160 protein-coding genes, 4 tRNA genes, 5 pseudogenes and 1 riboswitch are annotated in these 168,242 nt (G+C 71.7%); of the genes and pseudogenes, 71 read left to right on the forward strand and 98 right to left on the reverse strand.

Annotation, left to right across the window (positions count from 1 at the left end; translation table 11 throughout):
• From KUM49_RS10460 to KUM49_RS10470, 3 genes are all read left to right on the forward strand, one after another.
• Positions 1 to 398: DUF309 domain-containing protein (locus KUM49_RS10460; RefSeq protein ID WP_254401038.1), on the forward strand; the 398-nt coding region annotated here is incomplete at its 5' end.
• Positions 399 to 477: 79 nt separating this feature from the next.
• Positions 478 to 1,248, forward strand: a complete 771-nt coding sequence (gene cobF / locus KUM49_RS10465; RefSeq protein WP_217236466.1) for a precorrin-6A synthase (deacetylating) — start codon at positions 478 to 480, stop codon at positions 1,246 to 1,248.
• A gap of 239 nt (positions 1,249 to 1,487) precedes the next feature.
• A complete protein-coding gene (locus tag KUM49_RS10470) occupies positions 1,488 to 1,913 on the forward strand; it encodes a hypothetical protein (RefSeq protein ID WP_217236467.1) in 426 nt (141 codons plus the stop codon).
• Here KUM49_RS10470 and KUM49_RS10475 read toward each other — a convergent pair.
• Together KUM49_RS10475 and KUM49_RS10480 are read right to left on the reverse strand one after the other, a co-directional pair.
• The gene (locus KUM49_RS10475; protein WP_217236468.1) at positions 1,900 to 2,646 is read right to left on the reverse strand and encodes a cobalt-precorrin-6A reductase; all 747 of its coding nucleotides are present in this window, start codon (positions 2,644 to 2,646) and stop codon (positions 1,900 to 1,902) included. The genes KUM49_RS10470 and KUM49_RS10475 overlap by 14 nt on opposite strands.
• A 126-nt stretch (positions 2,647 to 2,772) precedes the next feature.
• A complete protein-coding gene (locus tag KUM49_RS10480) occupies positions 2,773 to 3,546 on the reverse strand; it encodes a sulfite exporter TauE/SafE family protein (RefSeq protein WP_217236469.1) in 774 nt (257 codons plus the stop codon).
• Positions 3,547 to 3,734: 188 nt separating this feature from the next.
• Between KUM49_RS10480 and KUM49_RS10485 the strand changes: the two genes are divergently transcribed.
• The 4 genes from KUM49_RS10485 (at position 3,735) to KUM49_RS10500 (ending at position 5,881) form a co-directional block, all read left to right on the forward strand.
• Positions 3,735 to 3,992, forward strand: a complete 258-nt coding sequence (locus KUM49_RS10485; protein ID WP_217236470.1) for a WhiB family transcriptional regulator — start codon at positions 3,735 to 3,737, stop codon at positions 3,990 to 3,992.
• A complete protein-coding gene (locus tag KUM49_RS10490) occupies positions 3,989 to 4,471 on the forward strand; it encodes a Dps family protein (RefSeq protein ID WP_217236471.1) in 483 nt (160 codons plus the stop codon). The genes KUM49_RS10485 and KUM49_RS10490 overlap by 4 nt, the downstream gene beginning before the upstream one ends.
• Before the next feature lie 68 nt (positions 4,472 to 4,539).
• Positions 4,540 to 4,872, forward strand: coding sequence for a DUF3140 domain-containing protein (locus KUM49_RS10495; RefSeq protein WP_217236472.1), 333 nt, complete (start codon positions 4,540 to 4,542; stop codon positions 4,870 to 4,872).
• Positions 4,873 to 5,041: 169 nt separating this feature from the next.
• Positions 5,042 to 5,881, forward strand: a complete 840-nt coding sequence (locus KUM49_RS10500) for an SAM-dependent methyltransferase (protein WP_217236473.1) — start codon at positions 5,042 to 5,044, stop codon at positions 5,879 to 5,881.
• A 50-nt stretch (positions 5,882 to 5,931) separates the two neighbouring features.
• Here KUM49_RS10500 and KUM49_RS10505 read toward each other — a convergent pair whose 3' ends face one another.
• Positions 5,932 to 7,080, reverse strand: a complete 1,149-nt coding sequence (locus KUM49_RS10505; RefSeq protein ID WP_217236474.1) for a sensor histidine kinase — start codon at positions 7,078 to 7,080, stop codon at positions 5,932 to 5,934.
• Between the two features lie 218 nt (positions 7,081 to 7,298).
• On the opposite strand from KUM49_RS10505, the gene KUM49_RS10510 reads away from it, so the two are divergent.
• The 4 genes from KUM49_RS10510 (at position 7,299) to KUM49_RS10525 (ending at position 11,189) form a co-directional block, all read left to right on the forward strand.
• Complete coding sequence (locus KUM49_RS10510) at positions 7,299 to 7,667, forward strand: DUF4333 domain-containing protein (protein WP_217236475.1); 369 nt, start codon at positions 7,299 to 7,301, stop codon at positions 7,665 to 7,667.
• A gap of 19 nt (positions 7,668 to 7,686) precedes the next feature.
• The gene (locus KUM49_RS10515; protein WP_217236476.1) at positions 7,687 to 8,370 is read left to right on the forward strand and encodes an ABC transporter ATP-binding protein; all 684 of its coding nucleotides are present in this window, start codon (positions 7,687 to 7,689) and stop codon (positions 8,368 to 8,370) included.
• A 32-nt stretch (positions 8,371 to 8,402) separates the two neighbouring features.
• Positions 8,403 to 10,421: an FtsX-like permease family protein gene (locus KUM49_RS10520; protein WP_217236477.1), complete on the forward strand. Its 2,019-nt coding sequence runs from the start codon at positions 8,403 to 8,405 to the stop codon at positions 10,419 to 10,421.
• Positions 10,422 to 10,493: 72 nt separating this feature from the next.
• Entirely contained in the window at positions 10,494 to 11,189 is a 696-nt protein-coding gene (locus tag KUM49_RS10525) for a response regulator transcription factor (RefSeq protein WP_217236478.1), read from the forward strand.
• A gap of 7 nt (positions 11,190 to 11,196) precedes the next feature.
• On the opposite strand, the gene KUM49_RS10530 is transcribed toward KUM49_RS10525, so the two are convergent.
• On the reverse strand, positions 11,197 to 12,606 hold the full coding sequence (locus tag KUM49_RS10530; protein ID WP_217236479.1) for a cytochrome P450: 1,410 nt from the start codon (positions 12,604 to 12,606) through the stop codon (positions 11,197 to 11,199).
• A 243-nt stretch (positions 12,607 to 12,849) separates the two neighbouring features.
• Between KUM49_RS10530 and KUM49_RS10535 the strand changes: the two genes are divergently transcribed.
• From KUM49_RS10535 to KUM49_RS10565, 7 genes are all read left to right on the forward strand, one after another.
• Positions 12,850 to 13,701 (forward strand): hypothetical protein, encoded by an 852-nt coding sequence (locus KUM49_RS10535; protein ID WP_217236480.1) that lies wholly within the window; start codon positions 12,850 to 12,852, stop codon positions 13,699 to 13,701.
• A 129-nt stretch (positions 13,702 to 13,830) separates the two neighbouring features.
• On the forward strand, positions 13,831 to 14,643 hold the full coding sequence (locus tag KUM49_RS10540) for an SAM-dependent methyltransferase (protein ID WP_217236481.1): 813 nt from the start codon (positions 13,831 to 13,833) through the stop codon (positions 14,641 to 14,643).
• A 45-nt stretch (positions 14,644 to 14,688) separates the two neighbouring features.
• Positions 14,689 to 16,092, forward strand: a complete 1,404-nt coding sequence (locus tag KUM49_RS10545) for a glutamine synthetase family protein (protein ID WP_217236482.1) — start codon at positions 14,689 to 14,691, stop codon at positions 16,090 to 16,092.
• A 1-nt stretch (position 16,093) separates the two neighbouring features.
• Positions 16,094 to 17,257, forward strand: coding sequence for an amidohydrolase family protein (locus KUM49_RS10550; protein ID WP_217236483.1), 1,164 nt, complete (start codon positions 16,094 to 16,096; stop codon positions 17,255 to 17,257).
• Between the two features lie 33 nt (positions 17,258 to 17,290).
• Positions 17,291 to 17,827, forward strand: a complete 537-nt coding sequence (locus KUM49_RS10555; protein WP_217236484.1) for an NUDIX hydrolase family protein — start codon at positions 17,291 to 17,293, stop codon at positions 17,825 to 17,827.
• Between the two features lie 35 nt (positions 17,828 to 17,862).
• Complete coding sequence (locus KUM49_RS10560; RefSeq protein WP_217236485.1) at positions 17,863 to 18,153, forward strand: FAD-dependent oxidoreductase; 291 nt, start codon at positions 17,863 to 17,865, stop codon at positions 18,151 to 18,153.
• A 123-nt stretch (positions 18,154 to 18,276) separates the two neighbouring features.
• Positions 18,277 to 18,456 (forward strand): hypothetical protein, encoded by a 180-nt coding sequence (locus KUM49_RS10565; RefSeq protein WP_217236486.1) that lies wholly within the window; start codon positions 18,277 to 18,279, stop codon positions 18,454 to 18,456.
• A gap of 9 nt (positions 18,457 to 18,465) precedes the next feature.
• On the opposite strand, the gene KUM49_RS10570 is transcribed toward KUM49_RS10565, so the two are convergent.
• Both KUM49_RS10570 and KUM49_RS10575 read right to left on the reverse strand, forming a co-directional pair.
• A complete protein-coding gene (locus tag KUM49_RS10570) occupies positions 18,466 to 18,798 on the reverse strand; it encodes a DUF2218 domain-containing protein (protein WP_217236487.1) in 333 nt (110 codons plus the stop codon).
• Positions 18,799 to 18,907: 109 nt separating this feature from the next.
• Positions 18,908 to 18,981: transfer RNA gene (locus tag KUM49_RS10575), tRNA-Pro, on the reverse strand.
• A gap of 134 nt (positions 18,982 to 19,115) precedes the next feature.
• Between KUM49_RS10575 and KUM49_RS10580 the strand changes: the two genes are divergently transcribed.
• Positions 19,116 to 19,823: a transketolase gene (locus KUM49_RS10580; protein ID WP_217236488.1), complete on the forward strand. Its 708-nt coding sequence runs from the start codon at positions 19,116 to 19,118 to the stop codon at positions 19,821 to 19,823.
• 39 nt (positions 19,824 to 19,862) lie between these two features.
• On the forward strand, positions 19,863 to 20,783 hold the full coding sequence (locus KUM49_RS10585) for a transketolase family protein (protein WP_217236489.1): 921 nt from the start codon (positions 19,863 to 19,865) through the stop codon (positions 20,781 to 20,783).
• Positions 20,784 to 20,899: 116 nt separating this feature from the next.
• On the opposite strand, the gene KUM49_RS10590 is transcribed toward KUM49_RS10585, so the two are convergent.
• The 12 genes from KUM49_RS10590 to KUM49_RS10645 all read right to left on the reverse strand — a co-directional run bounded on the left by KUM49_RS10590 (position 20,900) and on the right by KUM49_RS10645 (position 31,437).
• Positions 20,900 to 21,259 carry an MmcQ/YjbR family DNA-binding protein gene (locus KUM49_RS10590; RefSeq protein WP_217236490.1) on the reverse strand — a complete coding sequence of 120 codons (360 nt, stop codon included), beginning with the start codon at positions 21,257 to 21,259 and terminating at the stop codon, positions 20,900 to 20,902.
• Positions 21,260 to 21,289: 30 nt separating this feature from the next.
• Positions 21,290 to 21,841 carry a GNAT family N-acetyltransferase gene (locus KUM49_RS10595; protein ID WP_217236491.1) on the reverse strand — a complete coding sequence of 184 codons (552 nt, stop codon included), beginning with the start codon at positions 21,839 to 21,841 and terminating at the stop codon, positions 21,290 to 21,292.
• Positions 21,838 to 22,422: a helix-turn-helix domain-containing protein gene (locus KUM49_RS10600; protein ID WP_217236492.1), complete on the reverse strand. Its 585-nt coding sequence runs from the start codon at positions 22,420 to 22,422 to the stop codon at positions 21,838 to 21,840. The genes KUM49_RS10595 and KUM49_RS10600 overlap by 4 nt, the downstream gene beginning before the upstream one ends.
• A 49-nt stretch (positions 22,423 to 22,471) precedes the next feature.
• On the reverse strand, positions 22,472 to 23,845 hold the full coding sequence (locus KUM49_RS10605; protein ID WP_217236493.1) for a radical SAM protein: 1,374 nt from the start codon (positions 23,843 to 23,845) through the stop codon (positions 22,472 to 22,474).
• Positions 23,846 to 23,881: 36 nt separating this feature from the next.
• Positions 23,882 to 24,784: a LysR family transcriptional regulator gene (locus KUM49_RS10610; RefSeq protein WP_217236494.1), complete on the reverse strand. Its 903-nt coding sequence runs from the start codon at positions 24,782 to 24,784 to the stop codon at positions 23,882 to 23,884.
• Positions 24,785 to 24,838: 54 nt separating this feature from the next.
• On the reverse strand, positions 24,839 to 26,038 hold the full coding sequence (locus KUM49_RS10615) for a glycine C-acetyltransferase (protein ID WP_217236616.1): 1,200 nt from the start codon (positions 26,036 to 26,038) through the stop codon (positions 24,839 to 24,841).
• Between the two features lie 17 nt (positions 26,039 to 26,055).
• Complete coding sequence (tdh, locus tag KUM49_RS10620) at positions 26,056 to 27,084, reverse strand: L-threonine 3-dehydrogenase (RefSeq protein ID WP_217236495.1); 1,029 nt, start codon at positions 27,082 to 27,084, stop codon at positions 26,056 to 26,058.
• Between the two features lie 177 nt (positions 27,085 to 27,261).
• Positions 27,262 to 27,840 carry a GAF domain-containing protein gene (locus KUM49_RS10625; protein WP_217236496.1) on the reverse strand — a complete coding sequence of 193 codons (579 nt, stop codon included), beginning with the start codon at positions 27,838 to 27,840 and terminating at the stop codon, positions 27,262 to 27,264.
• 61 nt (positions 27,841 to 27,901) lie between these two features.
• Positions 27,902 to 28,501, reverse strand: coding sequence for an ATP/GTP-binding protein (locus KUM49_RS10630; protein ID WP_217236497.1), 600 nt, complete (start codon positions 28,499 to 28,501; stop codon positions 27,902 to 27,904).
• Positions 28,479 to 28,850, reverse strand: a complete 372-nt coding sequence (locus KUM49_RS10635) for a DUF742 domain-containing protein (RefSeq protein ID WP_217236617.1) — start codon at positions 28,848 to 28,850, stop codon at positions 28,479 to 28,481. The genes KUM49_RS10630 and KUM49_RS10635 overlap by 23 nt, the downstream gene beginning before the upstream one ends.
• 2 nt (positions 28,851 to 28,852) lie before the next feature.
• A complete protein-coding gene (locus KUM49_RS10640) occupies positions 28,853 to 29,287 on the reverse strand; it encodes a roadblock/LC7 domain-containing protein (RefSeq protein WP_217236498.1) in 435 nt (144 codons plus the stop codon).
• Between the two features lie 68 nt (positions 29,288 to 29,355).
• Positions 29,356 to 31,437, reverse strand: coding sequence for a sensor histidine kinase KdpD (locus KUM49_RS10645; protein ID WP_217236499.1), 2,082 nt, complete (start codon positions 31,435 to 31,437; stop codon positions 29,356 to 29,358).
• 615 nt (positions 31,438 to 32,052) lie between these two features.
• On the opposite strand from KUM49_RS10645, the gene KUM49_RS10650 reads away from it, so the two are divergent.
• The 4 genes from KUM49_RS10650 to KUM49_RS10665 are packed head-to-tail and all read left to right on the forward strand — an operon-like array spanning position 32,053 to position 37,986.
• Entirely contained in the window at positions 32,053 to 32,958 is a 906-nt protein-coding gene (locus tag KUM49_RS10650) for a MoxR family ATPase (RefSeq protein WP_217236500.1), read from the forward strand.
• Complete coding sequence (locus tag KUM49_RS10655; RefSeq protein ID WP_217236501.1) at positions 32,955 to 34,127, forward strand: hypothetical protein; 1,173 nt, start codon at positions 32,955 to 32,957, stop codon at positions 34,125 to 34,127. The genes KUM49_RS10650 and KUM49_RS10655 overlap by 4 nt, the downstream gene beginning before the upstream one ends.
• A complete protein-coding gene (locus tag KUM49_RS10660) occupies positions 34,124 to 36,712 on the forward strand; it encodes an alpha-glucosidase C-terminal domain-containing protein (protein ID WP_217236502.1) in 2,589 nt (862 codons plus the stop codon). Before KUM49_RS10655 ends, KUM49_RS10660 begins: the two co-directional genes overlap by 4 nt.
• A 32-nt stretch (positions 36,713 to 36,744) precedes the next feature.
• A complete protein-coding gene (locus tag KUM49_RS10665; protein ID WP_217236503.1) occupies positions 36,745 to 37,986 on the forward strand; it encodes a toll/interleukin-1 receptor domain-containing protein in 1,242 nt (413 codons plus the stop codon).
• A 595-nt stretch (positions 37,987 to 38,581) separates the two neighbouring features.
• Here KUM49_RS10665 and KUM49_RS10670 read toward each other — a convergent pair.
• Together KUM49_RS10670 and KUM49_RS10675 are read right to left on the reverse strand one after the other, a co-directional pair.
• Positions 38,582 to 40,150: pseudogene (locus tag KUM49_RS10670) on the reverse strand (diguanylate cyclase domain-containing protein); the annotation flags it as partial.
• Between the two features lie 159 nt (positions 40,151 to 40,309).
• Positions 40,310 to 41,575, reverse strand: a complete 1,266-nt coding sequence (locus tag KUM49_RS10675) for an MBL fold metallo-hydrolase (protein ID WP_217236505.1) — start codon at positions 41,573 to 41,575, stop codon at positions 40,310 to 40,312.
• 160 nt (positions 41,576 to 41,735) lie between these two features.
• On the opposite strand from KUM49_RS10675, the gene KUM49_RS10680 reads away from it, so the two are divergent.
• Together KUM49_RS10680 and KUM49_RS10685 are read left to right on the forward strand one after the other, a co-directional pair.
• Positions 41,736 to 42,914, forward strand: a complete 1,179-nt coding sequence (locus KUM49_RS10680) for a glutamate dehydrogenase (RefSeq protein ID WP_217236506.1) — start codon at positions 41,736 to 41,738, stop codon at positions 42,912 to 42,914.
• A gap of 122 nt (positions 42,915 to 43,036) precedes the next feature.
• Complete coding sequence (locus KUM49_RS10685; RefSeq protein ID WP_308406598.1) at positions 43,037 to 43,648, forward strand: TetR family transcriptional regulator C-terminal domain-containing protein; 612 nt, start codon at positions 43,037 to 43,039, stop codon at positions 43,646 to 43,648.
• Positions 43,649 to 43,797: 149 nt separating this feature from the next.
• On the opposite strand, the gene KUM49_RS10690 is transcribed toward KUM49_RS10685, so the two are convergent.
• The 4 genes from KUM49_RS10690 to KUM49_RS10705 all read right to left on the reverse strand — a co-directional run bounded on the left by KUM49_RS10690 (position 43,798) and on the right by KUM49_RS10705 (position 49,232).
• A complete protein-coding gene (locus tag KUM49_RS10690) occupies positions 43,798 to 44,583 on the reverse strand; it encodes an SGNH/GDSL hydrolase family protein (RefSeq protein WP_217236619.1) in 786 nt (261 codons plus the stop codon).
• Positions 44,584 to 44,728: 145 nt separating this feature from the next.
• The gene (locus tag KUM49_RS10695; RefSeq protein WP_217236507.1) at positions 44,729 to 45,445 is read right to left on the reverse strand and encodes a DUF6250 domain-containing protein; all 717 of its coding nucleotides are present in this window, start codon (positions 45,443 to 45,445) and stop codon (positions 44,729 to 44,731) included.
• A 246-nt stretch (positions 45,446 to 45,691) separates the two neighbouring features.
• On the reverse strand, positions 45,692 to 46,690 hold the full coding sequence (locus KUM49_RS10700) for a M23 family metallopeptidase (RefSeq protein ID WP_217236508.1): 999 nt from the start codon (positions 46,688 to 46,690) through the stop codon (positions 45,692 to 45,694).
• Positions 46,691 to 46,694: 4 nt separating this feature from the next.
• Positions 46,695 to 46,852: riboswitch (cyclic di-AMP (ydaO/yuaA leader) on the reverse strand.
• A 307-nt stretch (positions 46,853 to 47,159) separates the two neighbouring features.
• Complete coding sequence (locus KUM49_RS10705; RefSeq protein WP_217236509.1) at positions 47,160 to 49,232, reverse strand: alpha-galactosidase; 2,073 nt, start codon at positions 49,230 to 49,232, stop codon at positions 47,160 to 47,162.
• A gap of 181 nt (positions 49,233 to 49,413) precedes the next feature.
• Between KUM49_RS10705 and KUM49_RS10710 the strand changes: the two genes are divergently transcribed.
• Complete coding sequence (locus tag KUM49_RS10710) at positions 49,414 to 50,211, forward strand: tyrosine-protein phosphatase (RefSeq protein ID WP_217236510.1); 798 nt, start codon at positions 49,414 to 49,416, stop codon at positions 50,209 to 50,211.
• A 4-nt stretch (positions 50,212 to 50,215) separates the two neighbouring features.
• Here KUM49_RS10710 and KUM49_RS10715 read toward each other — a convergent pair whose 3' ends face one another.
• The 20 genes from KUM49_RS10715 to KUM49_RS10805 form a co-directional block, all read right to left on the reverse strand.
• Positions 50,216 to 50,338, reverse strand: a complete 123-nt coding sequence (locus tag KUM49_RS10715) for a DUF6126 family protein (RefSeq protein WP_217236511.1) — start codon at positions 50,336 to 50,338, stop codon at positions 50,216 to 50,218.
• Positions 50,335 to 50,973: a helix-turn-helix domain-containing protein gene (locus KUM49_RS10720; RefSeq protein ID WP_217236512.1), complete on the reverse strand. Its 639-nt coding sequence runs from the start codon at positions 50,971 to 50,973 to the stop codon at positions 50,335 to 50,337. The genes KUM49_RS10715 and KUM49_RS10720 overlap by 4 nt, the downstream gene beginning before the upstream one ends.
• A 74-nt stretch (positions 50,974 to 51,047) precedes the next feature.
• Complete coding sequence (locus KUM49_RS10725; RefSeq protein WP_217236513.1) at positions 51,048 to 52,466, reverse strand: aspartate aminotransferase family protein; 1,419 nt, start codon at positions 52,464 to 52,466, stop codon at positions 51,048 to 51,050.
• Positions 52,463 to 54,382 carry a 1-deoxy-D-xylulose-5-phosphate synthase gene (gene dxs / locus KUM49_RS10730; protein ID WP_217236514.1) on the reverse strand — a complete coding sequence of 640 codons (1,920 nt, stop codon included), beginning with the start codon at positions 54,380 to 54,382 and terminating at the stop codon, positions 52,463 to 52,465. The genes KUM49_RS10725 and dxs overlap by 4 nt, the downstream gene beginning before the upstream one ends.
• A 27-nt stretch (positions 54,383 to 54,409) precedes the next feature.
• Positions 54,410 to 55,567 carry a flavodoxin-dependent (E)-4-hydroxy-3-methylbut-2-enyl-diphosphate synthase gene (gene ispG, locus KUM49_RS10735; RefSeq protein WP_217236515.1) on the reverse strand — a complete coding sequence of 386 codons (1,158 nt, stop codon included), beginning with the start codon at positions 55,565 to 55,567 and terminating at the stop codon, positions 54,410 to 54,412.
• Positions 55,568 to 55,571: 4 nt separating this feature from the next.
• The gene (gene hpnH / locus KUM49_RS10740) at positions 55,572 to 56,594 is read right to left on the reverse strand and encodes an adenosyl-hopene transferase HpnH (RefSeq protein ID WP_217236516.1); all 1,023 of its coding nucleotides are present in this window, start codon (positions 56,592 to 56,594) and stop codon (positions 55,572 to 55,574) included.
• Between the two features lie 5 nt (positions 56,595 to 56,599).
• Positions 56,600 to 57,247, reverse strand: coding sequence for a 1-hydroxy-2-methyl-2-butenyl 4-diphosphate reductase (locus tag KUM49_RS10745; RefSeq protein WP_217236517.1), 648 nt, complete (start codon positions 57,245 to 57,247; stop codon positions 56,600 to 56,602).
• Entirely contained in the window at positions 57,247 to 59,238 is a 1,992-nt protein-coding gene (gene shc, locus KUM49_RS10750; RefSeq protein ID WP_217236518.1) for a squalene--hopene cyclase, read from the reverse strand. The genes KUM49_RS10745 and shc overlap by 1 nt, the downstream gene beginning before the upstream one ends.
• Positions 59,239 to 59,356: 118 nt before the next feature.
• Entirely contained in the window at positions 59,357 to 60,421 is a 1,065-nt protein-coding gene (locus tag KUM49_RS10755; protein ID WP_217236620.1) for a polyprenyl synthetase family protein, read from the reverse strand.
• Between the two features lie 71 nt (positions 60,422 to 60,492).
• Positions 60,493 to 61,920 carry a hydroxysqualene dehydroxylase HpnE gene (hpnE, locus tag KUM49_RS10760; protein WP_217236519.1) on the reverse strand — a complete coding sequence of 476 codons (1,428 nt, stop codon included), beginning with the start codon at positions 61,918 to 61,920 and terminating at the stop codon, positions 60,493 to 60,495.
• The gene (locus tag KUM49_RS50650; RefSeq protein ID WP_374200144.1) at positions 61,917 to 62,057 is read right to left on the reverse strand and encodes a DUF6380 family protein; all 141 of its coding nucleotides are present in this window, start codon (positions 62,055 to 62,057) and stop codon (positions 61,917 to 61,919) included. Before KUM49_RS50650 ends, hpnE begins: the two co-directional genes overlap by 4 nt.
• Entirely contained in the window at positions 62,057 to 63,007 is a 951-nt protein-coding gene (gene hpnD, locus KUM49_RS10765) for a presqualene diphosphate synthase HpnD (RefSeq protein ID WP_217236520.1), read from the reverse strand. Before hpnD ends, KUM49_RS50650 begins: the two co-directional genes overlap by 1 nt.
• Positions 63,004 to 63,891, reverse strand: a complete 888-nt coding sequence (hpnC, locus tag KUM49_RS10770; RefSeq protein WP_254401042.1) for a squalene synthase HpnC — start codon at positions 63,889 to 63,891, stop codon at positions 63,004 to 63,006. Before hpnC ends, hpnD begins: the two co-directional genes overlap by 4 nt.
• A gap of 402 nt (positions 63,892 to 64,293) precedes the next feature.
• The gene (locus KUM49_RS10775) at positions 64,294 to 65,073 is read right to left on the reverse strand and encodes an ABC transporter ATP-binding protein (RefSeq protein WP_217236522.1); all 780 of its coding nucleotides are present in this window, start codon (positions 65,071 to 65,073) and stop codon (positions 64,294 to 64,296) included.
• Positions 65,066 to 65,995 (reverse strand): ABC transporter permease, encoded by a 930-nt coding sequence (locus KUM49_RS10780; RefSeq protein WP_217236523.1) that lies wholly within the window; start codon positions 65,993 to 65,995, stop codon positions 65,066 to 65,068. The genes KUM49_RS10775 and KUM49_RS10780 overlap by 8 nt, the downstream gene beginning before the upstream one ends.
• A gap of 96 nt (positions 65,996 to 66,091) precedes the next feature.
• The gene (locus KUM49_RS10785) at positions 66,092 to 66,937 is read right to left on the reverse strand and encodes a glycosyltransferase family 2 protein (RefSeq protein WP_217236621.1); all 846 of its coding nucleotides are present in this window, start codon (positions 66,935 to 66,937) and stop codon (positions 66,092 to 66,094) included.
• A 44-nt stretch (positions 66,938 to 66,981) separates the two neighbouring features.
• The gene (locus KUM49_RS10790) at positions 66,982 to 67,761 is read right to left on the reverse strand and encodes a CDP-alcohol phosphatidyltransferase family protein (protein WP_217236524.1); all 780 of its coding nucleotides are present in this window, start codon (positions 67,759 to 67,761) and stop codon (positions 66,982 to 66,984) included.
• Positions 67,739 to 68,800 carry an iron-containing alcohol dehydrogenase family protein gene (locus tag KUM49_RS10795; protein ID WP_217236525.1) on the reverse strand — a complete coding sequence of 354 codons (1,062 nt, stop codon included), beginning with the start codon at positions 68,798 to 68,800 and terminating at the stop codon, positions 67,739 to 67,741. The genes KUM49_RS10790 and KUM49_RS10795 overlap by 23 nt, the downstream gene beginning before the upstream one ends.
• Positions 68,788 to 69,540, reverse strand: a complete 753-nt coding sequence (locus KUM49_RS10800; RefSeq protein ID WP_217236526.1) for a sugar phosphate nucleotidyltransferase — start codon at positions 69,538 to 69,540, stop codon at positions 68,788 to 68,790. Before KUM49_RS10800 ends, KUM49_RS10795 begins: the two co-directional genes overlap by 13 nt.
• The gene (locus KUM49_RS10805; RefSeq protein ID WP_217236527.1) at positions 69,537 to 71,369 is read right to left on the reverse strand and encodes a DUF5941 domain-containing protein; all 1,833 of its coding nucleotides are present in this window, start codon (positions 71,367 to 71,369) and stop codon (positions 69,537 to 69,539) included. The genes KUM49_RS10800 and KUM49_RS10805 overlap by 4 nt, the downstream gene beginning before the upstream one ends.
• Before the next feature lie 288 nt (positions 71,370 to 71,657).
• On the opposite strand from KUM49_RS10805, the gene galE reads away from it, so the two are divergent.
• From galE to idi, 3 genes are all read left to right on the forward strand, one after another.
• Complete coding sequence (galE, locus tag KUM49_RS10810; protein WP_217236528.1) at positions 71,658 to 72,629, forward strand: UDP-glucose 4-epimerase GalE; 972 nt, start codon at positions 71,658 to 71,660, stop codon at positions 72,627 to 72,629.
• A gap of 143 nt (positions 72,630 to 72,772) precedes the next feature.
• Positions 72,773 to 73,708: a cation diffusion facilitator family transporter gene (locus tag KUM49_RS10815; protein ID WP_217236529.1), complete on the forward strand. Its 936-nt coding sequence runs from the start codon at positions 72,773 to 72,775 to the stop codon at positions 73,706 to 73,708.
• A 187-nt stretch (positions 73,709 to 73,895) separates the two neighbouring features.
• Positions 73,896 to 74,489, forward strand: a complete 594-nt coding sequence (gene idi / locus KUM49_RS10820; protein WP_217236530.1) for an isopentenyl-diphosphate Delta-isomerase — start codon at positions 73,896 to 73,898, stop codon at positions 74,487 to 74,489.
• A 6-nt stretch (positions 74,490 to 74,495) separates the two neighbouring features.
• Here the strand turns inward: idi and KUM49_RS10825 are convergent, their stop codons facing one another.
• Positions 74,496 to 75,005 carry an ATP-binding protein gene (locus tag KUM49_RS10825; RefSeq protein WP_217236531.1) on the reverse strand — a complete coding sequence of 170 codons (510 nt, stop codon included), beginning with the start codon at positions 75,003 to 75,005 and terminating at the stop codon, positions 74,496 to 74,498.
• Positions 75,006 to 75,307: 302 nt separating this feature from the next.
• Here KUM49_RS10825 and KUM49_RS10830 point away from each other — a divergent pair, with 302 nt between their 5' ends.
• On the forward strand, positions 75,308 to 76,060 hold the full coding sequence (locus tag KUM49_RS10830; protein WP_217236532.1) for an enoyl-CoA hydratase/isomerase family protein: 753 nt from the start codon (positions 75,308 to 75,310) through the stop codon (positions 76,058 to 76,060).
• Here KUM49_RS10830 and KUM49_RS10835 read toward each other — a convergent pair.
• Positions 76,050 to 76,306, reverse strand: a pseudogene (locus tag KUM49_RS10835) (DJ-1/PfpI family protein); the annotation flags it as partial. The gene KUM49_RS10830 and the pseudogene KUM49_RS10835 sit on opposite strands and share 11 nt — an antisense overlap.
• 157 nt (positions 76,307 to 76,463) lie before the next feature.
• Between KUM49_RS10835 and KUM49_RS10840 the strand changes: the two are divergent.
• From KUM49_RS10840 to KUM49_RS10850, 4 genes are all read left to right on the forward strand, one after another.
• Positions 76,464 to 77,333, forward strand: a complete 870-nt coding sequence (locus KUM49_RS10840) for a hypothetical protein (RefSeq protein WP_217236533.1) — start codon at positions 76,464 to 76,466, stop codon at positions 77,331 to 77,333.
• A gap of 94 nt (positions 77,334 to 77,427) precedes the next feature.
• On the forward strand, positions 77,428 to 77,559 hold the full coding sequence (locus KUM49_RS48220; RefSeq protein ID WP_252100478.1) for an LPFR motif small protein: 132 nt from the start codon (positions 77,428 to 77,430) through the stop codon (positions 77,557 to 77,559).
• Positions 77,560 to 77,706: 147 nt separating this feature from the next.
• Positions 77,707 to 80,109, forward strand: a complete 2,403-nt coding sequence (locus KUM49_RS10845) for a Tex family protein (protein WP_217236534.1) — start codon at positions 77,707 to 77,709, stop codon at positions 80,107 to 80,109.
• Between the two features lie 81 nt (positions 80,110 to 80,190).
• Positions 80,191 to 80,748: a putative glycolipid-binding domain-containing protein gene (locus KUM49_RS10850; RefSeq protein ID WP_217236535.1), complete on the forward strand. Its 558-nt coding sequence runs from the start codon at positions 80,191 to 80,193 to the stop codon at positions 80,746 to 80,748.
• On the opposite strand, the gene KUM49_RS10855 is transcribed toward KUM49_RS10850, so the two are convergent.
• Together KUM49_RS10855 and KUM49_RS10860 are read right to left on the reverse strand one after the other, a co-directional pair.
• Entirely contained in the window at positions 80,745 to 82,385 is a 1,641-nt protein-coding gene (locus KUM49_RS10855) for an ABC-F family ATP-binding cassette domain-containing protein (RefSeq protein ID WP_217236536.1), read from the reverse strand. The two genes, KUM49_RS10850 and KUM49_RS10855, sit on opposite strands and share 4 nt — an antisense overlap.
• A gap of 51 nt (positions 82,386 to 82,436) precedes the next feature.
• The gene (locus KUM49_RS10860) at positions 82,437 to 83,459 is read right to left on the reverse strand and encodes an oxidoreductase (RefSeq protein ID WP_217236537.1); all 1,023 of its coding nucleotides are present in this window, start codon (positions 83,457 to 83,459) and stop codon (positions 82,437 to 82,439) included.
• Positions 83,460 to 83,525: 66 nt separating this feature from the next.
• On the opposite strand from KUM49_RS10860, the gene KUM49_RS10865 reads away from it, so the two are divergent.
• On the forward strand, positions 83,526 to 84,479 hold the full coding sequence (locus KUM49_RS10865; protein ID WP_217236538.1) for an FAD-dependent oxidoreductase: 954 nt from the start codon (positions 83,526 to 83,528) through the stop codon (positions 84,477 to 84,479).
• Between the two features lie 7 nt (positions 84,480 to 84,486).
• Here KUM49_RS10865 and KUM49_RS50655 read toward each other — a convergent pair whose 3' ends face one another.
• From KUM49_RS50655 to KUM49_RS10880, 3 genes are all read right to left on the reverse strand, one after another.
• The gene (locus KUM49_RS50655) at positions 84,487 to 84,867 is read right to left on the reverse strand and encodes a hypothetical protein (protein WP_217236539.1); all 381 of its coding nucleotides are present in this window, start codon (positions 84,865 to 84,867) and stop codon (positions 84,487 to 84,489) included.
• Complete coding sequence (locus tag KUM49_RS10875; RefSeq protein WP_217236540.1) at positions 84,864 to 86,819, reverse strand: Xaa-Pro dipeptidyl-peptidase; 1,956 nt, start codon at positions 86,817 to 86,819, stop codon at positions 84,864 to 84,866. Before KUM49_RS10875 ends, KUM49_RS50655 begins: the two co-directional genes overlap by 4 nt.
• 334 nt (positions 86,820 to 87,153) lie before the next feature.
• Positions 87,154 to 87,501 carry a hypothetical protein gene (locus KUM49_RS10880; RefSeq protein ID WP_374200145.1) on the reverse strand — a complete coding sequence of 116 codons (348 nt, stop codon included), beginning with the start codon at positions 87,499 to 87,501 and terminating at the stop codon, positions 87,154 to 87,156.
• Between KUM49_RS10880 and KUM49_RS10885 the strand changes: the two genes are divergently transcribed.
• A complete protein-coding gene (locus KUM49_RS10885) occupies positions 87,482 to 88,369 on the forward strand; it encodes an arginase family protein (RefSeq protein ID WP_217236541.1) in 888 nt (295 codons plus the stop codon). The genes KUM49_RS10880 and KUM49_RS10885 overlap by 20 nt on opposite strands.
• A gap of 54 nt (positions 88,370 to 88,423) precedes the next feature.
• Here KUM49_RS10885 and KUM49_RS10890 read toward each other — a convergent pair.
• The 3 genes and pseudogenes from KUM49_RS10890 to KUM49_RS10900 form a co-directional block, all read right to left on the reverse strand.
• Positions 88,424 to 88,552, reverse strand: a pseudogene (locus KUM49_RS10890) (AMP-binding protein); the annotation flags it as partial.
• 214 nt (positions 88,553 to 88,766) lie between these two features.
• Positions 88,767 to 89,246 carry a macro domain-containing protein gene (locus KUM49_RS10895; protein WP_217236542.1) on the reverse strand — a complete coding sequence of 160 codons (480 nt, stop codon included), beginning with the start codon at positions 89,244 to 89,246 and terminating at the stop codon, positions 88,767 to 88,769.
• A gap of 42 nt (positions 89,247 to 89,288) precedes the next feature.
• Positions 89,289 to 89,561 (reverse strand): annotated as a pseudogene (locus tag KUM49_RS10900) (L-asparagine permease); the annotation flags it as partial.
• Between the two features lie 82 nt (positions 89,562 to 89,643).
• On the opposite strand from KUM49_RS10900, the gene KUM49_RS10905 reads away from it, so the two are divergent.
• Complete coding sequence (locus KUM49_RS10905) at positions 89,644 to 90,348, forward strand: MerR family transcriptional regulator (RefSeq protein ID WP_217236543.1); 705 nt, start codon at positions 89,644 to 89,646, stop codon at positions 90,346 to 90,348.
• Between the two features lie 223 nt (positions 90,349 to 90,571).
• Here KUM49_RS10905 and KUM49_RS10910 read toward each other — a convergent pair whose 3' ends face one another.
• From KUM49_RS10910 to KUM49_RS10930, 5 genes are all read right to left on the reverse strand, one after another.
• Positions 90,572 to 92,746 carry a 3-hydroxyacyl-CoA dehydrogenase NAD-binding domain-containing protein gene (locus KUM49_RS10910; protein ID WP_217236544.1) on the reverse strand — a complete coding sequence of 725 codons (2,175 nt, stop codon included), beginning with the start codon at positions 92,744 to 92,746 and terminating at the stop codon, positions 90,572 to 90,574.
• A gap of 70 nt (positions 92,747 to 92,816) precedes the next feature.
• Positions 92,817 to 94,031 (reverse strand): acetyl-CoA C-acetyltransferase, encoded by a 1,215-nt coding sequence (locus KUM49_RS10915; protein ID WP_217236545.1) that lies wholly within the window; start codon positions 94,029 to 94,031, stop codon positions 92,817 to 92,819.
• Between the two features lie 20 nt (positions 94,032 to 94,051).
• Positions 94,052 to 95,194 (reverse strand): acyl-CoA dehydrogenase family protein, encoded by a 1,143-nt coding sequence (locus KUM49_RS10920; protein WP_217236546.1) that lies wholly within the window; start codon positions 95,192 to 95,194, stop codon positions 94,052 to 94,054.
• Positions 95,191 to 96,321, reverse strand: coding sequence for a CaiB/BaiF CoA-transferase family protein (locus KUM49_RS10925; protein WP_217236547.1), 1,131 nt, complete (start codon positions 96,319 to 96,321; stop codon positions 95,191 to 95,193). Before KUM49_RS10925 ends, KUM49_RS10920 begins: the two co-directional genes overlap by 4 nt.
• A gap of 116 nt (positions 96,322 to 96,437) precedes the next feature.
• Positions 96,438 to 96,818: an MmcQ/YjbR family DNA-binding protein gene (locus KUM49_RS10930; protein ID WP_217236548.1), complete on the reverse strand. Its 381-nt coding sequence runs from the start codon at positions 96,816 to 96,818 to the stop codon at positions 96,438 to 96,440.
• Positions 96,819 to 96,909: 91 nt separating this feature from the next.
• Between KUM49_RS10930 and KUM49_RS10935 the strand changes: the two genes are divergently transcribed.
• Complete coding sequence (locus tag KUM49_RS10935) at positions 96,910 to 98,088, forward strand: trans-acting enoyl reductase family protein (protein WP_217236549.1); 1,179 nt, start codon at positions 96,910 to 96,912, stop codon at positions 98,086 to 98,088.
• 7 nt (positions 98,089 to 98,095) lie between these two features.
• Here the strand turns inward: KUM49_RS10935 and mmpA are convergent, their stop codons facing one another.
• Positions 98,096 to 98,242 carry a morphogenic membrane protein MmpA gene (gene mmpA / locus KUM49_RS10940; protein WP_217236550.1) on the reverse strand — a complete coding sequence of 49 codons (147 nt, stop codon included), beginning with the start codon at positions 98,240 to 98,242 and terminating at the stop codon, positions 98,096 to 98,098.
• A gap of 121 nt (positions 98,243 to 98,363) precedes the next feature.
• Here mmpA and KUM49_RS10945 point away from each other — a divergent pair, with 121 nt between their 5' ends.
• Positions 98,364 to 98,546 (forward strand): hypothetical protein, encoded by a 183-nt coding sequence (locus KUM49_RS10945; protein WP_217236551.1) that lies wholly within the window; start codon positions 98,364 to 98,366, stop codon positions 98,544 to 98,546.
• 9 nt (positions 98,547 to 98,555) lie between these two features.
• On the opposite strand, the gene KUM49_RS10950 is transcribed toward KUM49_RS10945, so the two are convergent.
• The gene (locus tag KUM49_RS10950) at positions 98,556 to 99,245 is read right to left on the reverse strand and encodes an endonuclease V (protein ID WP_217236552.1); all 690 of its coding nucleotides are present in this window, start codon (positions 99,243 to 99,245) and stop codon (positions 98,556 to 98,558) included.
• A 49-nt stretch (positions 99,246 to 99,294) separates the two neighbouring features.
• Between KUM49_RS10950 and KUM49_RS10955 the strand changes: the two genes are divergently transcribed.
• Positions 99,295 to 99,591 carry a YciI family protein gene (locus tag KUM49_RS10955; protein WP_217236553.1) on the forward strand — a complete coding sequence of 99 codons (297 nt, stop codon included), beginning with the start codon at positions 99,295 to 99,297 and terminating at the stop codon, positions 99,589 to 99,591.
• 3 nt (positions 99,592 to 99,594) lie between these two features.
• On the opposite strand, the gene KUM49_RS10960 is transcribed toward KUM49_RS10955, so the two are convergent.
• Complete coding sequence (locus KUM49_RS10960) at positions 99,595 to 99,921, reverse strand: plasmid stabilization protein (protein ID WP_217236554.1); 327 nt, start codon at positions 99,919 to 99,921, stop codon at positions 99,595 to 99,597.
• Between the two features lie 71 nt (positions 99,922 to 99,992).
• Positions 99,993 to 101,105 carry an oxidoreductase gene (locus KUM49_RS10965; protein ID WP_254401043.1) on the reverse strand — a complete coding sequence of 371 codons (1,113 nt, stop codon included), beginning with the start codon at positions 101,103 to 101,105 and terminating at the stop codon, positions 99,993 to 99,995.
• Positions 101,106 to 101,348: 243 nt separating this feature from the next.
• On the opposite strand from KUM49_RS10965, the gene KUM49_RS10970 reads away from it, so the two are divergent.
• A complete protein-coding gene (locus KUM49_RS10970) occupies positions 101,349 to 101,765 on the forward strand; it encodes an SsgA family sporulation/cell division regulator (protein ID WP_217236556.1) in 417 nt (138 codons plus the stop codon).
• Between the two features lie 239 nt (positions 101,766 to 102,004).
• Here KUM49_RS10970 and KUM49_RS10975 read toward each other — a convergent pair whose 3' ends face one another.
• Positions 102,005 to 102,643, reverse strand: coding sequence for a GPP34 family phosphoprotein (locus tag KUM49_RS10975; RefSeq protein WP_217236557.1), 639 nt, complete (start codon positions 102,641 to 102,643; stop codon positions 102,005 to 102,007).
• 299 nt (positions 102,644 to 102,942) lie between these two features.
• On the opposite strand from KUM49_RS10975, the gene KUM49_RS10980 reads away from it, so the two are divergent.
• The 4 genes from KUM49_RS10980 to KUM49_RS10995 all read left to right on the forward strand — a co-directional run bounded on the left by KUM49_RS10980 (position 102,943) and on the right by KUM49_RS10995 (position 108,882).
• Positions 102,943 to 104,565 carry an ABC-F family ATP-binding cassette domain-containing protein gene (locus KUM49_RS10980; protein WP_217236558.1) on the forward strand — a complete coding sequence of 541 codons (1,623 nt, stop codon included), beginning with the start codon at positions 102,943 to 102,945 and terminating at the stop codon, positions 104,563 to 104,565.
• Positions 104,566 to 104,575: 10 nt separating this feature from the next.
• The gene (locus KUM49_RS10985) at positions 104,576 to 106,831 is read left to right on the forward strand and encodes an excinuclease ABC subunit UvrA (RefSeq protein ID WP_217236559.1); all 2,256 of its coding nucleotides are present in this window, start codon (positions 104,576 to 104,578) and stop codon (positions 106,829 to 106,831) included.
• An 84-nt stretch (positions 106,832 to 106,915) separates the two neighbouring features.
• Positions 106,916 to 107,692 (forward strand): dimethylargininase, encoded by a 777-nt coding sequence (gene ddaH, locus KUM49_RS10990; RefSeq protein ID WP_217236560.1) that lies wholly within the window; start codon positions 106,916 to 106,918, stop codon positions 107,690 to 107,692.
• A 212-nt stretch (positions 107,693 to 107,904) separates the two neighbouring features.
• Complete coding sequence (locus KUM49_RS10995; RefSeq protein ID WP_217236561.1) at positions 107,905 to 108,882, forward strand: acyl-ACP desaturase; 978 nt, start codon at positions 107,905 to 107,907, stop codon at positions 108,880 to 108,882.
• Positions 108,883 to 108,894: 12 nt separating this feature from the next.
• On the opposite strand, the gene KUM49_RS11000 is transcribed toward KUM49_RS10995, so the two are convergent.
• The 6 genes from KUM49_RS11000 to KUM49_RS11025 all read right to left on the reverse strand — a co-directional run bounded on the left by KUM49_RS11000 (position 108,895) and on the right by KUM49_RS11025 (position 112,238).
• Positions 108,895 to 108,967: transfer RNA gene (locus KUM49_RS11000), tRNA-Trp, on the reverse strand.
• Positions 108,968 to 108,984: 17 nt separating this feature from the next.
• Positions 108,985 to 110,172, reverse strand: a complete 1,188-nt coding sequence (locus KUM49_RS11005) for a ribonuclease inhibitor (protein WP_254401044.1) — start codon at positions 110,170 to 110,172, stop codon at positions 108,985 to 108,987.
• A complete protein-coding gene (locus KUM49_RS11010) occupies positions 110,169 to 111,497 on the reverse strand; it encodes an SDR family NAD(P)-dependent oxidoreductase (RefSeq protein ID WP_217236563.1) in 1,329 nt (442 codons plus the stop codon). Before KUM49_RS11010 ends, KUM49_RS11005 begins: the two co-directional genes overlap by 4 nt.
• Positions 111,498 to 111,525: 28 nt before the next feature.
• Positions 111,526 to 111,600: transfer RNA gene (locus tag KUM49_RS11015), tRNA-Asp, on the reverse strand.
• A gap of 10 nt (positions 111,601 to 111,610) precedes the next feature.
• Positions 111,611 to 111,682: transfer RNA gene (locus tag KUM49_RS11020), tRNA-Gly, on the reverse strand.
• Between the two features lie 310 nt (positions 111,683 to 111,992).
• Positions 111,993 to 112,238, reverse strand: a complete 246-nt coding sequence (locus KUM49_RS11025; protein WP_217236564.1) for a WhiB family transcriptional regulator — start codon at positions 112,236 to 112,238, stop codon at positions 111,993 to 111,995.
• A 256-nt stretch (positions 112,239 to 112,494) separates the two neighbouring features.
• Here KUM49_RS11025 and KUM49_RS11030 point away from each other — a divergent pair, with 256 nt between their 5' ends.
• Complete coding sequence (locus KUM49_RS11030) at positions 112,495 to 113,286, forward strand: VOC family protein (RefSeq protein ID WP_217236565.1); 792 nt, start codon at positions 112,495 to 112,497, stop codon at positions 113,284 to 113,286.
• Between the two features lie 25 nt (positions 113,287 to 113,311).
• On the opposite strand, the gene KUM49_RS11035 is transcribed toward KUM49_RS11030, so the two are convergent.
• Both KUM49_RS11035 and KUM49_RS11040 read right to left on the reverse strand, forming a co-directional pair.
• A complete protein-coding gene (locus KUM49_RS11035; RefSeq protein ID WP_217236566.1) occupies positions 113,312 to 114,346 on the reverse strand; it encodes a LacI family DNA-binding transcriptional regulator in 1,035 nt (344 codons plus the stop codon).
• Positions 114,347 to 114,464: 118 nt separating this feature from the next.
• Positions 114,465 to 115,448 (reverse strand): multicopper oxidase domain-containing protein, encoded by a 984-nt coding sequence (locus tag KUM49_RS11040; RefSeq protein WP_217236567.1) that lies wholly within the window; start codon positions 115,446 to 115,448, stop codon positions 114,465 to 114,467.
• Positions 115,449 to 115,637: 189 nt separating this feature from the next.
• On the opposite strand from KUM49_RS11040, the gene KUM49_RS11045 reads away from it, so the two are divergent.
• On the forward strand, positions 115,638 to 118,133 hold the full coding sequence (locus KUM49_RS11045; protein ID WP_217236568.1) for a ThuA domain-containing protein: 2,496 nt from the start codon (positions 115,638 to 115,640) through the stop codon (positions 118,131 to 118,133).
• Positions 118,130 to 120,352 (forward strand): OmpL47-type beta-barrel domain-containing protein, encoded by a 2,223-nt coding sequence (locus KUM49_RS11050; protein WP_217236569.1) that lies wholly within the window; start codon positions 118,130 to 118,132, stop codon positions 120,350 to 120,352. Before KUM49_RS11045 ends, KUM49_RS11050 begins: the two co-directional genes overlap by 4 nt.
• A 39-nt stretch (positions 120,353 to 120,391) precedes the next feature.
• On the opposite strand, the gene ligD is transcribed toward KUM49_RS11050, so the two are convergent.
• Positions 120,392 to 121,429 carry a non-homologous end-joining DNA ligase gene (ligD, locus tag KUM49_RS11055; RefSeq protein WP_217236570.1) on the reverse strand — a complete coding sequence of 346 codons (1,038 nt, stop codon included), beginning with the start codon at positions 121,427 to 121,429 and terminating at the stop codon, positions 120,392 to 120,394.
• A 74-nt stretch (positions 121,430 to 121,503) separates the two neighbouring features.
• Here ligD and KUM49_RS11060 point away from each other — a divergent pair, with 74 nt between their 5' ends.
• Complete coding sequence (locus KUM49_RS11060) at positions 121,504 to 122,574, forward strand: ATP-dependent DNA ligase (protein WP_217236571.1); 1,071 nt, start codon at positions 121,504 to 121,506, stop codon at positions 122,572 to 122,574.
• Between the two features lie 37 nt (positions 122,575 to 122,611).
• Here KUM49_RS11060 and KUM49_RS11065 read toward each other — a convergent pair whose 3' ends face one another.
• Positions 122,612 to 123,802 carry a zinc-dependent alcohol dehydrogenase gene (locus tag KUM49_RS11065; protein ID WP_217236572.1) on the reverse strand — a complete coding sequence of 397 codons (1,191 nt, stop codon included), beginning with the start codon at positions 123,800 to 123,802 and terminating at the stop codon, positions 122,612 to 122,614.
• A gap of 192 nt (positions 123,803 to 123,994) precedes the next feature.
• On the opposite strand from KUM49_RS11065, the gene KUM49_RS11070 reads away from it, so the two are divergent.
• The gene (locus KUM49_RS11070) at positions 123,995 to 124,975 is read left to right on the forward strand and encodes a DUF3048 domain-containing protein (RefSeq protein ID WP_217236573.1); all 981 of its coding nucleotides are present in this window, start codon (positions 123,995 to 123,997) and stop codon (positions 124,973 to 124,975) included.
• A gap of 14 nt (positions 124,976 to 124,989) precedes the next feature.
• Here KUM49_RS11070 and KUM49_RS11075 read toward each other — a convergent pair whose 3' ends face one another.
• On the reverse strand, positions 124,990 to 125,457 hold the full coding sequence (locus tag KUM49_RS11075) for a MarR family winged helix-turn-helix transcriptional regulator (RefSeq protein WP_217236574.1): 468 nt from the start codon (positions 125,455 to 125,457) through the stop codon (positions 124,990 to 124,992).
• Between the two features lie 213 nt (positions 125,458 to 125,670).
• Between KUM49_RS11075 and KUM49_RS11080 the strand changes: the two are divergent.
• From KUM49_RS11080 to KUM49_RS11105, 6 genes and pseudogenes are all read left to right on the forward strand, one after another.
• Positions 125,671 to 125,889: pseudogene (locus tag KUM49_RS11080) on the forward strand (CoA-transferase); the annotation flags it as partial.
• 76 nt (positions 125,890 to 125,965) lie between these two features.
• Positions 125,966 to 126,739, forward strand: coding sequence for a protocatechuate 3,4-dioxygenase subunit beta (pcaH, locus tag KUM49_RS11085; RefSeq protein ID WP_217236575.1), 774 nt, complete (start codon positions 125,966 to 125,968; stop codon positions 126,737 to 126,739).
• Positions 126,740 to 126,745: 6 nt separating this feature from the next.
• Positions 126,746 to 127,351 carry a protocatechuate 3,4-dioxygenase subunit alpha gene (gene pcaG / locus KUM49_RS11090; protein ID WP_217236576.1) on the forward strand — a complete coding sequence of 202 codons (606 nt, stop codon included), beginning with the start codon at positions 126,746 to 126,748 and terminating at the stop codon, positions 127,349 to 127,351.
• The gene (pcaB, locus tag KUM49_RS11095) at positions 127,348 to 128,679 is read left to right on the forward strand and encodes a 3-carboxy-cis,cis-muconate cycloisomerase (protein ID WP_217236577.1); all 1,332 of its coding nucleotides are present in this window, start codon (positions 127,348 to 127,350) and stop codon (positions 128,677 to 128,679) included. The genes pcaG and pcaB overlap by 4 nt, the downstream gene beginning before the upstream one ends.
• Entirely contained in the window at positions 128,676 to 129,803 is a 1,128-nt protein-coding gene (gene pcaD, locus KUM49_RS11100) for a 3-oxoadipate enol-lactonase (protein ID WP_217236578.1), read from the forward strand. Before pcaB ends, pcaD begins: the two co-directional genes overlap by 4 nt.
• A 75-nt stretch (positions 129,804 to 129,878) precedes the next feature.
• The gene (locus tag KUM49_RS11105) at positions 129,879 to 130,670 is read left to right on the forward strand and encodes an SDR family NAD(P)-dependent oxidoreductase (protein WP_217236579.1); all 792 of its coding nucleotides are present in this window, start codon (positions 129,879 to 129,881) and stop codon (positions 130,668 to 130,670) included.
• A 1-nt stretch (position 130,671) separates the two neighbouring features.
• Here the strand turns inward: KUM49_RS11105 and KUM49_RS11110 are convergent, their stop codons facing one another.
• The gene (locus KUM49_RS11110) at positions 130,672 to 133,353 is read right to left on the reverse strand and encodes an AAA family ATPase (protein WP_217236580.1); all 2,682 of its coding nucleotides are present in this window, start codon (positions 133,351 to 133,353) and stop codon (positions 130,672 to 130,674) included.
• 276 nt (positions 133,354 to 133,629) lie between these two features.
• Between KUM49_RS11110 and KUM49_RS11115 the strand changes: the two genes are divergently transcribed.
• Positions 133,630 to 134,643 carry a DUF2510 domain-containing protein gene (locus KUM49_RS11115; RefSeq protein ID WP_217236581.1) on the forward strand — a complete coding sequence of 338 codons (1,014 nt, stop codon included), beginning with the start codon at positions 133,630 to 133,632 and terminating at the stop codon, positions 134,641 to 134,643.
• A gap of 156 nt (positions 134,644 to 134,799) precedes the next feature.
• Here the strand turns inward: KUM49_RS11115 and KUM49_RS11120 are convergent, their stop codons facing one another.
• A complete protein-coding gene (locus KUM49_RS11120; RefSeq protein WP_217236582.1) occupies positions 134,800 to 135,414 on the reverse strand; it encodes a TetR-like C-terminal domain-containing protein in 615 nt (204 codons plus the stop codon).
• A 212-nt stretch (positions 135,415 to 135,626) separates the two neighbouring features.
• On the opposite strand from KUM49_RS11120, the gene KUM49_RS11125 reads away from it, so the two are divergent.
• Together KUM49_RS11125 and KUM49_RS11130 are read left to right on the forward strand one after the other, a co-directional pair.
• Positions 135,627 to 136,424, forward strand: coding sequence for a phosphatase PAP2 family protein (locus tag KUM49_RS11125; protein ID WP_217236583.1), 798 nt, complete (start codon positions 135,627 to 135,629; stop codon positions 136,422 to 136,424).
• Complete coding sequence (locus tag KUM49_RS11130; RefSeq protein WP_217236584.1) at positions 136,421 to 137,407, forward strand: DMT family transporter; 987 nt, start codon at positions 136,421 to 136,423, stop codon at positions 137,405 to 137,407. The genes KUM49_RS11125 and KUM49_RS11130 overlap by 4 nt, the downstream gene beginning before the upstream one ends.
• A gap of 18 nt (positions 137,408 to 137,425) precedes the next feature.
• Here KUM49_RS11130 and KUM49_RS11135 read toward each other — a convergent pair whose 3' ends face one another.
• The 10 genes from KUM49_RS11135 to KUM49_RS11180 all read right to left on the reverse strand — a co-directional run bounded on the left by KUM49_RS11135 (position 137,426) and on the right by KUM49_RS11180 (position 148,594).
• Entirely contained in the window at positions 137,426 to 138,241 is an 816-nt protein-coding gene (locus tag KUM49_RS11135) for a phospholipid scramblase-related protein (protein WP_217236585.1), read from the reverse strand.
• Between the two features lie 64 nt (positions 138,242 to 138,305).
• Entirely contained in the window at positions 138,306 to 140,357 is a 2,052-nt protein-coding gene (locus KUM49_RS11140) for a phosphocholine-specific phospholipase C (protein WP_217236586.1), read from the reverse strand.
• A 209-nt stretch (positions 140,358 to 140,566) separates the two neighbouring features.
• Positions 140,567 to 141,499: a sugar phosphate isomerase/epimerase gene (locus KUM49_RS11145; RefSeq protein ID WP_217236587.1), complete on the reverse strand. Its 933-nt coding sequence runs from the start codon at positions 141,497 to 141,499 to the stop codon at positions 140,567 to 140,569.
• Positions 141,496 to 142,107: a nucleoside deaminase gene (locus tag KUM49_RS11150; protein ID WP_217236588.1), complete on the reverse strand. Its 612-nt coding sequence runs from the start codon at positions 142,105 to 142,107 to the stop codon at positions 141,496 to 141,498. Before KUM49_RS11150 ends, KUM49_RS11145 begins: the two co-directional genes overlap by 4 nt.
• A gap of 14 nt (positions 142,108 to 142,121) precedes the next feature.
• Positions 142,122 to 143,648: a GMC oxidoreductase gene (locus tag KUM49_RS11155; RefSeq protein WP_217236589.1), complete on the reverse strand. Its 1,527-nt coding sequence runs from the start codon at positions 143,646 to 143,648 to the stop codon at positions 142,122 to 142,124.
• Positions 143,649 to 143,703: 55 nt separating this feature from the next.
• Positions 143,704 to 144,834 carry an ROK family transcriptional regulator gene (locus tag KUM49_RS11160; protein ID WP_217236590.1) on the reverse strand — a complete coding sequence of 377 codons (1,131 nt, stop codon included), beginning with the start codon at positions 144,832 to 144,834 and terminating at the stop codon, positions 143,704 to 143,706.
• Between the two features lie 14 nt (positions 144,835 to 144,848).
• The gene (locus KUM49_RS11165; protein WP_217236591.1) at positions 144,849 to 145,730 is read right to left on the reverse strand and encodes a carbohydrate ABC transporter permease; all 882 of its coding nucleotides are present in this window, start codon (positions 145,728 to 145,730) and stop codon (positions 144,849 to 144,851) included.
• Positions 145,727 to 146,644: a carbohydrate ABC transporter permease gene (locus KUM49_RS11170; protein WP_217236592.1), complete on the reverse strand. Its 918-nt coding sequence runs from the start codon at positions 146,642 to 146,644 to the stop codon at positions 145,727 to 145,729. Before KUM49_RS11170 ends, KUM49_RS11165 begins: the two co-directional genes overlap by 4 nt.
• A gap of 7 nt (positions 146,645 to 146,651) precedes the next feature.
• Positions 146,652 to 147,953, reverse strand: coding sequence for an extracellular solute-binding protein (locus KUM49_RS11175; protein WP_217236593.1), 1,302 nt, complete (start codon positions 147,951 to 147,953; stop codon positions 146,652 to 146,654).
• A gap of 227 nt (positions 147,954 to 148,180) precedes the next feature.
• Positions 148,181 to 148,594, reverse strand: coding sequence for a cupin domain-containing protein (locus KUM49_RS11180; protein WP_217236594.1), 414 nt, complete (start codon positions 148,592 to 148,594; stop codon positions 148,181 to 148,183).
• A 206-nt stretch (positions 148,595 to 148,800) separates the two neighbouring features.
• Between KUM49_RS11180 and KUM49_RS11185 the strand changes: the two genes are divergently transcribed.
• The 3 genes from KUM49_RS11185 to KUM49_RS11195 are packed head-to-tail and all read left to right on the forward strand — an operon-like array spanning position 148,801 to position 150,982.
• Positions 148,801 to 149,868 carry an aromatic ring-hydroxylating dioxygenase subunit alpha gene (locus KUM49_RS11185; RefSeq protein ID WP_217236595.1) on the forward strand — a complete coding sequence of 356 codons (1,068 nt, stop codon included), beginning with the start codon at positions 148,801 to 148,803 and terminating at the stop codon, positions 149,866 to 149,868.
• Positions 149,865 to 150,050, forward strand: coding sequence for a hypothetical protein (locus KUM49_RS11190; protein WP_217236596.1), 186 nt, complete (start codon positions 149,865 to 149,867; stop codon positions 150,048 to 150,050). Before KUM49_RS11185 ends, KUM49_RS11190 begins: the two co-directional genes overlap by 4 nt.
• Positions 150,047 to 150,982: a PDR/VanB family oxidoreductase gene (locus KUM49_RS11195; protein ID WP_217236597.1), complete on the forward strand. Its 936-nt coding sequence runs from the start codon at positions 150,047 to 150,049 to the stop codon at positions 150,980 to 150,982. Before KUM49_RS11190 ends, KUM49_RS11195 begins: the two co-directional genes overlap by 4 nt.
• Here the strand turns inward: KUM49_RS11195 and KUM49_RS11200 are convergent.
• The gene (locus KUM49_RS11200) at positions 150,933 to 151,751 is read right to left on the reverse strand and encodes an IclR family transcriptional regulator C-terminal domain-containing protein (protein WP_217236598.1); all 819 of its coding nucleotides are present in this window, start codon (positions 151,749 to 151,751) and stop codon (positions 150,933 to 150,935) included. The genes KUM49_RS11195 and KUM49_RS11200 overlap by 50 nt on opposite strands.
• A 160-nt stretch (positions 151,752 to 151,911) precedes the next feature.
• Between KUM49_RS11200 and KUM49_RS11205 the strand changes: the two genes are divergently transcribed.
• Genes KUM49_RS11205 through KUM49_RS11220 form a run of 4 tightly spaced genes read left to right on the forward strand, consistent with a single transcriptional unit; the run spans position 151,912 to position 155,259 of the window.
• Positions 151,912 to 152,880, forward strand: coding sequence for an ABC transporter substrate-binding protein (locus tag KUM49_RS11205; protein WP_217236599.1), 969 nt, complete (start codon positions 151,912 to 151,914; stop codon positions 152,878 to 152,880).
• Entirely contained in the window at positions 152,877 to 153,650 is a 774-nt protein-coding gene (locus KUM49_RS11210; RefSeq protein WP_217236600.1) for an ABC transporter permease, read from the forward strand. The genes KUM49_RS11205 and KUM49_RS11210 overlap by 4 nt, the downstream gene beginning before the upstream one ends.
• Positions 153,647 to 154,426, forward strand: a complete 780-nt coding sequence (locus KUM49_RS11215) for an ABC transporter permease (RefSeq protein WP_217236601.1) — start codon at positions 153,647 to 153,649, stop codon at positions 154,424 to 154,426. Before KUM49_RS11210 ends, KUM49_RS11215 begins: the two co-directional genes overlap by 4 nt.
• Before the next feature lie 20 nt (positions 154,427 to 154,446).
• Positions 154,447 to 155,259, forward strand: coding sequence for an ABC transporter ATP-binding protein (locus KUM49_RS11220; protein ID WP_217236602.1), 813 nt, complete (start codon positions 154,447 to 154,449; stop codon positions 155,257 to 155,259).
• Positions 155,260 to 155,310: 51 nt separating this feature from the next.
• Here the strand turns inward: KUM49_RS11220 and KUM49_RS11225 are convergent, their stop codons facing one another.
• The 7 genes from KUM49_RS11225 to KUM49_RS11255 form a co-directional block, all read right to left on the reverse strand.
• Complete coding sequence (locus KUM49_RS11225) at positions 155,311 to 156,006, reverse strand: GntR family transcriptional regulator (RefSeq protein WP_217236603.1); 696 nt, start codon at positions 156,004 to 156,006, stop codon at positions 155,311 to 155,313.
• Positions 156,007 to 156,352: 346 nt separating this feature from the next.
• Positions 156,353 to 157,354, reverse strand: a complete 1,002-nt coding sequence (locus KUM49_RS11230) for a proline racemase family protein (RefSeq protein ID WP_217236604.1) — start codon at positions 157,352 to 157,354, stop codon at positions 156,353 to 156,355.
• A 43-nt stretch (positions 157,355 to 157,397) separates the two neighbouring features.
• On the reverse strand, positions 157,398 to 158,294 hold the full coding sequence (locus KUM49_RS11235; protein ID WP_217236622.1) for a dihydrodipicolinate synthase family protein: 897 nt from the start codon (positions 158,292 to 158,294) through the stop codon (positions 157,398 to 157,400).
• Between the two features lie 32 nt (positions 158,295 to 158,326).
• Positions 158,327 to 159,769 carry an NAD(P)/FAD-dependent oxidoreductase gene (locus KUM49_RS11240; protein WP_217236605.1) on the reverse strand — a complete coding sequence of 481 codons (1,443 nt, stop codon included), beginning with the start codon at positions 159,767 to 159,769 and terminating at the stop codon, positions 158,327 to 158,329.
• Positions 159,762 to 160,064, reverse strand: a complete 303-nt coding sequence (locus KUM49_RS11245; RefSeq protein WP_217236606.1) for a (2Fe-2S)-binding protein — start codon at positions 160,062 to 160,064, stop codon at positions 159,762 to 159,764. Before KUM49_RS11245 ends, KUM49_RS11240 begins: the two co-directional genes overlap by 8 nt.
• Positions 160,061 to 161,212, reverse strand: a complete 1,152-nt coding sequence (locus tag KUM49_RS11250) for an FAD-binding oxidoreductase (protein WP_217236607.1) — start codon at positions 161,210 to 161,212, stop codon at positions 160,061 to 160,063. The genes KUM49_RS11245 and KUM49_RS11250 overlap by 4 nt, the downstream gene beginning before the upstream one ends.
• 132 nt (positions 161,213 to 161,344) lie before the next feature.
• Positions 161,345 to 162,016, reverse strand: a complete 672-nt coding sequence (locus KUM49_RS11255) for a PAS domain-containing protein (RefSeq protein ID WP_217236608.1) — start codon at positions 162,014 to 162,016, stop codon at positions 161,345 to 161,347.
• Positions 162,017 to 162,240: 224 nt separating this feature from the next.
• Between KUM49_RS11255 and KUM49_RS11260 the strand changes: the two genes are divergently transcribed.
• Both KUM49_RS11260 and KUM49_RS11265 read left to right on the forward strand, forming a co-directional pair.
• Positions 162,241 to 162,897 (forward strand): helix-turn-helix transcriptional regulator, encoded by a 657-nt coding sequence (locus KUM49_RS11260; protein WP_217236609.1) that lies wholly within the window; start codon positions 162,241 to 162,243, stop codon positions 162,895 to 162,897.
• A gap of 33 nt (positions 162,898 to 162,930) precedes the next feature.
• Positions 162,931 to 163,461, forward strand: coding sequence for a toxin-antitoxin system, toxin component (locus tag KUM49_RS11265; RefSeq protein ID WP_217236623.1), 531 nt, complete (start codon positions 162,931 to 162,933; stop codon positions 163,459 to 163,461).
• A gap of 71 nt (positions 163,462 to 163,532) precedes the next feature.
• Here KUM49_RS11265 and KUM49_RS11270 read toward each other — a convergent pair whose 3' ends face one another.
• Positions 163,533 to 164,573 carry an alpha/beta fold hydrolase gene (locus KUM49_RS11270; RefSeq protein ID WP_217236610.1) on the reverse strand — a complete coding sequence of 347 codons (1,041 nt, stop codon included), beginning with the start codon at positions 164,571 to 164,573 and terminating at the stop codon, positions 163,533 to 163,535.
• A 233-nt stretch (positions 164,574 to 164,806) separates the two neighbouring features.
• Here KUM49_RS11270 and KUM49_RS11275 point away from each other — a divergent pair, with 233 nt between their 5' ends.
• A complete protein-coding gene (locus tag KUM49_RS11275) occupies positions 164,807 to 165,046 on the forward strand; it encodes a hypothetical protein (RefSeq protein WP_217236611.1) in 240 nt (79 codons plus the stop codon).
• Positions 165,047 to 165,079: 33 nt separating this feature from the next.
• Here the strand turns inward: KUM49_RS11275 and KUM49_RS11280 are convergent, their stop codons facing one another.
• Both KUM49_RS11280 and KUM49_RS11285 read right to left on the reverse strand, forming a co-directional pair.
• On the reverse strand, positions 165,080 to 165,787 hold the full coding sequence (locus KUM49_RS11280; protein ID WP_217236612.1) for a 4'-phosphopantetheinyl transferase superfamily protein: 708 nt from the start codon (positions 165,785 to 165,787) through the stop codon (positions 165,080 to 165,082).
• A complete protein-coding gene (locus tag KUM49_RS11285; protein WP_217236613.1) occupies positions 165,784 to 166,644 on the reverse strand; it encodes a metallophosphoesterase in 861 nt (286 codons plus the stop codon). The genes KUM49_RS11280 and KUM49_RS11285 overlap by 4 nt, the downstream gene beginning before the upstream one ends.
• 317 nt (positions 166,645 to 166,961) lie before the next feature.
• Between KUM49_RS11285 and KUM49_RS11290 the strand changes: the two genes are divergently transcribed.
• Positions 166,962 to 168,143: an ATP-grasp domain-containing protein gene (locus KUM49_RS11290; protein WP_217236614.1), complete on the forward strand. Its 1,182-nt coding sequence runs from the start codon at positions 166,962 to 166,964 to the stop codon at positions 168,141 to 168,143.
• Positions 168,144 to 168,242: the final 99 nt, after the last annotated feature.

The raw sequence follows: 168,242 nt of genomic DNA on the forward strand, positions 1-168,242 counted from the left end.
AGCCCGAGGGGGTGGTCCGCACCCCGGACGAGAGCGTCGCCGAGGCCCAGGAGCTGCTGGACGCGGGGAAGCCGTTCCACGCGCACGAGGTGTTCGAGGACGCCTGGAAGTCGGGGCCCGAGGAGGAGCGCGGCCTGTGGCGCGGGCTGGCCCAGCTCGCCGTGGGGCTCACGCATGCCGCCCGGGGCAACGTCACGGGCGGCGCCCGGCTGCTGAGGCGCGGCGCCGGGGCCGTGGAGGAGTGGGCGGCGGCCGCGGGACGGGAACGGCCGTACGGACTGGACCTGTCGGGGATCGTGGGCTGGGCGCGGCAGCTTGCCGAGAACGTGGAGAGGGACCTCGCGACCATCGACGCCGGGGCGCAGGCACCGCGGCTGCGGGGAGAGGCGGCCTCCTGAAGGCCGGACCGGCAGTCGCCGCGGGCACCCGCGCGGACGCGGTGTACGGGTTGTCAGTGCCGTGCGGCAGACTCGGGGCGTGCGAAAGATTCATGTCATCGGTATCGGCGCGGGCGACCCCGAGCAGCTCACCCTGCAGGCGGTGCGGGCGCTGCGCGGCACGGACGTGTTCTTCGTCCTCGACAAGGGCGAGGTGAAGAACGACCTGGTGCAGCTCCGCCGGGACATGCTCGACGCGCACATACCCGAGGGGACGTACAGGGTCGTCGAGGCGCGCGACCCGGAGCGGGACCGGTCGGCCGGCGGGGCCGCCTACTCCCCCGCCGTCGGGGACTGGCGCAGTGCCCGCGCGGAGATCTACGCACGGCTGATCGCCGAGGAGCTGGGCGAGGACGAGAGCGGCGCGTTCCTGGTGTGGGGGGACCCGGCGCTGTACGACAGCACGATCGGGATCCTGGACGAGATCCTCGAGCGGGGCGCGGTGGCCTTCGAGTACGACGTCGTGCCGGGGATCAGCAGTGTCTCGGCGCTCGTCGCCCGGCACCGCACCGGCCTGAACCGGGTCGCCCGTCCCGTCCAGATCACGACCGGCCGGCGGCTCGCCGAGGGCTTCCCCGAGGGCGTGGACGACGTGGTCGTGATGCTCGACGCCCACCAGACGTTCCGGCAGTACGCCGACCAGGACATCGACATCTACTGGGGTGCCTACATAGGCACGCCGGACGAGATCCTCGCCGCCGGCCCGATCGCGGAGGCCGCGCCCCGGATCGAGCGGCTGCGCGCGGAGGCCCGCGAGCGCAAGGGCTGGATCATGGACACGTATCTGCTGCGCCGCAATCGGCGGGAGTGAGGCACGGGCCGCCCGGGGCAACCGTGCGGCCCGTCCGAGCTGTTCACGCGGCGGTGGGCCACGCCCGGGCCCTCGGCGCGGCCTGGGCCGCGTGGCTGGGGACCGGGTGCAGCGGCACATCGGGCGGCCGTCGGGGGCGGACCTGCACGGGTTGCCGCGGTGGCCGAAGGAGCCGGCGCCGGGCGCCGCCCGCCGAAAAGCGAAGGCGGAGCGGAAGGGGCGGTTGCCATACTCGCGGCATGTCCCCCGCGCCCGTCCGCTTCCACGATCCCGGCAGCACGGCCTCCGACTTCAGCACGTCGGTGCTGGTCCGCTGTCCGCGCTGTGACCGCATCGCCCACTTCGAGCGCCGGACGCACCCCGAAGCACGTCTGGTCTGCCGGTCCTGCGGCCTGTGCAGGACAACGGGCCGGTGCGCCTGGCCGACCCTGTGGCTGAGGGCCGAGACGAGGCACGGCGAGATCTGGGCGTACAACCTCGAACACCTCGATCTGCTCCGGCGGTTCGTGGCCGCGACACTGCGGGAGCGGCCGCCCTGGTACGAACACGGCCCGAAGATGACCTATGTCGCCCGCCTGCCCGCCTGGATCAAGTGCGCCGGGAACCGTGACGAGGTGCTGCGCGCCGTCGACCGACTCCGTGCCTCCGTCGTCACCGCGGACTGAGGCCGAGCCACGCCAGGACCGCCGCCACATCGGGCACCGCCGTCACGCCCTCCGGCAGCGGCGGGCGTCCGACGACCACGACGGGCAGCGCCAGTTCCCGCGCGGCCGTCAGCTTGGCGGCCGTCGCCTCTCCGCCGCTGTCCTTGGTCACCAGTACGTCGATGCAGTGGTCGTACAGCAGCGCGGACTCGTCGGCGACGGTGAACGGGCCGCGGGCCAGGAGGACCTCGGTGTGCGGCGGCATCGGCGGCTCGGGCAGTTCCACGGACCGTACGACGAAGTGCAGGTCCGTCAGATGCGCGAAGGCGGCGAGGCCCAGGCGTCCGGTGGTCAGGAAGACCCGCCGGCCGAGCCGCGGAAGCAGGTCCGCGGCGGTGCGCAACGACGACACGGTGTGCCAGCGGTCCTCGGGTCCGGGCCGCCAGGCCGGGCGGCGCAGGACCACCGCCGCGACCCCGGTCGCCGCCGCGGCCGCCGCCGCGTTCTCGGAGATCCTGGCGGCGAAGGGATGCGTGGCGTCGACGAGTGCGTCCACGCGTCGCTCCCGCAGCCAGTCGGCGAGGCCGTCCGCCCCGCCGAAGCCACCGATCCGTACGTCCCCGGCGATCACGCCCGGCCGGGCCACACGTCCGGCGAGCGAGGTGGTGACACGGAGACCGCGGCGGGCCGCGAGCACGGCGGCCAGCTCCCGGGCCTCGGCGGTGCCACCGAGGATGAGGACGTGCGAGGGCATGGCGCCGAGCCTACGAGAGGCCGGACGGATGACGACACGCCGGGTACGAGCCGGCTTCCTGGGCTGGACGGCTGATGGTCGGCGACGAGCCCTTCGTCACCGACCCGCCCGCCCTGCCGGGGCCGGCTAGCGAAGCAGCAGCTGTAGGCCGCCCACGACCGTGGCCCCGATCACCAGCTGTTCGAACAGTCGCTGGTTGATCCTGTTCACAGCCCATTTGCCGATGAACGCGCCGGGCACGACGAACGCCACGAGCGCGGCGTCGAGGAGCAGCGAGCGGCCGTCGATCAGGCCGAGGCCGACGCTGAAGGGCACCTTGGACACGTTGACGATCAGGAAGAAGAAGGCGGAGGTGCCGAGGAAGCCGAGCTTGCGGAAGCCGGCGGAGAGCAGGTACATCGACATCACCGGGCCGCCCGCGTTGGCGACCATGGTGGTGAAGCCGCCGAGGACGCCGTACGAGCGGGCCTTGACACGGCCGGACCGGGTCGCGACCGAGTCGGGTTCCTCCTCGGTGCCGGCCGTGCGGCGGCGCCACACCGTCACCCCGGCCATCAGCAGCAGGATCGCCCCGATCGACGTCCGTACGATCCCGTCGTCCGCCCACACCAGGAACAGCGTGCCGGCGACCACACCGACCGCGACCGCCGGGAACAGTCGCCACAGCGTCGGCCAGTGGGCGTGCCGCCGGTAGGTGAGCACGGCGAGCACGTCCCCGGCGATCAGGATCGGCAGCAGCACGCCGGTGGAGGCGCGGGCGGGCAGGACCGCGGCGAAGATCGCCAGGCTGACCGTGTTGGCCCCGCTCACGGCGGTCTTCGAGAAGCCGACGAGCAGCGCGGCGGAGGCGAGGGCGGCGAATTCCCAGCCGGTGATGTGCCAGAGGCTCATGGTGTTCATGCGAACACCGATGCTATGTGCAGGTAACCGGTGGCGTAAGGAGCGTCTCGTCAGATGGCCCATGTGAACTAGCGTTGCTAGTTTTTACTACATGTCCGGCGGGGATCTCAGGAGAAATGCCCGGTACAGCCACTGCGGCGCGTTCTTCGCGGTGTTTGCTCTGATTCACGCGGGGCACCCGCGCCGCCATGGAGTGGTTGCGCAGTGCGGCCTGCGTGGGCGAGGACCCCGAGTTGTTCTTTCCCGTGGGCACGTCCGGACCGGCGCTGCGAGACATCGCGGCCGCCAAACGTGTGTGTGCCCGTTGCCCGGTGACCGTCCAGTGTCTGACGTTCGCGTTGGACGACGGGCGGACCTCGGGCGTGTGGGGCGGAACCTGCGAGGAGGAGCGCGACGCACTGCTCCGTACGACCAGAGACGACGCCGCAAGGAGAAGCACCGTATGACTGTCGTGAAGAGCACGATTCCCGAATCCGCCCGCCAGGTCACCGGGGACGCACTGCAGAGCACGCTGGTGGACCTTCTCGGGCTCTCCCTCATCGGGAAGCAGGCGCACTGGAACGTGGTCGGCCCGCGCTTCCGTTCGATCCACCTCCAGCTCGACGAGGTGGTCACGGCCGCGCGGGACTTCGCCGACACCGTCGCGGAGCGCGCTTCGGCGCTCGGCCTGCCGCCCGACGGCCGGCCGGAGACGATCGCGTCCGCGTTCACGCTGCCCGGCCCGAAGGACGGCTGGGTCCGTGACTCGGAGGTCGTCGAGGTGATGGTCGAGGCCCTGGGGGCGGCCATCGGACGGCTGCGCGAGCGCATCGAGGCGACCGAGAAGGCCGATCCGGTCACCCAGGACCTGCTGATCACGGTCACCGCCGAACTGGAGAAGCAGCGCTGGATGTTCGACGCGGAGAACTGGCCGAAGGAAGGCTGACCGGTACCTGGACGCACCCGTACGAAGCCGACCGGTACCCGAACCTCACCTGCACGAAGGGGCACTTGATGACCGACGCCCTCGAACTCGACGCGCTGTGGGAGGACTTCCACCGCGTGGTGAACATGACCTCGCAGGAACTGGCCGCGTGGCTGCGGGTCAGCGACGCGGACGAGAACGCGGAGCCACTGCCGGAGCACGCGGGCACACCCACGGGGCAGCACGTCCTCGCGATCCTGCAGAAAAGGCGTACGGATCTCACCGATGACGACATCAGTGTGATGTACGAGGTCGTCGACACCGTCACCGATGAGACGGATCCGGAGAACGAGCCCGCTGCCGAGGACACGGCCCGCCGACAGCGCCTGATGACGCTCGGCCACGACCCGCTCAGGCCGTGACCCGCCGGCCGAGAACGCCGAACCGGCCTTGCCCGCCGCCGCGTTGACGCGGCGGCGCCTGGCCGAACAGGTGGCCGAAGACCCCCTCTGCCACGCCTCATGATCGTGCCAGACTGCTCGGACAGCCCGCCGGGCATCTCGCGGGCATCGTCGAGCAGAGGAGCACAGCGTGACCCAGCCGGCCGTCCAGCGGACCGACGCGAACCGGACCGGCCCCAACCGGATCGACACCACCAGACCGCATCCGGCCCGGGTCTACGACTGGTTCCTCGGCGGCAAGGACAACTATCCGGTCGACGAGGAACTCGGCCGGCAGATCACGTCGATCGACACCGGAGCCCTGCGGGCGGCGCGCGCCAACCGCCGGTTCATGCAGCGGGCCACGCGTCGGCTCGCCCGGGAGGCGGGAATCCGCCAGTTCCTCGACATCGGCACCGGCATACCCACCGAGCCCAACCTCCACCAGATCGCCCAGTCCGTCGCCCCGGACGCCCGCGTCGTCTACGTCGACAACGATCCGATCGTCCTGGCCCACGCCGAGGCCCTGCTCCGCGGCACGCCCGAGGGCGTCACGGAGTACCTCCAGGCCGACGCGCGCGATCCGCGGAGCATTCTCGAACAGGCCCGCCACATCCTCGACTTCGACCGGCCGATCGCCCTGTCCCTGATCGCCCTGCTGCACTTCGTCGCGGACGAGGACGGCGCGTACGAGCTGGTGGAGGCCCTGGTCGACACCCTCGCGCCGGGCAGCTGCCTGGTGCTGTCGGCGATGACGGCGGACTTCGAGCCGGAGAACGTACAGCGGGGCATCGCCGCGTACGCCGCGGGCGGGGTGACGCTGGTGGCCCGGTCGCAGGCCGAGATGGGCGGCTTCTTCGAGGGGCTTGAGGTGATGGAGCCGGGGATCGTGTCGGTCGCCGACTGGCATCCGGAGCTCTCCGCCACGGGCGAGAGGCTCGACGGGGATGGACCCGTGTCGCTGTACGGGGCGGTGGGACTCAAGCCCTGACGCCCTGGTCTTCGCATCCGCGACGCTCTCCGGCCGGCCGGGTGTCCCCGTCACGTGGGAAACACCGCCCGCACCTCCCAGCCGTGACCGCCGCGCGGCCCCGCGTGCAGGTCGCCGCCCAGCGCGGTCACCCGCTCTTTGAGCCCGACGAGGCCGAAGCCGCCGCCGTGTGCGGCCTCCGGGAGCCGGCTGCCGCCGCGGCCGTCGTCCATGACCGAGACCTCCAGCCGGCGCCCCTCGTGGCGCAGGCGGACGGTGATCCGGGTGGCGTCGCCCGCGTGGCGTCGCACATTGGTCAGTGACTCCTGGACGACGCGGAAGGCGGCCGCCTGCACCTCGTGCGGGAGGTCGTCGCGGACGGTGGGGTCGCACAGCAGAGTGACCTGCTGGAGGGGACCGGCGAAGCCGTCGGTGAGACCGGCGATGCCCGCGATGTCGCCCACCGGTCGGCGGTCGGCTGGTTCGGTACCGGTGTCGCGCAGCACGCCGACCGTGCGGCGCATGGACGCCAGCGCCTCGGTCGCGGCGCGCTCTATGCCGGCGAGGACCGGGTCGAGCTCGTCCTGACGGGCGTCGGCCATCATGCGCGCCACCTGCGTCTGGACGAGGATCCCGGTGACGTGGTGGGCGACGAAGTCGTGCAGGTCGGCCGCGATGGCGAGGCGCTCGGAGCGGCGGGTCTCGCTGACGGCCACGGTCCGGCGGTAGTCCATGGAACGCAGATAGGCGGCGAACCCGGCGGTGAGGCCGATCAGGACCAGCCCGACCAGCATGTAGCCCTGCATGGTGCCCGGCGTGCCGCGCAGGGCTCGCACCGGCAGCGCCAGGACGGCCCCGCCGACGAGCACGCCGCACACCACGACCGAGGGACGCGGGCAGTGCCGTACCGCGATGAACAGCAGGCACAGCAGAATCGTCAGCTCGCCGGGGCCGAACAGGGCCCCCGGGTACCGCACCGACGCGACCGTGTAGAGGCCGCAGACCACGGCGGGCACGGCGGTGCGCACCTGCGGGGTCAGCCATGCGGGGCGCCGGTCGGCGGGCCACAGCACGGCGGCGCCACCGACCAGCAGGACGGCGGCGACCGGCCAGGTGCCGACGTCCTGGCCGGCGGAGTAGGCCAGGTCGACGGCCGCCGCACTGACGAGGACGCCGACGCCGAAGCCCCGGGCCAGGCCCCGGAGAGAAACGGACTTCATGCCGCTCACCGTATGCGGCACGGACGGCGGCGGGATCGGCCGAACGGCCGAGGCGGCACCGCGTGAGCCCTGGCCTTGTGGCCGAGGCGCGCGCCCGGCCGCGCGGGCGAAGGTGGAGCCACTTCCCCGGCAGGTTGAGCCGCCGCGCCTCTTCGCAGCGATTCCTCGGCCCTCGCCGCCACCTCGGCCTCAACGGTCGAAGTCGTCAGGAGTACGTGATGCAGCGCAAGTTCCTCGTCGGTGCGGTCGGCGGTGCGGCCGCGGTCGCCGCCGTCCTCGGTGTCGGCACCCATCTGCTGTCGGGAACGGAGTCGACCACCGGGCTCGACAGACGGTCCACGGAGTCGGTCGGCGGGCAGAAGGCACTGGCCGCCGACATCGTCGCGGGCCGCACCGAGAGCAAGTACCACCCGCTCCCCTGGGTCGGGGCGAAGGTCTCCGGCGTCACCTGCCCCACCGGCCTGAAGGCCGTCGCCGGGGCCACCGTCACCTGCACCGGCAAAAAGAGTGACGGGAAGAGCGTCGACATCCCGGTCACCGTGGTCAAGGCCACGAGCGAGTCCGTCACCTGGAAGTTCGAGCGCTAGAAAAGGGCCGCACCCCATCATGAGCATCGTTCTGGCCGGTCACGGCCTCGTGAAGAAGTACGGCTCGGCCACCGCCCTGTCCAGCGTGGACGTCGAGGTCGGCGAGCGCGACTCACTGGCGATCATGGGCCCCTCGGGGTCCGGCAAGTCCACCCTGCTGCACATCCTGGCCGGGATCGTCCGCCCGGACGGCGGGCAGGTGCTGCTGCGCGGCGAGCGGATCGACACGCTGGGCGAGAACCGGCTCAGCGCGCTGCGCCGCAAGCGCTTCGGGTTCGTCTTCCAGTTCGGCCAGCTGCTGCCGGAGCTGCCCGCCGAGGAGAACGTGGCCCTGCCGCTGATGCTGGAGGGCACGCCCCGCGGGCGGGCCGTCGAACAGGCCCGCCGGTGGTTCGCCCCGCTCGGCCTCGACGGGCTGGAGAAGCGGCGGCCCGGCCAGCTGTCCGGCGGCCAGGCCCAGCGGGTGGCGATCGCCCGCGCCCTGGTCGTCGAACCGGACGTGGTCTTCGCGGACGAACCGACCGGCGCGCTCGACCAGACCACCAGCACGGAGGTCGTCCGGCTGCTGACCTCGGTCACCCGCGACCAGGGCGCCGCCCTGGTCATGGTCACGCACGACGCGGAGGTCGCCGCCCATTGCGACCGCGTCCTCCAGGTCCGGGACGGCCGGATCAGCAACCACAGCCAGTACACGGCCGCCTGATCCCCTCGCGCCCAGAACCTCCGGAGATGCCGATGCGTTCCCCCGTCCTGCCCCTGACCTGGCATCTGGCCCGGTCCGCCGGCCGCCGCGGCCTGCAGAGCCGGCTGCTGGCGGCGGGGGCCGCCGCCGTCGGCGCGTTCGTCATGCTGGTGATGATCGCCGCCAGTGTCGGCGCCGGCATCCGCGCCGACCACACGACATGGCGTACACCCGCCGCCGTACCGGCGAAGCAGGCCACCGCCGTCCAGGCGCTCGCCACGACCTACGTCCGCCACCAGCCCGTGACCGTCGTCTCGCTGGCCCGCCTGCCCGGCCGCCCGGCCACCCCGGCCCCGCCCGGTCTGGGCGTCTTCCCCAGGAAGGGCGAGGTGTACGTCTCTCCCGCCCTGGCAGAGCTGATGGGCAGGCTTCCCGCGAGCCGGCTGGCCGACCGTCTTCCGAAGGTGACGTCGTACGGCACGATCGGCGCCGCCGGTCTCGCCTCGCCCGACGAACTGGTCGCCGTGGTGGGCCGGGCGCCGAGCGACCCGGCGGTGTCCGAGGCGGCCGGCGGCGGCACCACGTGGTTCGACGAGGGTCAGAGTGCGCGTGCCGAGATCTCCGGGTTCTCCGGAACTCGGAAGCCCCTGCTCACGGGCTCGGACAGGGATGCGGTGCTGCTGGGCCTGGTGCTGCTGGCGATGCCCGTGGTCGTGCTGTCCTCGGCGGCCGGGCGGCTCGGCGCGGCCCGGCGCGAGCAGCGGCTGGCCGCGCTGCGCCTGGCGGGGGCCACACCCCGGCAGATCCTCACGATGACCGCGGTCGAGGCGGCGGTGGTCGGCGCGGCCGGAGCCCTGGCGGGCGCCCTCGCGTACGTGGCACTGCTGCCGGTCCTGGCCGAGGTGCCCTACGGCGTCGGTGGCTGGTACACCGATCAGCTGTGGCTGGGCCTGCCGTGGTGCGCGGCCGTGGTGGCCGGCGTCACCGTGCTCCTCACCGTCAGCGCGGTGTCGATGCTGCGCCAGGTGGCGACCGCGCCGCTGGCCGTCGCCCAGGAGGCGAACCCGCGCCGCACCCGCTGGATCCGGTTCGCCCTGTTCGCGGCTGCGCTGCTCTACATCTGGCAAACCGCGAACAGCGGCAAGCTGTCGCCCCGGCAGGCACTCGTCCTGCTGGGCCTGTTCTACGGCACGTTCTGGCTGTTCGGCCCGTGGGTGGTGGACCGGCTGGGCCGGATCGCGGGCCGCTTCGCCCGCCGCCCGGCGACCCTGCTGGCCGCGCGGCGGCTCAGCGACGACCCGCGCGGCGCCTGGCGCACCGTCAGCGGCCTGGTGCTCGCCGGGTTCGTGGCCGGGTTCTTCTCCGTGAGCCAGCTGGGCAGCCTGGACGGCAGGGACTACCGGAATCAGGTCGCCGTGGTCACCCCGAGCACGGCCGACGCCCGGCACGCGGCCGCCGAGGCCCGTACCCTGCTCGACCGCGCGGGTGTCACGGCGACCGTCACCACCGGCGGCGCCGACGACTACGGCAACCTGCTGGGCGGCAACCCGGGGGTGATCGCCCATGTCCTGGGCGGTACCGAACGGGTCGACACCGCTGTCACTGCCCTGACGTCCGTCGCGGCGGGCACGCCCCCGTACACCGAGGACTACGCGACGGCGTCCGACCGCACGGCCATCGACCGCCTCTCCGAGGTCAGCACCGCCACCCTGGCCCTGAGCTTCGCCGTGGCGACCGCCTCGGCCGGGCTCACCGCGGCGGCGAACGTCCTGGACCGGCGGCGCGTGTACGGCCTGCTGCGGCTGGCCGGCACCCCGCTGCGGGTGCTGAACCGGGCCCGGGTGCGCGAGACGGTCCTCCCCCTGGTCGTCCTCGCCGGAGGCACCACCGCGATGGGCGTGTACGGCTCCTACAAGCTCAACCAGGCGGCAGACCTCACGATCAACGCGACCGGCGCCCTGCAACTGGCCGCCTGTGTGGTCATCGGCGCGCTGGCGATGTTCGCCGCCATCGCCGGCAGCAGACCACTGCTGAAGAAGGTGACGGCCGATCCGGCCCAGACCGCGGACTGACGATCCCGGGTGAAGGCCCGCCGCACCTGTCGGCGGGCCGTTGCCCCACCACCCCTGAGGCATGATCGAGCCATGACGAGCCCCACCCCGCCCGGCGCCCCCATCCGTGTTCTCATCGCCGACGACCAGGAGATGGTCCGTACCGGCTTCCGGTTCTTCCTGGACGCGCAGCCCGACATCACGGTGGTCGCCATGGCGGCCGACGGCGAGGAGGCGGTCGCACTGGCCCGCACGGTGCGGCCGGACGTGTGCCTCCTGGACATCCGGATGCCGAAGCTGGACGGGCTGGAGGCCACCCGGATGCTGGCGGGGCCCGAGGTGGCCGACCCGATGCGGGTGGTCGTGGTGACCACCTTCGACCTCGACGAGTACGTGTACGGGGCGCTGCGGGGCGGCGCCTGCGGGTTCCTGCTCAAGGACTCGGGGCCGACCCTGCTGGCGGAGGCGGTCCGCGCGGCCGCGGCCGGCGACTCCCTGGTGTCCCCGTCGGTCACGGTCCGTCTCCTCCGGCACGTCACCGAGACGCCACCGCCGAACGCCCCGACCCGCTCCGCGTCCCCCGTCGAGCCCCTCACCGACCGCGAACTCGACGTGGTCCGCCTGGTCGCCCTCGGCCGCACCAACGCCGAGATCGCCGCCGAACTGTACGTCTCCCTCTCCACGGTCAAGACGCACCTGTCCAGTGTCCAGCTCAAGCTGGCGGCACGGAACCGGGTGGAGATCGCGGCCTGGGCGTGGCAGAACGGTCAGGCACGGGCCCGGTCCTGACCGGCGCTCAGCCGTCCGAGCGGATGAGCCCCGTCAGGTACCGCCACAGCGACGACCGGCGCTTGGCGGCCTGGTCCGGTACGTCGGCCGCGGGCGCCTCGGTTTCCTGGGGCGCGGGCACATACCGTACGGCCGACGCGGCGAGTTCGTAGCGCACGGGCAGCGAGCGCAGCCCTCGCATGAACGGCGAGGAGCGCCAGGGAAGCTGGTCGACCGGGAGGGCCAGTTCCAGGTGCCCGAACCGTTCGAAGAGGCGGCTGACTCCCGCCGACGCGATCGTCGACGCCAGTTCGCGGGCGGGGCACTGCCGAGGCCCCGCGCCCCACGACAGGTGTGCCCGGCTACTGATGGTGGAGGAGCCCGGTGTCATCTGCCCGGCGAAGAGGGGGTCGGCGTGCGCGGCGGCCGAGGAGACCCACACGGGTTCGCCGGCGTGGATGGTGTAGTTCCCGAGCCGGGTGTCCTTGACCGCGAACCGCGGCACGAAGTTGACCAACGGCGGCTTGCGCATGACCACCCGGTTCATGGTCTCGCGGACCATCCCGGCGGACAGGGCGGTGCGCACTCCGCCCTCGCGCTCCCCGGAGATCACCTCGACCACGGTGTTGGAGACGAGGATGCCGACGTGGTCGGAGGTCATGCCGAGCAGCATGAACAGTTCCCTGGCCAGCTCGTCGACCGAGAGGTCCGGGTGGGCGGCCAGCAGGTGGGAGGGGAAGTCGTCGCCCGGCTGCTCGATCTTGGCGGCGGCCAGCTCCGAGAGCGTCTTCAGGAGCCGCTCCAGGGCGGGTTCCGCGTCCGGGCCCGCGTCCAGCACCCGCCACATGTCCATCAGGGCGTCGTCGCCCTGCGAGCCGGGGAAGCCCAGCAGATGGCTCGCCGCCATCAGTGGGAGCGGCCGGGAGAATTGGGCCGACAGGTCGGCCATGCCCGTGCGCCCACCCTGTGCGAGCAGGGTGATCAGCTCGTCGGCGTAGACCGTGACGGCCGATTTGAGCCGCTTGGCCTGTGGGCTCCTCGGGTCCTGGAACGGCCGGAGTGCGGCGTCCCACGCGGTGCGCAGTGCCGGGTAACCGGGACCGCCCTGGATCAGTACGTGGTTGACCTCCAGGGAGGGACCGAGCGGCCAGTCGGCGGGCACCCTGCCCTCCGACCGGGCCCGCCAGTTCTCCAGGCCCTTCGGCCAGCCGGCGTCGTCCTGCAGCACCTCGAGCGACTCGCGGTAGCCCAGCACGAGCCAGGCGGGCACGCCCAGCAGGTCCACCGGCGCGACCGGTCCGTGCCGCTCTCGCAGCCGTTCGTAGACGAGCCCGGGACGCGTCTCGTAGTCCCGGGTCAGCAGGGGCTCCGGGTCCAGGGCTTCCAGCCGCGCGCCGGCCGGCGTCGGCTCCCCTTCGTCGGCCAGGTGGAATTCCATGGTTCTGCCGCCCCCTTCGACACCGCCCGTAGCGGTCTGCAGCCTGTGAGTGGTCGCGGATCTCGGAGGACCGTACCTCAGACGTCACACACGTGACACGGCGGGGTACTCACCGGTAATGGAGCCGGCAGGGGGAGAAGGCCCGCCGACAGCCACTCACCCGAACAGGCTCGTGCGCTGGTGGGCCGAGAGGGCCGGTGGTGCGCTGAGGGACATCTACCACGCCCGCAGGAGGCATCCGTGATGACCGCTCGTCCGTCCCGAACTGTCCGGTTCCTCTCCTCGGCCCTGGCGGCGAGCGCCCTGCTGACCTGCACGGCCTGCGGGGACGACGACGGCGGTTCGGCGGACTCGGACGTCGCGGCGACACCCGTGGCCGAGGGCTCGCGGGCCGTCTCACCGTTGGCCGTGACCTCGCCGACGCCGTCGGCCTCCGCCCGGCTCACCGCCGCCGGGGCCCGGGCCGCGCTGCTCACCGAGGCCGACCTGGAGGACAACTGGGCGCAGGTGGGCGACAAGGAGGCCGCCTCCTGGCGCGAGAGTCTGCTCATCGGCAAGGTCGACGTCGCGGAGTTCCTGACGGCCAAGACCGACGCCGACGACTGCCAGAAGCTGCTCGACACCCTCTACAGCGACGACCTGCTGGGCAAGCCGTCCGGGGCGGACGCGCTCAGGGGCTTCGAAGAGGGTGACTCCCGTCTTCTCCAGCAGGTCGCCGCCTACGACAAGGTGGCCCTCGACGAGTCCCTGGCCTGGCTGAAGACCCTGCCCACCGAGTGCGACCAGTTCACGGCGACCGACGACACGGGCGACGAGCGCACGGTCCAGGTGACCGAGACCTCCGTGCCGAACGTGGGCGACGCCCGGCAGGGACTGCACGTCACCGTCCAGGGCACGGCCGCCGACGCGCCCGCCACGCTCACCCTGGACGTCGCCGCCGTACGGGTCGGCACCGACGCGATCACCGTCACCGCCGGCGGTCTGGACGGGGGCGAGGACGACTCGGTCGAGCGGGCGGTCCGGCAGGGCACCGAGCGGCTGAAGGACGTCCAGGCAGGCCGGACGCCCGCCGCGGACCCGGGCGAGATCGACTGACCTCAGGATCCCGTCTACTTCCGCACCGCGTTTCCGCTCGGCCGTTTCCGCTCGGCCGTTTCCGGGACAAGCTGATCATCGGACGGCACAATGGCGGCGATGGACGCGGGCGCGAGAAGGAGCAGTGACGTGAGCGAGAGCGACACCCCGTCAGGCCGGTCGGCGAGGCTCAACACCGGTGTGGCGCACAACGCACGCGTGTGGAACTACTGGATCGGCGGCAAGGACAACTACGAGGTCGACCAGCAGGTCGGCGAGCACGTCGCCGGGATGTTCCCGATCATCCGCGAGATCGCCCGCGCCGACCGCTGGTTCCTGGGCCGGGCGGTCCGGTTCCTCGCCGAGGAGCAGGGCGTCCGTCAGTTCCTCGACATCGGCACCGGGCTGCCGACGGTGGACAACACCCACGAGATCGCCCAGCGGATCGCGCCCGAGTCGCGGATCGTGTACGTCGACAACGACCCCATCGTCCTGGTGCACGCCCGCACCCTGCTCACCAGCACCGCCGACGGTGTCACCGACTACATCGACGCCGACGTGCACGACCCGGACGCCATCCTCGAACGGGCCTCGCAGACCCTCGACTTCAGCAAGCCGGTCGCGGTGATGATGCTGGGCATCCTCAACTTCGTCCTCGACACCGCCAAGGCGCGGGACATCGCGCGCCGCGTCATGGCCGAGCTGCCCTCCGGCAGTTACCTGGCCCTGACGCACCCCACCTTCGACGCCGACCTCGGCGGCGAGGGGCAGATCCCGGCGATGAAGTTCTGGAACGAGAACGCCACGCCGCCGATCTGTGCCCGCAGCCGCGAGGACATCGCCGCCTTCTTCGAGGGACTCGAGCTGCTGGAACCGGGTCTGGTGTCGTGCTCGCAGTGGCGCGCCGAGCCCGACTCCCCCCTCGCGGTACCGCAGTTCGGGGCGGTGGCCGTGAAACCCTGACGCCGGCGCCGCCGCCGGTCCGGCCGAGCTCGTCGTGGAGGACGTATGACCACCCTTGCCGACCCCGTCCCCGGCGGACGTCCCGGAGAGCCGGAACGGGCCGCCGCGCTCGCCGACGAACTGGCCGGCCGGGGCGTGCACGGCATCATCCTCTGCTACGTCGACACCGCGGGCGTCACCCGGGTCAAGACCGTCCCGACGGCACGGCTGGCGGCGGCGGTGGCCTGGGGCGTCGGCATGTCGCCGGTGTTCGACACCTTCCTCGCCGACGACTCGATCGTCACCACCGACGTGCTGGGCTCGCCGGACGGCGATCTGCGGCTGTATCCCGACCTGGACCATCTGGTGGCGCTGGTCGGGCAGCCCGGCTGGGCGTGGGCGCCGGTGGACCGGATCACGCAGGAGGGCGAGACCCACCCGGGGTGCGGGCGTACCCTCCTGCGTCGGATCGTGCGGGAGGCCGCCGAGCGGCACGGTCTTGCCTTCAAGGCGGGCATCGAGATCGAGTGGGCCGTCGGTGAAGGGCCGTCCGCCGACGGGGACTTCGTGCCCGCGACGACGGGACCGGCGTACAGCGCCACCCGGCAGGTCGAGCTCAGCGACTACGCCGCCGACCTGCTGGCCGCGTTCGCCGCGCAGGGCGTGGAGGTCGAGCAGCTCCATCCCGAGTACGCGGCTGGGCAGTTCGAGGTCGCGGTCGGCGCGCTCGACCCGGTGGCCGCGGCCGACCGCAGTGTGCTGGTCCGGCAGACGATCCGCGCGGTGGCGGGGCGCCACGGCCTCGTCGTCTCCTTCGCTCCGGCGGTCTTCGCCCAGGGCGTCGGCAACGGCGGCCACATCCACCTCTCCGCCTGGCGCGACGGTGCGAACCTGCACTCCGGGGGCGGTGGCCGGTACGGCATGACGGCCGAGGCCGAGTCCTTCGCGGCGGGCATCCTGGCCCGTCTCCCCGCTCTCACGGCGATGACCGCACCGAGCCCGGCGAGCCGTCTGCGGCTCAAACCCTCCCAGTGGGCCGGGGTGTTCACCGCCTGGGGCCGGGAGACACGAGAGGCGGCGCTGCGGGTGGTCACCGGGACCGCGGGGGTCCGCGACCGGGCCGCGAACCTGGAGGTCAAGCCGGTCGACCTGGCCGCCAACCCCTATCTCGCGCTGGCCTGCCTGATCGCGGCCGGTCTGGACGGCCTGGCCTCGTCCGCGCCGCTGCCAGCGGAGATCACCGGGGATCCGGCCCGACTCGACGCCGAGCAGGCGGCGGCCCGGGGTGTACGACGGCTGCCGACCTCGCTGTCCGAGGCCGTCGAGGCGTTCCGCGCCGACGAGTTGCTGCGGACGGTGCTGGGCCCCGTCCTCGCCGACGCGGTGATCGCCGTACGCCTCGGCGAGGTCGCGGCCGTCGCCGGGCTGGACGACGAGGGCGTGGCGGCGGCGTACCGCTGGAAGTACTGAGATGGGCGCGGGTCCCGTGCACGAGACGCTCGCCACCGTGCGGCTGGTGGACCACCACTGTCACGGGGTCGTCACCACCGACCTCGACCGGCCGGGCTTCGAGTCGCTGCTCACCGAGGGCGGGGTGTGGCCCGGAATCTCACCGTTCGACAGCCCGGTCGGTGTGGCCGTCCGCCGCCACTGCGCACCGCTGCTGGACCTGCCGCGCCATACGCCCGCCGAGGAGTACGTGGCGCGGCGGGCCGAGCTGGGTGCGCGCGAGGTGAACCGGCGCTTCCTCGCCGCCGCGGGCACCGGGGTGTTCTGCGTCGACACCGGGTTCACCCCGGACCGCCTCACCATCCCGCGGGAGCTGGCCGAGGCGGCGGGCGGGACGGCGTACGAGGTGGTACGGCTGGAGGCCGTCGCCGAGGCGGTGGCGGCGGGCGGGGTGGAGCCGGGCGAGTACGCCGGGACGTTCCGCGCGGCCGTTCTGGGGGCCGTGTCGCGGCCGGGTGTGGTGGCGGTGAAGTCCGTCGCCGCCTACCGCACCGGCTTCGACCTGGACCCGGTGAGGCCCTCGGACGCGGAGGTCACCGAAGCGGCCCGGCGCTGGCTCGCCGACGGCGGCCGGCTGGCCGATCCGGTCCTCGTACGGGAGCTGCTGTGGACCGCCGTGGATCTGCGGCTGCCGCTCCAGCTGCACACGGGCTTCGGCGACGCGGACATCCGACTGCACCGGGTGGACCCCACCCACCTGACGGACTGGCTGCACCTGACCGCCGGCACGATCCCCGTCCTCCTGCTGCACTGCTGGCCCTACCAGCGCCAGGCGGCCTACCTGGCGGCCGTGTTCGAACAGGTGTACCTCGATGTGGGGCTCACCCTGCACTACGTCGGTCCCTCCCGGGCCGGAGCGGTTCTGGCGGAGGCGATGGAAATCACGCCGTTCCGCAAGCTGCTGTACAGCTCGGACGCGTACGGTGTGGCCGAGTTCTACCATCTCGGCGCGCTGGCCTTCCGGCACGGCCTGGCCGGCCTGCTCGAGGAGCGGGTGGACGCCGACGAGCTGAGCCTGCCGGACGCGCTGCGGATCGCGGCGTGGACGGGCGGCGCCAACGCGCGCCGCCTGTACGGACTTCCCCCGACCGACACCGATCCTCTCCCCAGCCCTCACCGCGACTGAGCGTTCGCGATTCCCGGAAAGTATGATCAAGCAATGTCTGACATGACCGATACCACGCCCGGCTGGCTCACTTCCGACGAGCTCGAGATGGCGCGCGCCCGGATGCCGATCCTGTACGTCGAGGCCGTGCCCGTGCGCGTCGACGACAGCGGCGAAGTCACCAGCGTCGGCCTGCTGCTGCGCATCGGGTCCGACGGAACGGTCAGCCGGACTCTGGTCTCGGGCCGCGTCCTGCACCACGAACGGGTCCGCGACGCCCTGCTGCGCAACCTGGAGAAGGACCTCGGCCCGATGGCGCTGCCCCAAATCCCGCCCTCCCTGCAGCCCTTCACCGTGGCCGAGTACTTCCCCACACAGGGCGTCACGCCGTACCACGACCCCCGTCAGCACGCCGTGTCCCTCGCCTACGTCGTCCCGGTCAGCGGTGACTGCCGCCCCCGGCAGGACGCCCTCGACCTGGTCTGGTTCAGCCCGCAGGACGCCCTGTCGCCCGCGATGCAGAGCGAGATGCCGGGCGGGCACGGAGTGCTGCTCAAGCAGGCGCTGGCGCACGTGGGCTGCTCGGTCTGAGCGGCGGTCCGGCGGCCGCTGCGCCGGTCGTGGTCGTGGTCGTCGGGGCGGGGATCGTCGGTTCGCCGATCGCGTACCACCTGGCCCGCCGCGGCGCCTCCGTGCCCCTGGTCGACCCAGGTCCGGCCCCTGCCACGGGGGTGACCGGCGAGTCCTTCGCATGGATCGGCGGGCCCGGCGGGGACTTGGCCGGGCGGCGCGCGCGATCTGCGGGAGTCCGTCCTGGCCGACCACCGGCGCCTCGCCGCCGAACTGCCGGACGTCGTCGTGCGCCGGACCGGTTCGCTGGTCCGGCCGCATTCCTCGGTCGGCACTTCGCCGGGTGAGGGACGGTCCTGGGTGGAGCGCGAGGAGATCGGGGCGCTGGAACCCCGGCTGCGCACGGTTCCGGAGCGGGCGGTGCACACTCCCTCCGACTGCGGGACGACTGCCGCGCCAGCGGGCGGTCGATGCCCGCGCACGGGCCCGTGCTGGGCCATGTCACGCCGGACCGGTCGGTGTACGTGGCCGTCCTGCACTCGGCCGTGACTCTGGCACCCACCGCCGGACGACTGGTCGCGCAGGAGATCGTCACCGGGGTGCCGGCGGCCGAACTGCGCCGGTGCCGATTGGCGCGCGGCGCGTCCTGACGCGCGAGGTCACTCCGGGTCCTCGGGCTTGCGCTGGGTCGTGCCGGGCTCGCCCGTGTCCCGTCGCCACTCGACGACCAGCTCGTCCTTGGTGCCGAAGCGGACCAGGTGACGGCCGACGACGTCTTCGAGGAGGTCGAGGTGTTCGGTCTCCGTCTCCACCGAGAGCAGCAGGGCCCCGTCGACGGCGGTGAGCGAGCCGGTGCCGTTCTGGAAGATCAGCCGACCCTCACCGGTCTCCTCGTCCCAGTGGGTCTCGCTGCGACGGCCCAGGTGGGAGGCGAGTTGCTTGGCGTAGCGGTGCGGCCGGTCGGTGACGACGCGGGCCTCGGAACGGGGCATGGCGTACTCCGGGGGATCACGGTGCGGCGAACAGCCAACGCGAAGACCGGGTCCGGCCCACACGAAAAGGGCCCTCACAAGCTCTCGCCTGCGAAGACCCTTCGCACCGTCGGGACGACAGGATTTGAACCTGCGACCCCTTGACCCCCAGTCAAGTGCGCTACCAAGCTGCGCCACGTCCCGGTGCCGTCTGACCTGGGGTTTCCCCCGGCCGATCGTGCATGGAAACAATACCGCACTCGGGTCCGTGGTCGCGCCCACGTTTCACCGCACCCGCTCTTGACCTCAACTTTGCTTGAGGTTGCACGATCGTCGGTATGACGATCACCGAAGAACGAGGTCGCGGGTACGGGTACCGCGACCTGCCCCGCCTCATGGAGCTGATGACGGGCGACGAGAAGCATGGACCTGCGGCGACGTCCACGCTGGACGCGTTGTGGGTCCTCTACGACCGGGTGCTCCGGGTCGGACCCGAGCGGCCGGACGATCCCGCGCGGGACCGGTTCCTGCTGTCCAAGGGGCACGGGCCGATGGCGTACTACGCGGTGCTGGCCGCCAAGGGCTTCGTACCCGTGGACTGGCTGCCGGGCTTCGGCTCGTACGACTCCCCGCTCGGCCACCACCCCGACCGCGTGCTCGTGCCGGGGGCCGAGATCGGCAGCGGGTCACTGGGACACGGGTTGCCGATCGCCGTGGGCACGGCGCTCGGGCTGCGCGCACAGGGGCTCGACGAGCCCCGGGTATGGGCGCTGGTGGGAGACGCCGAGCTGGACGAGGGCAGCAATCACGAGGCGATCGCCTTCGCCGGGCCCGCCGGGCTGGAGCGGCTGCACACCGTCGTGATCGACAACGCCTCCGCCAGTCACGCCCGGCCCGGCGGGATCGCCGCCCGCTTCGAGGCCGCCGGCTGGTCCGCGGCCACGGTCGACGGCCGTGACCACGAGGCGCTGTACGCCGCCTTCACCGCCCCGCACCCGGGCCGCCCGCACGTGGTGGTGGCCCGGGTCGAGCCGAAGTCCGCCTGAACGTCCGCCCTGACATCTCCGGAAAGGCCCGAACCTTCCATGGACACCATGCGTGACCGTTTCCCCGCCGTCGTCTCGCGCCTGCTCGACGAGGATCCGCGGGTCGCGGTCGTCCTCGCCGAGATCGGCCGGGACGGCTTCACCGAGGCCTGGCACCGGCACCCCGACCGGGTCGTCAACGTCGGCATCCGCGAGCAGCTCCTCGTCGGGGCGGCCGCGGGGATGGCCCTGACCGGGCTGCGGCCCGTCGTGCACACCTTCGCGAGCTTCCTCGTCGAGCGGCCCTTCGAGCAGATCAAGCTGGACCTCGGACACCAGGACGTGGGGGCGGTGCTGGTCAGCGCCGCCGCGTCCTTCGACTGGCCCGCGGGCGGGTACACCCACATGTCGCCCGGGGACGTGGCGCTGCTCGACACCCTCGACGGCTGGACCGTGCACGTGCCGGGCCATCCGGACGAGGCCGAGACCCTCCTGCGACACGCGGTCGCCGCCGGCGACGACAAGGTGTACGTACGGCTGTCCGTGCAGGCCAACCGGGAAGCGCTCCCGGTCGACGGCGAGCGGTTCCGCACCGTCCGCGAGGGCCGCTCGGGTGTGGTCGTCGCCGTCGGTCCCCTGCTGGACGCGGTGCTCGACGCCGTGGCGGACCTGGAGGTGACCGTGCTGTACGCGACGACCGTACGTCCCTTCGACGCTGCCGCCCTGCGCCGGGCCACGGAGACGGCGGGAACCGACGTCGTGCTCGTCGAGCCGTATCTTGCGGGTACGTCGACGGCGGCCGCGAACGACGCCCTCGCCGACGTACCCCACCGGGTGCTGGGCCTCGGTGTGGGCCGCCGCGAGCTGCGGCGTTACGGCCGCGTCGAGGAACACATCGCCGCGCACGGCCTGGACGCCCGGTCCCTGCGGGAGCGGATCGGCGGGTTCGTGGCGGGTGGGGCGGTGACGGCGGATTCGTGAGGCGGACCGGTCGTGCACCGGGCCGGCGTGAGGCGGGTTGGTCCGTGGAGCCGGGCGGGCCTTCTCCCCCGAGGCCGTCCGCTCCCGTGCCGCCGCCGAACCCGAGCCTGCGTGTCCTACTCCCCGGCCGGCCGCCCCAGTTCCGGGTGCGCGTCGAGCAGTCGCGTCGGTGCCGCCTGACGCCAGGAGTCCGCGAGGATGTCACGCACCTCGTCCTCGTCCTCCAGCGCGGCGAGGCGGGCACGCACCCAGGCGAACTGCGCCTCGTGGTCGGCGATCCAGAACTTCTCCGGTTCGGCCAGCACCAGTTCGTTGCGCTCCTCCTTGGGGCAGCGCACGGCGAGGGACGTCTCGTCCTCGGGCAGCGTGGCGAACATCTTCCCCGCCACCCGGAACGTGGGCATGCTCCAGGCGATCTTCTCCGTCGTGTCCGGCAGGGACAGGGCGATTCGGCGTACGTCTTCGGCGTCCGGCATGACAGGCACCGTAGTGGCTGCCACTGACAATCACCTGGTGAGAGCTGTGACTCCGCTCCCTGCGGCCGCCCCCACGTACTTGTAGTAGAGCGTCGTCGGCCGCAGCACCCCGGCCGGGTCCGCCGCGTAGTCGGGGATCACTCCGGCCCGCGTCCAGCCGACGGCCGTGTAGAGGTGCTCGGCGGGGCTGTCGGTCTCCGTGTCCAGGTGGAGGAGGGTGACGCCCGCACCGACGGCCGCCTCCTCGGCGGTCGCCAGCAGCCTGCGGCCGAGGCCCCGTCCGCGGGCCTCCCGGTGCACCATCAGCTTGACCAGTTCGGCGCGGTGGCGGCTGTTGGGCTTGTCGGGGAACGCCAGGCTCACGGTGCCGAGCGTCCGGCCGTCGTCGCGCGCGACCCACACGGCGAGCTGCCCGGCGGCCACGCCCGCCGCCCGCTCCTGCCACCAGGCGAGGGCGGTCGCCCGGTCGAGCGGAGCGAGGAAGCCCACCGAGGCGCCGCCGTCCACGGTGTCGACCAGCAGGTCGGCCAACGCCTCGACGTGGTCGGCCACTTGGGTCCCGTCCAGCCGGCTCACGATCACGGCAACACCACCGCCAGCACGTACCGCACCCGCTCGGGGCCCGCACACCGGAACCGCGTCGGCCCCCACACCCGCAGCCGCAGGCAGTCACCGGCGTCGAGGTGGTGCTCGGCGTCCTGTGCCGTCACTGCGAGGGCCCCTTCGAGGACCCAGATGTGCTGCTCCAGGCCGGGCACGGGCGGCCGGTCGTAGGCGATGTCGGCGCCCGGGGCGAGCCGCCCCTCGACGAGTTCGCCGCGCAGACCGGAGTGCGGCGGGGACACGGACCGCCGTACGAATCCGGAGGCCCGGTCCTCCCACACCGGCTGGTCCGCGGCCCTGACCACCAGCGCCGGTTCCGCCTCGATCTCGCTGAGCAGCTGGGACATGGTGCGTCCGTAGACGTTGCACAGCCGGTTCAGCAGCGAGGCGGTGGGACTGATCTCCGCCCGCTCGGCCCGGGACAGGGTCGACCTGCTCACCCCGCTGCGTTCCGCCAACTCCCCCAGCGACCAGCCGTGTTCGCCTCTCAGTTCGGCCAGCCGCGCGCCCAGCCGGGCGTCGACGGGGTCCGGCCCGGACTCGACGACTTCATGTTTCATATCCGGGATTATATCCCGCATGCGAGAAACGGGGATATGGCCCCGGTCATCACGCCCGCCCTCCGAACGCCGCCAGCGTCCGCTCCAGCGCCGGCATCGCCCGCACCACCCGCTTCGACCGGATCAGCAGGTCCCAGGCGGGCTCGAACTTCTTCCAGCCGCCGGCGTACGCGAGGTGCCGCAGCCGCTCGTGCGGTCCCGGCTGGGCCGCGGACCCCCGCCAGATGTTGGACCAGCGGTAGAAGTCGCGGTACGCCCGCCAGTAGCCGTCCTCCAGCTGACGAGGCGTCATTCTGGCGGGCTCGTAGACGACATGCCGGGTGTCATACAGGTCCCAGTCGCGGTGCACGATGCGGTTCTCGGATTCCAGCTGCTTCCACAGCCCGGTCGACGGATACGGCGTCATGATGTGGAAGGTGGCGGTCTCGATGCCCTGCCCTACGGCCCATTCGACCGTGCGGTCGAAGACGTCGGGGCCGTCCTGGTCGAGCCCGAAGACGAAGCTGGCGTTGACCATGACCCCGGCCTCGTGCAGGCGCCGTACCGCCGCCGCGTAGTCCGTGCCGATGTTCTGGTTCTTGCGGCGCTCCGCGAGGTTGGCGTCGTTGATGGTCTCGAAGCCCACGAACAGACTGCGCAGCCCCGCCTCCACGGCCCGCTCCAACAGGTCCGGGGCCAGTACGGAGTTGACCGTGCCGGCCGCCTGCCACAGCCGCCCCATCCCCTTCATCCCGTCGAACAGGGCTTGCGCGAAGCGCTTGTTGCCGAGCAGGTGGTCGTCGAGGAAGTAGAGGTGGCGGCCGGGCAGGCGGTCGATCTCGGCGAGGGCGTCGTCGACGGCCTGGGTGTAGAAGGACTTGCCGCCCTCGAAGAAGGCGTCCTTGTAGCAGAAGTCGCAGTGGTGGGGGCAACCGCGGGACACCACGATCGAGTTGGGCACGAGGTAGAGGTGACGCTTGATCAGGTCACGTCGTACGGGCGGAAGTCCGGCCAGGGTGCGCAGTGTCGAGTCGTAGCGGCGGGCGGGGACGCCGTCGCGGAAGTCCTTCAGGAACAGCGGCCAGATGTCCTCACCGGGGCCGGTGAAGACCGTGTCGGCGTGGGCGGCGGCCTCGTCGGGGAGCGAGGTGACGTGCAGGCCGCCCATCGCCACGTGGACGCCCCGGGCGCGGAAGTGGTCGGCTATCTCGTAGCCGCGGCGGGCCGAGGTGATGTACGGCTGGACGACCAGCAGGTCAGGAGTGTCGAGGGCTTCGAGGTCGAGGCGTTCCACGTGTTCGTCGTGGAGGGTGACCTCGTCGTCGGGGTCCAGGTAGCCGGCCAGGGTGGCGAGGCCGAGCGGCGGGAACAGCGAGTACTTGATGGGCCTGAACAGCGGGCTCGTCGCCTCGGTCAGGGCCGGAAGGATCATCGTCACACGCATGACAGTCCAGACTGCGTGCGGCCGGTGGCCGGTTCCCTACCCCCGTGCGGCGTCTGCGAGCGCGTCCAGGACCGGCCGGATCAGCGGGTGTTCCTCGGCTCCCCGGCGTACCGCCGCGAAGACCCGGCGAGTGGGCGCGACTCCGTCGACGGGCCGTACGACCACACCGGCGAGGTCCATGCCGATCAGCGCCGAGCGGGGTACGAGCGCCACGCCCGCGTCGGCGGAGGCCAGGGCCACGACCGCGCGGAAGTCGTCCGAGGAGTGTTCGAGGCGGGGCTGGAAACCGGCGCTCTCGCAGGCCAGGACGACCACGTCGTGGCAGGGGTTGCCGGGGTAGGGCCCGATCCACGGATCCTTGGCCAGGTCCGCGAGCGGGACCTCCCCGGCGTCGGCGAGGCGGTGGGCGGGGGGAAGGACCGCGTCGAAGGGCTCGGCGTAGAGGGGTACGTGGGTGAGCCGGGGGTCGTCGGCGGGCGGGGCCCCGCGGTACTCGACGGCCACCGCGACGTCGACCTGCCGGTCGAGGACCATCGGCAGGCTGGCATCGCCCTCGGCGTCCTGGACGCGTAGGCGGATGCCGGGCGCCGACTCGGCGAGGCGGGCCACCGCGGGCGCCACGACCAGGGCGATGCCGGTCGCGAAGGAGGCGACGGTGACGGTGCCGGCGGCGCCCGAGCCGTACGCGGCGAGCTCGGCCTCGGCCCGCTCCAGCTGGGCGAGGACCACGTGGGTGTGGCTGAGCAGGATCTCGCCGGCCGGGGTCAGCCGTACGCCCTTCGCCCCGCGCTCGACCAGCCGGTGGCCGGTCTCCTGCTCCAGGGCGGTCAGCTGCTGCGAGACCGCCGAGGGTGTGAGGTACAGCGCGGCGGCAGCCGCGGTCACCGTGCGGTGGTCGGCCACCGCACGGAGGATGTGGAGCCGCCGCGCTTCGATCATGGATACGATTATCGCAATATGTCCGGCCGGTCTGTACGTCTGTACCTGTCGCCGTCAGCCTTCGAGTTCCGCGCGCGCCGACACGAACGCGTCGACCGCCCGGTTGACGTCCGCCGTCGAGTGCGCGGCGGACAGCTGCACCCTGATGCGGGCCTGGTCCTGCGGCACGACCGGATACGAGAAGCCGATCACGTACACGCCGCGCTCCAGGAGCAGCTCCGCCAGGCGGGCCGCCTTCGCCGCGTCGCCGATCATGACGGGCGCGATGGCGTGATCGCCGGGCAGGACGTCGAAGCCCTCCGCGGTCATCCGGCGGCGGAACAGGGCGGTGTTCTCGGCCAGCCGGACCCGCAGGTCGTCCGCCGATTCGAGCAGGTCGATCACCTTCAGCGAGGCGGCGGCGATCACCGGGGCGAGGGTGTTGGAGAAGAGGTAGGGCCGGGAGCGCTGGCGGAGCAGGGCGACGATCTCGGCGCGGGCGGCGACGTAACCGCCGGAGGCGCCGCCGAGCGCCTTGCCGAGGGTGCCGGTGATGATGTCCACGCGGTCCATGACGCCGTGCAGCTCGGGGGTGCCGCGGCCGCCGGGGCCGACGAAGCCGACGGCGTGCGAGTCGTCGACCATGACCATGGCGTCGTGGCGGTCGGCGAGGTCGCAGATCTCGCGCAGGGGGGCCACATAGCCGTCCATCGAGAAGACGCCGTCCGTGACGATCAGCTTGCGCCGGGCCCCCGCTTCGGTGGCCTCCTTCAACTGCCGTTCCAGGTCGGCGAGATCACGGTTGGCGTAGCGGAAGCGGCGGGCCTTGGACAGGCGGATGCCGTCGATGATGGAGGCGTGGTTCAACGCGTCCGAGATCACCGCGTCCTCGGGGCCCAGCAGCGTTTCGAACACGCCCCCGTTGGCGTCGAAGCAGGAGGAGTACAGGATCGTGTCCTCCTGGCCGAGGAAGACCGCGAGCCGCGTCTCCAGTTCCTTGTGCACCTCCTGCGTGCCGCAGATGAAGCGCACGGAGGCCATGCCGTAGCCCCAGCGGTCCAGGGCCTCGTGAGCGGCGGCGATCACCTCGGGATGGTCGGCGAGGCCGAGGTAGTTGTTGGCGCAGAAGTTGAGCACTTCGCCGCCGCGGCCGCCCGCGGTGACGTTCACGGTCGCGGACTGCGGGCTGCCGATCACGCGCTCGGGCTTGTGCAGGCCGGCGGCGCGGATCTCGTCGAGGGTGGCACGGAGGTCGTCACGCACGGAGTCGAACATCATCAGTCCTTGGTGGGTCAGAGGGTCCAGTCGAGGATGACCTTGCCGCCGCGGCCGCTCGCCGCGTCGGCGAACGCCGCCTCGTGTTCGCGGTAGCCGTACCGGCCGGTGATCACGGGCGCCAGGTCGAGACCGCCCTCCAGGAGCACCGACATCGCGTACCAGGTCTCGAACATCTCACGGCCGTAGATGCCCTTGATCGTGATCATCGAGGTGACGATCCGGGCCCAGTCGACCGGGAACTCCTCGGCCGGCAGGCCGAGCATCGCGATCCGGCCGCCGTGCGTCATGTTGGCGATCATGTCCCGCACGGCCTCGGGGCGCCCGGACATCTCCAGGCCGATGTCGAAGCCCTCGCGCAGACCGAGTTCCCGCTGACCGTCGGCGATGGTCGACTCGGCGACGTTCAGCGCGAGGCTCGCACCGATCTTGCGGGCCAGCTCCAGCCGCTCCTCGCTGACGTCGGTGATCACGACGTTCCGCGCCCCGGCGTGCCGGGCGACGGCGGCGGCCATCAGGCCGATCGGCCCGGCACCGGTGATGAGGACGTCCTCCCCCACCAGCGGGAAGGACAGCGCGGTGTGCACGGCGTTGCCGAACGGGTCGAAGATCGCGGCGACGTCGAGCTCGACGGGGATGCGGTGCACCCAGACGTTGGCGGCGGGCAGCGCCACATACTCGGCGAACGCCCCGTCGCGGCCGACCCCGAGCCCGACCGTGGCCCGGCACAGATGCCGCCGCCCGGCGAGGCAGTTGCGGCACCTGCCGCACACCAGGTGGCCCTCGCCGCTGACCCGGTCGCCCGCCTTGATGTCGGTGACGTCCCGGCCGGTGTCGACGACCTCGCCGACGAACTCGTGGCCGAGCACGAGCGGAGTGCGGATCGCCTGCCGCGCCCAGCCGTCCCAGGACCGGATGTGCAGGTCGGTGCCGCAGATCCCGGTACGCAGCACCTTGATCAGTACGTCGACGGGTCCGACTGCGGGCTCGGGCACGTCCGCGAGCCACAGCCCCGGCTCCGCCTTCTCCTTGACCAGCGCCTTCACGCTATGGCTCCTGTGCGTGGGTCCCCGGGTCCGGGCATGCCGAAAGCGGCCCGTTCCGGGGAGAGGGGTGGGATCGCGTAGCAATCTGCCGTACGGCGGCGCCCCGGTCCATCGAGGATTTCTTAAGCGGCGCCACAGCTCTGCTTCACGCCCGCCCCCCCGGCGCGCATCAGCCTGTCAGAGCCAGAACCCGTCGGTCTTCCGCCGCTCCACCCGTACGACGAGTTCGGCGGCCGCGGCCTTGATGGTGTCCAGCCCGGACCTGCCCCAGGGGCGCGGCTCGGTGTCGGCGATGCACACCGTGCCCAGCACCATGCCGGTGGTGTCGATGAGCGGAGCGCCGAGATAGGAACGGATACCGAACTCGTCGACGACCGGGTTGCCCGCGAACCGCGGATAGTCGCGGACGTCCTCCAGCACCAACGCCTTGCGTCGGACGACCACATGGGGGCAGAACCCGTGGTCGCGTTCCATGAGGCGGCCCATCTCCGGCTTGGCCTCCTCGTCGGGGGACATGAGGGGTCTGACGTCCGGAACGCGCAGGCCCGCGAAGAACTGCCGGCGCTGGTCGATGAAGTTGACCATGGCGTACGGCGCTTGCGCCCGCCCCGCGAGATGGGCCGCGAAGGCGTCGAGCGCGGGCTCCGGATGCTCTCCCAGCCCCAGCAGGCGCAGCCGCCGCACACGGGCGGGCGCCTCCTTGTCCTCGGGGGTGAGCAGCAGTCGACCGGCCGGGCGGGGCAGGTCGTAGCTCATGGGCGGGCTCCGTCGCTGTGGGCATACGTCATATGCGGCTCCGTTGCGGGGTGTGCGGGGGTCACATGTGGGCGCCGTGGCTCGGCGCGGGTGCCGGGCTGTGGGCGATCAGATGCCGTACCAGGGTCAGCAGGGTCTGGACGCCCGAGCTGGAGATCCGGGCGTCGCAGCGCACGACCGGGATCTGTGGATCGAGGTCGATGGCGGCGCGGACCTCCTCGGGGTCGTAGCGGTAGGAGCCGTCGAACTCGTTGATCGCGACGATGAAGCCGAGACCGCGCTGCTCGAAGAAGTCGACGGCGGCGAAGCACTCCTCCAGGCGCCGGGTGTCGGCGAGGATGACCGCGCCGAGCGCACCCTCGGACAGTTCGTCCCACATGAACCAGAAGCGCTCCTGTCCGGGCGTCCCGAACAAGTACAGGACGTGTTCCGGGTCGAGGGTGATGCGGCCGAAGTCCATGGCCACCGTCGTCTCGACCTTGTTCTCGATGCCTTCGAGGCTGTCGGTCTCGGCGCTGACCGTGGTGAGCAGTTCCTCCGTGCTCAGGGGCGCGATCTCGCTGACCGCGCCCACGAAGGTCGTCTTGCCTACTCCGAACCCGCCCGCCACCAGGATCTTGAGTGCGGTGGGGAAGGGGTCAGAGCTGTCGTCGTAGTCCATCGAGCACTGCCTCCAGAAGGGCCCGGTCAGTCGGGTTGTGGGTGAACTCGGGGGGTTTGGTGGTCAGCGCCCCGCAGTCGACGAGGTCAGCCAGCAGCACCTTGGTGACCACCGCGGGCAGCTTCAGGTGGGCGGCGACCTCGGCGACCGAGACGGGGGCGCGGCACATGTCGAGTACCTGCGCGTGTTCGGGGCCGAGGTAGCCGAGGGGGGTGGCTCCGGTGGCCATCACGTGCGACAGCAGGTCGAGCGCGATGGTGGGCCGGGTACGGCCGTTGCTGACCGTGAAGGGGCGCACCAGCCGTCCGGCCGCGTCGTCGAGCCAGGGCCCGTCACCGGCCGCCGCCACGCTCAAGGCCTCATCGCAGACGGTTCGACGGAGTGCTGGCGGGGCGCGGTCACCAGGTAGGGGCGGACGCTCTTGACCAGCATGGCCATCTCGTAGCCGAGCACCGCCGCGTCGGCCTCGCGGCCGGCCAGCACGGCGAGACAGGTGCCGGATCCGGCGGTGGTCACGAACAGCAGGGTCGCGTCGAGTTCGACGACGACCTGGCGGACGTCACCGCCGTCGCCGAAGCGGACGCCCGCGCTGCGGCCGAGGGAGTAGAGGCCGGACGCCAGGGCGGCCATGTGGTCGGCGCTGTCGGTGTCGAGACCGTGGACCGACTTCACGAGCCCGTCGCAGGACAGGAGGACCGCACTGGTGGTGTGCGGTACACGCTGCACGAGGCCGCTCATCAGCCAGTCGAGATCGGATACATGGCCGGTCGGCGCTTCGCTCGCCATGGTGGATCGACTCCTTGAGGTACGAAGGTCTGCGGGAGCGCTGGGGGGTGGGGTGAACGTGGGGGTGGTCATCCGGCGGGTGCGCTCCCGTCGTGCCGGGTGGTGTGGTCGAGATCGAGCCCGGGCGCGGACAGGCCGTCCCGCACGCCGCGTACGTCGTACGACCCGGGCCCGTGCCCGGGGTGCGCCTCGGCTATGTGGGACGGGTCCATGGGGCGTACGTCCATGGAGGGCGGAGCGACCATGTCCGTGACGTCCGTGTGGCCGAGGTCCAGGGACGCGAGGGGCGCGGTGCGGGGACGCGGCACGGGCGCGCGTACGGGGTCCATGGGGGCGGGCTCCACGCCGGACGGCCCCAGGGCCGGGCCCGGTGGCGGGGCCAGGGGTGCCGTCGGCTCGCCGGACGCCGTCTCGAAGTGCTGTTGGGCCTCGGCCAGGCCGATGCCCCGCTGGAAGGCGGCCATCAGGCCCGGGTCGTGGCCGGCCAGGTACTCCGATTCCTGGCGGGGCGCCGGCCCGTCGCGCAGCTGGGGAGCGATGTGCTCCTGGGCGCGGCGCCGGGGCAGTTGCGGCTTGCCCATGGTGCCGCGCACGGCGCCGTTGCGCGGGGTGGGCGGTGTGGCCACGTACTCCTCGACCAGGTGCCGGTTCTCGGGCCGGACGCCGGGCACGGCCTCCGCCGGGGTGGGCCGCTGCTCGCGGGCTCCGCGCACCGGCAGCGGTGCGGGTCCGTCGCCCTTCTTGAGCGGCGGCGCGGTCTCCCGCTGGCGAGGGCGCGGCGGGGCCGACGGCGCGGGCGGTGCGCTCGGCGTGCCCCGGTGCCCCGGCTCCGGTCGCGGCTGGGGCTGAAGCTGCGGCTGCGGCTGCAACGGGACCGGCACGGACGGGCTCGCCCCGGTCCCCGGCGCGTCCGGCGGCTGCGGTACGGATCCGGGGGCGCCCGGCGTCGTCCCCAGGAGCACCTGCGGCACCACGAGGACGGCCTGGACTCCGCCGTAGATGTTGGTCTGCAGCCGGACATGGATGCCGTGCCGCTTGGCGAGCTGCGAGACCACGAACAGCCCGATGCGGCCGTCGGCCAGCAGGCTCGCCACGTTGACCTGGTCGGGGTCGGCGAGCAGGGCGTTCATCCGGCTCTGCTCGCCGACGGGCATGCCCAGCCCGCGGTCCTCGACCTCGACGGCGAGCCCCGAGGTGACGAGGTTGGCGCGCAGCAGCACCTGGGTGTGCGGGGCGGAGAACACGGTGGCGTTCTCGACGAGTTCGGCCAGCAGGTGGATCACGTCGGCGACGGCGTGGCCGCGCAGTGTGCCGTCGATCGGCGGCACGAGCTTGACCCGTGAGTACTGCTCGACCTCGGCGATGGCGGAGCGCAGCACCTCCGTCATGGGGACCGGGTTGCTCCACTGCCGGCGGGAGACGGCCCCGCCGAGCACGGCGAGGTTCTCGGCGTGGCGGCGGATGCGGGTGGCGAGGTGGTCGACGTGGAAGAGGCCCTTGAGGAGGTCGGGGTCCTCGATCTCGTTCTCCAGCTCGTCGAGGATCGAGATCTCGCGGTGCACCAGCGACTGCAGGCGCCGGGCGAGGTTGAGAAAGACCTCGAGTTTCTGTTCGCTGCTGGCCTGGCTGGAGAGCTGCGAGGCCTGGACGACGGCGGTGACGGCCCCGTCGTGGGCACGTGCGAGGTCGGCGGCGAGCAGTTCGAAGTCGTCGGCGTCCTCGGGCAGGGCGCTGCGCGGTGTGCGCTGGGGCGGGCTCTCTCCGCGGCGCAGCGTCTCGACCAGGGCCCGCAGGTCGGCCTCGCCCCGCGCGTTGCTGCGGCGCAGGGCGCCGAGGCGGTCGCTCACCGAGTGGGCGGCGCGGTCGGCGGCCACGGCGGCGATCAGGATGCCCGCGCAGGTCACCGAGACGGCACCGGCGAGCACGCACCACAGGGTCAGGCTGGGGCGGGCGCCGGTGGAGCGGACGGTGAACAGTACGGCGGCGCAGGCGCTCAGGGCCACGGCGACGGGCGGCAGCACGGCCAGACGCAGCAGTTGGGGCCGTATATGGGTCTCGGGCAGCGCGGGAACGGCTCGGGCGGCCGGCCGGCCGTGCCGACCGCCCTCACGGCGGTCTGCGCGTGTGGCCGGGGCGCGGAGGTGAGACATCGGTGTCCTCGTCGTACTGGTCCGTCGGGCCTGATGGCCCTGGGGGCTCGCTGCTGCACGTGTCGGATGCGTACGCGGGCACGCGCATGCGGGTGTCGATCGGCAGAACCGAACTTTCCGGCCCTGCGCCGTTCGACGGACACTGACAGTAGTCGTCGACGCATCATGTGCGGTGGGCAGTTGACAAAGTCCCACGGACAGCGTCCCGCTCTGGTATGAGTCCTCGTACGACAGACCGATAAGTTCGTCGGGCACGCGCCTCCATCGAACCCGAGATCGATCAATGCTGGTCAGAACCGGTCGCGAACGAATGAGCGGTCCAGGGAGTCACTCTCCTCGGGCTCCGCCCGGTTCGCCGTCCACGCCCGCTTCCCTGCCCCTTCGGGTGGGGACTCGAGCGTTCCAGGCCCTTTTCGGCCGGACACGAGCACTCCCACGAGGTTCACACTCCGTAATGGGCAAGACCGTTCGAAGGGGGTCTCCTGCGGGATATGCCGGACGGAATTGCGGGCGAGCACTCCACCCTGCGACCGGACGGGTACAGAATGTCGATCGACTACGCGTCCGGCGAAGTCACCCGTCCCAGACCCCAGTTGACCGGACACCGGAGGACAGTTGCTCCAGTACGAGAAGGAGTTCGACCCAGCCGGCGACGCCTCCGCGGCGGGCGGCGGCCGCCCGGCGGAGCACGCTCCCGGGTCCGGATACGCGGCGGACGACGAGGTGTACGTCTTCGACGACGACCGTCTGGTGCTCGCCGTCAACGTGGCGCTGAAGACGGGCCGGCCGCTGCTGCTGTTCGGTCCGCCAGGGTCCGGGAAGTCGTCGCTGGCGCCCAACGTCGCACGCATCCTCGACTGGGAGTACCACGCCCACGTCGTGACCGCCCGCACCGAACCCGAGGACCTGCTGTGGCGGTTCGACGCGATGAAGCGCCTCAACGACGCCCAGGCGCAGCTGCTGAGCGACGAGATGGCGGACTACTACACGCCCGGGCCGCTGTGGCGGGCCTTCGAGGCGGGGAGCGCCGAGAAGCGGTGCGTCGTACTCATCGACGAGATCGACAAGGCCGACCCAGACCTGCCCAACAGCCTGCTGGGACCGCTCGGTTCGCTCTCCTTCCCCAAGCCGTGGGACGACCGCAGCCACGTCTCCGTCGCCGACGAGCACGCTCCCCTGGTCGTCATCACCACCAATGACGAGCGGGAGCTGCCGCGGCCGTTCCTGCGCCGCTGCATCGTGTTCGACCTGAGCCCGCCCACCCGACGGCATCTTCTCCGGGTGGCCGAACAGCACTTGGGCGCGCACTTCCACGAGGGACTCGCCGGGAGCATCGCCGATCTGCTCCTGGAGATCCGCGGCGACCGGGGGGACGATCCGTCCGGCCCCAGCACCGCGGAGTATCTGGACGCGCTCAAGGCCAGCCATCAGCTGGGGGTCGCGCCGGGCACCACGGAGTGGGACGTGCTGGAGGCCGTCACGCTGCTGAAGCGGCGTGAGGGTTCGGGACGCACCGTATGAGCGCACGTGGCGGCCTCTTCCTCGGGGACCTGGTCAAGGCCGTCTCCCTGCTGCACCCGCGGGACCGGGCCACGGCCGTCGCCATGGCCCGGCTCGTCGGACTCGGTGCCGGGGAGCGGGAGTGGGTCGTGCCCACCGGTCTCACCGCCGGGCCAGAAGCCGTCGCGGGCGCGGCCCTCGCCGAACCGGAGGCCGCCCTCGCCGGGCCGGAGGCCGAAGAGCCGCCGCCCTCCTCCTCCGCCTCCACCTCCGCCGCTGCCGCTGCCGCTGCCGTCGACCGTCCCGCGCCCGAGGGCGTCGTCGCGTCGGGCGGGGACGCCGCACCGGAGCCGGCCGTCCCGGACGAGATGGTGTCGCCGCCCTCCCTCGTCGAGCATCCGTTCCCGGCCGTCAGATTGACGGAGCGCCCCGTCGCGTTCTCGCTCGCCCTGACCCGGCCGCCGTCGGAGGACCAGCACCGATCGGCCGCCGACGGGACGGACGACGGACCGGGGGAAGCGCCCGGCGATGGCGTGGGGGCGGTCCAGTCGGCCGGCCTCGAACCGCCCTGGACTCCCGAGTGGGCTCGCGGAGTGATGGTCGCCGCCGTGTCCGCCCCGGTCGCGAGCAGGCGGCTCGACCAGCGGGCTCTGGTCCGGAAGGTCTCCCGGCAGCAGGTCCTGCGAACCGTGCCGTGGCAGCGTCGTCCCAGCACCCGGCGCGGCGTCCAGCTGCTGCTCGACCACAGCCCCGGCATGGCTCCCTTCCATGAGGACCGGCGGTGGCTGCACGGGCTGATGGCCAGCGTCGCCGGCCGGGACCGGGTGGAAGTGCTGCGCTTCTCCGGCTCCCCCCGGCGCGGGGTCGTGCACGCCGGCTCCGCCGCGGGGCCGCAGGCCTATCGGGCACCCGCTCCTGGTACCCCCGTGGTCCTCGTGTCCGACCTGGGGATGCTCCGGCCGCCCCTCACCGGCGACCGCACGGCCCGGGTCCACGAGTGGCTGGACTTCCTCGACCAGGTGCTGCGCTGCGGTTGTCCGCCGGCGTGCCTCACCCCGTTCCCCGCGACGGCGTATCTTCCGCAGGTGCGCGAAAGGGTCGCCCTGATCCCGTTCGACCGGCGGATCTCGCTGCGGCACGCGCGGGAGGCGACCCGGAAGATCCATCGGCTGCTGGAAGAGCGGTCATGACGCGGACGGCCGAGACGATCGCCCACCTCTCGCGGACCCGGCCCGACCTCGTCGAACTGGCGACGTGCGTCTCGTTGACGATCAGTGTCGATCACGGTTTCCTGCGCAGGGCACGGCTGCGCTTCCTGCCCCGCACGTCGGCCGGGCTGGAGGCCGAACTGTGGTTCTCCGCCCTGGTGGAGGCGGCCGGCAGTCAGTCCCTGCTCCTGTATCCCGAGGCCGCGGAGCATCTTCGTACGGATCTCGCCCGGCGCTCGCCGCGACTGCTGCGCGACATACGGGACTTCACCGCCGCCGAGCACGCGCGGGCCCCGATCGTCGTCCGGCTCTGCGAGGAGCTCATCTGGTCCGGGATGCACCCGGCCGACGGCGCCGAGCCCGAGGTGGCGCGCCACGCGGACCTCGTCCTGCGGACCGTGTCGGGGCAGGACACGGCCGAAGGCATGGCCGACGACATGGGCCGCTGGGTCCTGCACTACGCGCACCGGCTGCCGCTCCACCTTCAGGGCCGTGACGACGTCTGGCGGATCCAGGTCGCCTCGTGCGAGCGTCTCGGCCTCGATCCGCCCCCGGACCCGGTCGGACGACCGGCGACGGTGACAGCGCAGGCCCGCGCCCGGGTCCAGCACACCCTGACCGTCGGCGTGACGGCCAGGTCGGACGGCATCGTCCTCAGCAGACCGCCCGCGGGCGGCGCGCGGATCCTGCACGCCAAGGGGACCCGGCACAAGGTACGGATCGACGCGCTGAGTTCGCTCACCCACACACCGGACCCGATCCGCCTCGAAGTGCTGGACGGGCACAGCGTGCATCTGCCCTACACGGTGGTGCAGCGGATCGGCCCGGACGGCGACGTGCGCATGAGCCTCAGTCATCCGGGGGCGGCCCTGGACGTGGCGGTCTGCGACTTCACCGGCACGAGCGCCGAGGCGGCGCACTGCGCGGTGCTGCTTCCCGACGGGACGATCGTGCTGCACGGCGGTGACGGGTCGGAGAGCGGGCGGCTGGCACCGGACACGACGCCCGGCGCCCGGAGCGGGCTGGCGCTGTCCGCTGACGGGAGCGTGGTGTCGTACGTCCAGGACGGCGTCCGGCACCATCGGCCGCTGCGCGTCGGCGCCACACCGTGGACCGGCCAGGACGAGCGGAGCGCGTCGCCGGTCCCGAGCGAGGTCACGGCCGGGCCCGGCGCCAGGTCGAGGGACGGCCAGGTGAGCGTCCGGGCCACGGCCGACGGGCGGATCCTCGCCACGTCGGCGGGGCCGTACGGCGAGCCGACGACCCGCCAGATCGGGCAGGCACCCTGGCAGGTGACCTCACTGGCCGTCAGCGGTCCCAGGCGCCTGGTGGCGGCGGTCGGAAACGATGCGACGCTCCTCGAACTCCCTTTCCCCGGCACCTCCCTGGTCTCGGGGGACCGCACGGTGAACCAGTGGGAGACCCTGCTGCGCTTCTGCGCCGACCGGGTCTTCGCCATGGGCGACGACAGCTGGGTGGTCGCCGGGGGCGGCGGACCGGTGGAGCTGAGCACCGAGGACGGCCGGGCCTACCGCGTCCTGCCGGACGTCGAGCGGGCCGCCGAGACCCCCGCCGTCCCCGCCTGGAGCCGGGGCTGCGTCGTGGTCGAGGTGCCCGTGGCGCTGATGGCGGCCCTGGCCGCGATGCCGGGCGTGGACTGCCTGGCGGCCGATGCCCCCCGTGCCGTCGGCGCCGGTGAACCGGACGACCTCGCTCAGCACCTGGCCGCGGCACGCCGGCAAGGAGTTCGGGTGGTGGTCGGCGTCGACCTGTCCGCGCCGGGCGACGAAGTCCTCGACGTCCTCGTTCACTGGCTGGACCAGGACGTCGACGGGGTACGGCTCACCGGCGCGGAAGGCGTCGGCGCGGCTTTGCTGGAGGACGTACGCCATCTGCTGGACGGGTACGACGCGCGCCTGCTGCTGTGCGCCGCCGCGCCCGCGGATCCCCCGCGCGGTGTCTTCCACGTACTGCCCGCCTCGGCGCTGGTCTCGGCGCTGGGCTTCGCCGTCCGCAGCCGCTCGATGCCGGGCGGGGCCTTCGAGCAGGCGCTCGCCCAGCTCAGAAGCGAGATCGAGAGCACGTTCGCGCCCGCGTCCCGGCCGGCCCGGCAGGTGAAACCGGCCGAGTGGGGACTCGGTCTGCCGCCCGCGCTGCCACCGGCCGCCCGGCGGCTGGCCGCGGCGATCCTGCTCTCCCTTCCCGGGTGTCCGCTCCTGCCCGGCCGGATGCTTCTGGACGATGCCGGGGCCGGCCCCGCACTGCGCACGCTGCTGGAAGTGCGGAGCAACCATCTGGCGCTGACCCGTGGACTCTGCGAAGTCCTCGACGCCGGCAGCCCTCAGGTACTCGCCGTGCTGCGCCGGTACGGCGACGACACGGTCCTGTGTCTGGTGAACGTCGCGCAGATCCCGACGACGGCCGTGCTCGACCCCCGACGCCTCGGGGGTACGACGCGGCTGCAGGACGCCCTCGACGGTTCCGTCCTCGCCCTGCCCGAGGGGGCGTCCGTGCCCCTGCCCATGGCGGCGGGCTCCGTCCGGTGGTTCCGGATGCCCGCCCGATGAGAACGACCACGCCCGCCGGCAGGAGTCCGTACATGGCACGCCCGAGAATCTTCGTCAGCCACAGCTCCGGCGCCGAAAAGTGCGCCGCCGGGGGCTGTGCGTGCGTCGCGCACCGCGAGGCGGTCGTCGCGCTCCTGTCCGAGGTGGGCTGCGACCCCGTTGTCGACCAGGACGTCCTCAGGGTGGGCGACGAGTGGCACCGCAAGCTCACCCTGGAGTTGTCCCGTTGCCAGGGCACGGTGCTTCTACTGTCGCCGCACGCGTTCGACTCCGAGTACGTCATGCACGAAGCGGTGCTCTCCGTGCTCCTGAGGGAGGTGACCGGGGAACGGTTCCTGGTCCTGCCCGTGATGCTGCCCGGCGCCGGGCGCGACGACCTCGGGGACAGCCTGCTGGCGCATCTGGAACTCGAACGCCTCGACATGGCGGACTGGGCCACGGCGGCCGGCCCCGCCGAGGTGACGGACCGACTGCGGTTGCTCGTGGAGCGGCACGGGTCGCTGCCCCACCCGGAGGTGACGGAGTACGTCGCGAGCCGCATCGAGCAGGTGCCGGCCACGAGACTGTCGGACATCGCCCGGCTGCTGGGCGTGGCCCACATCGCCTACGCCGCCGACCACATGAACCACGTGGTCTCCGCGGGCCTGCTGAGCGAGCGTCCGGTGGCGGAGTTCGGGGCGGCCTGCGCGATGCGCAAGGCCCTTCGCGGCCTGCTGCCGCTGCTGCGGCACCGGGAGCACCGCCAGGACGTCGTCGACATGGTGGTGCCGTTCGCCCGGGTGCCCTCAGTGGCCGCCGCGCAGCTGCACGACCTGTGCGACACCGCCCCGGAGAGCCGCGTCGCCCTGCTGGCGGCGCGGGCCACCAAGACCGCGGAGCTGTACGTACGGCGCGCCAGTGAATCCCCGGACCCCTGGCCCGTGCACACGCCCGTGCCGCGGCCCGGCATGGACTTCGTCGACAGTGTGGTCACCGACATCCGCGAATTCCTCCTCAACCGGTTCCTGGTGTTCGACACGCTCGACGAGGACGAGCTGCACCGCTGGCTGGCCCGGGAGGAAGAGGAGTCGGGGCCCGTCACGATCGTCCTGGGCGTCCAGCCGGACGCCGAGCTGCTACGGCGCCTGCTGACGGCGTTCCCCCGGCTGCTGTTCCTCTTCGCTCACCAGGAGGCCGGCACCGGCGGGAGCACGCCCGGGCACACGCGACTCAAGGCCCTGACGCCGAGTCAGGAGCACGACATGCTGAGCACCTACCAGCAGTTCAGCCAGTAGCGCCGGCCGCCACGCGCACCCGCACCTCGGCCAGGGAGCGGCGCAGCTCCACGAGTTCGGGGTCACGGTCGTCGAGTGCCTCCCGCAGCGTCAGCCGACGCAGCCGGCCCGCTTGCGCCAGCCCCTTCAGCGGCGGTACGGCGTGGCCGGGGCCGACCTCGACGAACATCACCCCGGTCCGGGCAGCCCCCACCCAGTCCCGCAACGGACCGCAGCCGGTCACGGTGAGGAAGCGGAGCCTGCGGCAGCCCTCCAGTTCGTCCAGGTACGACAGCGCCTGGTTGTCGGCGATCATCAGCGATCGCAGGGCCGGAAGGCGGTGCAGCGGGCTCAGGTCGGCGATGTCACCCCGGCAGACGACGTGGTGGACGTGCGCGGTGTCCGCGAGCCGGACGAGTTCCTGGCCGGACCGCACCTCGACCGTCTCGGCAGCCGGTGCGGCGGGCGTCCCGTCGGTGGGCCACGTCCGGACGATCTTCCGGTGCACGACGGGCCGTTGTGGGACCCAGGGCGTGACAGGACGTTCGGGAAGCGTTCCGGCGATCCTGTGTTCCGACACGACGGCACGGCGCGTCTCCTCCGCGGCGACCGTCGCGCGGGATCTCTTGTCGTCGTACATGCGCATGTCGGCGGTGTTCAGCACGTCCTTGACGGACGTTCCGCACGCGGCCCAGGCGTTGCCGAAACCGGCTCCCACGCGCACGACGCGCCCGTCGATCCGCATCGGGGCGGTGACGGCCGCCCTGAGGGTCTGTGTCAGCTCCCGGCACTCCTCGGGGCCGAGTCCGTCGGCCAGCAGGACGAACTCGTCGCCCCCGAACCGGGCGACGGTGTCCCCGTCCCGCACAGCGTCTGCCAGTCGCCGGCCGACCTCGACGAGGACCAGGTCGCCGATGTCGTACCCGAATCGCTCGTTGACCGACTGCATTCCGTCGAGATCGCAGAAGATCACGGCGAGGCCCCTCGTACGGCCGTCCTCCTGGCCGTCGGGATCCACCGTGTGGACGTGCTGTTCCTCTGCCCGGCCCGCGGGGTCGTCGCAGAGCCGCTCGGCGAGCCGTGTCCGGAGTTCCGCGGAGTTCGGCAAGCCGGTGAGAGTGTCGTGCGAGGCACGGTGGACGAGCTGGAGCTCGCGGCGCTTGCGCTCCTCGATGTCCTCGACGTGCGTGAGGAGGAATCGGGGGCCGTCGACAGCGTCGGCGACGACGGAGTTCCGCAGCGAGACCCAGATGTACGTGCCGTCCCGGCGGCCGAGACGCACGTCGGCCCGCCCGCCCTCGGCGGAGGTGCGGAGCAGGGTGCCCAGGTCCTCGGGGTGGACGAGGTCGGAGAAGGAGTAGCGGCTCATCGCGGACGCGGGGCGGCCCAGCAGCCGGCACAGGGCGTCGTTCGTACGCAAAATCCGGCCGTGCAGGTCGCCGCCCATCTCCGCGACGACCATGCCGGAGGGGGCGTACTCGAAGGCCTGCCGGAAGCTCTCCTCGCTGGCGCGCAGGGCCTGCTGCTCCCTTTCGAGCCTGACCAGTGCACGCTGCATGTTGCCGCGCAGACGCGCGTTGCTGATCGCGATGGCCGACTGGAAGGCGTACATCTGGAGCGCTTCGCGCCCCCAGGGGCCCGGACGGCGGCCGTTGCGCGGCCGGTCCACGGACACCACGCCGATCAGCTCACCACCCACGCCGCCGGGTTGACCCGGTGTGTACATCGGCGCGAAGAGCCGGTCGCCGGGGTGCCACTCGTCCGCGAAGCTCGTCACCGGTTCGTCGGGGTAGCCCGGCAGGTCGTAGTCCCCGAACGCCCGGCCTTCGGTGTACGGCACGAAGCGCAGGTCGCCCCACTCCTCGCCCGCTTCCAGCCGTCGGTCCCAGGGCTCGCGGGAGACCACGAGTCCGGCCCGGTCCGCCTCCCGCGCACCGCCCCCGGCGACCGCCGCGACGACGACGTCCCCGTCGGGGCGTACGAGATGCACACTGCCCAGCTCGTACCCCAGGGCCTCGACAGGTCCGTCGGCGACCGTCTGCAGCGTGTCCGCGAGACTCCGCGCGGTGTTGACGTCGGCCAGGGTCTGATGCAATTGCCGCAGACTCGCCAGCCGGACGTACGGCTCGCTCTCCGTCTTCTCCGGCAGGTACGACCCACCGACCGGAGCATCCTCCGCCACCATGTGCGCCCCCAACTCCCAGCTCCCCCTGGGAATTCAGGATAAGAGGTCGACGCGCCCACCAGCAGGGACCGGAGCCTGTCCGGCGGGATCCTGTGGGGGGGCGCGTCGCCGAGGCACCGGCGGCCGGGTCCGGCCGCCCGCCCGGAACCTCAGGGAACCTCAGCCCGCGGGGACGGGCTCCGGCTCGCCACTGGCCTCGCCCTTGCCCTCCGGTGCGTCACCGGCCCTGTCGGCCTGCGCCCGGGCCGCCGAGCCGACCGAGGTCTTGATCGCCGCCGCGGCCGGCACGTCGGAAGCCGGCCACCCGCCCGCGGGGGTCAGGGCCACCCCTCGCCACCACGGTTCGGTCGGCACGGTCTCGGCCGTGGGCTCGAAGGGCTCGCCGGGCCGGGGCAGGGCGATCGGGGCCTTCGCCGTGCGGGCGGCGGAGACGGTGCCCTCGCCGGGATCCGTCCACGCGTGCGTGGCGAGGTTGAACGTGGCCCAGTGGATCGGCAGCAGCACGCCGTGCGGCTGTCCGCCCTGGAGGTCGAGGTGGGCACGCACGCCCTCCTCGGGGGTCATGTGGATGTCCGGCCAGAACTCGCTGTACGCACCGATCTGGATCATCGTGGCGTCGAAGGGGCCGTGCTCGGCGCCGATGTCCTGGAAGCCGTCGAAGTACCCCGTGTCGCCGCTGTGGTAGACCCGGTGCTCGTCCCCGGCGACGACCCAGGAGGCCCACAGCGTGTGCTGGGTGTTGCGCAGGCCCCGGCCGCAGAAGTGACGGGCCGGCGTGGCCGTCAGCGTGAGACCGCCCACCTTCGTCGCCTCGTGCCAGTCCAGTTCGCGCAGCCGGTCGGCGGACACCCCCCAGTGCTCCAGGTGGGCGCCGACACCGAGCGGCACGGCGAACAGCGTGTCCGTGCCGGCCAGCGCCTTGATGGTGGGCATGTCCAGGTGGTCGTAGTGGTCGTGCGAGATCACGACGACGTCGACCGGTCCGAGCGCCGCCAGCGGCAGGGGCACCGGATGCAGCCGCTTGGGGCCGGCGAAGGCGAACGGGGAGCAGCGCTCGCCCCAGACGGGGTCGAACAGCACCCGGTGCCCGTCGATCTCGGCGAGCACGCTGGAGTGCCCCATCCAGGTCAGCCGCAGGCCGGTGGCCGGGGGCTCGGCGATGTCGGCGAGCGTGGTGGCGTGCACCGGAACCGTGCCCTTCGGGGACCGGCGGCTCCGCTCTTCCTTGTCGAAGAAGGTCTTCGCGAACTCCATCGACGAGCCTGAGGGCCGGGTGCTGGTGGTGCCCCCGGGATTCTGGAACACCCCGTCCTTGAAGTGGGGCGATCTGCGGATGCGCGCCAGGCGCTCACCGCTCGGGTCCGCACCGAAGGCAGCGGGCCGCAGCGCGCGAAGCCCGGTGCTCGGGGAACGGAAACCGGTCACGGTGTACCTCCAGGGTGGAGTCGGTGAGGCTCCATTATGGTCGCCCCCTCTGACAACCGAGTTACCCCGTGATCCCTTCCCTGCTGACCACATTTTCTTGCATTGACAGGACACGGCGAACATCTGGATACTGACTCACCGTTCAGTTGGAGGAGACCGCATGACCGCCCCCCTCATGTCGCTCACCTGGACCGACCACCTCACCGGTCGTCAGGGATACCTGGTCGTCGACCGGCTGGTGCGCGGCGTCTCCAGCGGCGGGCTGCGCATGCGTGCGGGATGCACGCTGGACGAGGTCGCCCAGCTGGCCCGCGGCATGACCATGAAGGAGGCACTGCACTACACCCCCGAGGGCCGCTACATCCCCCTCGGCGGCGCCAAGGGCGGCATCGACTGCGACCCCCGGGAACCGGGGGCGTACGAGCTCCTGGTGCGCTACCTGCGCGCCGTGCGGCCGTACGTCGAGAGCCTGTGGACCACCGGCGAGGACCTCGGCCTCAGCCAGGACCTGGTGGACCGGGCGGCCTCGGAAGCGGGGCTCGTCTCTTCGATCCAGGCGGTGTATCCGCTGCTCGACGACGAGGTCACGGCACGGCGGCGGCTCGCGGACGCCTTCGCGGTCGAGGTCGACGGCATCGGGCTCGACGAGCTGGTCGGCGGCTGCGGGGTCGCGGAGTCGGCGCTGACGGCCCTGGACCGGGCCGGCGTGGCCTGTGCGGGTGCGCGGGTCGCCGTGCAGGGCCTGGGCACCATGGGCGGGGCCACCGCGCGCTTCCTCACGCGCGCGGGGCTCACCGTCGTGGCCGTCGCCGACATCAAGGGCACGATCGCCAACCCGGCGGGACTCGACGTCGAGGCGTTGCTCGCGGCGCGGGACGCCCACGGCACGGTGGACCGGTCCGCGCTGCGCCCCGACGACCGCGAACTGCCGGGTGACGCCTGGCTGTCGGCGGGCGCACAGGTGCTGGTGCCCGCGGCCGTCTCGTACGCCATCGACACCACGAACCAGGAGCGGATCACGGCCCGGTGGATCATTGAGGCGGCCAACATGCCGGTCCTCCCCGAGGCGGAGGAACTGCTGTCCGCGCGCGGGGTGACCGTACTGCCGGACGTGGTCGTGAACTCCGCGACGAACGCCTGGTGGTGGTGGACGCTGTTCGGCGACATCGACGCCGGCGCGGACGCGGCCTTCGCCCACACGCGTCGCTCGATGCGCGCCCTGGTCGAGCAGATGCTGGCCCGCGCGGAGCGGGACGGAACGACCCCGCGGGCAGCCGCGCACGCCATCGTCGCGGACCGCCTGCCGGTGATCGCCGAACGGTTCGCGTGGTACCGGTAGGCGCGGCCCCCGTTCCCCGCCGCGAGCGGTCCTGTCAGGGGTCATTACCGGCCATGGACCGTCCCGGCCGGGAAACGACCTCCGCCCCGGCGGGCCACGGCACCACGGATTAGGGTGACCGCGTGGCGAGAGTGCGGTTGAGCGTGGCGGAGCGGCGCGAGGAGCTGTTGCGGGCCGCGATCGAGCAGATCGAGGTGCGGGGCGTGGCGGCGGTCAGGATCGCCGACGTGGCCTCGGCGCTCGGCGTGAGCAACGCACTGGTCCTCTATCACTTCTCCACGAAGGAGAAGCTGGTCGCCGCCGCGTTCACGTACGCGGCCGAGGACGACCTCGCCCACCTTCGCAAACTGCTGGGCCGCCGCACCACGGCGCTGCGCCGGCTGCGGGCGGCGGTGCGCTGGTACGCCCCGACCGGCCCGGCCAAGGGCTGGCGGCTGTGGATCGAGGGCTGGGCGGCCGCGCTGCGCGAGCCCGCGCTCCAGGACGTCACCCGCGACCTCGACCGGCGGTGGAAGGCCGCCCTCGCCGAGGTGATCGCCGAGGGCGTGGCCGCGGGCGAGTTCCCCTGCCCCGACCCGGGCGGCACCGCCCTGCGCCTCACGGCCCTGCTGGACGGGCTCGCCGTACAGCTCACGTCGTACTCGGGCGCGGTCTCGCGGTCGCGGGCGCAGGAGTGGGTGGACGAGGCGCTGGCCCGTGAACTGGGGCTGGCGCGGGAGGCGTTGACCACGTAGGGCACCGAGGCCCCCACCCGCGTGAGCCACCACGCCCCGCCGCGCCCCGCCCCGCCCCGCCCGCATGAGCCGAGCGCCCAGCCACGCCGGACACCCTCAAGCCCTCAAGCCCTCAAGCCCTCACGCACACGCCTCACTCCCGCGCGCCCTCACGCCACCGAAGCGATCCGCGTCTTGATGTCGTCCGGCGACAGTCGGCCCTTGGCGATCACGTGGTCCCCGGAGGACTCCCCACGCAGCCGGCGGCCGATCCACGGCACCAGGTACTCGCGCGCCCAGTGCACGTTGTCCCGCCGGACCTCGAGCGTGCCGCGCGGCGGCAATGGCGGCCAGGGCTGGTCCGGGTCGGCCGGGATCTCCAGGCCGAGGACCTGCCCCGCGCGCAGCGCCACACGCGTGTGCCCGTCCGCCGACAGGTGGAGCCGGTCACCGTCCCAGGCCCGCCGGTCCTGAATGGTCTTCAGGGACCACAGGTCGAGCACCGGACAGCCGTGGCGGTCGGCGATGGCCCGCACATGTCCGTTGTAGGTCGCGATCTTGCCGCGCAGATGCTTGAGGACGGGCACGCCACGGGTGTCGAACCCGGTCGTCACCATCACCGTGCCCGCGACGGCGGTGAGCTGGACCACCGCCCGCTCGAAACGCTCGGCGACCTCGTCGGGGTCGGTGCCGGGCCGCAGGATGTCGTTGCCGCCGGCACAGAAGGAGACCAGGTCCGGGGCCAGTTCGAGGGCCTGCGGAAGCTGGTCCTCCACCACCTGGTCGAGCAGTTTCCCGCGGACCGCGAGGTTCGCGTACCTGAAGTCGCCCTCGGGCCGCCGGTCCGCGAGCAGGACCGCGAACCGGTCGGCCCAGCCGACGAACGACCCGTCGGGGCCGGGATCGCCCACGCCCTCGGTGAAGCTGTCCCCCACCGCCACGTACGACCCGATCACTGATCTGTTGTCACTCTTCGAATCGTCTGCCACGTCGGCCCATGATTCCCCTTGGGATGTGAGCTACGCGACCGTAGGAAAGGGTTGACGGGCGGTGAGATAAGCCACTCTTCAAGGATTGGTCAAAGCAGGAATAGCCCTGCCCTCACCGCTGTTGCGTCGGCAACCGCCACACCCGGAACCCGCTGATCCGGAAATGGCTCCAGGTGGTCCGGAAGGCGAAGTGCCCGCTCGTGTAGGGCTCGGGGTCGCTGTAGTCGAAGACGAGCCGCCCGTTGTTCCACCACCGGACGCGCGAGCCGTCGCAGACGATCCGGACCCGGTTCGGCTCGTTGGGCACGAGCAGCGGCTCGGTGTAGTCGAACACGAGTGGCCGGACGCCCGCCTCTCCGACGTAGCGGCGCAGCCTGGTCGTGGTGTTGGTGTTGGCTCCGTAGCCGGCGTAGTACGTCTTGAGGAAGTCGTACTCCGCGAGCGCCCCGCCCCGCCGGACGGCGAAGAGGTCGTCGGGGGAACGGACGTCGACGGCGTTCCAGAAGTTGTTGAGGTCGGAGACCCGGTCGTTGACCCCGCCCGCCGACACCGGCGTGGCGGTGCACTCCAGGACGTACGGCCCTTCGAGCCGCTTCTTGAACCAGACCGTCGCGCCGGCGGGCACGTCGATCTCCAGGATCCCGCGGGCGGCGGTGACGGTGCCGCCTTTCTCGAGTTCCACCGCCCACTGACCGAGACCGCGGCGAAAGTCGTCGTGGGCGATCAGCCGGCGATGGCGAGGCGTGGCGCTCGCGTCGGTCGCGGGGGCGAGGGCGGCCAGGGCGGCGCCCGCGGTGAGGGCTCCGAAGGCTCTTCGCGTGGTCGTCACGGGAGACTGCTCCTTCCGGGAGGGTGATGGAGGACTTCGGCACAGACGGAGAAAGCGCTTGCACCGCTGCGGAGTTCACTGTGTCCTCTCACTCCCCTCGCTGTCGACGCTCCGGCCGCCCCTGCCACAAGACCGCAACGAAGTGATCATGAGCAAGGAAGGGCGAACACCCCGAAGGCCGGACCCGGGGATCGGGGTCCGGCCTTCGGTGGCGTGCGGGGCACCCTCAGAGCGCCGGAAGGAGCGTCAGCCGACGGCGACACCCTTCGAGCGGAGGTAGGCGACCGGGTCCACGTCCGAGCCGTAGTCCGGCGTGGTGCGGATCTCGAAGTGCAGGTGCGGGCCGGTCACGTTGCCGGTCGCGCCGGAGAGGCCGAGCTGCTGGCCGGCGGTCACCGACTGGCCGCTGGAGACCGAGAGCGAGGACAGGTGGGCGTACTGGGCGTAGTAGCCGTCGGCGAGCCTGACGACGACCTGGTTGCCGTACGCGCCGCCCCAGCCCGCGGAGACGACCGTGCCCGCGCCGACCGCCTTCAAAGAGGTGCCGGTCGGGACGACGAAGTCGACGCCGGTGTGGTAGCCGCTGGACCACATGCTGCCCGCCGTGCGGTAGGCGGTGCCCACGCCGGCACCGCTCACCGGGGAGCTGAAGCCGCTGGAGGTGGCGGCGGTGTCGGCACTCTGGGTGGCCGACTCGGTCTTCGCCGAGGAGGAAGAGGACTTCGACGACGCGGACGAATCCGATGAATCGGACGAAGAAGCCGAAGTCGACGACTTCGAGGACTTCTTCGACGACTTCGACGAAGAGTCCGAGGGAGCCGACGACTTGGGCGTGCCCGTCGTGGCCTTCTTGCCGATCGAGAGCTTCAGACCGGGGTGGATCAGCGACGGGTCGTCGCCGACGGCCTCACGGTTGTCGGCGTAGAGCTTCTTCCAGCCACCGCTGACATCCTGCTCGTCCGCGATCTTCGCGAGATAGTCACCGGCCCGCACGGAGTACGTCTTCGTGCCCGCGGTCTGCGCAGAGGCCTTCTTTTCGGCCGCGGCCTTTTCGGCCACCTTCGTCACGGTGGCCGGAACGGACGACTGAACGGCCTTTTCCGAAACGGACTGCGCAGTGGCGGCGTGCGCGCCGGTGGCCCCGAGAAGCGGGAGGGCAAGTGCGGCGCCGCCGGTTCCGGCGGCGGCGATGGAGCGAGTGAAGCGCTGGGACTTCGGTCGGCGGTGCTTACCCTTCGCGGGCATGGCGAATTCCTCTCCGGCGCCTGCGAGGTGAGCTGTCGGGTGCGGACTGGAGATGCCCGGCCGTACCGAAGTACGGCTTAACCCCTAGCCGTTCCGGAGACCGGAACAGGCGGTTCTACCTGTGGGTCCCCCGCTCCTGCCGTGTACGGGTGATTGTGTGCGGGCTCCGGGCGGCGGCAGGATTGGGCGTCCGTCCGGATCGGAGGTGAACGTAAGCGACCAAGACGCAAAGGGACAAGTAAGTGGTTGCGTTTGAATGCGTTTCTGTTGGTCACCTGAGAGAATTGCCCGTCACACTGAGTGCATTGAGGACTGGCCTTTTCGCCAAACACCCTTGTGAAACATGTTGATTACGTGAACATGACGGGCGACACACGGTCACGAATATGACGCTCCTCACGTAAGGCCTCCCCAGGCGCCTTAATTCCAGATGGAGTTGGAACGAAGGTACCAATTCGGGCAGAAAGCCCTAGATGCGACGCAGGCGGAGAACCGTCGCATCGAGGTCACCGTGCAGCCCCGTCCGCAGCCCGTGATGCAGCAGTACGGCACCTCGGTGAACTTCGCCCGTTTCGCGGCATTCATACGATGCTGACGGGTCGAGGCCTCGCAGGCGCAGCGCCGGTACGGGCTCGCCGTGGTGCTGCGCCTGGAGCCAGGCCAGGACGACGGCCTCGTCGCCCAGCACGTACTGCACCGCGCTCAGCCCGCCCTCCGGGGGCCGCAGCCGGTGGAGGTCGCCGCGCTGCACGAGGGGGCGGATCTCCTTGTAGAGATCCACCCAGTCGCGGGCCTCGGCAAGCTCCTCCTCGGTCCACTCGGCGAGGTCTCCGCCGACGCCGAGCACCCCGGCCATGGCACTCACGAAGCGGAACCGCAACGAGCTGACCCGGCCGTTGAGCTGGGTGTTGGGGCTGTCGGTGACCCAGGCGGCCATGACCCGGGCGGGGTGGATCTGACTGAAGCCGTGCTGGATGGCGAGCCGGTCGAGCGGGTCGGTGTTGTCCGAGGTCCACACCTGGTCCGTACGGCTCATCACACCGAGGTCGATGCGGCCGCCGCCGCCCGAGCACGACTCGAAGGCGACGCCCGGGTGGGCGGCCCGCAGCCGGTCCAGCAGGCGGTACAGCGCGTGCACGTGGTCGACCCACAGGCGCTGCGGATCGGGCTCGCCGGGCCAGCCCGCGTCGGTGAAGCAGCGGTTGAAGTCCCACTTCACGTAGTCGATCGGGGCACTGGAGAGGAGCTCGTTGAGCTGCCCCCAGAGGTATTCCTGGACGTCCTCGCGCGCGAGGTTCAGGACGAGTTGATTGCGCAGTTCCGTCCGCTTTCGTCCCGGCTGGTACTGCACCCAGTCCGGGTGGGCCCGGTACAGCTCACTGTCCGGGTTGACCATCTCCGGCTCGACCCAGATGCCGAACTGCATACCGAGGGCGTGGACGTAGTCGCCGAGCGGCTTGAGACCGCCGGGGAAGCGGTCGGGGTTGGGCTTCCAGTCGCCGAGCCCGGCGCGGTCACTGGTGCGGGCCCCGAACCAGCCGTCGTCGACGACGAACAGCTCGACGCCCATCGCCGCGGCCCGCCGCGCCAGCACCCCCTGCTGCTCCTCGGAGATGTCGAACTCCGTGGCCTCCCAGGAGTTGAACAGCACCGGCCGGTCCTGGTCCGCGTCCGGGATCACGTACGCACGCTGGTAGGCGTGCCAGGCGCGGCTCGCCCCGCCGAAGCCGCCGTCGCTGAACAGGCCGGCGAAGACGGGCGTCGTGAAGGCCTCCCCCGCCGCCAGCCGCAGCAGGCCGGAGTCGTCGTATCCGGCCCCGCCGGTGATCTGTACGCTCGCGTCCGGGAGTTGGGCGACGGCGATCCGCCAGGACCCGGACCAGCCGAGGGCGCAGCCGTAGACCTCGCCGCGCTCCTCGGTCGCGTCGGTGTCGAGCGCCACCCAGGGCAGGTGCTGGTGTCCGGTGTGGCCGCGGCGGCTGCCGATGACCTTCTCACCGTAGGTGAGGGGGGAGCGTACGAGCCGGGACTCGGCGGCCCAGCGGCCGTGCAGCTGGGACAGGCGCCAGCCGTCGCGGTCGGGCAGGGTCCAGGCGGCGGAGTCGGCGCGCAGGAGCTCCCGGGCCGGCCCGTCGTTGTCCAGGGTCACCCAGCGTTCGACGACGTCGTGGCGCATCCGGTAATGCAGCGTGATCGCCAGCCCGCCGTCGCGGAACCGCAGCCGCAGCTCGTCCTCCTCCGCACGCTCGCAGGCCTCGAAGGACCACTCGGTGCCGCGCCCCTCCTCCGTGCGCACCGACAGGGCGGGCCGGACGAAGCGGGGGCCGCCCTCGACGGGGTACTCCTCGCGGCCGTCGAGCGGGGACTCGAAGGGCCAGTAGTCCGGCAGTGGACGTACGGCGAGCGCCTCGGCGTCGGCGAGAGCGATCCGTGGCCCCCAGTGCAGGTGCAGGAGCTCGTCGTCGGCCGTGAGGTGGACGGCGTAACTGCTGGTCGGCCCGGACAGGAGCCATGTGCGGCCGTTCTCGGCGATCTCCAGCATGCAGTCCCTCACAGATTCAAACAGACGCGAACAGGTGCGCTCAAGCAGCAACATCATCAAGGTCCGTGCGCCCTCGGTGCAACGCCTGTGGACAACTCATTGCCCCAGGAACCCATGTCGTATCGTCGAGTGGGTGCCCGTCGCCGAGCCGCGTCGGCGGGACGGAGTGGGAGGAGCTTTCGTGACGCAGCAGGTCCCGTCGACCGAACCGCAGCTGACCGCAGTGCGCAACTTCCGGGACGTGGGCGGGCTGCCGACGGTGGACGGACGGCGGGTCAGGCACGGCGTGCTGTTCCGCAGCGGTCACCTCGCGCACGCGACCGAGGAGGACTCCGCGTTCCTCGCATCCCTGGGGCTGCACACGATCTTCGACTTCCGCAATGCCGCGGACCAGAAGCTGGAGGGTCCCGACGTCGAGCTGGAGGGCGTGCGCAATGTGAACCTTCCGCTGAGCGACCCGGCGGACGGCGCGGAGTTCTGGAGGATGGTCCGCGACGGCGACCTGGACCAGCTGCGCGAGCTGCTGTCCGACGGCAGGGCCGCGAACCGGATGATCGCGTCGTACCGCATGATCATCAAGGAGCGCACCGGTGAGCACTCCCGGGTGCTGCGTTCGATCGCCGAGGACAGCGTCCCGGTGCTGATGCACTGCGCTGCGGGCAAGGACCGCGCCGGGCTGTCGATAGCGGTGACGCTGCTCGCCCTGGGTGTGGAGCGGGAGGCGATCGTCGAGGACTACCTGAAGTCGAACGCCAGGCACCGCCGCTACAAGGTGCGCCGCAGCAGCAACGCCGCCTCGGCCTACTCCCCCGAGGTCATGGAACTGCTCAGCCCTCTGTTCGACGCGCGTGCCGAGTATCTGGCGACGGCCTTCGACACCATCGAGGAGACGTGGGGCGGCGTCGAGCCATACCTGGAGCAGGGGCTCGGAGTCACGCCCGAGATCCGGGAGCGGCTGCGGGAGCGGCTGCTCGACTGACCGCTCACTGCTTGGCCCCCAGGGCGAACAGCAGGTAGATGAAGGCCGCGAACAGGTGCCCCACCGCCAGGTAGATGATCAGGCGCACCCACAGGGCGCGGGGGAACTTCTCCTCCATGTCGCTCATGGCATGTCTCCGATGACGGGGCCCAGGCACAGCGCGGCCGTGGGACTCTGCAGCAGGGTGTGGACGAACAGGAGCTCCACGCCGCCGCGGTCCTCGGCGACGATGCGGTGCGGGGTCAGCGAGTCGAAGTGCGCGCTGTCGCCCGCCGCGAGCAGGTGCGTGGTGTCACCGAGGCGCAGCCGCAGCCGCCCCTCGAGCACGTACAGCCACTCCTCGCCGGGGTGCACGCGCACGATGTCGCCCTGGGAGCCATAGGGCACGCGGACCCGCAGGGCCTGCATGCCGCGGCCGGGTGCGCCGGCCGGCCAGTAGGTCCAGCCGCCCGCCGCGGTCGGTTCCATGTCGGCGGCGCGTACGACGGCGTCCTGGTCGGCGACCGTCTCGCCGAGCAGTTCCGAGACCGTCGTACCGTAGATACGGGCGAGCCCCAGCAGCATCGGCAACGAGGGCTGGCGCTGCCCGGTCTCCAGGCGGGAGAGGTGGGCGGGCGACAGCCCGGCGGCGCGGGCCGCGGCCTCCAGGGTGAGGGAGGCCCGGCGGCGCAGGGCACGCAACTGCGGTGCCACCAGAGGGACCGCCTGGGCCGCGAGGCCGGGCGGCCCGGGTGCGGTGTGCTCGGACTCGGGAGAGCTCATGCGCTCCATTCAGCCGGAGCCTTGCCTCTGTGGCAAATTTCTTGCCTCAGAGGCAAAAGCTCCCGGAGCGCCCCTCACCGGTTGGCGACCGCCTGTTTGATCAGCGTCTTGCCGAAGTCCCACATCAGACCGCCACCACTGTGCGCGTCGTCCATCACGTCCGTGAAGGCGTCGACGAACCGGTCCACCTCCCGTTCGCCGATGACCAGCGGCGGGATCAGCTTGATCACCTCCAGGTGATCGCCGGACACCTGGGTGAGGATCCGGTGGCGCTGCAGCAGCGGCACCACCACCATCTGCGCGAACAGCCCCTTGCGGGCGGCCTGCAGCATGGCCCAACGGCTGCGCAGCTTCAGCGACTTGGGCCGGCCGAACTCGATGCCGATCATCAGGCCCCGGCCCCGGACGTCGGCAAGCAGCTCGTACTTGTCGACCAGTGCCGTCAGCCGGGACTTCAGCTGCTCCCCCGTCGCCCGGGCGTTCGCCACGACCTGTTCGTTCTCCATGACGGAGAGCACGGCGAGCCCCGCCGCCATGGCCTGCGCGTTGGAGCCGAAGCTCGCCGAGTGCACCAGCACCCGGTCCATCGACGAGTAGACCTTCTTGAAGATCCAGTCCTTCCCGAGGGTGGCGCCGACCGGCACATAGCCGCCGGAGAGCGCCTTGGCCACGCACACCAGATCAGGTTCGACGCCGTCCTCGTGCTGGTAGGCGTAGAAGTCACCGGTCCGGCCGAGGCCGGTCTGCACCTCGTCCAGGATCAGCAGCGCCTTGTGCCGGTGCAGCAGCTCCTGGGCGGCGCGGAGGTAGCCGGGCGGGGCCTCGTGCACGCCCTTGCCCTGGATCGGCTCGACGACGAGGGCGGCCACGTCGCCCTTCTTCAACTCCCTGGCCAGGGCGTCGAGATCGCCGAGCGGGAGGGCCGTGTCGGGCAGCAGCGGGGCGAAGCCGTCCCGGAACCCGTCCTCGCCGTTGACGGACAGGGCCCCGGTGGTCAGGCCGTGGAAGGCGTGGTCGCAGTACAGGATCCGTGGCTTGCCGGTGGCGTAGCGGGCGAACTTCAGGGCGCCCTCGACCGCCTCCGTACCGCTGTTGCCGAAGAACACCCGGTCCAGGTGCGGACTGTGCGCGAGCAGCTTCTCGGCCAGCAGCCCGGGCAGCGGCTGGCAGTCGAAGCGGGTGAGGTCGGCGAGCTGGGCGTCGAGCACGTCGTGCAGCGCCTTGCGGACGACGGGGTGATGGCGCCCCAGGCCCATCACCCCGAACCCGGCGAGCATGTCGAGGTAGTCGTTGCCGTCCGCGTCCCAGAAGTACGGGCCCTCGGCGCGCTCGTAGACCTTGTCGAAGCCGATGGTGTGCAGCATGCGCGGGAGCTGGTGGTTCAGGTACTTGCCGTGCAGCTCGTAGCGCTCGGCCCCGCGCTCGGCCAGCAGCGCGCCGAGGTCGAACTCCCCGGCCTGCGAGGAGGGCGACGCGGGTTTGGCGGTTGTCATTCCTGTTTCTCCTTGGACAACTCTTCCTGGACGGCCGGGCTCGCTTCCTTGACGGCCAGGCTCGCGCCGATCCGTCCGGCGACCTCGACGGGCGTGAGACCGATGTCGGCGAGCACCTCGCCCCGTTTGGCGTGCGCGAGGAACTGTTCCGGGATGCCGAACCGCCGCACCGGGACGTCGACGTCGGCGTCCCCGAGGGCGAGCGCCACCGCGGCGCCGACCCCGGAGGCCCGGCTGTTGTCCTCGACGACGGCGACCAGCCGGTGCCGGGCGGCGAGGCCCGGGAGCGCCGGGTCGACGGGCTTGACCCAACGCGGGTCGACGACCGTGCAGTCGATGCCGCGGGCTTCCAGCAGCTCCGCGGCCTGCAGGCAGACGGGCGCCATGACACCGACGGCCACGAGGAGCACTTCGGGGGTCTGCGAGCCGCGGTGCAGGACGTCCAGCCCGCCCACCCGGTCGACCGCCGGGACGGACGGCCCCACCGACTCCTTGGGAAAGCGCACCAGCGTCGGCGCGTCGTCCACCGCGACCGCCTCCCTGAGCTGCGCCCGCAGCTGGTCGGCGTCGCGCGGCGCGGCGATCCTGAGGCCAGGGACGACCTGGAGGATCGACATGTCCCACATGCCGTTGTGGGAGGCGCCGTCGACACCGGTGACGCCGGCCCGGTCCAGCACGAACGTGACGCCGCACCGGTGCAGGGCGACATCCATGAGGAGCTGGTCGAAGGCGCGGTTCAGGAACGTCGCGTAGACGGCGACGACCGGATGCAGCCCGCCCGTGGCCAGGCCGGCCGCGGACACGGCGGCATGCTGCTCGGCGATGCCGACGTCCCACACCCGGTCCGGGAAACGGGCCGCGAACTTGCCGAGCCCCACCGGGTGCAGCATCGCCGCGGTGATGGCCACGACGTCGTCGCGCTCCTCGCCGATCCGCACGATCTCGTCCCCGAACACCGAGGTCCACGACGGCCCGCCCGAGGGAGCGAGCGGCTCGCAGGTGAGCGGGTCCATCACACCGACGGTGTGGAAGTGGTCCTCCTCGTGGGCGAGGGCGGGTTCGTAGCCACGCCCTTTCTCGGTCAGGCAGTGGATCAGTACCGGCCCGTGGAAGCGTTTCGCACGCCTGAGCGCCGACTCGACGGCCTTGAGGTCGTGCCCGTCGATCGGGCCGACGTACTTGAGACCCAGGTCCTCGAACATGCCCTGCGGTGCGAAGGCGTCCTTGAAGCCCTTCTTGGCGCCGTGCAACGACTCGTAGACCGTGCTGCCGACCAGCGGGGTCCGCAGCAGTACGTCCTTCCCCCAGGCCAGCACCTTCTCGTAACCGTCGGTCGTGCGCAGGGTGGCCAGGTGGTTGGCGAGGCCGCCGATGGTGGGCGCGTACGACCGCTCGTTGTCGTTGACGACGATGATCAGCGGCCGGTCCTTGGCGGCCGCGATGTTGTTGAGCGCCTCCCAGGCCATGCCGCCGGTCAGCGCGCCGTCGCCGATCACCGCGACGACATGCCCCTTCTCGCCCTGCACCTGGCGGGCCTTGGCGAGCCCGTCGGCCCAGCCGAGCGCGGTGGAGGCGTGGCTGTTCTCGATGACGTCGTGCTCGGACTCCTCGCGCGACGGGTAGCCGGACAGACCGCCCTTGCTGCGCAGCTTGGAGAAGTCCTGACGCCCGGTCAGGAGTTTGTGTACGTAGCTCTGGTGGCCGGTGTCCCACAGGATGCGGTCGACCGGAGACTCGAAGACCCGGTGGAGGGCGATGGAGAGTTCCACCACCCCCAGATTGGGTCCGAGGTGTCCGCCGGTCCTGGCGACCGCGTGCACCAGGAACTCACGTATCTCTTCGGACAGTTCGCCGAGTTCCGCCTCGGACAGCGCCTTCAGGTCGCGTGGTCCCCGGATGTTCTCCAGAATCGTCACGTCGGGCCCCCTATCGGTCCGTGCTGTTCAGCTCACGGTGACGGCCGGCTCCCCCGCCGCGACGCCGTCCTGCTCCATCTGTTCGGCGATCTTCATCGCCTCTTCGATCAAGGTCTCCACGATCTTCGACTCGGGGACGGTCTTGATGACCTCGCCCTTCACGAAGATCTGCCCCTTGCCGTTCCCGGAGGCGACGCCCAGATCGGCCTCCCGTGCCTCTCCCGGGCCGTTCACCACGCATCCCATGACGGCGACCCGCAGCGGCACCTGCATGCCCTCCAGGCCCGCGGTGACCTCGTCGGCCAGCTTGTAGACGTCGACCTGCGCGCGCCCGCAGGACGGGCACGACACGATCTCCAGCCGGCGCTGTTTCAGGTTCAGCGACTCCAGGATCTGGAGGCCGACCTTGACCTCCTCGGCGGGCGGCGCCGACAGCGACACCCGGATGGTGTCGCCGATGCCCTGGCTGAGCAGTGCCCCGAAGGCCACGGCCGACTTGATGGTCCCCTGGAAGGCGGGACCGGCCTCCGTGACACCCAGGTGCAGCGGGTAGTCGCACTGCTCGGCGAGCAGCCGATAGGCGTTGACCATCACCACGGGGTCGTTGTGCTTGACGGAGATCTTGATGTCCCTCAAGCCGTGCTCCTCGAAGAGCGAGGCCTCCCACAGGGCGGACTCCACCAACGCCTCGGGCGTGGCCTTGCCGTACTTCCGCAGCAGCCGCCGGTCCAGCGAACCCGCGTTGACCCCGATCCGGATCGGGGTGCCGTGATCCCTCGCGGCCCGCGCGATCTCCTTCACCTTGTCGTCGAACTGCTTGATGTTGCCGGGATTGACGCGTACGGCCGCACAGCCGGCCTCGATCGCGGCGAACACGTACTTCGGCTGGAAGTGGATGTCCGCGATCACCGGGATCTGCGACTTGCGGGCGATGGTCGCAAGCGCGTCCGCGTCGTCCTGCGTGGGACAGGCGACCCGGACGATCTGACAGCCGGCCGCGGTGAGTTCCGCGATCTGCTGCAGGGTGGCGCCGATGTCGGACGTACGGGTCGTCGTCATCGACTGCACCGACACCGGGGCCCCGCCCCCGACCGCCACCGGCCCGACCTGGATCTGCCGCGACACGCGCCGCTCGGCGATCGGCCGGACCGGTACCTCGGGAACGCCCAAGGAGACGGCGGTCATGCCCTCAGTCCCGGTTTCCGGAGACCGTCTCGCGCATGGCGCGCAGCGACTCCTTGAGGGAACCCATGGTGGCGAGGACGGCGGTGGGCTCGTAGCCGCAGTGCGCCATGCAGTTGGCGCAGCGCGGGTCCTTGCCGCGGCCGTACTTGTCCCAGTCGGTCTCCTCGATGAGTTCGCGGTACGTCGGGACGTACCCGTCGCTCATCAGGTAGCACGGGCGCTGCCAGCCGAAGAGCGAGTAGTTCGGGATCGCCCAGGCCGTGCACGGGAAGTCGACCTTGCCCTCCAGGAAGTCCAGGAAGAGCGGGGAGTGGTTGAGACGCCAGCGGCGCCGGTTGCCGCCCGAGAAGGCCTTCTTGAACAGCTCCCGGGTCTGCTCGACGCCCAGGAAGTGCTCCTGGTCGGGGGCCTTCTCGTAGGCGTAGGCGGGCGAGATCATCATCTCGTCGACGTGGAGGTCGTCGTTGAGGAAGTTGAGCACCTCGATGATGGTCTGCGGGGTGTCCGTGTTGAAGAAGGTCGAGTTGGTGGTGACCCTGAAGCCGCGCTTCTTGGCCTCCTTGATCGCCTCCACGGCCTCGTCGAACACCCCCTCCTTCGCCACCGACGCGTCGTGGCGCTCCCGCAGCCCGTCGATGTGCACGGCGAAGGCGAAGTAGGGAGAGGGCTTGAACTTGTCCATCTTCTTGCGCAGCAGCATGGCGTTGGTGCAGAGGAAGACGTACTTCTTCTTCGCCACCAACTGGCGCACGATCTCGTCGATCTGAGGGTGCATCAGCGGCTCACCGCCGGCGATGGAGACCATCGGCGCACCGGACTCCAGTACCGCCCCGACGGCCTGGGCCACCGGCATGCGCTGCTTGAGCACCCCGGCGGGGTGCTGGATCTTGCCACAGCCCTCGCATGCCAGATTGCACGCGAAGAGGGGTTCCAGCTCCACGATCAGCGGGAACTTGTCCCGCTTACGGAGCTTTTGTTCGGCCAAGTATGTAGCGACCTTGATGGACTGACGCAGCGGCATGGCCATCTGGCTCACCTCCTGGGGAGCAGCAAGGAACGGTGCCATTCGTAGAAAGCAGGAAGAACGGAACGAAGAACGCGGAAGGCTGATATTCCACCGCGCACCGTGCCGATCCGGACGAGTTCATGTTCTGGAGCGTCCACCACCACCCGGACGGCCGCAACAGGGCGCTCGCCCGCGCGGACGGCGCTCAGGAGCGTGGCCGCGGACTCCATGTCGACCGCGATCGCGCCGGTCGCGAGCAGATCCGACCGTTCCTCACCACGCACGACGTGATCGGAGCCGGTGAGCGGCCCGGTGTGGACGGTGCGTCCGGGCAGCGTCCGTACGAGTTCCTTGACGAGCAGCTCCGTCCCGACGCACGTGACGGTGCCGCGGGGGTCCCGGGTCTCCTCGGCGACGACCAGGTCGCCGGGGTGCATGCCGGGGGCCAGCCCGGCACAGAAACCCGTGGCCACTACGGCGGCCTCGCCGAGCGCCGGGTCGGCCAGCACCCGGGTCACGGAGCGCTCGGCCGCGGCCGGACCCATGCCCGTGCGCAGGACGGTGACCGGCCCGCCGGCGCCGCCGCGGTCGCCGCTGCGCAGCGCCAGGTGCTCGATGCCGAGCGCGCAGGCGACCAGGAGCGGGGCCGGGGCCGGAGCGGACTGGGTGGCCATCAGCCCCCCTTGACCCCGGAGAACGGCTCTCCGTGGACGTACCGGCCGAGTGCGGTGAGCGGGAACACCTGCCGGTAGAGGTGGTAGTTGATGGAGAAGTCCCAGGGGAAGCCGGTGCCGGTGAAGTACGGCTCGTCCCAGGAACCGTCCTCGCGCTGCGTGCTCGCCAGCCATTCGACGCCCCGCTCGACGGACTTGGCGTCCTTCTCCCCCGCCGCCAGCAGGGCCATCAGCGCCCACGCCGTCTGCGAGGCGGTGGAGGCGCCCCGCCCGCTCCACTCCTTGGCGTACTTGTAGGAGCGCAGGTCCTCGCCCCAGCCGCCATCGTCGTTCTGCACGGACTCCAGCCAGCTGACCGCGCGTCGCATCGCCGGGTGCGAGGCGGGGATTCCGGCGGCGGCCAGGGCGGGTACGACGGACCCCGTGCCGTAGACGTAGTTGACGCCCCAGCGCCCGAACCAGGAGCCGTCCGGTTCCTGTTCGGCGAGCAGCCACTCGATGCCGCGGCGGGTGCGCGGGTCGTGCGAGAGCCCTTCGACGGCCAGCATCTCCACGACGTGCGCGGTGACGTCGGCCGACGGCGGGTCGATGACCTCGCCGAAGTCGCAGAACGGCAGCCGGTTGGGGAACGGGCTGGTGTTGTCGACGTCGAAGGCGCCCCACGCGCCGTTCTTCGACTGCATCCCGAGGTTCCAGCGCACCCCGCGCCCGATGGCGTTCTCCACCCGCTGCGGGTCGTGGTGTCTGACGCGGCGCAGTGCGAGGACGACCTCGGCGGTGTCGTCGATGTCGGGGTAGTTGTCGTTGTGGAACTCGAACGCCCAGCCACCGGGCTGCAGTCGGGGTCGCTTGACGGCCCAGTCGCCGGGCCGCACGATCTCCTCGCCGAGCATCCAGTCCGCCGCCTTGACGAGCTGCGGATGGTCGGCGGGCACCCCGGCGTCGGCGAGCGCGATGGTCGCCAGGCAGGTGTCCCAGACCGGCGACTGGCAGGCCTCGATCATCCGGGAGCCGTCCTCGCGCCAGATGGCGAAACGGTCCAGCGACTCGAGTCCCGCCCGCATCACGGGGTGTTCGAGGTCGTAGCCGAGCAGGTGCAGGGCGATGACCGAGTACACGGCCGGCGGCTGGATGCCGCCCCAGCAGCCGTCGTTCTCCTGCCGCTCGATGATCCAGCGGGCGGCGCTGTTCATCGCGGCCCTGCGCAGTCGGCGCGGCGCGACCTTGCGCAGGGCGTGCAGTGCCCTGTCGAGGCGCTGGAAGGCACCGTCCCAACTCGCGACCGGAGCGAAGGGCTTGGCCGGGTTGGGGTTCGCCGGGTCGGCGTGCAGCTCGTCGAGCGGGAAGGGCGCGGGGCGGACCGGCCGCTTCGCGGAGACGATCGTCAGCGGGACGATGGTCTGCCGGGCCCAGCACCCGAAGTCGTAGATGTTGAGCGGCAGCCAGGTGGGGAAGTAGATCAGTTCCGGCGGGAGTTCGGGCAGGTCCTCCCACTTCCACCAGCCGAACAGGGCCAGCCAGATCCGGGTGAAGACCCGGGCGGAGGCGATACCGCCCCGGGCACGGATCCAGGCGGACGCCTTCGCCATGTGCGGCGCGTCCGGCGCGTCCCCGGCCATGCGCAGGGCGACGTACGCCTCGATGGTGGTGGAGAGTTCGCCCGGCCCGCCGTAGAAGGAGGCCCAGGTGCCGTCCTCGCGCTGCTCGCCTCGGATGAAGAGGGCGGCTGCGTGGGTGGTGGACTCGTCGCGGATGCCGAGGAACTGACGCAGCAGCAGATCCTCGGCGTCCATCGTGACGTTGGTCTCGAGGTCGCCCTTCCACCAGCCCTCGGAGTCCTGCCGTGACAGCAGGAAGTCGGTGGCGCGTTGCACGGCGCGTACGGCGGCGTCGTGCACCCCGGCCGCAACGGGGGTGTTGATGTCGGTTTCGCTGGCCGCGGCAGCGCGGGGCGGCAGGGCCCCGGTGCTTCCGTCGGTCGTCGCTGTCATGGCTTCCCCTTCGTGCAGTGTGCATACGGTGCGTCTGCTGTGGGTCCGCCGTCGGCCGGTGCTCGTGATCCCGCGACACCGGCCGGCGACTACGCGAGGGCTATTCGACCGATAGTGATCATCTCTTTCGTACGACGACGAAGTCGGCGAGTGCCGTGAACTGCGCCCGCACCCCGTCGGGCATGTCGACGGCATCGAGGGCTTCGATGGCGATGGTGTGCTGACGTCGTGCTTCCTCGGCGGTCCACTCGCGGCCGCCCGCCTTCTCGATGAGGGCGGCGCGGGCCGCGAACTCCTTCTCCGAGAAGTTCTCGAAGTCGCTGCTCTTGGCGTCGGCGGCGAGCAGCTCGCCGAGCCGCTCGGAGGCGCCACCGCCCGCCGCGAGCGCCGCGACGACCGGCAGGGACTTCTTGCGCTGGCGCAGGTCGCTCCAGGTCTGCTTGCCGGTGGCGACCGGGTCGCCCCAGATGCCGAGCAGGTCGTCGACGGCCTGGAACGCGAGGCCCAGGTGGTAGCCGTACTTCTCCAGGGTGTCGGCGGTGCGGTCGTCCGCGCCGCCGAGCACCGCGCCGATGGAGCTGGCGCAGGCGAGCAGGGCGCCGGTCTTGTTGCCCTCCATCTCCAGGCACTCCTCGACGCTGACGCGGTCGCGGTGCTCGTAGGAGATGTCCTGCGCCTGACCGTCGATCAGGGCTCGGGTGGCGGTGGTCAGACGGCGGGTCGCCCGTCCGGCCTCCACCGTGCCGAGCTCCAGAAGGACCTCGTTGGCCAGGGCGAACAGGGCGTCGCCGACCAGGATCGCCTGGGCGGGGCCGTGCACCTTCCAGACGGTGTCGCGGTGCCGGCGCTGCTCGTCGCCGTCCATCAGGTCGTCGTGCAGCAGCGAGAAGTTGTGGACCAGCTCCACGGCCACGGCACCGGGGATGCCGACCTCGGGCGAGGCGCCGGTGACCTCCGCGGAGAGGACCGCGAGGGCGGGACGTACGGCCTTGCCGCCGTCCCCGTCCGCGGGGTTGCCCTCGGCGTCGATCCAGCCGAAGTGGTAGGCGGCGACCGTGTCCATGGGAGGTGCCAGGCGGTCGACGGCCGCCCGCAGTACCGGCGTGGCAAGGGTCCGGCCGCGCTCCAGGAGCGCGGTCACGTCCACCGCGGTCCTCCGAGCGGCCGTCGAGGCCGGGGGCACAGTGGGCACAGTCTCTCCTCTTGTTGCGGTACCGAAGGTGCGGGGGCCGGCCGTGCCGTGCTGATCGAGCATCAGGCCGCCTCCTCGAACTCGAAGAGCTGACGGGGGCGGGGCCGGCCCAGGGCGTCGAGCGCGGCGTCCGCCGCGCTCACACCACTGCGGACCGCACTCTCCATGGTCGCGGGCCACCCGGTGGAGGTCCACGCTCCGGCCAGGTACAGGCCGGGGGCTTGGGTGCGGGCGCCGGGCCGCAGCCGTCCGACGCCGGGAGTGGGAGCGAACGTCGCCGTGCGTTCCCTGGTCACGAAGAAGTCCCGCACCTCGGCCCCGCGCGCGCGGGGCAGCAGCCGCTCCAGCTCGGGCAGGTAGCGCTCGCGCAGCGCGGCGACGGGTTCGTCGATCTCGTCGTGCGCGGCCGACTGGGACAGGGCGAGGTACTGGCCCCGTTGGAGTCCGGATGCCTCGGTCCGGTCGAACACCCACTGCACCGGGCTGCCCAGGGCCGCGAAGAACGGCCTGCCGAGCACCTTCCGGTCGTAGACGACATGGACGTTGAGGATCGGCGCGGTGCCGATCTCCAGCAGCCGCTCCGGCGCGTCGAGCGCCCCCACGGGCAGCAGGTCGTGGGTCTCGCGCTGCGGTACGGCGAGGACGACCGCGTCCGCCCGGAGCGTCTCGCCGGGAACCTGAACGCTCCAGGTGCCGTTTTCGTCAGTAGAGATGGAGGTGACGCGTGTACGGATCTCGGTACGCACGCCCGCAGAGTCGAGCGCCTTGCGGGCCAGCCGGTCATGCAGTTCACCCAGCGGGACGTGCGCCCATCCGATGTCGGCCGCGCCCGGGTCGGACAGCAGACCGGTCTTGAACACCATCGCGGCGAGCCCCAGCGAGGCGTCGCCCGCGACCGCGTTGAGGGTGGCGACCCCGACCAGGTCCCACAGGGCCTCGACGGCACGCGCCGACTGACCGTGCGCGGTCAGCCAGCTGCCGAAGTCCTGCGTGTCCAGGTTCGGATCGGCTAGGTCGAGCCCCTTGAGCGCGAGCGCGGCACGCCCCACCCTGGCCCGCTCGGCGAGCGAGAGGTGTGGGTACGTGGCGAGGCTGCGCCCCAGATGCAGGGGCACCGGCAGCGCGTCGCGCCGCAGCCTGCCCAGCCGCCGGCCCTCGGGCCGCGCCAGGTCGAGTACGGGCACGTCGAGACGGTCCTGCAGCGGAGCCAGCGCCGCGCCCTCGATGCGGTCGAGGAACCACCGGTAGGCGGTGCAGCAGCGCAGGTACACGTGCTGCCCGTTGTCGACGGTCAGTCCGTCGCGCTGGAAGGAGAAGGCGAGCCCGCCCAGCCGTGGCCGGCCTTCGAGCAAGGTCACCCGGACTCCGGCGTCGGCGAGAGCGAGCGCGGCGGTGATGCCGGCGAGCCCTCCGCCGATCACCACGGCGTCCCGCCCCGGCCGTCCCGACCCGCCCGCGAGCGACCCGCCGGACTGCGTACCGTCCGTCATCGTGCACCCTCCCCCGAGCGCCCGCCGGGCGAGGTGATCCGTGCGCGGCAGGCCGTCGCAGTCAGGGACGCGGTGCGCGACCGGAGGGTTGCGTGCCACTTTTCTCCGACGGCATCACCTTGGACCGAATTGCCCATCAGGTGCGCCTCCTGACGGCCCGCCGGGTCACATGCCGGGCGTCCAGGCCGGACAGGCCCCGCACGGCGACGTACGCCTTCTCCCGCCCGGGCAGCGAGACCCGGCCGCGCAGCACGGCCTCCGGGTCGCGCTCGATGCGGTCGAGGAGGCGGCGGTAGATGCCGGCCATGGCGGCGACACAGGCGCCGCTGCGCCGGTCGAGCATGGGGAGCAGCCGGTAGCCCTCGGCGAAAAGGGCGCGGGCCCGACGCACTTCGAAGTGCACGAGGCCCGCGAAGTCGGCGCCCTCCGGTGGTTTCGGCCCCTTGAAGCCGGCCGAGCAGCCGAACTTGGCGAGGTCGTCGGCGGGCAGATAGGTGCGCCCGCCCTCGGCGTCCTCACGGACGTCTCTGAGGATGTTGGTGAGCTGGAGCGCGAGCCCGAGCGTGTCGGCGTACTCCGGCGCGCGCTCGGCGCCGCGCGCCCCCGGTTCCGTACCGAACACGCCGAGGGAGAGCCGCCCGATGGCGCCCGCCACACAGCGGCAGTACACCTTCAGGTCGTCCCAGGTCTCGTAGGTCTCGCCGCGTACGTCCATCAGGACGCCGTCGATGAGTTCGTCCAGGCCGCCGAGCGGGATCGGGAAGGTCTCGGCGGCGTGGGCGAGGGCGACGGCGACCGGGTCGGTGTCGTCCTCGGAGACCGAGCCGTGGCGCACCCGGGCCAGCATCGCCCGGGTGTCCTCGAGTCTCTCGCTCTTGACGTCGCCGGCCAGCGCGCCGTCGCCGATGTCGTCGACGCGCCGGGAGAAGGCGTAGAGCGCCGACATCGCGCGGCGCTTGGGCGTCGGCAGCAGTCTGATGCCGTACGCGAAGTTACGGGCCTGCTGTCCGGTGACGGCCTCGCAGTAGCTGTAGGCGGCGAGTACCGGTGCGGGCACGTCCTGTTCCGACTCCACGGTCCGGATCACCCCTTTCCTCGCAGAGTCACGCCCACCTGACGCAGCAACTGGATCTTGCCGGGCTTGGGCGGGCCGGGAAGTACGTCGTATTCGGCGGCGGCGATCGCGCCGATCGCCGCCCTTCCTCCTGCCACGAACCCTGCGAGCAGCAGCCTCAACCTGCCGTGGACGCTACCCACCAGGGGGGCGCCTTCATTCAGGAGATCGCGGGCGCGTTGCGCTTCGTATGCAACCAGGGCACGCACCGATGCGCTCCCCGACGTCGTGGCGAGGTCCGCTTCCTGGACGTGAAAACGCTTCATGTCCGCGGCGGGCAGGTAGATGCGGTCGCGGCCGAGGTCCTCGGCGACGTCCTGGAGGTGTTCGACGATCTGCAGGGCCGTGCAGATCGCGTCGGAAAGCCGGACCCGCTCGGGGGTCGAGGTGCCGGTGACGGCGAGGACGAGACGGCCTACGGGGTTGGCGGACAGCTCGCAGTAGGCGAGCAGGTCGTCGTAGGTCTCGTAGCGCGTGACCAGCTGGTCCTGCCGGTTGGCGGCGATCAGGCCGAGGAAGGGCTCGGGGCTCAGTGCGCGGCGGCGGACGGTCGGCTGGAGGCGGCGCAGCAGCGGATGGCGCGGGGTCGAGTCGAAGACCCTGCGGAGGTCCGCCTCGAAGGCGTCCAGCAGAAGCAGCCGGTCCTCGGCGTCCTCGGGCGACACGCCGAGCAGGCGGGCGTCGGCCCCGCCGGGGGCCAGGTCGCCGTCGCCGATGTCGTCGACGAGGCGGGCGAAGCCGTAGACGGCCATGAGGTCGTCGCGCCAGGCCCTGGGCAGGAAGAAGGGAGCCACCGGGAAGTTCTCCGCCGCCGCCTTGTCGAGCGTGCCGCGCTCCGTCTCGCCGGGGCGCGGCATGCCGCTGCCCGTCACCGCTGACTGCCCGCGGCGGGGACGGCACACGCTGCGTGGAGCTGGGGAGTTTCCGTAGCCATTGCCGTCACATCTCCCGTTCTACACCGCCGACCCAATGCACACTATTTCGGACACGCCGCTCGGCCTTCCGTGCAGCCGCCCCGCTGGAGGGTGTCGCGCTTTATCGCCCTACTTGCCGCGATTCGGGACCGGTCCAGCTTACGTTGTACAACGCTCCAAGGATCTCCGGGGTGTCCTGCGCATCACAACAACACACCGATTGGGGTCAAGATTCCTAAGCGGGGCCGAAGTTGACGCTTCCTTTGCAGACGCGGAGCCCCGCCGGAGCAGTTCCGGCGGGGCCCTGGGAAGCGGGGTGGGCTCTTTCGCCCACGTCCTTGTGGACTACTTGCCCGTGAACTTCTCGTACTCCTTGAGGACCTCGTCCGTCGGACCGTCCATGCGCAGCTCGCCCCGTTCCAGCCACAGGACACGGTTGCAGGTGTCACGGATCGACTTGTTGTTGTGACTGACGAGAAACACGGTGCCGGCCTCCTTGCGCAGTTCCCGGATGCGCTCCTCGGAGCGCTTCTGGAACTTGCGGTCGCCGGTGGCCAGGGCCTCGTCGATCATCAGGACGTCGTGGTCCTTGGCAGCGGCGATGGAGAACCGCAGCCGGGCCGCCATGCCGGAGGAGTAGGTACGCATCGGGAGAGTGATGAAGTCGCCCTTCTCGTTGATGCCGGAGAAGTCGACGATCTCCTGGTAGCGCTCCTTGATCTGCTCGCGCGTCATCCCCATGGCGAGGCCGCCCAGTATGACGTTCCGCTCGCCCGTGAGGTCGTTCATGAGGGCCGCGTTGACGCCGAGCAGGGAGGGCTGGCCGTCGGTGTAGACCTTGCCCTGCTCGGCGGGCAGCAGGCCCGCGATGGCACGCAAGAGGGTCGACTTGCCGGAGCCGTTGGAGCCGATCAGACCGATGGCCTCGCCGCGGTAGGCGACGAAGGAGACGCCCTTGACGGCGTGCACCTTGCGCACACCGCGCTCCTCGCCACGCTTGAGTATGCGGCTGAGCGCGGCGGTGGCGCTGCCCTTGCCGGTCTTGGCGCCGTTGACGCGGTAGACGATGTGCAGCTCGTCCGCGATGACGGTGGGGATGTGCCCGTCGTTCCTGTCCTCAGCCACGGCCGTACCTCTCCTCCGCCTTCCAGAAGTACACGAAACCGCCGAGGGCGAGGAGCACGGCCCAGCCGCCCGCCGCGGCCCACACGTGATCGGGCAGGTTCTCGCTGCCGTAGGGGTCCATCAGCGCGAAGCGCATCAGGTCCATGTAGATGGCCGCCGGGTTCCACTGCAGGACCGTCGCGATCCAGGCCGGCTTGTCCGCCAGCATGATCGGGATGGAGAACATCACGCCGGACGCGTACATCCACGTACGCATCACGAACGGCATGAGCTGGGCCAGGTCCGGGGTCTTGGCTCCCGCCCGGGCCATGATCAGCGCGAGGCCGGTGTTGAAGAGGAACTGCAGGACGAGGACCGGCGCGATCAGCAGCCAGGACAGGTCGGGATAGTGGCCGAAGCCGATCACCACGGCGAACAGCACGATCATCGAGGCCAGCAGCTGCTGGAGCTGCTGGAACGCGAAGGACACCGGCAGCGAGGCACGTGGGAAGTGCAGCGCGCGGACCAGGCCGAGGTTGCCGGAGATCGCCCGGACACCCGCCATGACCGAGCTCTGCGTGAAGGTGAACACGAACACGCCCGTGACCAGGAAGGGGATGTACACCTCCTTCGGCATGCCGCGGCTGGCGTTCAGGATGACGCCGAAGATGAAGAAGTACACGGCCGCGTTCAGCAGCGGGGTGGCCACCTGCCACAGCTGCCCGAGCTTGGCCTGGCTGTACTGAGCGGTCAGCTTCGCCCGCGAGAAGGCGATGATGAAGTGACGCCGGTCCCAGAGCTGGCGGACGTACTCGACGAGGGAGGGCCGGGCGCCGCTCACGGTCAGACCGTACTTCTCGGCGAGCCGTGCCGCCGTCAGGCCCTCGTCGGGCGGTACGGGCGCGCTCACCGCGACCGTGCCGTCGTGCGTTGTCTCACTCACTAGTGGAAACTTTCGTCTTCGGGATGCGCAGCCTGTGCGGGCATGGCGTGAGCCCGGAACCTCGGTACGGCCCCGGTGCTCTCAGGAACGAGCTTGTCAGATGACAGGGGGCCGGCCCAGCCGAGTCAGCCGCCACACCGTACGCCACTTCATGGGCCGGCGCGGGCCGCAGGGCGTGGTCCAGCCTTCCCGGAATCCGCCGAGCCACGCCTTCAGGGCGGGGCGCGAAGGGCGGCGCACCAGGGTGAGCAGCAGCCAGACACCGAGGTAGACGGGTATCAGGGGCCTGGGCAGGTTGCGGCGGGCGAGCCAGACACGGTTGCGGGCGACCATGCGGTGGTAGACCGCGTGCCGCGAGGGCGCGGTCGTGGGGTGGTACAGCACCATGTCGGACCGGTAGTCGATCATCCAGCCCGCGTCGAGGGCCCGCCATGCCAGGTCGGTTTCCTCGTGGGCGTAGAAGAATGCGTCAGGCAGGCCGCCGACGTCCGCGAAGACCTGCGTGCGGACGGCGTTGGCGCCGCCGAGGAAGGTGGTGACCCGAGAGGAGCGCATCGGGTCGGCGGCGCGCAGGCGCGGGACGTGGCGGCGCTGGGTGGTCCCGGTGCCCGGGTCCGCGATGCGGAAGCTGATGATGCCGAGTTCGGGGTCGGCCTCGAAGGCCTGACGGCACAGCTCGGCGGTGTCGTGGCCGGCGAGGAGGCCGTCGTCGTCGAGGAACAGCAGGAGGTCGACGTCGCGGCCGCCGGGACCGAAGGCCTCGATGCCGACGTTGCGACCGCCCGGTATGCCGAGGTTCTCCGGCAGTTCGATGGTGCGGACGCCCTCGGGGACGTCCGGGACGGGCGAGCCGTTGCCGACGACGACCACCTCGACCTTGTCGCCGTCCTGCTTGGCGACCGAGTCGAGCAGGGCGCGCAGCTCGTCGGGGCGGTTGCCCATCGTGATGATGACCGCGCCGACCTTGAGGGCGGAAGCCGCGGCGCTCACTTCAGCCTGCTCGACGCGAGGATGGACACGAGGTGCAGCAGGGTCTGCAGGAGGGCGATGCCGGCCAGCACCGCGACGCCGAGACGGGAGAAGAACAGGTCGTCCCGCACCGTGTCCAGGATCGCCAGGACCAGGATGAGCAGGGATGCCTCGATCCCGAGCACCAGGCGGTGGAACTTCAGTGCCGCGGCGGCCCTGCGGGCCAGCGCCATGCCGGACGAGCGCGGCTCGGACGCCGCCTCCTTGACGGGCGGCAGCCCGCCCTGGTGGCGGGCGACGCCGACGAGGTCGGTCTCGGCCTTGATCAGGATCGCGCCGAGGGCGGCGAGCGTGCCGAGGAAGGCCCACAGCCAGTCGATCCGCCCGGAGCCCCACAGGTCGGCGGCGCGCAGGCCGAAGCCGACGAGCACCGCCGCGTCGGTCAGATAGGCGCCGACCCGGTCCAGGTAGACCCCGCCGAGCGAGTACTGCTTCTTCCAGCGCGCGATCTCGCCGTCGACGCAGTCCAGCAGCAGGTACATCTGGACGCACACCACACCGAGCACGGCGCCCGGGATCCCCGGCACCAGGAGTGCCGGGGCCGCCAGGACACCGAAGACGGTCATCAGGTACGTGAGCTGGTTGGGCGTGACCCTGGTGTTGACCAGGTAGCGGTCGACCCGCAGGGACACCTCACGCATGTAGAGGCGCCCCATCCAGTGCTCACCGCTGCGCCGGTCCTTCACCCCCGGGGGGTGAACGACCGGTCGGAGTTCAGCTACCGATGGCCTTGACATAGTCGGCGTAGATGTCCTTGATCTGTTCGGTCTTGAGGTCGAGGTGTTCGAGGATCGTGTATCGGCTGGGCCGGGTCTCCGGGGCGAACTCCACGACCCGGACGAACTCGGCCACCGTGAAGCCGATCTCCTCCGGCAGCACAGGCAGCCCGTGACGGCGCAGTACCTCGGCCATGTAGGCGGACTCCTCGTGGGCTCCGCGCAGGTACATCGCGAAGGCCGCGCCCAGTCCGCACTGCTCGCCGTGGGCGGCCGCCCGCTTGGGGAACAGCAGGTCGAAGGCGTGGTTGATCTCGTGGCACGCCCCGGAGGAGGGGCGGGAGTCGCCGGACACCGACATCGCGATGCCGCTGAGGACCAGCGCCTCGGCGAGCACCTGGAGGAAGTCGTTGTCCCCGATGCCGCCGGGGTGCCGCAGCACGGCCTCACCGGCCTGCCGGGCCATGGCCGCGGCGAGGCCGTCGATCTTCTCGCCCTTGACGCGGTTGGCGAGTTCCCAGTCGGCGATCGCGGAGATGTTGGAGATCGCGTCGCCGATGCCGGCGCGCACGAAACGCACCGGAGCCTCGCGGATGACGTCGAGGTCGATGACGACCGCGATCGGGTTCGGGACGCCGTAGGAGCCGCGGCCCGCGTCGTTGTCGAGCGTGGCGACCGGCGAGCACAGGCCGTCGTGCGCGAGGTTCGTCGGTACGGCGACCAGCGGCAGGCCGACGCGTGCCGCGGCGAACTTGGCGCAGTCGATGATCTTGCCGCCGCCGAGGCCCACGACGGCGTCGAAGTGGCCGGCCTTTATGTCGCTGGCCAGCCGGACCGCGTCGTCGAGGGTGCCGCCGCCGACCTCGTACCAGGTGGCACCGGGCAGCGAGGGGGTGATGCGCTCACGGAGCCTGGCGCCGGAGCCGCCGCTGACGGCGACGGCGAGCTTGCCGGAGTGCGAGATGCGTTCGTCGGCGAGCACGCAGCCCAGGTCGTCGAGGGCACCGGGGCGGATGTCGACGACGAGCGGGGAAGGGATGAGCCGGGTCAGTACTGGCACGCGATCTCCCGTCCACGGGCGAGATCGTCGTGGTTGTCGATCTCCACCCACTTGACGTCGCCGATCGGCGCCACGTCGATACGGAAGCCGCGGTTCACGAGTTCCTGGTAGCCGTGCTCGTAGAACTGCTGCGGGTCGGTCTCCCAGACCGTCTTCAGCGCGTCGGCCAGCTCCGGGGCGGCGTCGCCCTCGATGAGCGTGACGCCGATGTACTCGCCGGTGGCCTCGGAGGGGTCCATCAGCTTGGTGATCTTCGTCATGCCCTTGGCTGGGTCGACGACGACCTTCATCTCCTCGTCGGCCAGGGACTTCACCGTGTCGAGGGCGAGGATGATCTTCTTGCCGTCGCCGCGGGCGGCGAGCAGCGTCTTCTCGACGGAGACCGGGTGGACGGTGTCGCCGTTGGCGAGGATCACGCCGTCCTTGAGGGCGTCACGACCGCACCACAGGGAGTAGGCGTTGTTCCACTCCTCGGCCTTGTCGTTGTCGATGAGGGTGAGCTTGAGGCCGTACTTCTGCTCCAGGGCCGCCTTGCGCTCGTACACGGCTTCCTTGCGGTAGCCGACGATGATCGCGACCTCGGTCAGACCGATCTCGGCGAAGTTGGCGAGGGTCAGGTCCAGCACCGTGGGTTCGCCCTCTATGCCCGCGGGCCCCACCGGCACCAGCGCCTTGGGAAGGCTGTCGGTGTAGGGGCGCAGACGCCGTCCGGCGCCGGCCGCCAGCACGAGGCCGATCATGCGGGTTCTCCTTCATCGTGTACGGCGGGCGCGCCACCCTGGTGGGCGGTCACCCAGAAGCGGATGCTCTCGACGAGCACCACCAGGGCCACGGCCACGGCGAGGACCGTGAGCGCGACCGTGAACTGCGAGGCGGAGAGCACCGCGGCCAGGACGGTGACGAGCAGCGTCCGCCCTTCGTGCCCCCCGATGGCGCGCACCAGCCAGGCCGGAGGCGCTCCGGCGTTGCCGCGGATGCGGTACACCGTGTCGTAGTGATGGTAGGCGACCGCCGCCACCAGGCCGAAAGCCGCAGGAAGGGCCCCGTTCACGTCCGCCTTGGCCGCCAGGACGAGGACGGTGCCGTATTCGGCGGCGCGGAAGAGCGGGGGGACGAGCCAGTCCAGGGCGCCCTTGAGGGGGCGGTACAGCGCCTGACCCGCAGCGACCGTGTAGACGACGGCACCTGCGACGGGCGCCCAGGTCACCCCGGAGAAGAGGGCCACGGCGAGGACGGCCGTCCCCGCGAGCGCCACCAGCAGCGGGGCGCCGAGGCGGGCACGGGTGGCGCGCGCCACGAGTGCGGCGAGCGGCCCGTTGTCCGCGAGGTCCGCCAGCGCCTGCGCCGCCCGGTCCGTCCGCTTGGCCTTCCGGGTCAGCGACCGCAGTACGCGGCCCGCCGTCGTGTAGGTCGCCGCGAAGGCGCAGCCGATGAGCAGAGCGTAGAAGGTGATGCGCGGGGTGGTCGCCGCCGTGAGGACGGCGATCATCGCCCAGCGCTCGCCGATCGGCAGGACGATCATCCGCCGTATCCACACCGTCCAGCCGACGCTGTCGAGCTTGTCGGAGAGCGCGGCGGTGGGGCTGGTGTTGGCGGTGGCGTCGTGGTTGGCCTCGTTGAAGGAGAAGTCCACGACATGCCGGCAGGTCTGCAGGACCATCGCGCCGAGGGCGAGCGCCCATACGTCGTCACCGCCGCGGGCGGCTCCGAGGGCCAGGCCCGCGTAGTAGGCGTACTCCTTGGCCCGGTCGAAGGTGGCGTCCAGCCAGGCGCCCAGCGTCGAGTACTGCAGGGAGTAGCGGGCGAGCTGTCCGTCCGTGCAGTCCAGCACGAAGGAGAAGATCAGCAGGATGCCGGCGGCGATGAAGCCGCCGCGCGTGCCGGTGGCCGCGCAGCCCGCCGCGATCAGCGCGGTGATCAGGGAGGCGGTGGTGACCTGGTTCGGGGTCAGGCCCCGGCGGGCGCACCAGCGGGCGAGGTAGCGGGAGTACGGGCTGATGAAGTAGGTGGTGAAGAAGCCGTCGCGGGCCTTGACGGCCGACTTCAGGCGTACGGCCTCGTCGTCGACGGCGGCGACGGCCTGCCGTGCCTCGTTGCTGGCCTGCGGGTCGGCGGGGACCGCGGCGACCAGACTGCCGAGCTCGGGGCGGTGCACGTCGGTGCCGTCGGCGGTCAGGGAGGTGACGATGCGGTCGGCGAGGCTGTCGACGTCCCCCACGCTCGACTTCGCCCGCGGCGGGGCACCTGCTCCGGCCGTACCGCTGCCCGCGGAGTTCTCGCGGGCCACCGCCCGGGTCAGGGCCTGACGGCCGGCCGGCTGGGCGGTCACCGCGCCCGGCACCGCGGCGATCGGGAAGCGGGGATCGGTGAGGCCGAGGCGCAGCGCGTGGACGTGGCCCACGAACCGGGCGTCGACCATGGCGACCCGCCGGTCGGCCGGCACCTGGGCGAGGAGTGCCTCGGCGTCGGTGGCGTCGGAGGCGACCCGGACCTCGAAGCCGAGGGACCGCAGATCGCCCTCGATCGACGATCCGGGGACCGGTTGACCGGTGAGGATGGCGGTCGACAACCGAACTCACTCCCTGAGTGCCGACGCGTGGGCGTCGGGCATGTGCATGGTGGGGGCGCCCCTTGGCGTGGCGTGGCTGCACCAGTCGGGCGGCGTGTCGGCAGAGGCTATCGGATCCCCGGAAGGCCGCGTTCACCGCCCGTTCACGGGCAGATCAACACCGTCTCCGGCGGCCTTCGCCGCGATCATCATCGGTGATTGCGGGCCCCGCCCACAAACTTGCGCCCACAGACCGGGCATCCGGGACATTGCACCCGGCGCCGGGGCGGCGGCATAGGGTGGGCGACCATGACATGGCTGATCACCGGCGGTGCCGGGTACATCGGGGCACATGTGGCGCGGGCCATGACCGACGCCGGCGAGCGCGTCCTCGTACTGGACGACCTCTCGGCCGGCGTGCCCGCACGGCTCCCCGCGGACGTCCCGCTCGTCCGCGGCTCGGCGCGGGACGCGGACCTGCTGAAGCGGGTGTGCGCCGAACACGGGGTGACGGGCGTGGTGCATCTCGCGGCCCGCAAGCAGGTCGCCCAGTCCGTGGCGCAGCCGACGCGCTACTACCAGGAGAACGTGGGCGGTCTCGCCACGCTCCTGGAGGCGGCCGCCGAGGCCGGCGTCGAACGCTTCCTCTTCTCCTCGTCGGCCGCCGTCTACGGCAACCCGGACGTGGCCCTGATCACGGAGGACACTCCGTGCGCCCCGGTGAACCCGTACGGCGAGACCAAGCTCGCCGGGGAGTGGCTGGTGCGGGCCGCGGGCCGGGCACACGGGATCTCGACCGTGTGCCTGCGCTACTTCAACGTCGCCGGGGCGGCCGCGCCGGAGCTGGCGGACACCGGCGTCTTCAACATCGTCCCCATGGTCTTCGACCGGCTCACCCGTGACGAGGCCCCGCGGATCTTCGGCGACGACTATCCGACGCCGGACGGCACCTGTGTCCGTGACTACATCCATGTCGCGGATCTCGCCGAGGCCCACCTCGCGGCGGCCCGGCGGCTCACCGAGAACGCCACTGCCGGTGACCTGACCGTCAACATCGGTCGCGGTGAGGGCGTCTCCGTACGGGAACTGATCACGGTCATCGGTGAGGTGAGCGGCGACCGCCGGCCGGCGCTCGTCGAGGCCCGGCGCCCCGGGGACGCGCCCCGCGCGGTCGCCTCGGCCGCGCGGGCCGCCGAGGAGCTGGGCTGGACGGCCCGGCGCGGGGTGCGCGAGATGGTCGAGTCGGCGTGGCGGGGGTGGCTGCGGCACCACGGCGGGTGAGCCGCAAGGGATCGCCGAAGCTCTGACCTGCGGATCGTTTCTGCAGGTCAGAGCACATGACAACGGTGTTCAGTGCCGCGTTGCCCCATACCCCCCGCCCGTAGTTCACTGTGCTCCCGGGCGGAATACAGGAGGCGCTTTTCATGGGGGCTGGGCACGATCACGGGCATACGCACGGCCCGCCGGCGGGTACGGCGACCGCCGCGTACCGCGGGAGGCTGCGGGTCGCGCTGTCCATCACGCTCGGCGTCATGGTGGTCGAGATCATCGGGGGCGTGGTCGCCGACTCGCTGGCGCTGGTCGCCGACGCGGCGCACATGGCGACCGACGCGCTGGGCCTGGGCATGGCGCTCCTCGCGATCCACTTCGGGAGCCTCCCGCCCAGCGACCGGCGCACCTTCGGGCTGGCCCGCGCCGAGATCCTCGCCGCCCTCGCCAACTGTCTTCTGCTGCTGGGGGTCGGCGGATACGTCCTGTACGAGGCGATCCAGCGGTTCGTCACGCCCGTCGGCACCGAGGGCGGATTGACCATCGTGTTCGGCTCGATCGGTCTGGTCGCGAACATGGTGTCGCTGTCGCTGCTGATGCGCGGCCAGAAGGACAGCCTGAACGTGCGCGGCGCCTTCCTTGAGGTGGCCGCGGACGCACTCGGCTCGGTCGCGGTGCTGATCTCGGCGGCGGTGATCCTGACCACCGGCTGGCAGCCCGCCGACCCGATCGCCTCGCTCGTCATCGGCCTGATGATCGTGCCGCGCACCTGGAAGCTGCTGCGCGAGACCCTCGACGTACTGCTGGAGGCGGCGCCCAAGGACGTCGACATCGCGGACGTGCGGGCCCACATACTGGCACTGGACGGCGTCGAGGACGTCCACGACCTGCACGCCTGGACCATCACGTCCGGCATGCCGGTCCTGTCCGCGCACGTGGTCGTGCGCTCCGACGTCCTGAACGCGATCGGCCACGAGAAGATGCTCCACGAACTCCAGGGCTGCCTCGGCGACCACTTCGACGTGGAGCACTGCACCTTCCAGCTGGAGCCGGTCGGGCACGCAGAGCACGAGGCGCGGCTGTGCCACTGAGACACGGGTTCGGACACCGAGACCCGGGTTCGGACGGAACGCATCGGTCCGGTGGACGGCCGCGTCCTCATGCTCACAGCCCCGCCCCGGACGGTTCCCCGGCCGCCGCGCCGGGCACGATCAACTGCCGGGAGTGCCGGTTTCGTACGGCACACTTGGGGCGCGAAGACCAATGCGAAGGATGGGTATGCCGATCACACCTGCCACCGCGACGCACAGTTCGTCGAACGGCACCGCGGACGGGATCTTGCTGGAACTGGTCGACGAGAACGGTGTGACGATCGGCACCGCGGAGAAGCTCGCCGCCCACCAGCCGCCGGGGCAGCTGCACCGCGCCTTCTCGGTGTTCCTCTTCGACGAGCAGGGCCGGCTGCTGCTCCAGCAGCGGGCGCTGGGCAAGTACCACTCCCCCGGCGTCTGGTCCAACACCTGCTGCGGCCACCCCTACCCCGGTGAGGCACCCTTCGCGGCGGCGGCCCGGCGGACGTTCGAGGAGCTCGGTGTCTCCCCGTCACTGCTCGGCGAGGCGGGCACGGTCCGCTACAACCATCCCGACCCGGACTCGGGTCTGGTCGAGCAGGAGTACAACCACCTCTTCGTCGGCCTGGTGCAGTCCCCGCTGCGGCCGGACCCCGAGGAGGTCGGCGCGACGGCCTTCGTGACGCCCGCCGAACTGGCGGAGCGGCATGCGAAGGACACCTTCTCCTCCTGGTTCATGACCGTCCTGGACGCGGCCCGCCCCGCGGTCGGCGAGCTGACGGGCCCGTCCGCCGGCTGGTGAGCGGTCCTACTCGACCCGCGCGGACTTGAGCGGCAGGGCGGCCCAGATCACCTTGCCGCCGCTCGCCGTGTGCTCGACGTCGCACACCCCGCCCGCCTCCCTGGTGACCTCGCGCACCAGGAGGAGACCGCGGCCGCCGGTCTGGCCGTGGTCGGCCTCCAGGGCGGTCGGCCGGTAGGGGTGGTTGTCCTCCACGGACACCCGCACCCAGTCCGCGCCGACCGCGATCTCCACGGCGAGCGTCGGCGAGAGGAGCGCCGCGTGCCGCACCGCGTTGGTGACCAGCTCCGAGACGATCAGCAGCAGCCCCTGCGCCAGCTCGTCCGAGACCGGCACTCCCTGGCGGTGCAGCAGGTCACGCACCGCGTGCCGCGCCTGCGGGACCGAGGCGTCGACGGCGGGAGCGGTGAACCGCCACACGCCCTCGTACGGCAACGGTTCCGGCGGCCCCGGCTCGGGGGGCTCGTCCGTGCCGCCTGCTGGGCGTGGGGCGGACCCGCACCCATCGTCTTCCATCGTCCGGTCGCCACCCTTGCGCTCGATTGTCACCACATCTCGAGTGTTGGCAACGAGCCGCTCCACCCCTGAGGACTGAACAGAAGTCAGCGAGTATCGAGCAGATCTGACTTTTGGCGTATGACAGGGTCAGTTGTGGGACCACTCTTGTCCCCTTCTCGCCGACTTCGCGAACTATTCGGGTTGTACGGGTTTGAGGGCGTCCTTATCCGATTGATCCCGCCTGTCGCTCGCACCTGCTGCCTTCACGCGCGGCCCCCTTCTTGATCGGCCCCTCGACCTGGGCGGATAGCATCCGGCGCATGGAGCCGCAACTGCTGCACACCGTCGCCGACTCGGTCGCCACCGTCGTCGTCCACCATCCGGCCAAGCGCAATGCCATGACTGCCGCGATGTGGCGGGCGCTGCCGCCGCTGCTGGACACGCTGGCCGCCGATCCGGACGTACGGGCGCTGGTGCTGACCGGTGAGGGCGGGACGTTCTGCGCGGGGGCCGACATCTCCACGCTCCGGGAGTCGCCGGAGGAGGCGCAAGGGCTGGCCGTGCGTGCCGAGGAGGCCGTCGCCGCCTTCCCGAAGCCGACCCTCGCGGCGGTCCGCGGGCACTGCGTGGGCGGCGGGTCGCAGCTGGCGGCCGCGTGTGATCTGCGGTTCGCCGAGGAGGGCGCGCTGTTCGGGGTGACGCCGGCGAAGCTCGGGATCGTGTATCCGGCCTCGTCCACCCGGAGGCTGGCGTCGCTGGTGGGGCCGGCCACCGCCAAGTACCTGCTGTTCTCGGGCGAGCTGGTAGACGCGGAGCGGGCGCTGCGCAGCGGCCTGGTGGACGAGGTGCTGCCCGAGGGCGGGCTCACCGAGCGGGTCGTGGAGTTCACCCGGATCCTGGTGTCCCGCTCGCAGCTGACCCAGGCGGCGGCGAAGGAGTTCGCGAACGGGCGCACGGACCGGGACACGTACTGGGCCGGGCAGGCGCGCGGCAGCGGCGACACCGCGGAGGGGGTCGCCGCGTTCCTGGAGCGCAGGCAGCCTCGGTTCGCGTGGAACGTGCCTACGTCATGATGAAGCGGCTCTTGGCGCGCAGTTCCTCGACCAGGTGCGCCGGGGCCTTGTGCGGGGATCCGGCGTCATAGGGCGGCCGCGGGTCGTACTCCGTCAGCAGCTGTACCGCCAGGGCGGGGTCGTCGCCCGCGATCCTGCCGAGCCGGGTCGGCCCCATGTCGATGCCGGAGGAGACGCCGGCCGCGGTGACGTACTTGCCGTCGAAGACGACCCGCTCCCCGCCGGCTCGGCCCCGAACCGCTTCACGACAGAGGACGAGGACGGTTCGCTGCGGCATGCACCTGATTCTGGGACGGGCGGAGTCCGGCCGCGATGACGAGTGCCCCACCTTTCCTGCCATCACCGAATCCGCCCTGGGTCCCGGGTCTGGAACAGATACCGACCGGTCGGTAACGTGCTGGGCATGACTACCGTTGCTCTGGACCCGCGCGCGGGCCGCCGCTGCCACAACGCGCTCAACTCCCTGCACTCCACGCACTACTTCTCCCCCGACCTCGGCCGGGAGCTGGGCACGCTCGGTGTCACGCACCCGCGGGCCGTCAACTTCGCGGTGCGGTCGGCCGCGCTGGGGCCGGTCGGGGCCGGCGCGGTGACGGCGGCGTTCTACAACTACAAGCACGAGCTGGTGGCCCGGCACGTGCCCGCGGTGTGGGAGACGGCGACCCCCGGGCAGGTGCTGACGGCACGCGCGCGTGCCGTCGACGCGACGCTGCGCCGCCTGCTGGGCGAGGAGACGGTGGCGTCCGCGGAGATGGCGGAGGCCGCGGACCTGGCCCTGCGCGCCGCCGACGCCTGCTCGCGCGGCGCCCGGCCGCTGTACTCCGCGCACGCCGATCTGCCGGTCCCCGAGGAGCCGCACCTGGCGTACTGGCACGCGGCGACGCTGCTGCGCGAGCACCGCGGCGACGGGCACCTCGCCGCTCTGATGTCCGCCGGCCTGGACGGTCTGGAGGCCCTGGTGACTCACACGGCCACCGGCAGGGGCATGACGCCCCAGTGGGTGCGCGACACCCGCGGCTGGACCGTTGCCGACTGGGACGCGGCGGCCGGGCGGCTGCGGGAGCGCGGACTGCTCGACGAGGCCGGCGAACTGACCGAACAGGGCCTCGCCCTGCGCGAGGGGATCGAGCGGGACACGGACCGGCTGGACCAGGCCCCGTACGAGCACCTGGGCGCCGAGGGCGTCGCGCGCCTGACCGAGCTCGGTACGGGCTTCGCACGCGCCGCGCTCGCCGCCGGCGCCTTCCCGGCGGATCTGGTCGGCAAGCGCTGATCGACGGGCGTCGCGGCGAAGAAGCATGACGGGCCGCTGTCGAGGTACCCGCTCCGTCCCGGTCGTCGTGATCGGGAGAGGAAAGGGGAAACTCGTGTTCCGTGCGATCGCAGACGTACTGCGCCAGATCGGTGGGGCCATCGCCACCGTCGTGACGCTGCCCTTCCGGGCGCTGGCCCGGCTCTTCGGCGGCGCGTCGAGTTCGACCCGCAGCCGCCGGGCCTGAGGCGGGGGACGATCGCCGAGCCCGCGGCGGCGCGTCGCGGGCGGCGGCCCCTCCCCGGCCCGCCCGGGTTTGCGCCCTGATCCACGACTGTCCGTGCCACCTGCCACAATTGCCGCGCAACCTCAGTGGAGAAGGCGGTACGGGATCGTGACGACACCCCTCGTAGGGTCCATCGAAGGCAGGATCGCCGAGGAACTCGGCGTCCGGGAGCGGCAGGTCAGGGCTGCCGTGGAATTGCTCGACGGCGGTTCGACGGTGCCCTTCATCGCCCGCTACCGCAAGGAAGCGACCGAGATGCTCGACGACGCGCAGCTGCGCACGCTCGAGGAGCGGCTGCGTTATCTGCGGGAGCTGGAGGAGCGGCGGACGGCGATCCTCGACTCGGTTCGCGAGCAGGGCAAGCTCACCGAGGAGCTCGAAGCGCGGATCCGGGCCGCGGAGACCAAGGCGCGCCTGGAGGACATCTACCTGCCGTTCAAGCCGAAGCGGCGCACCAAGGCGCAGATCGCGCGCGAAGCCGGGCTGGAGCCGTTGGCCGACGGTCTGCTCGGCGACCCGGCCGTGGAGCCCCTCGCCGCTGCGGCGGCCTTCGTGGACGCCGACAAGGGCGTGGCCGATCCGCAGGCCGCCCTCGACGGAGCCCGGGCGATCCTCACCGAGCGGTTCTCCGAGGACGCCGACCTGATCGGCGAGCTGCGGGAACGCATGTGGGTGCGCGGGCGGCTGGCCGCCAAGGTGCGGGAGGGCAAGGAGGAGGCGGGCGCCAAGTTCGCCGACTACTTCGACTTCTCCGAGCCGTTCACGGAGCTGCCCTCGCACCGGATCCTGGCGATGCTGCGCGGCGAGAAGGAAGAAGTCCTGGACCTGGTCCTGGAGCCGGAAGAGCCCTCCGAGCAGCCCGGGCCGTCCTCGTACGAGGCGATCGTGGCGCACCGCTTCCAGATCGCCGACCGGGGCCGACCGGGCGACAAGTGGCTGCAGGACACGGTCCGCTGGGCCTGGCGCACCCGCCTGCTCGTGCACCTCGGCATCGACATGCGGCTGCGGCTGCGCACGGCCGCCGAGGACGAGGCCGTGAACGTCTTCGCGGCGAACCTCCGTGACCTGCTGCTCGCCGCACCGGCCGGCACGCGCTCGACGCTGGGGCTGGACCCCGGGTTCCGTACGGGCGTGAAGGTGGCCGTGGTCGACGCGACCGGCAAGGTGGTGGCGACGGACGTCATCCACCCCCACGTCCCGGCGAACAGGTGGGACGAGGCGATCGCCAAGCTGGCCCGCCTGGCGAAGGAGCACGCGGTCGAGCTGATCGCGATCGGCAACGGCACGGCGTCCCGCGAGACCGACAAACTCGCCGGTGAACTGATCGTCAAGCACCCGGAGCTGAACCTCACCAAAGTCATGGTGTCCGAGGCGGGCGCGTCCGTGTACTCGGCCTCCGCCTTCGCCTCGCAGGAGCTGCCCGACATGGACGTGTCGCTGCGGGGCGCCGTGTCGATCGCGCGGCGGCTCCAGGACCCTCTCGCGGAGCTGGTGAAGATCGACCCGAAGTCGATCGGTGTCGGCCAGTACCAGCACGACCTGTCGGAGGTGAAGCTGTCGCGTTCGCTGGACGCGGTGGTGGAGGACTGTGTGAACGGCGTCGGTGTCGACGTCAACACGGCGTCCGCTCCGCTGCTCGCCCGCGTCTCCGGCATCACCTCCGGGCTCGCCGAGAACATCGTGGCGCACCGCGACAGCAACGGCCCCTTCAAGTCGCGCACGCAGCTGAAGGGCGTGCCCCGGCTCGGCCCGAAGGCGTACGAACAGTGCGCCGGGTTCCTCCGTATCCGCGGGGGCGACGACCCGCTGGACGCCTCCTCCGTGCACCCCGAGGCGTACCCGGTGGTGCGGCGCATGGTGAAGACGGCCGGGCAGCAGGTCACCTCGCTCGTCGGGAACACCGGGGTGCTGCGCTCGCTGAGGCCGCAGGACTTCGTGGACGAGACGTTCGGTCTGCCGACCGTGACGGACATCCTGAAGGAGCTGGAGAAGCCCGGGCGCGACCCGCGGCCCGCGTTCAAGACGGCCACCTTCAAGGAGGGCGTGGAGAAGATCTCCGACCTGGCCTCCGGGATGATCCTGGAGGGCGTGGTCACGAATGTGGCGGCCTTCGGGGCGTTCGTCGACGTGGGTGTCCACCAGGACGGGCTCGTGCACGTCTCCGCGATGTCGAAGACGTTCGTCAAGGACCCGCGGGACGTGGTGAAGCCGGGCGACATCGTCAAGGTGAAGGTCCTCGACATCGACATCCCGCGCAAGCGGATCTCGCTGACGCTGCGGCTGGACGACGAGGCGGCACCGCAGGAGCGGCAGCAGGGCCCGGGCGGCGGCGAGCGCCGGCAGCGGGGCGGGCGTCCGCCCCAGCAGCGACAGAACCGGAGTGGCGGCGGAGGCGGGGGTGCCGGAGGTGCCGGAGGCGGCTCACGCCAGGCTTCACCGCCCGCCAACAGCGCGATGGCCGACGCCCTGCGCAAGGCCGGACTCGTCGACCCGAAGAAGGGCAGGCGCTGAGCGGCAAGGGCTGAGCCGTCCGGCCCGGACGCTCCGGTACGACACGGAGGTCCGGGCCGGTTCGTCCGTAGGCTGAAAGCCATGCGGACATCACGTGTGATCACCTGGGCCGTGTCCGAAAGCGGTGGCTACGAGACGGCCTGGATCGATCTGTACGACGGGGTGCTGACAGCGCGTGGCAGGGCGGTCGGCACCGTGCCCGAGATGTACTGGGTCTCGTACCAGCTGGACACGACCGACGGCTTCGTCACCCGACGGCTGCTGGTGGAGGCCGCCACCACGCACGGCACCCGCGTCCTGGACCTGCGCCACGACGGCGAGGGCCACTGGACCATGAACGGCGAGCGGATCCCCCAGGTCGACGGGGCCCTCGACTGCGACCTCGGGCTGTGTCCCCTCACCAACACGATGCCGGTGCTGCGGCACGGCCTGCAACGGGAGCCCGGCGAGCGGGAGTTCCTGATGGCGTGGGTGTCGGTCCCCGACCTGGAGGTGGAGCCGTCCCGACAGACCTACACCCACCTCCGCCGTGGACTGGTGCGCTTCGCCTCAGGCGACTTCCGCAGCGACCTGGAGGTCGACGAGGACGGCTGTGTGGTCGACTATCCGGGCCTGGCACGCCGTCTCACCTCGCCTTAGCGCTCCGTCACCTTTCCGTCCGCCACCTCCAGGCGGCGGGTCACGTGGACCGCGTCCAGCATGCGGCGGTCGTGGGTCACCAGGAGCAGCGTGCCCTCGTACGCGTCCATCGCCGACTCGAGTTGTTCGATGGCCGGCAGGTCCAGGTGGTTGGTCGGCTCGTCGAGGACCAGGAGGTTCACGCCCCGGCCCTGGAGCAGGGCCAGCGCCGCCCTGGTGCGCTCGCCCGGGGAGAGGGTCGACGCCGGGCGCGTGACGTGGTTCGCCTTGAGGCCGAACTTGGCCAGCAGCGTGCGGACCTCGGCGGGTTCGGTGTCCGGGACGGCCGCGCTGAAGGCGTCCATGAGGGATTCCGAGCCGTGGAAGAGCTTGCGGGCCTGGTCGACCTCGCCGACCAGGACGCCTGAGCCGAGGGATGCCGAACCCGCGTCCAGCGGGACCCGCCCGAGCAGGGCGCCGAGCAGCGTCGACTTGCCCGCGCCGTTGGCTCCCGTCACCGCCACCCGGTCCGCCCAGTCGATCTGGAGGGACACCGGGCCGAGGACGAAGCCGTCGCGTCGCACCTCGGCCTCGCGGAGGGTCGCGACGACCGCGCCCGAGCGCGGGGCCGACGCGATCTCCATGCGCAGCTCCCACTCCTTGCGGGGTTCTTCGACCACGTCGAGGCGTTCGATCATGCGCTGGGTCTGACGGGCCTTGGCGGCCTGCTTCTCGCTGGCCTCGCTGCGGAACTTGCGGCCGATCTTGTCGTTGTCGTTGCCCGCCTTGCGGCGCGCGTTCTTCACGCCCTTGTCCATCCAGGACCGCTGGACCTGGGCACGCTCCTGGAGGGCCGTCTTCTTGTCGGCGTACTCCTCGAAGTCGTCGCGGGCGTGCCGGCGGGCCACCTCGCGCTCCTCCAGGTAGGCCTCGTAGCCGCCGCCGTACAGGGTGATCTGCTGCTGGGCCAGGTCGAGTTCGAGGACCTTGGTGACCGTGCGGGTGAGGAACTCGCGGTCGTGGCTGACGACGACCGTGCCGGCGCGAAGACCGCTCACGAAGCGTTCGAGGCGTTCCAGGCCGTCCAGGTCGAGGTCGTTCGTCGGCTCGTCGAGGAGGAAGACGTCGTAGCGGGACAGGAGGAGGGAGGCAAGGCCGGCCCGTGCCGCCTGGCCGCCCGACAGCGACGTCATCGGCTGGTCCAGGTCGACGGCCAGGCCGAGCGAGTCGGCGACCTCTTCCGCCCGCTCGTCCAGGTCGGCGCCGCCGAGGTCCAGCCAGCGTTCCAGGCTGGTCGCGTAGGCGTCGTCGGCGCCCGGCGCGCCGTCGACCAGGCCCTGGGTCGCTTCGTCCATCGTCCGCTGGGCCTCGGCGACGCCGGTGCGGCGGGCGAGGAAGTCCCGGACGGTCTCGCCGGGGCGCCGCTCCGGTTCCTGCGGCAGGTGGCCGACGGCCGCCGTCGGCGGGGACAGCCGCAGCTCGCCCTCCTCCGGGGCGGTGAGGCCGGCGAGCATCCTGAGCAGCGTGGACTTGCCCGCGCCGTTGGCTCCGACCAGCCCGATGACGTCTCCGGGCGCGACGACGAGGTCGAGCCCGGCGAACAGGGAGCGGTCGCCGTGGCCGGCGGCGAGGTTCTTGGCGACGAGGGTGGCAGTCATCAGACCGCCGATGATAGTGGCCCGCCCCGGCGGCCCGCCGCCCGGTTCTTCTCAGTACGCCATCGCCTCCACCAGCACACTTCCCGACGTCCGCGCCACCACGAAGGCCTCTCCCCTGACCGCTCTGGCGTCCAGTGCGATGCGGTGGCGGCCGGGTTCGAGGATGCCGTCGAAGAGCTCGTGGGCGTGGGTGCGGTACAGGCGGTCGAGGCGGTACGCGGTGAGGCGGACCCGGCACGGCGAGGTGACCTCGACGCCCGCCTCGCCGTCGGCGGCGACCAGGCGGGTCAGTCGGCGCCGTTCCACGGGGCTGCGGTCCAGGGCGTGCTCGATCTGGGCGACGAGGAGGGGGACGATCGGGGCGAGGCCGTCGACGTAGGTCACGTCGACACCGGCCCGCTCGAAGGACTGACGTACGGCGGCACGTTCCTCCTCGGTGATCGCACGGCCGAAGACGACGGCCCCGTAGGCGCGCAGCTCATCGGCGGGGACGTCGTGCGCGTCACGGGTGATGTCGGCGCCGATGCCGATGATGCGCAGGGCGGCGGCGAGCTTGGCGAGGAGGGCGACGCGGGCGCCGATGAGCAGGACGCGGCGGCGGGGGGTGTCGGCGGAGGCGTCCAGGAGGGAGGTCAGCGCCGTACGGTACTCGGCGCCGGCGAAGCGGAACGGGCCGATGCCGTGGTAGCCGTTGAGCTCCAGGTCGGCGTGTTCGTCCGTCTGCCAGGCGAAGTCCCGCCAGATGAAGTCCTCGCCGTCGCGGTCGATCACGGCGGTGACGGCACCGCAGGCCAGGTCCTCGCACTCGGGGCAGCCATAGACGACGTAGCGGCCGCCGGGCAGCGGCGCGTCCGCCTCCAGGAGCAGGCTGCGGACCTGGGCGGTGAAGATCGCGGGTGGGACGTCGGAGGCGAGTGGGGAGACGGCGTCGAGGTCGGAGAGCTGGAAGAGCAGCGGGCGTCCGTCGACGATGAAGTCCACGAAGTCCCGGTGGATCTGGTAGTCACCGTTGGTGAGGACTCCACCGGCACGCATCGCCGGTGCCAGGCCGAAGGTCGCGTACTCGGCAGACATGCTGTGAGTATCCCCAGACTGGGCCCGATGTGCGCACGGCATGACATATTCCGCTAGCGTCCCCGCGTGAGAAGCGAACCGAAGGACGAGGTCGTCGTGGTCGGCGGCGGTGTCGTCGGGCTGACGACGGCCGTCGTGCTGGCCGAGCGCGGCCGCCGGGTGCGGGTGTGGACGCGGGATCCGGTCGAGCGGACCACCTCGGCGGTTGCCGGGGCGCTGTGGTGGCCGTACGCGATCGAGCCGGTCGAGCTCGCGCGCACCTGGGCGCTGCGTTCGCTGGACGTCTACGAGGAGTTGGCGGCCTCCCCGGAGGTGACCGGCGTACGGATGGTCGAAGGGGTACAGGGGGAGGCGGACCTGGACCGGGCCATGGCGTGGGCGGGGGCGCGGCTGCCGGGGCTGCGGGCGGCGACGGCCGAGGAGTACGCCGGGCCGGGGATGTGGGCGCGGCTGCCGCTCATCGACATGTCGACTCATCTGCCGTGGCTGCGGGAGCGGTTCCTCGCGGCGGGCGGGGCGATCGAGACGCGTACGGTGTCGGACCTGGCCGGGGTCGGGGCGCCGGTCGTGGTCAACTGCACGGGGCTCGGCGCCCGGGAGCTGGTGCCGGACCCGTCCGTGCGTCCCGTGCGCGGACAACTGGTCATCGTGGAGAACCCCGGCATCCGCACCTGGCTGGTCGCCACGGACGCCGCCGGGGCGACGGCGTACCTCTTCCCGCAGCCGGGCCGGCTCGTGCTGGGCGGCACCGCGGACGAGGACCAGTGGTCTCTCGAGCCCGATCCCGCGGCGGCGGAGGCGATCGTCCGGCGGTGTGCGGCACTGCGGCCCGAGGTCGCCGGGGCGCGGGTGCTGGAGCATCGGGTGGGACTCAGGCCGGCGCGGGGCGCGGTCCGACTGGAGCGCGAACCCCTGCCCGACGGGCGGGTGTTGGTGCACAACTACGGCCACGGCGGTGCGGGGGTGACCGTGGCCTGGGGGTGCGCGGAGGAGGCGGCCGGACTGGCCGCCCCCTCCTGACGCGGGCTCAGCAGCCGGTGACCGGTTCGGCGGCCGTGAGGTGGTACGGCGCGCGTGCGTCGAGGAGCAGGGGGACGAGGACGCGCAGGGACTGGCGGAGCGGGACGTAGGTGCCCCTAGTCCGCACCCCGTGCAGGGCGAGTTCGTCCCGGACCTGCACCAGTTGGAGCGGGCGCCCCTGTGTGGTCGTACCGAGGGAGGCGACGGAGACGCGCTTGCTTCCGCGGTCGACGGCCGCCAGGAAGGCCCGCTCCTCCGATTCCCCGGTCCAGCGGACGCCGTTCGACTCCTCGAAGCCGGTGCGGGGCCGGGTTTCGGTGGCCTCGGCCGGTGTCGCCGCGAGGGACGCGGCGAGGGCCGCCGTCACCAGCGTCAGGGGGCGGATCACCGGCCGCCCTCGGGGACGCGCTGGGCGGTGCGCGGTGCCCGGACCCCGTCGAGGGTCGTGGCCTCGGGGGCGGCGGACACGGAGCCCGCGGTGGCCCGCGCGAACGCGGCCGCGCCGCCGACGAGCGGCACCCGGGCGGACGTACGGGACAGGTCGACCGTCAGGGTGGGGGTGGTGGACGGCGGGTCGATGAGGTCCTTGTCCGTGCCCGCGACGATCAGTGCGAGGCGGTGTCCGGCCGGGACGACGTGGTCGGTGGCTCCGAGATCGAGGGTGATGGTGTACGCCTTGCCCGGGGTGAGCGGGACGCCCTTCCAGTCGGAGGCGTGGTTGCCGAGGTCGGCCCAGCCGCGGCTGACGACCGTGTGGTCGACGTCGGCGGTCTTGGCCCGCGTCTCCTTGAAGCAGGCGCTGTCGCCGGTGGTGCTCACGCCCCAGCAGGTGCGGTCGGTGAGCGTGCTGATGCCCTCGCCGCTCGCCGCGTAGTCGCGGACGGTGTCGGGGCCGAGGTCGACGAGAACGGCGGACAGGTGGGACGTCGAGGTGGTGGGGGTCGCGGTGACGGTGACCTTGGAGGAGCCGGACACGCGCAGGTCGCGGGTGAGCGGCCCGGTCACGAAGCCCGCCTTGTCGGGGGTGGCCGTGTCGATCCGCGCCGCCCAGTCGGTCTCGCTCAGCCGCGGGTCGTCGGTGAAGGTCTCGGTGCCGGTGCCCTTGCGCAGGCCGAGCGTGCCGACGCCCTCCTGGCCGCCCTCGGCGGGGCGCAGGGCCGTGGCGGCGGTGTCGCGCGGCGGCCAGGCCTTGGAGGTGACCCACTGGTCGGGGTGGCGTTCGATGTCGGCCATGGGCTCGCGGTCGATGCCGTTGTCGTAGCCGAGGAGTTCGTGGTCGAACCAGCGGTGCAGCGTGTCGACCCAGGTGGCGCGGCGGAAGTCGAAGGGGTCGACGTGACCGGTCTGGGAGAGCCAGATCTTGCGCTCGACGCCGTTCTTCGCGAGGGCGTCCCACCACGGACCGACGTGCTGCATACGGACGTTGAGGTCCTGCATGCCGTGGATCAAAAAGACGCTCGCCTTGACCTTGCTCGCGGCCTTCACGTAGTCGCGCTCGCTCCACAGCGCGGTCCGGTCGCCGGTGCGCGGGGCTCCGGCGACGAGCTCCTGCTGGACGGCGGCGCACTTGGCGCGCGCGTCGGGGCTGTCGACGTAGTTGGACAGCCAGTCGGGGCCCGAGTCGTAGAGCGGAGCGCCCTTGGAGAAGTAGTAGTCGTACCAGGTGGAGATGGCGCTGATCGGGACGATGGTCCGGAGTCCCTTGACTCCGGTGGCGGCCACGCCGTTGGCGATGGTGCCGTCCCAGCTCTTGCCGATCATGCCGGTCCTGCCGTTGGTCCAGGTGGCCTTGGCGGTGGTGGTGCCGGTGCGGCTCGTGTAGGCCCTGGCCCGGCCGTTCAGCCAGTCGACCACGGCCTTCGCGGACTGGATGTCGGAGCGCCCGCCGACGTCCACACAACCGTCGGAGCGGTTGGTTCCGGCGAGGTCGACGCCGACGAAGGCGTAGCCGCGGGGCACGAAGTAGTTGTCGTAGAACAGCGGCATCTGGACGACGTCGCCGGCCGCGTCGTACGTCTTCTTCTGGCTTTCGTTGCCCCGCCCGCAGCAGGAGTAGTACGGACTGGCGTCCATGATCACGGGGATCTTGCGGCCCTGCCGGGCGGGTTCGCTCGGCCGGACGATGTCGACGGCGACGCGGTCCGTCTTCCCGTCGCTGTCGCCGTCGAGTCCGGTGTCCACCCAGACGGCCTCGCGGACCGCGTTCTCGTACGAGTAGACCGGTCTGCTCTCGCGCGGGGCGGGGTGGGCCGCGGCCGGGGTGAGAAGGGTGGCCGTCAGGGCGGTGAGGGCCACAGCGGCGAGCGATCTCCAGGTCGTGAAGCGCATGCGTGTCGGCATGCGCCGGACGCTACATCGGTCAACTCCCGTGCAGAAGAGGGCGATCGGGCGCGTGTGCTGCCCTTGAGGCGTCTGCTACGGGACTTGTGACGGTCCGTCGGCCTACGTGGCGCAGGGGCCCTGGCCCAGGGACTGGCTCGGGCGGGACAGGGGCCGGCGGTGGGCCGCCGGGTTCACCGAGACGGACCACCGCGAGCGCACGCCGCCGAGTTGGAGGAGCAATCGCCTTGAGCGAATCACCGTGCTGCGGCCACGGGCTACGACACGCCTGCTCTGCGGCTCACCGCCGGCGCCCTCGGCCGTCAGCCTTCACCCGCCAGGCCCGTCAGGCCCGTCAGGCAGACGGCCGGCTTCGCAGGGCCATGTCGGCCACCAGTTGCAGGTCGTCGCGGGTGGCACCGCCGGCGGCTTGGATGGCGGCTTGGACTGCGATGCCGTTCGCCACGGTCATGAGGTGGCGGGCGAGCACTCCGGGATCGGTGTCGCGGTGCTGGTCGCCGTCGTCGACGGCCCGCTGGAACCGGTCGTGGAGGAGGGCGACGGCCTCGCCCCGCCAGGCCACGAGGGCGTCGCGGGCGTCGCGTCCGTTCAGGCCTCTACGGTGGAAGGACGCGTCGGCGCGTGAGCCGGCCGGCGCCGGCGGGCCGACGAGGGAGCCGGACGTGCGGGAAGTGGTGATCATCGAGGCGCCGTCCGTGTTGGGGCTGCGGCCCACCGGGGTCGAGGATCTGCCGGAGGCGCTGCTCGGTGCGGGGCTCGCCGAAGGGCTCGGGGCAGTGCGGGCGGGGCGGGTCGAGGCGCCGTCCTACGATCCGCGCCGGGATCCGGAGACCGGGGTCCTCAATCCGGTCGGCATCGCGACGTACTCGCTCGCGCTGGCGGACGTGGTGGGCGGGGTGTTGGACAGCGGGCGGTTCCCGCTGGTCCTGGGCGGTGACTGCAGCATCCTGCTCGGCAATCTGCTGGCACTGCGCCGCCGGGGGCGTCACGGGCTGCTCTTCCTCGACGGCCACACCGACTTCTACCAGCCGTCGGCGGAACCGGCCGGCGAGGTGGCCTCCATGGAACTCGCCCTGGCCACCGGTCGCGGGCCCGCTGCCCTGGCCGACCTGGAGGGCCGGGGGCCGCTGCTGCGGGACGCGGACGTGGTCGCCTTCGGATTCCGGGACACGGAGGAGTCGACGCGGGCCGGCATGCGGCCGCTGCCTGCCGAGTTGCACACCATGGATCTGGGCACGGTGCGTGCGCTCGGCGCCGGGGAGGCGGCGGGCCGGGCCGTCGATCTGCTCACCGGTGCGCCGGACGTCGAGGGGTACTGGGTCCACCTCGACGCCGACGTACTGGACGACCAGGTCATGCCGGCCGTCGACTACCGGCTGCCGGGCGGACTGACCTGGCCGGAGCTGGAGACCGTGTTGCGCGTGGCGCTGTCCGGCCCGGTGGTCCTCGGCTTCGACGTGACGATCTTCAACCCCCGGCTGGATCCGGACGGGGGCATCGCGACGCGGTTTACGCAGGCCCTGGTGCGGGCGTTCCGGGGTGACCGGTGAGCACGGAGGGACGGGGCGGCGCCGGGGACGCCAGCTGCGCCGGGGACGCCGACGATGAACGGGCACCACCTGGGCGCCGATCGTCCACAGGGCGAAGTCGAACAGGGTCCACTCGTAGCGGGTGGGGGACATGATCGCGACCCGGTCGCCGAAGCGGATGCCCTGGGCGAGCAGGCCCTTGGCGAACGTGGTCTCGCCGAGCCACTGCACGATGGGCGATCCGACGACGGACCCGGTCGCGACGTCGGCGTGGTCCACGGTGGAGACGTCCTCACGGCCGGCCACTGCGGACCGGACCGGCCGCCCGGCCAGTGCGGGTGCGCCGGGGGGCGGGTGACACCGGGCGGCGCCAGGTGCACCGGCGGTAGGTGACATCAGGGGCACTGGTTGGCGCCGATCAGTCCCCGTGGTCGTACACCGTCACGCCGATCCCTCGCCTCACCAGCCGCGCGGTGATCAGCGGCTCCACGCGGGGCCACTTGCCGCCGGCCAGGCCGCAGCCTATGCGGGGCATGTGGACGGAGGCGCCGATCTCCTCGGCCTTGTCGGCCAGCCGGCCCAGCGCCGTGTCGATCGCCTCGTAGCGGACGGGGACGCCCTTGCTGCCGGTGCGGATGCCGCGCTGCCCCACCATGTTGGCCACCCACACATACCGCTCGACCTGGACGAACTGGACCGCGCCCAGAGCGAAGTCGTTCGCCGCCCGGTCGCGGTGCCAGGCGCGGTACGCCGCCTCCGGCTCGGGCCAGCGCCGTGAGAGCGCCAGGACGAAGCCCTTCCCCCATCCCCCGATGTCGTTGCAGACATGCGCGATCAGCTTGACGCCCTTCACCGACGGCACGGTGGCGTCACCCCGGACATACCTGATCTCCGACATGACGCCACCGTAGGCGACCCCACTGACAATCGACCTGACCTGCTACTTCGTGAGCTGCGACAGCTCGCTGTCCGCCGTCTGCGACACCCGGCGCCGGATGCCGAACCAGCCGCCGATCAGGAGGACGGCGATGACGGGGATGAGGAACAGCGTCCTGCGGCCCACCTCGGGGTCGTTCCACATCATGGCGAGGCAGGCGAGGAGGAAGACGACCGTGGTGACCTCCGTGACCGGACTGCCGGGGAGGCGGAAGGGAGGGCGGGCCAGCAGGCCGGCGCGGGCGCGGCGGACGAAGACCAGGTGGCAGGCCATGATCGCTCCACACGCGGCGGCACGCGTCACAGGGGCCCCGTCCACGAGGTTTCTCACCATTGGTGAGACAGCGATACTGCTGCACATGACGACCGACACCACGGATGCCGGGGAGCCGGCCCTCACCATCGACGAGCTGGCGGCGCGAGCGGGTGTCACGGTCCGCACGGTCCGCTTCTACGGCACGAAGGGACTGCTGCCCCCGCCGGTGATCGGTCCACGACGGGTCGGGCACTACGGCCGGGAGCACATCGCTCGGCTCGCGCTGATCGAGGAGTTGCAGCAGCAGGGGATGACGCTGGCGGCCATCGAGCGCTACCTGCGGCAGCTGCCGCCGGACCTGAGCGCGCACGACCTCGCGATCCACCGGGCGGTGGTGGCCTCCTGGGCGCCGGACACCGTGGAGACCGTGTCCCGGGCGGACCTTCAGCGGCGGGCGGGGCGGGAGCTGGCCGACGGGGACGTGGCGCGGCTCGCCGCGATGGGCGTGGTCCGGGCGGACGACGGCGGCTCGTACCGCGTCGACCTGGGCCTGCTCCGGCTCGGCGTCCAGTTGCTCGACGTACCCCTGTCGCAGGAGGCGATCCTCGCGTCGCGGAAGGTCCTCGTCGAGCACTCGCGGGCGGCGGCACACGAGTTGGCGGAGCTGTTCCGCGGGGAGGTGGCGGAGCGGGACGCGCGGGATGTGAAGTCGCTGTCCGCGCATATGCACCCGCTGGTGGTGCAGGCGCTGTTGACCACGTTCCAGCGGTCGCTGAAGGAAGAGCTGAGCGAGTGGCCCACGCGGTGATCGGCCGCCCGAGGGCGGGTTTCGCCCCCGCCGCCCCTTCCCTTTCCCGTCCTTCTGGGGCTCCGCCCCAGACCCATCTCCTCAAACGCCGGAGGGGCTGAATTTCAGCCCGTCCGGCGTTTGAGGACGAGGCCGTTCAGGCCGAAGGGGGGTCTGGGGGCGGCAGCCCCCAGGGACGGGAAGGGAAGGGGCGGCGGGGGCGGAATCCCCCGGAGCCCAGGGGTCACGCGTCCCGGAACCGTTCACCCTTCTCCGCCTTCTCCACCAGCAGCGCGGGCGGCGCGAAGCGCTCCCCGTACCGCTCGGCCAGCTCACGCGCGCGTGCCACGAAGCCCGGCAGCCCGCCCTCGTAGCCGTTGATGTACTGGAGGACACCCCCGGTCCACCCCGGGAAGCCGATGCCGAAGATCGAGCCGATGTTGGCGTCGGCGACGGACGTCAGGACGCCCTCCTCCACGAGCTTGACGGTGTCGAGTGCCTCCGAGAAGAGCATGCGCTCCTGCATGTCCCTGAAGGGGATCTGCGCGCCGTCGCGTGTGAAGTGCTCCCGCAGTCCGGGCCACAGCCCGGCCCGCTTGCCGTCCTCGGCGTACTCGTAGAAGCCCGCTCCCCCGCTGCGGCCGGTGCGGCCGAACTCGTCGACCATGCGGTCGATGACGGCCTCGGCGGGGTGTCCGGGCCAGGTGCCGCCGGCCTCCTCGACGGCCCGCTTCGACTCGTTGCGGATCTTGCGGGGCAGCGTGAACGTCAGCTCGTCCATCAGCGACAGGACCTTCGCCGGGTAACCCGCCTGGGCCGCGGCCTGTTCGACCGACGCGGGCTCGATGCCCTCGCCGACCATGGCCACGCCCTCGTTGAGGAAGTGCCCGATGACGCGCGAGGTGAAGAACCCGCGCGAGTCGTTGACGACGATCGGGGTCTTCTTGATCTGCCGGACCAGGTCGAAGGCGCGGGCGAGGGCTTCGTCGCCGGTGCGCTCCCCCTTGATGATCTCGACGAGCGGCATTTTGTCGACGGGTGAGAAGAAGTGCAGCCCGATGAAGTCGGCCTGGCGCTCGACGCCTTCGGCGAGGGCGGTGATGGGGAGGGTGGAGGTGTTGGAGCACAGCAGTGCGTCCGGCTCGACGAGGTGCTGGATCTCCTGGAACACCTTGTGCTTGAGCGAGGTGTCCTCGAAGACGGCCTCGATGACGGCGTCGCAGCCCGCCAGGTCGTTGGGGTCGGCGGTCGGCGTGATGCGGGCGAGCAGCGCGCTCGCCTTGTCCTGGGTGGTACGGCCCCGGGAGACGGCCTTGGCGCACAGCTTCTCGGAGTAGCCCTTGCCCTTGAGGGCCGCTTCGGGAGAGACGTCCTTGAGGACTACGTCGATGCCCGCGCGGGCGCACGAGTAGGCGATGCCCGCACCCATCATCCCGGCGCCGAGGACGGCGACCTTGCGCACGGGGCGCGGTTCGACGCCCTTGGGGCGCATCGCGCCGGAGTTGACGGCCTGGAGGTCGAAGAAGAACGCCTGGATCATGTTCTTCGAGGTCTGCCCGGCGGCCAGTTCCACGAAGTAGCGGGCCTCGATGACCTGCGCGTTCTCGAAGTCGACCTGGGAGCCCTCGACGGCGGCCGCGAGGATGTTGCGCGGGGCCGGGTAGGGCGCGCCGGCCGTCTGCTTGCGGAGGGTGGCGGGGAAGGCGGGGAGGTTCGCCGCGAACTTGGGGTGGGCGGGCGTACCCCCGGGGATCCGGTAGCCCGGCCTGTCCCAGGGCTGCTGCGAGGCGGGGTTGGCCTCGATGAAGGCCCGGGCCTTGGCGAGGAGTTCCTCCTGGGTGGCGGCCACGTCGTCGACGAGACCGTTCTCCAGGGCGCGCTGCGGGCTGTACTGGGTGCCCTGGAGGAGGACCTTGAGCAGCGCGTCGGCGATGCCGAGCAGGCGTACGGTGCGGACGACGCCGCCGCCTCCCGGGAGCAGGCCGAGGGTGACCTCGGGGCAGCCGATCTTCGAACCGGGGGCGTCGAGGGCGATGCGGTGGTGGCAGGCCAGGGCGATCTCGTAGCCGCCGCCGAGGGCCGCGCCGTTCATGGCGGCGACGACCGGCTTGCCGAGGGTTTCGATGCGGCGCAGGTCGCGCTTGATGGCCATGCCGCCGTCGAAGAGTTCCTGCGCGGTCTCGGGGGTCACGCGGATGAGGTCGCGCAGGTCGCCGCCGGCGAAGAAGGTCTTCTTGGCGGAGGTGATGATGATGCCGCGGATGGTGTCCTTCTCGGCCTCCAGGCGGTCGGTGGTCACCGCGAGGGAGTCGCGGAACGCCTGGTTCATGGTGTTCGCGGACTGGTCCGGATCGTCGAGGACGAGGGTGATGACGCCGGCGCGGTCCTGTTCCCAGCGGATGGTGGTGCTCTGTGTCATGACAGGGTCTCCGTAGAGGTCTTTTGGATCCGGATCAGAGGTCTCCTGGGTCCGGATTTCCGCCGGGGATTCAGATGCGTTCGACGATCGTGGCGATGCCCATGCCGCCGCCGACGCACAGTGTGGCGAGGCCGTACCGCTTGTCCTGGCGCTCCAGTTCGTCGACGAGCGAGCCGAGGATCATGGCGCCGGTGGCGCCGAGCGGGTGGCCCAGCGCGATGGCGCCGCCGTTGACGTTGACCTTGTCGAGGGACAGGCCCATGTCCTTCACGAAACGCAGGACGACGGCCGCGAAGGCCTCGTTGATCTCGACCAGGTCGATGTCGTCGATGGTCAGCCCCGCCCGGGCGAGGGCCTTGCGGGTGGCGGGCGCGGGACCGGTGAGCATGATGGTGGGCTCGGAACCGGAGACGGCGGCGGAGACGATCCGCGCGCGCGGGGTGAGCCCGTAACGCTCGCCGATCTCCTTCGAGCCGATGGCGACCAGCGAGGCGCCGTCCACGATGCCGGAGGAGTTGCCCGCGTGGTGGACGTGGTCGATCTTCTCCACCCAGTGGTACTTCTGCAGGGCCACGGCGTCGAAGCCGCCGAGGTCGCCGATGTCGGCGAAGGACGGCTTCAGCCTGCCGAGGGAGTCCGCGGTCGTGCCGGGGCGCGGGTGCTCGTCGTGGTCGAGGACGACCAGACCGCTGCGGTCCCTGACCGGGACGACGGACCGGTCGAAGCGGCCTTCCTTCCAGGCGGTCGCAGCGCGCTCCTGCGAGAGCGCCGCGTACTCGTCGACGTCCCGGCGGGAGAAGCCCTCGATGGTGGCGATGAGGTCGGCGCCGATGCCCTGCGGTACGAAGTTGACGGCGATGTTCGTCATCGGGTCGTTGAACCAGGCGCCGCCGTCGGAGGCCATCGGCACCCGGGACATCGACTCGACGCCGCCCGCGAGGACCAGATCCTCCCAGCCGGAACGGACTTTGGCGGCGGCCATGTTGACGGCCTCCAGGCCCGAGGCACAGAAGCGGTTCTCCTGGACGCCCGCCACGGTGTCCGGCAGTCCGGCGGCGATGGCGGCGATCCGGGCGATGTCGGAGCCCTGGTCGCCGACCGGGCCGACGACGCCGAGCACGATGTCGTCGACCGCCGCCGGGTCGAGGTTCGGGAAGCGGTCGCGGATCTCGTGGATGAGTCCGACGACCAGGTCGATGGGCTTCGTGCCGTGCAGGGCGCCGTTCGCCTTGCCGCGGCCGCGCGGGGTGCGGATCGCGTCGTACACGTACGCTTCGGTGCTCACATCAAGCCTTTCGGGAAGGGTCAGCCCAGCAGGGAACGACCGATGATCTCCTTCATGATCTCGGTGGTCCCGCCGTAGATGGTCTGGATGCGGCCGTCGGTGAAGGCCCGGGCCACGGGGTGGTCGGTCATGTAGCCGTAGCCGCCGTGCAGTTGGAGGCAGCGGTCGGCGACCCGCTTCTGCAGTTCGGTCGCCCACCACTTGGCCATGGAGGCGTGCACGGCGTCGAGTCCGCCGCGGGAGTGGTCCTCGATGCAGCGGTCGAGGAAGGCTCGGGTGACGGCGCACTCGGTTGCCATGTCGGCTATCTCGAAGCGGATGTGCTGCTTGCTCGACAGGGGCCGGCCGAAGGCCTCGCGCTCCTTGACGTAGTGCGTGGTGATCTCCAGGAGGTGTTCGGCGGCGGCGATCGCGGCGACGGCGATGCTCAGGCGCTCCTGGGCGAGGTTCGTCATCAGGTGGACGAAGGCGCCGTCGAGCTCGCCGAGAAGGTTCTCCCTGGGCACGCGCACGTCGTGGAAGAACAACTCGGCCGTGTCCTGGGCCTTCTGGCCGATCTTGTCGAGGTTGCGGCCGCGTTCGAAGCCCTCCATGCCCCGTTCGACGACGAACAGCGACAGGCCGTGGGCTCCGCCCTCCGGAGTCGTCTTCGCCACGACGATCACCAGGTCGGCCAGGATCCCGTTGGAGATGAACGTCTTGGAGCCGTTGAGCAGCCAGTGCTCGCCGCGGTCCTCGGCGTGGGTGCGGATGCCCTGGAGGTCGGAGCCGGCGCCGGGCTCGGTCATGGCGATGGCCGTGATCAGCGTGCCGTCGCAGAACCCGGGCAGCCAGCGCCGCTTCTGCTCCTCGGTGGCCAGGCCGGTCAGGTACGGGCCGATGATGTCGTTGTGCAGGCCGAGGGCGAGCCCGGGTGCGCCCGCGCGGGTGAACTCCTCGGCGAGGACGGCGCTGAAGCGGAAGTCGGCGGTGCCGCCGCCTCCGTACTCCTCGTCCACGGCGAGCCCGAGCAGGCCCTGCTTTCCGGCCGCCCGCCACGCGTCGCGGGAGACGATGCCGTCGTTCTCCCACTGCTCGTAGTACGGCAGCACCTCCCTGGCCAGGAAGGCGCGCACGGTCTCGCGGAACGCGTCGTGCTCGGGGGCGAAGATCTGCCGCTTCACGCGAGGCCCTTCAAAAGATCGGGTACGTCCCAGTCGCGCGCCACGTCCGCCGTGTCGCCGCCCGGCCGGGCGGGGCCGGTGCGGACCTGCGTCGGGGTGGCGGAGAAGCGGGGCGCGGGCGCGGGCTGGGTGATGCCGCCGTGGTCGGTGAAGGTGCCGCGGGCGGCGAGGTGCGGGTCGTGCGGGGCCTCGCGCAGGGACAGTACGGGCGCCACGCAGGCGTCGGAGCCCTCGAAGACGGCCGTCCACTCGGCACGGGTGCGGGATTTGAAGCGGGCGGTGACCGCCTCGCGCAGGTCTTCCCAGCGGGTCCAGTCCTTGCGTGCTCCGGCGTGCTCCTCGATGCCGAGCAGGTGCAGGAACTCCTCGTAGAACTGCCGCTCCAGGGCGCCGACCGCCATGTACTTCCCGTCGGCGGTCTCGTAGGTCCCGTAGTAGGGGCAGCCGCCGTCGAGGAGGTTGGCGCCGCGCCGGTCCTGCCAGCCGCCGGCGGCGAGCATGCCGTGGATCATCGCGGAGAGGTGGGCCGTGCCGTCGACGATGGCCGCGTCGACGACCTGGCCGGTGCCGGTCGCGCGGGCGTGGTGCAGGGCGGCGAGGACGCCGACGACGAGGTACAGGGAGCCGCCCGCGTAGTCACCGAGCAGGTTGGCCGGGACGGCGGGAGGCCGGGACGGTTCGCCGATCATGCCGAGGGTGCCGGTGAGCGCGATGTAGGCGATGTCGTGGCCGGCCCGCGGGGCGAGGGGGCCTTCCTGGCCCCAGCCGGTCATCCGGCCGTAGACGAGTGCGGGGTTGCGGGCGTGGCAGTCCTCGGGGCCGACGCCGAGGCGCTCGGCGACTTTCGGACGGTAGCCCTCGATCAGGACGTCGGCGCGGGCGGCGAGGTCGAGGACGCGGGCGGGTCCGTCGGGTGCCTTCAGGTCGACGATCACGGAGCGCTTGTTGCGGTTGGTGACGTCGAACTCCGGGTCGACGGCGAGCCCGGCGCCGCCGGGCCGGTCCACGCGGACGACGTCGGCGCCCAGGTCGGCGAGGAGCATGGCGGCGAACGGGCCGGGCCCGATACCGGCCAGCTCGACCACGCGTACGCCAACGAGCGGGCCCGGCCCTGGCGTCGTTGCCATTCAGCCCCCAGAGGTATGACACAACTGATGTAACACCAGTGATGCTAAGAACGCCGTGAAGCGGGCACAAGCCCCGGAGAGCAAGCGCTTAGTCGGATTGTGCCCCGTCGGCCGGTTCAGCGACCCTCCAGTTCCGCTGTCAGCCGCTTCGGCGCGATCGCGCGGTAGCTCTCCTCCACCCAGTCGCACAGCAGCTCGGCGCCAGGGGCGCCCGTCGGCTCCAGCGGGATTCTCACCCAGCCGGACTTCCCGAGGCCGTATCCGGCGGGCTCGGCGCCGGGGCAGGTCAGCGCGTGGGCGTGGGCGGCCTCCTCGGTGAGCTTCACCGTGACGCCCAGCGGATAGCTGCCGTCGTCGACGCCGAGGAAGACGAAGACCTTCTTGTTGACCTTGGCGACGCTCTCGCTCCAGGGGAACTCCTCCGTGGCGCCCGGCAGCCCGAGGGCGAACTCACGCACTTTCGCCCACTTCTTCAGGGCGTTCTTCGGCACGGCCACCTGCCACCTCCGGCCTCGTCGTCAAACTGAGCACTCCTCACGCTAGCCTCGGCCACCGACAACGGCGCGTGCGGCAAGACCGAGGGGTGTCATGAACAGGCTGAACAAGACGGACCGTCCGTACGACATCGTGCTCTTCGGAGCCACCGGCTTCGTGGGGACGCTCACGGCGGAGTATCTGGCCGCGCACGCCCCGGACGGGCTGCGCTGGGCGATCGCCGGCCGCAGCGGGCGCAAGCTGGAGGAACTGCGCGAGCGGCTGCCTGGCGGCTCGAAGGTGGGCGTCCTGAAGGCCGACGTGTCGGATCCGGGCTCGCTGCGTGAACTCGCCGAGGACGCGCGCGTGGTGGCCACCACGGTCGGCCCCTATGTGACGTACGGCGAGGAACTCGTCGCCGCCTGCGCGGACACCGGAGCGGACTACCTGGACCTCACCGGCGAGCCGGAGTTCGTGGACCTGACGTACGTCCGCCATGACGCACGCGCGCGTGAGACGGGTGCCCGGCTGGTGCACGCGTGCGGTTTCGACTCGGTGCCGCACGACCTGGGGGCGTACTTCACGGTCCGCCAACTGCCCGAGGGGGTGCCCATCAGGGTGGACGGCTTCGTGACCGCGAACGCCACCTTCTCGGGCGGCACGTTCGCCTCGGCGCTCAACCAGTTCGCGCGCGGCCGGCAGTTGCTGGCCGCCGCCCGGGAGCGCGGGCGCCACGAGCCGCGGCTGGTGGGGCGCCGGGCCTCCGCACCGACCGGCGCCCCGCGGTTCGCCCCGGAGGTCGGCGCCTGGGCGCTGCCGCTGCCGACGATCGACGCGCAGATCGTCCGGCGGTCCGCGAAGGCGCTGGAGCGCTACGGCCCCGACTTCCGCTACCGCGAGTACGCGGCGGTACGACACCTGCCGGTCGCGGTGGGCGGGGTGGCCGCCGTGGGAGCGCTGATCGCCGCGGCCCAACTTCCGCCCGCCCGGCGCTGGTTGTCCGACCGGCTACAGCCTGGCGAGGGCCCCGGCCCGGAGAAGCGCGCGAAGAGCTGGTTCAAGGTCCGCTTCGTCGGCGAGGGCGGCGGGCGACGCGTGTACACGGAGGTCGCGGGCGGCGACCCCGGGTACGACGAGACGGCGAAGATCTTTGCCGAGGCGGCGCTGTCCCTGGCCTTCGACGACCTTCCGCCGACCGCCGGTCAGGTCACCACCGCGGTCGCGATGGGCGACGCGCTGACCGAGCGGCTGCGGCGGGCCGGCATCACCTTCCGGGTCGCCGGGAGCCGGTGATGCGGCCCTACAGCGGCCACTGGGCGACCGTGTAGATCATCCCGCAGATCCACCCGAGGCCCGCCAGGGTGGCGAGGACCAGCGCGGCCATCACGGCACGCTCGACGGGACGGTCGGGGTCGGCAAGGGGCTTCGGGGAGCGGTGCGAAGTCATGCGCACAGCCTGCCGAGCCGGTGGTCGGCCCCACATCCGTACAGGTACTCAGACCACGTACTCAGACGGGGTGCTCGCGGGCAAAAGTCTCAACGGGCGGTTCAATGAAACGATTGAAGGCATGAAATTCCTTCTCGAAGTCACGATGGACGACGAAGCATTGGCGAAGGACCCCGCGGGCGAGCTGGGCCGGATCCTGCGCTACTGGGGCGGCAACCTGCGCCACTACCCGCTGCGGCCCGGCGACGGATCGGTGATCCACGACTCGGGGCATCGCGAAGTGGGCGGCTGGCGCATCGAGTAGCCGCCGCCCTCAGGACGTCGCGTCGCGCAGCGCCCTGCGGCACAGGGAGTCGGCCCTGCGGGTCGTCTCGGGCAGGCGGTACTCGGGGGTCAGCGCGAGCGTGTGGGCGCAGGCGTTGTCCAGGCTCACCCGGTGACCGACGGAGACGAAGACCGGCTTGACCGCCTGCCGGGTGCGCAGGGCGCGGCCGACCTCCTCGGCGCCGGCGAGGAGGGGGGACGTACTGCCGCGCGGGGTGGCGGGGTCGTCGTAGGTGAAGGTGAAGGGGTTCTTGGCGACGCCGATCGTGGGCAGGCCGGTGAGGACGCCGAGGTGGCTGGCGAGGCCGAAGCGGCGAGGGTGGGCGAGGCCGTAGCCGTCGCAGACCACCAGGCCGGGCGGGCGGGGCAGGGCGTCGAGGGCGGCGAGGACGGTCGGGATCTCACGGAAGGCGAGCAGGCCGGGCACGTAGGGGAAGGAGATCCGGCCGACGGCGGTGGCCTCGGCGACGATTTCGAGGCTCGCCGCGTCCAGCACGACGGCGGCGGCGGCGACCACGTCGTGCTCGTCGTCGTAGGCCACGTCGACACCGGTCACATGGCCCGTGCCGACCGGTGGCCCCGGCTCGTCGAGCACCACGCGCTCGCGCAGTTCGTCCTGGACAGCGCGGGCGTCTTCCTCGGTCGCGGGCCAGTCGGAGGGAATTCTCACCGTCGTCATGATGGGACGAGCCTACGGGCCGTCACCCGGGCGGCGTAACCTCGTGATCATGTTCGTACTGGAGCTGACCTACACCGCCCCGCAGGCCGCCGTCGACGCCGCGCTCCCGGCGCACGTCGCCTGGCTCGACGAGCGGTACGCGCAGGGTGTCTTCCTGGCGTCCGGGCCCAAGAACCCCCGCGACGGCGGGGTGATCCTCGCCGTCGCGGAGGACCGCGCGCGGATCGAGGAGATCGCCGCGGGCGACCCCTTCGTCACCGCCGGGGTGTGCGAGTACCGCATCGCCGAGTTCACCGCGACGAAGACGGCACCGGACCTGGAGCGGTACCGGCAGACGCCGGCCTGAGGCTCAGCTCTTGCCCAGTGCCTGCTGCAGCTGGCTCTTGTTCATGTCCGAACGGCCGTGGATGCCGCGCTTCTTGGCCTCCTCGTAGAGCTGGTCGTAGGTGGGCCCCTGGGAGCCCTGGCCGGACCGCCGGCCGCCCCTCTTGCCGGACGACATGTCCTTGGTCGAGGTGCGGCTGGCGGTCTTCGACTCGCCGGACCGGGCGCGTTCCTTGTTCACCGTGCGCGCGGCGATCTCCTTGGCGCGGCCGGTGCTCTCGCCCCGGTCCTCGGCGCTCTCCTTGATGTGCTCGTACTGGCGCTCCCGCTTGGGGCTCGAACCACGTGGCATGTCCGCTCACTCCTCTCACGTTCGGTGAACGGGTACCCGTTTTCCGGATCCATGCGTCACACCGGGCGCCCTCAGCCCTCCAGACGGGCGACGCGCCCCTGTTCGCCCGCCGCCCAGCAACCCCGGTCGGGCGTGCAGTCGACGGTGTCGTACGAGCCCGTGTCCACCGTGCGCCAGGTGCGCCCGCCGTCCGTCGTCAGGTCCGTGCCGGTGGGTCCGACCGCGAGGGCGGCCGTACGGCTGTACGGGAGCCAGGCGACGCCCGAGCGGTAGGCGGGCGGCGGCTCCGCGGCGGGCTGCCAGGCGCGGCCGCCGTCCGCGGTGCGTGCGGCCGGCCCGGTGGACGTCTGGTCGGGGCGGTAGTCGCCGCCCACCGCGAGACCGTGCGCGCGGTCCCGGAAGGCGAGCGCGAAGACACCGCGGGCCGGGTCGCCCGCCGGAATCGGCGTGTCCGACGCCGTCCAGGTCAGGCCGCGGTCGGCGGAGTGCAGCACGCGCGCGTGCGCGGCGCCGCCGGTGGCCAGCCAGACGTCCCGGGGGCCGGCGGAGACCAGGCACTGGCCGCTCGCCGCGAACCCGGCCTCGCCGTCCAGGGCGGCCGGCATGCCGGTGCTGGGCAGCACCTTCCAGGAGCGGCCGCCGTCGCTCGTCGAGAGGATGCGGAACTTCCCGTCGACCGGGTCGCTCATCGCGAGGCCGTGGCGGCGGTCGAAGAAGGTGAGGCAGTCGTAGAAGGCCCGCGGATCGGTGTTGCGGAAGGACTCGGTCCAGGTGGCGCCGCCGTCGTCGGTGCGGTAGAGGCGGGACGCCTCCCCCTCGCCGATGGCCAGCACCACCGCGCGCCGCGCGTCGAACGCCTCGATGTCCCGGAACTGCAGCTCGGCGGCGCCCGGCGGCGAGACGTCGCGCCAGCTCGCCCCGCCGTCCGTGGTACGCAGGACGGTGCCCTGGGTGCCGGACACCCAGGCGGTGTCCCGGCCGACGGCCGCGAGCCCCCGGAACCGCACACCGGAACCGCCGGTGTCCTTCAACTCCCAGTGCGGTGTCCGCTTCCCGGACTCCTGCGCCTGTGCGGGTACGGCGGTCAGGGCGGCCAGTGCCGCCGCGCAGGCCACCCCCGCGCCCACCGCTCGCCTCGTCCGACCCGGCCGTCCGGTACGTCGCGTGATCCCCAAGCGCCTCATGGCGGGCGAAGCTAGCCCACGGCCCGGGTGCCGTAAAGAGGACCTCGAACGCCTCACCGGGCCACCACACTCGCCACAACTGTTTTTCACACCCCGGGAGAAGAGCCTGGCCACTCCCGTGAATGAAGACGGTGACAGAGGTCACTCGACATCGGTGTGCACGGATTGACTCATTCCGGCGTCTCTTTCAGTGCCCGGCCTCATCCCCGGAAGTCCGTCCCGCCGTCACAAGGGAGCAAGGCGTTGTCCATCGTCATCGAGCAGCCCGTCGAGGCCCGTCTCGTCGCCGCCGCGCCGCGGATGCCGAGCATTCCCGCCACGATGCACTACGACCGGCGTGATCCGTTCGCCGTCCGCATGACCTTCCCGGCCCCGGCCACCCTGGAAGGCGTGGAGGTCTGCTGGACCTTCAGCCGTGAACTCCTCACCGCCGGCCTCCAGGAGCCCGAGGGGCACGGCGACGTGCGGGTGCGGCCGTACGGCTACGACCGCACCGTCCTGGAGTTCCACGCCCCCGAGGGCACCGCCGTCGTGCACGTCCGCTCGGGCGAGCTGCGCCGGTTCCTGGAGGCGACCAGCGAGCTGGTGCCGGTCGGTCTGGAACATCTTCAGCTCGACCTGGACCACGACCTGGCGGAGCTGATGCGGGACGCCTTCTGAGCCGGACGGGGGTCATCGGCCGAGCAACGCGTTGAGCTCGCCGTAGTCGAGCCTGTCCGCAGGCGCGTCGTAGGTCCCCGCGCCGACAGCCCGTCACGTTCAGCGGCGCGTCCACGCCGTCGGCGGGCAGTTGTTTCACGGTCTCCGGGTCGACGGCCCCGGGGACGAAGGTCCGTCGGCGGGAATCCGGCGTGGACGCGGGGGTCAGTTGACGGCGGACGCCCGCGTGGACGCGGGGGTCAGTTGACGGCGGACGCCGCCGTCCGCGCCGTCCGCACCTCCCGCAGGACCGTCCGCAGCACGGGTGCCGCCGCCCCGCCGCGCCCGGTGAGCTCTTCGAGACGCCCTCGGTCGGGCGCGGCATCGGACACCAGCCCCGCGGCGTCCGCGAGAGCGGCGAGCGCCGCGTCCCGCTCGGAGACCTCGGCGACCGGGACCGGCCCCAGCAGTACCGCCCGCGCCTCCTCGCGCAGCGAGGCCACGATGTCGACGCGCTCCAGGACGTACTCCACGGTCGGGAAGACCCCGAGGACCCGTCGCTTCTCCGCGCGCAGCTGGTCTCCGGCGGCCAGCTGCTCCCGTACGGCGTCCAGGGTGATCCGCGCGTGCAGGGTCACCCAGGTCCGCCAGCGGTGCGGCCGGGACTCCCGGACCAGTTCGAGGAGGCCGTCGAGGACGGGGTCCCCCGTCTCGGAGTCCAGGTCGGTCGGCGTGGCGATGCCGTCCTCGTCGGTGAGCAGGCCGCTCCGGGCCAGCTCGACGAGGGCGCCGGCCCTGACCAGAGGGGGCAGCCGGCCTGCGCCGGTGACCTCCGACTCCGTGCTGTCCCAGGCCAGCAGGCACAGCCGGGCCGGGAGCGAGAGCGAGCCGTGGGCCACAGGGTGTCTCCTTCGGGCGGTGAGTTCGGGGCTCAGTTAATGCGTTGACAGCCATCTGGGGCGCTCATACGGTGTAGAGCGGTCCTGTTGCCGTCGATTGGAGAAGGACGTTGCTCGTCTGAGGTCCTGAGACACCACGTCACACACATGAGGTGTGTGCGCTGCGTGCGACCTCGGCGTTCGAGCCGTCCTCCGGAAAACAGGGCCTTTCCCATGCCCCCGGGGCCTCTCCTCCCTTGGTCGCAGGTGTCTCGATACGCGTTTGCCCCCTACCACCTCAAGCAACCGCGGAGACCCGTATGTCTACTTCCCTCACCTGTACGTCGCTCGCGTTCGCCTGGCCCGACGGCACCCCCGTCTTCGAAGCCCTCGACGTGGCGTTCGGCCCGGGCCGCTCCGGCCTCGTCGGCGTCAACGGGTCGGGGAAGTCGACCCTGTTGAAGCTGATCGCCGGGGAGCTCACCCCTGCCGACGGCACCGTCCGCGTCGCGGGCGAGGTCGGCTACCTTCCGCAGACCGTCACCCTCGACACCCACGTGAGGGTCGACGAGGTGCTCGGCATCGCCGCGCAGCGGGCCGCGCTGCACGCCATCGAGGCCGGTGACGTGGCCGAGGAGCACTTCGAGACGGTCGGCGACGACTGGGACGTGGAGGAACGCGCCCTCGCCACCCTCGGCGAACTCGGACTCGGTCACATCGAGCTGGACCGGACGACCGGCGAGGTCTCGGGCGGCGAGTCGGTGCTGCTGCGGCTGGCCGCGCTGCTGTTGCGCCGCCCGGACGTCCTGCTGCTCGACGAGCCCACCAACAACCTGGACCTGTACGCGCGCAGGCGGCTGTACTCGGCCGTCGCGTCCTGGCCGGGTGTCATGGTCGTGGTCAGCCACGACCGTGAACTCCTGGAACTGGTCGACCAGATCGCCGACCTGCACTCCGGGGAGGTCACCTGGTACGGCGGCAACTTCTCCGCCTACGAGGAGGCGCTCGCCACCGAGCAGGAGGCGGCGGAGCGGATGGTGCGGGTCGCCGAGTCGGATCTGAAGAAGCAGAAGCGTGAACTGACGGACGCTCAGGTCAAGTTGGCCCGGCGCAAGCGGTACGGGCAGAAGATGTGGGACCAGAAGCGTGAGCCGAAGATCGTCATGGGGGCACGCAAGCGCGCGGCACAGGAGTCCGCGGGCAAGCACCGCATCATGCACGAGGAGAAGCTCGCCGAGGCCAAGGAACGGCTCGACGAGGCGGTGGAGGCCGTGCGGGACGAGGACGAGATCCGCGTCGACCTGCCGTACACGGCCGTACCGCCGGGCCGTACCGTCCTCACCCTCCAGGACCTGGAACTGGCGTACGGCGCACGCGTGGCGGGCGGTCTCGACCTGCGCGGTCCGGAGCGGATCGCGCTGATCGGGCGCAACGGCGCGGGCAAGACGACGCTGCTGCGCACGATCGCCGGGGAGCTCCGGCCGGTCGGGGGCGAGACGAAGGCGCACGTGCCGATGCGGTTCCTGCCGCAGCGGCTCGACGTTCTCGACGACGAGCGGACGGTCGCCGAGAACGTGGCCCGGTTCGCGCCGGCTGCCACCAACAACCGGATCCGGGCGCGGCTGGCCCGCTTCCTGTTCCGGGGCGCCCGCGCCGACCAGCAGGCGGGAACGTTGTCCGGTGGCGAACGCTTCCGGGCGGCGCTGGCCGCGCTGATGCTGGCCGAGCCCGCGCCGCAGCTGCTCATGCTGGACGAGCCGACGAACAACCTCGACATGGCGAGCGTGCGGCAGCTGACGACGGCCCTCGAGTCGTACGAGGGAGCGCTGATCGTGGCCAGTCACGACCTGCCGTTCCTGGAGTCGATCGGCATCACACGCTGGCTGCTTCTCGACGGAGAACTCAAGGAAATCACGCCAGAGGCTGTCGGGTATCCGGCCTAGCGTCGGGTGCATGCCCGAATTCATCACCATCACCGGAGCCCGGGAGAACAACCTCAAGGACGTCACCCTCCGCATCCCGAAAGGCCGGCTGACCGTGTTCACCGGCGTTTCGGGATCGGGGAAGTCGTCGGTGGTCTTCGACACGATCGCGGTCGAGTCGCAGCGGCAGCTCAACGAGACGTTCACCTGGTTCGTCCGCAACCGGCTGCCCAAGTACGAGCGGCCGCACGCGGACGCCCTGGAGGATCTGACGCCCGCGATCGTCGTCGACCAGCGGCCGATCGGGGGCCACTCCCGGTCCACGGTCGGCACGATGACCGACATCCACTCGGTGATGCGGGTGCTGTTCTCCCGGCACGGCACCCCAAGCGCCGGACCGGCGACCGCCTACTCGTTCAACGACCCGGCGGGCATGTGCCCCGAGTGCGACGGCCTCGGCCGGACGGTACGCCCCGACTGGGACCGCATCCTGGACCCCGGCCGCTCGCTCGCGGACGGGGCGGTGCGCTTCCCGCCGTTCGCCGCGGGGACCTGGCAGGGGCAGGCTTACACCAACACCGACGAGCTCGACCCCGGCAAGCCGGTCGGCGCGTTCACGTCCGCCGAGCGTGACTTCCTGATGCGTGGCCGCCCCGGCAGCAAGGTCACCGTCCAGGGCTCGGGCGGCACCTGGACCACCGAGTACGAGGGTCTGGCCGACCGCTTCGAGCGGCTGTACCTCAAGCGCGATCTGTCCGCCATGAGCCAGAAGACCCGCGACGTGGTACGGGAGTTCCTGGCGGAGGGCGCCTGCCCGGTGTGTGCCGGTGCCCGCCACAATCAGGCGGCGCTCGCCACCCGGATCGGCGGCCGGACCATCGCCGACTGCGCACGCATGCAGGTCACCGACCTGATCGCCGTACTGAAGGAGATCGACGACCCGGTCGCCCGGCCGATCGCCGGGGCCGCCGTCGCCGCCCTCGAACGCATCGAGGGGATCGGCCTCGGCTACCTCAGCCTCGACCGCGAGACCTCCACCCTGTCCGGCGGCGAGGGCCAACGGCTGAAAACCGTGCGGCACCTGGGCTCCAGCCTGACCGGGATGACGTACATCTTCGACGAACCCAGCGTCGGCCTGCACCCGCGGGACGTGGGCCGCCTCGGTGACCTGCTGCTGCGGCTGCGCGACAAGGGCAACACCGTGCTGGTCGTCGAGCACGACCCGGACGTCATCGCGCTGGCCGACCACGTCGTCGACATGGGACCGGGGGCCGGTGCCGGGGGCGGACGGGTGGTGTTCGAGGGGACGCCGCAGGAACTGGCCGGGGCGGGCACCCCGACCGGGCGATACCTGCGCCGCCGTACGGCACTGAAGGAGCGGGTGCGGGAGGCCACCGGCGGGCTGTGGGTCAAGGGGGCCGGCCGGCACAACCTGCGGGACGTGACCGTCGAGTTCCCGACCGGGGTGCTGACCGTGGTCACCGGGGTGGCCGGATCCGGAAAGAGCACACTGGTCGCGGAGTTCACCGCCGCCCATCCCGACGCCGTGGTCGTCGACCAGTCGTCCATCGGGATCTCCGCGCGGTCCACTCCGGCGACGTACATCCAGATCATGGACACGGTACGGAAGATCTTCGCGCGCGAGACGGGCGCCGGGCCGGGGTTCTTCAGCTTCAACTCGACCGGTGCCTGCGCCACGTGCGAGGGCCGCGGGATCATCTCCACCGATCTCGCGTTCATGGACCCGGTGACGACGACCTGCCACGACTGCGAGGGGCGCCGCTTCAAGGACGAGGTGCTGCGGCTCACCGTCGGCGGCAACTCGGTGGCGGACGTCCTGGAGATGACGGCCGACCAGGCACTGGAGTTCTTCGACGACTCCGCCGTACGACGCCGGCTGACCGCCCTGCGTGACGTCGGGCTCACCTACCTCACGCTCGGCCAGCCGCTGTCCACGCTCTCCGGCGGCGAACGGCAGCGCATCAAGCTGGCGACGCGGCTGCACCGGACGGGAGCGGTCTACGTCCTCGACGAGCCGACGACCGGACTGCACATGTCGGACGTGGACGGCCTGCTCGGCCTGCTGGACCGGCTCGTCGACGCGGGGAACACGGTCGTGGTCGTCGAGCACAACCTGGACGTGGTGGCGCACGGCGACCGGATCATCGACCTCGGGCCGGACGGGGGCCGGGACGGCGGCCGGGTGATCTTCGAAGGAACCCCTCAAGAGCTCCTGTCCGCCCGCGACTCCAGCACGGCGGAGCATCTCAGGAGGGCCACAGCCTGACGACGGGGGTTTTGCCCGCGCGCACCGGCCCTGCATGATGGCGGGCAGGCCACCACCCTGTCCCACCGATCCGGAGATCCCCTCGTGCCCAGCAAGAAGGCCCTCGTCCGCCGCCCCGGTCCGCGCCTCGCCGAAGGCCTGGTGACGCACATCGAGCGCGAGAAGGTCGACGTCGATCTCGCACTCGACCAGTGGGAGGCGTACGTCGAGGCCCTGCGCACGCACGGCTGGGAGACCGTCGAGGTGGACCCGGAGGACGACTGCCCCGACTCGGTGTTCGTCGAGGACACGGTCGTCATGTACAAGAACGTCGCGCTGATCACCCGGCCCGGCACCGAGTCCCGGCGCGAGGAGACCACGGGGGTCGAGGAGGCCGTCGCCCGGCTGGGCTGCTCGGTCAACTGGATCTGGGAGCCGGGTACGCTGGACGGCGGTGACGTGCTGAAGATCGGCGACACGATCTACGTCGGCCGGGGCGGCCGCACCAACGCGGCCGGGGTCCAGCAGCTGCGGGCCGCCTTCGAACCGCTCGGGGCCCGGATCGTCGCCGTCCCGGTGAGCAAGGTGCTGCATCTGAAGAGCGCGGTCACCGCACTGCCCGACGGGACCGTCCTCGGGCGCATCCCCCTGCTGGACGCGCCCTCGCTGTTCCCGCGTTTCCTGCCCGTGCCGGAGGAGTCCGGAGCACACGTGGTGCTCCTCGGCGGCGGCAAACTGCTGATGGCGGCAAGCGCGCCGAAGACCGCCGAGCTGCTCGGCGACCTCGGCCACGAGCCGGTCCCGGTCGACATCAGCGAGTTCGAGAAACTCGAAGGATGTGTGACATGCCTCTCCGTGCGCCTGCGCGACCTCTACGCCTGAAACGAGCGCACGCCTCGCCCCTCTCGGCCCCGGACCTGCGGTTACCGGGGCCCTTTGTCATGCCCTTGGAACGCCGCTGATCAGGGATCTTTACACGGCTCTTAACCTACGGTCTCGTAACCTACGGGAACGTAGCCTACGATTCCGTAGGTACCGGCCCGGCACCGCTCGCCGGATTCTCTCGTTTCAGATCGCGTCCCCCTGGAGTACCCGTGACGATCACTTCCCCTCACCTCGGCAGCCCGTCCTCGGCCTGGACCGACGCCCGGCTGTTGTACGCGCTGGAGGAAGTAGTCGAGCAGGAACTGAACCGGCACCTGAAGGTCGCCAAGGACTGGATGCCCCACGAGTACGTGCCGTGGAGCGACGGCCGCAACTTCCCTGGCATCTTCGAGGACGGCGAGGCCTGGGAGAAGGGCCAGTCCAAGGTCACCGAGCTCGGCCGGATCGCCCTGGTCGTGAACCTGCTCACCGAGGACAACCTCCCCAGCTACCACCACGAGATCGCCTCCCTCTTCGGCCGTGACGGCGCCTGGGGCACCTGGGTGCACCGCTGGACCGCGGAAGAGGGCCGGCACGGCATCGTGATGCGCGACTACCTGCTCGCCTCGCGCGCGGTCGACCCGGACAAGCTGGAGCAGTTCCGCATGGCCCACATGGCCGAGGGCTTCGAGTCGGACAACCGCCACTCGATGCTGCACTCGGTGGCCTACGTCGCCTTCCAGGAGCTGGCGACCCGCGTCTCGCACCGCAACACGGGCCACCAGTCCGGCGACCCGGTCTGCGACCGCATGCTGGCGCGCATCGCGACCGACGAGAACCTGCACATGGTCTTCTACCGCAACCTGCTCAAGGCGGCCTTCGACCTCGCGCCCGACCTGACGATGCAGGCGGTCCGCGACGTGATCGTGAACTTCCGGATGCCCGGCCACGGCATGCCCGGCTTCGAGCGGGCCGCCGCGCAGATGGCCATCGGCGAGGTCTACAACATGCGCATCCACCACGACGACGTCATCCAGCCCGTCCTGCGCTTCCTGAAGGTCCTGGAGATCGACGGCCTCGGCCCCGAGGGCCTCAAGGCCCAGGAGGAACTCGGCCTGTACATGAGCGGCCTGGACTCGGAGGCCTCCAAGTTCGACGAGAAGCTGGCGGCGCGCAAGGCGCGGATGGCGGCCCGCGCGGCCGGCTGACAGACCTGGGGGCGGGGCCGGCTGGATTCGAACCAGCGTGTTCCGGTTCTGGAGACCGACGCGCCTGCCTCTGCGCTACGACCCCGCCCTTGACGAAAGAGACTAGCCCTCCGGCTCCTGCCGGAGGGCCGTCCTGTGCACGCTGCGTACGGCCGCCACGTCGGCCGGCACCGTCGGCGGCGGCACATGGGCACAGGCGGCCTCCAGACGGCGTTTGACGCTGCCGGCGATGCCCCGGCCGAGGACGAAGCGGGTGGCCGTGGTGGCGCGCGGTGCGGTGTCGAGGAGGCGGTGCGCCTCGCGGCTGCGCATGCCCGTGTGAGTGAGGACGAGGTGACCGAGGCGGTGGGTGGTGCCCGCGAGGGCTTCCGCGATCGTCCCGGCGGCCGGCACGTCGATGTGGTTGTCGGCCGCGCCCAGTACCGCCGCCGCCCGGACCCGGCCGAGGTCCAGCAGGGCGACTCCGGCCGTGACAGCCGCCGAGACCAGCCGGGCCGCGGCCTGCGGGCCGATGCCGTTGCTGGCCACGGACAGGCGGGCGAGCCGCCCGTACGGTGCCCGCTCCAGGGCGTGGGAGAGGTGGAGGGCGCCCGCCTCCCCCAACCCGGCCGCGGAGACGTACAGTTCGTCGATCGCCCCGGCCGCGATCACCGCGGCGAGCGGCTGCGCCCCGGCTTCCCCCAGCGGGTTGCCGCCGACGAAGAGCCGTTCGATACGGCGTCCGTTGCCGGCGGCCGCGAGCAGGGCGTCGGCGAGGACGGCGGTGCCCGCCGCGTCGAGGCCGGTCTGGACGAGGTCGAGGGTGCGCAACGACCGGGCCGACTCGACGAGTTCGGCCGCCGCCCGGCCGCCTGCGCCGCCCAACGGGTTGCGCTTCAGCCAGACACCGGTGACCACCTGCTCGGAGGCGCGCAACTGGTCGGCGATCCGGCAGGCGCCGCCCGCGGTGATGTTGTTGCAGCCGAGGTAGAGCGTCTCGACGCCGGTGTTCGTGCCGGCCACGGCGGTGGCGCCCGCGTCGCCGAGCGCGTCGGTTCCGAGCAGCAGATGCCGTACAGGCGACGGGCCTCGGGAGAGCGCTTCGGCGACCAGGGCGGCGCCCTGGGCACCCAGTTGCTGCTTGCACAGGTCGAGACGGCCGTCGGGCAGCGCCGTACCGGCCGCGAAGTCCAGGCGCTGCCCGGCCGGGCGCCCGGCGCGCAACCAGTCCAGCAGCGGGGCGAGTTCGGCGCGCGGGCGTGGCACGACGCGCGGGACCCCGGCGAAGCCCGTCACGGGTTGTTCGCTCACCACTGCGCCTCCCGGTAGTCCTTGAGGAAGACCCCGGACACGGGGTCCCCGGCCTCGCCGCGCACGATCGGGTCGTACACGCGGGCCGCGCCGTCCACGATGTCCAGTGGCGTACGGAAGCCCGCGCCCGCCATCCGGGCCTTCTTCGGCGCCGGGTTCTCGTCCGTGATCCAGCCGGTGTCGACGGCGCACATGTGCACGCCCCGCTCGGCGAGTTCGGCGGCGCTGGTGCGGGTGAGCATGTTGAGGGCGGCCTTGGCCATGTTGGTGTGCGGGTGGCCGGCCATCTTGTTGCGGACCGCGAACCGGCCCTCGACGGCGGTCACGTTGACCACGTACCGGCGTGGGTGCGGCGAGGCGAGCAGCAGGGGCAGCAGCCGGTCGCACAGCAGGGCCGGGGCGAGGGCGTTGACCAGCTGGGTCTCCAGGACCTCGGCCGGGTCCAGGGCACCGAGCCGGGCCGACCAGGAGTTCTCCGGGGCCGGGTCGGGAAGCAGTCCGGCCTCGTCGGCCTCGCGCAGCGCGACTGGCAGGGAGGCGGCACCGCCGCCCAGCATCCGCATCGGGGTGAAGCCGGGCGCGTGACGTGCGCCCTCGGGCAGCGCGTCGTACTCCCCCGCCGCGAGCAGCGCGTACGACTCGGGCGGGCGACGCACGGTCTGTGCCGCGTTGTTGACGAGGACGTCCAGCGGCTCGCCCTCCTGCCGCAACTCCTCGCACAGCCCCAGCACCTGGCGCGGATCGCGCAGGTCGACCGCGAGGACGGTCAGCCGGTCCCGCCACTTCCCGCTGCCCGGCTCGGCCCGGAAGCGGCGCACGGTGTCGTGCGGGAAGCGCGAGGTGACCAGCAGTTCGGCCCCGTCGCGCAGCATCATCAGCGCCAGCTGGAAGCCGATCTTCACCCGGCCGCCGGTGAGGAGCACCCGGCGCCCGCTCAGGTCGGTGCTCAGGCCGCGGCGGGCGGTGTTGTCGGCGGCGCAGGCCGGGCACAGGCGGTGGTAGAAGGAATCGACCTGCCGATAGGGCGACTTGCAGACATAGCAGGTGCGCGGCTTGCGGAAGACCCCGCCGGTGCCCGCGGCGGCCAGGGGGGCGTCCTCGCGCCGGTCGGCCGCGCCGGTCGCGGTCGCGGCCATCACCTCGGCGTCGGCTGCCGTCAGTTCGGCCCCGCGTGCCTTGCGCCGCCGCAGCCGTCCGTCCCTCGCGAAGGACGCGGCGACCTGCTCGGCACGCAGCCGTACGGGGTCGTCGACGGGCAGCGCCCGCAGCCGCGCGACCGTGCGGTGGAAGGCGGCCAACTCCTCCTCGCCGAGTGCGTCTCGCATGTGTCCCCGCCCGTCCGGTGCCGTGCTGTGGTGGGCCGGACCGGATTCGAACCGGCGTTTCCGCCCTGACAAGGCGGTGCGCCTGCCTCTGCGCTACCGACCCACCCGCGCGATCCGGACGACCGGATTCGAACCGGCGTATCCGCCTGGGCAAGGCGGCGCGACTGCCTCTGCGCTACGCCCGGCCGCGCCCCCGGATCCTAACCGCCCGCCCGCCGACTGGTCGCACGAATTTACGGCCCGCCCGGCGAGTGAGGCGTGGTCGGGGGCCGCTAGGGCCTGTCCGGCGGATCATGCCGCAGACACGGGGCCTGGCACGCCGATCTGCGGTGTTGTCGTCGGTTGCCGACTCCCCCACTCTCGACTTCGCTAGAGCGGGGGGACCCCCATCGCGTCGACGCCCTCCTCCGCCTTGCAGCTCGACGCACCAGGCCCCGCTCACCTGCGTCGACGAGGCGCCGCGGATGTCCTGCGACTTGATCCGCCGGACAGGCCCTAGTCGCTCGTCCGCCTGAGGTGCAGACGTTCCTTCTCGGACAGGCCGCCCCAGACGCCGAAGCGCTCGTCGTTGGACAGGGCGTACTCCAGGCACGCGGTGCGCATCTCGCACATGCCGCAGATGCGCTTCGCCTCGCGCACCGAGCTGCCCGGTTCGGGGAAGAAGAAGTCCGCCCCGGTCTGCGCGCACAGGGCCTGCGTCTGCCAGCCGAGGTCGGCCGGGGTGATGGTGTCGATGTGCATGAGCGACATCGTGCCCGGACGCGAAAAACGTTCCATCAACGCACGATCAACGCCGGGCCCGCACGGCCTTGGGCAGCCCGATGATGACCGGTGCGCACACCTGGGCGCACGGCGGCGCGCTGGACGCCGTACGACAAGATGAGTTCATGTGGCCACTCAGGGTGACCGGACCGGTCGTGCGGGCCCCGCGCGTTTGTCAGTGCGCGGTGCGAGACTCGGCAGTGCAGGCAACGGGACCCTTCTAAGGAGGGCAGAGATGCTCACCACCCGTTATGTCACCGGCGCTCCGAACTGGCTCGACCTCGGCACACCCGACATCGAGGGCGCCTCCTCCTTCTACGGCGCGCTCTTCGGCTGGCAGTTCCGGTCGGGCGGGCCCGAGACCGGCGGCTACGGCTTCTTCCAGCTCGACGGCAGGACGGCCGCGGGGGGCATGCAGACCACCCCCGACCAGGGCCCGCCGTCCTGGACCGTGTACTTCCGGACGCCGGACGCGGACGCCACCGCGAAGGCGGCCGAGCAGGCGCACGGCTCGGTGCTGATGCAGCCCATGGACGTCCTGGACCAGGGCCGTATGGCCATCCTCGCCGACCAGGCGGGCGTGTCCTTCGGCATCTGGCAGCCCGCCGCCAACCCGGGCCTGGACGTCGTGCAGGAACAGGGCTCGCTGTGCTGGCTGGAGCTGTACACGCCCGACCTTCCCGCGGCCGCCGGGTTCTACAACAGGCTGTTCGGCTGGGAGACCTCCGCGCTCACCTTCGCCGGCGACACCTACACCACCGTCCATCCGTCGGGGACCGAGCCGGGCGCCATGTTCGGCGGCATCGTCCCGCTGGAGGGCGACCCGACGAAAGCGGGGGCGGGGGCCTGGCTGCCGTACTTCGAGGTCCCGGACGCGGACGCCGCGGTCGCCACGGCGCAGGAGCGGGGCGGCACGGTCCGGCTGCCGGCGACGGACCTGGAGGACGTCGGCCGCATCGCCGAACTCGCCGACCCGTACGGCGCCCGCTTCGCGGTGATCAAGAGCGCGCCGCCGCAGCAGACCTAGCCGGGGCAGGCGTGGGCGTGGCGAGTCAGGCCGAGGCGCGGCGGACCAGTGTCGTCGACAGGACGATGCCGGACGGCCGCGTCTCCTCGCCGGTGGTGCGGCGGTCGAGGCCGCGCAGCAGCAGGCGGGCCATCAACCGGCCCATCTCCTCTATGTCCTGACGGACCGTGGTCAGAGGAGGGTCGCTCTGTTCGGCGACGGGCAGCATGTCATCGAAACCGATCACGGCGACGTCCTCGGGCACGCGCCGCCCGTGCTCGCGCAGCACCCGCAGGGCGCCGGCGGCGGTGAGGTCGTTGGCGGCGAACACCGCGTCCACGTCGGGCCATCGGTCGAGGAGTTCGCGCATCGCCCGCTCGCCGCCGGCCGGGGTGAAGTCGCCCGGCGCGACCGGCCGCACGTCGGCGTCGGCCATGACGTCCCGGTACCCGTCGAGACGGTCCGCCGCCGAGGTCTGGTCGAGCGGGCCGGTGATGTGCGCGACGCGCCTGCGGCCGAGAGAGACGAGATGGCGCACGGCGTCGCGGGCGCCGCCGCGGTTGTCGCTGTCGACGTAGACGACGTCGTCTCCCTCGCCGTCGCTCCAGCCGGGGCGGCCGCCGAAGACGGTCGGGACGCCGGCCCGGCGGATCAGTCCGGGCAGCGGGTCGTCGAGGTGCAGCGAGAACACCAGCGCCCCGTCGACATGGCCGCCGGCGAGATAGCGGCCGACCCGGGCGTGGTCGTCGCGGCCCTCGGTGAGCAGCAGCACCAGCTGGTTGTCGAGGGCCGTCAACTCCTTGCTGATGCCGCGCAGTTGCAGGGCGAAGAAGGGGTCGGCGAAGACCCGAGTCTCCGGTTCGGCGACGACCACGGCGACGGCGTGGTGCCGCTTGGTCACCAGGCTGCGGGCGGCCTGGTTGGGTACGTACCCGAGCTCGTCCACCGCGCGCCGCACCCGTTCCACGAGCGGCTCCCTGACCCCGTCCCCGCCGTTGACCACACGCGAGGCGGTGGCCCGCGAGACCCCGGCCCGCGCGGCCACGGCCTCCAGCGTGGGACGCGGCGCTGTCTCGGTCACTTCGGGGCTCCTCATCGGCGGGGTGCCGATCAGGATAGCGCCGGAGGTGGACCGGGGTGAGAGCGCTCTCACCCCGGTCTCGGAGCACTTCGCGAAGCACGGAAGCCCCGCGACCGGCTCAGTGGGACTCGTGTGGCTCGTGCGGCTCGTGCGGCTCGTGCGGCTCGTGCGGCTCGTATCCGGGAATGGTCCCGTCGGTCTTCTTCACCAGGAACAGCCCCACCATCCCCATGTCGGAGTGGCTCTGCACATGGCAGTGGTACATCCACGCCCCGGCTCCGACCCCCTCCCCCGCGATCACCTGGAAGCCGAAGGAGTCCGCCGGCCCCACGATCTTGTTGTCGACGACCTGACTGGGGTCGTCGGGTCCGGTGAGCATGCCCGTGCGGTTGTCCGCCCAGCGGTGACCGTGCAGGTGGAAGGTGTGGTAGTACTCGCCGTGCGTGATCATCACGAACTCGACCCGGTCGCCGACCGTGGCCTCGAAGTCGGGGCCGGAGTGCGCGGGCCGGTTGTTGATCAGCATGTCGTTGAAGACGACGGTGTGGGTCCGGTCCGGCAGGACGTCTCCCTTTCGGCGGACGATCACCGGTCCGTACAGGCCCTTGCGGATTCCGCCGGTGCCGTGCTCCGTTCCCACGACGTGGTCGTGGTAATGCCAGTAGCCCGCGCTGCCCGCCCGCCAGGTGCCGTCCTTGCGACGCCCGGGGGCGTGGGTGCGCCAGGTGTAGGTGCGGGTGCCTCCCGGCTCGACATGGCTCTTGTTCATCTTCGTGCCGTCGCTGGAGATCTCGTAGTCCAAGCCGTGCACGTGCAGGCTCGCCGCCACGTCCATCGTGTTCTCGAACTCGATGTGCAGGGTGTCGCCCTCGTTGAGTTCGATCAGCGGTCCGGGGATCGTGGCCCTCCCCTTCTCGAGGCCGTAGCCCATCTGCCCGTCGGCGAGTTTCTCGGCGTACAGCCTGATGTGTCTCACCGCGCCACCGGCCGGGGCGGTCTTCGCCGGTGTGTCGGCACTCATGGCCTCGGGCCCGAGGGACAACGAGGTCGCCACGACCGCGCCGCCCAGCAGTACTCGTCGGTTGAACCCGCGTCTGTCCATGCGGAACTCCCCACCCTGATACGGAATTTGCGGAGACGTACCTGTGATGAACCGGTGAGACGGTACCGGCCGTTCCGCTGTTCATCCACACTCAGGACAAAGTTCGTCGTAACTCGGTCATAGGTATTGGCGAGTTGCGCAAAGTGGTCTAGCTTCCATCGCGCTGTTGCTGTGACCGAGGAGGTGCCCATGCACTTACGAGGGTTGAGCGCAAGAAGCACGAGAAACGGGAGAAGACGGGCCTGGGCGGCCACCGTGACCGCCGGGTTCGTCGCCGCCGGACTGTTGTCGGGGCCCACCGCGAACGCGCGTCAAGCCCCGGAGCCGTCCCCGACAACGATGTCCGTCAAGTCGCCGCCGGGTGGCGCGAACGTACGGGTGCTGATCTTCCACGGGTCCGCCGCCGCCGGGAACGAGTCACCGGTCGTGAACGCCGGCATCGAGGCGATCGAGCAGATCGGCCTGTCCGGTCCGGCGAGCGGGCGCTTCAAGGTCGAGGCCACGGGCGACCCGTCCGTCTTCACCGATGGCACGCGGCTGGGGCGCTACAACGCCGTCGCCTTCCTGACCGGCGGCGGGGACGTCCTCGATCCCGATCAGGAAGCGGGCCTGGAGGCCTACATGGAGGCCGGCGGCGGCTTCCTCGGCATCCATGACGCGGCCCGCGCGGAGCCGTACTCGGACTGGTTCACCGGCCTCGTCGGCGCCCGGCCGGCCGCGTCCGGTCCGACGAACGCGCAGCGGGCCACCGTCGAGGTCGGCGACCGCCGGCATCCGGCCACCAAGGACCTGCCCCTGCAGTGGAAGCGCCCCGACCGGTGGCTCAACTGGGTGAAGAACCCCTCGGGTGACGTGCATACGGTCGCCCGTTTACGGGAGTCGACGTACCAGCCGGGCGCGAGCGCCAACGGCTGGGACCATCCGATCAGTTGGTGCCGGGACTACGACGGCGGGCGGTCCTTCTACACCGGCATGGGCGGCACGGTGTCGTCGTACGACGAGACGGACTTCCGCGCGCATCTGCGCGGCGCGCTGCTGTGGACCACCCGGCTGGTGCAGGCCGACTGCAAGGCGACCGTCACCGGCAACTACAAGGCGGAGCGGCTCACCCAGCCCAACCAGCCCGGGCAGAACGACCAGATCGGCGAACCGCACGGCCTGGTCACCGCGCCCGACGGCCGCGTGCTCTACATCGGCCGGGGCGGCGCGGACTCCTCCCAGCCCGTGATCACCGACTGGAACAACCCCGACATCGGCAAGGGCAAGGGCGAGATCCACGTCTACGACCCCGCGACCAAGAAGGTCACCCTGGCGGGCGCGCTGACCGTCTTCGGCAACAAGGGCGGCGGCGACGAACTGGTCAAGGTCGAGGAGGGCCTGCTCGGCATCGAACTCGACCCGCGCTTCGAGCAGAACGGCTGGGTGTACCTGCACTACACGCCGCACGCGCAGATCAACCGCGACACCCGGATGGCCGAGCGGCGCGTCTCCCGCTTCACCCTCGACCCCGCCACCGACAAGCTGGACCTGGGCAGCGAGAAGGTGCTGCTCAAGTGGCCGGTGCAGATCCACAGTTGCTGCCACGCGGGCGGCGGGATGGCCTGGGACTCCCAGGGCAACCTGTACATCGCCACCGGCGACAACAACTCCAGCGGTTTCAGCGACGGTTACTCGGGCAACAACCCGCAGCCCGCCTACAAGGGCGTGTCCTTCGCCGACGCGCGCCGCACCGCCGGCAACACCAACAACCTCAACGGCAAGATCCTGCGCATCCACCCGGAACCCGACGGGACGTACACCCTCCCCGACGGCAACCTCTTCACCGGCAAGGAGACCGACGAGGGCGGCGGCAAGACCCGCGGTGAGATCTATGTGATGGGCGTGCGCAACCCGGCGCGCATCTTCGTCGACAAGCAGACCGACACCCTCTACGCCGGCTGGGTCGGCCCCGACGCGAGCGCGCCCTCGACGACCTGGGGTCCCGCCAAGTACGACACCTTCGCCGTCATCACCGAGGCGGGCAACCGCGGCTGGCCGTACTGCATGGGCAACAAGCAGCCCTACCGGGACCGCAACCTGCCCGATCCCACCCGGCCGCTCGGCTGGTACGACTGCGACCACCCGAAGAACGAGTCGCCCAACAACGACGGTCTGGTCAACCTGCCGCCCGTCACCGGCAACAACATCTGGTACTCGCCCCAGGGCGGCGCCCCCGACTACCCGCGCGACGCGAACGGCATCCCCTCGTACAAGCAGGATGAGGCCACCTATCGGCTGCCGTGGCTCAAGGGCGGCGGCCAGGCCGCGATGAACGGGCCGGTCTACCGGTACGACGCGGCGAGCACGAGCGCCGCCAAGTGGCCCGCCTACTGGGACGGCAAGTGGTTCGTCGGCGACTTCTACGACGCCGACCAGCCGCGCAACGCGGTCATCACCGATCCGAAGAACCAGGGCGCCGGCGGTCTGCCGGTCCACTCGGAGTCCCTGAAGAAGATCGTGCCGGTCGGCAACAACGGCATCAGGAACCTCATGGACTGGAAGTTCGGTCCGGACGGCGCCCTGTACGTCCTCGACTACGGCCGTGGCTTCTTCACCTCGGACGCCAGGTCGGCGCTGTGGCGGGTCACTTACACGGGCGGCGGGCCGACTCCGGCCGCAGGCCGGCTGGCGAGGGGGACGCAGTGACACGGCAACGAAGAGTCTGGACGGCCCTGTTGGCCGCGCTGCTCGTCATACTCGGGCTGCAGGCGCTGCCCGCAGCGGGGCAGACCCGGCAGGAGGCCCGGCAGCCCCAGGAGCAGGCCGCGGCCCAGGTGCTCACCTGGACCGCCGGAAACGACATCGACAAGTACACGTCGGCGCCCGCGACGGCCGTGGCGGGCGCGGCGACGATCGTCTTCGAGAACAGTGCGGCGACCGGCAACACCATCGGGATGCCGCACACGTTGACGTTCGTGACGAGCGATCCGGAGTTCAACAGCGACGTCCAGCTGAACATCCTCGCCAACCCGGGCGACGACCAGGGCGGCCGTCACACCGCCGAGGTCACGCTCACGCCGGGCCGTTACTTCTACCACTGCACGATCCCCGGCCACGGCCAGATGCAGGGCATCCTCGTGGTGACCGAGGGCGGCGGCGAGGACACGACACCGCCCGAGGCGGCCGCGCGGGTGACCGGCACGCAGAACGCGCAGGGCGATTACGTCGGCTCGGCGAGTGTCGCGATCAGCGCGACCGACGAAGACGGCGGGTCAGGGGTCGGCGGTATCCAATATGCGTTCGGCGAGGCGGGTGACTGGATTCCGTACACCGCGCCGGTCGTCGTCGACCAGGTCGGCAGCCACAAGGTCCGCTACCGCGCCCTCGACAAGGCGGGCAACGTGTCGGCCGAGAAGAGCGCCGAGTTCACCGTCGTCCCACCGGCCTCCGACGACACCGCGCCGCCCGACACCTCGGCGACGGTGAGCGGTGAGCAGAACGCCGACGGGACGTACGTCGACATGGCGACGGTCACCGTCAGCGCCTCGGACACCGGGTCCGGCGTCAACACCATCGAGTACGCCGTCGGCTCCGGTGCCTGGCAGCCGTACACCGCCCCCGTGATGGTGCACCAGGTCGGGACGCACACCGTGCGCTACCGGGCCACCGACAAGGCGGGCAACGTGGCCGCCGAGAAGAGCGTGCGGTTCACGGTCGTCGCCGCACCACCGCAGGACACGACCCCGCCGGTGACCGGCGTGACCGTGGACGGCACGCGGAACTCCGACGGGGCGTACGTCGGGAACGCCAAGGTGACCGTGAGCGCGACCGACGAACACGGCGGGTCGGGTGTCGACCGGATCGAGTACTCACTCGACGGTGGACCGTACATTGCCTACAGCATTCCCGTGGTGGTCGACCGTGCCGGCGCGCACACGCTCGCGTACCGGGCCATCGACAAGGCGGGCAACACCTCCGCCGCACGAACCGTCAGCTTCGCTGTCGTGGCCGGTGGCGGGGTGCCCGCGCCCAACTGCGCGGAATACGACGAACGGTTGACGGTCATCGTCGGCGAGGTCGACTCGGGCGTGCCGAACCGGGTCACGAACAACCGGTGCCGGATCAACGAGTTGGTCGAGGACGAGAAGGAGTGGACGTCCCACGCGCTGTTCCTGAAGCATGTCAAGGCGGTCCTCGACAAGCTGCTGACCGAAGGCGTCGTCGACCAGCGCGAGTACAACGCGATTCAGAAGGCGGCCCGCCAGTCCGGCATCGGCAAGCCCGGACAGACCGAGGGCTACCGCACGATCCTCGACGGCAGCGCGGAGTCCTTCGCCAAGTGGCAGCAGGTGGGCGGCGGTTCGTTCGCGCCGAACGCCGACGGGTCGATCACCTCGGGCACCACGAAGGCCGGGCTCGGCATGCTGTGGTTCCCGCAGCGCAAGTACGGCGACTTCTCGCTCAGGCTCCAGTGGCGTGACGACGCTCCTGGCACCGGCAACGCCAACTCCGGTGTGTTCGTGCGGTTCCCATGGGTGCACGACCACCCGGAGGAGTCGCGGCCGGAGTGGGTCGCCATCAAGTACGGGCACGAGGTGCAGGTGCTCGACCGGCCCGACGGGGACATGTACAAGACGGGCTCGGTCTACGGTTTCGACCGGGTGGGGCTGGCCGGGGCCGGCGTCACCCAGAAGGGCACGTGGAACGACTACGAGATCCGGGTGGTCGACCAGCACTACTCGGTCTACCGCAACGGCGTGCTGATCAACGAGTTCGACAACTTCGGCGGCCAGGACTTCTCCCCGCCGCGCTCTGACGACCCGGGCACGGACGGGCGGCGGTTCGCCTCCGGCTACATCGGACTCCAGGTGCACGGCACGACGGACGTGATCTCCTACCGGGACATCAGGATCAAGGAGCTGTAGGTCCCGAAAAAGGTACCCCGTAGGGGGCACCTTCGCAGGTCAGGAAGGAGGTGCCTCCGGTGGGGGCGCCTCCTTCCTCGCCTTGCTCGGCTGCACCCGCCTGGGTTCTCCCGGCATCTTCGGATACTCGGGCGGGTACGGCAGATCGCCGAGCCCGTGATCGTGCTCGTCACGGCGCGCCAACTCCAGCAGGGGCTCCAGGGAGAAGGCGTGGTCGTCCATGTCCGCGTGCACGTCGCCGAGTTCGGCGAAGCGGGCGGGCATGGTCGCGATGTCGAAGTCCTGGGGGTGCGCGGTGCCGACCTCGTCCCAGCGCAGGGGCGCGGAGACCGGGGCGTGCGGGCGCGGCCGTACGGAGTAGGCGGAGGCGATCGTGCGGTCCCGGGCGGTCTGGTTGTAGTCGATGAAGATGCGCTCGCCCCGCTCCTCCTTCCACCACTTGATGGTCACCTGCTCCGGCATCCGGCGTTCCATCTCCCGCCCGACGGCGATGGCGGCACGCCGGACCTGGGTGAAGGTCCAGCGGGGTTCGATCGGTACGAAGACGTGCAGGCCCCGTCCGCCGGAGGTCTTCGGCCAGCCGCGCAGGCCGCCGTGCTCGTCGAGGACGGCGCGCAGTTCGTGGGCGGCGCGGACCGCGTCGTCGTAGTCGGTGCCGGGCTGCGGGTCGAGGTCGATGCGCAGTTCGTCGGGGCGGTCGACGTCGTCGCGGCGGACCGGCCAGGGATGGAAGGTGAGGGTGCCGAACTGGGCGGCCCACAGCACGGCGGCCTCCTCGGTGGGACACATCTCGTCGGCGCTGCGGCCGCTGGGGAAGGTGATGTGCGCGGTGGGGATCCAGTCGGGCATGTTCTTCGGCGCCCGCTTCTGGAAGAAGGACTCGCCGCCCACGCCGTCCGGGTAGCGCTCCAGGGTGGTGGGGCGGTTGCGCAGGGCGCGCAGGATGCCGGGCCCGACGGCCTGGTAGTAGCGGGCGAGGTCCAGCTTGGTGAAGCCGCGCTCCGGGAAGAACACCTTGGTCGGGCTGGACAGCCGTACGGTCCGGCCACCCGCCTCCAGTTCCACCGCTTCGCCCATGCGAGCCACGGTAGGCGTATCGCACACACCTCGCATACCGGGCATTCCATGCCGTTCGAGCGCAGAATCGGAGCATGGATCTGCCCGTGATGCCGCCCGTGAAGCCCATGCTCGCCAAGTCGGTGGCGAAGATCCCGCCGGACATGCACTACGAGGCGAAGTGGGACGGGTTCCGGGCGATCGTGTTCCGTGACGGTGCCGAGGTCGAGCTGGGTAGCCGTACTGGCAAGCCTCTGACCAGGTACTTCCCGGAGTTGGTGGCGGCGCTCGGGGAGCGGTTGCCCGAGCGGTGCGTGCTGGACGGGGAGATCGTCATCGCGCGGGAGGGGCGGCTGGACTTCGACGCGCTGACCGAGCGCATCCATCCGGCGGACTCCCGGGTGCGGACGCTGGCGGAGCGGACGCCGTCGTCGTTCGTCGCCTTCGACCTGCTGGCCCTGGCGGACGAGTCGCTGCTGGACGTGCCGCTCGTCGAGCGGCGGGCACTGCTGACCACGGCCCTGACCGAGGTGACGGCCCCTGTGCACGTGGCGCCGGCGACGACCGACATCGACGTGGCTCAGCGGTGGTTCGAGCAGTACGAGGGGGCGGGCCTGGACGGTGTCGTCGCCAAGCCGCTCAACGGGCGGTACCTCCAGGACGAGCGCGCCATGTTCAAGATCAAGCACGAGCGGACGGCGGACGTCGTCGTCGCGGGCTACCGCCTCCACAAGAGCGGCCCGGTGGTCGGCTCGCTCCTGCTGGGCCTGTACGACGACCGGGGTGTTCTCCAGCACGTGGGCGTGTCGGCCGCCTTCCCCATGAAGCGGCGGGCCGAGCTGGTCGAGGAGCTGGAGCCGCTGCGCATGGACGACGTCACCGGACACCCGTGGGCGGCCTGGGCCGAGGAGGCGGCTCACGAAACGGCCCGGCTGCCCGGGGCGCCCAGCCGCTGGTCCGGCAAGAAGGACCTGTCCTGGGTGCCGCTGCGGCCGGAGCGGGTGGTCGAGGTGGCGTACGACCACATGGAGAACGGTGCCCGCTTCCGGCACACGGCCCGCTTCCGCCGCTGGCGCCCGGACCGGACCCCCGAGAGCTGCACGTACGCGCAGCTGGAGGAGCCGGTGCGCTACGACCTGGCGGAGATCTTCGGTCCCCCGGCGTGACTCGGAGCGTGCCTCAGGGCGTGACTCAGCGCGTGACTCAGGGAGTCATCAGCACCTTGACCGCGCCGTCCCGCTTGCGCTGGAACATCCGGTACGCGTCCGGTGCCTCGCTGAGCGGCAGCCGGTGGGTGGCGAAGTCGTCGACGCCGAGCGGGTCCTCGTCGGTGAGGTAGGGGATGATCTCGTCGCTCCAGCGCCGCACGTTCGCCTGGCCCATCCGGATCTGGATCTGCTTGTCGAACATGGTGAGCATCGGGAGCGGGTCGGCCATGCCGCCGTAGACCCCGGACAGCGAGATCGTGCCGCCCCGGCGCACCAGTTCGATGGCGGTGTGGAGGGCGCCGAGCCGGTCGACGCTGAAGCGTTCCGCGAACGGCCCGCTGATCTTCCGGGGCAGCATGGCCGAGGCCTGCTGGGCGAGGCGGGCGGCGCCGCTGCCGTGGGCCTCGGTGCCGACGGCGTCGATCACGGCGTCGGGGCCGCGTCCGTCCGTCTCGTCGCGGATCTCCTGGACCAGCTCCTTCTCGCTGTCGAAGCTCCTGAGGTCGTACGTCTGCACACCGCGCGACCGTGCCCGGCGCAGCCGCTCGCCGACCAGGTCCACACCGAAGACCTGTCCGGCGCCGCGGAGCTGGGCGATGCGGCACGCCATGTCGCCGATCGGCCCGAGGCCGAGCACGGCGACGCTGCCACCCTGCGGGATGTCCGCGTAGGCGACCGCCTGCCAGGCGGTGGGCAGGACGTCGGAGAGGTAGACGAAGCGGTCGTCGGGCGGGCCCTCGGGGACCTTGATCGGGCCGAACTGCGCCTGCGGGACGCGCAGGTACTCGGCCTGGCCGCCCGGGACGGAGCCGTACAGACGGGTGTAGCCGAAGAGGGCGGCGCCCATGCCCTCACTGTGGACCTGGGTGGTCTCGCACTGCGTCGGCAGGCCGGTCAGGCACATCCAGCACTTGCCGCAGGCGATCTGGAACGGCACCACGACCCGGTCGCCGGCCGAGAGGTCCTGCACCCCGGCGCCGACCTCCTCGACGATGCCCATCGGCTCGTGCCCGAGGATGTCGCCCGGTGTCATGAACGGGGTGAGCACCTCGTACAGGTGCAGGTCGGAGCCGCACAGTCCGGTGGAGGTGACCCGGATGACGGCGTCCGTCGGCTCCTGGATCGTCGGATCGGGCACGTCCTCCACCCGCACGTCCCGTTTTCCCTGCCAGGTCACTGCCTTCATCGCACGCTCCCTAGGTCACGTCGGCGTGTCCGGTCTGCGGTGGCGACCGGGTACCCGGTCGCCACGCCGCCGAATCGCCGCACTCGGGCCCGATCGGCGTAGGCAACCGGCCGACCAGAATCGAGCGGGTATGGCCATCAATGAACGTATGAGCGCACAATCAATGACAAGAGACGGGTGGCCACGGTGGGCATGGGACACAGAGCGCGCACGCGACGCACCGTCACGGCGGTGGCGCTGCTCGCCGCCGCGGCGACCGCCTCGCTGACGGCGAGCTGCACGGGCGGGGGCGGCACGGGTGACGACGGGCGCGGGCGGCTGCGCACGCCCGTCGAGAGGCCGGGCGAGCGCGTCGACGCCGACTCGGTACTCACCGTGAAGATCGACAACGCCCGCGCGGCCCGGCCCCATACGGGCCTGAACCCCGCCGACATCGTGTACGTGGAGCAGGTCGAGGGCGGGTTGAGCCGGCTGATGGCGGTCTACGCCACCAAGCTGCCGAAGGCCGTCGGTCCGGTGCGCAGCGCCCGCGAGTCGGACCTGGAGCTGCTGGCCCAGTTCGACCGGCCGACGCTCGCCTTCTCCGGGGCCCAGGGCAAACTGATGCCGCTGATCGACAAGGCGCCCCTGGCCGCGCAGACGCCCGGCACGGTGTCCGGCGCCTACTACCGCGGCACCGGCAGGCCCTCCCCGCACAACCTCTACCTGCGGCCGGACCGGCTGCTGCCCGCCGCGCCGGGTGCGGACGCGCTGACCACCGGCTTCCGGTACGGCGCCGCACCCGCCGGAGGACAGAAGGAGACCTCGCGGACCGTGCGCTACCCGGCCACCGCCTTCACCTTCAGCTGGTCGGCGGACCGGGACCGCTGGCTGGTCTCGATGGACGGGACGCCCGCCGTGACGACCGACGGGAAGCGGATGGCACCGGCGACGGTCGTCGTGCAGTACGTGAAGGTGCGCGCGTCCGCCTTCCACGACTTCCTCGGCAACAACACGCCGTACACCGAGACGGTCGGCTCGGGGACCGCGGACGTGCTGCGCGGCGGACGGTCCTACGACGTGAACTGGTCGCGCCCCGAGGCCACGGAGGGCACCGAGTTCACGACCGACGACGGTGAGCCGGTGAACTTCGCCGAGGGGCAGGTGTGGGTGGTGTTCGCGAAGGCCTCGTGAGCGGCTGAGCGGGCTCAGGGCTGGGTGACGAGGGGCTGCGTCGGGTTGCGGAGCCCTTCGGCCGCGTCCGAGACCCGCTGGATGAGGTCGAAGAACACGCTCTGCTCCTCGGCCGACAGCGGGGCCAGGAAGACCTGGTTCATCCGGGCGGTGCGCACGGTCAGCTTGCGGTGGGTGCGCAGGCCCTCGTCGGTGAGGTGCAGCAGGAAGCGGCGGCCGTCCTGCGGGTCGCGCACCTTGTCCAGGAGCCCGCGCCGGCCGAGCCGGCTGATCACCTCGGCGATGGTCGACCGGTCCAGGCCCACCCGTTCCCCGACGGTCCGCTGGTCGAGCCGGTCCGGTTCCCCGACGAGCGCGTTGAGGACCGCGAACTGCGGCGAGGTGATCTCCTCGGAGACCATCGTGTTCCACAGCAGGTAGTGCGCCTGCTGGAGCCGCCGGGCCAGGTGCCCGGGGTGGGTGGAGAGGTCCACCGCGGCCATGTGCGCTCCCTGGATCGGATTCGTTGGTGCACTGAACAATACCGGCGCGGGGCGGCACCTGTCTGCGGCCGCACCTGGTGAACTGACCTGACGCTTCTCCTGGGCCTTGACGCCCCGCAGCTCCGGTGGCAGCGTGAGGGACACCTCGCTGAAATAATCAGTGCCCTGACTAACTGCTCAGGACGGGCGCTCGGACGGGATGGGGCTTCACGGATGGACAAGGTGGTCGCCACCGCCCTCGAGGCGGTGGCCGATGTGCCGGACGGTGCGTCGCTGGCGGTGGGCGGATTCGGGCTGACCGGTGTGCCGAACGTGCTGATCCAGGCGCTGTACGAGCGGGGGGTCACCGGCGTGAGCGTCGTCTCGAACAACTGCGGCGCGATGGACTCCGGCCTCGCGGTGCTGCTGTCGGCCGGGCGGATCGCCCGGGTGGGCGTCGCCACCCTCTGCATCGGCGTGGGCCAAGGTCTCGCCCTCGTCCTCGAGCGCTAGGAAGCGTGAGGAACCCATGACTCTCACCCAAGCGGACATCGACCTGGAGATCGCGGCCGAGCACGCCGCGTACGAGAAGCGCCGCGCCGACGGCGCTCCCGTCGAGCACCAGCCGCGCCGCGACTACGCGCCGTACCGGTCCTCGGTCCTGCGGCACCCCAAGCAGCCGCCGGTCGCGATCGACGTGAGCCGGGACCCGGAGCTGGTGGAGCTGTCCTCCCCCGCCTTCGGGGAACGGGACATCACCGAGATCGACAACGACCTGACCCGGCAGCACAACGGCGAGCCGATCGGCGAGCGCATCACCGTCTCCGGGCGGCTCCTCGACCGGAACGGGCGCCCGATCCGCGGGCAGCTGGTCGAGATCTGGCAGGCGAACTCGGCCGGCCGCTACGCGCACCAGCGCGAGCAGCACGACGCCCCGCTGGACCCGAACTTCACCGGCGTCGGCCGCACGCTGACCGACGACAGCGGCTTCTACCACTTCACCACCGTCCAGCCGGGTCCGTACCCGTGGCGTCAGCACGTCAACGCCTGGCGGCCGGCGCACATCCACTTCTCGCTGTTCGGTTCGGCGTTCACGCAGCGACTCGTGACGCAGATGTACTTCCCGAGCGACCCGCTGTTCCCCTACGACCCGATCATCCAGTCGGTGACGGACGACGCGGCCCGGCAGCGGCTGGTGGCGACGTACGACCACAGCCTGTCGGTGCCGGAGTTCTCGATGGGCTACCACTGGGACATCGTGCTCGACGGGCCGACCGCCACCTGGATCGAAGAAGGGCGCTGACCTGCCATGACGAAGATCGACACGAGTCGCCCGGAGACCGTGCTGCCCACCCCGTCGCACACGGTCGGCCCCTTCTACGGCCACGCCCTGCCGTTCCCCGGCGGCGGCGACATCGCCCCGGTCGGCCACCCTGACACGATCGCCGTCCACGGTCACGTGTACGACGGCGAGGGCAACCCGCTGCCCGACGCGTTCGTGGAGCTGTGGGGTCCCGACCCGGACGGCAACCTGCCAACCGTCGACGGCTCGATGCGGCGCGACACGGCGAGCGGCGGCTTCCTCGGCCGTAACGGCGTGGAGTTCACCGGCTGGGGCCGCATCCAGACGGACACGAGCGGCCACTGGTCCGCGCGGACGCTCCGGCCCGGCGCGCGCGGGCAGAGCGCCCCGTACCTCAGCGTGTGCGTCTTCGCGCGCGGGCTGCTGGTGCACCTGTTCACCCGGATCTACCTGCCCGGCGACGAGGCGGCGCTCGCCGCGGACCCGCTGCTGGCGCGGCTGGACCCGGAGCGGCGCGGCACGCTGATCGCGGCCGACGGGGGCAACGGAACGTACCGTTTCGACATCCGCCTTCAGGGCGAAGGCGAGACGGTCTTCCTGGAGTTCCAGTGACATCCGACGAAGCGGACACCGGCCTGCTCGCCCCCGGGTGGGCAGGCTCCCCGGCCGCGTCCGCGACCGGCGACCGCGCCTACCTGCAGGCGCTGCTCGACGCGGAGGCGGCGCTGACCCGCGCCCAGGCCGCGAAGGGTCTCGCCCCGGCCGGGGCGGCGACGGCGGTGACCGAGGCGGCCGACGCCGGCCGTTTCGACGTGCGGTCGCTGGCGGAGCGGGCCCGGGGCGGCGGGAATCCCGTCATTCCGCTGGTCGCCGATCTGACGAAGGCGGTGGGCGAGGAGTTCGGGCCGTACGTCCACCGGGGCGCGACCAGCCAGGACATCGTGGACACGGCGATGATGCTGGTCGCCCGGCGCACGCTGGACCTGATCCTCGACGACCTCGGCCGCACCGAGCGGGCGCTGGCCCGGTCGGCCGCCGGACACCGTGACACCGCGATGCCGGGGCGGACGCTCACCCAGCACGCCGTGCCGACGACGTTCGGGCTGAAGGCGGCCGGGTGGCGGTCGCTGGTACTGGACGCCCGGGACCGGGCGACGCCCGTACGGGACTCCCTGCCCGCCCAGCTCGGCGGCGCGGCCGGGACACTGGCGGCCTTCACGGCGTACGGCGCGGACGATCCGACCGCGCTGCTCACCTCCTTCGCCCGCGAGACCGGGCTCGCCGCGCCGCCACTGCCCTGGCACACCCTGCGGACGCCGATCGCCGACCTCGCCGGCTGTCTGGCCTTCACGGCCGGGGCACTGGGCAAGATCGCCGCGGACGTGCTCACCCTCTCCCGGACCGAGATCGCCGAGGTCGCGGAGGGCAGCGGCGGCGGTTCGTCCGCCATGCCGCACAAGGCGAACCCGGTACGGTCCACGCTGATCGCGGCCGCCGCCCGGCGTGCCCCCCAGCTCGCGGCCACGCTGTACGGCTCGCTGGCCGCCGAGGACGAGCGGCCGGCCGGGGCCTGGCACGCCGAATGGGAGCCACTGCGGGACCTGCTCCGGCTGGTCGGCGGCGCCGCCCGCGACGCGGCCGACCTGACCGAGGGCCTGCGGGTCCACGCCGACGTCATGCGCGCACACCTCGACCTCACCCACGGGTTGGTCGTCTCCGAGCGGCTGTCCGCCGAGCTGGCACCCGTCCTGGGCCGCGCCCGCGCCAGGGAACTGCTCACGGCCCTCGCCAGGCGCACCTACGCCGAGGGCCGGAGCCTCGGCGAACTTCTCGCCGAGCAGCCCGAGTTGAAGGACGTCGACCTCGACGAGCTCACCGACCCCGCCCGCTACACCGGCTCCGCCGGAGCCCTCACCGACCGTGCTCTGGAGCGACGTTGACCGACACGCGCCTCAACCACCGTGCCGAAGGGCCCGCTTCAGCTCCCCCGCTGCTGCTCGGACCCTCGCTGGGCACCTCGTACGCCCTGTGGGACCGGGTCGCGCCCGAACTGTCCCTCACCCACCGGGTGATCCGCTGGGACCTGCCGGGGCACGGCGGTTCGGCGGCCGACCTGATCGGGCCGGGCGCCACCGTCGGGGACCTCGCCCATCTGGTGCTCGCGCTCGCCGACTCCCTGGGCATCGAGCGGTTCGCGTACGCCGGGGTGTCGCTGGGCGGTGCCGTGGGGCTGCAGCTGGCCGTGCACCATCCGCAGCGGGTGTCGTCACTCGCGGTGATCTGTTCCTCCGCCCACTTCAACGGCTCCAAGCCGTGGCAGGAGCGGGCCGCGCGCGTCCGCAGCGAGGGCCTGGACCAGCTCGCGGACGGTGCCGGCGCGCGCTGGTTCACGTCCGGGTTCACCGTGCCGGAACTCGTCCAGGACCACCGGGACGCCGACCCCGACGCGTACGCCGCCTGCTGCGACGCGCTGGCCGCGTTCGACCTGCGGGAGCGGCTGGCGGAGATCTCCGCGCCCACCCTGCTGGTCGCCGGCCGCGAGGATCCCGCGACCCCGCCCGCGCATCTGCGGGAGATCGCGGACGCGGTGCCGGGCGCCGCGCTGGTGGAGATCCCGGGCGCCTCGCATCTGGCGCCCGCGCAGTGCCCCGAGGCCGTCCTGACCGCGCTGCGGGCGCACTTCGACGGTGGCGCCAAACGGGGCATGGAGGTGCGGCGCGAGGTCCTCGGGGACGCCCACGTGGACCGGGCGCAGGCCCGGCAGACGCCCTTCACCGCGCGCTTCCAGGACTTCATCTCGCGCTACGCGTGGGGCGAGATCTGGACCGACCCGACGCTCAGCCGCCGCGAACGCAGCATGATCACGCTGACCGCGCTGGTCGCGCACGGCCACTACGACGAGCTGGCGATGCATGTGCGGGCGGCCCGGCGCAACGGCCTCACCCCCGAGGAGATCGGCGCGGTGCTGCTCCAGACGGCCGTGTACTGCGGGGTCCCGGCGGCGAACTCGGCGTTCGCGGCGGCCCAGCGCGTGCTGGCGGAGGAGGACGGCTCCGAAGGGTGAGCCGGAGGGTGACCCTGCCGGTCGTAGCTTCGGCAGCACCACGCCGATGCCCCGCCGCGCGCCTACCGTGGAGGCATGTCCACGATTCTGATCACCGGCGCCACCTCCGGTCTCGGCCGCCACGTCGCCTTCGAGCTGGTCCGCTCCGGACACCTGGTCCTGGCCCACGGCCGTGACGCCGCCCGGACGCGGCAGCTGGTCGAGGAGCTGCGCGGCGAGGGCACGGCCGAAGGGTTCGTCGCCGATCTGGCCTCCCTGGCGCAGGTGCGCGAGCTGGGCGGGCGGGTCGCCGAGGCGCATCCCGAACTCGACGTCCTGGTCAACAACGCGGGCGTGGGCGGCGGTTCGCCCGGCTCGGGACGGGAGGTGAGCGCCGACGGGCATGAACTCAGGCTGGCCGTCAACTACTTGGCGCCTCTCGCGCTGACCCGCGCGCTGCTGCCGGTGTTGCGGGCGAACCCGCCCGCGCGGATCGTCAACGTCGGCTCGGCCGGCCAGGAACCCCTCGACGTCGACGATCCCGGGCTCACCCAGGGCTACAGCGGCCTCTCGGCGTACTGCCGCAGCAAGTTCGCGCTCGCCGCGCACACCTTCGCCCTGGCCGAGGAGCTGCACGGCACCGGTGTCTCGGTGAACGTGCTGCACCCGGCGACCTACATGGACACGGCGATGGTCCGCGAGGGCGGCATCAGCCCCTGGAACACGGTGGCCGACGGCGCTCCGGGCGTCCTGGCCCTGGCCACCCGGGACCTGGGCAGCGGCGGCTACTTCGACGGGACGCGGGCGGCGCGGGCGCATCCGGCGGCGTACGACGAGGACGTGCACAAGCGTCTGTCGGCCGTCACCGACCGGCTGCTGGACGCCTGACCTACCGCAGCCCGCGGCCCGTCTCCAGCACCGCCCTCGCCTGTGCCACCAGCCCGTCCGCGCCACAGGACTTCGCCAGCGCCAGGCCCCGGTTCAGTTCGGCGACCGAGCGGGCGAGGATGCCGTACTCGACGCGGGCCGCCGCGTGTTCGTACTGGCAGGGCGAGGCCTCCAGGTACGCGACCGCCTGCGCGGCCAGCCGGACCGCGCGCTGGCCGGTCTCCAGGGCGGCGGCGCAGCGCAGGGCCTCGCCTATGGCCGTGTCGGTGCCGAGGCGTTCGGCGTGCCGGCGGACGTCGGTGGCGAGCCGGCCGGCCCGGTCCGGGTCCTCGGTGGCGAGGGCCCGGGCGAGGTCGAAGGCCCAGGGGACGAGCACCGGGTTGTGGTGGCCGCGGACGGCCGCCGCCTTTTCCGCGGCCTCCAGTTCGTTGATGCCGTCCTTGGTGCGGCCGACGGCGAGCAGGAGGCGGCCGCGCACGGAGCGGGGGTCGGGCAGCACGATGGTGGAGGGGTAGGGCGGGGCGAAGCCGCACTGCTCGGCGATCGCCCAGGCCTCCTCGACGTGGCCGCGGGCGAGCAGGGTGTCGACGAGGTTGCAGGTCGCGGTCCAGTACAGGGGCAGTCCCCGGCCGACGCGTTCGGCCAGGCGCAGCGCCTCGCGCAGGGACGTCTCGGCCTCCCGGAGGCGGCCGCGGCGGCGGTGGCCGAGTCCGACGTAGGCGTGGGCCAGGGCGAGGTGGCCGCCGCTCCAGCCGGCGGACTCGTAGGCGCGCAGCGCCTCGGAGTAGAGGGCGTCGGCCCGGTCGAGCCGGTCGGTGTAGGCGTACGCGTTGGTCAGCATCAAGAGCAGTTCGACGCCCCACTCGGTGTCGGTCCAGCCGAGGCCGGGTGGGAGCCGGCCGTTGACGAGGGCGCGGTCGCACAGGTCGACGACCTCCTCGGCGCTCTCGCCGTGGGTCATGGCGTCGAAGCCGCGCAGCATGAGCAGGGCGCGTTCGGCGTTGTCCCGGCCGGTGCAGGTGCGGGCGAGTTCGGCGAGGCGCTCGGAGCGGCCCGGTGAGGCGGCCTCGCCCGCGTAGATGCCCTCCCACATGTACTGCACGGCCTGCAGCCGCATCCGGGCGGGTCCGGGCGCGTGCCGGGCGGCCTCCGCCTCGACGGTGCGGACGGCCTCCTCCAGCTGGTCGTTGTGCAGGAGTGCCTGGGAGAGGCGGAAGACGGCGTCGACGCGCGCGTCGCCTTCGAGGCCCGGCATGGCGAGCGCGGTCTGGAGGTGGTCGATGGTCTTCGCGGGCGCGGTCAGGAGGGTGGCGCAGCCGAGTTCGAAGAGCACATGCGCGTGCACCTCGGGCTGTGGGGGTTCCAGCAGGGCGCGTTCCAGGCAGCGGCGGGCGGCGTCGGGGGCGCCGACGGCGAGGTGCTCGCGGGCGGCCTCACGCAGCTGCTCGACGAGTTCCTCGTCGTCGTCCGGGTGGACCTGCAGGAGATGGCGGGCGGCGGCCGCGGCACCGCGCCCGGAGTCGGTGACGACCTGGGCGGCGATGCCGTGCATGGCGGTGCACAGGGCGGGCGGGATGGAGTTGTAGACGGCGGTGGCGATCAGCGGGTGGACGAACTCCAGGTCGCCCTCGTCGGTCGGTCCGTTCGCCGGGTCGGGTGCGGTGAGGATGCGGGCGCTGCGCAGCAGTTCGGCGCAGCGCACGGCGTCGTCACGGCCGAGGGTGGCGAGCTTGGCCACCAGGTCGACGGAGATGCCGGTGCCGAGGATGGCGGCCGCCCAGGCGAACCGGGTGGCGTCGATGCCGAGTTCTTCCAGGCGGGCGACGAGGCCTCCGCCGCGGGCCGCGCGGTTCAGGGCCCGCAGTTCTCCGGCCGCGCTCTCGGTCGGCTCCAGTTCGCTGTCCTGGACCTTGGCGAGGAGTTCGACGGCCTCGTACGGGTTGCCTGCGGTGACGGCCCAGACTTCACGGCAGAACGCGGCGTCGGCGTGCCCGCCCAGGGTGGCACGGGTGAGTCCGGCGGTGGCCTGTGGGGTCAGGGCGCTCAGGGTGGTGGCGGGGAGGCCCGTGGCGGCGACCGCGTCGAGGAGCCGGGCACTCTCGCCGGACATCTCGCCGGGGCGGCGGGCCACCACGACCAGGACGGACAGGTCGTCCAGGCGTTCGGCGAACGCGGCGAGCCAGCACAGGGTCTCCTGGTCGGCCCAGTGGGCGTCGTCGATCAGCAGGACCAGCGGCCAGTCGCGCCGGGCCAGCCGGCGCACCGCGGCGACCAGGCCGTCGGTGACGCCCTGCGGGTCGGCCTGGCGCCCGCCGGGGTCCGTGAGGCCGAGGGCCGGGCCCGCGATGTCGTACCAGTCGCCGAGGTATTCGCGGGCCTCTTCCGGCATCAGCGACATGAGGGCGGGTTGCAGCAGCTGTCGTACGACGTTGAAGGGGACGGACCTGAGGGTTTCGCCGCCGCGCGCCGACCACACCGTGCAGCCGCGTCCTTCGGCGATGCGGCGGGTCTCGGCGAGCAGGGCGGTCTTGCCGAAGCCGGCTTCGCCGCTGATCATCAGCAGGCTGCCCGAGGAGGAGCTGTCCGCGCCCAGGGCGTCGATGGCCCGTACGACGGCGGCGACTTCCTCGTCACGCTCCCACAGCGAGGCCGGGGCGGCCGCCAGGGGCCGTACCTCCGTCATCGCGCTACCTCCCCAAGTCGCCCGTACGACGTACAGACTTGAGCGTAACCGTCCCGATGCCGAAGTGGAGGCCGGTCAGGGCACCTGTTGTCGTGACGGGTGACGCCGGCGGCGCGAGGGCGACGGGCGCCGCCCGTGACCGGCACCCGCCGAGCGCCCTGCGCGGGTCCGGTGGTCGACGTCACCGGCGAGTGCACACGACTCGTCCCGGAATAAGGTGAATTCAGAGTCGGACCTTCTCATGCCTCTTTCACCGAGGCCTCATACGGTGGGGACATGACGCAGGCGACTCCCTCCGGGTGGTACCCCGACCCCGGGCAGACAAGTGACGGTCCCGCCACCGAGCGCTGGTGGGACGGCAAGGCATGGACGGACCAGACCCGGCCCGCGGGGTCGGCCGCCGCGTGGGGCCCTCCGGAGGTGGCGGATGCCGGTCCGTTCCCGGGGCATCCGGGGTATCCGGCGAAGCCGCCGGCCGGCTCGCGGCGCGGTCTGCACACGGGCATAGCCGTCGCGGCGGCCGTCGTGGTCCTGGCGTGCATAGGCGTGGGCGTGTACGCGCTCTCCGGCGACGAGGGCGGCAGCGGCAACACCGCGAACTCGCGGGGGCCGGACGGACAGGGCGGCTCCGGTGGCCAGGACGGCCCCACGGGCGGCCCCTTCGGCGGCAACGGCGGACCCGGGGGCGACGGTGGGTCCGGTGGCTCCGGGGGGTCCGGTGGCCAGTCGCCCTCGCCCGACCAGTCCGAGGCGCCGAGGATCGAGAGCGGTTCGGTGACCGACGCGATCGACGGGATCAGCCTGCCGATACCGAAGGACTGGTACGGCCGGCAGATGGCGGTGGGGGCGTCGGTCACGTCGAACGACTCCTACGACTGCCCCGGCGACACCTCGAAGTCCTGCACGAAGGGCGGCGCGTACTCGGCTCCCGCCCTCGCGCTCGGCACCAAGGGCAGCACGGCCGAGGAGATCGCGAAGGCGGACATCGCGGCCAACGCCGAGGACTCCTACGGCGGCTCGACCTATGGCGCGATCACCTCGCACGACGTGCTGGCCTCCAAGGCGGTGACCGTGGCCGGGCAGAAGGGCTACCTGGTCCGCTGGAAGGCGGTCACCAGCAAGGGCTCCGACGGGTACGTCCAGTCGCTGGCCTTCCCCTCCCCCGCGAACTCCCAGCAGATGGTCGTCGTCCGCTTCGGCGTCGACGTGGAGGAGACGCAGGCCGTGCTCGACGAGATCACCAAGGGCATCAAGGTGTCGAGGGGCGGCGGCAGCGGCCAGGACGTCTGACGTCCGGCGGATCCCCGGAAGAACGGGCCGACCGGGCGGGACTCCGCTCCGCTCAAGAGGAGTCCCGCCCGGCCGGGGGTGCGCGCCGCCCCCGTCCCCACGGTGCGGCGCGGGCAGGCCGCCGTCCCGGTCACCCCGTGGACGGCGGCCTGCGTCTCAGGTCAGGCCGAGTGCCGGGAGCACGGCGGCCTCCACGAACCGGACGAGGTAGTCCGGGTCGGCGTACTTGCCCTCCAGGACGGGCCGCGCGCGCAGGACGCCGAACATCTGGGCCGGGATGTACTCCACCGCCGGATGGCCGGCGGCGATCTCGCCGCGTTCGATGCCGCGCCGCAGGATCTCCTGCAGGGCCGCGATCTCGGGTTCCACCAGTGCCTCGCGCAGCGCCAGCGCGAGTTCCTCGTCCTGCGTGACGGCGTGGCCGAGTGCCTGGACCAGTTGGGTGTCGCTCGTCGACCAGGCGCCCGCCGCCCGTGCGGCCTGGCGCAGGTCCTCGGCGAGCGAGCCGGTGTCGATGCCCGCGAACCGCACCCGACGGCTGCCGCGCAGGGCCGCCGCCACGAACTGGGGCTTGGTCTTCCACTGCCGGTACAGGGTGGATTTGCTGCAGCGCGTGCTGGTCGCGACGCCGTCCATGGTGACGGAGTCGTAGCCGCATGCGCGGATCTGCTCGAGTACGGCGTCGAAGAACTCCCGCTCACGCTCTGGCGTGATCTTGGAGCGGCGCGAGGCGGCGACCGCTTCCGGTCCGTCTGCGGCCTGCGACGTCATCAACTCTCTCCTCGCTCGTGCCCGTGGCCGGGGGCTCACGTTCCAGTGTGTCGTACGTCTATCGATACTCGAGTGTACCGATACGGATCCGTATCGGTACACTCGAGTATCGATACGCGACAGTATCGATGAGTTTCCGCGGCCGGACGAGTCACCAGCCCGTCCGGAACAGCACCAGCACACACGCACCACGTCAGCGAAAGGGCCGGGGGATGAATGCCCGCACCGAGCCTTCACCAGCGGCGCCGAGCGCGACAGCGCGACCGCCGCTCGTCCGTGAGCTCCTGCTCGTCGCAGGGTTCTTCCTCGTCTACAAGTTCGGCCGCCAGCTGGCGACGGGCCACACCGGCGAGGCCTTCGACAACGCGCACCGCGTGTGGGACCTGGAGCGAACCCTCCGGCTGCCGGGCGAAGGCTCGGTGCAGTCCCTGCTGCTGCACGGCGACACGTTCGCGCACCTGGCGAACACCTACTACGCCACCGTCCACTTCCCGGCCACCGCCGCCTTCCTGGTCTGGCTCTACCTGCGCCGCCCCGCGCACTACGTCTGGGCCCGCCGCGTCCTGGCCGCGCTGACCGGCGCCGCACTGGTGGTGCACCTGATGTTCCCGCTGGCCCCGCCGCGCATGCTCGCCGCCACCGGCCTGGTGGACACCGCGCGGATCTACGGACCCTCCGTGTACGGCCCGCCGCAGACCGACCACCTCTCGAACCAGTTCGCGGCGATGCCGTCGCTGCACTTCGGCTGGGCGCTGGTGCTGGCGGTCGGCCTGATCGTCGCCACCCGCTCCCGTCTGCGGTGGCTGTGGCTGCTGCACCCCCTGCTGACGCTGCTGGTGATCGTCGGCACGGCCAACCACTACTGGCTGGACGCGATCATGGCGGGGGCGCTGCTCGGCCTCGCGCTCGCGGTGATCCACCTGCCGCACCGTACGGTCACCACCGCCGGACGCGGTCAGGGCCGGCCCGTACCCGCGGAGGAGCCGGTTCTCGTGGGGGCGGGCCGATGAACGCCACCGTTCTCGCCGTCGTCCTGTCCCTCTTCTCCTCCGTCGCCTACGCGGCCGCGGCCGTCGCCCAGGAAAGGCTGGCCTCCCGCAGCCCGGGCTCGGGCACACTGCGGCTGCTGCGCTCGGGTGCCTGGTGGGGGTCGGTCCTGCTCAACGCGTCGGCCGCGCTGCTGCATGTGGTCGCCCTGAAGTACGGGCCGCTGACCGTGGTCCAGCCGCTCGGTGCGCTCACCCTGGTCGCGGCGGTGCCCATGGGGGCGCGGGTCGCGGGGCGGCGGGTCAGTGCCGCGGAATGGCGGGGCACCGCGCTGACGCTGCTCGGCCTGTCCGCGATCCTGGTCACGGCGTCCGGGCCGGCGCCCGAGGACGTGCTGAGCGTCCCCGAGGCGATGGCGGTCGCGGCGGTGACGGCCACTTTGATCGGCGCTCTGGCGCGGCGGGGGGCCCGGCCGGGCCTGCGGCACGCGTCCGCGTCGGGCTTCGCCTCCGGAGTCGCCTCGGCGCTCACCCAGACCGTGACGGTGGCCGCGACGGACCGCACCCAGTCCCTGCTCAGCGTGGAGGTGGTCGGGGTGGCGCTGCTGGTCGCGGCCTTCGCGACCGGCGGACTGCTGCTGTCCCAGACCGCCTACCGGGACGGTCTCGGTGCTCCGCTCGCCGTGGTGACGCTGGCGAACCCGGTGGCCGCCGCCGCGATCGGCCTCGCACTGCTCGGCGAGCGGCTGCAGGGCGGCGCGGCGGGCATCCTGCTCGCCCTGACGGGGGCGGGGATCGCCGCGTGGGGCGTGGTGCTGCTCTCACGGGTGCCGCGCGCCGGGGCCTTTGGGGATGCGGACGGACACGACCACGAGGAACACCCCGTGGCCGCGGTCCTGGCCCTGAGGCCGGAATCGGCGACGGCCGAGCCGGCGTTGTCGCCCCGGCCGGCCGCAGCGGCGCTGGTGCCCCGGCAGTCCGGGCCGGGACACCTCACACCCCTGTGAGCGCCGTCGCGGGCGGGCTCAGCCGAGTCCGCGCGAGTCCTGCTTGAGCGCCGTGTCGACGGTCAGTGCCGTCGCCACGACCAGGCTCAGCAGCGGCTCGGGCAGCTGGTAGTGGATCTGCAGGACGTAGTTGTCCGCGGTCGTGAACATCGTCTTGGCGAGGCCTTCCCAGGTCTTGGTGATCCGGGCGACCTCCTTGTCGGTGTGGTCGACGATGGCGAAGTTCCACGCGCGCCAGTTCTCCGCCTTGATCGCGCCGACCTGTTGGCCGTTCACGTTCATCGCGAAGTTGATCTTGCCGATCATGTTCTGCTGGACGATCTCGCCCACCGGCTGACCGTCCGGACGCGTCACGAGCACCCGTGACTTGAGGAACTTCGCCGGGCGCGTCAGCAGCAGTACGGGCCGGTCGTGCGCGTCCCGGATCTCCAGCCTGTGCGTCAGGAACTGATCGACGCTGGCGACGAGCCGCAGGGCCTTCTTCAGCGTGCTCTGCCCGACCTGGACGACCGAGCCGAGCTGGTTGCCGTTCTGGTCCATGACCTTGTACTCGTTGGTCAGCTCGATCAGCTTGGCCTTCTGGTTGACCACCAGGACCGGCTCGCTGAACAGGCTGCCGCCGCCGGGGCCGCCCGCCCCGACCCCGGCCTGCTGCTGCACCTGACGCTGGACGCGCGGGTCCGGGCCGGCCGGCTGCGGCGGCACCTGCGGTGCGGCCTGGGCCTGCTGGTTCGTGTGGTCCGTCCACTGCGCGCCGTCCCAGTAGCGGAGCGTCTGGGCCGCTCCGTGCGGATCCGGGTACCAGCCTGCAGGTGTGTTCGATTGCGTGGTCACCGACGCACACTATCCCGAGGGTCCCCGGCCCCGACCAGCCCGGATCCGCACCCACCGGAAGGCTTTACCCAGTCATGACAGCCGGGTCGCTCACCCCCGGCCGCCCGTTCTCCACGTGGCCGGCGAACCTGCGCAGGAACGCCGGCTCGGCCTCGGACGTGACGGTCAGGTCGTACCAGCGCCTGCTCGCCGCGAGGTCGACGGTGTGCTTCACGGTGGCGCCGGCGCGCACGGTGAAGGTCCTGGCCCGGCCGCCGTATGCACTGGTTACCTTCAGCCGCACGGTGCTGGAGCCCTTGTTGGCGAAGGCCAGTTCGACGTCGTCGCCGCTGTGGCGTGCGGTGACCTCGAGGCCGGCGCTGCCGTTCGGTCCCTTGAAGACGCGCAGGAAGCCGTTCGGGCCGTGCACGGTCAGGTCGTACGAGCCGTTCGAGTACGCCGAGTTCCAGGTGTCGGCGATGCTCTTGCCGGCCTCGGTGGTGTACGTCCACGGACCGTCGGCGCGGTTGCCGGACGTGACGTGGAAGGCGGCCCCCGCCTTCGCCCCCGAGGCGAAGGTGAGCGTGTACGTGCCCGCCACCGCGTCCGCCGAACCGTGCACGGACGGGGCGTACTTCAGCGGGCGGGCCGGGCGCAGGCCGCGCTCCTGCACAGGCATGCCGGGGTCGGCCGGCGGCGTGGGGCGGTAGTCGGGGTGACGCTCGCGGTCCGGCGGCTCGTAGCCGTCGGTGTCCGGCAGCGCGGCCGGCCTGGTGTCCTTGCGGGAGAAGTCGAACGCGGACGTCAGGTCGCCGCAGACCGCGCGCCGCCAGGGCGAGATGTTCGGCTCGCCGACGCCGAAGCGACGCTCCATGAACCGGAGGATCGAGGTGTGGTCGAGGGTCTCGGAGCAGACGTATCCGCCCTTGCTCCACGGCGAGACGACCAGCATCGGCACGCGCGGCCCGAGGCCGTAGGGGCCGGCCGGGCGCTTGCTGTCGCCCGGGTAGAGGTCCGGGGAGACGTCGACCGTGGACCTGCCCTGCGCGGCGGACGCCGGCGGCAGCGGCGGCACCACATGGTCGAAGAAGCCGTCGTTCTCGTCGTAGGTGATGAACAGGGCCGTCTTCGCCCACACCGCCGGGTTGGAGGTGAGCGCGTCGAGAACCTGCGCGATGTACCAGGCGCCGTAGTTCGAGGGCCAGTTGGAGTGCTCGGAGAAGGCCTCGGGGGCGGCGATCCAGGAGATCTGCGGCAGCCGGCCGGCCTTGACGTCCGCCTTCAGCCGGTCGAAGTAGCCGTCGCCGTTCTTGACGTCGGTGCCGGTGCGGGCCTTGTCGTACAGCGGGTCGCCGGGCTCGGCGCCCCGGTAGGTGTTGAAGTAGAGCAGCGAGTTGTCGCCGTAGTTGCCGCGGTAGGCGTCCTCGATCCAGCCCCAGCTGCCCTTCGCGTCGAGGCCGTCGCCGGTGTCCTGGTAGATCTTCCAGGAGATCCCGGCCTTCTCCAGCCGCTCCGGGTAGGTCGTCCAGCCGTAGCCGAGCTCGTCGTTGCCGAGGACCGGGCCGCCGCCCCGGCCGTCGTTGCCCGTGTAGCCCGACCACATGTAGTAGCGGTTGGGGTCGGTCGAGCCGATGAACGAGCAGTGGTACGCGTCGCAGACGGTGAAGGTGTCGGCGAGGGCGTAGTGGAAGGGGATGTCCTCCCGGGTCAGGTACGCCATGGTCGTGGTGCCCTTCGCGGGCACCCACTTGTCGTACTTGCCCCCGTTGTAGGCGGCCTGCCCGTCGGGCCAGCCGTGCGGGAGGCCTTCCAGGAACTGCATGCCGAGGTCGTCGGCGTCCGGGCGGAACGGCAGCACCTCCTTGGTGCCGTCCGACTGGTGCCATATCGACCTGCCGTTGTCGAGCGTGACCGGGCGGGGGTCGCCGAAGCCGCGTACGCCTCTGAGCGAGCCGAAGTAGTGGTCGAAGGAACGGTTCTCCTGCATCAGGACGACGATGTGCTCGACGTCCTCGATCGTCCCGGTGCGGTGGTGGGCCGGAAGCGCGGCGGCTCGCTGGATGCTCTGGGACAGCGCGGTGAACGCCGTGGTGGCGCCGGTGAGCTGAAGGAAGCGGCGCCGGTTGACGTCGGGCATGGGTGGGGGCCTCTCATCCTGAGTACGGATGGCCGGAACGTGACGGAAGGTGCGCGAAAGGAGTGTTCCAAGAGCACCAAACGTCAGGGAAGGGTCTGGTGGCGCTGATGTGAAAGTCGTGAGTACGGAGGATGTGCCGTGCCGGAGCGCGGGGAGGGCCGCGCTCGTCCCTGGTGTACCTGCGACTGCCGGAGACGGCCCACGCGGAGCTACGGCGCTGAGGTCCACCGCTGTGCCACGGCCCGTCCCGCCCGGAGCGCGGCCACGGGGTCGGCCGCCTCGTCCAGTTCGATGAGTACGGTGCCGGCACCGGGGGTGCGGGACATCGCGTCGGCCCAGCCCTTCCAGTCCACGATGCCCGTGCCCAGTTGGGCCATGTAGGGCTGCTGCCGGGCGAAGACCGTGTCGTCGATGGTGAGTTGCACGTCGATCGGTCCGACCGCGTCCTTCCAGTGCGCCAGGGCGATGCGCGGGGTGTGGCGGCGCGCGACGGCGACCGGGTCGCCTCCCCCGAGGGCGATGTGGCAGGAGTCGGGGCACAGCCACACGTAGCGTGGGTCGGTGAGGGCCATGAACAGGTCGATGTCCCGCTCGTACCAGAGGGTGCTGTGGGACTCCGTGTGGAAGGCCAGTTTCACGCCGTGCCGGGACACCGCCTCGCCGACCGCGTGCGCGATGCCGGCCATGCGGGTCATGTACGCGGCGTCGACGAAGAAGGGCGGCCGGGTCCCGTACGTCGTCCGCATGGGCAGTCCGGCGACGAGGAGTTCCGCCCCGGCCTCGGCGAGGAAGGCCGCGCGGCGTTCGGCGTCGGCGACGATCGCGGCCAGGTTGTCGCCGTGCCGCCAGTCGGGGCAGTCGCTCCCGGCGATGAAGGCGCTCACGACGGACAGGCCCCGGTCCGCGAGCTCGCGGCGGAACGCCGGTGCGCTGCCGAAGGCCCGCAGGGCGGAGTCGATGTCGCCGGGCGCGAAGGTCAGCTCGATGCCGGTGACTTCGGCGTCGGCCAGTGCGTCCATGACGCGTTCCCAGAACCGCTGCGGATGCTGCCGGGCCCAGTCCCGCACGGCGTCCGCGGAGGCCAGACCCCAGAAGGCCGGGTGGTGGAAGGTGATGACGTCGGTCGCGAAGCGAGGCGTCATTCGGCACCGCCACGGGCGTTGTAGACGACGATGCCGTCGGCGCTGTCGACGGCCTTTCGGTAGTCGCGGAACACGGTGAGCGCCTCGTCGCGGAGCACGTCCTTGACGACCTCGATGCCGCGGGCCTGGAACTGCTCGGCCCAGTCCGCGCCGAGCGGGCCCTCGTCGAAGGTGGTGATCTCCTCCAGTTCCGGGCCTTCACCGGCGACCACGAGGGCGCGCACCCCTGACCACATGGTGGCGCCGTAACACTGGACGCACGGGCGCCAGTTGACGACGAGTTCGTGCGCCGGCAGGCCGTCGCCGCCGAGGTCCCAGCCGCCGGTCGCCGTCTGGGCCAGGCCGAGGGCGACGACCTCGGCGTGGGCGCTGGAGACGCCGGAGGCGAGGACGACGTTCACGCCGACCGAGACGATCCGGCCGCTGTCCCGTTCGGCGACCAGGGCCGCGAACGGGCCGCCGTCGCCCGCGCGCCAGTTGCGGTCGGCGAGGCGGTGCACGAGGCGCATGCGGTCCTCGCGGTCGGGGACGGCGGCGGGCACGTCGGCCAGTTCGTCGTCGATCCAGGCCGGCAGAGCCACCTGGTACTGCCTGGCGATGTCGATCATGATCGTGCTTCCTGTCAGTGGGTGGCGAGCGCGGTGTGCCGCCGGGCTACGGCACGGGCGGCCCGGACGGCGGTCACCGCTCCGGTCAGGGTGACGTTGGCGGCCATCGCGGTGGGGATCACGCCGTTGCCGGCGAGGTACAGGTTGTCGTAGCCCCACACCCTGCCGTCCGGGTCGCACACGCTGGTGCCGTCGTCGGCGGCGCCGGCCCGGACCGTGCCGGTCTGGTGCAGCGAGGAGCCGGGCGGCAGCAGCGCGCTTTCGGTCGCGGGGTCGAAGGGGCCGAACTCCTCGGCTGTGGACCGGACTTCGTCCAGTGCCCGGGCGATCAGCGCACGGTCCGCGTCGCAGTAGCCGAACTCGACTGTGATCCGGGGCATCCCGGCGAGGTCGGTCTGCGTCTCGGAGAACACGAGCCGGTTCTCGGGGCGCGAGGCGACGGGGGCGTACAGCGAGAGGCCCACGGAGTGGGCAAGGGGCCGGCCGTCCTCGTCCAGGTACGTGCGGTTCATGATCTGTCCGTGGAAGGGCTGCGCCGCCCCGTTCTGCGGCAGCCAGAGCGAGTCCGTGCTGAACTCGCCGGGGCGCTGCAGGGGCAGGTCGTCGAGGCCGATGCCGAACCGGTCGAGGTCGAGCAGGACCCGGGCGGTGATGAACGCGTGCTCGTTGAGGTGACGGCCGAGCGCGTGGGGCCGTATGCCCGAGGCGAACAGCAGTTGCGGGGTGCGCAGCGCGTCGGCGCACACCACCACGGTGTCCGCGAGGAGCACGGACGTGGCGCCGTCGGCGACGCGGCGCAGCCGGGCGCCGGTGACGCGGTGGTTTTCGACGAGCAGGGTCGTCGCGAGCGTGCCGGTGGCCAGGGTGAAGGCCGGGTCACCGCCGACTGCGAGCGCGGGGAAGATCGTTCCCGGTGCCGTGCGGGGCATGGGGCCCGAGGTCGTCGGGGTGACGGCCATCGGCATCGGCTGTGGCCGCCGGCCGTCCGGTCCCGTGCCGTCGAAGCGTCGGCTCAGGACGTCCAGCACCGTCCGGCCGACCTCGGTCGGGCCGATCGCGGCGGGCGTGACGGCGAGGATCCGGTGCGCGGTGTCCAGGTCCGCCGCCCAGCGGGCCGGGTCGCCGAAGTCGAACACCTCGTGCCCGGCGGGCCAGGGTGTCGCGGCGGTCCAGTGGACGCCCATGCCGCCCGCGTTCCAGGCGAGCGCCGTCGCGGGCATCTCCTCGGCGTCCTCGCCGAAGGCCAGGGCGTGGACCATGCCGGGCGTCAGGCCGGTGAGGCCGGCGGGGACCTCGCGCACCACCTCGGCGCCCGTGTACATGCCCTGGACGCCGGTGGCGACCTGTTCGTTGTAGCGGGCCCACAGGAGCGGGTCGTCGAGGTCGTGCAGGTGCAGGCCGGGACTCTCGCCGATCGCGCTGCCCCCGTCCACCATGGTGATGTCCAGCGCCGGATCGGTGTCGCGCAGCTGCCGGGCCACGACGGATCCCATGATGCCGCTGCCCACGATGAGGACGTCGGTGCGGGGGGTGTCGGTCAAGGTGAGACTCCAGGTGTCGGGCCACGGGTGTCGGAGCAGCGTGCGGGAGTGCGCTTCACGTGCGCGGGACGAGCGGGCCGAACAGCTCGGTGTCCATGCGGTCCAGGGCCAGCTTGACGGCGCCGACGAGGGCGGCGTCGCGGCCCAGGCCGGTGGCGCGCAGCTCGATCGCCGGGGTGCGGGCGTCACGCATCGCGGCACGCACCCGGGGCAGCAGGACGTCGGCCGCGTCCTCCAGGCCCCCGCCGAGCACGATGAGCGAGGGGGCGACCGTCCACGACAGGATGGTGAGGATCGACGCGATGTTCTCCACGAACTCGTCGACCTCGGCGAGTGCGCCCGCCTCGCCCGCGCGTGCGGCGTCGTACCGGGCGAGGGCGACGCCGCGTTGGGCCGGGTCCGGTGACGTCAGCCAGGCCACCGGGTGGTGCTCGACCGAGCCGGCCGGTATGGAGCGGGCCTCGACGATCTCGCCCGCGGCGCCGTCGAGACCGCGGTGCACGGCTCCCCGGATGAGGATGCCGAGGCCGGTGCGGTTGCCGAGGATCGCCCATACGACGTTGTCGTGGTCGCCGGCCACGCCCCGCCAACGCTCCGCGAGGGCACCGAGGTTGGTGTCGTTGTCCGCGAACCAGGGCACCGGGATGCGCCGGCCCAGTTCTTCGGGCAGGTGCACGCCTTCCCAGTGCGTCGTGTGCACCAGGCGCCGTACGACTCCGTCGTCGTCGATCGCGCCGCCGCCCGCGACCGCGCCGGCGCGCAGCCGGTCCGCCGACCCGCCCGCGTCGTCGAGCGCCGCCCGGACCAGGGCGGCCGCGTCGTCGAGGGTGACCTGCGGGTCCTGGTAGGCGCGCAGCGGCCCGTGGGCCCGACCGAGAATGCGGCCGCGGACGTCGGCGACGACCGCGGCCGCGTCCGACGTGGTGATGGTCACGGCCGCCAACAGGGCGTGTTCGGCGCGCAGTTCGTAGCGTCGGGCGGGGCGCCCGGCGGAGCCGCTGACCGGCACCCGGTCCAGCTCCGCCACCCAGCCGGCCTCGACCAGCGAGTCCAGGATCAGCTCGATGGTGCGGCGGGACAGGCCGGCCCGCTCGGCGAGCGCGGTCAGCGTCGTCGGCCCGGCCGACACCGCCAGCGCGCGCAGGACGACGGAGGTGTTGACGCGCCGGACGGCGCTCTGGTTCATCCCCGACATGACGCTCACCGCATTCCCGTTCCGGAGATGCCCTGCACGAAGTAGCGCTGCAGGAACAGGAAGAGCAGCAGTACCGGCAGCATCACGACGATCGCGCCGGCGAGCATCAGGCCGTAGTCCGTGACGTGGGCGGCGGCCTGGCTGGTGGCGGCGAGGCCCACCGGCAGCGTGTAGGTGGACATGCTCTGCGCGACGATGAGCGGCCAGATGAAGTTGTTCCACGAGGTGAGGAACGACATGATCGTGATCGTCGCGACGGCGGGGCCCGCCAGCGGGAGGAAGATCCGGAAGAAGATCCGGAACTCGCCCGCGCCGTCGATCCGGGCCGCCTCCAGCAGTTCGTCGGGAATGGACATCGCGTACTGCCGCACGATGAACACCGACAGGGGCATCGCCACCCCGGGCAGGGCGACACCGGTGAGGGTGTCCGCCAGGCCGAGGTCGACGGTGATCACGAACTGCGTGACGAAGACCGCGGTGAAGGGCACCATCATCGCCGCCATGACCGCGCCGAACGCGAGCCTCTTGCCGGCGAAGTCGAGTTTCGCGAGCGCGTAACCGGCGGCCGACGCCGCGACGATGTTGCCGGCCACCACGATGACCGCGACCACGACGCTGTTGACCATGAACCGGCCGAAGCCCTCGGTGGCGAACAGCCGCACGAAGTTGTCGAAGGTGACGTGGTGCGGGAGCCAGGCACCGGGGTCGGAGCGGATCTCGTCGAGACTGCGCAGCGAGCCGCTGATCACCCAGGCGAACGGCAGCATCGTGAGGAGCGCGCACAGTACCAGCGCGCCGTACAGCAGCGGCCGGGCGACGGACCGGGGGCGAGCGGCGGCCCGGTCGGTGGCGGTTTCGGCGTTCCGCAACGCGGCGACGGCGCTCATGTGCGGGACCTCAGCAGCCGGAACTGGACCAGACTCACCAAAGCCACCATGACGAGCGTGACGAAGGACGCGGCCGAGGACATCCCGAACTCGCCGGCCCCGAACTGGTGGTAGGTGTACAGCGCCACGGATTCGGTGGAGCCGAGCGGGCCGCCGTTGGTGAGCAGGTACGGCTCGTCGAACACCTGGAGGTAGAACACGGTCAGCAGCACCGACACCATCAGGGTGGTCGGCAGCAGCAGCGGCAGGGTGATGTGCCGCAACTGCCGCCATCGTCCGGCCCCGTCGAGGGAGGCGGCCTCGTACACGTCGTCCCCGATCGACTGCAGGCCGGCGAGGAACAGGACCATCGCGGTGCCGAAGTTGCGCCAGACGCCTAGCAGGATCACCACCGGCATGGCGAGGTCCGGGTCGTCCAGCCAGTTCGGTCCGGCGAGGCCCATGGTGCCGAGCACCTTGTTGACGGTGCCGTCGGCCTGGAAGGCGTACTGCCAGATCAGGGCGACCGCCACGACGTTGGTGACGACCGGCGCGAAGAAGAGGGTGCGGAACGTGCCGCGCAGGCGCCGGATGCCGGAGTTCAGCGCGAGGGCCAGCCCGAAGCCGATCGCCATGGTCAGGGGCACCCCGACGGCCACGAACAGGGCGGTGTTGCGGATGTCGCGCAGGAAACTCGCGTCCTGGAACAGACGGACGAAGTTGTCCAGGCCGGTGAAGTCGACCGCGAGCGGATGCCGCAGATCGGTGCCGCGCAGGTCGGTGAGGCTGAAGGCGAGCGCGGCGACGGTGGGAACGGCCGTGTAGAGCAGGAACACGAGGGCGAACGGCGTGAGGAACAGCCAGGCGACGGCCGTACGGCGGGCGCGGCTCCGGCTGCGGCGCCCGGAGCCGACGAATACAGGCGTGGTGGTCATCCGCGGCTCACTTCGCGCCCGTGCCGAGGCTCACGGCGTACGCCTGGATGTTCGCGGCGGCCTTCTCGGCGGTCGCCGTTCCCTTGGCCACGGCTTCCATCTCCTTGCCCATCCGGGTCGCGACCTGCTGCCAGGTGGTGACGCGCGGGAACGTCCGGGTGTTCTTGAGCTGTGCGAGGAAGGCGTCGAGCAGTGGCTGGTTCTTGATGGCGGGGTCCTCCCAGGCGGAGATGACCGCCGGCAGCGAGCTGTACGCCTCGTACTGCGCGACCTGGGTGCTGGGCTTCGCGATGTGCCGGACGAGCTTCCACGACGCCTCCGCGTTGCCGCTGTCCGCGAGCACGCCCCAGGTGCCTCCCGCGGAGAAGGAGGCGCTGCCCGACGAACCGGCCGGCAGCGGTGCGGTGGCCACGTGGGACGCGGTCCAGCCGTCCTTCTTCGCGGCGGTGTCGAGCTGCCCGACCACCCACGGGCCGGTGATCATCGTGGCGGTCTTCCCGCTGACGAAGTACGGCTGCGCGTCGAGGAACGTGGGCGTGGCGGTGTCGGCGGCACCCGAGGTGAAGAACGACGCGTTGTACCTGAGCGCGTCGACCATCGCGGGTGTGTCGAGTGTCCATTTCCCGCCGGCGGAGAGCAGCGAGCCACCGGCCTGCCAGGCGTACATCGCGACGTCCTGGCCGTTGAAGAGGTCCCAGCCGTTGTCGGCGCCGAGGCCGCGCCTGGCACCGGCGCCCTGGAGCGCCTTGAAGAACGGCACCATCTCGTCCCACGTGGCCGGCGCCTCGACGCCCGCCTTCCGGGCCAGGTCGGAGCGGTAGACGAGGGCGTACGTGTAGGCGTACCAGGGCACCGTGTAGGCCACGTCGTCGACCACACCCGCGTCCCACAGGCTCTTGAAGAAGCCGGCCGGGTCGACGAGTCCGTCCGGAACGGCCCGCAGGATCGACGGGTCGAGGAACTGCGCCTGCGACTCGGGGAAGAACTGGGCCACGTCGGGGCCCTTGCCCGCCGCGATCGCCGCCTGGAGCTTGGTGTAGTACTCGGCGTTCGGGATCAGCGTGAACGTCACGGTGACGTCGGGGTTCGCGCTCTTGAACGGCTTGATGACCTTCTCCAGCACGTCGGCGTCGCCCTGGGCGGCCCAGACGCTGATGGTGCCGGTGGCCGGGGAGTCGTCGATGGGCTCGGCGGAGGTTTTCGCGGCGGCGGTGTCGTCCTCGCGCCCACAGCCGGTCAGGCCGAGGGTGCCGAGGACGGCCATGCCGGCGGTCAGCTTCAGGGCACCGCGTCTGGAGAGGTTGGGCACCTTGGGCTCCTGGGATTTCAGGGGTAAGTAGCTTTTTCGGTCCGACGGACCCAGGAGCGAAGCTATGAGCGATGCATTTCGGCCACATGCACGGAGCCGTCCCGAATAATTTCGGAACTTGTAGCGAATCCGGTCAGGGTGCCCGAGCCGCACGCACGGCCGGCGCGCGCCCCTCGATGTCGTGGAGGGCCGGCCGGCCGGTCCGCGTCCGCCTCGGCGATGTCGTCTCAAGGGGCGCTTGTGCGCGGGCCGTTGTACTGCTCGTCGGTGACCTTCTCCAGCCACTCCGTCTCCGGGCTGCCGTCGCCGCGGCCCTCCCAGAGGGCGAGGTGCTCCATGAAGGCGTCGGGGGCTGCGCCGTGCCAGTGCTCCTCGCCGGGCGGGGTGTGGACGGTGTCGTCCGGGCGGGCCTCGATGACCGTGCCGTCGCGGCCGCCGATCAGGGCGACGCCGGAGACGATGTGCAGAGTCTGGCCCAGGGCGTGGGAGTGCCGGTCGGTACGGGCGCAGGGTGCGAACCGTACGAGGTTGAGGCGGGCGCGGGACGGCTCCTGACCGGCGTACACGACGTCCCACCACACGTCGCCGGTGAACCAGTCGGCCGGGGCCTTGCTGGTGGGCTGCTTCTTGAGGATCTCCATCGGTTTCTCCTGATTTCGTACGGTAATGGGCGGGATCTCTCCTACCCACGCCGGGTGGGTTCCTCAAAGCCCGGCCCGTCACCCAGCCGATGCCGGGCTGCTGACCGGAGGCAGTACGCGCACTTCCGCGAGACGGAAGAGGCATTGCCGTGCCGTGACGCTCTTCCGGATGATGTCGCCATCACCAGAGAGACGGAGCCGCTTCCATGCCTCACACCACCGCCTTCGCCAGGAACCAGTGGTACGTCGCCGCCTACAGCCACGAGGTAGGGCGCGAGGAGTTGCTCGGCCGGACGATTCTCGGTGAGCCGCTCGTCTTCTACCGCACCGAGGAGGAGGGGACGCCGGTCGCGCTGCACGACCGGTGTGTGCACCGCCGCTACCCGCTCTCCAAGAGCGGACTCGACGGCGACCGCATCGTCTGCGGCTACCACGGCTTCACGTACGACAAGACGGGCGCCTGCGTGTACGTGCCGGGGCAGAAGCGCGTCCCGCGCACCGCCCGCGTCACCTCCTACCCGGTCGTCGAGCAGGACTCCCTGGTGTGGGTGTGGATCGGCGACCCGGCGCTCGCCGACCCGCAGGCCATCCCGCGGGCCCGCCACCTCGACTCCCCCGGCTGGGTGACCGTACGCGGCATGGAACCGATCGACGCCGACTACGGCCTGCTGGTCGACAACCTCCTCGACCTGTCCCACGAGACGTATCTGCACGGCGGCTACATCGGCACCCCCGAGGTCGCCGAGACGCCGATCACCACCGAGGTCGACGAGGGCGCCGGGATCGTACGGGTGAGCCGGCACATGGACGACGCGGAGTGCCCGCCGTTCTACGCCAAGTCCACCGGCATCAAGGGCCGGATCACGCGCTGGCAGGACATCGAGTACCACGCGCCCTGTCTCTACCTGCTGCACAGCCGGATCGCGCCGGTCGGTGTGGTGCCCGAGGCGGACGGCAGCGACCCGAACGGCTTCCACACCGAGATCACGTACGCCATCACGCCGTCCGCCGACGGCAAGGTGTACGACTTCTGGATGGTCTCGCGCGACTGGGCCACGCAGGACGACGAGGTCACGGAGTTCCTGCGGGGCAACAACCACACGGTCGTCATGCAGGACGTCGACGCGCTCAACCTCCTCCAGGAGACGCTCGGCAGCGAGCGCACCGGCTACCAGGAGCTGAGCATCAACATCGACACCGGCGGCCTCGCGGCCCGCCGTATCCTCGCCCGCCTGGTCGAGGAGGGCGCGAAGCCGATGGAGAAGGTCCAGTGACCAGCCCCACCGGCGAGGTCTACCGCATCGACTGGCTCCCCGGCACCGACATCCTGCACGGCACCTGTCACTGCGGCCGCGAGCACACCTCGCAGGACCCGATCGAGATGTGGGAGTGGATGCTCGCCCACCCACAAGGACACGAGCCGCGAGGACACGAGCCGCAAGGAACCAGCTCATGACCCTGTACGAAGCCGAACTCGTGGTCGCGCAGCGGGAGTTGGCGGCCGACGGAGTGCTCGCCCTGACCCTGCGTCACCCGCTGGGCGAACCGCTCCCGGTCTGGGAGCCCGGCGCCCACGTCGACGTCGTGCTCGGGCCGGACCTGGAGCGGCAGTACTCGCTGTGCGGCGACCCGGCCGACCGGGACGCCTGGCGGATCGCCGTCCTGCGCGAGCCGGACGGGCGCGGCGGATCCGCCCATGTGCACGGGCAGTTGGGGCAGGGAGACAAGGTGCGCGTGCGCGGTCCGCGCAACCACTTCGCCCTGCGGCCCGCGCCCCGCTACCGCTTCGTCGCGGGCGGCATCGGCATCACGCCGATCCTGCCGATGCTGGCCGCGGCGGAGGCGGCGGGCGCCGAGTGGACGCTGCTGTACGGCGGCCGGAGCCGTGCGTCCATGGCGTTCGCCGAGGAGTTGGCCCGCTACGGGGACCGCGTCACGATCGCCCCGCAGGACGAGACCGGCCTGCTGGACCTGGCCTCGGTGCTCGACGACGTCCCGGAGGGCACCCTCGTCTACTGCTGCGGTCCCGGGGCGCTCCTCGACGCGGTGGAGGCCCGGTGCCCGGCCGGGGTGCTCCATGTCGAGCGGTTCCAGCCCAAGGAGCAGGAGACCGGCGACAACACCGAGTTCGAGGTCGAGCTGGCGCAGAGCGGCCGTAGGCTCACCGTCCTGAAGGACGTCTCGGTGCTCGACACCGTGCGCGCCGCCGGCGTCGAGGTGCTGTTCTCCTGCACCGAGGGCACCTGCGGCACCTGCGAGACCGACGTCCTGGACGGCACCCCGGACCACCGGGACTCGGTGCTCACCGACGAGGAGCGGGAGTCCGGGGAGACCATGCTCATCTGTGTGTCCCGGTGCCGGGGGAAGCGGCTCGTCCTCGACCTGTAGACAGCCCGAGGTCGGTCTCGATCCCGGCGACCGCCGCCAGCAGGGGCGGCAGCAGGTCCCGGCGCACCGACGCCAGGGAGTTGCGGCTCACGTGCACGGGGATGTTCACCGCCGCCACCACCTCGCCGCCCCGGTCCCGCACCGGGGCGGCGATCGAGCGCAGCCCCTCCTCCAGCTCCTGGTCGACGAGGGCGTATCCCTGCCGGCGTACCCGGTCGAGCTCGGCCCGCAGCGCTCGCGCCGACACGATGGTGCGGGCGGTCAGCGGACGCAGGTCGGCGCGGGCGAGCCGCGCCTGAAGCTCCTCGTCCGGCAGATGGGCGAGGATCACCCGGCCCACGGAGGTGGCGTGGGCCGGGAAGCGGGTGCCGACGGTGATGGCCGCGGTCATGATGCGGCGGGCCGGCACCCGGGCCACGTACACGACGTCGTCGCCGTCGAGCACGCACAGGGACGACGACTCCCTGGTGCGTTCGACCAGTCGCTCCAGATGCGGTTCGGCGATCTGGGGCAGTGAGAAGCTCGACAGGTAGGAGTAGCCGAGCTCCAGCACGCGCGCGGTGAGCCGGAACGTACGGCCGTCCTGGCGGACGTAGCCGAGGTCGACGAGGGTCAGCAGCAGCCGACGGGCGGCCGCGCGCGTCAGGTCGCAGGTGCGGGCGACCTCGCTGAGCGTGCGCTCCGGATGCTCGGCGTCGAAGGCGCGGATGACGGCGAGCCCGTGCTCGAAGGACCTGACGAAGTGCGCTGCGCGAACCGGCTCGGACATCGTGAGGCCTCCAGCACTGTCGACAATGTGATCAGCCGGCCCAATTGACCCTGAACCGTTGCGAGTTCCACCTTCCCGCTGGGCAGGCCTGCGCACTACTGTGCGGTCTGCGCACAACCTGTCGGAACACCGCTGCACCGCTGTCTGCACAGGAGGAGCCATGCGTCGCCTGTTCGCCGGTCTCACCGCCGGCACCTTCCTGCTCGCCGGGACGGCCTGCGGCTCGTCCGACGGTGGTTCGTCGGACGCGAGCGCGTCGCCCGGCGGCACCACCACGGTCAAGGTCGGGCTCATCCCGATCGTCGATGTCGCGCCCCTCTACCTCGGCCAGAAGAAGGGCTTCTACGAAAAGCGCGGCCTGAAACTGGAGTTGACGGCCGCTCAGGGCGGTGCGGCGATCGTGCCGGCCGTGGCGTCGGGTCAGTACCAGTTCGGGTTCTCCAACGTCACCTCGCTGATGATCGCCCAGTCCAACGGCGTCCCCGTCAAGGCCGTCGTCAACGGCATCGCCTCGACGGGCGTGCAGGGCAAGGACTTCAACGGCCTCGTGGTGAAGAAGGGCAGCGCCATCAAGTCGCCCAAGGAGCTGGAGGGCAAGAAGGTCGCCATCAACACCCTCAAGAACATCAACGAGTCCGCGGTGCGCGAGTCGGTGCGCAAGGCGGGCGGCGACCCCGACAAGGTGAACTTCGTCGAGCTGGCCTTCGACCAGATGCCCGCGGCCCTCGACAAGGGGCAGATCGACGCCGCGAGCGTGGTCGAGCCGGCGCTCGCCACCGTCAAGAGCCAGGGCGGGGTGGAGATCGACTCGCCGCTGATCGACGTGGCGCCGGACCTGACCGTCGCCATGTACTTCACGTCGGCGCAGTACCTCCAGAAGAACCCGGACGTGGTGAAGAAGTTCAAGGAGGCCACCGCCGAGTCCCTCGCGTACGCCGACACCCACCCGGACGAGGTCCGCGAGGTCGTCACGACGTACACGAAGATTCCGGCGCCGGTGCTGGCGCAGGTCACCCTGCCGAAGTGGCCGGCCGAGGCGAACCGCGCCTCCATCGAGGCCCTGGCAAAGCTCGGTGAGCAGGACGGACTCTTCAAGAAGACACCCGACCTGGACGCGCTGCTGCCGTGAAAGGTGAGAACGCGGTCCTCGGCGCCGCCGGGCTCGCGGCCTTCCTCGCCCTCGGCGAGGCGGTGCCGCGGCTCGGCCTCGTCAAGGAGGCCTACTTCCCGCCGACGAGCCGCATCGCCGGCGCCTTCGCGGACGAACTCGCCGACAGCGCCTTCTGGTCGGCGCTCGGCGACACCCTCACCGGCTGGGCGCTGGGCCTCGCGATCGCGGCCTGCGCGGGAATCGTCGTCGGTGTGGTGATCTCCGTGGTCCCGTACCTGCGCGAGGCGACCGCCTCGACGATCGAGTTCCTGCGCCCGATCCCCTCGGTCGCGCTGATCCCCCTGGCGGTGCTGCTGTACGGCACCGAACTGCGCTCGGTGCTCCTGCTCGTCGTGTACGCCTCCTTCTGGCAGATCCTCATCCAGACCCTCTACGGCGTCCAGGACGTCGACCCGGTCGCCGAGGAGACGGCACGGTCGTACGGTCTCGGCACCTGGGCGCGGATCCGGCACGTGCTGTGGCCGACCGCGCTGCCGTACGTGATGACCGGGCTCCGGCTGGCGGCGGCCGTCGCCCTGATCCTCACCATCACCGCCGAACTCGTCATCGGGGCACCGGGGCTGGGCGCGCGGATCGCGGTCGCGCAGACCTCGCAGGCGGTGCCGGAGATGTACGCGCTGATCGTGGTCACCGGTCTGCTGGGGCTGTTCATCAACGTGGGCGCCCGGACGGTCGAGCGACGGGCCCTGGCCTGGCACCAGTCCGTGCGCGGGGAGGTGGCGGTGTGAGGAGCGTCCTGCTGCGGCTGTTCTTCGTGCTCGCCCTGCCCGCGCTGCTCGTCGCCCTCTGGTGGCTCGCGTCCGACAACAGCACGGACGTGTTCTGGCCGCCCCTGCGCACGATCATGCAGACCTTCCCGGAGGTGTGGACCGGCGATCGTTTCCGGGACGACGTCCTGCCCAGCGTGCTGCGGCTGACGGGCGGCTACGCGCTCGCGGCCGTCGTGGGGGTCGCGCTCGGCACGGTCATCGGCTCCTACCGGCGCGTCCGCGCGGTGTGCGAACCGGTCCTGGAGTTCCTGCGGGCGGTACCGCCGCCGGTCCTCGTGCCGGTCATCATGCTGTTCGCGGGCATCGACGACACGATGAAGGTCACAGTGATCGCCAGCGGCTGCGTGTGGCCGATCCTCCTCAACACCGTCGAGGGCGTCCGCGCGGTCGACCCGGTGATGGCCGAGACGGCACGCTCGTACGGCATCAAGGGGCCCTCGCGCCTGACGAACCTGGTGCTGCGCTCGGCCAGCCCGCAGATCTTCGCCGGTCTGCGCCAGGCGCTGTCCATCGGCATCATCCTGATGGTCATCAGCGAGATGTTCGCTGCCAGCAACGGCCTCGGATTCACCGTCGTCCAGTTCCAGCGCAGCTTCGCGATCCCCGGCATGTGGACCGGGATCCTCGTCCTCGGCCTGCTCGGCTTCCTGCTCTCCGTCGTCTTCCAGCTGGTTGAGCGGCGGGTCCTGGCCTGGTATCACGGCCTGCGCGTCTCGGCCCGGCGGTCCTCATGAGCCTCGTGAAAGGGCGGTCCATGCACTCGCTTCTCGCCGTATCCGGCCTGCAGAAGGTCTACGAGGGGTCCGGCCGCCGTGTGGAGGCGGTGCGCGACCTCACCTTCACCGTCGAGGCCGGCGAGCTCGTCTGTCTCGTCGGACCGTCGGGCTGCGGCAAGACGACGCTGCTGAAGTGCATGGGCGGACTGCTGACGCCGACGAGCGGTGAAGTCCTCCTGGAGGGACGGAAGGTGAACGGCCCGCCGCCCGGGATGGCGCTCGTCTTCCAGGAGTACGGACGCAGCCTGTTCCCGTGGATGCGAGTGGCCCAGAACGTCGAACTTCCCTTGAAGCAGAAGGACTTGAGCAAGGCGAGGCGCCGGGAGCTGGTCGCGGACGCGCTGGAGTCGGTCGGGCTCGCGGACACCGCCGACGCCTACCCCTGGCAGCTGTCCGGCGGCATGCAGCAGCGGGTCGCGATCGCCCGCGCCCTGGCGTACGAACCCCGGGTCCTGCTGATGGACGAGCCGTTCGCGGCGGTCGACGCGCAGACCCGCGCCGACCTGGAGGACCTTGTCCGGGGACTGTGGCGGCAGCGCGGCATCACGATCCTGTTCGTCACCCACGACATCGACGAGGCCGTCTACCTGGGCCAGCGGGTGGTCGTCCTGTCCGCCTCCCCCACCGTGGTGCAGGAGCAGCTGAAGGTCGACCTGCCGGACGAGCGGGACCAGTTGCACACCCGGGTCGCCCCGCGCTTCGCCGAGTTGCGGACCCATGTGTACGAGCAGATCCAGGCGGCGAAGCGCGGCGCGGCTGCCGCCAAGGCGGACACGCCGCCCCCTCACTGAACTGGCTGTGAGGGGGCGAGGGCCCGGTCCTCGTATTCTCCGCGCGTCTCCTCAGCCGCGGGCCGCCCACAGGTTGCGGACATGGCCGAGATGACGGGCCATGACTTCGCGCACCGCGTCCTCGTCACGCGCCAGCAGGGCGTCGAGGAGTTCGAGGTGCTCCTCGGCCGAGCCCAGCAGGCGGCCCTTCTTCAGCAGCGCGGTGAGGCCGTACAGGCGCGAGCGCTTGCGCAGGTCGCCGACCACCTCGACGAGGTGCGCGTTGCCCGCGAGAGCGAGCAGCCCGAGGTGGAAACGCGTGTCGGCTTCGACGTAGGCGATCAGGTCACCGGCCACGGCGGCCTGGACGATCTCCCGGGCGGCCGGGCGCAGCGCCTCCAGCAGGACGGGGTCGGCGGTGCGGGCCAGCTCCACCACGGTGGGGATCTCGATGAGCGCGCGGATGTGGGTGTACTCGTCGAGCTGTTTCTCGGAGACGGCCGTGACCCGGAAGCCCTTGTTGGGGACGGTGTCGACGAGGCCCTCCTTGGCCAGGTCCAGCATCGCCTCGCGCACCGGCGTCGCGGAGACGCCGAAGCGGGCGGCGAGCGTGGGCGCCGAGTACACGTCGCCCGGGCGCAGCTCACCGGCGATCAGCGCGGCCCGCAGGGCGTCCGCGACCCGCTCGCGGTAGCTGCTCTTCTTGCCGCCCAGCACCGGCAGGGCGGGAGCGGCGGACGGGGCGCTGGTGCGCTGGGCGGCGGCCAAGGGAGGTCTCCTAGCTGTGCAATGTCACGCGACACCGGTCATTGTCCTCGACGTCCGGACTTCCAGATCTCCAGCTCTCCAGATCCTCAAGACGTCTAGGGCCTGTCCGGCGGATCAGGTCGCAGGAAATGCGCGGCGCCTCGTCGACGCAGGTGAGCGGGGCCTGGTGCGTCGAGCTGCAAGGAGGAGGAGGGCGTCGACGCGATGGGGGTCCCCCCGCTCGAGCGAAGTCGAGAGTGGGGGAGTCGGCAACCGACGACAACGCCGCAGATCGATGCACCAGGCCCCGCGTCTGCGGCATGATCCGCCGGACAGCCCCTCACCAAGATCTTCATGAGCCTTCTAGCTAGAGGACGAACCCCGCCGGGAAGGGGTCGGCCGGGTCGAGCAGGTACTGGGCGGTGCCGGTGATCCAGGCGCGGCCGGTGAAGCTGGGCAGGACGGCGGGGAGTCCGGCGACTTCCGTGGTGCCGAGGAGACGGCCCGTGAACTGCGTCCCGATGAAGGACTCGTTCACGAACTCGGTGTGCAGGGGCAGTTCGCCGCGCGCGTGAAGTTGCGCCATGCGCGCGCTGGTTCCGGTCCCGCAGGGAGAGCGGTCGAACCAGCCGGGGTGGATCGCCATCGCGTGCCGTGAGTGGCGGGCGGTCGCGCCGGGCGCGTACAGGTGGACGTGGTGGCAGCCGCGGATGGACGGGTCCTCGGGGTGGACGGGCTCCGCCTCGGCGTTGATCGCGTCCATGAGGGACAGGCCGGCCCGGAGGATGTCGTCCTTGCGGGCGCGGTCGAAGGGCAGTCGGAACTGCTCCAGCGGCAGGATGGCGTAGAAGTTGCCGCCGTACGCCATGTCGTAGGTCACCGTGCGTCCGTCGGCGAGCGTGATCTCGCGGTCGAGGCCGACGGCGAAGGACGGGACGTTCCTGAGGGTGACGGCCGTGGCGGCGCCGTCCTCCACCGCCACCTCGGCGACCACCACGCCCGCCGGGGTGTCGAGCCGGATCGTGGTGACCGGCTCTGCGACCTCGACCATCCCGGTCTCCACGAGCACCGTCGCCACGCCGATCGTGCCGTGTCCGCACATGGGCAGATAGCCCGAGACCTCGATGTAGACGACACCCCAGTCGCAGTCGGGGCGGGTGGGCGGCTGGAGGATGGCGCCGCTCATCGCCGCGTGGCCGCGCGGCTCGTTCATCAGGAGCTGCTTGACGTCGTCGCGGTGCTCACGGAAGTACAGGCGCCGCTCGTTCATGGTCGCGCCGGGGATCGTGCCGATGCCACCGGTGATCACCCGGGTGGGCATGCCCTCGGTGTGCGAGTCGACGGCGTGCAGGACGAGTTTGCTGCGCATGACGCTCCTGGTGGACGTGACAAACCGATATGGGCGAGGACTGCTACGCGAGTCCCGCCGCGACCGCCTTCTCGGTGGCGGCGCGCACCGCGGCCTCCTGCTCGGGCAGCAGCGGGACGCGCGGCGGGCGCACCGGGCCGCCGTGGCGGCCGACGATGTCCATGGACAGCTTGATGGCCTGCACGAACTCGACCTTGGAGTCCCAGCGCAGCAGTGGGTGCAGCTGCTCGTACAGCTTCCGGGCCGTGCCCAGGTCGCCGCCGACGGCCGCGCCGTACAGCGCGACGCTCGCGGCGGGCAGTGCGTTCGGGTAGCCGGCCACCCAGCCCTTGGCGCCGGCGACGGCGAGCTCCAGCAGGACGTCGTCGGCCCCGATCAGCAGATCGAGTTCCGGGGCGAGTTCGGCGAGCTGGTAGGCGCGGCGCACGTCGCCGGAGAACTCCTTGACGGCGTGGATGTACCCCTCGCCGTGCAGGGTTGCGAGCAGTTCGGGCACCAGGTCGACCTTGGTGTCGACGGGGTTGTTGTAGGCGACGACCGGTACGCCCGCTTCGGCGACCTCGGCGTAGTGGGCGAGGACGGAGCGCTCGTCGGCGCGGTAGGCGTTGGGCGGCAGGAGCATGACGGCGGCGCAGCCCGCGTCGCGCGCCTGCTCGGCCCAGCGGCGGGCCTCGGCGGATCCGTAGGCGGCGACGCCGGGCATCACACGCTCGCCGCCGATGGCGGCCACGGCCGTCTCGACGACCCTGGACCGCTCTTTCGGGGTGAGGACCTGGTACTCGCCGAGGGAGCCGTTCGGTACGACGCCGTCGCAGCCGTTCTCGACCAGCCAGGCGCAGTGTTCGGCGTACCTGCCGTGGTCCACGCGGAGGTCGTAGTCCAGCGGGAGGGCGGTGGCGACGAGGACGCCGCGCCAGGGGCGGTTCTCGGTGGTGGTCATCGGGGGTCCCATCTGGAATAGGGTGTGACATTTCACTGAGGGTCCGGATCTGGAACAGCCAGGCCGGGGCGGCGGGCTCGGTCCTCCTCCAACTCGCCTGCCCGGGCCAGCACCCCGAGCGGCACCGGCCGGGCGAACGGCCCCCGGGACGGCGTGAGTTCGCACCCGGCGAGTCCCGCGACCGCGGGCCCGCACACCCGGCCCTGGCACCAGCCCATCCCGGCTCGTGTCAGCAGCTTCACGGTGCGCAGGTCGCCGGCGCCGAGTTCCGCCACGGCCTCGCGGACCGCGCCGCCGGTGACCTCCTCGCAGCGGCAGACGACGGTGTCGTCGGTGACCTGCTCGGTCCAGTGCGCGGGCGGCGCGTACACACGCTCCAACGCGGCGGAGAAGGCCCGCAGTCGGGTGCGGGCCCGCACGGCCGCCGCCCAGGCTCGCGGGTCGGGCTCGGTGCCGTGCAGGCGGGCCGCGGCGGAGCGGCCCGCGATGTGTCCCTCGGCGAGAGACAGGGCGAGGCCGCCGATGCCGGTGGTCTCGCCCGCCGCCCACACGCCGGGGACGCCGGTGCGCTGTTCGTCGTCGACGTGGACGTTCAGCCCGTCGAGGCGGCAGCCCAGGGTGTCGGCGAGGTCGGTGTGCGGCAGCATGCCGTGGCCGACGGCGAGGGTGTCGCAGGGGATGCGCCGCCCGGAACCGGGCCGCACGCGCCCTTGCGCGTCGAGCGCGGCGACGGTCACCGCCTCCAGCCGCTCGGTGCCGTGCGCCTCGACGACGGCATGCCTCGCCAGCAGCCGCACCCGATGGCGCAGCAACCGGGTCGCGTACCGGGCGCCTTCGGCGACCTTGCCCGGCTGGGCGGCCAGTGCGCGTGCCCGCCGCAGGAACGCCTTGGGGTCGGCGGACTCGACCAGCGCGGCCACCGCCACCCCGGCCGCGGCGAGGCCGGCCGCGACGGGCAGGAGCAGTGGCCCGGTCCCGGCGACGACGGCGGCAGGGCCGGACACCGCGAGGGTGCCCTTGAGCATGGCCTGGGCGCCGCCCGCGGTGATGACGCCGGGGAGGGTCCAGCCGGGGAAGGGGAGCACCTTCTCGTAGCCGCCGGTGGCGAGGAGGACGGCGTCGGCGCGCACCTCGACCGCGTCTTCCTGGCCGGGGCCGAGCAGGGCGTGGACGGTGAAGCCGTGGTCGCGCCGTTCCACGAACCAGACGTGATGGTCCGCCAAGTGCCGTACGGCGCCGGTCTTCTCGTGGGTGCGCAAGGCGTCCCGCAGTCGCTCCCAGGTGCGCCACTGGTGGTGCAGGGCCTGCGGGCGGCGGGCGCGCAGTCCGGCGGCGGGCCGGCGGTAGAACTGCCCGCCCGCCTCCGCGGCCGAGTCGAGCAGCGTGACGCGTACCCCTTGAGCCGCCGCCTCGACGGTGGCGGCGAGACCGGCCGGCCCCGCGCCGATCACGGCGAGATGCGGCCGGTCAGTCATCGTGGCCCGTCCCCTCCTGCGTACGGATGGCGTCGCCCGCGTGCAGGGGCATCAGGCAAGCGCGCCGGTTCGGGCGGTCGTTGACGGTCACCAGGCAGTCGAAGCAGATGCCGATCCCGCAGAAGACCCCGCGCGGGCGGCCCTCGCCGCGGGTGGTGCGCCAGGAGGTGACCCCGGCCGCCCACAGGGCGGCGGCGACCGTCTGCCCGGGCAGTGCCGCGATCTCACGGCCGTCCAGGGTGACCGTGAAGGCGGGGCCCGGGCGGGCCCCTGCCAGGTCGCGGGGAGAGGTCACTCGGCCTCCTCGGTGAAGCGGTCGGGCCGGAACGGCGTCAGGTCCAGGTCGGGTGACTTCGCGGTCAGCGCCTGAGCGATCAGGTGCCCGGTGCCGGTGGCGAGGCCGATGCCCGCGCCCTCGTGGCCGCAGGCGTGGTGCAGGCCGGGGACCCGCGAGTCGGGGCCGATGGCGGGCAGGTGGTCGGGCAGGTAGGGGCGGAAACCGAGGTAGGCGCGCAGGGCGCGGACGTCCGAGAGGAACGGGAACATCCGGGTCGCGCCCGCCGCCAGGGCCCTTGCGACCGGCAGCGAGAACGTGCGGTCGAAGCCGACCCGTTCCCGGCTCGCGCCGATCAGGATCGGCCCGGCCGCCGTGCCCTCGACGACCGGCGAGGTCTGCAGGGCCGCCGAGTCGCTGGCCACGTCGGCCACGTAGTCGGCGGCGTACACCTTGTGGCGGACCATGCGCGGGAGCGGTTCGGTGACCAGGACGAAGCCGCGGCGCGGGAGGACGGGCAGGGACGTTCCCGCGAGGGCGGCCAGGTCGGAGCCCCAGGTGCCGGCCGCATTGACGACCGCCGGGGCGTGGATGTCGCCCCGGTCGGTGCGGACTCCGCGCACGGCTCCGTCGGGGGTGCGCGGCACGTCGGTCACGGTCCGGCCGGTGAGCAGGCGGGCGCCCGAAGCGCGGAGCAGGTGTGCGGCGGCCAGCGCGGGCATCACCTGGCAGTCCTGGGGGTAGTGCACGGCACCCGGCAGGCCCGGGGCGAGGTGGGGTTCCAGGTCGTACAACGCGTCGCCTCCCACCGGTTCGGCGACGACTCCGGCGGCACGCTGCCCTTCGGCGAACCGCTCCAGCGCGGCGAGTCCACCGGGGGACGAGGCCACGACGACACCGCCCTTGGTCTCGTACTCGACGAGCCTTCCGAATTCCGCGGCGAGTTCGCTCCACAGGCGGCCGGACAGCAGCGCGAGCTCCAGCTCCGGACCCGGTTCCTTGTCGGAGACCAGAAGGTTGCCCTCCCCGCCGCCGGTCGTGCCGCCGGCCACCGGTCCGCGGTCGACCACGATGACGTCGAGCCCGGCCCGGGCCGCGTACAAGGCGCAGGCGGCGCCGACCATTCCGGCTCCGACGACCACGACATCGCAGGTCAGTGGCTTGCTCACGGCAGTACTATGTCACATACCTCATTGCCGGGGAACATGCCAACTCACGGAAGACACCACACACACGGATCGACGCGAAGGACACGCCCATTGACGAGGCACCGTCGGCGACCTGAACGCCGACGGTACCTGTCAGACCTCGGGGACGGGCACCACGCTGAGGTGGCTCGCCGTGCGGCGCGCACGCACCGTCCGTCGTGCCGGGGACGCCGCGCGGCGGGCGGGGCGCAGGACCAGAGTCAGCCGGCTGCAGCCCATGTCCGCCAGGGTCCTCGGCGTCTCGTCGACGATCCGGCACTCGGTGGCGCCCCAGCGCGGGTCGGGGTGCTTCAGCGGGCGGACCGCGCCGTCGTGCGCGACGGCCTGCTCGCCGACCGCGCGGATCCAGTGCGGCAGGCCCTGCCGGTAGGCGGCCTCCATGATCGGATCCTGGGCGATGTCCCGGCGGATCGACTGGAGTCCGTGGTCGTGGCCGTGGCGCTCCACGGCGGCGGCGAAGTGCGCCAGCATCGGCAGGCACCAGCGCGACTCGTGCTCGCCGAGGACCTCGCTCGCGTCCGGGTGGAAGAGGACGAATCTCAGGAAGTTGTCGCCCGGCATCGCCGTCGGATGGGGACCCACCCCGCCGAAAAGTGACGCGAAAGCGGTGTTGGCCAGGACGACGTCCCAGCGGTGGTCGACGACGACGGACGGAAAGGAGACGGCCTCGAGAAGGGTGGCGTAGTCCTGGAGATACGCCTGGGCCTCAAGACTTGCGGGGACGGGTCGCGGTACCGACCGCTGCCCACCTGCCTGATACGCCATCGGGAGGTCACCCCTCTTGCCTATGCGGCCTTCTCGCGGCGGTGTTGATCCTGCTGCCCCGACGCAAGTCGTGTCAACTATCGTGGCATTCCACGGCTGTTGACGGCTGAAATTGGCCACAGTTGTGGCGAGACCTGGATGTGAGTTCGAACAACCGGCTACTCTCCGGGATGTTCACGGCAACCGCTTGTGAGAAGCCAGTGAGATACGTAGGAGATCTGTCGGTGTCGGAAGGCTTCGAGGGTCCGGGCGACGTGGCGTCGACTGTGCTGCCGGCCGTCGTCGTCCGCGTCACCGCGCTCGCGGACCGGCTCGGCGTGCCGCACGCGGAGGTCTTCGACACCCGCCGCCTGTCGGTCGCCTCCGGCGTGACCGAACCGGTGGTCAAGGCCCTGCTGAGCGGCCGGCCCGCGGGCGAGCCCGACGTGCAGGCGCGGTTCCTGCAACGCCTGGACCTGCTGCGCCGCACCCGGCTCAAGCCGAACGGGCGCAAGTACACCCAGCAGGAGATCGCCGACGGCGCCGGCATGTCCCGGCAGCAGGCCGGAGCGCTCATCAACGGCGACCGGCGCCCCACCATGGAGCACTGCGACGCGATCCAGCGCTTCTTCCGGGTGCACGCCGGCTTCCTCACCGCCGAGGACCCCGAGGCGCTGGCGGGCACGCTGCAGCGCACCGAGCAGGAACTCCTGCAGAAGCTCGCCGACCGTGAGCGGCAGGCGGCCGCGGCCGCCGTCGATCCGCTGGAGCGGCTGTTGCAGGACCACGGCGTCCGCGGGATCGCCTGGCGGGCCGCACAGCTGCCCACCGACCAGCACCGCGACAAGGTGGCGGAGTGGCTGGACATGCTCTTGGAGAGTGTCAAGCGGCCCGAGTCGTGATCCGGGGGGAGAACTGTGGGCATCGGTAAGGAAATGCGCCGCCTGTGCGGCGAGCTGGTCGCGGAGCTGACCCTTCCGGCGCCGGCGCGACCCGCGGACCTGTACGGCGCCCTGTGCGGCGCGATGAGCAGACGGCGCGGCCGCCCGGTCCATTTCCGTACGTCCGCCTTCCCGCCCGGCACGGCCAGCGGACTGTGGCTCGACATGGCCGACCAGGACCTCGTGGTGATCGAGGAACGCACCGCGCCCGACCACCAGTTGGTGATCCTCGGCCACGAGCTGTGGCACATGAAGGCGGGGCACTGCAGCCATCACGTCCAGGGCGCGGCGGTCGCGGCCCGTTTACTGTGCGACGACGCGGACCTGCAGGCGACGGTGCTGAAGGTGGCCGCCCGCAGCCGCTTCGACCAGGCCGACGAGAGGGAGGCCGAACGCTTCGGCCTGCTGCTCGCCAGCAAGTGCCGTACCTGGCTCGCCGGTTCGTCCCTGCGGGGCCCGGTGCAGCGCGATCATCTGGCGGGCCGGATCGAGGCCTCGCTCGGATACCTGGGCCCGCAGGGCTGAAGCCGAAGGGCTGAACACGACCGGCGTCTCGGCACCGGTGAAGAGCACCCCCGTGGGCGACCGAGGCGTCATCACGTGGCGCTGCGTTCGCTGGCTTCGCGCAGGCCGCGTTCCACGGCCCGGCTGCGGGCGGTGTCCGGGTGGCCGGCGGTGCCGCCGCGGCCGGAGCGGAGCAGGTCGCGCCAGTGTTCGCGGCTCCAGTGGGCCGGTTCCGTGCCGGCGGTGAACTCCTCGACGAGGGCCACGAAACGGGCCGGGTCGGTGTGGAACGGGAAGTGGCCGGCCTGCTCGAAGATCTCCAGGCGGCTGCCCGGCATCGCCTCGTGCGCGCCGTACGCGTGCCGTACGGGCACCACGCTGTCCCGGTCGCCCCACAGCAGCATGGTCGGCATGCCTTCGGTGAGGTAGCAGCGGTCGAGCATGGTCACGACCTGGCCGCGCCAGTCGACGACCGCGCGCAGGGTGCGGATGAAGGCGTTGCGGGAGGTCTCGTCGGGCAGCGCGTCGACGAGGGTGAGCAGTTCGGGGGCGTCCTGGCCGAGGTCGGTGTCGAGGAGTTTCATCAGCCGCACCGCGAGGCCGACTTGCAGGCGCATGCCGGGCAGGCGCAGGCCGGCGAGCATGAGGTGGGCGCCGGGCAGGGACACCATCCGCAGGACGGGGTTGACCTCGCGGCCGACGCCGCCCGCGCTGACCAGGATGAGCCGTTCGGTGCGCTCGGGGAACTGGTAGGCGAACTGCATCGCCACGCCTCCGCCCAGCGAGTGCCCGACGAGGGTCGCGGACTCGATGCCGAGGGTGGTGAGCAGGTCGCGCACCCCGTTGGCGTACGCGGCGACCGAGTAGTCCGCGCGCGGTTTGTCCGAGTCGCCGTGGCCGAGGAGGTCGGGGGCGATCACGGTGTGGGTGCGGGCGAGGTCCGGGATCAGTTCGGCCCAGGTCGCCGAGGAGTCGCCTATGCCGTGGATGAGCACCAGCGCGGGTCCCTGGCCGGCCACCCGGAAGGCACGGCGGTAGCCGTGCACGACGCGGTACTGCAACTCGAGTTCTGCGTCGCCCACCGAGCGCAGCCGTACGGTGCGCGCGGGGTGCCGTCGCGGGGCGTCGACCACGCGCTCCCCTCCCGTTCCCTGGCCGCGTCTCGGCGGCCTGAAGCCCTTCACTCGAAAGCCCTTCACACCAGCGTAGGGGCGCATTCCCTCAGGGGATTTCGGGGAGGTTTCGCCTCCGCTAAGCGGGCGAACCGACCCGTAGCGGGGCCCGATTGTCAGTGGTGGGCGGCAAGCTGGACATGTGCCCCGTCCGGGGGCGCGACCGACAACGCCGACATGGGGAGAGCCGCGCGATGCCCACCGCTGTACTGACCGACCGTGAGCGCACCGCCGTACAGGCCTATCTGCGGCTGCTGCACACCGTGCGAGCGGCTTTCGACGTGCCGTCCGGCCCGCCGGAGGCCGCCCGGCCGCTTGTCGTCGCGCCCGCCGTGCTCGCCGAGGCTGAACAGGCCCTGGCCCGGGCGGGGCTCGCGGGCAACGAGGAGGCGTTCTTCCGGCTGCTGCACTCCTGGTGTCCGCCGGAGTCGTAGCGCGGAAGGTGCCGCTCGTGCCGCATGCGGACGTCAGCCGTGCGGCACGGCGACCGCCGTCGCCACCAGCCCCCGCCGGACGGTCCAGCGGCCCTCGAAACCCCCGAGCCGCCGGCCGCCCACCGAGGGTCCCGGTACGAGGAGTTCGGCGCGGAAGGTGCCGCTCAGCCGCTCGCCGCGGCCGGAGTCGGGGACGGGTCCGGCCGTTCCCACGGCGAACTCGATGTGGGCCTCACTGAAGTCCAGCCACTGCCCGGTGAGGGGGAACCACGCCTTGTAGACGGACTCCTTGGCGCTGAACAGGAGCCGGTCCCAGTGGGTGCCGGGATGGTCCCGGCCGAGCCGGAGCAGCCGGTCCAGCTCCGCGGGCAGCGCCACCGCGGGCAGGACGCCGTCGGGGAGCGGCCCGTCGGGTTCGGCGTCGATGCCCAGCGAGGCCAGGTCGGTGGCGCGGACCAGTGCGGCGGCGCAGTATCCGTCGCAGTGGGTCATGCTGCCGGTGAGGCCGGCCGGCCAGCGCGGGGCGCCGCGTTCCCCGGGCAGGACGGGCTGCGGCGGCACGCCGAGCTTCTCCATCGCCCGGCGGGCACAGCTGCGTACGGCGGCGAACTCGCGGCGCCGCTTGGGCACCGCCTTCACCAGGAGGGCCTCTTCCTCGGGGTACAGCCGCGCGTTCGCCGGCTCGTCGTGGCCGTACGCCTCCACGGCCACCACGGTCGCCGGCAGCAGTTCCTCGATCACCGCGCCCCGGCCTCCCCCGGCATGATCCGGCGCAGCCGCCCCGGCGCTTGCTGGCGTTTGCGCCACTCGCGGGGGTAGCCCACGGACACTTCTTCGAAGCGGACGCCCTCGTGCCAGGTGGTCCGCGGGATGTGGAGATGGCCGTAGACCATGGCCCGGACGCGGAATCTGCGATGCCAGTCGGCGGTGCGGCTGGTGCCGCACCACATGGCGAACTCGGGGTGCCACAGGACGTCCGTGGGGTGCCGGTCCAGCGGGTAGTGGTTGACGAGGACGGTGGGAAGGCCGTCGGGCAGGGCGGCGAGTCTGCGTTCGGTCTCGGCGACCCGGGCCCTGCACCAGGCCTCGCGGGACGGGTACGGGTCGGGGTGCAGCAGGTACTCGTCATTGCACACGATGCCCGTGCCGTGGGCGTACTGCAGTCCCTGTTCCTTGGTCGCGCAGCCGGCCGGCAGGAAGGAGTAGTCGTACAGCAGGAACAGGGGTGCGACGACGACCGGGCCGCCGGGACCGTCCCAGACGGGGTAGGGGTCCTCGGGCGTGATCACGCCGAGTTCCCGGCACAGGGCGACGAGGTGGTCGTAGCGGGCGACTCCGCGCAGGGTGACGGGGTCCTTCGGATGGGTCCACAGTTCGTGGTTGCCGGGGGCCCAGAGGACCTTGCGGAAGCGGCCGGCGAGGGTTTCCAGGGCCCAGCGGATGTCGGACACGGTCTCCGAGACGTCGCCGGCCACCAGGAGCCAGTCCTCGTCCGTCCCGGGGCGCATGCGTTCGACGAGCGCGCGGTTCTCCTCGTACCCGATGTGCAGGTCGCTGATGGCCAGCAGCTGTCCCGCACCGCCGGCCGTCGACGTCACTTCCAGCCTCCTCCGAGCACCCGAGGGATCCACGAGAACACAGTCGCCCTCCCGAGGACAAGGGCGGATCGAGTCGGCCGATCTTCGGCGCACGGCCCGGTGACGTGCTCCTGCTCAATGTGCCGCACCACGGAGGGATCATGATCGGGGAATCCGTAACACGCGCGTTGCACGCGGCACCCCTTAGAAGCCGTATGATCGCCCCAACACCACCCAGGAACGTCCCCTCACACGGGGGCGGTTTGGTGTCCCTCCAACCACCCTGCCCGGGCACGGGCGTGCTCCGCCCTGCCCACAAACCGTGAAAGGCGGCCTGCATGGTCTCTCGCGTACGCGTCTGGCTCAACCGCACGTACGCGGAGAACGTGTTCTTCATGGATCAGCTGCGGCGAAATCCCAGCGACCGCGCCGTCGCGGTCCATGCCACGCACGGAGACGCGGACTCCCCCGTACTGGCCGCGGCCGACACCGCCGACCTGGAGCCGGAGGGCCTGTCCCCGGCGGCGTACGTCGAGTACGCGCTCGACCAGTGCACCCGGCGCGGCATCGACGTGTTCGTGCCCCGGCTGCACCAGTCCGCGATCGTGGCACATCGCGCCGACTTCGAGGCGGCCGGTACGGCCCTGCTCGCACCGCCGCCCGAGGCCGTGGCCGTCTTCCACGACAAGGTGATCGCCTACGAGGCCGTCCAGGCGATCGGCGCGCCGGTGCCACCGTGGTGGCGGGTGCGCAACGCGGACGAACTCGTCGCCGCTGTCGAGGAGTTGGAGGCGGACGGCCACAAGGCGTGCTTCAAGCCGGCGTCAGGCGCGGGCGGGGTCGGCTTCCGTGTGATCACGCGTACCCCCTTCTCGCTCATGCACCTCAACGGCTTCCCCAGCCCGTACATCCCGATGGACCTGGTGCTGGGCGCCCTCAAGGAGGCCGACGAGCAGGAAGAGCCGGTCGACTGGCTGGTCATGCCGAGGCTGGAGCAGCCGGAGGTGTCGGTGGACTGCCTCACCGGCCCCGACAACCGGATCCGGATGGCCGTGGGCCGTACGAAGAACGGCCGCCGCCGTGGGTTCACGCTGCACGAGCAGTGGCTGGAGCCGGCGCGCCTGATCGCTGAGGGCTTCGGGCTGCACTACCTGTCCAACATCCAGTTCCGGATGTTCGGCGACACGCCCGTCCTCATGGACGTGAACACCCGTCCGGCCGGCGGGCTGCACCAGCTGTCCCTGTGCGGCATCAACGCCCCTTGGGCTGCGGTGCAGTTGGCGCTGGGCGAGGACCCGGGTGAGATCGTTCCGCCGTTCCTGGGGCAGGACTACACGGTGGTGTCGGGCCCGCGCCAGCTGCGTCCGGTGTCCCTCCCGCAGCAGCGCGCGGAGGTCCCCGACCCGCTGCCGGCGGTCCCCGCTCCGGCCCCGCAGTCGGCGGAGCCGGTCACCGCGGAGTCCGACACCACGGCTTCCGCGACGGCCTCGGCCTCCGCTTCGGCGATCGCACCGGCCTAGTTGTTCTGTCCGGGGAGGTTGTGGACAGGTGAGTCAGGTCTCGGCTGAGGGATCTTGAAACAGGTGAGGGCCTTCCGGTTCGGTGTGGATTGCGACGTC

This window comes from Streptomyces sp. AC555_RSS877, from assembly GCF_019049245.1.
Classification (GTDB): domain Bacteria; phylum Actinomycetota; class Actinomycetes; order Streptomycetales; family Streptomycetaceae; genus Streptomyces.

Bases quoted from the DNA above. Each gene is read 5' to 3' on its own strand.
- KUM49_RS11220 (WP_217236602.1), top strand. From the start codon at position 154,447: ATGCACTCGCTTCTCGCCGTATCCGGCCTGCAGAAGGTCTACGAGGGG.
- shc (WP_217236518.1), bottom strand. From the start codon at position 59,238: ATGACAGCGACGACCGACGGAAGCACCGGGGCCCTGCCGCCCCGCGCT.
- KUM49_RS10645 (WP_217236499.1), bottom strand. From the start codon at position 31,437: ATGTCTCACCTCCGCGCCCCGGCCACACGCGCAGACCGCCGTGAGGGC.
- KUM49_RS10485 (WP_217236470.1), top strand. From the start codon at position 3,735: ATGGAGTGGTTGCGCAGTGCGGCCTGCGTGGGCGAGGACCCCGAGTTG.
- KUM49_RS10705 (WP_217236509.1), bottom strand. From the start codon at position 49,232: ATGCTGGAGATCGCCGAGAACGGCCGCACATGGCTCCTGTCCGGGCCG.
- KUM49_RS10830 (WP_217236532.1), top strand. From the start codon at position 75,308: ATGGAGCCGCAACTGCTGCACACCGTCGCCGACTCGGTCGCCACCGTC.
- KUM49_RS11180 (WP_217236594.1), bottom strand. From the start codon at position 148,594: ATGGAGATCCTCAAGAAGCAGCCCACCAGCAAGGCCCCGGCCGACTGG.
- KUM49_RS11110 (WP_217236580.1), bottom strand. From the start codon at position 133,353: ATGACGGAGGTACGGCCCCTGGCGGCCGCCCCGGCCTCGCTGTGGGAG.
- ispG (WP_217236515.1), bottom strand. From the start codon at position 55,567: ATGACCGCCGTCTCCTTGGGCGTTCCCGAGGTACCGGTCCGGCCGATC.
- KUM49_RS10565 (WP_217236486.1), top strand. From the start codon at position 18,277: ATGCCCGCGCACGGGCCCGTGCTGGGCCATGTCACGCCGGACCGGTCG.
- KUM49_RS10520 (WP_217236477.1), top strand. From the start codon at position 8,403: ATGCGTTCCCCCGTCCTGCCCCTGACCTGGCATCTGGCCCGGTCCGCC.
- KUM49_RS11160 (WP_217236590.1), bottom strand. From the start codon at position 144,834: ATGAACCAGAGCGCCGTCCGGCGCGTCAACACCTCCGTCGTCCTGCGC.
- galE (WP_217236528.1), top strand. From the start codon at position 71,658: ATGACATGGCTGATCACCGGCGGTGCCGGGTACATCGGGGCACATGTG.
- mmpA (WP_217236550.1), bottom strand. From the start codon at position 98,242: ATGACTTCGCACCGCTCCCCGAAGCCCCTTGCCGACCCCGACCGTCCC.
- KUM49_RS10925 (WP_217236547.1), bottom strand. From the start codon at position 96,321: ATGGCAACGACGCCAGGGCCGGGCCCGCTCGTTGGCGTACGCGTGGTC.
- KUM49_RS11230 (WP_217236604.1), bottom strand. From the start codon at position 157,354: ATGCGCAGCAAACTCGTCCTGCACGCCGTCGACTCGCACACCGAGGGC.
- KUM49_RS10955 (WP_217236553.1), top strand. From the start codon at position 99,295: ATGTTCGTACTGGAGCTGACCTACACCGCCCCGCAGGCCGCCGTCGAC.
- KUM49_RS11205 (WP_217236599.1), top strand. From the start codon at position 151,912: ATGCGTCGCCTGTTCGCCGGTCTCACCGCCGGCACCTTCCTGCTCGCC.
- KUM49_RS11030 (WP_217236565.1), top strand. From the start codon at position 112,495: ATGCTCACCACCCGTTATGTCACCGGCGCTCCGAACTGGCTCGACCTC.
- KUM49_RS10985 (WP_217236559.1), top strand. From the start codon at position 104,576: ATGCCCGAATTCATCACCATCACCGGAGCCCGGGAGAACAACCTCAAG.
- KUM49_RS10510 (WP_217236475.1), top strand. From the start codon at position 7,299: ATGCAGCGCAAGTTCCTCGTCGGTGCGGTCGGCGGTGCGGCCGCGGTC.
- hpnH (WP_217236516.1), bottom strand. From the start codon at position 56,594: ATGGCCATGCCGCTGCGTCAGTCCATCAAGGTCGCTACATACTTGGCC.
- KUM49_RS10480 (WP_217236469.1), bottom strand. From the start codon at position 3,546: ATGAACACCATGAGCCTCTGGCACATCACCGGCTGGGAATTCGCCGCC.
- KUM49_RS10725 (WP_217236513.1), bottom strand. From the start codon at position 52,466: ATGACAACCGCCAAACCCGCGTCGCCCTCCTCGCAGGCCGGGGAGTTC.
- KUM49_RS11045 (WP_217236568.1), top strand. From the start codon at position 115,638: ATGCACTTACGAGGGTTGAGCGCAAGAAGCACGAGAAACGGGAGAAGA.
- KUM49_RS10555 (WP_217236484.1), top strand. From the start codon at position 17,291: ATGTCTGACATGACCGATACCACGCCCGGCTGGCTCACTTCCGACGAG.
- KUM49_RS10910 (WP_217236544.1), bottom strand. From the start codon at position 92,746: ATGACACAGAGCACCACCATCCGCTGGGAACAGGACCGCGCCGGCGTC.
- KUM49_RS10680 (WP_217236506.1), top strand. From the start codon at position 41,736: ATGACCGCCCCCCTCATGTCGCTCACCTGGACCGACCACCTCACCGGT.
- KUM49_RS10615 (WP_217236616.1), bottom strand. From the start codon at position 26,038: ATGTTCGACTCCGTGCGTGACGACCTCCGTGCCACCCTCGACGAGATC.
- KUM49_RS10570 (WP_217236487.1), bottom strand. From the start codon at position 18,798: ATGCCCCGTTCCGAGGCCCGCGTCGTCACCGACCGGCCGCACCGCTAC.
- KUM49_RS11165 (WP_217236591.1), bottom strand. From the start codon at position 145,730: ATGAGCGCCGTCGCCGCGTTGCGGAACGCCGAAACCGCCACCGACCGG.
- KUM49_RS10475 (WP_217236468.1), bottom strand. From the start codon at position 2,646: ATGCCCTCGCACGTCCTCATCCTCGGTGGCACCGCCGAGGCCCGGGAG.
- pcaH (WP_217236575.1), top strand. From the start codon at position 125,966: ATGACTCTCACCCAAGCGGACATCGACCTGGAGATCGCGGCCGAGCAC.
- KUM49_RS10715 (WP_217236511.1), bottom strand. From the start codon at position 50,338: ATGAGCGACATGGAGGAGAAGTTCCCCCGCGCCCTGTGGGTGCGCCTG.
- KUM49_RS10515 (WP_217236476.1), top strand. From the start codon at position 7,687: ATGAGCATCGTTCTGGCCGGTCACGGCCTCGTGAAGAAGTACGGCTCG.
- KUM49_RS11235 (WP_217236622.1), bottom strand. From the start codon at position 158,294: ATGACCACCACCGAGAACCGCCCCTGGCGCGGCGTCCTCGTCGCCACC.
- KUM49_RS10640 (WP_217236498.1), bottom strand. From the start codon at position 29,287: ATGGCGAGCGAAGCGCCGACCGGCCATGTATCCGATCTCGACTGGCTG.
- KUM49_RS11105 (WP_217236579.1), top strand. From the start codon at position 129,879: ATGTCCACGATTCTGATCACCGGCGCCACCTCCGGTCTCGGCCGCCAC.
- KUM49_RS10600 (WP_217236492.1), bottom strand. From the start codon at position 22,422: ATGAAACATGAAGTCGTCGAGTCCGGGCCGGACCCCGTCGACGCCCGG.
- KUM49_RS11255 (WP_217236608.1), bottom strand. From the start codon at position 162,016: ATGGCGTATCAGGCAGGTGGGCAGCGGTCGGTACCGCGACCCGTCCCC.
- KUM49_RS10495 (WP_217236472.1), top strand. From the start codon at position 4,540: ATGACCGACGCCCTCGAACTCGACGCGCTGTGGGAGGACTTCCACCGC.
- KUM49_RS10960 (WP_217236554.1), bottom strand. From the start codon at position 99,921: ATGCCACGTGGTTCGAGCCCCAAGCGGGAGCGCCAGTACGAGCACATC.
- pcaG (WP_217236576.1), top strand. From the start codon at position 126,746: ATGACGAAGATCGACACGAGTCGCCCGGAGACCGTGCTGCCCACCCCG.
- KUM49_RS10965 (WP_254401043.1), bottom strand. From the start codon at position 101,105: ATGAGGCGCTTGGGGATCACGCGACGTACCGGACGGCCGGGTCGGACG.
- KUM49_RS11200 (WP_217236598.1), bottom strand. From the start codon at position 151,751: ATGTCCGAGCCGGTTCGCGCAGCGCACTTCGTCAGGTCCTTCGAGCAC.
- hpnE (WP_217236519.1), bottom strand. From the start codon at position 61,920: ATGACGGACGGTACGCAGTCCGGCGGGTCGCTCGCGGGCGGGTCGGGA.
- KUM49_RS11120 (WP_217236582.1), bottom strand. From the start codon at position 135,414: ATGACGTCGCAGGCCGCAGACGGACCGGAAGCGGTCGCCGCCTCGCGC.
- KUM49_RS11150 (WP_217236588.1), bottom strand. From the start codon at position 142,107: ATGATCGACATCGCCAGGCAGTACCAGGTGGCTCTGCCGGCCTGGATC.
- hpnC (WP_254401042.1), bottom strand. From the start codon at position 63,891: ATGCCGCGCCCCGGCGAGACGGAGCGCGGCACGCTCGACAAGGCGGCG.
- KUM49_RS10895 (WP_217236542.1), bottom strand. From the start codon at position 89,246: ATGTCGGAGATCAGGTATGTCCGGGGTGACGCCACCGTGCCGTCGGTG.
- KUM49_RS11070 (WP_217236573.1), top strand. From the start codon at position 123,995: ATGGGACACAGAGCGCGCACGCGACGCACCGTCACGGCGGTGGCGCTG.
- KUM49_RS10665 (WP_217236503.1), top strand. From the start codon at position 36,745: ATGGCACGCCCGAGAATCTTCGTCAGCCACAGCTCCGGCGCCGAAAAG.
- KUM49_RS11075 (WP_217236574.1), bottom strand. From the start codon at position 125,457: ATGGCCGCGGTGGACCTCTCCACCCACCCCGGGCACCTGGCCCGGCGG.
- KUM49_RS10980 (WP_217236558.1), top strand. From the start codon at position 102,943: ATGTCTACTTCCCTCACCTGTACGTCGCTCGCGTTCGCCTGGCCCGAC.
- KUM49_RS11060 (WP_217236571.1), top strand. From the start codon at position 121,504: ATGGATCTGCCCGTGATGCCGCCCGTGAAGCCCATGCTCGCCAAGTCG.
- KUM49_RS10535 (WP_217236480.1), top strand. From the start codon at position 12,850: ATGACCGCTCGTCCGTCCCGAACTGTCCGGTTCCTCTCCTCGGCCCTG.
- KUM49_RS10625 (WP_217236496.1), bottom strand. From the start codon at position 27,840: ATGAGCTACGACCTGCCCCGCCCGGCCGGTCGACTGCTGCTCACCCCC.
- KUM49_RS11010 (WP_217236563.1), bottom strand. From the start codon at position 111,497: ATGCGAGACGCACTCGGCGAGGAGGAGTTGGCCGCCTTCCACCGCACG.
- KUM49_RS10825 (WP_217236531.1), bottom strand. From the start codon at position 75,005: ATGGAAGACGATGGGTGCGGGTCCGCCCCACGCCCAGCAGGCGGCACG.
- KUM49_RS10785 (WP_217236621.1), bottom strand. From the start codon at position 66,937: ATGGGCAACCGCCCCGACGAGCTGCGCGCCCTGCTCGACTCGGTCGCC.
- KUM49_RS10855 (WP_217236536.1), bottom strand. From the start codon at position 82,385: ATGACTGCCACCCTCGTCGCCAAGAACCTCGCCGCCGGCCACGGCGAC.
- KUM49_RS10800 (WP_217236526.1), bottom strand. From the start codon at position 69,540: ATGATCGGCCTCGTGCTGGCGGCCGGCGCCGGACGGCGTCTGCGCCCC.
- KUM49_RS10880 (WP_374200145.1), bottom strand. From the start codon at position 87,501: ATGATCACCACTTCCCGCACGTCCGGCTCCCTCGTCGGCCCGCCGGCG.
- KUM49_RS10660 (WP_217236502.1), top strand. From the start codon at position 34,124: ATGACGCGGACGGCCGAGACGATCGCCCACCTCTCGCGGACCCGGCCC.
- KUM49_RS10525 (WP_217236478.1), top strand. From the start codon at position 10,494: ATGACGAGCCCCACCCCGCCCGGCGCCCCCATCCGTGTTCTCATCGCC.
- KUM49_RS10580 (WP_217236488.1), top strand. From the start codon at position 19,116: ATGACGATCACCGAAGAACGAGGTCGCGGGTACGGGTACCGCGACCTG.
- KUM49_RS10945 (WP_217236551.1), top strand. From the start codon at position 98,364: ATGAAATTCCTTCTCGAAGTCACGATGGACGACGAAGCATTGGCGAAG.
- KUM49_RS10630 (WP_217236497.1), bottom strand. From the start codon at position 28,501: ATGGACTACGACGACAGCTCTGACCCCTTCCCCACCGCACTCAAGATC.
- KUM49_RS10655 (WP_217236501.1), top strand. From the start codon at position 32,955: ATGAGCGCACGTGGCGGCCTCTTCCTCGGGGACCTGGTCAAGGCCGTC.
- KUM49_RS10790 (WP_217236524.1), bottom strand. From the start codon at position 67,761: ATGTCAAGGCCATCGGTAGCTGAACTCCGACCGGTCGTTCACCCCCCG.
- KUM49_RS10490 (WP_217236471.1), top strand. From the start codon at position 3,989: ATGACTGTCGTGAAGAGCACGATTCCCGAATCCGCCCGCCAGGTCACC.
- KUM49_RS10875 (WP_217236540.1), bottom strand. From the start codon at position 86,819: ATGCCGACACGCATGCGCTTCACGACCTGGAGATCGCTCGCCGCTGTG.
- KUM49_RS11265 (WP_217236623.1), top strand. From the start codon at position 162,931: ATGCGCCGCCTGTGCGGCGAGCTGGTCGCGGAGCTGACCCTTCCGGCG.
- KUM49_RS10505 (WP_217236474.1), bottom strand. From the start codon at position 7,080: ATGAAGTCCGTTTCTCTCCGGGGCCTGGCCCGGGGCTTCGGCGTCGGC.
- KUM49_RS11040 (WP_217236567.1), bottom strand. From the start codon at position 115,448: ATGGACAGACGCGGGTTCAACCGACGAGTACTGCTGGGCGGCGCGGTC.
- KUM49_RS10860 (WP_217236537.1), bottom strand. From the start codon at position 83,459: ATGTCTGCCGAGTACGCGACCTTCGGCCTGGCACCGGCGATGCGTGCC.
- KUM49_RS11130 (WP_217236584.1), top strand. From the start codon at position 136,421: ATGAACGCCACCGTTCTCGCCGTCGTCCTGTCCCTCTTCTCCTCCGTC.
- KUM49_RS11025 (WP_217236564.1), bottom strand. From the start codon at position 112,238: ATGCACATCGACACCATCACCCCGGCCGACCTCGGCTGGCAGACGCAG.
- KUM49_RS10590 (WP_217236490.1), bottom strand. From the start codon at position 21,259: ATGCCGGACGCCGAAGACGTACGCCGAATCGCCCTGTCCCTGCCGGAC.
- KUM49_RS10700 (WP_217236508.1), bottom strand. From the start codon at position 46,690: ATGCCCGCGAAGGGTAAGCACCGCCGACCGAAGTCCCAGCGCTTCACT.
- KUM49_RS10545 (WP_217236482.1), top strand. From the start codon at position 14,689: ATGACCACCCTTGCCGACCCCGTCCCCGGCGGACGTCCCGGAGAGCCG.
- ligD (WP_217236570.1), bottom strand. From the start codon at position 121,429: ATGGGCGAAGCGGTGGAACTGGAGGCGGGTGGCCGGACCGTACGGCTG.
- KUM49_RS10470 (WP_217236467.1), top strand. From the start codon at position 1,488: ATGTCCCCCGCGCCCGTCCGCTTCCACGATCCCGGCAGCACGGCCTCC.
- KUM49_RS10610 (WP_217236494.1), bottom strand. From the start codon at position 24,784: ATGATCGAAGCGCGGCGGCTCCACATCCTCCGTGCGGTGGCCGACCAC.
- KUM49_RS11145 (WP_217236587.1), bottom strand. From the start codon at position 141,499: ATGACGCCTCGCTTCGCGACCGACGTCATCACCTTCCACCACCCGGCC.
- idi (WP_217236530.1), top strand. From the start codon at position 73,896: ATGCCGATCACACCTGCCACCGCGACGCACAGTTCGTCGAACGGCACC.
- KUM49_RS11240 (WP_217236605.1), bottom strand. From the start codon at position 159,769: ATGACTGACCGGCCGCATCTCGCCGTGATCGGCGCGGGGCCGGCCGGT.
- KUM49_RS10950 (WP_217236552.1), bottom strand. From the start codon at position 99,245: ATGACGACGGTGAGAATTCCCTCCGACTGGCCCGCGACCGAGGAAGAC.
- KUM49_RS11115 (WP_217236581.1), top strand. From the start codon at position 133,630: ATGACGCAGGCGACTCCCTCCGGGTGGTACCCCGACCCCGGGCAGACA.
- KUM49_RS11290 (WP_217236614.1), top strand. From the start codon at position 166,962: ATGGTCTCTCGCGTACGCGTCTGGCTCAACCGCACGTACGCGGAGAAC.
- KUM49_RS10530 (WP_217236479.1), bottom strand. From the start codon at position 12,606: ATGGAATTCCACCTGGCCGACGAAGGGGAGCCGACGCCGGCCGGCGCG.
- KUM49_RS10720 (WP_217236512.1), bottom strand. From the start codon at position 50,973: ATGAGCTCTCCCGAGTCCGAGCACACCGCACCCGGGCCGCCCGGCCTC.
- KUM49_RS11170 (WP_217236592.1), bottom strand. From the start codon at position 146,644: ATGACCACCACGCCTGTATTCGTCGGCTCCGGGCGCCGCAGCCGGAGC.
- KUM49_RS10605 (WP_217236493.1), bottom strand. From the start codon at position 23,845: ATGCGTGTGACGATGATCCTTCCGGCCCTGACCGAGGCGACGAGCCCG.
- KUM49_RS10840 (WP_217236533.1), top strand. From the start codon at position 76,464: ATGACTACCGTTGCTCTGGACCCGCGCGCGGGCCGCCGCTGCCACAAC.
- KUM49_RS11195 (WP_217236597.1), top strand. From the start codon at position 150,047: ATGACCCTGTACGAAGCCGAACTCGTGGTCGCGCAGCGGGAGTTGGCG.
- KUM49_RS10585 (WP_217236489.1), top strand. From the start codon at position 19,863: ATGGACACCATGCGTGACCGTTTCCCCGCCGTCGTCTCGCGCCTGCTC.
- KUM49_RS11275 (WP_217236611.1), top strand. From the start codon at position 164,807: ATGCCCACCGCTGTACTGACCGACCGTGAGCGCACCGCCGTACAGGCC.
- KUM49_RS11065 (WP_217236572.1), bottom strand. From the start codon at position 123,802: ATGAAGGCAGTGACCTGGCAGGGAAAACGGGACGTGCGGGTGGAGGAC.
- KUM49_RS10935 (WP_217236549.1), top strand. From the start codon at position 96,910: ATGAACAGGCTGAACAAGACGGACCGTCCGTACGACATCGTGCTCTTC.
- KUM49_RS11185 (WP_217236595.1), top strand. From the start codon at position 148,801: ATGCCTCACACCACCGCCTTCGCCAGGAACCAGTGGTACGTCGCCGCC.
- KUM49_RS10745 (WP_217236517.1), bottom strand. From the start codon at position 57,247: ATGGCCACCCAGTCCGCTCCGGCCCCGGCCCCGCTCCTGGTCGCCTGC.
- KUM49_RS11125 (WP_217236583.1), top strand. From the start codon at position 135,627: ATGAATGCCCGCACCGAGCCTTCACCAGCGGCGCCGAGCGCGACAGCG.
- KUM49_RS50650 (WP_374200144.1), bottom strand. From the start codon at position 62,057: ATGGGCAATTCGGTCCAAGGTGATGCCGTCGGAGAAAAGTGGCACGCA.
- KUM49_RS10815 (WP_217236529.1), top strand. From the start codon at position 72,773: ATGGGGGCTGGGCACGATCACGGGCATACGCACGGCCCGCCGGCGGGT.
- KUM49_RS10550 (WP_217236483.1), top strand. From the start codon at position 16,094: ATGGGCGCGGGTCCCGTGCACGAGACGCTCGCCACCGTGCGGCTGGTG.
- KUM49_RS11140 (WP_217236586.1), bottom strand. From the start codon at position 140,357: ATGCCCGACGTCAACCGGCGCCGCTTCCTTCAGCTCACCGGCGCCACC.
- KUM49_RS10850 (WP_217236535.1), top strand. From the start codon at position 80,191: ATGCGGACATCACGTGTGATCACCTGGGCCGTGTCCGAAAGCGGTGGC.
- KUM49_RS10905 (WP_217236543.1), top strand. From the start codon at position 89,644: ATGACGACCGACACCACGGATGCCGGGGAGCCGGCCCTCACCATCGAC.